Origin of the sequence: Enterobacter cloacae complex sp. CDL013, assembly GCF_049238805.1 — a bacterium.
Taxonomy (GTDB): Bacteria; Pseudomonadota; Gammaproteobacteria; order Enterobacterales; family Enterobacteriaceae; genus Enterobacter; species Enterobacter hormaechei_C.
This window is the reverse complement of sequence record NZ_JBMKGT010000009.1, coordinates 1-193,877: the sequence shown is the minus strand read 5'-3', so window position 1 is coordinate 193,877 and position 193,877 is coordinate 1. Positions and strand designations below refer to the sequence as shown.

The 193,877-nt window shown below is 57.1% G+C and carries 178 protein-coding genes; 103 read left to right on the top strand and 75 right to left on the bottom strand.

Annotation, left to right across the window (positions count from 1 at the left end; genetic code table 11):
• The first annotated feature begins 195 nt into the window (after positions 1 to 195).
• Both murB and birA read left to right on the top strand, forming a co-directional pair.
• On the top strand, positions 196 to 1,224 hold the full coding sequence (gene murB, locus ACOTXD_RS19430; protein ID WP_022652019.1) for a UDP-N-acetylmuramate dehydrogenase: 1,029 nt from the start codon (positions 196 to 198) through the stop codon (positions 1,222 to 1,224).
• Positions 1,221 to 2,183, top strand: coding sequence for a bifunctional biotin--[acetyl-CoA-carboxylase] ligase/biotin operon repressor BirA (gene birA / locus ACOTXD_RS19425; RefSeq protein WP_003861169.1), 963 nt, complete (start codon positions 1,221 to 1,223; stop codon positions 2,181 to 2,183). Before murB ends, birA begins: the two co-directional genes overlap by 4 nt.
• Positions 2,184 to 2,218: 35 nt before the next feature.
• Here the strand turns inward: birA and bcsG are convergent, their stop codons facing one another.
• Genes bcsG through bcsE form a run of 3 tightly spaced genes read right to left on the bottom strand, consistent with a single transcriptional unit; the run spans position 2,219 to position 5,644 of the window.
• Positions 2,219 to 3,898, bottom strand: a complete 1,680-nt coding sequence (gene bcsG, locus ACOTXD_RS19420) for a cellulose biosynthesis protein BcsG (protein ID WP_023315007.1) — start codon at positions 3,896 to 3,898, stop codon at positions 2,219 to 2,221.
• Positions 3,891 to 4,085, bottom strand: coding sequence for a cellulose biosynthesis protein BcsF (gene bcsF / locus ACOTXD_RS19415; RefSeq protein WP_003861172.1), 195 nt, complete (start codon positions 4,083 to 4,085; stop codon positions 3,891 to 3,893). Before bcsF ends, bcsG begins: the two co-directional genes overlap by 8 nt.
• The gene (gene bcsE / locus ACOTXD_RS19410) at positions 4,082 to 5,644 is read right to left on the bottom strand and encodes a cellulose biosynthesis c-di-GMP-binding protein BcsE (protein ID WP_045337726.1); all 1,563 of its coding nucleotides are present in this window, start codon (positions 5,642 to 5,644) and stop codon (positions 4,082 to 4,084) included. The genes bcsF and bcsE overlap by 4 nt, the downstream gene beginning before the upstream one ends.
• Positions 5,645 to 5,818: 174 nt before the next feature.
• Between bcsE and bcsR the strand changes: the two genes are divergently transcribed.
• The 9 genes from bcsR (at position 5,819) to ACOTXD_RS19365 (ending at position 21,680) form a co-directional block, all read left to right on the top strand.
• Positions 5,819 to 6,007, top strand: a complete 189-nt coding sequence (gene bcsR / locus ACOTXD_RS19405; protein WP_003861175.1) for a cellulose biosynthesis protein BcsR — start codon at positions 5,819 to 5,821, stop codon at positions 6,005 to 6,007.
• Positions 6,008 to 6,018: 11 nt separating this feature from the next.
• Positions 6,019 to 6,771: a cellulose biosynthesis protein BcsQ gene (bcsQ, locus tag ACOTXD_RS19400; protein ID WP_003861177.1), complete on the top strand. Its 753-nt coding sequence runs from the start codon at positions 6,019 to 6,021 to the stop codon at positions 6,769 to 6,771.
• Positions 6,768 to 9,383, top strand: coding sequence for a UDP-forming cellulose synthase catalytic subunit (gene bcsA / locus ACOTXD_RS19395; protein WP_022652015.1), 2,616 nt, complete (start codon positions 6,768 to 6,770; stop codon positions 9,381 to 9,383). Before bcsQ ends, bcsA begins: the two co-directional genes overlap by 4 nt.
• 10 nt (positions 9,384 to 9,393) lie before the next feature.
• Complete coding sequence (gene bcsB, locus ACOTXD_RS19390; RefSeq protein ID WP_421766478.1) at positions 9,394 to 11,817, top strand: cellulose biosynthesis cyclic di-GMP-binding regulatory protein BcsB; 2,424 nt, start codon at positions 9,394 to 9,396, stop codon at positions 11,815 to 11,817.
• Between the two features lie 6 nt (positions 11,818 to 11,823).
• Positions 11,824 to 12,930, top strand: coding sequence for a cellulose synthase complex periplasmic endoglucanase BcsZ (gene bcsZ / locus ACOTXD_RS19385; protein ID WP_061856047.1), 1,107 nt, complete (start codon positions 11,824 to 11,826; stop codon positions 12,928 to 12,930).
• Positions 12,912 to 16,394, top strand: a complete 3,483-nt coding sequence (gene bcsC / locus ACOTXD_RS19380; protein ID WP_061856048.1) for a cellulose synthase complex outer membrane protein BcsC — start codon at positions 12,912 to 12,914, stop codon at positions 16,392 to 16,394. Before bcsZ ends, bcsC begins: the two co-directional genes overlap by 19 nt.
• Positions 16,395 to 16,514: 120 nt before the next feature.
• Complete coding sequence (hmsP, locus tag ACOTXD_RS19375; protein WP_003861186.1) at positions 16,515 to 18,521, top strand: biofilm formation regulator HmsP; 2,007 nt, start codon at positions 16,515 to 16,517, stop codon at positions 18,519 to 18,521.
• Between the two features lie 159 nt (positions 18,522 to 18,680).
• The gene (gene dctA, locus ACOTXD_RS19370) at positions 18,681 to 19,967 is read left to right on the top strand and encodes a C4-dicarboxylate transporter DctC (protein WP_015571524.1); all 1,287 of its coding nucleotides are present in this window, start codon (positions 18,681 to 18,683) and stop codon (positions 19,965 to 19,967) included.
• A gap of 222 nt (positions 19,968 to 20,189) precedes the next feature.
• Positions 20,190 to 21,680 carry a M16 family metallopeptidase gene (locus ACOTXD_RS19365; RefSeq protein WP_003861190.1) on the top strand — a complete coding sequence of 497 codons (1,491 nt, stop codon included), beginning with the start codon at positions 20,190 to 20,192 and terminating at the stop codon, positions 21,678 to 21,680.
• Between the two features lie 61 nt (positions 21,681 to 21,741).
• On the opposite strand, the gene ACOTXD_RS19360 is transcribed toward ACOTXD_RS19365, so the two are convergent.
• Positions 21,742 to 22,671 (bottom strand): sugar kinase, encoded by a 930-nt coding sequence (locus ACOTXD_RS19360; protein ID WP_003861191.1) that lies wholly within the window; start codon positions 22,669 to 22,671, stop codon positions 21,742 to 21,744.
• A gap of 230 nt (positions 22,672 to 22,901) precedes the next feature.
• Here ACOTXD_RS19360 and pdeH point away from each other — a divergent pair, with 230 nt between their 5' ends.
• Together pdeH and ACOTXD_RS19350 are read left to right on the top strand one after the other, a co-directional pair.
• Complete coding sequence (gene pdeH, locus ACOTXD_RS19355; RefSeq protein ID WP_023314999.1) at positions 22,902 to 23,675, top strand: cyclic-guanylate-specific phosphodiesterase; 774 nt, start codon at positions 22,902 to 22,904, stop codon at positions 23,673 to 23,675.
• 65 nt (positions 23,676 to 23,740) lie between these two features.
• Positions 23,741 to 25,783 carry an AsmA family protein gene (locus ACOTXD_RS19350; RefSeq protein ID WP_017693812.1) on the top strand — a complete coding sequence of 681 codons (2,043 nt, stop codon included), beginning with the start codon at positions 23,741 to 23,743 and terminating at the stop codon, positions 25,781 to 25,783.
• Between the two features lie 250 nt (positions 25,784 to 26,033).
• Here the strand turns inward: ACOTXD_RS19350 and ACOTXD_RS19345 are convergent, their stop codons facing one another.
• The 3 genes from ACOTXD_RS19345 to ACOTXD_RS19335 all read right to left on the bottom strand — a co-directional run bounded on the left by ACOTXD_RS19345 (position 26,034) and on the right by ACOTXD_RS19335 (position 29,592).
• Positions 26,034 to 27,356 carry an MFS transporter gene (locus ACOTXD_RS19345; protein ID WP_045336183.1) on the bottom strand — a complete coding sequence of 441 codons (1,323 nt, stop codon included), beginning with the start codon at positions 27,354 to 27,356 and terminating at the stop codon, positions 26,034 to 26,036.
• 260 nt (positions 27,357 to 27,616) lie between these two features.
• Positions 27,617 to 28,642 carry an inner membrane protein YhjD gene (gene yhjD, locus ACOTXD_RS19340; protein ID WP_003861199.1) on the bottom strand — a complete coding sequence of 342 codons (1,026 nt, stop codon included), beginning with the start codon at positions 28,640 to 28,642 and terminating at the stop codon, positions 27,617 to 27,619.
• A 50-nt stretch (positions 28,643 to 28,692) separates the two neighbouring features.
• Complete coding sequence (locus ACOTXD_RS19335; protein WP_032608090.1) at positions 28,693 to 29,592, bottom strand: LysR family transcriptional regulator; 900 nt, start codon at positions 29,590 to 29,592, stop codon at positions 28,693 to 28,695.
• Positions 29,593 to 29,711: 119 nt separating this feature from the next.
• On the opposite strand from ACOTXD_RS19335, the gene ACOTXD_RS19330 reads away from it, so the two are divergent.
• On the top strand, positions 29,712 to 30,470 hold the full coding sequence (locus ACOTXD_RS19330; protein ID WP_050871424.1) for an SDR family NAD(P)-dependent oxidoreductase: 759 nt from the start codon (positions 29,712 to 29,714) through the stop codon (positions 30,468 to 30,470).
• 173 nt (positions 30,471 to 30,643) lie between these two features.
• Positions 30,644 to 31,246 carry a helix-turn-helix transcriptional regulator gene (locus tag ACOTXD_RS19325; RefSeq protein WP_003861204.1) on the top strand — a complete coding sequence of 201 codons (603 nt, stop codon included), beginning with the start codon at positions 30,644 to 30,646 and terminating at the stop codon, positions 31,244 to 31,246.
• On the opposite strand, the gene ACOTXD_RS19320 is transcribed toward ACOTXD_RS19325, so the two are convergent.
• Together ACOTXD_RS19320 and ACOTXD_RS19315 are read right to left on the bottom strand one after the other, a co-directional pair.
• The gene (locus ACOTXD_RS19320; RefSeq protein ID WP_047055290.1) at positions 31,225 to 31,563 is read right to left on the bottom strand and encodes a lysozyme; all 339 of its coding nucleotides are present in this window, start codon (positions 31,561 to 31,563) and stop codon (positions 31,225 to 31,227) included. The two genes, ACOTXD_RS19325 and ACOTXD_RS19320, sit on opposite strands and share 22 nt — an antisense overlap.
• Positions 31,564 to 31,640: 77 nt before the next feature.
• On the bottom strand, positions 31,641 to 32,174 hold the full coding sequence (locus ACOTXD_RS19315) for a GNAT family N-acetyltransferase (protein ID WP_045332578.1): 534 nt from the start codon (positions 32,172 to 32,174) through the stop codon (positions 31,641 to 31,643).
• 146 nt (positions 32,175 to 32,320) lie between these two features.
• Between ACOTXD_RS19315 and ACOTXD_RS19310 the strand changes: the two genes are divergently transcribed.
• Positions 32,321 to 33,907 carry an STY4199 family HEPN domain-containing protein gene (locus tag ACOTXD_RS19310; protein WP_045336178.1) on the top strand — a complete coding sequence of 529 codons (1,587 nt, stop codon included), beginning with the start codon at positions 32,321 to 32,323 and terminating at the stop codon, positions 33,905 to 33,907.
• 35 nt (positions 33,908 to 33,942) lie between these two features.
• On the opposite strand, the gene ACOTXD_RS19305 is transcribed toward ACOTXD_RS19310, so the two are convergent.
• From ACOTXD_RS19305 to ACOTXD_RS19290, 4 genes are all read right to left on the bottom strand, one after another.
• Positions 33,943 to 35,592, bottom strand: coding sequence for an alpha,alpha-trehalase (locus ACOTXD_RS19305; protein WP_003861211.1), 1,650 nt, complete (start codon positions 35,590 to 35,592; stop codon positions 33,943 to 33,945).
• Between the two features lie 241 nt (positions 35,593 to 35,833).
• The gene (locus ACOTXD_RS19300) at positions 35,834 to 36,121 is read right to left on the bottom strand and encodes a hypothetical protein (RefSeq protein ID WP_003861213.1); all 288 of its coding nucleotides are present in this window, start codon (positions 36,119 to 36,121) and stop codon (positions 35,834 to 35,836) included.
• A gap of 170 nt (positions 36,122 to 36,291) precedes the next feature.
• Complete coding sequence (gene gorA, locus ACOTXD_RS19295) at positions 36,292 to 37,644, bottom strand: glutathione-disulfide reductase (protein WP_003861215.1); 1,353 nt, start codon at positions 37,642 to 37,644, stop codon at positions 36,292 to 36,294.
• A 70-nt stretch (positions 37,645 to 37,714) separates the two neighbouring features.
• Positions 37,715 to 38,557 carry a 23S rRNA (adenine(2030)-N(6))-methyltransferase RlmJ gene (locus ACOTXD_RS19290; protein ID WP_003861217.1) on the bottom strand — a complete coding sequence of 281 codons (843 nt, stop codon included), beginning with the start codon at positions 38,555 to 38,557 and terminating at the stop codon, positions 37,715 to 37,717.
• A gap of 206 nt (positions 38,558 to 38,763) precedes the next feature.
• Between ACOTXD_RS19290 and prlC the strand changes: the two genes are divergently transcribed.
• Together prlC and rsmJ are read left to right on the top strand one after the other, a co-directional pair.
• Positions 38,764 to 40,806, top strand: a complete 2,043-nt coding sequence (gene prlC, locus ACOTXD_RS19285; protein WP_045332580.1) for an oligopeptidase A — start codon at positions 38,764 to 38,766, stop codon at positions 40,804 to 40,806.
• A gap of 7 nt (positions 40,807 to 40,813) precedes the next feature.
• Complete coding sequence (gene rsmJ / locus ACOTXD_RS19280) at positions 40,814 to 41,566, top strand: 16S rRNA (guanine(1516)-N(2))-methyltransferase RsmJ (protein ID WP_032608084.1); 753 nt, start codon at positions 40,814 to 40,816, stop codon at positions 41,564 to 41,566.
• A 97-nt stretch (positions 41,567 to 41,663) separates the two neighbouring features.
• On the opposite strand, the gene uspA is transcribed toward rsmJ, so the two are convergent.
• The gene (gene uspA, locus ACOTXD_RS19275) at positions 41,664 to 42,101 is read right to left on the bottom strand and encodes a universal stress protein UspA (protein WP_003861223.1); all 438 of its coding nucleotides are present in this window, start codon (positions 42,099 to 42,101) and stop codon (positions 41,664 to 41,666) included.
• Positions 42,102 to 42,384: 283 nt separating this feature from the next.
• On the opposite strand from uspA, the gene uspB reads away from it, so the two are divergent.
• On the top strand, positions 42,385 to 42,720 hold the full coding sequence (gene uspB, locus ACOTXD_RS19270) for a universal stress protein UspB (protein WP_003861224.1): 336 nt from the start codon (positions 42,385 to 42,387) through the stop codon (positions 42,718 to 42,720).
• A 54-nt stretch (positions 42,721 to 42,774) separates the two neighbouring features.
• Here the strand turns inward: uspB and pitA are convergent, their stop codons facing one another.
• Positions 42,775 to 44,274: an inorganic phosphate transporter PitA gene (pitA, locus tag ACOTXD_RS19265; protein ID WP_003861225.1), complete on the bottom strand. Its 1,500-nt coding sequence runs from the start codon at positions 44,272 to 44,274 to the stop codon at positions 42,775 to 42,777.
• Between the two features lie 228 nt (positions 44,275 to 44,502).
• On the opposite strand from pitA, the gene ACOTXD_RS19260 reads away from it, so the two are divergent.
• Positions 44,503 to 45,702: an NAD(P)/FAD-dependent oxidoreductase gene (locus tag ACOTXD_RS19260; protein ID WP_003861226.1), complete on the top strand. Its 1,200-nt coding sequence runs from the start codon at positions 44,503 to 44,505 to the stop codon at positions 45,700 to 45,702.
• Between the two features lie 86 nt (positions 45,703 to 45,788).
• Positions 45,789 to 46,814 carry a TerC/Alx family metal homeostasis membrane protein gene (locus ACOTXD_RS19255; RefSeq protein WP_015571505.1) on the top strand — a complete coding sequence of 342 codons (1,026 nt, stop codon included), beginning with the start codon at positions 45,789 to 45,791 and terminating at the stop codon, positions 46,812 to 46,814.
• 60 nt (positions 46,815 to 46,874) lie between these two features.
• On the opposite strand, the gene ACOTXD_RS19250 is transcribed toward ACOTXD_RS19255, so the two are convergent.
• The 3 genes from ACOTXD_RS19250 to ACOTXD_RS19240 form a co-directional block, all read right to left on the bottom strand.
• Positions 46,875 to 47,537: an HAD family hydrolase gene (locus ACOTXD_RS19250; RefSeq protein ID WP_003861228.1), complete on the bottom strand. Its 663-nt coding sequence runs from the start codon at positions 47,535 to 47,537 to the stop codon at positions 46,875 to 46,877.
• A gap of 106 nt (positions 47,538 to 47,643) precedes the next feature.
• Positions 47,644 to 48,438, bottom strand: coding sequence for an SDR family NAD(P)-dependent oxidoreductase (locus tag ACOTXD_RS19245; protein ID WP_022651983.1), 795 nt, complete (start codon positions 48,436 to 48,438; stop codon positions 47,644 to 47,646).
• Between the two features lie 32 nt (positions 48,439 to 48,470).
• Positions 48,471 to 49,352: a LysR family transcriptional regulator gene (locus ACOTXD_RS19240; RefSeq protein WP_061856049.1), complete on the bottom strand. Its 882-nt coding sequence runs from the start codon at positions 49,350 to 49,352 to the stop codon at positions 48,471 to 48,473.
• Positions 49,353 to 49,451: 99 nt separating this feature from the next.
• Between ACOTXD_RS19240 and ACOTXD_RS19235 the strand changes: the two genes are divergently transcribed.
• Positions 49,452 to 49,958, top strand: coding sequence for a phenolic acid decarboxylase (locus tag ACOTXD_RS19235; protein ID WP_003861232.1), 507 nt, complete (start codon positions 49,452 to 49,454; stop codon positions 49,956 to 49,958).
• A 60-nt stretch (positions 49,959 to 50,018) separates the two neighbouring features.
• On the opposite strand, the gene acpT is transcribed toward ACOTXD_RS19235, so the two are convergent.
• From acpT to ACOTXD_RS19135, 20 genes are all read right to left on the bottom strand, one after another.
• A complete protein-coding gene (acpT, locus tag ACOTXD_RS19230; protein WP_003861235.1) occupies positions 50,019 to 50,612 on the bottom strand; it encodes a 4'-phosphopantetheinyl transferase AcpT in 594 nt (197 codons plus the stop codon).
• 2 nt (positions 50,613 to 50,614) lie between these two features.
• The gene (locus tag ACOTXD_RS19225) at positions 50,615 to 51,844 is read right to left on the bottom strand and encodes a beta-ketoacyl-ACP synthase (RefSeq protein ID WP_003861237.1); all 1,230 of its coding nucleotides are present in this window, start codon (positions 51,842 to 51,844) and stop codon (positions 50,615 to 50,617) included.
• Positions 51,841 to 52,572: a 3-ketoacyl-ACP reductase FabG2 gene (locus ACOTXD_RS19220; RefSeq protein WP_061856050.1), complete on the bottom strand. Its 732-nt coding sequence runs from the start codon at positions 52,570 to 52,572 to the stop codon at positions 51,841 to 51,843. Before ACOTXD_RS19220 ends, ACOTXD_RS19225 begins: the two co-directional genes overlap by 4 nt.
• Positions 52,566 to 53,039, bottom strand: a complete 474-nt coding sequence (locus tag ACOTXD_RS19215; RefSeq protein ID WP_003861241.1) for a 3-hydroxy-fatty acyl-ACP dehydratase — start codon at positions 53,037 to 53,039, stop codon at positions 52,566 to 52,568. The genes ACOTXD_RS19220 and ACOTXD_RS19215 overlap by 7 nt, the downstream gene beginning before the upstream one ends.
• Entirely contained in the window at positions 53,039 to 54,205 is a 1,167-nt protein-coding gene (locus ACOTXD_RS19210) for a beta-ketoacyl-[acyl-carrier-protein] synthase family protein (RefSeq protein WP_023314984.1), read from the bottom strand. The genes ACOTXD_RS19215 and ACOTXD_RS19210 overlap by 1 nt, the downstream gene beginning before the upstream one ends.
• Before the next feature lies 1 nt (position 54,206).
• A complete protein-coding gene (locus tag ACOTXD_RS19205) occupies positions 54,207 to 54,785 on the bottom strand; it encodes a DUF3261 domain-containing protein (RefSeq protein ID WP_023314983.1) in 579 nt (192 codons plus the stop codon).
• A complete protein-coding gene (locus ACOTXD_RS19200; protein WP_023323846.1) occupies positions 54,782 to 57,103 on the bottom strand; it encodes an MMPL family transporter in 2,322 nt (773 codons plus the stop codon). Before ACOTXD_RS19200 ends, ACOTXD_RS19205 begins: the two co-directional genes overlap by 4 nt.
• Positions 57,072 to 57,677, bottom strand: a complete 606-nt coding sequence (locus tag ACOTXD_RS19195) for an outer membrane lipoprotein carrier protein LolA (protein ID WP_023323845.1) — start codon at positions 57,675 to 57,677, stop codon at positions 57,072 to 57,074. The genes ACOTXD_RS19200 and ACOTXD_RS19195 overlap by 32 nt, the downstream gene beginning before the upstream one ends.
• The gene (locus tag ACOTXD_RS19190; RefSeq protein WP_006812302.1) at positions 57,674 to 58,096 is read right to left on the bottom strand and encodes an acyl-CoA thioesterase; all 423 of its coding nucleotides are present in this window, start codon (positions 58,094 to 58,096) and stop codon (positions 57,674 to 57,676) included. Before ACOTXD_RS19190 ends, ACOTXD_RS19195 begins: the two co-directional genes overlap by 4 nt.
• 3 nt (positions 58,097 to 58,099) lie before the next feature.
• Entirely contained in the window at positions 58,100 to 59,791 is a 1,692-nt protein-coding gene (locus ACOTXD_RS19185; RefSeq protein ID WP_061856051.1) for a glycosyltransferase family 2 protein, read from the bottom strand.
• On the bottom strand, positions 59,782 to 60,132 hold the full coding sequence (locus ACOTXD_RS19180; RefSeq protein WP_003861256.1) for a hydroxymyristoyl-ACP dehydratase: 351 nt from the start codon (positions 60,130 to 60,132) through the stop codon (positions 59,782 to 59,784). Before ACOTXD_RS19180 ends, ACOTXD_RS19185 begins: the two co-directional genes overlap by 10 nt.
• Positions 60,119 to 61,465 (bottom strand): acyl-CoA synthetase, encoded by a 1,347-nt coding sequence (locus tag ACOTXD_RS19175; protein ID WP_061856052.1) that lies wholly within the window; start codon positions 61,463 to 61,465, stop codon positions 60,119 to 60,121. The genes ACOTXD_RS19180 and ACOTXD_RS19175 overlap by 14 nt, the downstream gene beginning before the upstream one ends.
• A complete protein-coding gene (locus tag ACOTXD_RS19170; protein WP_061856053.1) occupies positions 61,458 to 62,057 on the bottom strand; it encodes a hypothetical protein in 600 nt (199 codons plus the stop codon). The genes ACOTXD_RS19175 and ACOTXD_RS19170 overlap by 8 nt, the downstream gene beginning before the upstream one ends.
• Complete coding sequence (locus ACOTXD_RS19165; RefSeq protein ID WP_003861262.1) at positions 62,029 to 62,280, bottom strand: acyl carrier protein; 252 nt, start codon at positions 62,278 to 62,280, stop codon at positions 62,029 to 62,031. The genes ACOTXD_RS19170 and ACOTXD_RS19165 overlap by 29 nt, the downstream gene beginning before the upstream one ends.
• 11 nt (positions 62,281 to 62,291) lie before the next feature.
• Positions 62,292 to 62,549, bottom strand: a complete 258-nt coding sequence (locus ACOTXD_RS19160; RefSeq protein ID WP_003861263.1) for a phosphopantetheine-binding protein — start codon at positions 62,547 to 62,549, stop codon at positions 62,292 to 62,294.
• Positions 62,530 to 63,345 carry a lysophospholipid acyltransferase family protein gene (locus tag ACOTXD_RS19155; protein WP_023314978.1) on the bottom strand — a complete coding sequence of 272 codons (816 nt, stop codon included), beginning with the start codon at positions 63,343 to 63,345 and terminating at the stop codon, positions 62,530 to 62,532. The genes ACOTXD_RS19160 and ACOTXD_RS19155 overlap by 20 nt, the downstream gene beginning before the upstream one ends.
• Complete coding sequence (locus ACOTXD_RS19150; RefSeq protein ID WP_017384119.1) at positions 63,342 to 64,064, bottom strand: beta-ketoacyl synthase chain length factor; 723 nt, start codon at positions 64,062 to 64,064, stop codon at positions 63,342 to 63,344. The genes ACOTXD_RS19155 and ACOTXD_RS19150 overlap by 4 nt, the downstream gene beginning before the upstream one ends.
• Positions 64,065 to 64,189: 125 nt before the next feature.
• A complete protein-coding gene (locus tag ACOTXD_RS19145) occupies positions 64,190 to 65,239 on the bottom strand; it encodes an AI-2E family transporter (RefSeq protein WP_003861270.1) in 1,050 nt (349 codons plus the stop codon).
• 135 nt (positions 65,240 to 65,374) lie between these two features.
• Entirely contained in the window at positions 65,375 to 65,932 is a 558-nt protein-coding gene (locus tag ACOTXD_RS19140; protein WP_003861272.1) for a DcrB family lipoprotein, read from the bottom strand.
• 72 nt (positions 65,933 to 66,004) lie between these two features.
• Positions 66,005 to 66,670: a 7-cyano-7-deazaguanine/7-aminomethyl-7-deazaguanine transporter gene (locus tag ACOTXD_RS19135; protein ID WP_003861274.1), complete on the bottom strand. Its 666-nt coding sequence runs from the start codon at positions 66,668 to 66,670 to the stop codon at positions 66,005 to 66,007.
• Between the two features lie 169 nt (positions 66,671 to 66,839).
• Here ACOTXD_RS19135 and tusA point away from each other — a divergent pair, with 169 nt between their 5' ends.
• The 4 genes from tusA to ACOTXD_RS19115 all read left to right on the top strand — a co-directional run bounded on the left by tusA (position 66,840) and on the right by ACOTXD_RS19115 (position 70,107).
• Positions 66,840 to 67,082: a sulfurtransferase TusA gene (gene tusA, locus ACOTXD_RS19130; protein ID WP_000130627.1), complete on the top strand. Its 243-nt coding sequence runs from the start codon at positions 66,840 to 66,842 to the stop codon at positions 67,080 to 67,082.
• A 234-nt stretch (positions 67,083 to 67,316) separates the two neighbouring features.
• The gene (locus tag ACOTXD_RS19125) at positions 67,317 to 68,288 is read left to right on the top strand and encodes a TRAP transporter substrate-binding protein (RefSeq protein ID WP_023323840.1); all 972 of its coding nucleotides are present in this window, start codon (positions 67,317 to 67,319) and stop codon (positions 68,286 to 68,288) included.
• A gap of 12 nt (positions 68,289 to 68,300) precedes the next feature.
• Complete coding sequence (locus ACOTXD_RS19120; protein WP_003861278.1) at positions 68,301 to 68,810, top strand: TRAP transporter small permease; 510 nt, start codon at positions 68,301 to 68,303, stop codon at positions 68,808 to 68,810.
• A 10-nt stretch (positions 68,811 to 68,820) separates the two neighbouring features.
• A complete protein-coding gene (locus ACOTXD_RS19115; RefSeq protein WP_003861280.1) occupies positions 68,821 to 70,107 on the top strand; it encodes a TRAP transporter large permease in 1,287 nt (428 codons plus the stop codon).
• An 89-nt stretch (positions 70,108 to 70,196) separates the two neighbouring features.
• Here the strand turns inward: ACOTXD_RS19115 and zntA are convergent, their stop codons facing one another.
• Complete coding sequence (gene zntA, locus ACOTXD_RS19110; protein WP_061856056.1) at positions 70,197 to 72,368, bottom strand: Zn(II)/Cd(II)/Pb(II) translocating P-type ATPase ZntA; 2,172 nt, start codon at positions 72,366 to 72,368, stop codon at positions 70,197 to 70,199.
• Positions 72,369 to 72,444: 76 nt separating this feature from the next.
• A complete protein-coding gene (locus ACOTXD_RS19105; protein WP_003861515.1) occupies positions 72,445 to 73,071 on the bottom strand; it encodes a lysoplasmalogenase in 627 nt (208 codons plus the stop codon).
• Positions 73,072 to 73,200: 129 nt separating this feature from the next.
• Here ACOTXD_RS19105 and ACOTXD_RS19100 point away from each other — a divergent pair, with 129 nt between their 5' ends.
• Positions 73,201 to 73,557 (top strand): DUF2500 domain-containing protein, encoded by a 357-nt coding sequence (locus ACOTXD_RS19100; RefSeq protein ID WP_003861518.1) that lies wholly within the window; start codon positions 73,201 to 73,203, stop codon positions 73,555 to 73,557.
• A 60-nt stretch (positions 73,558 to 73,617) separates the two neighbouring features.
• On the opposite strand, the gene ACOTXD_RS19095 is transcribed toward ACOTXD_RS19100, so the two are convergent.
• Positions 73,618 to 73,899, bottom strand: a complete 282-nt coding sequence (locus tag ACOTXD_RS19095; protein ID WP_003861520.1) for a DUF1145 family protein — start codon at positions 73,897 to 73,899, stop codon at positions 73,618 to 73,620.
• Positions 73,883 to 74,485, bottom strand: a complete 603-nt coding sequence (gene rsmD / locus ACOTXD_RS19090; protein WP_023314975.1) for a 16S rRNA (guanine(966)-N(2))-methyltransferase — start codon at positions 74,483 to 74,485, stop codon at positions 73,883 to 73,885. Before rsmD ends, ACOTXD_RS19095 begins: the two co-directional genes overlap by 17 nt.
• A gap of 127 nt (positions 74,486 to 74,612) precedes the next feature.
• Between rsmD and ftsY the strand changes: the two genes are divergently transcribed.
• The 6 genes from ftsY to livJ all read left to right on the top strand — a co-directional run bounded on the left by ftsY (position 74,613) and on the right by livJ (position 81,597).
• Entirely contained in the window at positions 74,613 to 76,073 is a 1,461-nt protein-coding gene (gene ftsY / locus ACOTXD_RS19085) for a signal recognition particle-docking protein FtsY (RefSeq protein WP_032660650.1), read from the top strand.
• Positions 76,074 to 76,075: 2 nt separating this feature from the next.
• On the top strand, positions 76,076 to 76,741 hold the full coding sequence (gene ftsE / locus ACOTXD_RS19080) for a cell division ATP-binding protein FtsE (protein ID WP_006812284.1): 666 nt from the start codon (positions 76,076 to 76,078) through the stop codon (positions 76,739 to 76,741).
• Complete coding sequence (gene ftsX / locus ACOTXD_RS19075) at positions 76,734 to 77,789, top strand: permease-like cell division protein FtsX (protein ID WP_003861527.1); 1,056 nt, start codon at positions 76,734 to 76,736, stop codon at positions 77,787 to 77,789. Before ftsE ends, ftsX begins: the two co-directional genes overlap by 8 nt.
• 250 nt (positions 77,790 to 78,039) lie before the next feature.
• Positions 78,040 to 78,897 carry an RNA polymerase sigma factor RpoH gene (gene rpoH / locus ACOTXD_RS19070; RefSeq protein WP_000159624.1) on the top strand — a complete coding sequence of 286 codons (858 nt, stop codon included), beginning with the start codon at positions 78,040 to 78,042 and terminating at the stop codon, positions 78,895 to 78,897.
• Positions 78,898 to 79,033: 136 nt separating this feature from the next.
• On the top strand, positions 79,034 to 80,299 hold the full coding sequence (locus ACOTXD_RS19065) for a 4-aminobutyrate--2-oxoglutarate transaminase (RefSeq protein WP_023323836.1): 1,266 nt from the start codon (positions 79,034 to 79,036) through the stop codon (positions 80,297 to 80,299).
• A 197-nt stretch (positions 80,300 to 80,496) separates the two neighbouring features.
• Positions 80,497 to 81,597: a branched chain amino acid ABC transporter substrate-binding protein LivJ gene (livJ, locus tag ACOTXD_RS19060; RefSeq protein WP_003861530.1), complete on the top strand. Its 1,101-nt coding sequence runs from the start codon at positions 80,497 to 80,499 to the stop codon at positions 81,595 to 81,597.
• A 117-nt stretch (positions 81,598 to 81,714) separates the two neighbouring features.
• Here livJ and panM read toward each other — a convergent pair whose 3' ends face one another.
• Positions 81,715 to 82,098: an aspartate 1-decarboxylase autocleavage activator PanM gene (panM, locus tag ACOTXD_RS19055; RefSeq protein ID WP_023314973.1), complete on the bottom strand. Its 384-nt coding sequence runs from the start codon at positions 82,096 to 82,098 to the stop codon at positions 81,715 to 81,717.
• A 424-nt stretch (positions 82,099 to 82,522) separates the two neighbouring features.
• Between panM and livK the strand changes: the two genes are divergently transcribed.
• The 10 genes from livK (at position 82,523) to ugpQ (ending at position 92,534) form a co-directional block, all read left to right on the top strand.
• A complete protein-coding gene (gene livK / locus ACOTXD_RS19050) occupies positions 82,523 to 83,632 on the top strand; it encodes a high-affinity branched-chain amino acid ABC transporter substrate-binding protein LivK (protein ID WP_061856057.1) in 1,110 nt (369 codons plus the stop codon).
• A gap of 46 nt (positions 83,633 to 83,678) precedes the next feature.
• Complete coding sequence (gene livH / locus ACOTXD_RS19045; protein WP_003861540.1) at positions 83,679 to 84,605, top strand: high-affinity branched-chain amino acid ABC transporter permease LivH; 927 nt, start codon at positions 83,679 to 83,681, stop codon at positions 84,603 to 84,605.
• Complete coding sequence (locus ACOTXD_RS19040) at positions 84,602 to 85,879, top strand: high-affinity branched-chain amino acid ABC transporter permease LivM (protein WP_003861542.1); 1,278 nt, start codon at positions 84,602 to 84,604, stop codon at positions 85,877 to 85,879. The genes livH and ACOTXD_RS19040 overlap by 4 nt, the downstream gene beginning before the upstream one ends.
• The gene (livG, locus tag ACOTXD_RS19035) at positions 85,876 to 86,640 is read left to right on the top strand and encodes a high-affinity branched-chain amino acid ABC transporter ATP-binding protein LivG (protein WP_003861544.1); all 765 of its coding nucleotides are present in this window, start codon (positions 85,876 to 85,878) and stop codon (positions 86,638 to 86,640) included. Before ACOTXD_RS19040 ends, livG begins: the two co-directional genes overlap by 4 nt.
• Position 86,641: 1 nt before the next feature.
• Entirely contained in the window at positions 86,642 to 87,355 is a 714-nt protein-coding gene (gene livF, locus ACOTXD_RS19030; protein WP_022651964.1) for a high-affinity branched-chain amino acid ABC transporter ATP-binding protein LivF, read from the top strand.
• A 251-nt stretch (positions 87,356 to 87,606) separates the two neighbouring features.
• A complete protein-coding gene (ugpB, locus tag ACOTXD_RS19025) occupies positions 87,607 to 88,923 on the top strand; it encodes a sn-glycerol-3-phosphate ABC transporter substrate-binding protein UgpB (RefSeq protein ID WP_022651963.1) in 1,317 nt (438 codons plus the stop codon).
• A gap of 72 nt (positions 88,924 to 88,995) precedes the next feature.
• Positions 88,996 to 89,883, top strand: coding sequence for a sn-glycerol-3-phosphate ABC transporter permease UgpA (ugpA, locus tag ACOTXD_RS19020; RefSeq protein ID WP_421766477.1), 888 nt, complete (start codon positions 88,996 to 88,998; stop codon positions 89,881 to 89,883).
• Positions 89,880 to 90,725, top strand: coding sequence for a sn-glycerol-3-phosphate ABC transporter permease UgpE (gene ugpE / locus ACOTXD_RS19015; RefSeq protein WP_023314971.1), 846 nt, complete (start codon positions 89,880 to 89,882; stop codon positions 90,723 to 90,725). The genes ugpA and ugpE overlap by 4 nt, the downstream gene beginning before the upstream one ends.
• Position 90,726: 1 nt before the next feature.
• Complete coding sequence (locus ACOTXD_RS19010) at positions 90,727 to 91,797, top strand: sn-glycerol-3-phosphate import ATP-binding protein UgpC (protein ID WP_003861554.1); 1,071 nt, start codon at positions 90,727 to 90,729, stop codon at positions 91,795 to 91,797.
• Complete coding sequence (gene ugpQ, locus ACOTXD_RS19005) at positions 91,794 to 92,534, top strand: glycerophosphodiester phosphodiesterase (protein WP_061856059.1); 741 nt, start codon at positions 91,794 to 91,796, stop codon at positions 92,532 to 92,534. Before ACOTXD_RS19010 ends, ugpQ begins: the two co-directional genes overlap by 4 nt.
• Here the strand turns inward: ugpQ and ACOTXD_RS19000 are convergent.
• The gene (locus tag ACOTXD_RS19000; protein ID WP_003861557.1) at positions 92,524 to 92,895 is read right to left on the bottom strand and encodes a DUF2756 family protein; all 372 of its coding nucleotides are present in this window, start codon (positions 92,893 to 92,895) and stop codon (positions 92,524 to 92,526) included. The genes ugpQ and ACOTXD_RS19000 overlap by 11 nt on opposite strands.
• Positions 92,896 to 93,017: 122 nt before the next feature.
• Here ACOTXD_RS19000 and ggt point away from each other — a divergent pair, with 122 nt between their 5' ends.
• Positions 93,018 to 94,763: a gamma-glutamyltransferase gene (gene ggt / locus ACOTXD_RS18995; protein ID WP_057979969.1), complete on the top strand. Its 1,746-nt coding sequence runs from the start codon at positions 93,018 to 93,020 to the stop codon at positions 94,761 to 94,763.
• Between the two features lie 87 nt (positions 94,764 to 94,850).
• Here the strand turns inward: ggt and yhhY are convergent, their stop codons facing one another.
• A complete protein-coding gene (gene yhhY / locus ACOTXD_RS18990) occupies positions 94,851 to 95,339 on the bottom strand; it encodes an N-acetyltransferase (protein ID WP_003861561.1) in 489 nt (162 codons plus the stop codon).
• Positions 95,340 to 95,597: 258 nt separating this feature from the next.
• Here yhhY and ACOTXD_RS18985 point away from each other — a divergent pair, with 258 nt between their 5' ends.
• From ACOTXD_RS18985 to gntU, 5 genes are all read left to right on the top strand, one after another.
• Entirely contained in the window at positions 95,598 to 96,635 is a 1,038-nt protein-coding gene (locus tag ACOTXD_RS18985) for an oxidoreductase (RefSeq protein ID WP_061856060.1), read from the top strand.
• A gap of 123 nt (positions 96,636 to 96,758) precedes the next feature.
• On the top strand, positions 96,759 to 97,454 hold the full coding sequence (locus ACOTXD_RS18980) for a pirin family protein (RefSeq protein ID WP_061856061.1): 696 nt from the start codon (positions 96,759 to 96,761) through the stop codon (positions 97,452 to 97,454).
• A gap of 91 nt (positions 97,455 to 97,545) precedes the next feature.
• Positions 97,546 to 98,541, top strand: coding sequence for a gluconate operon transcriptional repressor GntR (gene gntR, locus ACOTXD_RS18975; protein ID WP_003861567.1), 996 nt, complete (start codon positions 97,546 to 97,548; stop codon positions 98,539 to 98,541).
• A 126-nt stretch (positions 98,542 to 98,667) separates the two neighbouring features.
• Positions 98,668 to 99,195, top strand: a complete 528-nt coding sequence (gene gntK, locus ACOTXD_RS18970) for a gluconokinase (RefSeq protein ID WP_061856062.1) — start codon at positions 98,668 to 98,670, stop codon at positions 99,193 to 99,195.
• A 3-nt stretch (positions 99,196 to 99,198) separates the two neighbouring features.
• A complete protein-coding gene (gntU, locus tag ACOTXD_RS18965; RefSeq protein ID WP_003861572.1) occupies positions 99,199 to 100,539 on the top strand; it encodes a gluconate transporter in 1,341 nt (446 codons plus the stop codon).
• 79 nt (positions 100,540 to 100,618) lie between these two features.
• Here the strand turns inward: gntU and yhgN are convergent, their stop codons facing one another.
• On the bottom strand, positions 100,619 to 101,212 hold the full coding sequence (yhgN, locus tag ACOTXD_RS18960; protein WP_003861574.1) for an NAAT family transporter YhgN: 594 nt from the start codon (positions 101,210 to 101,212) through the stop codon (positions 100,619 to 100,621).
• 178 nt (positions 101,213 to 101,390) lie between these two features.
• On the opposite strand from yhgN, the gene asd reads away from it, so the two are divergent.
• The 6 genes from asd (at position 101,391) to glgP (ending at position 112,102) form a co-directional block, all read left to right on the top strand.
• Positions 101,391 to 102,494, top strand: a complete 1,104-nt coding sequence (gene asd / locus ACOTXD_RS18955) for an aspartate-semialdehyde dehydrogenase (RefSeq protein WP_003861575.1) — start codon at positions 101,391 to 101,393, stop codon at positions 102,492 to 102,494.
• Positions 102,495 to 102,733: 239 nt separating this feature from the next.
• Entirely contained in the window at positions 102,734 to 104,920 is a 2,187-nt protein-coding gene (gene glgB, locus ACOTXD_RS18950) for a 1,4-alpha-glucan branching enzyme (protein ID WP_421766476.1), read from the top strand.
• Positions 104,917 to 106,890: a glycogen debranching protein GlgX gene (gene glgX / locus ACOTXD_RS18945; protein ID WP_023323833.1), complete on the top strand. Its 1,974-nt coding sequence runs from the start codon at positions 104,917 to 104,919 to the stop codon at positions 106,888 to 106,890. The genes glgB and glgX overlap by 4 nt, the downstream gene beginning before the upstream one ends.
• A 17-nt stretch (positions 106,891 to 106,907) precedes the next feature.
• Positions 106,908 to 108,203 carry a glucose-1-phosphate adenylyltransferase gene (gene glgC / locus ACOTXD_RS18940; RefSeq protein ID WP_003861582.1) on the top strand — a complete coding sequence of 432 codons (1,296 nt, stop codon included), beginning with the start codon at positions 106,908 to 106,910 and terminating at the stop codon, positions 108,201 to 108,203.
• Complete coding sequence (gene glgA / locus ACOTXD_RS18935; protein ID WP_003861584.1) at positions 108,203 to 109,636, top strand: glycogen synthase GlgA; 1,434 nt, start codon at positions 108,203 to 108,205, stop codon at positions 109,634 to 109,636. Before glgC ends, glgA begins: the two co-directional genes overlap by 1 nt.
• An 18-nt stretch (positions 109,637 to 109,654) precedes the next feature.
• Positions 109,655 to 112,102, top strand: a complete 2,448-nt coding sequence (gene glgP, locus ACOTXD_RS18930) for a glycogen phosphorylase (RefSeq protein ID WP_061856063.1) — start codon at positions 109,655 to 109,657, stop codon at positions 112,100 to 112,102.
• An 87-nt stretch (positions 112,103 to 112,189) separates the two neighbouring features.
• On the opposite strand, the gene glpD is transcribed toward glgP, so the two are convergent.
• Complete coding sequence (gene glpD, locus ACOTXD_RS18925) at positions 112,190 to 113,698, bottom strand: glycerol-3-phosphate dehydrogenase (RefSeq protein WP_061856064.1); 1,509 nt, start codon at positions 113,696 to 113,698, stop codon at positions 112,190 to 112,192.
• A 253-nt stretch (positions 113,699 to 113,951) separates the two neighbouring features.
• Here glpD and glpE point away from each other — a divergent pair, with 253 nt between their 5' ends.
• From glpE to ACOTXD_RS18910, 3 genes are read left to right on the top strand one after another with little or no spacing between them, the layout of a single operon-like run.
• The gene (glpE, locus tag ACOTXD_RS18920) at positions 113,952 to 114,284 is read left to right on the top strand and encodes a thiosulfate sulfurtransferase GlpE (protein WP_003861590.1); all 333 of its coding nucleotides are present in this window, start codon (positions 113,952 to 113,954) and stop codon (positions 114,282 to 114,284) included.
• A 47-nt stretch (positions 114,285 to 114,331) separates the two neighbouring features.
• A complete protein-coding gene (glpG, locus tag ACOTXD_RS18915; RefSeq protein WP_003861592.1) occupies positions 114,332 to 115,162 on the top strand; it encodes a rhomboid family intramembrane serine protease GlpG in 831 nt (276 codons plus the stop codon).
• A 16-nt stretch (positions 115,163 to 115,178) separates the two neighbouring features.
• Complete coding sequence (locus ACOTXD_RS18910; protein ID WP_003861593.1) at positions 115,179 to 115,937, top strand: DeoR/GlpR family transcriptional regulator; 759 nt, start codon at positions 115,179 to 115,181, stop codon at positions 115,935 to 115,937.
• A 62-nt stretch (positions 115,938 to 115,999) separates the two neighbouring features.
• Here ACOTXD_RS18910 and malT read toward each other — a convergent pair whose 3' ends face one another.
• On the bottom strand, positions 116,000 to 118,705 hold the full coding sequence (gene malT, locus ACOTXD_RS18905) for an HTH-type transcriptional regulator MalT (protein ID WP_126501267.1): 2,706 nt from the start codon (positions 118,703 to 118,705) through the stop codon (positions 116,000 to 116,002).
• A 572-nt stretch (positions 118,706 to 119,277) separates the two neighbouring features.
• On the opposite strand from malT, the gene malP reads away from it, so the two are divergent.
• Together malP and malQ are read left to right on the top strand one after the other, a co-directional pair.
• Positions 119,278 to 121,671 carry a maltodextrin phosphorylase gene (malP, locus tag ACOTXD_RS18900; protein WP_023314963.1) on the top strand — a complete coding sequence of 798 codons (2,394 nt, stop codon included), beginning with the start codon at positions 119,278 to 119,280 and terminating at the stop codon, positions 121,669 to 121,671.
• Positions 121,672 to 121,680: 9 nt separating this feature from the next.
• Positions 121,681 to 123,762 carry a 4-alpha-glucanotransferase gene (malQ, locus tag ACOTXD_RS18895; RefSeq protein WP_023323831.1) on the top strand — a complete coding sequence of 694 codons (2,082 nt, stop codon included), beginning with the start codon at positions 121,681 to 121,683 and terminating at the stop codon, positions 123,760 to 123,762.
• Positions 123,763 to 123,847: 85 nt separating this feature from the next.
• Here the strand turns inward: malQ and gntT are convergent, their stop codons facing one another.
• From gntT to gntX, 3 genes are all read right to left on the bottom strand, one after another.
• Positions 123,848 to 125,164: a gluconate transporter gene (gene gntT / locus ACOTXD_RS18890; RefSeq protein ID WP_003861600.1), complete on the bottom strand. Its 1,317-nt coding sequence runs from the start codon at positions 125,162 to 125,164 to the stop codon at positions 123,848 to 123,850.
• Positions 125,165 to 125,469: 305 nt separating this feature from the next.
• Positions 125,470 to 126,045 carry a Fe-S biogenesis protein NfuA gene (nfuA, locus tag ACOTXD_RS18885; protein ID WP_003861601.1) on the bottom strand — a complete coding sequence of 192 codons (576 nt, stop codon included), beginning with the start codon at positions 126,043 to 126,045 and terminating at the stop codon, positions 125,470 to 125,472.
• A gap of 61 nt (positions 126,046 to 126,106) precedes the next feature.
• Positions 126,107 to 126,787: a DNA utilization protein GntX gene (gene gntX / locus ACOTXD_RS18880; RefSeq protein ID WP_061856066.1), complete on the bottom strand. Its 681-nt coding sequence runs from the start codon at positions 126,785 to 126,787 to the stop codon at positions 126,107 to 126,109.
• A 36-nt stretch (positions 126,788 to 126,823) separates the two neighbouring features.
• Here gntX and bioH point away from each other — a divergent pair, with 36 nt between their 5' ends.
• Positions 126,824 to 127,606, top strand: a complete 783-nt coding sequence (bioH, locus tag ACOTXD_RS18875) for a pimeloyl-ACP methyl ester esterase BioH (protein ID WP_003861604.1) — start codon at positions 126,824 to 126,826, stop codon at positions 127,604 to 127,606.
• Here bioH and feoC read toward each other — a convergent pair.
• The 5 genes from feoC to greB all read right to left on the bottom strand — a co-directional run bounded on the left by feoC (position 127,581) and on the right by greB (position 133,616).
• A complete protein-coding gene (feoC, locus tag ACOTXD_RS18870; protein WP_017384148.1) occupies positions 127,581 to 127,817 on the bottom strand; it encodes a [Fe-S]-dependent transcriptional repressor FeoC in 237 nt (78 codons plus the stop codon). The genes bioH and feoC overlap by 26 nt on opposite strands.
• Before the next feature lie 11 nt (positions 127,818 to 127,828).
• On the bottom strand, positions 127,829 to 130,147 hold the full coding sequence (gene feoB, locus ACOTXD_RS18865; protein ID WP_061856067.1) for a Fe(2+) transporter permease subunit FeoB: 2,319 nt from the start codon (positions 130,145 to 130,147) through the stop codon (positions 127,829 to 127,831).
• 30 nt (positions 130,148 to 130,177) lie between these two features.
• Positions 130,178 to 130,405, bottom strand: coding sequence for a ferrous iron transporter A (gene feoA / locus ACOTXD_RS18860; protein ID WP_003861611.1), 228 nt, complete (start codon positions 130,403 to 130,405; stop codon positions 130,178 to 130,180).
• Positions 130,406 to 130,724: 319 nt separating this feature from the next.
• Positions 130,725 to 133,055, bottom strand: a complete 2,331-nt coding sequence (locus ACOTXD_RS18855; RefSeq protein WP_023314958.1) for a Tex family protein — start codon at positions 133,053 to 133,055, stop codon at positions 130,725 to 130,727.
• Between the two features lie 87 nt (positions 133,056 to 133,142).
• On the bottom strand, positions 133,143 to 133,616 hold the full coding sequence (gene greB, locus ACOTXD_RS18850) for a transcription elongation factor GreB (RefSeq protein WP_003861614.1): 474 nt from the start codon (positions 133,614 to 133,616) through the stop codon (positions 133,143 to 133,145).
• 228 nt (positions 133,617 to 133,844) lie between these two features.
• Here greB and ompR point away from each other — a divergent pair, with 228 nt between their 5' ends.
• Together ompR and envZ are read left to right on the top strand one after the other, a co-directional pair.
• Entirely contained in the window at positions 133,845 to 134,564 is a 720-nt protein-coding gene (ompR, locus tag ACOTXD_RS18845; protein WP_001157751.1) for a two-component system response regulator OmpR, read from the top strand.
• Entirely contained in the window at positions 134,561 to 135,907 is a 1,347-nt protein-coding gene (gene envZ / locus ACOTXD_RS18840) for a two-component system sensor histidine kinase EnvZ (protein WP_003861615.1), read from the top strand. The genes ompR and envZ overlap by 4 nt, the downstream gene beginning before the upstream one ends.
• Positions 135,908 to 136,003: 96 nt before the next feature.
• Here the strand turns inward: envZ and pckA are convergent, their stop codons facing one another.
• On the bottom strand, positions 136,004 to 137,623 hold the full coding sequence (pckA, locus tag ACOTXD_RS18835; protein ID WP_003861616.1) for a phosphoenolpyruvate carboxykinase (ATP): 1,620 nt from the start codon (positions 137,621 to 137,623) through the stop codon (positions 136,004 to 136,006).
• 376 nt (positions 137,624 to 137,999) lie between these two features.
• On the opposite strand from pckA, the gene ACOTXD_RS18830 reads away from it, so the two are divergent.
• Complete coding sequence (locus ACOTXD_RS18830; protein WP_061856068.1) at positions 138,000 to 139,757, top strand: DUF4153 domain-containing protein; 1,758 nt, start codon at positions 138,000 to 138,002, stop codon at positions 139,755 to 139,757.
• A gap of 122 nt (positions 139,758 to 139,879) precedes the next feature.
• Here ACOTXD_RS18830 and hslO read toward each other — a convergent pair whose 3' ends face one another.
• The 4 genes from hslO to ACOTXD_RS18810 form a co-directional block, all read right to left on the bottom strand.
• Complete coding sequence (gene hslO / locus ACOTXD_RS18825; RefSeq protein WP_006812239.1) at positions 139,880 to 140,764, bottom strand: Hsp33 family molecular chaperone HslO; 885 nt, start codon at positions 140,762 to 140,764, stop codon at positions 139,880 to 139,882.
• A gap of 18 nt (positions 140,765 to 140,782) precedes the next feature.
• Positions 140,783 to 141,184, bottom strand: coding sequence for a ribosome-associated heat shock protein Hsp15 (gene hslR / locus ACOTXD_RS18820; RefSeq protein WP_003861618.1), 402 nt, complete (start codon positions 141,182 to 141,184; stop codon positions 140,783 to 140,785).
• Positions 141,181 to 141,864 carry a GMP/IMP nucleotidase gene (yrfG, locus tag ACOTXD_RS18815; RefSeq protein WP_023314955.1) on the bottom strand — a complete coding sequence of 228 codons (684 nt, stop codon included), beginning with the start codon at positions 141,862 to 141,864 and terminating at the stop codon, positions 141,181 to 141,183. Before yrfG ends, hslR begins: the two co-directional genes overlap by 4 nt.
• A 64-nt stretch (positions 141,865 to 141,928) precedes the next feature.
• Entirely contained in the window at positions 141,929 to 144,067 is a 2,139-nt protein-coding gene (locus tag ACOTXD_RS18810) for an intracellular growth attenuator family protein (RefSeq protein WP_003861620.1), read from the bottom strand.
• A 327-nt stretch (positions 144,068 to 144,394) separates the two neighbouring features.
• Here ACOTXD_RS18810 and nudE point away from each other — a divergent pair, with 327 nt between their 5' ends.
• The gene (gene nudE / locus ACOTXD_RS18805) at positions 144,395 to 144,955 is read left to right on the top strand and encodes an ADP compounds hydrolase NudE (protein WP_003861622.1); all 561 of its coding nucleotides are present in this window, start codon (positions 144,395 to 144,397) and stop codon (positions 144,953 to 144,955) included.
• A 94-nt stretch (positions 144,956 to 145,049) separates the two neighbouring features.
• Here the strand turns inward: nudE and mrcA are convergent, their stop codons facing one another.
• On the bottom strand, positions 145,050 to 147,602 hold the full coding sequence (gene mrcA / locus ACOTXD_RS18800) for a peptidoglycan glycosyltransferase/peptidoglycan DD-transpeptidase MrcA (RefSeq protein WP_045336127.1): 2,553 nt from the start codon (positions 147,600 to 147,602) through the stop codon (positions 145,050 to 145,052).
• A 120-nt stretch (positions 147,603 to 147,722) separates the two neighbouring features.
• On the opposite strand from mrcA, the gene ACOTXD_RS18795 reads away from it, so the two are divergent.
• From ACOTXD_RS18795 to trpS, 12 genes are all read left to right on the top strand, one after another.
• Positions 147,723 to 148,496, top strand: a complete 774-nt coding sequence (locus ACOTXD_RS18795; RefSeq protein ID WP_048241724.1) for a hypothetical protein — start codon at positions 147,723 to 147,725, stop codon at positions 148,494 to 148,496.
• A complete protein-coding gene (locus tag ACOTXD_RS18790; RefSeq protein WP_023314951.1) occupies positions 148,496 to 148,987 on the top strand; it encodes a PilN domain-containing protein in 492 nt (163 codons plus the stop codon). The genes ACOTXD_RS18795 and ACOTXD_RS18790 overlap by 1 nt, the downstream gene beginning before the upstream one ends.
• A 276-nt stretch (positions 148,988 to 149,263) precedes the next feature.
• The gene (locus tag ACOTXD_RS18785; protein WP_022651950.1) at positions 149,264 to 149,443 is read left to right on the top strand and encodes a hypothetical protein; all 180 of its coding nucleotides are present in this window, start codon (positions 149,264 to 149,266) and stop codon (positions 149,441 to 149,443) included.
• Positions 149,433 to 149,837: a HofP DNA utilization family protein gene (locus ACOTXD_RS18780; RefSeq protein ID WP_003861627.1), complete on the top strand. Its 405-nt coding sequence runs from the start codon at positions 149,433 to 149,435 to the stop codon at positions 149,835 to 149,837. Before ACOTXD_RS18785 ends, ACOTXD_RS18780 begins: the two co-directional genes overlap by 11 nt.
• Positions 149,749 to 150,987: a DNA uptake porin HofQ gene (gene hofQ, locus ACOTXD_RS18775; protein ID WP_023314949.1), complete on the top strand. Its 1,239-nt coding sequence runs from the start codon at positions 149,749 to 149,751 to the stop codon at positions 150,985 to 150,987. Before ACOTXD_RS18780 ends, hofQ begins: the two co-directional genes overlap by 89 nt.
• Before the next feature lie 286 nt (positions 150,988 to 151,273).
• A complete protein-coding gene (gene aroK / locus ACOTXD_RS18770) occupies positions 151,274 to 151,795 on the top strand; it encodes a shikimate kinase AroK (RefSeq protein ID WP_003861630.1) in 522 nt (173 codons plus the stop codon).
• Positions 151,796 to 151,852: 57 nt separating this feature from the next.
• A complete protein-coding gene (gene aroB, locus ACOTXD_RS18765) occupies positions 151,853 to 152,941 on the top strand; it encodes a 3-dehydroquinate synthase (protein ID WP_003861631.1) in 1,089 nt (362 codons plus the stop codon).
• A 92-nt stretch (positions 152,942 to 153,033) separates the two neighbouring features.
• A complete protein-coding gene (gene damX / locus ACOTXD_RS18760; RefSeq protein ID WP_045349841.1) occupies positions 153,034 to 154,338 on the top strand; it encodes a cell division protein DamX in 1,305 nt (434 codons plus the stop codon).
• Between the two features lie 67 nt (positions 154,339 to 154,405).
• Entirely contained in the window at positions 154,406 to 155,218 is an 813-nt protein-coding gene (dam, locus tag ACOTXD_RS18755; protein WP_003861633.1) for an adenine-specific DNA-methyltransferase, read from the top strand.
• Between the two features lie 39 nt (positions 155,219 to 155,257).
• On the top strand, positions 155,258 to 155,935 hold the full coding sequence (gene rpe / locus ACOTXD_RS18750) for a ribulose-phosphate 3-epimerase (protein ID WP_003861634.1): 678 nt from the start codon (positions 155,258 to 155,260) through the stop codon (positions 155,933 to 155,935).
• Positions 155,928 to 156,689 carry a phosphoglycolate phosphatase gene (gph, locus tag ACOTXD_RS18745; RefSeq protein ID WP_061856069.1) on the top strand — a complete coding sequence of 254 codons (762 nt, stop codon included), beginning with the start codon at positions 155,928 to 155,930 and terminating at the stop codon, positions 156,687 to 156,689. The genes rpe and gph overlap by 8 nt, the downstream gene beginning before the upstream one ends.
• Positions 156,682 to 157,686: a tryptophan--tRNA ligase gene (trpS, locus tag ACOTXD_RS18740; protein WP_022651949.1), complete on the top strand. Its 1,005-nt coding sequence runs from the start codon at positions 156,682 to 156,684 to the stop codon at positions 157,684 to 157,686. The genes gph and trpS overlap by 8 nt, the downstream gene beginning before the upstream one ends.
• 72 nt (positions 157,687 to 157,758) lie before the next feature.
• Here trpS and ACOTXD_RS18735 read toward each other — a convergent pair whose 3' ends face one another.
• The 5 genes from ACOTXD_RS18735 to tsgA form a co-directional block, all read right to left on the bottom strand.
• Positions 157,759 to 157,929 carry a YhfL family protein gene (locus ACOTXD_RS18735; protein ID WP_003861638.1) on the bottom strand — a complete coding sequence of 57 codons (171 nt, stop codon included), beginning with the start codon at positions 157,927 to 157,929 and terminating at the stop codon, positions 157,759 to 157,761.
• Positions 157,930 to 158,072: 143 nt separating this feature from the next.
• Positions 158,073 to 159,446 carry a siroheme synthase CysG gene (cysG, locus tag ACOTXD_RS18730; RefSeq protein WP_061856070.1) on the bottom strand — a complete coding sequence of 458 codons (1,374 nt, stop codon included), beginning with the start codon at positions 159,444 to 159,446 and terminating at the stop codon, positions 158,073 to 158,075.
• Positions 159,447 to 159,580: 134 nt separating this feature from the next.
• A complete protein-coding gene (gene nirD, locus ACOTXD_RS18725; RefSeq protein WP_015571429.1) occupies positions 159,581 to 159,907 on the bottom strand; it encodes a nitrite reductase small subunit NirD in 327 nt (108 codons plus the stop codon).
• Positions 159,904 to 162,447 carry a nitrite reductase large subunit NirB gene (gene nirB, locus ACOTXD_RS18720; protein WP_045349836.1) on the bottom strand — a complete coding sequence of 848 codons (2,544 nt, stop codon included), beginning with the start codon at positions 162,445 to 162,447 and terminating at the stop codon, positions 159,904 to 159,906. The genes nirD and nirB overlap by 4 nt, the downstream gene beginning before the upstream one ends.
• Positions 162,448 to 162,707: 260 nt before the next feature.
• Positions 162,708 to 163,892 (bottom strand): MFS transporter TsgA, encoded by a 1,185-nt coding sequence (gene tsgA, locus ACOTXD_RS18715; protein ID WP_003861648.1) that lies wholly within the window; start codon positions 163,890 to 163,892, stop codon positions 162,708 to 162,710.
• 278 nt (positions 163,893 to 164,170) lie between these two features.
• Here tsgA and ppiA point away from each other — a divergent pair, with 278 nt between their 5' ends.
• The 4 genes from ppiA to argD all read left to right on the top strand — a co-directional run bounded on the left by ppiA (position 164,171) and on the right by argD (position 167,335).
• Positions 164,171 to 164,743: a peptidylprolyl isomerase A gene (gene ppiA, locus ACOTXD_RS18710; protein ID WP_003861649.1), complete on the top strand. Its 573-nt coding sequence runs from the start codon at positions 164,171 to 164,173 to the stop codon at positions 164,741 to 164,743.
• A 105-nt stretch (positions 164,744 to 164,848) separates the two neighbouring features.
• Positions 164,849 to 165,433 carry a putative adenosine monophosphate-protein transferase Fic gene (locus ACOTXD_RS18705; RefSeq protein ID WP_003861652.1) on the top strand — a complete coding sequence of 195 codons (585 nt, stop codon included), beginning with the start codon at positions 164,849 to 164,851 and terminating at the stop codon, positions 165,431 to 165,433.
• Positions 165,434 to 165,463: 30 nt separating this feature from the next.
• Positions 165,464 to 166,027 carry an aminodeoxychorismate synthase component 2 gene (gene pabA, locus ACOTXD_RS18700; RefSeq protein ID WP_061856071.1) on the top strand — a complete coding sequence of 188 codons (564 nt, stop codon included), beginning with the start codon at positions 165,464 to 165,466 and terminating at the stop codon, positions 166,025 to 166,027.
• Positions 166,028 to 166,114: 87 nt separating this feature from the next.
• On the top strand, positions 166,115 to 167,335 hold the full coding sequence (gene argD, locus ACOTXD_RS18695; RefSeq protein ID WP_003861656.1) for a bifunctional acetylornithine/succinyldiaminopimelate transaminase: 1,221 nt from the start codon (positions 166,115 to 166,117) through the stop codon (positions 167,333 to 167,335).
• Here the strand turns inward: argD and ACOTXD_RS18690 are convergent.
• Together ACOTXD_RS18690 and crp are read right to left on the bottom strand one after the other, a co-directional pair.
• Positions 167,332 to 169,419, bottom strand: a complete 2,088-nt coding sequence (locus ACOTXD_RS18690) for a YccS/YhfK family putative transporter (RefSeq protein ID WP_003861657.1) — start codon at positions 169,417 to 169,419, stop codon at positions 167,332 to 167,334. The genes argD and ACOTXD_RS18690 overlap by 4 nt on opposite strands.
• A gap of 57 nt (positions 169,420 to 169,476) precedes the next feature.
• A complete protein-coding gene (crp, locus tag ACOTXD_RS18685) occupies positions 169,477 to 170,109 on the bottom strand; it encodes a cAMP-activated global transcriptional regulator CRP (RefSeq protein ID WP_000242758.1) in 633 nt (210 codons plus the stop codon).
• A gap of 310 nt (positions 170,110 to 170,419) precedes the next feature.
• Here crp and ACOTXD_RS18680 point away from each other — a divergent pair, with 310 nt between their 5' ends.
• Positions 170,420 to 170,824 (top strand): OsmC family protein, encoded by a 405-nt coding sequence (locus ACOTXD_RS18680; protein ID WP_022649609.1) that lies wholly within the window; start codon positions 170,420 to 170,422, stop codon positions 170,822 to 170,824.
• 66 nt (positions 170,825 to 170,890) lie between these two features.
• On the opposite strand, the gene ACOTXD_RS18675 is transcribed toward ACOTXD_RS18680, so the two are convergent.
• From ACOTXD_RS18675 to ACOTXD_RS18665, 3 genes are read right to left on the bottom strand one after another with little or no spacing between them, the layout of a single operon-like run.
• Positions 170,891 to 171,760: a phosphoribulokinase gene (locus tag ACOTXD_RS18675; protein ID WP_003861663.1), complete on the bottom strand. Its 870-nt coding sequence runs from the start codon at positions 171,758 to 171,760 to the stop codon at positions 170,891 to 170,893.
• A gap of 30 nt (positions 171,761 to 171,790) precedes the next feature.
• Entirely contained in the window at positions 171,791 to 172,009 is a 219-nt protein-coding gene (locus ACOTXD_RS18670; RefSeq protein ID WP_014171926.1) for a YheU family protein, read from the bottom strand.
• A complete protein-coding gene (locus tag ACOTXD_RS18665; RefSeq protein ID WP_045330091.1) occupies positions 172,006 to 173,028 on the bottom strand; it encodes a hydrolase in 1,023 nt (340 codons plus the stop codon). The genes ACOTXD_RS18670 and ACOTXD_RS18665 overlap by 4 nt, the downstream gene beginning before the upstream one ends.
• 228 nt (positions 173,029 to 173,256) lie before the next feature.
• Here ACOTXD_RS18665 and mdcA point away from each other — a divergent pair, with 228 nt between their 5' ends.
• From mdcA to mdcH, 8 genes are all read left to right on the top strand, one after another.
• Positions 173,257 to 174,912: a malonate decarboxylase subunit alpha gene (gene mdcA, locus ACOTXD_RS18660; RefSeq protein WP_003861669.1), complete on the top strand. Its 1,656-nt coding sequence runs from the start codon at positions 173,257 to 173,259 to the stop codon at positions 174,910 to 174,912.
• Positions 174,912 to 175,769, top strand: a complete 858-nt coding sequence (locus ACOTXD_RS18655) for a triphosphoribosyl-dephospho-CoA synthase (RefSeq protein ID WP_003861671.1) — start codon at positions 174,912 to 174,914, stop codon at positions 175,767 to 175,769. The genes mdcA and ACOTXD_RS18655 overlap by 1 nt, the downstream gene beginning before the upstream one ends.
• 9 nt (positions 175,770 to 175,778) lie before the next feature.
• Positions 175,779 to 176,078, top strand: a complete 300-nt coding sequence (mdcC, locus tag ACOTXD_RS18650) for a malonate decarboxylase acyl carrier protein (RefSeq protein WP_000411786.1) — start codon at positions 175,779 to 175,781, stop codon at positions 176,076 to 176,078.
• On the top strand, positions 176,071 to 176,904 hold the full coding sequence (locus ACOTXD_RS18645; protein WP_003861672.1) for a biotin-independent malonate decarboxylase subunit beta: 834 nt from the start codon (positions 176,071 to 176,073) through the stop codon (positions 176,902 to 176,904). The genes mdcC and ACOTXD_RS18645 overlap by 8 nt, the downstream gene beginning before the upstream one ends.
• Positions 176,904 to 177,704, top strand: a complete 801-nt coding sequence (gene mdcE, locus ACOTXD_RS18640) for a biotin-independent malonate decarboxylase subunit gamma (protein WP_003861675.1) — start codon at positions 176,904 to 176,906, stop codon at positions 177,702 to 177,704. Before ACOTXD_RS18645 ends, mdcE begins: the two co-directional genes overlap by 1 nt.
• Before the next feature lie 123 nt (positions 177,705 to 177,827).
• On the top strand, positions 177,828 to 178,787 hold the full coding sequence (locus ACOTXD_RS18635; RefSeq protein ID WP_032660605.1) for an AEC family transporter: 960 nt from the start codon (positions 177,828 to 177,830) through the stop codon (positions 178,785 to 178,787).
• Between the two features lie 2 nt (positions 178,788 to 178,789).
• Entirely contained in the window at positions 178,790 to 179,407 is a 618-nt protein-coding gene (locus ACOTXD_RS18630) for a malonate decarboxylase holo-ACP synthase (RefSeq protein WP_003861679.1), read from the top strand.
• Positions 179,407 to 180,303, top strand: a complete 897-nt coding sequence (gene mdcH / locus ACOTXD_RS18625; protein WP_061856072.1) for a malonate decarboxylase subunit epsilon — start codon at positions 179,407 to 179,409, stop codon at positions 180,301 to 180,303. The genes ACOTXD_RS18630 and mdcH overlap by 1 nt, the downstream gene beginning before the upstream one ends.
• Before the next feature lie 39 nt (positions 180,304 to 180,342).
• Here mdcH and ACOTXD_RS18620 read toward each other — a convergent pair whose 3' ends face one another.
• Together ACOTXD_RS18620 and ACOTXD_RS18615 are read right to left on the bottom strand one after the other, a co-directional pair.
• Complete coding sequence (locus tag ACOTXD_RS18620) at positions 180,343 to 181,275, bottom strand: LysR substrate-binding domain-containing protein (RefSeq protein ID WP_023323815.1); 933 nt, start codon at positions 181,273 to 181,275, stop codon at positions 180,343 to 180,345.
• Positions 181,276 to 181,290: 15 nt separating this feature from the next.
• Positions 181,291 to 183,195: an ABC transporter ATP-binding protein gene (locus ACOTXD_RS18615; protein ID WP_003861684.1), complete on the bottom strand. Its 1,905-nt coding sequence runs from the start codon at positions 183,193 to 183,195 to the stop codon at positions 181,291 to 181,293.
• Between the two features lie 129 nt (positions 183,196 to 183,324).
• On the opposite strand from ACOTXD_RS18615, the gene kefG reads away from it, so the two are divergent.
• The 4 genes from kefG to slyD all read left to right on the top strand — a co-directional run bounded on the left by kefG (position 183,325) and on the right by slyD (position 186,583).
• Positions 183,325 to 183,879, top strand: coding sequence for a glutathione-regulated potassium-efflux system ancillary protein KefG (kefG, locus tag ACOTXD_RS18610; protein ID WP_059288194.1), 555 nt, complete (start codon positions 183,325 to 183,327; stop codon positions 183,877 to 183,879).
• Complete coding sequence (kefB, locus tag ACOTXD_RS18605) at positions 183,879 to 185,684, top strand: glutathione-regulated potassium-efflux system protein KefB (RefSeq protein ID WP_003861688.1); 1,806 nt, start codon at positions 183,879 to 183,881, stop codon at positions 185,682 to 185,684. The genes kefG and kefB overlap by 1 nt, the downstream gene beginning before the upstream one ends.
• Positions 185,685 to 185,697: 13 nt before the next feature.
• Complete coding sequence (locus tag ACOTXD_RS18600; RefSeq protein ID WP_003861689.1) at positions 185,698 to 185,898, top strand: YheV family putative zinc ribbon protein; 201 nt, start codon at positions 185,698 to 185,700, stop codon at positions 185,896 to 185,898.
• 94 nt (positions 185,899 to 185,992) lie between these two features.
• The gene (slyD, locus tag ACOTXD_RS18595; RefSeq protein WP_003861691.1) at positions 185,993 to 186,583 is read left to right on the top strand and encodes a peptidylprolyl isomerase; all 591 of its coding nucleotides are present in this window, start codon (positions 185,993 to 185,995) and stop codon (positions 186,581 to 186,583) included.
• 51 nt (positions 186,584 to 186,634) lie between these two features.
• On the opposite strand, the gene ACOTXD_RS18590 is transcribed toward slyD, so the two are convergent.
• Complete coding sequence (locus ACOTXD_RS18590; RefSeq protein WP_003861693.1) at positions 186,635 to 186,853, bottom strand: protein SlyX; 219 nt, start codon at positions 186,851 to 186,853, stop codon at positions 186,635 to 186,637.
• 238 nt (positions 186,854 to 187,091) lie between these two features.
• Between ACOTXD_RS18590 and fkpA the strand changes: the two genes are divergently transcribed.
• From fkpA to ACOTXD_RS18545, 9 genes are all read left to right on the top strand, one after another.
• Positions 187,092 to 187,910: an FKBP-type peptidyl-prolyl cis-trans isomerase gene (fkpA, locus tag ACOTXD_RS18585; RefSeq protein WP_003861695.1), complete on the top strand. Its 819-nt coding sequence runs from the start codon at positions 187,092 to 187,094 to the stop codon at positions 187,908 to 187,910.
• A gap of 167 nt (positions 187,911 to 188,077) precedes the next feature.
• Positions 188,078 to 188,800, top strand: coding sequence for a helix-turn-helix transcriptional regulator (locus ACOTXD_RS18580; protein WP_003861697.1), 723 nt, complete (start codon positions 188,078 to 188,080; stop codon positions 188,798 to 188,800).
• Positions 188,800 to 189,186 (top strand): sulfurtransferase complex subunit TusD, encoded by a 387-nt coding sequence (gene tusD / locus ACOTXD_RS18575; RefSeq protein ID WP_003861699.1) that lies wholly within the window; start codon positions 188,800 to 188,802, stop codon positions 189,184 to 189,186. Before ACOTXD_RS18580 ends, tusD begins: the two co-directional genes overlap by 1 nt.
• Positions 189,186 to 189,545, top strand: coding sequence for a sulfurtransferase complex subunit TusC (tusC, locus tag ACOTXD_RS18570; protein WP_003861700.1), 360 nt, complete (start codon positions 189,186 to 189,188; stop codon positions 189,543 to 189,545). The genes tusD and tusC overlap by 1 nt, the downstream gene beginning before the upstream one ends.
• A gap of 7 nt (positions 189,546 to 189,552) precedes the next feature.
• On the top strand, positions 189,553 to 189,840 hold the full coding sequence (tusB, locus tag ACOTXD_RS18565) for a sulfurtransferase complex subunit TusB (protein ID WP_047055082.1): 288 nt from the start codon (positions 189,553 to 189,555) through the stop codon (positions 189,838 to 189,840).
• A gap of 124 nt (positions 189,841 to 189,964) precedes the next feature.
• Entirely contained in the window at positions 189,965 to 190,339 is a 375-nt protein-coding gene (gene rpsL, locus ACOTXD_RS18560) for a 30S ribosomal protein S12 (protein WP_000246815.1), read from the top strand.
• Positions 190,340 to 190,435: 96 nt separating this feature from the next.
• On the top strand, positions 190,436 to 190,906 hold the full coding sequence (gene rpsG / locus ACOTXD_RS18555; protein WP_003861706.1) for a 30S ribosomal protein S7: 471 nt from the start codon (positions 190,436 to 190,438) through the stop codon (positions 190,904 to 190,906).
• Between the two features lie 96 nt (positions 190,907 to 191,002).
• Positions 191,003 to 193,117: an elongation factor G gene (fusA, locus tag ACOTXD_RS18550; protein WP_022651946.1), complete on the top strand. Its 2,115-nt coding sequence runs from the start codon at positions 191,003 to 191,005 to the stop codon at positions 193,115 to 193,117.
• A gap of 69 nt (positions 193,118 to 193,186) precedes the next feature.
• On the top strand, positions 193,187 to 193,877 hold a 691-nt coding region (locus ACOTXD_RS18545; RefSeq protein ID WP_323264281.1), incomplete at its 3' end, for an elongation factor Tu.

Below are 193,877 nucleotides of genomic sequence, written 5' to 3'. Positions count from 1 at the left end.
AACGCCGTAGCGCCGATGGTAGTGTGGGGTCTCCCCATGTGAGAGTAGGGAACTGCCAGGCATCAAACAAGTGAAGAGGCCATCCGCAAGGATGGCCTTTTTGCGTTTCTACACCTGCTTCCTTTCCATAAACAAATCACCTATCCCCCCATATATACGGTAAACTATCCCGGTTTTTGCATCAGGATAGCGTCTATGAATCACTCCCTTAAGCCCTGGAATACCTTTGGTATTCAACGGAATGCTAATCAAATTGTACGTGCCGAAAGTGCTCAGCAGTTGCTGAATGCATGGCAAAACGCAACAGGAAACGGTGAACCCGTACTTATTCTGGGCGAAGGAAGTAATGTCCTGTTTCTCGATGATTTTGCGGGGACGGTAATCGTCAATCGCATCATGGGGATTGAGTGTAAAGAGAGCGCTGAAAGCTGGCATTTACACGTGGGTGCTGGCGAGAACTGGCACCATCTGGTGCAATATACCCTTGAAAAAGGGATGCCCGGACTGGAAAACCTGGCCCTGATCCCGGGCTGTGCAGGATCATCTCCTATTCAAAACATCGGTGCCTACGGCATCGAACTGAAACACGTCTGCGAATATGTCGATTGCATCGAACTCGCGACCGGAACGGCGAAGCGCCTGACCGCAGAGCAGTGCCGCTTTGGTTATCGCGACAGCATTTTCAAGCACGATTATCAGGATCGTTTCGTCATTGTGGCCGTTGGTCTGCGCCTGGCGAAAGCCTGGAAACCCGTTCTGACTTACGGCGATCTGACCCGTCTTGACCCGGCTACCGTCACACCGCGTGAGGTATTTGATTCCGTATGCCACATGCGCATGACCAAGCTCCCGGACCCGAAAGTCAACGGAAATGCGGGCAGTTTCTTCAAAAACCCGGTGATCAGCAGCGAAAATGCAAAAGCATTTCTCGCTGGCTGGCCAACGGCCCCGCATTATCCTCAGGCGGATGGCAGCGTGAAGCTGGCCGCAGGCTGGCTTATCGATCAGTGTGAATTAAAAGGTACTACTCTTGGTGGCGCTGCTGTTCATCGTCAGCAGGCGCTGGTACTGATCAACCAGTCCAACGCGACAAGTGAGGATGTCGTCAACCTGGCGCACCATGTTCGTCAGCGCGTGGGCGAAAAATTCAACGTCTGGCTGGAGCCTGAAGTTCGCTTTATTGGCCGAACGGGCGAAGTGAATGCCGTGGAGACCATTGCGTGAAGGACAATACTATTCCGTTAACTCTCATCGGTATCCTTGCTGATGGCGAGTTTCATTCTGGCGAGCAGCTGGGCGAACAGCTGGGCATGAGCCGCGCTGCCATCAATAAACATATTCAAACGCTCCGCGACTGGGGCGTGGATGTGTTTACGGTGCCGGGAAAAGGCTACAGCCTGCCGGAACCGATCCAGTTACTGAATGAAGAGATCATCCGCAGCCAGATTGGGCACGGTAACGTCGCGGTATTGCCGGTCATTGATTCGACGAACCAGTATCTGCTGGATCGCCTGAGCGAGCTGAAATCCGGTGATGCCTGCGTTGCCGAGTACCAACAGGCAGGACGTGGCCGCCGGGGGCGTAAGTGGTTCTCACCATTTGGCGCCAACCTCTACCTTTCCATGTACTGGAGGCTTGAACAGGGGCCAGCTGCGGCCATCGGGCTGAGCCTGGTCATCGGCATTGTGATGGCAGAGGTGCTGCATGATCTGGGTGCCGATCAGGTGCGGGTAAAATGGCCCAACGATCTGTATCTCAACGATCGGAAGCTGGCGGGGATCCTGGTCGAACTGACGGGAAAAACAGGCGATGCCGCACAGATCGTTATTGGAGCGGGGCTGAACATGGTGATGCGAAACGTGCAGAACGATGTCGTGAACCAGGCCTGGACCAACCTACAGGAAGCGGGGATCACCATCGATCGCAATACGCTTGCCGTCCGCATGATCAATGAGTTGCGTAGTTCGCTGACGCTCTTTGAACAGGAGGGGTTAGCGCCATTCCTGTCCCGCTGGGAAAAGCTGGATAACTTTATTAACCGACCGGTGAAGCTGCTGATTGGGGATAAAGAGATTTACGGCACATCACGCGGCATTGACGCGCAGGGTGCGTTGCTTCTTGAACAGGATGGTGTGATTAAGCCCTGGGTGGGCGGTGAAATTTCGTTACGAAGTGCAGAGTAACCCTCTCCCCACAGGGGAGAGGGTGTAGCAGCTCATCACTGCGGATACGGCACCCAATCCCCGGCATTCAGTCGGACATAAGGCTTATTCTGATACTGGATCACCACCGCATTGGCGTTTTCCGATACCTCCGCCGTCTGCGGCAGCCCGCTGGTGAGCTGATCCCAGTTCACGCTATCTTCCACAAACAGCTTACCGTCTACTGCGCGAGCGACCAGTTCCGAGATAGCCAGATAGCTGCTTGGCTGGGTGATCTCAACTGGCGCTCCCTGATGCGGCGCCTTCATGCCAAAGAACTTAATCCCGGCCGGAACGTTAGTGATGGACGGGCTTGGGATATCGCGCAGACCAGACACCTGCATCCTGTCGCCTTTCAGCGCTCCCCCATGTTCCGGTACTACCACCACCATCACTTTGCGGCCTGATTTTTCCAGCTCGTTGAAGAACGCGTTCAGCTCGTCAAAGAACTTCTGCGCACGGGCCTTATAATCGGCCGTTTTACTCACGCCGGGATAATGGTTCCCGTCGTGCAGCGGCAGCGTGTTATAGAACGTCGCACTACGTGTCCCTTCCTCTTTGCCGACGGTATCTAACCAGCGCTGAAGCACGGCGGTATCGTCATACACCGGCGAGCCATCAAAGCCCAGCAACGTGACCGGCAGCCCTTTCTGGTCCATCAGCGGGGCCTGCATGCCACCCTGTTCACGTACTTCTTTCAGGAAGTTACCGAACTGACCGTTATGACCCATCATCAGGTGCTGGGTAAAGCCCAGTTTTGCCAGGTTATCAAACAGATAACACTGGTTAGCTGCCGGCTGGTAGAGGTTCTTATGCGAAGGCTGTCCGCAGCTGGCGCGCAGCAGGCGGATAGCCGCCGGGCCGCTGTACGACGTGGCCGAGTTGAAGTCCTTGAACTGAATATCGAAATGCGACCACAGCGGGTGCGACATCAAACCAGCCGCGTCAACGTCAGCCCAGGACAGAGAACAGATGTTAATGACCAGCAGCTCAAACGGCTGAGCATCGGCAGGCAGCGCGTCCGGGAATTTCGTCTGACGCTTATCTTCCGCAGCGTAAAAACTGGAGAGCCACGCGTTCAGGTTCGTGGATGTCGGCGGTGCAGTCTGCGCTGGAATATCCCCAACCACAGGCGTATCCCCTGCTGTCGCGACGGTCGCGGCGGCGGAACCGCCCGTGGTGGTCACGGTTGTCGTCGGCTGACCGGCTGGCCACAGCGAGAAGCTCGGGCCCGTCAGCGTCAGGACGTTAAGCCAGATCATAATCGCGACGACAAACACCGTCACCCGGATCCACTGAGACAGGAACAGCCAGGCGACCAGCAGGACAAATACCGCGCCAATCATCTGCCAGTTAATAAAGCGCTCAACCAGATCGAGCATATAGTCCGCACTGAAACCTGCGACCTGGGAGCCCTGGCTCATGATGCTTTCAGGGCCGGGCAGCCAGGTATCATGCCAGAACAGGGCGAAACCGATGGGGATAGCGACCCAGTGACGTATACGGTGCAGCCTGAGGTTCGGGATTGGCATCAGCAGGAATGCCATAAACACCAGGTTAAGCAGAGGGTGGAAATTAAGATAGCCTGCCCACAGCAGACCAAACTTCACCAGAAAGTAGAAATTCCAGCCGGACAGGCCGCGCCAGTATTGCCAGAGTGGCGATGGCGCCGAAGAGGTATAGGTAGAATTAGTCATGTTTTCGGTTTGCCTTGACGTTCGGAGCGCGACTCAGTGTTCCGGCGGGTTTAATATAGCGAGGTTTGACGAACAGTAATCTGACCGTATCGCGAATACGGCGCAGGGAATGGCGTGCATAGTAGCCAAGCGGCAAAAAAATCAGCGCGCACAGAACAACCAGTTGGATGATATCGCTGATATTCATAATGGCGCGCTCTCCTTGTTCTCATCCAGTAAGCGTAGCGGCTCAGGTACCCGACGCCAGACATGCCCGTCATGTTTCGCGTTCAGAACCGGTTTGGCACCGCTTGTCACAGGCAACGGTTTCGCCCACTTTTCAGGAGCCAGGGCACGCATCTGGACAAGCTCAGCGCTGATCAAATTATCTTCAAACCAGACCATGCGGTTCGAGAAGATATCCCCGGTAGGAAGCGGGAAGATATGGTTAAGCGCCGTATCCAGATCGTTCACCCGGCAGAAGGAGAGGAACAGCACCAGGCGGTTATCGCCAATGGTCATGATATCCCCGATACGGTTAGGGCGGCACAGAGTAAGCGCCTGCTCAACGCGAATACCCGGCACGGGGCGCAGGGCAACCATCACCCCTTTTCCGTCTGCCGGTAACAGCGTATTGCTCATCATGTTGCCCACCGCATCGCAGAAGGTGTCCCATTTCTGGTAGCCGCGCAGTTTCATCGGCTGCGTCATTGAAAGCAGGGTGCTGATATCTTCCGGAACATGTCGATTAAACTGCTGGCCCTGGATGCTTTCGATCAGCGTCAGACAGCGCGACAGGGGAGCATTCCACGGGATGACCATGTTCGCGCCGCAGCCCAGTAATAAGCGCTCATCGGTGGCGCGCAGGCTGGTATTATTTTCACGCACCACAATTTTTAACGCGCTGCCGCGCTGGCGACGTAATGTGTGAATGTGCCTTGCCAGCGTTTCTATTTGGTTATTCTGGATCAACGAGAAAATAATGGTCGCCGCCTGCGTGGTGCGCGCCTCATCAAATAAGGCTTCATTGGTATCGAACAGTGACCAGTGCTCAGACAGTGCAGGCGCACCTTCCAGTACCGCAATATGGCTCAGAACGCGTTTTTCATCACTGCGTGGCTGAACTACCGTCTCTTCCTGTTGAGCAAGATGCCACTCATCCCCGATATGTTTGAGGGTAAGTTGTTGTCGGGAGCTTACCCCTTTTTCATTGCACCAGAAAGCCACGTCGTAAAGATGGCTGTCGGTCTGGACACGAATACTGGCCAGGCCATAGAGAGAACGGTATTCACTCATTAAAAGTGAAAAAAGCTTGTCATTATTACTGCCTGGGTTAACAACCAATAAGGTGCAATTTTGATTTTTTGCCCATCTGTTGATTCTTTCCAGCCATTTCAGCAGTTTTTCAGAGGGGATATTTTGCAGGCCGTTATTAGAGCATTTTAGAATCAGTAAATAGTGTTCAGGAACAATAGAACACTGAATATCGCGGGGTAAAAAGTATAGACTGTCAGCCTCCGCAGGCATGGAAAATAATCGTACTGTCTGGGGTCCACGGTCACTGTCGAGCCTGATGATTGACTTTGGCTCATCGCCCATCGTAATTATGGCTACGCGGGAATCCTTCCCCTGCGCCGCTATCGTCTGGTTTACCAGACTGATGGCATCTTCATTACGATCCGTATTAACCCACCAGACTCCTCCGACTGGCATGTGGCGCAATTCGTCCCATAATGACTGGATGCCAATAGAAAATATGGAGTCCACGGTGTCCCTCTTTTCGTCGAATTTCTATGTCTCTCAGTTTACTAGCGAAAGCGTAGAAATAAACCTAACATTGAAATTAAAGAACATCAGATTTAGCATGTAAATGAAATTTAGTGGGCAGGACGCCTCGCTGCATCTGAATCTTATGATTTTACTCAAAGGGATGAAAAAAGAATGCAAAATAACGAACCCGCAACCCCAGTCGACTCAAGTCTGGGTTACACATTCCAGAACGATTTTTTGGCACTCACGCAGGCTTTTTCTTTGCCTGAAATAGATTACACCGATATTTCCCAGCGGGAACAGTTGGCGGCGGCTATTAAACGTTGGCCGTTATTAGCTGAGTTTGCCCAACAACAATAAGGAAGCCATTGATGGCTGTACTAGGATTACAGGGCGTCCGTGGTGGGGTGGGTACAACTTCCGTTACCGCGGCGCTGGCGTGGTCATTGCAGGTATTAGGTGAATCGGTACTGGTCATTGATGCCTGTTCCGATAATTTGCTGCGCATGTCATTCAATGTCGACTTTACGCATGCAAACGGCTGGGGACGTGCGCTTCTGGACGATAAAGACTGGCGGGATGCGGGTTTGCGTTATACCTCCCAGCTCGATTTGCTTCCCTTTGGTCAATTGACCGAAACCGAGCGCGGGAATGAAGCCGCGTACCAGCGCCTGTTCTCTCGCTTCATCACCGCATTGCAGAGCCTGAAAGAGAGCGGGCACTACCAGTGGATCCTGCTGGACCTGCCGCACGGTGCCGCGTCGTTGACCCGCCAGCTGCTGGCGCAGTGCGACCATGTGCTCTCCATCGCGAACGTAGATGCGAATTGTCATATCCGTCTGCATCAGCAGCCGATGCCTGCCAATGCCCATATTCTGATCAACGATCTGCGCATTGGCAGCCAGATCCAGGACGATCTCTACCAGGTCTGGCTCCAGAGTCAGCGCCGCCTGTTGCCGATGGTGATCCATCGTGACGAAGCGATGGCGGAGTGCCTCGCGTCCAAACAACCCCTCGGGGAGTACCGTAGCGATTCACTGGCGGCGGAAGAGATCCTGACGCTGGCCAACTGGTGTCTGCTGCACTTTGCTAAACGGCCGGAGCCTGCCGGGAGTTCAGTATGAGCCGCCTGACTAACTGGCTGCTCATTCCGCCGGTCAGTTCGCGCTTAAGTGAACGCTACCGCCATTACCGTCATCACGGCGCCTCGTCGCTGAGCGCAGCGCTGGGCTGTTTGTGGATGATTCTGGCGTGGATGTTCATCCCCCTCGAGCATCCCCGCTGGCAACGCATTCGCGCGCGCCACGGTGAACTCTATCCGCATATCAACCCTGACAAGCCGCGTCCGCTGGATCCCGCGCGCTACGCTATTCAGTCCATCTGGCTACTGACGACCTCAACGGGCGCGGAGAAAAAAACGTCCCGCTGGCGCAGCTTCGATCGTGTGCAGAACCTGCGTGAACACTACCACCAGTGGCTTGACCGGCTACCCGACCGGGTGGGCGACAAAACGGGTCATTTAGATAACCAAAAAGAGCTCGGGCACCTACACCCGGGCTTGCGGCGTTTTATTCTCGGCGTGGTTGTGGTGTTCTCGCTGATTCTTGCGCTGGTCTGTATTACCCAGCCTTTCAACCCGCTGGCGCAGTTCACCTTCCTGATCCTGCTGTGGGGCGTGGCGCTGCTGGTGCGGCGCATACCAGGGCGTTTTTCTGCCCTGATGCTGATTGTGCTATCGCTGACCGTTTCCTGCCGCTACATCTGGTGGCGATATACCTCAACGCTGAACTGGGACGATCCGGTCAGCCTGGTGTGCGGCTTAGTGCTGCTGTTTGCTGAGACTTACGCCTGGATCGTGCTGGTGCTGGGTTACTTCCAGGTTATCTGGCCGCTGAATCGACAGCCGGTGCCGCTGCCAAAAGACACGACCCAGTGGCCTACGGTGGACCTCTTCGTGCCGACCTACAACGAAGACCTGTCGGTGGTAAAAAACACCATTTACGCCGCGCTGGGTATCGACTGGCCGAAGGATAAAATCAAAATCTGGATCCTCGATGACGGTGGCCGCGCCGAGTTCCGCCAGTTCGCGGACGAAGTGGGGGTAGAGTACATCGCCCGTACCACGCATGAACACGCGAAAGCCGGTAACATCAACAATGCGCTGAAATATGCCAAAGGGGAATTCGTCTCTATTTTCGACTGCGACCACGTGCCAACGCGCTCGTTCCTGCAAATGACCATGGGCTGGTTCCTGAAGGAGAAAGAGCTTGCGATGATGCAGACGCCGCACCACTTCTTCTCACCGGACCCGTTTGAACGTAACCTCGGTCGTTTTCGTAAAACCCCGAACGAGGGCACGCTGTTCTATGGCCTGGTGCAGGACGGGAACGACATGTGGGACGCCACGTTCTTCTGCGGCTCCTGTGCGGTGATCCGCCGGAAACCGCTGGATGAAATTGGCGGGATCGCCGTCGAGACGGTCACGGAAGATGCGCACACCTCGCTGCGTCTGCACCGTCTTGGCTATACCTCGGCCTACATGCGTATTCCTCAGGCGGCGGGGCTGGCCACGGAATCCCTGTCGGCGCACATCGGCCAGCGTATTCGCTGGGCCCGCGGCATGGTGCAAATTTTCAGGCTCGATAACCCGCTGATGGGTAAAGGGCTGAAGCTGGCGCAACGGCTGTGCTACGTCAACGCCATGTTCCACTTCCTGTCGGGTATTCCACGGCTTATCTTTCTCACAGCGCCGCTGGCGTTCCTGCTCCTTCACGCTTACATCATCTATGCGCCTGCGCTGATGATTGCCCTGTTCGTTCTGCCGCACATGATCCACGCCAGCCTGACGAACTCGAAGATTCAGGGGAAATATCGGCACTCCTTCTGGAGTGAAATTTACGAAACGGTGCTGGCCTGGTACATCGCGCCGCCAACCATGGTGGCGCTGATTAACCCGCATAAAGGGAAATTCAACGTCACCGCGAAGGGCGGGCTGGTGGAAGAGGAGTATGTCGACTGGGTGATCTCCCGGCCCTATATCTTCCTGGTGCTGCTGAATATTGTGGGCGTGATTGTTGGGATCTGGCGCTACTTCTACGGCCCGGAAAACGAAATTCTGACGGTCTTCGTGAGTATGGCGTGGGTGTTTTATAACCTGATTATCCTCGGTGGCGCGGTGGCGGTATCGGTGGAGAGCAAGCAGGTTCGCCGCGCGCATCGCGTCGAAATCAGCATGCCAGCGGCCATTGCCCGCGACGATGGACATCTCTTCTCCTGTACCGTACATGACTTTTCGGATGGCGGTCTGGGTATCAAGATCAACGGTCAGGCGAAGGTGCTGGAGGGGCAGAAGGTCAACCTACTGCTTAAGCGCGGCCAGCAGGAGTATGTCTTCCCGACGCAGGTGGTGCGTGTGAGAGGAAATGAAGTGGGTCTGCAACTGATGCCGCTGACCAAAAAACAACACATTGATTTTGTGCAGTGTACGTTTGCCCGCGCGGATACGTGGGCTCTCTGGCAGGACAGCTTCCCTGAGGATAAGCCTCTGGAAAGCCTGCTGGATATTCTTAAGCTGGGGTTCCGTGGCTATCGTCACCTTGCAGAATTTGCCCCGTCGTCGGTGAAATTAATTTTCCGGTCACTTACTTCACTGGTTTCCTGGGTCGTGTCGTTCATTCCGCGTCGACCTGAGCGAGATGAAGCGAAGCAGGCGGACCCGGTTATGGCTCAACAATGATGATAACGCGATGAAAACAAAACTTTCCTGGTTATGTGCAGTGGCAATGGGGATGAGTGCGCTCCCTGCAACAGTGGCTAACGCGGCGCCTGATAACGCAGCGACCACGCCCGCGCCAACGGTGCCTGTCGTCGCGCAAGCGACCGATCCGGCTGTGACGGCCGCGCCGGGGCAGACGGAGAACGTTGTCCCGAATCAGCCGACGACGGGGAATACGCTGCCCGGCGACAACCCGGTGGTTGGGCAGGTCATGCCTGGCGTGCCGGGAGCCAGTGCGCCGGTGGTTGCCGAAAATACGCCGTCGCGTGACGTTAAGCTGACGTTTGCCCAGATCGCGCCTCCTCCGGGCAGTATGGTTCTGCGCGGCATCAACCCAAATGGCGGTATCGAATTCGGTATGCGCAGTGATGAAGTCGTGTCGAAAGCGGTGCTCAACCTGGAATACACCCCATCGCCGTCGCTGCTGCCGGTGCAGTCCCAGCTTAAGGTCTATCTGAATGACGAGCTAATGGACGTCCTGCCCGTCACCAAAGAGCAACTGGGTAAGAAAACCCTGGCTCAGGTGCCGATTAATCCGCTGTTTATCACCGACTTTAACCGCGTGCGTCTGGAGTTTGTCGGCCACTACCGCGATGTCTGTGAAAACCCGGCCAGCAGAACCCTGTGGCTGGATGTCGGGCGTAACTCTTCGCTTCAGATGACCTATCAGCCGCTGGCGTTGAAAAACGATCTCTCCGCCTTCCCGGTGCCGTTCTTCGACCCGCGTGATAACCGTCCGCTGAATCTGCCGATGGTCTTTGCCGGCTCGCCGGATGTGACCGAACAGCTGGCGGCCTCTATCGTGGCATCCTGGTTTGGTTCCCGCTCCGGCTGGCGTGGTCAAAGTTTCCCGGTCATGTACGACAAAATGCCAGACAAAAACGTGATTGTGTTTGCCACCAACGCCAAACGCCCGGCATTCCTGCGTGACCATCCGGAGGTGAAAGCACCCACCATCGAGATGATCAGCCATCCGGACAATCCGTACGTGAAGCTGCTGGTGATCTTCGGCCGTGATGACAAAGATCTGGTGCAGGCGGCGAAGGGCATTGCGCAGGGAAATATCCTGTTCGGCGGTAACAGCGTTGTGGTGGATGAGGTGAAACCGCTGCTGGCGCGTAAGCCTTATGATGCGCCGAACTGGGTACGTACCGACCGGGCAATCACCTTTGGCGAGCTGAAAACCTATGAAGAGCAATTGCAGTCAACCGGGCTTGAACCTTCTCCTGTCAGCCTGTCGCTGAACCTGCCGCCGGATCTCTATCTGCTGCGCACCAACGGCATTGATATCAACCTGAACTACCGTTACACCGCGCCGGCAACCAAAGACAGCTCGCGCATGGATATCAGCCTCAACAACCAGTTCCTGCAATCGTTCAGCCTGACCAGCAGCCAGGAGACAAACCGGTTGATGCTTCGTCTGCCTGTATTGCAGGGGCTGCTGGATGGCAAAACCGATGTGTCGATCCCGGCGCTGAAGCTCGGTGCGGTGAACCAGCTGCGGTTTAACTTCCAGTATATGAACCCCATGCCGGGTGGATCGGTGGAAAACTGTATTACCTTCCAGCCGGTGCAAAACCACGTGGTGATTGGCGATGATTCCACGATCGACTTCTCGAAGTATTACCACTTTATCGCGATGCCGGATCTGCGTGCCTTTGCTAACGCCAGCTTCCCGTTCAGCCGCATGGCTGATCTCTCTGAATCGATTGTCGTGATGCCAAAAGCGGCCAACGAAGGTCAGGTTGCCACGCTGCTGGACACCATGGGCACCGTTGGGGCGCAAACCGGCTTGCCGGCTATCAACGTGACGGTGACGGATGACGGTAGTCAGATCCAGAACAAAGATGCCGATATCATGGTCATCGGCAACATTCCGGACAAGCTGAAAGACGAGAAGCGCGTCGATCTGCTGGTGCAGGCGGCTCAGTCATGGGTCAACACGCCGCTGCGTCAGACCGAGTTCCCGAGCATCATGCCGGACAGCGGCGATCGTCAGGCCAATATCAGGACGACCGTAAGTTCAACGGGTCCGATGGCCGCGATTGTCGGCTTCCAGTCGCCGTATAACGACCAGCGCAGCGTTATCGCCCTGCTGGCGGACAGCCCACGCGGCTATGAGCTGCTCAACACGGCCATGAACGACAGCGGTAAACGGGCAGCAATGTTCGGTTCCGTCTCGGTGATCCGTGAGTCGGGGGTAAACAGCCTGCGCGTGGGGGATGTCTACTACGTCGGTCATCTGCCGTGGTTCGAACGCCTGTGGTACGCCCTGTCTAACCACCCGGTGCTGCTGGCCGTGCTGGCTGCGCTCAGCGTCGTATTGCTGGCATGGGTACTGTGGCGTCTGCTGCGAATCATCAGCCGTCGTCGTCTTAACCCGGACCATGAGTAAGCGGTGATGAAAATCTTTCGCGGGTGTGTAGTCGCAGCGTTGATGCTGACGGCGGCGAATCTTCACGCCGCCTGTCGCTGGCCTGCCTGGGAGACGTTCAAGCAGGATTATATGAGCGAAAGTGGGCGGGTCATTGATCCCAGTGACGCGCGCAAAATCACCACCTCCGAAGGGCAAAGCTACGGGCTGTTCTTTGCCCTCGCGGCAAACGATCGCAAGGCGTTCGATCTGCTGCTGGCATGGACGCGCGATAACCTTGCCGAGGGAGATTTAGCCCAACATCTCCCGGCCTGGCTGTGGGGAAAAAAGGACGACGAAACCTGGGCGGTTATCGACCCTAACTCCGCGTCTGATGCCGATATCTGGATTGCCTGGTCGCTGCTTGAAGCCGGGCGGCTGTGGAAAAATCCCGATTACACGCGCACGGGTAAGGCGCTGTTGACGCGCATTGCCAGTGAGGAAGTGGTGAAGGTGCCGGGGCTGGGTTCTATGCTGCTGCCGGGTAAAGTCGGTTTTGCCGAAGAGAATGTCTGGCGCTTTAACCCCAGCTACCTGCCGCCGCAGCTTGCGAGCTATTTCACTCGTTTTGGCGCGCCGTGGACGACGCTCCGTGAAACTAACCTGCGTCTGCTGCTGGAGACCGCGCCTAAAGGATTTTCCCCGAACTGGGTGAAATACCAAAAAAAGGGCGGCTGGCAGCTGTCGCAGGATGCATCCCTGATCGGCAGCTACGATGCGATTCGCGTCTATCTGTGGGTAGGGATGATGAACGATAACGATCCGCAGAAAGCCCGGCTACTGGCGCGTTTCAAGCCCATGGCGACCACCACAATCAAACAAGGCTTGCCGCCGGAGAAAGTGGATGTAGCAACCGGGAAACGCACCGGAGATGGGCCGGTAGGGTTTTCTGCCTCTCTCCTTCCGTTTTTACAAAACCGGGACGCGCAGGCGGTGCAACGCCAGCACGTCGCCGATCGTTTTCCCGATAACAATGCTTATTACAGCTACGTTCTGACCCTCTTTGGACAAGGGTGGGATCAGCATCGTTTTCGTTTCACCGTGCAAGGTGAATTACTACCGGATTGGGGCCAGGAATGCGCACGTTCACACTGAATCTACTCACCTTATCGCTTGGCCTGGCGCTAATGCCCCTGGCCCAGGCCGCCAACTCCCCGCAGCAGAGACAGCTGCTGGAACAGGTCCGTCTGGGGGAATCCACCCAGCGTGAGGATTTAGTGCGCCAGTCGCTCTATCGCCTTGAGCTGATCGACCCCAACAACCCGGACGTGATTGCCGCGCGCTTCCGCTACCTGTTACGACAGGGCGATACGGCGGGCGCGCAAAAAGAGCTGGATCGCCTGAAAGGAATGGCACCCGATTCCAGTGCCTACCAGTCCTCCCGTACTACCATGCTGCTTTCCACGCCGGATGGTCGCCAGGCCCTCCAGCAGGCTCGCCTGCTTGCCACCACCGGGCACACGCAGGAAGCCATTGCTGCGTATGACAAACTGTTTGACGGTAAGCCGCCCAGCGGCGACATCGCGACGGAGTACTGGAACGTGGTGGCGAAAGAGCCAGCCCGCCGCAACCTGGCCATTAATCAGCTTAAGAAAATAAACGCCAGCAGTCCGGGCAACGTCCCGCTACAGTCCTCGCTGGCACAGCTTCTGTTCCAGAGCGGACGGCGTGATGAAGGGTTCGCGGTGTTGCAGGAGATGGCCAAATCGAATAATGGCCGCAGTCAGGCGTCGGACATGTGGTACCAGCAGATCAAAGATCAGCCGGTCAGCAGCGCCAGCGTCACCGCGCTGCAACAATACCTGAGCGTATTCAGCGATGGCGATAACGTGACGGCGGCGCGCACCCAGCTTGAAGCACAGCAAAAACAGCTCGCCGATCCGGCGTTCCGCGCCAAAGCCGAAGGGTTAGCCGCAGTGGATGCCGGGCAGGGCAGTAAAGCGGTAACGGAGTTGCAAAAAGCAGTCAGCGCCAACCACGCTGACAGTGAAGCCGTAGGCGCTCTGGGGCAGGCCTATTCTCAGAAAGGCGATCGCGCGCGTGCGGTTGCGCAGTTTGAAAAGGCGATCGCCCTCGATCCGCAGAGCGATAACCGGGGCAAATGGGACAGCCTGCTGAAGGTCAACCGATACTGGCTGCTGATCCAGCAGGGGGATAACGCCCTGAAAGCCAACAATACGGCCCAGGCCGAACGCTATTACCAGCAGGCGCGCAATATCGACAATACTGACAGCTACGCGGTTCTGGGGCTCGGTGATGCGGCGGCGGCGCGCAAAGATAACGACGCGGCCGAGCGCTATTACCGCCAGGCGTTGCGGATGGACAGCGGCAACAGCAACGCGGTGCGCGGTCTCGCTAATATTTATCGCGCGCAGTCTCCGGAGAAGGCGACGCAGTTTATTCAGTCGCTCTCTGCCAGCCAGCGCCGCAGCATTGATGATATTGAACGTAGCCTGACGAACGAGCAGCTGTCAGCCCAGGCTGAACAGCTGGAAAGCGAGGGGAAATATGCGCAGGCCGCAGAAATTCAGCGCCGACGCCTTGCGCTTTCCCCGGGCGACGTGTGGATCACCTACCGACTGTCACGCGATCTGTATAGCGCGGGTCAGCGCAGCCAGGCGGATAACCTGATGCGTCAGCTGGCAAGTCAGAAACCGGGCGATCCGGATCAGGTTTACGCCAGCGGGCTGTACCTGTCCGGTAACGATCAGGACCGGGCGGCGCTGGCGCATCTGAACACGCTGCCGCGCGACAAGTGGAACGGCAACATTCAGGCGCTGGCGGACCGCCTGCAAAGTAACCAGGTGCTGGAAACCGCCAACCGCCTGCGCGACAGTGGAAAAGAGCAGGAGGCGGAAACGTTGCTTCGCCAGCAGCCTCCGTCCACCCGTATCGACCTGACGCTGGCGGACTGGGCTGAACAGCGGGGCGATCATGAGGCCGCGAAAACCGCCTACAACACCATTCTGCAACGCGAACCGCAGAACGAAGACGCGATCCTCGGCCTGACCGAGGTCTATCTTGCTCAGGGCAACAAGGACGCGGCGCGCGCGGCGCTGGCGAAACTGCCCGCGGCACAGAACGGCGAACCGCTCTCCATCAATATGCAGCGCCGGCTTGCCATGGCGCAGGCCGGACTGGGTGATCCTGCCGCGGCAGAAAAGACCTTCAACGCCATTCTTCCGCAGGCCAAATCGCAGCCGCCTTCGATGGAAAGTGCGCTGGTGATGCGCGATGCCGCCCGTTTCCAGGCACAAAATGGTCAGCCTCAGCAGGCGCTGGACACCTGGAAAGATGCGATGGTCTCATCGGGCATCACAACGACCCGTCCCACCGATAACGACAGCTTTACGCGACTCACGCGTAACGATGAGAAAGATGACTGGCTGAAGCGCGGCGTGCGCAGCGATGCAGGCGATCTTTATCGTCAGCAGGATCTGAACGTCACGCTGCAACACGACTACTGGGGCTCCAGCGGCACGGGAGGCTATTCCGACCTGAAAGCGCACACCACCATGCTCCAGGTTGATGCGCCGCTGTCGGATGGACGTATGTTCTTCCGTAGCGATCTGGTCAATATGAACGCCGGTTCCTTTGACACCGATAACGGAACTTACGATCCGACATGGGGTACCTGTGCCGAAACGCCATGTCACGGCAGCACGAACCAGTCGGCCAACGGCGCCAGCGTGGCCGTCGGCTGGCAGAACAAAACCTGGGCGTGGGATATCGGTACAACGCCGATGGGCTTCGACGTGGTCGATGTGGTGGGCAGCCTGAGCTACAGCAACGATTTAGGGCCGATTGGCTACACCCTGAACGCCCATCGCCGTCCGATTTCCAGCTCGGTGCTGGCCTTCGCCGGGCAAAAAGATCCCAATACCGACACCACCTGGGGCGGCGTGCGTGCCACCGGTGGCGGCGTGAGCATGAGCTACGACAAAGGCGAAGCTAACGGTATCTGGTCAAGCCTGAGTGCCGACAGCCTCACCGGGAAGAATGTCGAAGATAACTGGCGCGTCCGCTGGATGACCGGCTATTACTACAAGCTCATCAATCAGAACAACGAACGCCTGACGGTGGGCGTGTCCAACATGCTCTGGCATTACGATAAGGATTTAAGTGGCTATTCGCTGGGCCAGGGCGGTTACTACAGTCCCCAGGAGTATGTGTCGTTCGCCTTACCGGTGAACTGGCGTAAACGCACAGAGAACTGGTCATGGGAGCTGGGCGGCTCCGTCTCCTGGTCTCATTCAAAAACAAAAGATGTGATGCGTTATCCGTTACAGGGGCTGATCCCGGACAATGAGCCAGGCCGTTATACCGATAAAGGTGTGATGGAAACCGGAAGTAGCTCGTCAGGCACGGGTTATACCGCAAGGGCGATTGTTGAACGCCGCGTGACGTCCAACTGGTTTGTCGGTCTGGGCGTCGATATTCAGGAAGCAAAAGACTATACCCCGAGCCATGCGCTGCTCTACGTTCGGTATTCTGCCGCGGGCTGGCAGGGTGATATGGACTTACCACCGGAACCGCTGGTGCCTTATGCAGACTGGTGATCGGATTTTTACTTAATCTAATTGTAAGTCTCTCTTAAAAGTGCAGCTATCGGGTATACTCGGACGCACCAGGTTTACACCCTGGTGCGCCCTGCGCTTCGAGTTTTGTGGAGAGTCATTTTGCGTGTCAGCCGTTCCTTAACGATCAAACAGATGGCGATGGTGTCTGCCGTCACAATGCTGTTTGTCTTCATCTTCTGCGTCATTTTGCTGTTTCACTCCGTACAGCAGAATCGCTACAACACGGCTTCGCAACTGGAAAGTATTGCCCGCTCGGTGCGGGAACCCCTGTCAGCCTCGATCCTGAAAGGGGATATCCCCGAGGCGGAATCCATCCTGAAGCGCATTCAGCCCGCTGGTATCGTGAGCCGCGCGGATGTTGTACTGCCGAACCAGTTCCAGGCGCTGCGGATGAGCTTTATCCCGGAGCGTTCCGTCCCGATGATGGTGATGCGCCTGTTTGAACTGCCGGTGCAAATTTCCCTGCCTCTCTACTCCCTGGAAAGACCGGCTAACCCGCAACCGCTGGCCTACCTGGTGCTACAGGCCGACTCGTACCGCATGTATAAATTCGTCATGAGTTGGGTTGCTACATTAGTGACCACTTACTTACTTTTGACATTAATGCTGAGCGTGGCGCTGACGTGGTGTATCAACCGGTTAATTGTGCATCCGTTGCGCCGCATAGCCCGGGAGCTGAACGACCTCTCTCCACAGGAGCACATGGGGCATCAGCTTCCGTTGCCGCGCCTGCATCACGACGATGAAATTGGCATGCTGGTCCGCAGTTACAATATCAACCAGCAGCGTGTCCTGCGTCAGCAGGAAGAGCTCAGTAGCAACGCCACCCGTTTTCCGGTATCTGATCTGCCAAACAAAGCGTTTTTAATGGCCTTGCTGGAGCAGACCGTCGCCCGCCAGCAGACCACCGCGCTGATGGTGATTGCCTGCGAAACCTTGCAGGACACGGCGGGCGTGCTGAAAGAGAGCCAGCGCGAAATGCTGTTACTGACGCTGGTGGAAAAGGTGAAATCCGTTCTGGCGCCGCGCATGGTGCTCACCCAGGTCAGCGGCTATGACCTGGTGGTGATCGCGAACGGTGTTAAAGAGCCGTGGCACGCCATTACGCTAGGTCAGCAAGTACTCACTGTCATTAATGAGCGGCTGCCCATTCAGGGTATCCAGCTTCGCCCGAGCGCCAGCATCGGTATTGCGATGTACTCCGGGGGGCTGACCGCCGAGCAGCTTTATCGTCGGGCTTTCTCGGCCGCGTTCACCGCGCGGCGGAAAGGGAAAAACCAGATCCAGTTCTTTGATCCGGAGCAGATGGAAAAAGCCCAGCAGCGCCTGACGGAAGAGAGCGACATTCTGACGGCGATGGACAATCGCCAGTTTGCGCTCTGGCTACAGCCGCAGGTCAATTTGCGCACGGGTGAAGTGACCAGCGCCGAAGCGTTGCTGCGTATGCAACAGCCGGACGGCACGTGGGAGCTGCCTGAAGGGATGATCGAACGTATCGAGTCCTGCGGCCTGATGGTCACCGTCGGCTACTGGGTGCTGGAAGAGTCTTGCCGCCAGCTTGCGGCCTGGCAACAACGGGGCATCACGCTGCCGCTGTCGGTGAATCTCTCTGCGCTACAGCTGATGCACCCGACCATGGTGCCGGAGATGCTTGAGTTGATCCATCGCTACCGCATCCAGCCCCACACGTTGATCCTGGAAGTCACCGAGAGCCGTTGTATCGATAATCCTGACGACGCTGTCGCCATCCTGAAACCGCTGCGTAATGCCGGGATCCGCATTGCGCTGGACGATTTCGGTATGGGGTATTCCGGCCTGCGTCAGCTCCAGCACATGAAAACGTTGCCGGTGGACGTCCTGAAAATCGACAAAACCTTTGTGGAAGGGCTGCCGGAGGATTGCAGCCTGGTGCAGGCCATTATTCAGATGGCGCACAGCCTGAATCTGCACGTCATTGCCGAGGGTATTGAAACCGACGCCCAGCGTGAGTGGCTGGCTGCGGCGGGCGTAGAGAGCGGACAGGGCTTCCTGTTTGATCGCGCCGTACCGACGGATATCTTTGAGCAACGCTATCTCGCCGACGCTGGCAATAACGCAAAAGTGTAATTTTGTTGCTGGCTTGTGCGAGCCAGCTCAAAGTTCTTAACATTTGTGTTTCAAATTTGAACCCCGTTTATTTCTGTCCTGTTATGTGGGTGTTATTTTAAAGCCGCAGGTTAACCATAACCTTACAAAGCCTGTAGTTTTTCTTTCCAGGGACACCCTATGAAAACCTCACTCTTCAAAAGTCTTTACTTCCAGGTCCTGACAGCCATCGCCATCGGTATTCTGCTCGGTCACTACTACCCGGAGCTGGGCGCGCAGATGAAACCGCTTGGCGACGCGTTCGTTAAGCTCATCAAAATGATCATCGCGCCGGTCATTTTCTGTACCGTGGTGACCGGTATCGCTGGCATGGAAAGCATGAAGGCGGTCGGGCGTACGGGGGCGGTTGCCCTGCTGTACTTCGAGATTGTCAGTACCATCGCGCTGATTATCGGCCTGATTATTGTCAACGTGGTACAGCCTGGCGCGGGCATGAACGTTGACCCGGCCACGCTGGATGCGAAAGCGGTGGCGGTTTACGCTGAACAGGCGAAAGATCAGGGGATTGTTGCCTTCCTGCTGGACGTGATCCCGAGCAGCGTGATTGGCGCGTTCGCCAGCGGAAACATCCTCCAGGTACTGCTGTTTGCCGTGCTGTTTGGCTTTGCCCTGCACCGTCTTGGCAGCAAAGGCCAGCTGATTTTTAACGTCATTGAAAGCTTCTCGCAGGTTATCTTCGGCATCATCAACATGATTATGCGTCTGGCCCCGATTGGCGCCTTTGGCGCGATGGCCTTCACCATCGGGAAATACGGCGTCGGCACGCTGGTACAGCTGGGCCAGCTGATCGTCTGCTTCTACATCACCTGTATTCTGTTTGTGGTGGTGGTGCTCGGCTCCATCGCCCGTGCGACCGGCTTCAGCATCTTCAAATTTATCCGTTACATTCGTGAAGAGCTGCTGATTGTCCTCGGCACATCCTCTTCGGAGTCCGCGCTGCCGCGTATGCTCGATAAAATGGAAAAGCTGGGCTGCCGTAAGTCAGTGGTGGGGCTGGTTATTCCTACGGGCTACTCTTTTAACCTGGATGGCACCTCGATATACCTGACGATGGCGGCGGTCTTTATTGCCCAGGCCACTAATAGCCACATGGATATCTTCCATCAGATTACGCTGCTGGTGGTGCTTCTGCTCTCTTCAAAAGGGGCGGCGGGCGTAACGGGCAGCGGATTTATCGTGCTGGCGGCCACCATTTCGGCGGTGGGCCATCTGCCGGTGGCGGGCCTGGCCCTGATCCTCGGTATTGACCGCTTTATGTCTGAAGCCCGTGCGTTAACCAACCTGGTCGGCAATGGCGTGGCGACGATTGTGGTGGCGAAGTGGGTGAAAGAGCTGGATCACAAGAAGCTTAACGATACGCTGAATAACCGCACATCTGAGGACAAAACCCCCGGTTTATCCTCTTAATCCCTCATAAATGCCCGTATTCCCTTGTGGGGATGCGGGCACCTGCGCATAATAACCGTTCATGCCTGTCATAATTCGACAAGATTTTTTTTGGGTATATTTCACTTCCGCCCGTGACGTTTAGCTGAACACGCTGTCTAATCGGAAGGTTTTCATCGTCATCTTTGAGTGCTCACGTCGCGAGACACTCTCTTTAACCAGGAATGTTGATCAGGGGTTCACATGCAGGGCACAAAAATTCGACTCTTAACCGGCGGTTTGCTGATGATGGCAGCAGCCAGTTATGTGCAGGCAGATGCGCTCCAGCCAGACCCGGCCTGGCAACAGGGAACACTGGCGAACGGTTTCCAGTGGCAGGTATTATCCACTCCGCAACGTCCGAGCGATCGCATTGAAATCCGTCTTTCTGTGAATACCGGCTCCCTCACTGAAAGCACCCAGCAGACCGGCTTAAGCCACTTTATTCCTCGACTGGCGCTCACCCAGAGCGGCAGTTTGCAGGCGGTTCAGGTGCGTTCTTTATGGCAACAGGCCATCGATCCGAAACGCCCGCTGCCCCCGGCTGTGGTCTCCTATGACTACACCATGTTTAACCTGAGCCTGCCCAACAACCGTAACGATCTGCTTAAAGAAGCGCTTACCTATCTATCCGATGCCACCGGCAAACTGGCGATTACGCCTGAGACCGTAAACTATGCGTTGAGCAACAGCGACATGGTGGCGACCTGGCCGACGGATACCAAAGAAGGCTGGTGGCGCTACCGCCTGAAAGGGTCCACTCTGCTTGGCCACGACCCGGCAGAACCGCTGAAACAGCCGGTGGATGCAGAGCAGGTGAAATCTTTCTACCAGCAGTGGTACACCCCGGATGCCATGACCCTCATTGTAGTGGGCAACGTGGACAGCCGTGCGGTGATAGAGCAGATCAACAAAGCCTTTGGCGATCTGAAAGGGAAGCGTGAAACGCCTGCCCCTGTTCCTACCTTGTCCCCGCTGCGTCCTGAGACGGTCAGCATCATGACGGATACCGTGCGTCAGGATCGTCTTTCAATGATGTGGGATACGGCCTGGCAGCCGATCCGCGAGTCTTCTGCGCTGCTGCGTTACTGGCGTGCGGATCTCGCGCGTGAAGCGCTGTTCTGGCACGTTCAGCAGACGCTCAGCAAGAACAACGTGAAAGATATTGGCCTGGGCTTTGACTGCCGTGTGCTGTTCCAGCGCGCCCAGTGCGCCATTAACGTGGAATCGCCGGGCGATAAGCTCAATGCCAATCTCGGCGTGGTGGCGAAAGAGCTGGCTAAAGTGCGTAAAGAGGGCCTGTCTGAAGAGGAGTTTAACGCGCTGGTGGCGCAGAAATCCCTTGAATTGCAGAAACTGTTCGCCACCTATGCCCGCGCCGATACCGATATCTTAATCAGCCAGCGCATTCGCTCCTTGCAGAATCAGGTGGTGGATATCGCGCCGGAGCAGTATCAGAAACTGCGTCAGGACTTCCTGAACGGTCTGACCGTGGAGATGCTGAATCAGGATCTGCGCCAGCAGTTGTCGCAGGATATGGCGTTGATTCTGTTACAGCCGAAAGGTGAGCCGGAATATGACATGAAAGAGTTGAAGGCCACCTGGAACGCCATCATGGCGACGGCGCCGCAGCCAGCGCAAACGGCAGCCGATGATTTACATCAGGATGCGAGCGATATTCCGCAGGGCCAGTAAGCCCTGCGTCCCCTCTCCCTGTGGGAGAGGGTTAGGGTGAGGGCATCAGCCCGCCCAGTCCTTAAGCAGGCATCGCCTCGCGCGGAATAATCGCTCCGCGATACTGAATCACCGTGCTGGCCGTTAAATGACCGCGCTGCGCCGCCGCTTCCGGCGTACCTCCCGTCAGACGTACCGCCAGATACCCCGCGCTGAAAGAATCTCCCGCCGCAGTGGTATCGATCACTTTCTCTTTCGCCAGCTTCACCGCCGGGACCTCTGTCACGGCTTCACCTGCAACCGCCACCAGGCAAGACTCCGCCCCGCGCTTGATCACCACTTCGCTGACCCCGGCAGCCTGCGTCCGGGCGATGACCTCATCAACCGGTTTTTCGCCCCACAGAGCATCTTCATCATCCAGCGTCAGGAAGGCGATATCGGTGCATTCGAGCATCTGCTGGTAGACCTGCTGCGTCTCTTCGCGGCTGGCCCACAAACGTGGACGGTAGTTGTTATCGAAAATCACCTTACCGCCATTGGCACGGCATTCGCGCAGCAGTGACAGCAGCTTTTCACGGCTCTCCTGGCTCAGGATCGCCAGGCTGATCCCGCTCAGGTAGAGATAATCGAAGGTCGCCAGTTCTTCGCAAATGGCAGCGGCGGCCTCGCTTTCCAGCCAGAATTTGGCGGCCGCTTCATTACGCCAGTAATAGAAGGTGCGCTCGCCGGTGCTGTCGGTTTCGATGTAGTACAAACCCGGCAGGCGGTTTTCCATTCGCTGGATCAGCGAGGTCCCAACGTTTTCACCCTGCCAGGCTTCCAGCATCTGCTGGCTGAAGCTGTCCGTTCCCAGCGCGGTAACGTAGCTCACGCTCAGCGCGTCGGGGGAGACCTGACGGGCAATGTAAACGGAGGTGTTCAATGTATCGCCACCAAAACCGCGGCTGACTTCCGCGCCTTTCTGGGACAGCTCAATCATGCATTCGCCAATCACGGCAATTTTTTTAGACATAGTCGTGAACCTGAACAAAGTAATTAAGGGTAGTGTGCGCTGTGTGTTTTTTATGGTCAACTATATTAAAACGACGTTCCATTATTTTTTTTGAGCCAGCGCGTATTCCGGCATATTTCTGTCATCTTAATTTCATTTTCCCGGTGAATTGAACATAAAGTTCTCACCTGGCGGGCCGATAACTCAGTGACGAGTCCAGAAAGGCTATCCCATACAACAGGACATCCGAAATGAAGTCAGAGCAGGTTATCCAGCGGCTGAGCACTACGCCTGAGGCAAGTATTGAGAACTTGCAGGAGCATCGCTACTGGCTGCAATGTGAGCGAGCGTACACTTATCAGCCCATCTACCGTACCGACGGTCGGTTAATGGCGATTGAGGTGTTAACGGTCGTCACTCATCCATCGAATCCTTCAAAGCGTATTGCACCGGACCGCTATTTTGCGGAGGTTGCCGTGCGTCAGCGTATCGACGTGCTGGAAGAGCAGCTGAGAATGCTGGCGACGAAGCAGGCGTTCTTCGAGCAGCACGGTATTCTGGCGTCGGTGAACGTGGATGGCCCCACCCTGATGGCGTTACGTCAGAATGCGACGTTGCAGGCGCTGATTGCTACCTTGCCGTGGATGCGCTTCGAGCTGGTGGAACATGTTCAGCTGCCGCAGGACTCCTCGTTTGCCTCGATGTGTGAGTTTGGCCCGCTGTGGCTGGATGATTTCGGTACCGGTATGGCCAACTTCTCCGCCCTGAGCGAAGTGCGTTATGACTACATCAAAGTGGCCCGCGATCTGTTTATCATGCTGCGCCAGACGCCGGAGGGACGGAACCTGTTTACGATGCTCCTGCAACTGATGAACCGCTATTGCCAGGGCGTCATTGTGGAAGGCGTAGAAACGCTGGAGGAGTGGCGCGACGTGCAAAATTCTCCGGCAGCGGCGGCACAGGGTTATTTCCTCTCTCGTCCTGTCCCCATGGATACCCTGGAAAAGGTGATAACCAGCCTCTGATCTGCCCGCTTCCCTTTGTCTGAACTATAGTTTTAGAGGCAAGTTCATCAGGAAAGGGGACAACAATGACAAAAACAACCAGGGTGATTTCCTGGACAGCAGGGATTTTCTTGTTGCTGATCGTGGTCTTAATCATCATTATCGCCACGTTTGACTGGAACCGCCTCAAACCGACCATCAACCAGAAAGTCTCAACCGAGCTGAACCGCCCCTTCGCAATACGTGGCGATTTGGGCGTCGTGTGGGAGCGCCAGAAAGAGGAAACTGGCTGGCGGAGCTGGGTGCCCTGGCCGCACGTTCATGCCGACGATATTATTCTCGGTAACCCGCCCGACATCCCCGAAGTAACCATGATCCACCTGCCGCGAGTGGAAGCCACGCTGGCGCCGTTAGCCCTGTTAACCAAAACGGTGTATCTGCCGTGGATCAAACTCCAGCAGCCCGACGCGCGGCTGATTCGCCTGTCAGAGAAAAACAACAACTGGACGTTCGATCTCGCCAGCAGCGGCGATAAAGATCAAAATGCGCAGCCCTCTTCGTGGTCTTTCCGCCTCGACAATATTCTGTTCGATCGGGGGCGGATCGCCATTGACGATAAAGTGAGTAAGGCTGACGTGGAGATCCTCGTCGATCCGCTGGGCAAGCCGCTGCCGTTTAGCGAAGTCACGGGCAGCAAAGCCAAAGGCGATGACAGCAAAGCGGGCGATTACGTCTTTGGCCTGACGGCGAAAGGGCGCTACAACGGCCAGCCGCTCACCGGTAAAGGCAAAATCGGCGGCATGCTGGCGCTCAGGAGCGAGGGCACGCCGTTCCCGGTGCAGGCGGATTTTCGCTCCGGCAATACCCGCGTGGCGTTCGTGGGCACGGTTAACGACCCGATGAACATGGGCGGCGTCGACCTCCAGCTTAAGTTTGCCGGTGATTCGCTGGGGGAACTGTACGATCTCACCGGCGTACTGCTGCCGGATACTCCGCCGTTTGAAACGGACGGGCACCTGGTTGCCAAAATCAACACCGAAAAATCGTCCGTCTTTGACTACCGTGGATTCAACGGCCGCATCGGCGACAGCGATATCCACGGCACGCTGACCTACACCACCGGTAAACCGCGCCCGAAACTGGAGGGGGACGTTGAATCCCGCCAGCTGCGTCTGGCCGATCTTGGTCCGCTGATTGGCGTAGATTCGGGCAAAGGCACGAAGTCTAAAGAGGTTAAAAAGGACGTTCAGCCTGCGGGTAAAGTGCTGCCCTATGACCGCTTCGAAACCGACAAATGGGACGTGATGGATGCGGATGTGCGCTTCAAAGGACGTAAAATCGAGCATGGCAGCACGCTGCCGCTGAGCAACCTCTCGACCCATATCATCCTGAAAAACGCCGACCTGCGCCTGCAACCGCTGAAGTTTGGCATGGCCGGGGGAACCATTTCATCGAATATCCACCTGGAGGGGGATAAAAAGCCGATGCAGGGAAGGGCGGAGATCCAGGCGCGTCGGCTGAAGCTGAAAGAGCTGATGCCGGACGTGGAGCTGATGCAGAAAACCCTCGGTGAGATGAACGGCGACGCGGATATTCGCGGCACGGGTAACTCCGTAGCGGCGCTGCTGGGCAGCGGAAACGGCAACCTGAAACTGCTGATGAACGACGGGCTGGTGAGCCGTAACCTGATGGAGATCCTGGGGCTGAACGTCGGGAACTTTATCATCGGGCAAATCTTCGGTGACGACGAAGTACGCGTTAACTGCGCGGCGGCAAATCTGGATCTGGTCAACGGCGTGGCGCGTCCGCAGATCTTCGCCTTCGACACGGAAAACGCGGTTATCAACGTCACCGGTACCGCCAGCATGGCGTCCGAGCAGCTCGATTTAACCATCGATCCGGAAAGTAAAGGCATTCGTATCATCACCCTGCGCTCGCCGCTGTACGTTCGCGGAACCTTCAAAGATCCGCAGGCGGGCGTGAAGGCTGGGCCGCTGATTGCGCGTGGTGCGGTCGCCGCCGCGCTCGCTACGCTGGTCACCCCTGCGGCGGCGCTGCTGGCGTTGATTTCGCCGTCAGAAGGCGAAGCGAATCAGTGTCGGACGATTTTGTCGCAGATGAAGAAGTAGTCCCGTTTCTCCCTCTCCCTGTGGGGTGAGGGATCCCCACAAAATAATGCCTGCACAGACGGCCCCCTCTCCCTTGAGGGAGAGGGCTGGGGTGAGGGGGAACATACGGCTCTGGTGGTCATTCCGTTCACGTTATGTTCCTTACTACTCTGTCACAACATAACCGGTGAACGTGCCAGGGTGGCTCAGTCGCCACCACCCTGGCGACCCGCCCTCTCGGCGCATCCCCGCGCCTCGCCCCGGCATTCACTTACAGCGCCTGATGCTTCGTCTCATGCGTCAGCAGCAACGCAATCAGCGTCAGCGCTGCCATTGCCGCCAGATAGACACCCACATAGAACAGGCCATAGTTTGCCTGAAGCCAGGTGGCGATATACGGGGCTACCGAGGCGCCCAGAATCGACGAAACGTTATAGGAGAACGAGGCGCCGGTGTAACGCACTTCAGTCGGGAACAGCTCCGGCAGCAGCGCGCCCATTGGGCCAAAGGTCAGCCCCATCAGGCTCAGGCCAATCAGCAGATACGCCATCACCAGCGCAGGGCTACCTGAACCCAGCAGCGGCGGGAAGACAAACAGCGCGAACAGAATAATCAGGGAGGTGATGACGATCATGCTTGAACGACGGCCAAATTTATCCGCCAGCAGGCCCGCGACAGGCACCATCACACCAAATCCGATGACCGCCATCATCAGCATCCACAACACTTCGTTACGTGGCAGGCCCAGGCCGACCGGCGCGGCGGCAGTACTGAAGGTCATGGAGTAAACGGTCATGATGTAGAACAGCGTGTAGGTCGCCAGCATGATGAACGTGCCCAGCACGGTCACGCGGAGGTGTTTGGTCAGCAGCGTCCCCAGCGGAACTTTAACCTGCTTTTTCGCCGCGGCGACTTTAGCAAAGACCGGCGTCTCGTGCAGCGACACGCGCACGTACAGGCCAATCAGCACCAGCACAGCAGAGAAGACGAACGGAATACGCCAGCCCCAGCTCATGAACTGTTCATCGGTCAGCAGCCAGGAGAGGAGCAGGAAGGTGCCGTTAGCAAAGAAGAACCCAATCGGTGCGCCCAGCTGCGGGAAAGAGCCATACAGGGCACGCTTGCGCGCCGGAGCGTTTTCGGTCGCCAGCAGTGCCGCGCCGCCCCATTCCCCGCCCAGCCCCAGACCCTGACCAAAGCGCGCCAGCGCCAGCAGCACAGGCGCCAGAATGCCGATAGTTTCATAGGTCGGCAGCAGGCCGATGGCGACGGTGGAGATCCCCATCGTCAGCAGCGAGGCAACCAGCGTCACTTTACGGCCAACGCGATCGCCAAAATGCCCAAAGACCGCTGAACCAATCGGACGCGCAACGAAGGCGATAGCAAAGGTGGCTAAAGACTGTAGCGTGGCTGCCGTCGGGTCGCCCTGAGGGAAGAAAATATGCGGAAAGACAATGACCGCAGCGGTGGCGTAAATATAAAAGTCGAAGAACTCAATGGCGGTGCCAATCAGCGATGCGACGACGACTTTATTGCGCGAGTTGACCGGAACGTGTTCCGCCCCTTCGTTAAGTGTGGTGGCTGTTGCTTGCATAATATTTTCTTATTTTTGGACGAACGAAGGGCCATATTAGGCATAGCAAAAGCGACATTTCAATCTGTAACAAAGGCATGGTGTGGTCATAAAAGCAACAAAAAGCGGATAATTTTCAGACCAGCGAAAACACTTCTATGAAATGCTTCACGCTTTTTAAATATCAGTCATTAAAACTGGTTTTGCGTTAAATAAAAGTTACGGACTGGATTTATATGCTGAAATGGCGGATCGGGCTGAAATATCAGCCCGACAGGACATCAGCGGTGGGTTTTACCCGGCATGCGCGGGTCATCTTTATACTCAGCCGTGGCGATCCACGCGGCGCAGAACAGCGTCAGGCGAGCGAAGAAATAGAAGAAAGCCATCAGCCCCAGCACCGAACCAAAGGCCGCGCCGGAGGGCGACTTCACCAGCGACGGCAGCGTATAGGTCATCACAATTTTGATCACTTCAAAGCCAATGGCGGCAATCAACGTCCCACGGATCAGCGCCTTCTTGCGCGGCCGATGGCGGGGCAAACGCCAGAAGATCCAGAAGAACAGCAGGTAGTTAGCAAAGATGGAGATGGCAAGCCCTATACCGCGCCAGGCCGGTTTCAGCCATTCAATGTAATCCAGGTACAGCGCGGAGATAATCATCTGCTGCGCGGAACCGGCGACCGAGGTGATAGAGAGCGTGATGACCAGCGCCACCAGCAGCCCAATCAGCGAAATAAAGTCGCGCAGATACTTCACCCATATCTTCTCCTGATCCTGCGGTCTACGCTCCCAGACGTCACGCGACTGGGCGCGAATAGCCTCACGCAGGTTGCCCATCCAGTTCACCCCGGAATAGAGCGCAATCAGTAACCCGACGATACCCACGGTGGTACGCTGCTGCACGGCGGTATTGATGGTGCTTTTGAGCGTTGTGGCGAGCGTCTGGTCGCTGACGTTGGTCAGGATCTTATTGAAGATGTCCTGCAACAGCGTCGGGTGAGACGCCAGCACAAAACCGGCGGCGGCAAATGACACCATCAGAATGGGGATCATCGACAGGAACGAGAAATAGGTAATCGCCGCGCCAAACTGATTTCCCATGCGGTCGTTAAAGCGCTCAGCGGCGCGTATCAGGTGAGCAATCGCGGGTATCTGCTGAATTTTTTCGGCTATGCCGGTCACGGTACCCAGCGCTTTGCTGGCCGTTCCAGGCTCTTTCGGCGCTTCAGGCTCGTTATCCATCTTTTTGATGGGTTCATAATCTAAATGTTGAGTCGGTCGTTGCGGGTTATTTTCCGGCGTCACGCGCATTTTCCTTTTCGTTGAGCTGGATGTTACTGAATTATAGCTTGCGACTAGTCCACGTAACCTTTTGTGAGTTCGGTAAGCCACTCCATAAACACATGCACCCGACGGGAGAGGTTACGGCGGTGGGGATAAATGAGGGAGACGGGCATTGGTTCAGCCCGATATTGCGGCAGGATCTCAACGAGTTTTTTCGTGCGCAGGGCATCACGCACCCCGACGCGCGGGACCTGAATAATCCCAAGCCCGGCGATACAGGCGGCCTGGTAGGTTTCTGTGCTGTTAACCGACAATACGCCTCCCGTTTTTACCCACCGGGTCGCGCTGCCGTTGTAATACTCAAAACCCTGCGGACGGGTGCCCAGCGTGGCGGAGTAGTGAATGAGGGCATGCGAAGCCAAATCGTCCAGCGTCTCAGGGTAGCCAAATCGCGTCAGATAATCCGGGCTGGCGCAATTAATCACCGAGAGCTTCCCAAGCGGGCGGGCGATAAGCCCGGAGTCCTTTAAGTTTCCCACGCGAACCACGCAGTCAAATCCTTCGCGGATGACATCGACCAGACGATCGCTGCTACTCAGCTCCAGTTCAATGCCGGGAAACTGTTGTAAAAATGCAGGCAGTTTCGGAATGACGACATTTCGCGCAATGGCAACGGGCATATCCACACGTAGCCGACCACTGATGGTTGAAGGGTCGTGCAGGAACATGCCGTCCAGTTCGTCCAGATTCATCAGCAGATCTTTGGCGCGCTCGTAATAAACCATGCCGTCCTGCGTCAGGCTGACGCGGCGGGTAGTGCGGTGCAGCAGCTGCGTGCCCAGCGCGTTTTCCAGTGCCTGGATCTGTCGCGATACGCTCCCCTTCGGCAGGCTTAACGTCTCCGCCGCGCGGGAAAAACTCTCCAGTTCCGCGACCCGAAGGAAAAGCTGCATTGCGTGTATTTTATCCATAGATGTTGGTCATTGTTGTTAAGAATGAAACAGTGAAGCGCTCACGGCACTATTTATTGATTTTCTACCATCTAATAAGCTCTTTCTCAATCTTCATCACAGCCGAAACGAGGTGAATTATGAGTGAACGTATTGCTTTAGTGACGGGCGGTAGCCGCGGCCTGGGTAAAAATGCCGTTTTGAAGCTGGCCGCGGAAGGGACAGGCATTATCCTCACCTGGAACAACAGCCAGCAGGAGGCGCAGGAAGTTGTGCGCGAAATCGAGGGAAAAGGCGGAAAAGCGGCAGCATTGCAGCTCAACGTCGGCGATACGGCAAGCTTTTCGCGCTTTGCTCAAAAGGTGAAAGATACCCTTAAACACGTCTGGCAACGTGACAACTTTGACTATTTAGTGAACAACGCAGGTACAGGGTTATATGCACCCTATACCGAGACGACCGAGGCGCAGTTTGATGATGCGCTGAACATTCACTTCAAAGGACCGTTTTTCCTCACGCAACAGCTGCTGCCGCTCATAAAAGACGGAGGGCGGATCCTGAACGTCTCCAGCGGACTGGCCCGTTTTACTCAGCCCGGTTCAGGAACCTACGCGGCAATGAAAGGGGCGATGGAGGTGCTGACCCGCTATCAGGCAAAAGAGCTTGGCGCGCGCGGAATTTCCGTCAATATCATCGCGCCCGGCGCGATTGAAACCGACTTTGGGGGCGGGCGAGTGCGGGATAATGCGGAGCTTAACCAGCTGCTGGCCTCGCAGACAGCGCTGGGACGCGTGGGCCTGCCCGATGATATTGGTGACGCCATTGCGGCGTTGCTCAGTGACAAACTGGGCTGGATGAATGCGCAACGTATTGAAGTTTCAGGCGGTATGTTTCTGTAATGTTCAGTCTTAAGGGGAAGGAACCCTCTTAAGGAAATCCTTAAAACAGGTATGTCTAAATGCTGGAAGATATAAAGAGAGCTGGGTGATTTGTAACCTCTCCATTCATTGAGTTTTTTCTTAAAAAATGCCTCTGTAGAATCCCCCTTCGCTATTCTCAGAGGAGTAAAACGATGCGAGTAATCATGTTTGACAGGCAGTCATTATTTATTCATGGAGCGATGTATAGTTTGCAGAAGTTAATTCCGAAAATAGATATGACAGGAACTCGTCAGACTGATGAATTATGGGCGCAATTATCCGCGTCACCCTCCGCTATCGTCATGATAGATGGGTATTTAATTCGTGATAATGGTGTGGCTTTACTGGAAGAGATTATGGATCGCTTTCCAACGTCGCGCGTGGTGTTGGTGTTAACGAAAAAAGAGCGGCGTTGGGTTGAGCAAATGTTTCAGCGCAACGTGGTGGCGATAATTCCTCGCAATGCGAATCCCGAACGCTTTTCCGCAGTGCTGGATTCTGTATCGCGAGGAATGGTCTGTTTTCCCGGCGAGTGGCTGAAGCAGCACACCTCTCAGGATGAACTGGCAGTGTTAAGCGAGCGCCAGCGTGAGGTATTGAAGTTACTGGCGGCCGGAGAGTCCAATAAAGAGATTGGACGTAATCTCAATATCAGTGCGGCAACGGTAAAAGCCCATCTTGAGACGCTTTTCCGGCGTCTTGATGTCAAAAACCGGACGCAAGCTGCGATGTACTACACCCGGGCGACGGCCTGAAGGATCTTCTCTGGCAGAGGGGACTCTTCCCCAAAACTGAAGAGGGTTAATATCAGTGCGTCATGCTGCTGTTGGGTTAATGGGCGTTTGTTCATTTCCCGCAGCAGCGCCTCACATAATTGAATATCATTACAAAGCAAATTCTCCGCCTCAGTCGGCGTGATGAGACCGTTAAATTTTTCCCACTGGTGAATTACGTGACCATAACCTATAACCCATATTCCCTTTTCGTCACGGTATTTCTCCAGGGAAAGACCCTGTTGTTTTTTAATTAATGCGATTGCAGCAGAAGATATCTGCATTGCATAACCCGTCATAAGCGTTTCCTCTTAATGACGCGACTATAGAGGAAACGCCGCCGGGGAAATATCCGCCAAATGGCTGTTGATCAGGTTTAACTGAACGGGAATTCCTTTTTCAGTAAACCGAATAGCCAGTCGTTATGCCATTGCCCTGAAAGGAAATAACTCTCGCGCAACTCACCTTCCAGCTGAAAACCTGTTTTTTCCAGCAGTCGCCTGGAGGCGATATTTCCCGCCGTCACGGTCGCGGTGAGCCGACGGATATTGCCCTGAGTCAGCGCAAAATTACACACAGCCCGCAGAGATTCAAAGCCGTAACCTTTCCCCTGCGCAGAAGGCGCAAAGAGAAAACCGACTTCTGCACAATCTGCTTCCCGGTGCACATATCCGGTTACGCCCAGCGGCGTATGGCTGGCCGTCTCACGCACCATAAGGCAGAGCCAGTGCGAACTGCCCGGCGTCCACGGCAACAGACGAGACTCAAAGGCTTCCCGAATGTCCGCCTCGCTACGCGCAGGGGCGACAAAACGCATTACCTCAGGATTTTGCTGTAGCGACAGAAAAAAGGGCCAGTCTTGCTCTTGCAGCGGCGAGCAGGTGAGACGCGCGGTGGTTAAGGCGGGCATGACGATCCTCCGGAGACATTGCAAATGATTATAAGGTTGTCACTTTATTTCAACAGAAAGTCAGGTATGTTTAACCTCATATAAATAAAAAGAAAAACGACTTTTAATGCCGCTTTAGCGGTGCTCATTGTCTCTCAAGGAAAACAATGATGATTAGCTCATCGCATCATACCCGCGAACAGTTTGAACACTGTCTGGCGGCGATCCGTCAGGCGTCTGTTGAAATTTTACTTCTGTTGAATGTACATGTTTCTGAAGGAAAAGATCCACGCTGGTTTCTGGAGCAACTTGATAGCGCCCGCCTGGGGCTGGGCGGGTGGGGCGCTGTAGCCAGGAAGCTGAACCTGAATGATGCGGAAATGACAGCCTTTACGCTGCAATTACGCTTGCTTCAGCAGCGCGTTCCCCAGTATGAAAGCGGGCAGGATGTCAGCGAAAACCAGCTGATTGCGGCGATGCGCTTCGTCACCTCCCTTGAATATCTGCGTCTGCAACAGCCCCTCCTGACCTACGAAACCGGGAGGATGCCAGAGAAGGAGAGCCAGCTTCAGGCGCAGAAACAGGTGCGTGCCATTGAGCTGATGATTAGAGGGCTGATACAGCAGGCGTGGCCCGACCCGGTGCGGCTGAATAATCATCTTAAGACGTTGTTTAACGCTGAACGCGTGCGTCGCTGGCTGAAAAACGGTGAAATTAATGATGTTCTGAGCGGCATGTTGTTCAGCGAACTGGCCCAGCTGCTGGTAGATAAAAAAGAATTTAGCCGCTACTACGCGCCGCTGTTTAACGCCCCGGACATGCTGACGCTGCTGGTAGAGCCCCGCAAAACCCTGCAAACCTTCCTCGAAGATATTCGACAAATCCGCAACAGCATCACCGTGCAGCAGCCGTTAAGCGGAGCGCAAATCCAGCTGCTCGACTGCTATTACACGCAGATCACCCGCTCCGTTCAGCGCGCGTTTGAGGAAGGGCGGACACGCGTTAACCCGGCGGCGCTGATGGCGGTGGACGAAAGCGAGCTGCACGCGTTCTGGGAAAAGGCGCAAAAAATGGACCGCACCACAGGCGGCGATCTTTTTGAAGTGCGCGACAGTATAGAAAAACCGACTCAGCGTGCCACGCGTACGCCAGAGCAGCGCGAACAGCTGATTTCCGGCGTGCTGTGGGGAGCGGTTGGCGTGATGGTTATCGCGATTGTCGTGGGGGGATTCTGGCTGGTGAACAGCAGTAAACCGCAGCCGGCTGTGGCCAGTACGGCATCTCCCGCACCGGTGCAGGAGATGCGCGAAACGCCTTCCTCGCGAGAAACGCTGACGCGGATGGGTGTCACCTGGGATGAAAACAACTTCCGTTCAGCGATTAGCCGCAACGATACCCGGGTGGCGCTCCTGTTTTTGCAGGGCGGGATGGACTGGAAAATGTCATGGACGGAGGAGGCGTTGTCGGCAGGCTACGACGATGTGCTGGAAGTAATGTTGCGCTACCGCCTGCAAATGACAGAGCAAAAGCCCTGCCGACGCTTTATTAATACGCTTAGCCATGCGATGGCGAACGGGGAATCGCTGACGCCTATGCGTAAGCAGTACCTGAAAGCATTCTGTACCGTCCCTGCGGTGGTGAAACGCCAGCAGCACGACGCCGATATGGCAACGCGCCGCGCGAAGACGCAGCCCGATGCCAGCACAAAAAAATGGCAGTCCATCCAGACTGCCATTTATGAGGTGATTCGTTAACTTTTCCCTCTCCCCTCAGGGGTGAGGGGCAAGGCTCAAGGTTCACCATATAACCCAATCAACCGCCGCACCACGCCATTCGTCCAGCCGAAGCCATCCTGCAACGGATACTCCCCCCCGCCACCTTCGCGTGGCGTGCTGCTGGCGATGTGGTACTTCTCAATCAGCTTATGATGGGTTTTGTAGTAATGGTTCACCGTGTGCAGCCAGCTCCAGGCGATCTCATCTCCCAGCGAGTCGTTGCCGTACTGCTTGAACCCCTGGATCGCCATCCACTGGAGCGGCGCCCAGCCGTTCGGCTTATCCCACTGCTCCCCGGTTTCATATTCAGTGGCGAGAATACCGCCCGGCGTGAGCAGACGGGCTTTAACGGCATCGGACAGCCGTTCAGCCTGCTCATGCGTCGCCATGCCCACATACAGCGGCACAATGCTGGCCGCAGAGAACAGCGCCAGGGCTTCACGCCGCCAGTCGTAATCACGATAACAGCCGTTCTCTTCGTCCCACAGATAGCGGTTTACCGCCGCGCGCCGGTCGCTGGCTTTCTGGCGGAACAGATCAGCCGTCTCTTTATCCCCTTTCGACGCTGAAATATTGGCGATAGCGCTCTCCAGTTTGAACAGGAATGCGTTCAAATCGATGGGGATAAATTGTGTTGTGCGGATGCTGGCCAGCCGCGCAGGATCGCGCAGCCAGCGGGATGAGTAATCCCATCCTGAGGCTGCCCCGGCACGCAGGTCACGGTACACCTCGTTCGGCGGACGACCAGAATGACGGGCAGTTTCAACGTCCTCAATCCACGATTCATCCCGCGGCGTATCGCGATCGTCCCAGTAACGGTTGAGCAATGAGCCATCCGGCATACGAACCGCACTGCGATAGGCCTGATTGAGCAGCAGCGATTCCGCCCCGTCCATCCAGAAGGCGTACTCCATCTTGAGGTGCTCAAGATAGCGCTTCGCCCCGCGCACGCCGTCCTCTTCAAACAGCTCCACCATCAGGGCAAAAACGGGCGGCTGGGAGCGGCTAAGATAGTAGGTGCGGTTGCCGTTCGGGATATGGCCGTAGCGCTCAATCAGCCAGGCGAAGTTATCGGCCATACATTTCAGCAGATCGTTACGACCGCTTTCTGCCAGCCCCAGCATGGAGAAGTAAGAGTCCCAGTAGTAGGTCTCGCTGAATCGCCCGCCGGGCACAATATAGGCCTGCGGCAGCGCCAGCAGCGACGACCACGGGATGTGATCCTGCGGCTCGCGCGTCAGCACCGGCCACAGATTATCGATATGTTCTTTCAGGGACAGGCCGGGATCAGAGACGTACTCTTTGCTGTAGTCCTCCGGTAGCCAGAAGTGATTCTCCACAAAGCGCGCCAGGTCAAAATCACGGTGGCGACGCACCTTGCGATAGCGGATCAAAATATCCAGCGGATCCATCTTCGGCGCGCAGTCGGGAAAGGTTTTGCTGTCCGCAAACAGCCGCGACGACTGGACGTGTTCAAACAGTTCAAGGTAGCGGTCTGCGGGCGTAAGGGCATCAGACGCCGGCAGCCCTTCAATCATTTCCGGTTCCGGCTCTGCCTCGATCATCTCATCCAGTTTTAACTCACAGGGATCGGTTTCATAGCGCAGCTCTTCTGCAATATCGAACTCGATATCCTCGGCAGTCTGTAGTTTCTGGTTGAACATGGTGTTCAGGACCTCCGGTTTTTGTCGTAACAAATACGGGTTTTTCCCGGCTATCTTTTAAGCGTAGACATTCGCTTCGGTTAATGCGGTGCGAAGTGTGCGGTAGATCACGCTTTCAAAATGGATTTAAACACGCTGAAAATCAGATATCCCTTTGATTATGAAATCATTAAATCAGAATCTTTGGAAACAGAGCAGGAATAAAATTCAGAGCATTCGGTATTCTGCATATACGCAGGGATTAATGTGCCTGACGCGCATTGCCTTGAAGGCTGTTGGCGGTTTGATTGGCTTTCTGGCTGGCGCCTTCGCTTTTATCCATCGCCTTGCTGGCCGCTTTTTCTGCATGGGCGGCGCTGTACGCAGCCAGATGGGAAATCACGATGGCGTAAATGCTCATTAACGACACCCACAGAATGCTGTTTTTCCACCACAGCAGGGTAGGAATAGTCAGTATCGCCCATACCAGCGCGAGAACAAGGTGCATTTTGGCCATCAGTTTTGCGGTGATCTTTACGTGCATTTTCATATCTCTAATCTTTTTCCGTAGTAACAGGCGAACGCGTAGCGCTTTCTAAGATTAGTTAATTCCACCGCGGGTAGCGGGTTATTTTGTTACCGTTTGTACACCCGTTGGGTTTACCTGCTCAGGGCATAAAAAACCGGCCAGTTGGCCGGTTTTGTTGCGGATCAGACCGATCAGCGCATGGTCACAAATTCTTCCGCCGCAGTCGGGTGGATTGCCACGGTGTTATCGAAGTCTTTCTTCGTTGCGCCCATCTTCAGCGCCACCGCGAAGCCTTGCAGAATCTCGTCCATGCCGAAGCCAATGCCGTGGATGCCGACGATCTTCTCTTCCGGGCCCACGCAGACCAGCTTCATGCGGCACGGCTGACGGTGCGAGGTGACCGCGGTATACATCGCGGTAAACGCCGATTTATACACTTTCACCTGATCATCGCCGTACTGCTCACGCGCCTGCGGCTCGGTTAAGCCGACGGTACCGATTGGCGGGTGGCTGAAGACCACGGTCGGAATGTTGCTGTAATCCAGATGTTCGTCCGGCTTGTTGTTAAACAGACGCTCGGAAAGACGACGCCCCGCCGCCACGGCAACCGGCGTCAGCTCTACGGCGCCGGTGTTATCACCGACGGCATAAATGCCCGGTACGCTGGTGTTCTGGAATTTATCAACGACAATGTAGCCTTTTTCATTGGTTTTCACCCCGGTTGCGGCCAGGTTGAAGTTGTCGGTGGCCGGTTCACGGCCAATCGCCCAGATCAGGCAGTCAACGGTCTGGCTGCGGCCATCTTCCAGCTCCAGCGTCAGGCTACCGTCCGCATTTTTCACCACCGCTTTTGGCACGGCGTTGGTGTGCAGGGTTGGGCCTTCGGCGTTCATCACCTCGACCAGCGTGTCGACGATCAGCGGGTCAAAGCTGCGCAGCGGCGCGTGTTTACGCACGAACAGGTGCGCTTCCGCCCCCAGGCCGTTAATCACGCCGGCCAGTTCAACCGCGATGTAACCTGCGCCCACAATGGCAACGCGTTCTGGCAGAGCAGGCAGCTCGAAGAACCCGTCGGAGTCAATACCGTATTCCGCGCCCGGAATGTGCGGGTGGCTCGGACGGCCGCCGGTGGCGATCAGGATGTGATCGGCGGTGATCGTCTCGCCGTTCACTTCGATCGTCTTCGCATCCACGAAACGGGCGAAGCCGCGGATCACGTCGACGTTATTCTTGCCCAGCACGTTATCGTACGAGGTGTGAATACGGTCGATGTAGGCGGTACGGCTGGCGATCAGTTTATCCCAGTCGAAGTGGTTGATGGTGGTGTCAAAGCCGTAGTCCGGGCCATACATATGGATAGCTTCACGGATTTGCGCGGCATGCCACATCACTTTCTTCGGTACACAACCCACGTTCACGCAGGTGCCGCCGAGTTCTTTGGCTTCAATCAGCGCACACTTCTGGCCGTACATGGCTGCACGGTTGATGGAGGCGATGCCGCCGCTGCCGCCGCCGATTGCGATGTAGTCATAATGCTTAGTCATAGCGTTGTCCTTAATCGTGAATTGCCGCGATTGTATACCTGAAATCAATAGTTTCCACCGATGGCTGCGATTACTCCGGCACGATCCAGCTCACGGTGGCGTGACCCGTACCGGCTGGCACCAGCGTTTTGTGCAGCCACGGCAGCACGTTGTTCATCTGTGCTTCGAGCTTCCACGGCGGGTTAATGACGATCATGCCAGACGCGGTCATGCCGCGCTGGTCGCTGTCAGGGCGCACCGCCAGCTCAATTTGCAGGATTTTGCGAATGCCCGTCGCTTCGAGGTCTTTGATCATGCGTTTAATTTGCGCGCGCAGCACTACCGGATACCACAGAGCATAGGTGCCGGTCGCAAAGCGTTTGTAACCTTCGTTAATGCCGGTCACCACCGCCTGATAGTCGGTTTTGATTTCGTACGGTGGGTCGATCAGCACCAGGCCGCGACGGGAAACCGGCGGCAGTTTGGCTTTCAGCTGCTGGTAACCATCGGCTTTGTCTACGCGGGCGCGGTTATCTTTCTGAAACTCAGAACGCAGCAGCGGGAAGTCGCTCGGGTGCAGCTCGGTTAACTGGATGCTGTCCTGCTCGCGCAGCAGCTGGCGGGCAATCAGCGGGGAGCCAGGGTAGTAACGCAACTGGCCGTTGCGGTTAAAGTGATTCACCACGCCAATGTACGGCTCCAGCTCGGCAGGCAGATCGTCCTGCTGCCAGATACGCGCAATCCCTTCCAGATATTCACCGGTACGCTCGGCATGCTCGCCGCTCAGCTGATAACGGCCCGCGCCCGCGTGGGTGTCCAGATAAAGGAACGGTTTATCCTTTTCTTTAAGCGATTCGATGATCAGGCTCTGAACGGTGTGTTTGAGGACGTCGGCGTGGTTGCCTGCGTGGAAGCTGTGGCGATAACTGAGCATGGGTAATGATATTCCGCTGAATTGACGATTTGCCACAGTTTACAGCAGAACGGCACAGATTACCCGCAGGCCCGGTAAGCGCAGCGCCACCGGGCTCTTTTCCGCCACGTCTGGCATTGAAATCCTCTACACTTAACCCCATTACTGAACAATATGCACAGCGCCGGATGCGCGCTTCATTCACCTATTTCAACAGGACAGCGTTTATGACCAATCCATTACTGACGCCTTTTTCGTTGCCACCGTTTTCTAAAATCCTCCCCGAGCATGTGGTTCCAGCGGTTACGCAATCGCTGGACAACTGCCGCGCGGCGGTAGAAAACGTGGTCGCGCAGGGCGGGCCGTACACCTGGGAAAATCTGTGTCAGCCGCTGGCCGAAGTGGACGACGTGCTGGGGCGCATCTTCTCCCCGGTGAGCCACCTGAACTCGGTAAAAAACAGCCCGGAGCTGCGCGAAGCCTACGAGCAAACCCTGCCGCTGCTCTCTGAGTACAGCACCTGGGTCGGCCAGCATGAGGGGCTCTACAAAGCCTACCGCGACCTGCGCGACGGCGACCACTATGCCGAACTGAACACGGCGCAGAAAAAATCGGTCGATAACGCCCTGCGTGATTTCGAACTGTCCGGGATTGGCCTGCCAAAAGAAAAACAGGTTCGCTATGGTGAAATCGCTGCGCGCCTGTCCGAGCTGGGTAATCAGTACAGCAATAACGTCCTCGACGCCACCATGGGCTGGACGAAGCTGATTACCGATGAATCTGAACTGGCGGGCATGCCGGAAAGCGCGCTGGCGGCGGCAAAAGCCCAGGCCGAAGCGAAAGAGCAGGAAGGCTTCCTGTTAACGCTGGATATCCCAAGCTATCTGCCGGTGATGACCTACTGTGACAACCAGGCCCTGCGCGAAGAGATGTACCGCGCCTACAGCACCCGCGCCTCCGATCAGGGCCCGAACGCGGGTAAATGGGACAACAGCCCGGTCATGGCGGAAATCCTCGCCCTGCGCCACGAGCTGGCACAGCTGCTGGGCTTCGACAGCTACGCGGATAAATCCCTCGCCACCAAAATGGCCGAGAACCCACAGCAGGTGCTCGACTTCCTGACCGATCTGGCGAAACGCGCCCGTCCGCAGGGTGAAAAAGAGCTGGCTCAGCTGCGCGCCTTTGCGAAAGCGGAGTTCGGCGTAGACGAGCTTCAGCCGTGGGATATCGCGTACTACAGCGAAAAACAGAAACAGCATCTCTACAGCATCAGCGACGAACAACTGCGTCCGTACTTCCCGGAAAACAAAGCCGTTAACGGCCTGTTCGAGGTGGTGAAACGCATCTACGGCATTACCGCGAAAGAGCGTACCGACATCGACGTCTGGCATCCGGACGTGCGCTTCTTTGAGCTGTATGACGAGAAAAACGAACTGCGCGGCAGCTTCTACCTCGATCTCTACGCGCGTGAGAACAAGCGCGGCGGGGCGTGGATGGACGACTGCGTGGGCCAGATGCGTAAAGCGGATGGTTCCCTGCAAAAACCGGTCGCCTACCTGACCTGTAACTTCAACCGTCCGGTGAGCGGCAAACCTGCGCTGTTTACCCACGATGAAGTGATCACCCTGTTCCACGAGTTCGGTCACGGCCTGCACCACATGCTGACCCGCATCGAAACCGCTGGCGTCGCCGGTATCAGCGGTGTGCCATGGGATGCGGTCGAGCTGCCTAGCCAGTTTATGGAAAACTGGTGCTGGGAGCCGGACGCGCTGGCGTTTATCTCCGGTCATTACGAAACGGGTGAACCGCTGCCGAAAGAACTGCTGGATAAAATGCTGGCAGCGAAAAACTACCAGGCGGCGATGTTTATCCTGCGCCAGCTGGAGTTCGGCCTGTTCGACTTCCGCCTGCACGCCGAGTTCAGCCCGGAGCAGGGGGCGAAAATCCTCGAAACCCTGGCTGAGATTAAAAAGCAGGTTGCCGTTATTCCAGGGCCAACCTGGGGACGTTTCCCGCACGCGTTCAGCCATATCTTCGCAGGCGGGTACGCCGCAGGCTACTACAGCTACCTGTGGGCCGACGTGCTGGCGGCGGATGCCTTCTCGCGCTTCGAAGAAGAGGGGATTTTCAACCGCGAAACCGGTCAGTCGTTCCTCGACAACATCCTGACCCGCGGCGGTTCAGAAGAGCCTATGGAGCTGTTCAAACGCTTCCGTGGCCGCGAGCCGCAGCTGGATGCGATGCTGGAGCATTACGGAATCAAAGGCTGATTGCTACGTGAAGATCTGCTTAGTAAATGAAACAGGCGCCGGGGACGGCGCCTTATCTGTTCTGGCGGCCCGCTGGGGGCTGGAACATGATGAAGACAACCTGATGGCGCTGGTGATGACGCCGGAACATCTGGAGCTGCGCAAGCGCGATGAGCCAAAGCTTGGCGGGATTTTTGTCGATTTTGTCGGCGGCGCGATGGCGCACCGGCGTAAGTTCGGCGGCGGTCGCGGCGAAGCGGTGGCCAAGGCGGTTGGCATTAAAGGGAGCTATCTTCCGGACGTGGTGGACGCCACGGCGGGGCTGGGGCGCGATGCGTTTGTGCTGGCCTCGGTGGGCTGCCGGGTGCGGATGCTGGAGCGTAATCCGGTTGTCGCCGCGCTGCTCGACGACGGGCTGACGCGGGGCTATGAGGACCCGGAAATCGGCCCGTGGTTACAGGAACGTTTACAACTTATTCATGCCTCCAGCCTGACGGCGCTCACCGACATCACCCCGCGCCCGCAGGTGGTTTATCTCGACCCCATGTTCCCGCATAAGCAGAAAAGCGCGCTGGTGAAGAAAGAGATGCGGGTGTTTCAGTCGCTGGTGGGGCCAGATTTAGATGCCGATGGCCTGCTGGAACCGGCTCGTCAGCTGGCGACGAAGCGTGTGGTGGTGAAGCGGCCGGACTATGCGCCGCCGCTGGCGGACGTTGCGACCACTAACGCGGTGACCACGAAAGGGCACCGGTTTGATATTTATTCGGGTACGCCGGAATAGAAAAAGCCGGGTGGCGGCTTCGCCTTACCCGGCCTACATCCTCGATCTATTCCCTCTCCCTTTGGGAGAGGGTTAGGGTGAGGGGAATTTAACGCACTTACTCGTCTTCTTCGTCACGCAGTGGAACAATCAGCATATCCACGTGAACGGTGTTAATCAGCTGGCGCGCGGAAGACATCAGTTTGCTCCAGAAGTCCTGATGGTGACCACATACCACCAGGTCCATATCGTATTTCTTAATCGCATCAACCAGCACCTGGCCCAGATCGCCGCTACCGCTTAAGGTTTCAGTGATCGGATAGCCCGCGTTGGTAGAAAGCTCGCTCAGCGCGTGGTGAGTCTCTTCGGAGATGCGTTTCTGCATATCGCCGAGATTCACGTCGATCAGACCGGTGTAGAGGTCGGAGTAATTCACATCAACGTGAATCAGCGAAACTTTCGCGTTGTAGGGACGTGCCATGGATACTGCTTTATCAACCAGCACTTTACTCTCCGGGGAGAGGTCTACCGCGATAAGAATGTGTTTGTAAGCCATAGTGTTACTCCTTCCTTAAGTTATCGATGACTAAATGGGAAAGCCGTCGTCTGATGCTTTCATTACGGCCCAGTTAAACATATTTTTCAAGCTTTGGTGTTGATAACGATTAACCTTGTGGCAAAAAAATTAACGGATCTCCTACACTATTTAATGAGCCGTTCGGATATTAAAACGCGAACCGGATCGACTTTTGGTCATTCTTTCACTGAACTGTCTGTCAGGGCATTGGGGTGCGGTAGCTCAGGAGCCTTGCTTCGTGGGCGGACGCCGGGGAGGATGTATGATTAGCACCGTCGCATTGTTTTGGGCGTTATGCGTGGTTTGCATAGTGAATATGGCGCGCTACTTCTCATCGTTACGTGCGCTGTTAGTGGTACTTCGTGGTTGCGATCCGTTGCTTTATCAGTATGTGGACGGTGGAGGGTTCTTCACCTCGCACGGACAGCCCAGCAAGCAGATGCGTCTGGTGGGGTATATCTACTACCAACGCTACCGCGATCACCACGATGAAGAGTTTATCCGTCGCTGCGAGCGCCTGCGTCGTCAGTTCATTTTGACCAGCGCCCTCTGTGGTCTGGTTGTGGTGAGTATGATTGCGCTGATGATTTGGCACTGAGCATAAAAAAAGCGGGCCAGTTTCCTGACCCGCTTTTTTGTCGCCTTCAGCCGATTAAATCAGCTTCAGCGAAATCCAGTACAGACCGCCAGACAGCAGGATGGACGCCGGGAGGGTGAACACCCAGGCCATCAGGATGTTGGTCACGGTTTTACGCTGCAAACCGCCGCCGTCAACAATCATTGTACCTGCCACGGACGAAGAGAGTACGTGGGTGGTGGAGACTGGCATACCGGTGTAACTCGCCAGACCGATAGATACCGCTGCCGTCATCTGCGCGGACATACCCTGCGCATAGGTCATGCCTTTCTTACCGATCTTCTCGCCGATGGTGGTCGCCACACGACGCCAGCCAATCATCGTACCGATACCCAGCGCCAGCGCGACCGCCATGATGATCCAGATTGGCGCGTACTCAATGGTATTGAGCATATCGCCTTTCAGTTTCTTCAGCAGACGTTGGTCGTCAGCATTAACCTCTGGCAGCTTCGCGACTTTATCGGTCACGTCGGAGATACAGAGCATGATGCGACGCAGCTGACCACGCTGTTCAACAGCCAGTTTGTCATAGCTTTCGATATCGGCCAGCATGCCTTTCGCACGTTCCAGCGCGTTAATCGCGTTTGCCGGATGGCAATGGAACTCGCCCGGTGCCGTCGTTGCGCCTGACTCCGGAGAAGGAATCAGCTGGTCCACGCCGGTCGCTTTCTTCAGCAAATCAGGATGCTGCTGGAAGTAAGTCTCAACGTTGTTTACCGCATCACGGGTACGGGTGATTTCGTAACCGGAGGCGTTCATGTTAACCACGAAGCCCGCCGGTGCGACGCCAATCAGAACCAGCATCACCAGGCCGATACCTTTCTGACCATCGTTCGCGCCATGAGAGAAGGCGACGCCGATAGCGGAAATGATCAGCGCGATACGCGTCCAGAACGGCGGCTTTTTCTTGCCGTCTTTCTTCTCACGCTCTGCTGGCGTCAGGTGGATACGCGCACGTTTTTTCGTGTTGCTCCAGTAGCGACGCAGGATGAAAATCAAGCCACCCGCCACCACCAGACCGACGATAGGGGAGATGATCAGAGAGCCGAAAATGCCGAGAACTTTCGGGATATTCAGCGCATCAACGACGGAGGTCCCGGTCATCAGGGCATTGGTTAACCCGATACCGATAATCGCGCCGATGAGGGTGTGAGAGCTGGATGCCGGCAGGCCGAAATACCAGGTACCGAGGTTCCAGATAATCGCAGCAAGCAGCATAGAGAACACCATGGCCAGGCCATGACCGGAACTCACGTTAAGCAGCAGATCCGTTGGCAGCATATGCACAATGGCATACGCAACGCTTAGTCCGCCCAGGAGGACACCAAAAAAGTTAAATACCGCCGCCATAACAACCGCAAGCTGCGATCGCATTGCGCGAGTGTAGATAACCGTTGCTACTGCGTTTGCAGTGTCGTGGAAGCCGTTGATCGCTTCGTAAAACAGCACAAAAACCAGAGCAAGCAATAATAAAAGCCCGGTATGTAAATCCAGGCCGGCAAACAAATGTAGCATAGGACGTTACGCCATTTTGAGGACATGAACGCGGCGCATTATCCAGGACAAATGCGCAACGGGCAAAGTGAAATATAGACTTTTTTTGACATACCACCTGATTTGAGAAATGTGCCTGAAAGGATAATCTTTAAATATCAATGAAATGGCTTTGTAATATCTTTTTACGCTGGTGCGACCACTGAGGAAACTTTACAATCCGCGGCAGTTAACGAAGAGGATTTTGACGTGGAAAGGTTTGATGCCGTAGTAATTGGCGCCGGTGCGGCGGGTATGTTTTGTGCGGCGATGGCCGGACAAGCGGGTCGTCGCGTGCTGCTGCTGGATAACGGAAAAAAGCCTGGCCGCAAGATCCTGATGTCTGGCGGCGGGCGCTGCAACTTTACTAATCTTTATGTCGAGCCTGCGGCCTATTTGAGCCAGAACCGCCATTTTTGCAAATCTGCGCTGGCGCGCTATACCCAGTGGGATTTTATCGAACTGGTGGGTAAACACGGTATCGCGTGGCATGAGAAGACGCTGGGACAGCTGTTCTGCGACGACTCCGCGCAGCAAATTGTCGATATGCTGGTGGCCGAGTGCGAGAAAGGCGGCGTAGTAATGCGCCTGCGCACCGAAGTGCTGGACGTCGCCCGCGACGAGCAGGGCTACACGCTGCAACTCAACGGTGAGACCGTCAGCGCCGATAACCTGGTGATCGCCAGCGGCGGCCTCTCGATGCCGGGGCTGGGCGCCTCACCGTTCGGCTATAAAATTGCCGAGCAGTTTGGCCTGAAGGTACTGCCCACCCGCGCCGGGCTGGTACCGTTCACGCTGCATAAGCCGCTGCTGGAGCAGCTTCAGACACTCTCCGGCGTGTCTGTACCGTCGGTCATCACGGCCGAAGACGGCACGGTGTTCCGCGAAAACCTGCTCTTTACCCATCGTGGACTCTCGGGGCCGGCGGTATTGCAGATCTCCAGCTACTGGCAGCCGGGAGAGTTTGTCTCCGTAAACCTGGTGCCGGACTGCGATCTGGACGCCTTCCTCAACGAGCAACGCGCCGCACACCCGAATCAAAGCCTGAAAAATACCCTGGCGATGCAGTTGCCGAAGCGTCTCGTGGAGTGCTTGCAGGTGTTAGGGCAAATTCCGGATGTTGCGCTCAAGCAGCTCAACAGCCGCGAGCAGGAAACGCTGGTGGAGACGCTGACGAACTGGCGCGTACAGCCAAACGGCACCGAAGGCTACCGCACGGCGGAAGTGACGCTGGGCGGCGTGGATACAAACGAACTCTCATCCCGCACGATGGAAGCCCGCAACGTGCCGGGTCTTTATTTCATTGGTGAAGTGATGGACGTGACCGGCTGGCTCGGCGGGTATAACTTCCAGTGGGCGTGGGCCAGTGCCTGGGCATGCGCGCAAGCGCTGGCTGAAAAGAACGGTTAATATTTATTTTTTAGCGTGATGCCTCCTTAACGGGCCCACGCTTTTTATTGTGTGCATGGTGTTTTGTCTTCTTAAAAGGGTTGTCTATGTCTGCTGCTCATCTCGGTTTCCCGACGGAAACCGTTGTTGTCTTCGTGGTGATGGCCGTTGGGGCGATGTTTATCGACCTCTTCATGCACCGTCACGATAAACCGATCTCGTTGAAAAGCGCGGTTATGTGGTCCATCTTCTGGGTCATGATGGCGATGGCCTTCGCCGGATTTTTATACGTGCACCACGGCGCGGAGATGGCCAGTCTGTTCCTGACCGGCTATGCGCTGGAAGAGGTGCTCTCCGTCGACAACCTGTTTGTGATGATGGCGATCTTCGCCTGGTTCGGCGTGCCGGATAGATATCGTCACCGCGTGCTCTACTGGGGCGTGCTCGGGGCGATTGTGTTCCGCGGTATTTTTGTTGCCATCGGCACCAGTCTGTTGAGCCTGGGGCCGTATGTTGAGGTCATTTTTGCGCTGGTCGTCGGCTGGACGGCGGTGATGATGCTGAAACGCAATGAAGAGAGCGATGAAGTAGAAGATTATTCCAACCATCTGGCGTACCGCCTGGTGAAACGCTTCTACCCGGTGTGGCCAAAAATCAGCAGCCATGCGTTTATCCTGACCCAGAAAGAGGTGGATGCCGAACTGGAGAAGCCTGAAAACAAGGATGTAATGGTAGGCCGCGTGAAGAAGGCGAAGCGCTACGCGACGCCGCTGCTGCTCTGTGTTGCGGTGGTGGAGCTGTCCGACGTGATGTTCGCCTTCGATTCCGTACCCGCAATCATTGCCGTCAGCCGTGAGCCGCTGATTATCTACAGCGCAATGATGTTCGCGATCCTCGGCCTGCGTACCCTCTACTTTGTGCTGGAAGCGCTGAAGCAGTATCTGGTGCATCTGGAGAAAGCGGTGGTGTTACTGCTGTTCTTCGTGGCGTTCAAGCTGGGGCTGAATGCGACCGACCACTTCTGGCATCACGGTTATAACATCGGCGCCACGGCAAGCCTGTTTGTGGTGCTGGGGGTACTGGCGCTGGGGATTATTGCGAGCGTGATGTTCCCGGGAAAACGTGAGGCCTGATGTACCGCTTTTCTCCCTCTCCCTGTGGGAGAGGGCCGGGGTGAGGGCACCGGGCCGCACCTAACCCTTAATTGGTGAATTTCGGCGCTTGCTCGGATGATGAAAATGCCGCCAGTGCGGATCCTGCGCCGCCGCCAGCAACTCGTGGTCGCCACGCGTGTCGCCCCAGGCGCGCAGGTGATACGCGTTCAAATCCCCATACACCTTCTCCAGCCTCGCCACCTTCTGGGCACACCGGCAGTTGTGGCCGGTGATCCGCCCGGTCAGCTTGCCGTCTTTCACTTCCAGCTGCGTGCCAATCAGCTTAATGCCGAGCTTATCGGCCCACGGCTGCAATACCAGCGCCGGGGAAGCAGAGCAAATCGTCACTTCCGCACCGGAATTGACCTCGTTGGCGACGGCCAGCACACCTTCCGGGCGCATCAGCTTGTTCCAGTATTTTTCACAGAAGGCTTCCGCCTGCTGACGTAACCAGTGCTCATCCACCCCCGTCAGGAAGGTTTTGATCAACACCTCTTTCAGCTCATCTCGCGTCAGCTTGCGGCGCACACAGTGCAGCGTAGGCAGGGCCATGCGCACCAGTCGGCCAGCAAAGTAGCGCTTGCCAAAGGCAAAGCGCAGGAACGGGATAAAACTGTCGTGGTGCGTCAACGTACCATCAAAGTCAAAGACAGAGAGCACGCTGGACTTCGCCACGGCTTCGTCGGCAATCATATTGGTCATAAATACGTCTTAGCTGAAATACACATTCTGTTCACTAGTTTACCTGCTTTACCTTCATAGTCCTTATATCAGGTCGCATTTTTTCCTGAACCTGTGGCCTGACGGGTCAAACTATGTCATCCACCACGCCACCGTCAACGCGCAGCGCCGCGCCGGAAGTCGCGGAGGCCTGCATGGAACAGACATACACCACCATATTCGCCACTTCTTCTACCGTTGCGGCGCGCTGAATAACCGAGCTGGGACGATTCTCCATCACGAACGCTTTCGCCAGCTGCTCCAGCGATTTACCGGTTCTTTCGATTTCGTCTTTCATCATCGCGGCAAAACCGTCCGACATTGTCGGGCCCGGCAGTACGCTGTTCACCGTCACGCCGCTGCCTGCCACGAACTTCGCCAGACCGCGCGCCAGCGAGAGCTGGGCGGTTTTTGTCACGCCATAGTGGATCATATCCGCAGGAATATTGCAGGCCGATTCTGACGAGATAAACACTACCCGACCCCAGCCCTTTTGTACCATGCCGGGCAACAGGGCACGGGAGAGGCGCACGCCGGACATCACGTTGGTTTGCCAGTAGCGTTCCCAGGTCTCGTCGTCGGTGGAATAAAAATCCTGCTGGCCATAGATCCCGGCGTTATTCACCAGAATATCGACGTGCGTGGCGACCCTGAGCAGTTCGTCAACGCCCTCCTGCGAGCTCAGGTCGGCGATGGCGGCACGGACCTGTACGCCAGGCACCACCTGCTGTAGCGCCTGAATGCCTTTATTCACCGAGTCGACGCTGCGTCCGTTTACGATCACTTCCGCACCGCTCTCCGCCAGCCCGCGGGCGATGGCAAATCCAATACCGCCGGTGGACGCGGTCACCAGCGCTACTTTCCCCGTTAAATCGATTTTCATCGTTCACTCCTTGTCGTTTTATGGTTCAAAACTTAAAGCGTAGCAGTTGACGATGACGGCTCCTGCTTAAAAAGGCGCAACAGCGTCTTAACCTGCTCGTCCAGCGGGCTGAGGGAGCGTTTGACGATGAGGTGCAGCGGCGTGGCGCGACGTACGCCGTGGCTGAGCGGCAGCGTTTTAAGGATGCCCTGCTGGAGCGGGGTCTGAATGCGTTCTTCCGGTAACCAGCCGTATCCAACCTGATACATCACCGCTTCGATCGCGGCATCGATAGTGGAGAATGTCCACGACTCCCCGGTGGGGTGAGTGGTGGGCTGGCTGTCTGCGATCTGAATGCGCGGCCACGGCCGTAGCATCTCGTCATTAAGCGGCGTATCCAGCGAAAACAGCGGGTGCGCGTGATGCGCGACGGCAACAAAATCGATATTCATCAGCCATTCGCCCAGGCCGGTAATGTCCTGGCGGCGGGTTAAGACCATCACGTCGGCTTCATTATTGAGCGCATCTGCGCGGCTGTTTTCCAGAACCTCGGTAAGCCGCACCTGCGTTTGCGGGTACAGCTGCTGAAACTGGCGCAAAATCGCGAACAGCCGGCTACGCGGAAAAATACTGTCTACCATCAGGTCGATACGGGTTCGCATCCCGCTGCGCAGGGTCGCAGCGCGCGTTTCAACATAGGCGAAGGCTTTCAGCAGCGGTTTAACCTGATTCAGCAACAGCTCACCCGCCGGGGTTAGCACGGCACGCCGTCCCTCTGTCATCAGGAGCGCCACGCCCAGCCGCTCCTGCAAAAGCGACAGGTTATAGCTGACCGAGGACTGGCTGCGGTAGGTCTCTTCCGCCGCCTTAGCGAAGCTGCCAGCCTCGATGACTCTCTCCAGCAAGGCCCACTGTTCGAGCGTCGTCTTGTGCATAATTAATCTAAATTTTGGATGAATTTGATTCAAACATAGCGTTATTCATTCATTTTTTGAAGGGGTACGATCGTCTCATCAAAACAAAGGAGACATCGTATGAGCACCTTCGATAAACATGATTTAAGCGGCTTCGTCGGCAAACATCTTGTATATACCTACGATAATGGCTGGAATTACGAAATTTACGTTAAAAACGAAAACACCCTGGACTACCGTATTCACAGTGGTCTGGTTGGCAACCGTTGGGTGAAAGATCAGCAGGCCTACATCGTCCGTGTTGGGGAGAGCATCTATAAAATTTCCTGGACGGAGCCAACCGGTACTGACGTGAGCCTGATCGTGAACCTGGGCGACCGCCTGTTCCACGGCACCATCTTCTTCCCGCGCTGGGTCATGAATAATCCGGAAAAAACCGTCTGCTTCCAGAACGATCACATTCCGCTGATGAATAGCTACCGTGATGCCGGACCAGCGTATCCAACCGAAGTGATTGATGAATTTGCCACCATCACCTTCGTGCGTGACTGCGGTGCGAATGACGATAGCGTGATCAATTGCGCGGCCAGCGAGCTGCCTGCAAACTTCCCGGAAAATTTAAAATAAGATCGAGAACAACGTGAACGGGACATTGGCCATGTTGGTTTTAACCGGCATGGCCGTTTTTTATGCCGCAGGAATACCGGAGTAAGTAACCGCTTCCGCCGTTAAGGTGAAAGGCGTAGGGGTACAGACCGCCAGGCTCAGCGAGCCGAAGCGTAGCTGACTGACCGGGAGCGACTGGGCGGTGCTGTCAATGCTGACTATCTGCCACGCGCTGCCGCCACGCTGTTTGACGATTGCCTCTTTGCGTGTCCAGATGCGCCAGAATGCGGAAAGCTGCTCTTCCGGCGCTTCACGTTCCAGCTCGTCATGTTCGGTGAGGCTGAAAACGGCATTTGCCAGCGCCTGCCAGTTCTCCCGCGGGCGGATCACTTCGATATCGCAGCCCACTTCACCTTCATCGCTCATCAGCAGGGCAATATCGTCCCCGCTGTGGCTCAGGTTAAACCACAGCGGATGGCCGTTAGCGAAGGCCGGTTTTCCCTGCTCGCCGTAAATTATCTCGGGAAGGGGCGAGGGGGATAAGGTTCTGGCGAGCAGCGTCCGGCCTGCAAGCCAGGAAGCGTGTCGTGCACCCTGAGGTGCCATGTCTGCGAGCGTTGACGCCAGCGGGTCCGCGCTAAGGGTGGAGATCTTTCCCAGTACAAACTGGTACATAGTTACGCCCAGCGTTTAATGATTATCGAGGTATTGATGCCGCCAAAGGCAAAGTTATTGCTCTGAATAAATTCGCAATCAATCGGGCGGGTTTCCCCCATAATATAATCTAAAGCGCCGCATTGCTCATCCGGTTGTCTTAAATTGAGCGTCGGCGTGAACCAGCCCTCCCGCATCATGTGCAGACTCAGCAAGGCTTCCAGCGCGCCGCAGGCACCCAGGGTATGACCGAAATAACTCTTTAAGGATGAGATGGGCACGCTGTCGCCGAAAATGGCGGCGGTCGCCTGACTCTCGGCGATATCCCCGCGATCGGTTGCCGTGCCGTGGGCAGAAATGTAGCCAATGTCCTGAGGGCCAAGACCCGCCATCGCCAGCGACTGCTCCATACACACCTGCATGGTTTCACGCTGGGGCTGGGTGATGTGCGCCGCATCGCAGTTGGTGGCAAAGCCCACGATCTCGCCATAAATTGTCGCTCCGCGCGCTCTGGCGTGATCCAGCGCTTCCAGCACCAGCGTACCCGCCCCTTCGCCAATCACCAGGCCATCGCGCTGAACGTCAAACGGCGACGGCGTGGTTTTTGGCGCGTCGTTACGCTGGCTGGTGGCAAACAGGGTATCGAAAACCGCCGCTTCCGACGGGCACAGCTCTTCCGCGCCGCCTGCCACCATCACCGTCTGGTAGCCGTGACGAATCGCTTCCCAGGCGTAGCCAATCGCCTGGCTGCCAGAGGTACAGGCGCTCGAGGTGGGGATCACCCGTCCGCGCAGGCCAAAGAACAGCCCGGTATTCACCGCCGTGGTGTGCGGCATCATCTGCACATAAGTGGTGCCGGTGATGTTGTGGGTGTGCTTTTCGGTGAGCATAGAGGCAAACTCGCTGACCGGCCCGGTGCTGCCGGTCGACGAGCCGTAGGCGATGCCGGTCTGACCGTTGGTCAGCACCGCGTCGTCGATTAGTCCCGCCTGCTCCAGCGCCAGCTCGGTGGCGCGGGTAGAGAGCAGCGACACGCGGCCCATGGCGCGAATGCGCTTACGGGTATAGTGAGCGGGGAGAGTGAAGTCTTCAATCGGCGCGGCGAGCAGGGTTTGCAGGCCGTCATACGCCTGCCACTCCGTCATGGTACGCACCGCATTTTCATACTCGCGCAGACGGCGCGAGATGGTCGGCCAGTCCTCGCCGAACGCGGTGACGCCGCCCATGCCCGTAATCACTACCCGGCGGGTCATAGCATGCCTCCGTTAATCGAAATCACCTGACGCGTCACATAGCCTGCTTTATCCGACATCAGGTAACTCGCCAGCCCCGCGACCTCCTCGGCCTGGCCCATACGCTGCATCGGGATAATCGACATCGCCGCGTGCAGCGCAGCTTCGTCCATCTCGATCATGCCGGTATCGATCAGCCCCGGCGCGATGCAGTTGACGGTGATTTTGCGTTTTGCCAGCTCGGTGGCGAGCGCTTTGGTGGCGCCGATGATCCCGGCTTTCGCCGCGCTGTAGTTCACCTGCCCACGGTTGCCCATAATGCCTGACACCGACGACAGGGTGATGATCCGCCCGCCCTTGCGGATGCCGATCATCGGCATAATGCAGGGATGAATGACGTTATAAAAACTGTCGAGATTGGTGTGGATCACGCTGTCCCAGTCATCGTCGCTGAGCGCAGGAAATGCGCCGTCGCGGGTAATACCGGCGTTACTGACCACGCCATACCACGCGCCGTGGTCAGCGATCTCCTGTTCCAGCACCGTGCGGCACTGCTCGCGGTTGCCCACGTCGAAGGTGAGTAAACGGCCCGCGCCGCCTGCCTGGATAATCGCTTCCAGCGTCTCCTGCGCGCCCGCTTCATCACGATGGTAATGCACGCCGACGGTGAAACCGTCCGCCGCAAGCTGAAGGGCGATAGCGCGGCCAATGCCTTTGCTGGCGCCAGTGACCAGTACGGATCTCATGATGGTGTTCCCTGGTTGAAAAGTGTGGTTAATTCTTCCTCGCTCGGCTGGAAGGTGTTCACGCGTCCCGTGGCGAGGGGGACACTATCCGCATGAATGGTGCACTCGAAGCTGCCAAAGCGTTCATCCTGCATCAGACGTTCGATGGTGATGGTCAGCGTGCTGCCTGCGGCAAAATGCCCTGCGTCGCACACCAGCTCGCGCGCGCCCAGCACCATGCCCAGCGCACAGTGCGGCAGCCCTTTTTGCATCCGGTGCCATTCAGACCAGACGCCCACGGTCTGGGCCATCAGCTCCAGCGCAAACCAGCCAGGCAGGTTGCCGTCCGCGTCCAGGAACGGGGCCAGAACGCCCCGTTCGTTCACCGTCACGCTGCAAACGGCGCGGTCATCGGTGACGCTTTCCACGCTCTCAAGCAGCAGCATCGGCGTGTCGTGAGGAAGATAATCCCCGGGAGGTAAGTAGTGCATCATACTCTCCCCAGCAGAAGGCTGGCGTTGTTGCCGCCAAACGCGAAGGAGTTTGACAGGATCACCGGTTTATTCAGCGGTGCGCTCTGGTGCAGTAGGCCGAAGGCGGGCAGGGTGTCGTCCGGCGCGTAGCGGGAAAAATCCTGCGGCGGCAGCGGCAGGCTTCGGGTCAGGATCAGCCAGCTCAGGGCGGCCTCGGTGATCCCCGCGGCGCCCAGCGTGTGGCCGGTAAGATGTTTCGTGGAGCTGCACGGCACGCGGTCGCCAAAGAGATCGTGGATAACCTGCGCCTCAATGCGATCGTTCAGCGGCGTGGCGGTGCCGTGCAGGTTGATATAGCCGACGTCCGCCGCCGTTATGCCCGCCTCGTTCAGCGCCTGGTTGATGGCGCGGATCGCCCCTTCGCCCTGCGGATGTGGGGCGGAAATATGGTACGCATCGCTGGATTCCCCCGCGCCCAGCAGCGCAACCTCGCCCGGCTCGCGGGTCAGCACCATCAGTGCCGCCGCTTCGCCAATGGTGATCCCCCGACGGTTGCGGCCAAACGGTTCGCACAGGGTCGGGGAGAAGGACTCCAGGCTGTTGAAGCCGTTGACCGGCATGCGGCTCAGGCTGTCGGCCCCGCCGACGATGGCGACGTCCACCAGCCCGGCGTCGATCAGGCGACGACCGCTGATGATCGCCCGCGCGCTGGAGGAGCAGGCGGTCGAAATGGTATACGCCGGGCCGTCCAGCGCAAGCCAGCTGGCGAGAAAGCGCGACGGATCGCCCAGCTCCTGCTGCGGATATTGCCACTGCGGGCTGCGCTCGCCGTTCTGCGCGCGGCGCACGTACTCATCACCCTCGTCCAGTCCGGAGGTGCTGGTGCCCAGCACAACCGCCACGCGGTCTCGCCCCACGCGCGCAATGGCCGCATCGACGGCGGGCCAGATTTGCGCAAGCGCCGCCAGCAGCAGCTGGTTGTTGCGGCTGCGATGGGCGGAAAAAGACTCGGGGACAGGGGGAAGTTCACCCTCCACGCCTCCCAGCACGGCCTCGGGTAAGCCCTGTAGCCAGCCCGCACGTTGGCGCATCCCGGGGGCCACGCCAGCGATCAGGTTCGCCGCTATTTCATCAGCCGAGTTGCCGAGCGCGTTGACCATGCCAACGGCAGAAAGGTAAATCATCTCAGTCACCCAGATATTGAATGGTGATGTGGTAGTGAAAAGCGTGCTGCACAATGCTAATCGGTTCGCGCCTGCCGTTACGGTTCAGGTAGACAATTTCCGTGACCAGTTTGCCATCGGGGTTGCGCAGTTCGCGTCTGGTGTCAGTATCGTTCAGCGTCCAGCCTTTCGGCAACTGCGGCTGCCAGGCGCTGAGCGGCCAGTGGCTCAGCATCACGTCGGCCAGCACCTGGCTGGCGGGCGGCAGCTGCGGCATCACAACCGACTGCTCGGTGTGGATCCCGGTGTCGTCGTAGGTGGCGAGGAACAGGCGGATCCCGACGTAGGAGAGGCCGGCAAGCGTCACTTTATTTCCGTCGGCGTTCAGCATCACCAGCAGCGACTGGGTCTGGCCTTTAAAACTGCCGGTAAGCAACTGCTGCGCGCGGATGGCAGGCGTGATGCCCGGCGGGGGTAGCGTGACGCGGGTGCCGGGCTGGAGCCAGGCCTGAGGGCGCGCGTCATCGCGGTTCGTCGTATGGCTACACCCCGCCAGCAACAGGGCCATCATCACTGCCGCCAGGCGAATGAAACGGGTCATGGTAAGTTCTCTTTGTTAGACGGCATCGCCAGCGGGGCGAGCAGGAACGCGGTGAAGATACCGCTCACCAGCACAATGCCAAAGCTGCTGATGGCCTGAGTGGTGCTGAATACCAGCATCCCCAGCGTCAGCAGGGTGGTCATCATGGCGAGGGTAATCGCCAGCATGGAGGTCAGCGGCGTGCCGCGCGGGTTGCTGAAAAACAGCGTGTAGTTGATGCCAATGCCGAGGACCAGCACCAGCGCCAGCAGGGAAAACAGGTTCACCGGATGGCCCGTCACGGCCAGCGCCGCCAGCCCGCCGCCCAGCGACAGCACGGACGGCACCAGCGCCACCAGCCCTTTTCGCCAGCCGAGGCGTAGCATCGCGCCGCAGGCAATCACCGCCAGCGCCACGCCCAGCAGCCCCGACAGCAGCGAGCGGTAGAGCGCAAACAGGCTGTCGAAGCTGGCCTTACGGTCAACCCAGACGACCCCGGGATGGCGGGTGGCCAGCTCACCGAGCGCGGCGCTGTTTCTGACGCCATCGACCGGGACCAGCACACCGCTTTTGCCGTCCGGCAACGTCAGCCACAGCAAACGCCAGCCCTCGCTGGCCGGGCTGGCGAGCCACGCTTCCACGCTAACAGGCATGGCGTTCAGATTCGGGGCGACGGCATTCAGCCCCGTGCTTTGCAGCATTTTCGTCACCGTCGGCGCGGCGTTACGCAGAAGTTGCAGATCGCTGTTCTGCCGCGCCAGCGAGTTCAGCGGCAGGGTACGCCAGCGGGTTAATTCACCGGCTTTTTGCGCCTGCGCCAGCGCCGGGGTAAACGCCTCCAGCCGCTCCAGCGTTTCCTGAGCCGACGCGCCGTACACCAAGAACCATTTCTGATCGACATTTTGCCCGGTCAGGGCGGTGATGGTTTTTTCCTGCGCCAGAATGTCCTGCGGCAGCGCCTGAAGCCGGGCGATATCGTCATCCACCCGCAGGCTGGCGATCCCGATGGCGGAGAGCAGCGCCAGTGCTACCGGCAGCCCGACGGAGAGGGCTTTACCGTCGCGCCAGGCGTCCAGCCAGCGCTGCATCATCCCTCTCAGGGGGACCGGGCGGACCGGCATGCCACGGCACAACCACGGATGCCAGAACATTACCGTCAGGCACGAGGCGCTCAGTCCTGCGGCGGCGAACACCGCCATCTGACGAATGCCGGGGAAGGGGGCCAGCATCATGAAGAGATACGCCACGACGGTGGTCAGCAGCGCCAGCAGCAGCGCGTTACGCACTTTTGCCAGGCTTTGCCAGGGCGAGTGTTCCGCGCCGTGCACCATCCGCTCCGTGAGGTAGTAAATCGTATAGTCCGCCGAGATGCCGATAATGCTCATGCTCATCACCAGCGTCATCAGGTGCAGCTCACCGAACAGCAGGAGCGTCACGACCGTCCCCGCCAGCGCGCCGATGGCAATGGAGAGCAGGCTCAGCAGCAGCGGACGCACGGAGCGAAACACCGACACAATCAGCAGGATCACCCCGAGCACCGTGGCGACGCCAAGCGTGGAAATATCGTTTTTAGCCTGCTGGCTGGCGTAATCGCTGTAGAACACCGTCCCGCGCGAGAGCAGCTGCGCCTGTGGATACTGGCTTTTCAGCGTCTGCTGCAACGCGTTGAGGGTGGTCACCAGCTGGTGGGTTTGCTGCATGTCAAACGACGAGCCCGCCAGCTCGCCGTGTAGCAGATACCAATAGTTCCCGGCCGCATCTTTTGTCACCAGCCAGCCGTCCATCAGCTGCATCTTCTGGCTGTTCTTCGCCAGCGCGAGCTGCGCGCCGCGCATCAGCATCAGCGGATCGTTTTGCAGCTCCTTGCCGCTCACGCCGGAAAAGGCGGAGTAGAGCTGGGACAGGATCCACTGAGCCTGCGCTTCACCGCCGTTTTGCAGGCGGGCGCGGGTGGCCGGATCGACCAGGCCATTGCGGTGCTGCCAGAAGAAATCTCCCCAGGCCTGTTGCCCGGCGGCATCCAGCGGACCTTTTACGACACTCAGCGCCTGGCTGCGTTGCAGCAGGGTTAACCACTGCTGCGCCACGCGCGGGTCCGGCTGTTTGCCGGGGCTGACCAGCCAGATGAGCTGGCGGTCGAGGCGCTGCATAAATCCGTCGTTGAGAGCGGGAGGGATCGCGCCGAGCGTCTGTTTCGGCAGCATGGCGAGCACGCTGCTGTTCAGCCGCGCGCCAGGCAGCAGCGACAGCAGCACGCCCAGCAGGATCAGGCATACCGCGGCCCACAGCAGCGCCGGGCGCAGGGCGTTACGGTGCGGCAAAGCGCTGGCGTTCTGCATCAGTCAGGCGGGCGGGCGTCAGTTGGTGGCGGGAGAGGGCGATATCCGTCGTGTCGCCCTGCTTATCGTTCAGGCGAATGGATTCCAGATAGATCGCGCCCTTCAAATCAAGGGTGGAGAAAATCTTGTCCAGCGGCGTGGTGACGGGCGTCAGCACCAGCGACCAGCGGCCTTCGCCCAGGTCTTTGAAATCGACGCGGAAGTTCTCTTCCAGTACCTTGCGGTCGGCCTGGAACAGCGCCCGCAGCAGATGGTTGAACTGAAACATCTGCGGGTTAGTGTCGGCGGTAATGGTCTGCGGCGACTGACCGTTGACGATCTGCACCATCCGTTTGTCATCCAGCAGCAGCGTCATCGGGAACGGCGCTTTTTGATCCCACAGCAGGCCATTGTCACGGGCGATTAGCATCTCCCCCTGCGAGCGCAGGGGCTGAGGCATGTCCTTGATCGTGCGTATCTGTTCGAAGTGTGCGCGCACTACCGGTTGCTCCGCAAACCGCTGTTGCAGTTCATCCAGCGTGACCGCGTTCACCAGCGGGCTTACCAGCAGCGCGAGTAGCGTTATCCATTTCATGGCGCGATCCCCATGCGTTCGAACAGAATGGCCGGGCTGACAAAGCACATCTCCCGGCTTGCTTCTTCCACCGCCACCTGAATGGTGTAGCCGGTGGTGGTGCGTTTCCCGGTTTGCGCGTCGAAGATTTGATAGGCGATGCGCAGACGGTTTTCAACCTCTTCAATGTGGGCGCGGACGCGAATGCGCTGCTCGAAGGTCACCGCGTCGCGGTATTTCACCCGGGTATCCACCACCGGCCAGACGTAGCCGGACGCTTTCATCTGGCGATAGCCGTAATCAAACTGGTTGAGCAGCGCTTCGCGGGCAATCTCAAAGTAGCGGAAGTAGTTGCCGTGCCACACCACGCCCATCATATCGACGTCGTGGAACGGAACGGTGATTTCAACTTCAGCCGTAAAGCGGGGATCGGTCAGCACCCTTTACTCCTTCTCGTTGATCTCTGGCAGCTGCCAGAAATCGAAAAAATTAAACCAGTCGAGCGGCGACAAGAGCGCGTAATGCTCCAGCCGCTCCGCATAGCGGTCGACGGTCTGCTGTAGCGCCTGCTGGCGTTCGCCGCGCGGCAGCAGCAGCGGGTCGGCAAACGGCTCGCAGTGCAGGGTCAGCTTTCCCTGCTGACAGAGGGCAAAAATCAGCACCACCGGGCAGCGCAAAATGGACGCCAGGATAAACGGCCCCTGCGGGAACGGCGCGGGCTGGCCCATAAATTCGCTCCATATCACCCGCCAGCTACCGCCGCGCTGCGGGGTGACGGCAATGCGATCGCCCACGATCGCCACCCATTCGCCGCGATCCAGCTTCTCTTTGATGAGGATGGCGGTCTCCGGGCCAATGTCGGTGACCGGCATCAGGTGAATGCCCGCCTGCGGCGCCATCTCCTCCATCACCTGCTTAAAACGTCTGGCGTTGTCGCTAAAGACCAGCGCGTTGATGGTTTTCGCCCCTTCGCGCTGGGCCAGCGCCCGGCAGGCTTCCACATCGCCAAGATGCGACGCGAGCAGCAGTTTGCCCTGAGGATCGTCGAGCCCCAGCGCCTCCTGCGCGCCTGGCGCAAAGACCAGATCGCGATGGAGTTTCATTTCGCCGCGCCAGCTGGCCACTTTGTTCAGCATGGCATGACCGAAGCGCAGGAAGTGGGAAAAACTGTTAAGCCGTGCGGGTCGCGGCATTTGCCGCTGTGCCATCACCGTTTTAACCCGCGTCAGCCACTGCTGCGACGCCTGGCGCGCAGCGCGGGCGGTTAGCCAGTAGACGGCCGTAACCGGCCACAGCAGGGCGGTAAACGCCTTACGCCCCAGCAGCTGCCAGACGCGCAGCATCAGGCGCATGCCCCATAATCCTTTCACCTCCTGCTGCTGCGCCCAGTGCTGCGAACGGCGACGCATCAGCAGGGAAGGAATGCGCGGCAGCATGCTGAGAAACAGACGGGTATGCATCAACGAGATGCGCACGTTGTCTTTCAGGGCATCGAAATGGGATACCCCGTCCGGCGGATAGGTCACGCGGGTGGGCAGAAAATAGCTGGTGTTGCCCTGCCAGTAGAGGCGCACCATCACTTCGGTATCAAAATCCATTCGCCTGCCGAGCGGCGTGGTTGCTGCAAGGCGCAAAACCGGGGCTATAGGGTAAACGCGAAACCCGCACATGCTGTCTTTCAGTTGCAGGGAGAGGGTTTCAATCCAGACCCAGACGTGCGTTATCCAGCGGCCGTACAGGCGCGAACGGGGGATCGAGTCATCGTAAACGGGCTGCCCGGAAATGAGCGCATCGGGATGGCGTTCGGCCAGCGCCAGCAGTTTGGGGATGTCTTCGATAGCGTGCTGGCCGTCAGCGTCCACCTGAACGGCGTGGGTGAAGCCGCGATCGGCGCAGTCTTTCAGCCCCTGCATCACCGCCGCGCCTTTGCCGCTGTTTTCGGCCAGCCGCAGTAGCGTGACCTGCGGACGATCCGCCGCCAGCGCTTCAAGCGTGCGGCGCGTGGTTTCATCGCTGCCGTCGTCCACCACCAGACAGGGCAGATCGAAAGGCGCCAGGCGCGCCAGCACCGAAGCCATCATCACCCCGTGGTTATAGCACGGGATCAGCACGCAGGGACGGAAGGTTACTGACATAAGCGAATCTTCCCGCTGCTGGCGGTGTGGCGCTCGTTACCCGCATGGCGCTGGTAGCTAAAGGTCAGCATCTCGCGTTCGGGCTGCCAGGCAAGGAGCAGCGTGACCGTATTCTCCGGCAACAGCGGGGCGGCGAACTTCACGTTCTGAATACTGTGAAAACGGTAGCCCGGCGCCAGCGCGGCAGCGTAATGCATTACCCAGTCGAGCTGGGCCACGCCCGGCAGCAGCGGCTGTACGGCGAAATGTCCCTTAAACCAGAGCAGGTCAGGATCAAGATAAAAGGTTATCTCCAGATGCTGTGGATCGGGCTGGAGGCGCCCGATTTCAGGGATCTTCATGAAACAACTCCTGTAGCTGCGCAGTCACGCGCTTGTTCATGCTGTTGACCGGGATTTCATCAACGATCCGCCAGTAGCGCGGCACGGCAACCGGTTCAAGCCAGGGGCGAAGGGCGCGTCGCCAGGCGAGCTCCTGCGCTTTTTTGCCCTGTTCGTGTTGCTGACGCACCGCTTCATTCAGCACCAGCAATACGCCAATGCCCTGACGCCCGCCGCGCGTCACCGTCAGCGCGGCGGCCTCGCGGATGCCGTCCAGCGCCAACAGGCGGCGCTCAATGTCATCGAGTGAAATGCGTTTATCCTCAATTTTGACCACCCGACCGCGGCGCCCGACGAGGCTGAACTGCCCGTCAGCCGTGAAGTGCAGGATATCATCCAGCACGACCCCCTCCACCTCGGGGATCAGCGGCGACATCACGCGATCGCCGTGAAACGTCACGCCGGGGAAAGGCTGCCAGCGCGTGCTTTCCTCCTGACGGTAGCGCCAGGCCATTACGCCTGTTTCCGTGCTGCCGTATATTTCATCCGGCCAGACGTTGAGCCAGGCCTGAACCGCGGCGACCTCCTGCCAGGGCAGCGCGCCGCCAGCGGAGAAGAGCAGGTTGACGGGGGGCGGCGTCAGCGACGCGTCCAGCCGCTTGAGAAACGCCGGACTGCTGATGAAAAGATAGCGTTTATCGTCGGGAAGGGCAGAGAGCTGCTCGGCATAGTTGAGCAGGCTGGCGTGCAGCGGCAGGCCGAGCGCCAGGGGTAAGACGACACGAAACGTCAGGCCATACAAGTGGTGCAGCACCACGGAAGCCACGACGTGACAGCCCGCCAGACGCTCGCCAAAATGCGCCGCCAGAAGACGAGCCTCACGGTCCAGGCTGACCACCGGCTTACTCACCCGCTGCGGCGTGCCGGTCGAGCCGGAGGTGTAAAGCTCGATCGTGCGCATCTCACCGATGGCAGGCAGCGGTGAAAAGGAATGGCCTGCCCGCTGCGCAGAAGCCACCCGCAGCTGTCGCCCCTGAAAATCGAGCGTGGTGTCGCTCAGGACGCCGCTGAACAGCACCCGCTGTTCGTTAAGCTGCGCCGCCCGGCTGTGCCCGGGGAGGACCGGCGTTTTACCCGCATGCAGCGTCGCCAGCAGCGCGACAATAAACAGATAGCCGTTTTCGATGCACAGTGCCCAGCGCTCGCCCTCTTCATGTCGCAGCGTGTCGACCAGCCGAGTGACATCGTGGCGCAGATCGCCAAGCGTCCAGAGATGGTCGTCCTGCCAGGCGACAGGGGTGTCGTCAGGGCGGGGCGCACTGAGCCACTGGCTAAGCGGAAGAGGGTTAAGCATCGTTTTTCATCACCCGTTGTCGCACCAGCCACTCGCCAGCCATCAGCGTGCCCATCAGGAGATAGGCAATCATCCCGTTCCACAGCGTCCACAGACGGATATCGGCATGTAATACGGTAAACAGCGCGATCGCCCCGTTGATAATAAAAAAGCCGCACCAGACCTGGGTAACCCGGCGCGTGTAACGTACCCCGACGGGGGAGAGGTCCGGTTCACGCAGGCGCGCCAGCCGTTCGACGACGGGCATTGCCGTCCACAGCGAACCGCCAAACACCACCAGCATCACCAGATTCACCACCACCGGATATAACAGCACCCACTGGTGCGCGTGCAGGACGTAGCTCGCCGCGCAAAGCGCTATGCCGGCCAGCGCCACGCTTACGAACAGATAACGCAGGGGGCCGCCCTGCCGACGGGCCTGGCAGACGCGCATCAGCAGCACCAGCGCCATCACGGGCAGTATCCCGTGCAGGCTATTATTCGCCAGCCCGAAGCCGATCAAAAACGGCCATGCCAGCAGCATCAGCCCCGTCAGGGCGGGAAGAACTGGAATCGAACGCACGTTACGCGTCGCGCTGAAGCTGTTCCACAACGTCCACGACGTCCTGCACCGTGCGCACCGCTTTGAAGGTTTCAGGCTTGATTTTATGGCCCGTTTTCTTTTGCAGGTGCACCACCATATCGACGGCATCAATGCTGTCGAGGTCCAGATCCTCGTAAAGACGTGCCTCAGGGGTAATATCCTCCGGGGCGATTTCAAACAGCGTAATAAGAAGCGCAGAGACTTCCTGATAAATCGTTTGTTGTTCTGTCATAGCGGTCATTCTCAGGCGCGTTGTTGATGGATAAAAGCCGCGAGCGTGGCAACGGAATAAAAGTGCTGACGCATCTCATCACTTTCGGCAGAAAGCACTACGCCGTACTGATTTTTTACCGCCAGCCCCAGCTCAAGGGCGTCGATTGAGTCCAGACCGAGGCCGTCGCCAAAGAGCGCGGCGTCTGTATCAATATCCTCTGGGGTAAGTTCTTCCAGATTCAGCGTAGAGATAATGAGATTCTTAATTTCAAGATAGAGCGCTTGCATCTTTCGTTCCTGACAAAGATTGAAGACCGGTTGTTAACTGATGCTGCATATGCCGGTTTAACTGCCTTGCTGCCAGCGCGGGTTCGTGCTGACTCGCATCATAAAAATCATGAATGTTGATGCGTTCGCGAACATCCACGGTGAAAACAGGTTTGTTGGGGGGCACGTTATACCAGCTGCTCTGTTTATCCAGCATCCGTTCGCTACAGTGGATCACCACCACGCGCACGGCGCTGTTGCAGCGAACGGCGATATTCGCCGCCCCACGTTGCAGGGTCATGACTTCCCCCACCCGGGTGCGGGTGCCTTCAGGGAAGATAAGCAGGGTGTCGCCCTGGGACAGACGCTGCTGGCTTGCGGCAAGCAGCGTGTCGGCTTCGCTGTTAATCAGATAGTCAGCCGCGCGGATCACGCCGCTGACGAACGGATTACGCAGCAACGCGCTTTTCACCAGACAGTCGGTTTCGTTCATCACCGACGCCAGCAGAACGTAGTCCAGCAGCGAGGGATGATTCGCAATCACCAGACAGCCCCGCTCGGCGCGTAGAACGTCCAGGTTGTTGAAACGGTAATCCAGTACCCCTACACCGCGTACCACCGCGAGGAACAGGCGAAAACTGGCAGAAATAGTACGGCGTGCCAGGCGGCGACGTTGGGTGCGGTCGCGCTGGAAAATCAGCAGCAGGTTAAACCACACCAGCGACAGCGTCAGTCCGCCGAGGCCGAACAGGGCGAAGCACAATCCGGTCATCAGCATCCGCCATAACCGATCGAGGCGGGAACGTAACCCTCTCATTGGCGCGTCCATTGCCACAGCAGGCGCTCGCCCGGCAGGGTGAACTGGCGCTCGTCCCGCAGGTAATGGCGCAGGAACTGGAGGCTTTGCGGCAGCGCGGGCTCTTCAGGCGTGCGGTTGACGTGCGTTTCACAGCTGAGCGTATTTCCGGCTTCAATCACCAGCGCCAGCGCGTAGGGCCAGACGGGCATCTGCGGTGGCAACCCGGCGTGATAAAAATCAGGCAGCAGACCGTCGAAATCCACCAGCAATACGCGGGAGTAGCCCGCATGCAGCAGGCTCAGCACGTCGCACAAGCTCTGCTGGAAGGTATCCATACCGGCGGAAACCGACGAAGAGACAACAGGCTGACGCGCGGCGATAGTGAGATTGCCGACCGCCGAGTTGTGTACCGACATGGCAAAATCGGTGGGGGAAACGGGCTGTTCTGCCGCCAGGGCCTGAAGAATACGGAAATTGCGCTCCAGCTCCCCATGACGGCTGCTGTAGACGACGGCATCGATGCGGTGTTTGCGCAGCATCATCAGGCCAAGATCGACGGCCAGCCTGCTGCCTGAATTCAGGCGGCGGGCGGTCATCATCGGCAGATCGGTCAGTTTCGCCAGCGGTGCAGCGGGATCGATGGCGTCAGACCGGCGTGACCATGCCTGCCATTCGTCGGCATCGCTGAGTCCTGGCGCTCTTGCCTGCCAGTCGATAAGGGTAAGTGTAAATTTCATCTACGCGCGTCCGCGATAAACCTGTTTCTGTGACTTTTTCTTCGCCAGCGCGATTTACTGCGCACATCGTACAATGTTGTCGTCGCGCTGGCGAATAAACGTCACTTTTGACCCTTTCCACCCGGTTATCCCGGCAAACGGCTTTTTGGCCGACCCGGACCCAGAAGAATGGCGAGTTTACTGCCTCCTTTCGTGGTTTCCATCCAGATTTTACAGACGCTGGTGAGCGGCACGGAGAGCAGCATGCCCACCGGACCCAGCAGCCATCCCCAGATCAGTAACGATAAAAACACCACCATCGTCGACATGCCCAGACGGTGGCCCATCATGCGCGGCTCAAGAATGTTACCCAGCACCATATGCACGACGAGGAACAGCGCCCCTACCAGCATGCACTCATAAAAACCGTTAAACAGGAACGCCTGGATCATCGGCGGAACGGCGGAAAGCACCGCGCCGATATTGGGTACGTAGTTCAGTAAAAACGCCAGCACGCCCCACATCAGCGCGAACTGCACGTCCAGCAGTACCAGCCCCAGCCAGACGATCACGCCGGTCCACAGGCTTAACAATGTTTTCAGCGCCAGATACTTGGACACGCCCTTCAGCGCGCGGTGCAAGCCGGCAATGTGGATCTGCGGATTGTTCAGGGCAAAACGCAGCTTATACGGCACGTGGCGCACTTCGAACAGCATAAACACCACCGTCATCACCAGCAGCAGAATGCTGGCCATTGCCCCGGAAAGCCCGGTCATCAACGTGGTGGCGTAGGTCATCACCTTCTCGGAATCCATCCGGCGCAGCATCCGTTCCGGTGAGATATGCAGATTCACGAACGGCAACATGCGCTGAAGATCGACCAGCTTGCGCGTCAGCTCTTTATTGTACTGCGGCAGCATGGTGGAAAATTCGCTCAGCGAGGCGGCGAGCACGCCGAACAGCGCCGTCAGGACAACCAGCATCACCATCACCACAATGGTAATCGCGACCGGGCGGCTGATGCCCCGGCGTAAAAACCATGTCACCAGCGGGTTGAGCACAATGGCGAAAAACAGCGCCAGCAGAAGCTGAACAATGATATCCGCCGCCGCGTGGATACCCGCAAGGATAACCACCAGGCAGGCAAGTTTTAATAAAATATGAAGTCCGGCTTTGTCGGGCGGGCTGGCAGTCATAAGAATTCCTTTTTCCGGGGGGCGTGTTAATTGTAGTGCGCCGGATGGGCTTCGTCTGGAGCGTTAGTCTGAAAGTCGTGGCAAAAAAATGGCCCCCGGCGCAAGCGACGGAGGCCACGGCATCCCGGTGAACGATTACTGGATCACGAGGGTGTTAATGATGTTTTCAGCGGCGGTCTGCGCTTTCTGCTGATTATCTGCCGGCAGGGTGATCTGCATGGTCAGCAGTTTATTGTCCACCTTGCCGAGCACCACGGAGGAGTACGCGGTCTGGCCTTTGGCAGAGATGATGCTGTCCAGCTGTTGCAGCGTGTGGCCTTTCAGTTCAACAGACTTGTTGGTGACCACCTGAAGCTGCGGGTCGCGGCTGCGCTGCTGATCTTCCAGGCGTTTGGCCAGCACGCCCAGATCTTCGCTGGTATCGTCACCGACGATCACAATCACCGCTTTTTGGCCGGTGGCATCGGAATAGACGTGCATATTGTTCGCCTGGGTACCCAGCTTACCGCTCTGGTCGGTCATGTCCGCGGGCAGAGAGAAACTGAGTTTGCCATCCATCAGGCTCACCGGCTGACCGGTGGCGTTGCTTTCTGCTGACGCGCCCTGAGCAGGCGTTTTGGTGTCGCTGTTATCACAGGCTGCAAGGCCAACAACTAGCAGGCCAATCCCGACATATTTAACCAGATTGCGCATTGACTTCTTCCTTTCGATAAACGGCCATAACGGCTCATTCGTTCATCTTATCACAACTGATAAAGCGAACCCTTAACCTGCCTGCAATGCGGAGATTTCAGATTTATCTGCCAGCCTTTTCAGCAGCATATTCAACAGTACGCCGTACATCGGCAGGAAGAAGACCAGGCTGATAAGCACCTTAAAGGCGTAGTCCACCAGAGCGATTTCCATCCAGTGTTCTGCCATGAAGGCGTCCGGGCTGCGCCAGAAGGCGATGAAGAAGAAGGCCAGCGTATCGCTCACGTTACCGAACAGCGTGGAGGCCGTTGGCGCCATCCACCAGCGATGGTTTTGACGCAGGCGGTTAAACACGTGGACATCGAGGATCTGCCCCAGGGCGTAGGCCATAAAGCTGGCGGTGGCAATACGCGCGACGAACAGGTTGAAGTGCGTCAGCGCTTCGAAGCCCTGCCAGCTTCCCATGTAAAACAGCGAGGAGATGGCATAGGAGACAAACAGTGCCGGGATCATCACCGCAAAAATAATCCGCCGCGCCAGCGGTGCGCCAAAAATACGCACGGTTAAATCCGTCGCAAGGAAAATAAACGGGAAACTGAACGCGCCCCAGGTGGTATGGAAACCAAAAATGGAGATGGGGAGCTGTACCAGATAGTTACTGGAGATGATCACCAGCAGATGAAATAGCGAAAGCCAGAACAACGCCTTGACGCGCTGCGATTGTGTAAAGGAGTTCATATTGTACCTTTTTGATTAATATTTGGGGTGAGGGAACCCAATAAAGCCGCCGCATGATACTGCTTTGACGACACTTTGCAATGGCTAATTTTCACGCAATCGTTAACCTGGTTTGCATTGGCGATAGCGGGGCGTAAACTACAGCCGTTTTTACCTGAACGAGAAGAAAATGACCGACCTGTTTTCCAGCCCAGACCACACGCTTGATGCTCAGGGTCTCCGTTGCCCGGAGCCGGTAATGATGGTGCGTAAAACCGTCCGTAACATGCAGAGTGGCGAAACGCTGCTGATCGTCGCTGATGACCCGGCTACCACCCGTGATATCCCCGGCTTTTGTACCTTTATGGAACATGAGCTGGTGGCGCAGCAAACCGAGACCTTGCCGTACCGGTATTTGATTCGTAAGGGGTAAGTGCGGCCTGACGCCCGGCGGCGCTTCGCTTGCACGGGCCTACGGGTGTAGTAGGTCGGGTAAGGCGCAGCCGCCACCCGACAAGTACTCATCACAATTTCGAACCATCGTTTCAAAATTTCGCGCTTTTTGTGAGGCGCTTCACCCTCCCTTTTCCAGCCGTAGTCTAATTTTTAAGCGTCAAAAATTAAAACATCGTTTTAACGCTTATCTCACTACCCTGGAGTTGACTTAATGAAAACGACCCTCAAGCCGTTACTGGCCGCGCTGTGTCTGACTGCTTTCGCCTGCACCGTTTCTGCCCAGACCATTAAAGCCGCCGATGTGCATCCCGAAGGCTACCCGAACGTGGTGGCGGTCCAGCACATGGGTGAAAAACTCAAACAACAAACCGATGGCAAGCTGGAGATTAAGGTCTTCCCCGGCGGCGTGCTGGGGGATGAAAAGCAGATGATTGAGCAGGCGCAGATGGGGGCGATCGACATGATCCGCGTCTCCATGGCACCGGTGGCTGCCATCCTGCCGGATATCGAAGTGTTTACCCTGCCCTACGTATTCCGCGATGAAGACCACATGCACAAGGTGATCGACGGGGATATCGGCAAGCAGATCGGCGACAAACTCACCGCCAACCCGAAATCGCGTCTGGTCTTCCTTGGCTGGATGGATTCCGGCACCCGCAACCTGATCACCAAAGAGCCGATCGTCAAACCGGACGATCTGAAAGGGAAGAAAATCCGCGTGCAGGGCAGCCCGGTGGCGCTGGCCACGCTGAAAGCGATGGGGGCGAACTCGGTGGCGATGGGCGTCAGCGAGGTTTACAGCGGCATGCAGACCGGGGTGATCGACGGCGCGGAGAACAACCCGCCAACCTTTATCGCCCACAACTATATGCCGGTCGCCAAAAACTACACGCTGAGCGGCCACTTCATCACCCCGGAAATGCTGCTCTACTCCAAAGTGAAATGGGACAAGCTCAGCGCTGACGAACAGCAAAAGATCCTGACGCTGGCCCGCGAAGCGCAGTTCGAGCAGCGCAAGCTGTGGAATGCGTATAACGACCAGGCGCTGGCGAAAATGAAGGCCGGCGGCGTGCAGTTCCACGACATCGATAAAACGGTGTTTATCAAGGCGACAGAGCCGGTGCGCGCGCAGTATGGCGATAAGCATCAGGATCTGATGAAAGCCATCGCTGACGTTCAGTAAGCCGGAGTACGTATGTCCGAACTCTACCTGAAGTGGATGGACCGTCTGTACCTGCTCGCCATGGTGGTGGCGGGTCTCTCGCTACTGGTGATGACGATTGTGATCCCCATTGGCATCTTCTCTCGCTATGTGCTCAATCGCGGCGAATCCTGGCCGGAGCCGATCGCCATTATCTGCATGGTGACGTTTACCTTTATCGGCGCGGCGGTGAGCTATCGCGCCGGGTCGCATATCGCGGTCAACATGCTCACCGACCGCCTGCCCGCGTCGCTGCAAAGAGTGTGCGCGCGAGTGGTAGATCTGCTGATGCTGCTCATCTCCGGCCTGATGTGCTGGTACAGCTACTGGCTGTGCGTCGAGCTGTGGGAGCAGCCGGTGGCGGAGTTTCCGCTCCTGACCTCCGGCGAAAGCTATCTGCCGCTGCCTGTCGGGTCGGCCATTTTGATCCTGTTTGTGCTTGAACGCCTGCTGTTTGGCTCGCAGGAAAACCGTCCGGTCGTGCTGATCGGCAATCACAGTTAAGGGGTGAACAATGGATGCTTTTGTTTTGTTATTCACCCTCGCCATTTTGCTGGCGCTGGGGATGCCGGTGGCCTTCGCCGTCGGCTTAAGCGCCGTGGCGGGCGCGCTGTGGATTGACCTGCCGCTGGAGGCGCTGATGATCCAGATCACCAGTGGAGTGAATAAATTTACCCTGCTGGCGATCCCGTTCTTCATTCTTGCCGGGGCGATCATGGCGGAAGGGGGTATTGCCCGACGGCTGGTTAACTTCGCGTACGTTTTTGTCGGCTTTATTCGCGGCGGGCTGTCGCTGGTGAACATCGTGGCATCAACGTTCTTCGGCGCGATTTCCGGCTCGTCGGTGGCGGATACGGCGTCTATTGGCAGCGTGATGATCCCGGAGATGGAGAAGAAGGGCTATCCGCGTGAATACGCGGCGGCGGTGACGGCCAGCGGGTCGGTGCAGGCGATCCTGATCCCGCCTAGCCACAACTCGGTGATTTACTCCCTGGCGGCAGGGGGAACGGTTTCCATCGCCACGCTGTTTATCGCGGGCGTGCTGCCGGGCCTGCTGCTGGGCGTGAGCCTGATGGTGCTCTGCCTGTGCTTCGCCCGCAAGCGCGGCTATCCGAAGGGGGACAAAATCCCGTTCAGGCAGGCGCTGAAAATCATGCTCGATGCCCTGTGGGGGCTGATGACGGTGGTGATTATCCTCGGCGGGATCTTGTCCGGGATATTCACGGCGACCGAATCTGCCGCCGTGGCCTGCCTGTGGGCGTTTTTCGTCACTATGTTTATCTACCGCGACTATAAATGGAGCGAACTGCCGAAGCTGATGTGCCGCACGGTGAAAACCGTCACCATCGTGATGATTTTGATTGGCTTTGCCGCGGCGTTTGGCGCGGTAATGACCTACATGCAGCTGCCGATGCGCATCACCGAATTCTTCACGTCGCTCTCCGATAACAAATACGTGATCCTGATGTACCTCAATATCATGCTGCTGCTGATTGGCACGCTGATGGACATGGCGCCGATCATCCTGATCCTGACCCCGGTGCTGCTGCCGGTGACCAACTCGCTGGGGATCGACCCGGTGCATTTTGGGATGATCATGATGGTGAACCTGGGGATTGGGCTGATCACGCCGCCGGTCGGATCGGTGCTGTTCGTGGCGAGCGCGGTGAGTAAGCAGAAGATCGAGCACGTGGTGCGGGCGATGCTGCCGTTTTACGGTATGTTGCTGGTGGTGCTGGGGATGGTGACGTACATCCCGGCGATTTCATTGTGGTTGCCGGGGCTGCTAGGGATGCAGTGATACGTGCGGCCTGATGCCCTCACCCCGGCCCTCTCCCGCGGGGAGAGGGGGCAAACACGAGAAACGGCAACCCGGTTGCCGTTTCACTTTTACCTTTGGCGCAACAGCCGCAACGCGTTCGCCGTAACCAGCACCGTCGCCCCCGTATCCGCCAGTACCGCCAGCCACAGTCCGGTCATGCCGAGCAGCGTGGTGACCAGGAAAATCCCCTTCAGACCCAGCGCAATGCTGATGTTCTGCCGAATATTGGCGCGCGTCGCCCGCGCAAGATCTATCATCTGCGCCAGCCCGGTCAGGCGGTTGTGCGTCAGCGCCGCGTCGGCGGTCTCCAGCGCCACGTCGGTGCCGCTGCCCATCGCAATGCCGATGGTGGAAGCTTTCATTGCCGGGGCATCGTTTATCCCGTCCCCGACCATCGCCAGCGGGGCGTTGCTGTTCAGCTCGGTTACCGCGCTGACTTTATCCGCAGGCAACAATCCGGCCTTAAACTCCATCCCCAGCTCACCGGCAATCGCCGCCGCCGCGCGCGGATTATCGCCGGTCAGGATCACACCCTGTACTCCCAGCCTGTGCAGCGCGTCGACGGCGTCTTTCGCATCGTCGCGCAGGGTGTCGCGCAGCGCCAGCATGCCCATCGGTACACCGTCCTGCATCACGGCAACGACCGTCTGCCCGGCCTGCTCTAATGCCTCAACCTGTGGATTCGGGAACGCGCCTGCCGAGGCGATCAACACTTTTTTGCCTTCGACCACAGCTTCAATCCCTGACCCGACCAGCGCTCGCTGGGCGGTTGCCGGAGGGATGTTCAGCCCGCGCGACTGCGCTTCTCGCACAATCGCCTGCGCCAGCGGGTGAGTGGAGCCCTGCTCCACGGCAGCGGCCAGCGTCAGCAGGGCGTCTTCACTGATGTCCTGCGGATACACGCCGGTCACCTGCGGCTTGCCGACGGTCAGCGTGCCGGTTTTGTCGAAGGCGATGTGCTGAATCTGGCTCAGCTGTTCCAGCGCCGCGCCGCCCTTAATCAGCGCCCCGCGACGTGCCGCCGCCGCCAGCCCTGAGGTAATCGCCGCCGGGGTGGAGATCACCAGCGCACACGGACAGCCGATCAGCAGCAGCGTCAGCCCTTTGTAAATCCAGCCCTCCCACGGCGCGCCGAAGAACAGCGGCGGGACGACGGTGACCAGCAGCGCCACCAGCATGATGGCGGGGGTGTAAATCCGGCTGAAGCGATCGATAAAGCGTTCTACCGGCGCGCGGCGCTCCTCGGCCTCTTCAATCAGCCTGAGGATGCGGTCGATGGCGCTGGCGCCCGGTTCGGAAAGGACCGTCAACTGCACCAGTCGGTCGACGCTGGTGGCGCCCGCAGGCACCTTTTCACCCGCCGCGCGCGCTACCGGGATGGATTCTCCGGTCAGGGCACTTTCGTCAAAACTTGCGGTGGCAGTAACGAGGGCCCCATCGGCTGGCAGGCGTCCGCCTGCGGGCACTTCAATCACGTCGCCCGGGCGCAGGGTGTTGATGGCGACCGTTTCACGCTGACCATGAATAACCCGCGTGGCGGTTTCCGGCTTCAGCGCCATCAGCGCGCTCACCCCTTTACGCGCCCGGCTCGCCGCCCAGCCCTCAAGGCGTTCGCCAATTAAGAACAGCAGCAGCACCATCGCCGCTTCCGCCGTCGCGCCAATAAACAGCGCCCCGATAGCCGCCACGCTCATCAGCGTTTCGATGGCAAACCAGCTGCCGCTTCTCATCAGACGCAGCGCCTGACGCGCAATCGGGAACAGGCCAACCAGCGTGGTGGCGATAAACGCCAGGTTGCCGAATGGGTGGTTGATCTGCTCCAGCCCCCAGCTCAGGGCCATCATGATGATGAGGGTGATAAGGGGCAGATTTTCTTTTAGCGGGGACGTTTTTTCTGCGGGCGCCGTTTCGCTGCGCAGGGTATAACCCGCTTTGCTGACGGCGGCTTCAACCTGTCTGCTGACGTCGTTTTCGGCGCTGACCAGCAGCTTTTCGGTAGCGAACAGCACCTGAACGTGATTCACGCCTGGCACCTGCTTCACCGCATTTTCCACTTTGCGGGCGCAGGCCGCGCAGTCCATGCCGTTGACCACCCAACTGTAGCGGTTGCCGCTTTCAGGCAGCGCTTCGGTCTGGGTTTCGCACGCGCCCTCGCAGCAGCAGTCCTCTTTTGGCGGAACCGGGCTGAGCTTAAGTGCCGAGAATTGGGGAACTTTTTTAGGTGTTTCTGGAGTCGACATGGCAGTCTCCGGTAATGATAATTTTCTCATTAACCGCAGCATACACTCTGGAGTCGACTCCAGAGTCAAGCGTTATTTAGATATACAGCGAACGCACAATCAGGAAGTGTCCGGCAAAGTAACAGGCGGCGGAAATCGCATTATCCGCACGGAAGCGGCGACGATAGTGGCTGCCCAGCCAGACGATATTACCCAACAGCAACAGTGCGGCACCGAAGAACGCAGACATTGCAGGCGCCGTCGGACGGAAGAACCACAGCTCGCCCGCCAGCCACACCATCACCAGCGTCATAGCGATAAACGTACAGACCGGCAGACGCATCTCTTCCAGACGCGACCAGATCACCGCGATCAGCAGGGCGCCAATCACCAGCAGCACCAGCGGCAGTGGCCAGAAGAAGGAGAGCGTCATCTGGCTGGCAAAGTAGATGGTATAGAGCAGATGTGACAGGAAGAACGCCCCCACGGCGTACAGCAGGCGCTGACGCGGCAGCAAGGTTAAGGCATCGCCAATCAGGGAAGCACACAGCCCCGCGAGGACAAGATAGCTAACGGCGTTAAACATCGGGGCCTGCCAGGCAAGCAACAGCAGGAGTAATAGCGTGACGGGTTTAAATAACCAGCGCTGCCAGGCTGGGCCACGGTAGGACGCATCGACGTAAAGCCATGCGGAAAAACAGACAGCGATAAATGACCAAAGCATATTAACTCCCTGTAACTGTTGAGGCTGAATGATCAGTTCCTGATCCAGTGTAGTGACGCGAGCGGGCGTTTGGCAATGCCGGGGCAGGCGAGGTATCCTGAATTCCGCATAATCTGATGGGATTTTTCAATGAGCAAGATGCCGCTGTTTTTCATTATCGTGGTGGCGATTATCGTCATTGCCGCCTCGTTTCGCTTCGTGCAGCAGCGCCGTGAGAAGGCCGACAATGACGCCGCGCCGCTGATGCAAAAGCGCGTGGTGGTGACGAACAAGCGTGAGAAGCCGCTTAACGACCGCCGCTCCCGCCAGCAGCAGGTGACGCCTGCGGGCACAACGATGCGCTATGAAGCGAGCTTTAAGCCGGAAACCGGCGGGCTGGAGATGACCTTCCGCCTGGAGGCGCAGCAGTACCATCAGCTGACGGTGGGAGAGAAAGGCACGCTGAGCTATAAAGGGTCGCGTTTTGTAGGTTTTAGGGCTGAATAATGCGCGATCGGTCCCCTCTCCCAGTGGGAGAGGGTTAGGGTGAGGGCATCACACCGCACCTTACTTCTTCACCTGCGCCTTAAACTTCTTCATCCACACGAGCAGCTCAAATACGCCGAAAATAAACACCCGCAGCTGCTGCCAGCCGGTCATCGGTGGGCTATCTTTCGGCAGTCCGTTTTTCAGCATCACCATCTGTAAGGCATGCATGAACGCGGTAAAAATCAGCGCCACGTTAATGAAGATATTCAGCGGACGCGGGAACGGGTGCACCAGATTCAAAATCAAAAATGCCCAGACGCCCAGCATCAGCACGCGCCCTACGTTAATCAGTACTGGCATCGGATCCTCCTTGTGCCTGACGGTGATACAGACGATAAGCCACCTGGCCGGCGACCTTCTCGCGGTGCAGATCCCAATGAACGGGAACGGACGGCAGACCATTTTCCACTTCGCTTTCAACGTAAATCAGCGCGTCGTCCGCCAGCCAGCCATTTTGCTCCAGCAGGGATAGCGTCTCTTCCAGCAGCCCTTTACGGAACGGCGGGTCAACAAACACCACGTTGTACGGCGTCCCCTGTTGGGCGAGGAAGCTCAGCGTGTTGGTATTCACCACTTTGGCGTTGGTTGCCTTCAGCGTAGCCAAATTTTGCTGCAACGTCTGCGCGACGCCGCGCTCCATCTCCAGCAGCGTGGCGCTGGCAGCATAGCGCGACAGCGCTTCCAGCCCTAATGCACCGCTTCCGGCGAAGCAGTCCAGGCAGTTGGCGTCTACCATAGACGGGGCGAGCCAGTTAAACAGCGTCTCGCGAACGCGGTCCGTGGTGGGGCGTAAACCGGGGCTGTCCGGCACCGGTAATTTCCGGCCTCGCCACTGACCGCCGATAATGCGAATTTGACCGGCCGGGGCGCGGGTGGGTTTCTTCATCTCAGGAAAGCTCTGTTAACCATTGCCCTGCGATTGCGGGCGGTGATGTCAATTAAGTAAAGTGTTAGACTATTTCATCATTTTTTTAGCTTCCCTGTATATAGCGCCGCGAGGAGTGTAGTCGCAGATGGCAAAACAAAAAAAACGTGGCTTCTTTTCCTGGTTGGGTTTCGGTGAAAAAGAGCAAGAAACAGAACAGAAAACCGAAGAACAGCAGGTTGTAGAAGAGCAGTCACAGCCTGAAACGCCTGTCGAAACCGCTGCGGTTGTCGAAGCGGAAGAGCCAGCGCACAGCAAAGAAGAGATTGAATCCTTTGCTGAAGAGGTGGTTGAGGTTACTGAACAGGTTCAGGAGAGCGAGAAGCCAGAGCCGGTTATCGTTGAAACCCTTACCGAAGCGCCGCAGGCCGCTATCGAACACGAAGCGCTGCCGCTGCCGGAAGAGGTGAAAGCTGAAGAGGTTTCTGCCGAAGAGTGGCAGGCCGAAGCGGAAACCGTTGAAATTGTTGAGGCGGTGGAAGAAGAAGCGGTCCTTGAGCCAGAGCTGACCGACGAAGAGCTGGAAGCCCAGGCGCTGGCGGCGGAAGCGGCTGAAGAAGCGGTCATCGTCGTACCGGTGGAAGAGCAGGCCGAAGAAGAGATCGTTCAGGAGCAGGAAAAACCGACAAAAGAAGGTTTCTTCGCGCGCCTGAAGCGCAGCCTGCTCAAAACCAAAGAAAACTTAGGTTCCGGATTTATCAGTCTTTTCCGCGGCAAAAAGATCGACGACGATCTGTTTGAAGAGCTGGAAGAGCAGTTGCTGATTGCGGACGTGGGCGTGGAAACTACCCGTAAGATCATCGCCAACCTGACCGAAGGGGCGAGCCGCAAACAGCTGCGCGACGCCGAGGCGCTGTACGGCCTGCTGAAAGACGAGATGGGTGAAATTCTCGCAAAAGTTGACGAACCGCTTAATATTGAAGGCAAAATGCCGTTTGTTATCCTGATGGTTGGCGTCAACGGCGTGGGTAAAACCACCACCATCGGCAAGCTGGCGCGCCAGTTTGAGCAGCAGGGCAAATCGGTGATGCTGGCGGCGGGCGATACCTTCCGTGCGGCAGCGGTGGAACAGCTCCAGGTGTGGGGCCAGCGCAACAATATTCCGGTCATTGCTCAGCACACCGGCGCGGATTCCGCGTCCGTGATTTTCGATGCCATCCAGGCGGCGAAGTCGCGTAACGTGGACGTGCTGATTGCGGATACCGCGGGGCGTTTGCAGAACAAATCGCACCTGATGGAAGAGCTGAAGAAAATCGTTCGCGTCATGAAGAAGCTGGACGAAGATGCACCGCATGAAATTATGCTGACTATCGACGCCAGCACCGGACAGAACGCCATCAGCCAGGCGAAGCTGTTCCATGAAGCGGTAGGACTGACCGGGATCACGCTGACCAAGCTGGACGGCACCGCGAAAGGCGGGGTGATCTTCTCCGTGGCCGACCAGTTCGGCATTCCTATCCGTTACATCGGTGTGGGCGAGCGTATTGAGGATTTACGTCCGTTTAAAGCGGACGACTTTATTGAGGCACTATTTGCCCGAGAGGACTAACAATGATTCGCTTTGAACACGTCAGCAAGGCCTATCTCGGCGGGAGACAAGCGCTACAGGGGGTGACATTCCACCTCCAGCCAGGCGAGATGGCATTCCTGACCGGCCATTCCGGCGCGGGGAAAAGTACCCTGCTCAAGCTGATCTGTGGGATCGAGCGGCCAAGCGCCGGGAAAATCTGGTTCAGCGGCCATGAAATTAGCCGTCTTAAGAACCGTGAAGTGCCGTTCCTGCGTCGTCAGATTGGCATGATTTTTCAGGATCACCACCTGCTGATGGATCGCACGGTTTTCGATAACGTCGCGATCCCGCTGATTATTGCCGGCGCCAGTTACGATGATATCCGCCGTCGCGTTTCGGCGGCGCTTGATAAGGTCGGGCTGCTGGACAAAGCGAAGAACTTCCCGATCCAGCTCTCCGGCGGTGAGCAGCAGCGCGTGGGTATCGCCCGTGCGGTGGTGAACAAGCCTGCCGTTTTGCTGGCGGATGAACCGACCGGTAACCTGGACGATGCCCTCTCTGAAGGGATCCTGCGTCTGTTTGAGGAATTTAACCGCGTGGGGGTCACGGTACTGATGGCGACGCACGACATGGGGCTGATCTCCCGCCGTTCGTACCGCATGCTGACCCTGAGCGACGGGCATTTGCACGGAGGCCACGGTGAATAAGCGTGATGCAATGAACCAGATTCGGCAGTTCAGCAACCGGTTTGACCGTTTCCGCAAGCCTCAGGGCGGTGGTGACGGCAATCGCAATGCGCCTAAGCGTGCCAAAGCGACACCGAAACCGAACTCCCGCAAAACCAACGTCTTTAACGAGCAGGTGCGGTATGCCTTCCAGGGCGCGTTGCAGGATCTGAAAAGCAAACCGCTGGCGACGTTCCTGACGGTGATGGTGATTGCCATCTCCCTGACGCTGCCCAGCGTCTGCTATATGGTTTACAAAAACGTAAACCAGGCGGCGTCCCAGTACTATCCGTCGCCGCAGATTACCGTTTATCTGGATAAAGCCCTCGACGATAACGCGGCGGCTCAGGTAGTGGGGCAGATTCAGGCCGAGCAGGGCGTGGAAAAGGTGAACTATCTCTCCCGCGATGAAGCGCTGGGCGAATTCCGCAACTGGTCCGGATTTGGCGGCGCGCTGGATATGCTTGAAGAGAACCCGCTGCCCGCGGTGGCGGTGGTGATCCCGAAACTCGATTTCCAGGGCACGGATTCGCTCAACACCCTGCGCGACCGCATTACCCGCATTAACGGGATTGATGAAGTGCGCATGGACGACAGCTGGTTTGCCCGTCTTGCCGCCCTGACCGGGCTGGTAGGACGCGTGTCGGCGATGATCGGCGTGCTGATGGTGGCGGCGGTGTTCCTCGTCATCGGTAATAGCGTGCGCCTGAGCATCTTCGCCCGTCGCGATACCATCAACGTGCAGAAACTGATTGGCGCAACGGATGGTTTCATCCTCCGCCCGTTCCTTTACGGCGGCGCGTTATTAGGTTTTTCTGGTGCATTTCTTTCATTGATATTGTCAGAAATTTTGGTGATGCGGCTGTCGTCAGCCGTCACCGAGGTGGCGCAGGTTTTCGGAACTAAGTTTGATATCAGTGGTTTAGGTTTCGATGAGTGCCTGCTGTTGCTGCTGGTGTGCTCCATGATCGGCTGGGTGGCGGCATGGCTGGCAACGGTTCAACATTTACGCCACTTTACTCCCGACTAATAAAAGCGTGATATAATCTTTCCCTGCACCGAGATGTTCGCTTGCAGGGAAAGCGTCCCTGTTGTCTCTTCCCCTGTAATCATCTTCATGTCACATTTTGTGCGTAATTTATTCACTGTTGCACCTGGAACTTGTGGATAAAATCACTGTCTGATAAAAGAGTGAATGCTAATCTCGTTGCTCAAACGCTTTGGCATGGTTGTTGCCTGACGGGGACAACCTGGACCAGAAGAAACATTGAGAGGAATGAATGACCAAAGAAATGCAAACTTTAGCTTTAGCCCCTGTTGGTAACCTGGAATCTTACATCCGGGCTGCGAACACCTGGCCGATGTTAACGGCTGAGGAAGAAAAGGAGCTTGCTGAAAAGCTGCATTACCAGGGCGATCTGGAAGCAGCTAAAACGCTGATCCTGTCTCACCTGCGCTTTGTTGTTCACGTTGCTCGTAATTATGCGGGCTACGGCCTGCCGCAGGCGGACCTGATTCAGGAAGGTAATATTGGCCTGATGAAGGCGGTACGTCGCTTCAACCCGGAAGTGGGCGTGCGACTGGTCTCCTTCGCCGTGCACTGGATCAAAGCGGAAATTCACGAATACGTCTTGCGTAACTGGCGTATTGTGAAAGTCGCCACGACGAAAGCGCAGCGCAAACTGTTCTTCAACCTGCGTAAAACCAAGCAGCGTCTGGGCTGGTTCAATCAGGATGAAGTGGAAATGGTGGCGCGCGAGCTGGGCGTTTCCAGCAAAGACGTCCGCGAGATGGAATCCCGTATGGCCGCTCAGGACATGACGTTTGATATGTCTGCCGACGATGACGCGTCCGACAGCCAGCCGATGGCCCCGGTTCTGTATCTACAGGATAAAACCTCTAACTTTGCTGACGGCATTGAAGAGGATAACTGGGAAGACCAGGCGGCGAACAAGCTGACCTTCGCGATGGAAGGCCTAGACGAGCGTAGCCAGGATATCATCCGTGCCCGCTGGCTGGACGAAGATAACAAGTCCACGTTGCAGGAACTGGCCGACCGCTACGGCGTCTCCGCTGAACGTGTGCGTCAGCTTGAAAAGAATGCCATGAAAAAACTTCGCGCCGCTATCGAAGCGTAATTTTCGCGAAGTACACCGAGAACCCCTGGATGAGAGTCTGGGGGTTTTGTTTTTTTAGCGCCCGCTCTGGCGAATTCCCTGCCCCTGGCAAACACTTACTGATGCGCTAAGCAGGCGACTTTCAGAGGGTGACAGGGTGAAAAATAACGAACTGAACGACCGGCGTTTACAGGCGACGCCGCGCGGTATCGGCGTCATGTGTAACTTCTATGCCGATAAAGCCGAAAACGCCACGGTGTGGGACGTGGAAGGTAACGAGTATATTGATTTTGCCGCCGGGATCGCCGTGCTGAATACCGGGCATCGCCATCCTAAAGTTATCGCCGCCGTCGAAAAACAGCTTCACGCCTTTACCCATACCGCTTATCAAATCGTCCCTTATGAAGGCTATGTATCGCTTGCCGAGCGCATCAACCAGCGCGTACCCATAGAGGGGCCAGCCAAAACCGCCTTCTTCTCAACGGGGGCGGAAGCGGTCGAAAACGCGGTGAAAATCGCCCGCGCGTACACCAGACGTTCCGGCCTTATCACCTTCGGCGGCGCGTTCCACGGCCGTACCTTTATGACCATGGCGCTGACCGGCAAAGTGGCGCCCTATAAGCTCGGCTTCGGCCCGTTCCCCGGCTCGGTGTACCACGCGCAATTCCCTAACAGCCTGCACGGCGTCAGTACCGCCGAAGCGTTAAAAAGCCTGGAGCGCATCTTCAAAGCCGATATCGCGCCCGATCAGGTGGCGGCAATCATTATTGAACCGGTTCAGGGCGAGGGCGGATTCAACGTCGCGCCCGCTGATTTTATGCAGGCGCTGCGTGCCCTGTGCGATACCCACGGGATTTTACTGATTGCCGACGAAGTGCAAACCGGCTTCGCCCGTACCGGCAAGCTGTTCTCCATGGAAAACCACTGCGTGAAGCCCGATCTGATCACTATGGCGAAAAGCCTGGCGGGCGGGATGCCGCTCTCTGCCGTCTCTGGCCGGGCGGAGGTAATGGATGCGCCGGCCCCGGGCGGACTTGGCGGAACCTACGCAGGTAACCCGCTGGCGATTGCGGCGGCCCATGCGGTGCTGGATGTGATTGACGAGGACGATCTCTGCACCCGCGCGGCGCATCTCGGGCATCATCTGGTCGAGGTGCTGAATAAAGCGAAGGATGGCTGTCCGTATATCGCCGATATCCGTGGGCAGGGGTCGATGGTGGCGGTGGAATTTACCGATCCGCAAACCGGACAGCCGTCGCCGGAATTTACCCGTCAGGTTCAGGAGCGCGCGTTGAACGAAGGGCTGCTGCTTTTGAGCTGCGGCGTTTACGGCAACGTTATTCGCTTCCTCTACCCGCTCACCATCCCCGAAGCGCAGTTTCGTAAAGCGCTGGATATTATTTCCGCCTCGCTGACACGATAAAGCCAAAAGCCCGGCTGAAATGAAGGCCGGGCTTATCATATTTTCATTTCAAATTAGCTATTCCAAAATCATAAAAATGGGGTATGTTTTAGCAGAGTATGCTGAAAAAGCGCGAACAGCACGCCTATAACTGAAATAAAGCGCTACACAACAACATCACAACAATCGTTATAACCATAATAATGGGGAATCTCAGGATGAACATGAAGGGTAAAGCGTTACTGGCAGGATGTATCGCGTTGGCATTCAGCGCCATGGCGCAGGCCGATATTAAAGTGGCCGTGGTGGGCGCGATGTCCGGTCCGGTAGCACAGTACGGCGATCAGGAATTTACGGGCGCGGAACAGGCGGTTGCAGACATTAATGCTAAGGGCGGCATCAAGGGCGAAAAGCTGCAAATCGTAAAATATGACGATGCCTGTGACCCAAAACAGGCGGTCGCGGTGGCGAACAAAGTGGTAAACGACGGGATCAAATACGTTATTGGTCACCTGTGCTCCTCTTCCACCCAGCCCGCGTCTGACATCTACGAAGACGAAGGCATTCTGATGATCACACCGGCCGCGACGGCGCCAGAGCTCACCGCGCGCGGCTATAAGCTGATCCTGCGTACCACCGGTCTGGACTCCGATCAGGGGCCAACCGCCGCGAAATACATCGTGGAAAAAGTGAAGCCGCAGCGCATCGCGATTGTTCATGACAAACAGCAGTACGGCGAAGGCCTGGCCCGTGCGGTGCAGGATAACCTGAAAAAAGCGAACGCCAACGTGGTGTTCTTTGACGGTATCACCGCCGGTGAGAAAGACTTCTCGACCCTGGTCGCGCGTCTGAAGAAGGAAAATATCGATTTCGTTTACTACGGCGGCTACCACCCGGAAATGGGGCAGATCCTGCGTCAGGCGCGTGCGGCGGGTCTGAAGACGCAGTTCATGGGGCCAGAAGGTGTCGCGAACGTTTCCCTGTCTAACATCGCGGGTGAATCCGCTGAAGGTCTGCTGGTGACCAAGCCGAAGAACTACGACCAGGTGCCTGCGAACAAACCTGTTGTCGATGCCATCAAGGCGAAGAAACAGGATCCAAGCGGTGCGTTCGTCTGGACCACTTACGCAGCGTTGCAGTCTCTGCAAGCGGGCCTGAACCAGTCAGCCGATCCGGCGGAGATTGCCACCTGGCTGAAAGCGAACTCGGTGGAAACCGTGATGGGACCGCTGTCCTGGGATGAGAAGGGCGACCTGAAGGGCTTCGAGTTCGGCGTGTTTGACTGGCATGCCAATGGCACTGCTACTGATGCCAAATAATGCTGGTGCGGGTTGATGCCCTCACCCTAACCCTCTCCCACGGGGAGAGGGGATTACCCGGTTTTCTCCCTCTCCCTTAGGGAGAGGGCCGGGGTGAGGGTATCAGGCCGCACAGATCTAGCGCTTCTCCCACCCGTTCGACTGCGCCGTAAACCCTAACGCCTGCATAAACGCTGCCATCACGCCGCGATCCTCCACGCCCACGTCGGCCATCCACCAGGAGGTTACGCTCGGGTTTTCGCGGATCACCTCTTCAATCAAATACTGCCCGACCCCGCGACGACGGGTCACGTCGCGCACGCGCAGGGAGTCCAGCGCCCCTTCCGTGCCGCTCAGCGTTACGCGGACGGCGGCCAGCAGACGTTCATTAAAACGCGCGGCATAGATGCGGTGGTTTTCATCGACGGCCAGCGATGAAGGGGAATATTCCGGCCAGATCTTGCCCAGGTCGATATGATCCTGGTCGCTAAAGGTCACCAGACGCACGATAGTCAGTTTCATTAGCTGCTTGTCCAAATCAAAAAGAGTAGGGCCAGTGTACTCAATTTATTTGCTCAGGCGCTTTCTCTTTTTCTTCCCATTTACCAGGTGATTAGTTTTTTGACAGCGTAATGCGCAGTTTGAAAACACATGGATCGAAAAATAAGCAGAATTTTAACCTGAAGGGCAGTGATTTATTCGGCGCTTTGTACCGTTATTTTATGCTGCCAACTGCGCTTTTATTTGTTTATCTCCGCCTGATTTCAGAATATTATCTTTGCTTAATCGCCTGAAAAATAGAGATTTTAGTTTGGTTTTTGACAAAAAACTGCGCTAAACCATTAAAGGCACTGGTAAAAATAGCGTTGTTCATTAAAAGTACAGAATGCTTTTTAACCATAATAAAACAAAATATAAACACGACATCACGAATGGGGATTCAGAGATGAAAAGGAACGCGAAGACATTAATCGCGGGGATGGTCGCACTGTCGATCTCGCATGCCGCTATGGCAGACGACATTAAAGTTGCGGTAGTGGGGGCGATGTCCGGCCCTGTTGCCCAGTGGGGTGACATGGAGTTCAACGGCGCGCGTCAGGCCATCAAAGATATCAACGCCAAAGGCGGGATCAAAGGCGACAAGCTGGTGGGCGTGGAGTATGACGACGCCTGCGATCCAAAACAGGCCGTCGCGGTCGCCAACAAAATTGTTAACGACGGTATCCAGTACGTCATAGGGCACCTGTGTTCCTCCTCCACGCAGCCTGCGTCTGATATCTACGAAGACGAAGGCATTCTGATGATCACCCCGGGCGCCACCAACCCGGAACTGACCCAGCGCGGCTACCAGCACATCATGCGTACCGCCGGTCTGGACTCCTCTCAGGGGCCAACCGCCGCCAAATACATCCTCGAAACCGTTAAGCCGCAGCGTATCGCCATCATTCATGATAAGCAGCAGTACGGCGAAGGCCTGGCGCGTTCCGTAGAGGACGGCCTGAAAAAAGGCGGGGCAAACATCGTCTTCTTCGACGGCATTACCGCCGGTGAAAAAGACTTCTCCGCGCTGATCGCCCGCCTGCAAAAAGAAAATATCGACTTCGTTTACTACGGCGGCTACTACCCGGAAATGGGGCAGATGCTGCGCCAGGCGCGCGCCACCGGCCTGAAAACCCAGTTCATGGGGCCAGAGGGCGTGGGCAATGCTTCCCTGTCCAACATCGCGGGGGATTCTGCCGAAGGCATGCTGGTGACGATGCCAAAACGCTATGACCAGGATCCGGCGAATAAGGCTATCGTGGATGCGCTCAAGGCGCAGAAGAAAGATCCGAGTGGTCCGTACGTCTGGATCACCTACGCGGCCGTACAGTCTCTGGCCATCGCGCTGGACCGTACCGGCAGCAAAGAACCGCTGGATCTGGTGAAAGATTTAAAAGCGCACGGGGCGAACACCGTGATTGGGCCGCTGAACTGGGATGAGAAAGGCGATCTGAAGGGATTTGAATTTGGTGTCTTTAAGTGGCACGCCGACGGTTCGTCCTCGGTCGCCAGATAATCATCCCACCGCCCGGCATGACGGGCGGGTATAAAAAGGTTTGCATATGTCCGAGCAGTTTCTCTACTTTTTGCAGCAGATGTTTAACGGCGTCACGCTGGGAAGCACCTACGCGCTGATCGCCATCGGCTACACGATGGTTTACGGCATTATCGGCATGATTAACTTCGCCCACGGCGAGGTGTACATGATCGGTAGCTACGTCTCCTTTATGATCATCGCCGCGCTGATGATGATGGGCATCGACAGCAGCTGGCTGCTGGTAGCCGCCGGGTTTGTCGGCGCGATTGTGATCGCCAGCGCCTACGGCTGGAGTATCGAACGGGTAGCCTACCGACCGGTGCGCAGCTCCAAGCGCCTGATCGCGCTGATCTCCGCCATCGGGATGTCCATTTTCCTGCAAAACTACGTCAGCCTGACTGAAGGTTCACGCGACGTGGCGCTGCCAAGCCTGTTTAACGGCCAGTGGATTGTGGGGGCCAGCGAAAACTTCTCCGCCTCTGTCACCACCATGCAGCTGGTAATCTGGGTTGTGACATTTATTGCCATGCTGGCCCTGACCCTGTTCATCCGCTACTCCCGCATGGGACGCGCCTGCCGCGCCTGCGCGGAAGATCTGAAGATGGCGAGCCTGCTCGGGATTAACACCGACCGCGTGATTGCCCTGACCTTCGTGATCGGCGCAGCGATGGCGGCGGTGGCTGGCGTGTTGCTCGGTCAGTTCTACGGCGTAATCAACCCGTACATCGGTTTTATGGCCGGGATGAAAGCCTTCACCGCGGCGGTACTGGGCGGCATCGGCAGCATTCCGGGCGCGATGATCGGCGGCCTGATTTTGGGCGTGGCCGAAGCGCTCTCCTCTGCGTATCTGAGCACCGAATATAAAGATGTGGTGTCGTTTGCCCTGCTGATTCTGGTTCTGCTGGTGATGCCTACCGGTATTCTGGGCCGTCCGGAGGTAGAGAAAGTATGAAACCGATGCATTTTGCGATGGCGCTGCTCTCTGCCGCCATGTTCTTCGTCCTGGCGGGCGTCTTTATGGGCGTCCAGTTAGGGCTGGACGGCACGAAGCTGGTGGTGGATACCGCCCCCGACATCCGCTGGCAGTGGGTGTTTATCGGCACCGCTGTGGTGTTCCTGTTCCAGCTGCTGCGTCCGCTGTTCCAGAAGACGCTGAAAAACGTCTCCGGGCCGAAATTCGTCCTGCCGGCGATCGACGGTACAACCGTGAAACAGAAGCTGTTCCTTGTGGCGCTGCTGGTGGCTGCCGTGGCGTGGCCGTTTATGGTATCGCGCGGGACGGTGGATATTGCCACCCTGACCATGATCTACGTGATTCTGGGGCTGGGTCTGAACGTGGTGGTGGGGCTGTCTGGCCTGCTGGTGCTGGGCTACGGCGGGTTCTACGCCATCGGCGCGTACACCTTCGCGCTGCTGAACCACTATTACGGCCTCGGCTTCTGGACCTGTCTGCCGCTGGCGGGGCTGGTCTCTGCCGCGGCGGGCTTCCTGCTCGGTTTCCCGGTGCTGCGCCTGCGCGGTGACTACCTGGCGATTGTGACCTTAGGCTTCGGCGAAATCGTCCGTATCCTGCTGCTCAACAATACCGAGGTGACCGGCGGTCCGAACGGCATCAGCCAGATCCCGAAACCGACCTTCTTCGGCCTGGAGTTCAGCCGTACCGCCCGCGAAGGCGGCTGGGATACCTTCAGCAACTTCTTTGGCATCAAATACGATCCGTCCGACCGCGTGATCTGGCTCTATCTGGTGGCGCTGCTGCTGGTGGTGATTACGCTGTTTGTGATCAACCGTCTGCTGCGCATGCCGCTGGGTCGCGCGTGGGAAGCGCTGCGCGAAGATGAGATCGCCTGCCGCTCCCTGGGCCTGAACCCGACCCGCATCAAGCTGACCGCATTTACCATCAGCGCCGCGTTTGCCGGTTTCGCCGGAACGCTGTTTGCCGCGCGTCAGGGCTTCGTCAGCCCGGAATCGTTCACCTTTGCCGAATCGGCCTTCGTGCTGGCGATTGTGGTGCTCGGCGGAATGGGCTCGCAGTTCGCCGTGATCCTCGCGGCTATCCTGCTGGTGGTCTCCCGCGAGCTGATGCGCGACTTTAACGAATACAGCATGTTAATGCTGGGTGGTTTGATGGTGCTGATGATGATCTGGCGTCCGCAGGGTCTCCTGCCGATGACCCGTCCACAGCTGAAGCTGAAACGCACACAGGCGAAAGGAGAGCAGGCATGAAGCCTTTATTATCCGTTAACGGCCTGATGATGCGTTTTGGCGGCCTGCTGGCGGTCAACAATGTGAATCTGGATCTGCACAAGAAAGAGATTGTCTCCCTGATTGGCCCGAACGGCGCGGGAAAAACCACGGTCTTCAACTGCCTGACCGGCTTCTACAAGCCGACGGGCGGCACCATCATGCTGCGCGATCAGCATCTTGAAGGGCTGCCGGGCCAGCAGATTGCCCGCATGGGCGTGGTGCGTACCTTCCAGCACGTGCGTCTGTTCCGCGAGATGACGGTGATTGAGAACCTGCTGGTGGCGCAACATCAGCAGCTGAAAACCGGCCTCTTCTCCGGCCTGCTGAAAACCCCGGCCTTCCGCCGCACGCAGGAAGAGGCGCTCGATCGCGCCGCGACCTGGCTCGACCGTATCGGCCTGCTCCAGCACGCCAACCGTCAGGCGAGCAACCTCGCTTACGGGGATCAGCGTCGCCTGGAGATTGTGCGCTGCATGGTGACGCAGCCGGAGATCCTGATGCTCGACGAACCAGCGGCAGGTCTCAATCCGAAAGAGACCAAAGAGCTGGACGAGCTGATTGCCGAGCTGCGCGACCATCACGACACCACCATCCTGCTGATTGAGCATGACATGAAGCTGGTGATGGGCATTTCGGACCGTATCTACGTGGTAAACCAGGGCACGCCGCTGGCAAACGGCACGCCGGAAGAGATCCGCAACAACCCGGACGTGATCCGCGCATACCTTGGTGAGGCATAAGATGGAAAAAGCGATGTTAACGTTCGACAAGGTCAACGCGCACTACGGCAAAATTCAGGCGCTGCACGATGTCAGCCTGCATATTAATCAGGGCGAAATCGTCACCCTGATTGGGGCTAACGGCGCGGGCAAAACCACGCTGCTCGGCACCCTGTGCGGCGACCCGCGTGCCACCAGCGGGCGGATTGTGTTTGACGGCAAAGACATTACCGACTGGCAGACCGCCAGAATCATGCGTGAAGCGGTGGCGATTGTCCCGGAAGGGCGTCGCGTATTCTCCCGCATGACGGTGGAAGAGAATCTGGCGATGGGCGGTTTCTTCGCCCACCGGGATGAATACCAGACCCGCATCAAGTGGGTGTACGAACTCTTCCCGCGCCTGTGGGAGCGTCGTATTCAGCGCGCGGGCACCATGTCCGGCGGCGAGCAACAGATGCTGGCGATTGGCCGCGCGCTGATGAGCCAGCCGCGTCTGCTGTTGCTGGATGAACCGTCGCTCGGTCTTGCGCCCATCATCATCCAGCAGATTTTCGATACCATTGAGCAGCTGCGCAAAGAGGGGATGACCATCTTCCTCGTCGAACAGAACGCCAACCAGGCGCTGAAGCTCGCTGACCGCGGCTATGTGCTGGAGAACGGGCGCGTGGTGCTCTCCGATACCGGCGATGCGCTGCTGGCGAACGAAGCGGTGCGGAGCGCGTACCTGGGCGGATAGGTAAAAGCAAAAAGGCAACGCAAGTTGCCTTTTTTAGTGTTTTCTCCCTCTCCCACAGGGGGAGGGCCGGGGTGAGGGCACCAGACCGCACCCAACATCTAAACCCCTTCACACAACCATCATCCCTCTGACGCCTGGCTGTCACCTGTCTGTAAACAAACAGTTATTTTTCTGTCATTCGAGCATGTCATGTTACCTCGCGAGCATAAAACGCGTGATATCGCGCATCCGGCACAATAAGAGAGATGACAATGACATCGTTACGACACACAGCTTTGGGTCTGGCACTGGGTCTGGCTTTTGCGACGAACGCAATGGCTGTGACGACCATTCCGTTCTGGCATTCCATGGAAGGGGAGTTGGGTAAAGAAGTTGACTCCCTGGCGCAGCGTTTCAACGACACCCACCCGGATTACAAAATTGTGCCGGTGTACAAAGGCAACTACGAGCAGAGCCTGAGCGCGGGCATCGCCGCCTTCCGTACCGGTAACGCGCCTGCGCTGTTACAGGTTTATGAAGTGGGCACCGCGACCATGATGGCCTCCAAAGCCATCAAGCCGGTGTACGAGGTGTTCAAAGAGGCGGGCATTAACTTTGACGAGTCCCAGTTCGTGCCAACCGTGGCGGGATACTATACGGATTCCAAAAGCGGGCATCTGCTGTCCCAGCCGTTTAACAGCTCCACGCCGGTGCTGTACTACAACAAAGACGCCTTCAGGAAAGCCGGTTTAGATCCGGAGCAGCCGCCAAAAACCTGGCAGGATCTGGCCGAATACACCGCGAAGCTGAAAGCGGCGGGGATGAAGTGCGGCTACGCCAGCGGCTGGCAGGGCTGGATCCAGATTGAAAACTTCAGCGCCTGGCACGGCCTGCCGGTTGCCACCAAAAACAACGGCTTCGACGGTACCGACGCGGTGCTGGAGTTCAACAAGCCGGAGCAGGTGAAGCACATCGCGCTGCTGGAAGCACTCAATAAGAAGGGCGACTTCAGCTACTTCGGGCGTAAAGACGAATCCACCGAGAAGTTCTACAACGGCGACTGCGCCATTACCACCGCCTCATCTGGCTCGCTGGCAGACATCCGTCACTACGCCAAATTCAATTACGGCGTGGGCATGATGCCGTACGACGCTGACGTCAAAGGCGCGCCGCAGAATGCCATCATCGGCGGGGCGAGCCTGTGGGTGATGCAGGGTAAAGACAACGGCACCTACAAAGGCGTGGCCGAGTTCCTCGACTTCCTGGCGAAGCCGGAAAACGCCGCCGAGTGGCACCAGAAGACCGGCTACCTGCCGATCACCAAAGCCGCGTATGACCTGACCCGCGAGCAGGGCTTCTACAGCAAGAACCCGGGCGCGGATATCGCGACGCGTCAGATGCTGAACAAGCCGCCGTTGCCGTTCACCAAAGGCCTGCGCCTGGGCAACATGCCGCAGATCCGCACCATCGTCGATGAAGAGCTGGAAAGCGTGTGGACCGGGAAGAAAACGCCACAGCAGGCGCTGGATTCCGCGGTAGAGCGCGGGAATCAGCTGCTGCGCCGCTTTGAGCAGTCGACGAAGTCTTAATCTTTTTGCCCTCACTAACCCTCTCCCTTTGGGAGAGGGACGGGGTGAGGGGAAACCAACCTGAGCTAACCTATGTCATCATCCCGTCCGGTGTTCCGTTCCCGCTGGCTGCCGTACCTGTTGGTCGCGCCGCAGCTGGTCATCACCGTCATCTTCTTTATCTGGCCTGCGGGCGAAGCGCTGTGGTACTCGGTACAAAGCGTCGATCCGTTCGGGCTTTCCAGCCAGTTTGTCGGGCTGGACAACTTTACCGCGCTGTTCCACGACAGCTACTACCTGGATTCCTTCTGGACGACGATCAAATTCAGCGCGCTGGTCACCGTCAGCGGTCTTGTCGCGTCGCTGTTTTTCGCCGCGCTGGTGGATTACGTAGTACGGGGCAGCCGTCTGTATCAGACCCTGATGCTGCTGCCCTACGCCGTGGCTCCCGCCGTGGCCGCCGTGCTGTGGATCTTCCTGTTTAACCCGGGCCGCGGGCTGATTACCCACTTCCTGGGTGAGTTTGGCTATGACTGGAACCACGCCCAGAATAGCGGTCAGGCGATGTTCCTGGTGGCGTTCGCCTCGGTGTGGAAGCAGATCAGCTATAACTTCCTGTTTTTCTTTGCCGCGCTACAGTCTATCCCGCGTTCGCTGGTGGAGGCCGCCGCCATCGACGGCGCAGGGCCGGTGCGCCGCTTCTTCCGGCTGTCGCTGCCGCTGATCGCCCCGGTGAGTTTCTTCCTGCTGGTGGTGAACCTGGTGTACGCCTTCTTCGATACCTTCCCGGTGATCGACGCCGCCACCGCGGGCGGCCCGGTGCAGGCAACCACCACGCTGATTTACAAGATCTACCGTGAGGGCTTTGCCGGGCTTGATCTCTCAGCCTCTGCTGCACAGTCGGTTGTGCTGATGTTCCTCGTCATCATCCTCACGGTGGTGCAGTTCCGCTATGTCGAAAGTAAGGTGCGCTACCAATGATTGAGAACCGTCGCGGGCTGACGATTTTCAGCCATACCCTGCTGATTCTGGGCATCCTCGTCATCCTGTTCCCACTGTACGTGGCCTTCGTCGCCGCCACGCTGGACACCAAAGCGGTGTTCGACACGCCAATGACGCTGATCCCAGGCACGCATCTTTTCGAGAACATGAAGACTATCTGGACGCAGGGCGTGGGCGCTAACAGCGCGCCGTTCTGGCTGATGATGCTCAACAGTTTCATCATGGCGTTCGGCATCACCGTCGGCAAAATCACCGTGTCGATGCTTTCGGCCTTCGCCATCGTCTGGTTCCGCTTTCCGTTGCGTAACCTGTTTTTCTGGATGATTTTCATCACCCTGATGCTGCCGGTGGAGGTGCGTATCTTCCCGACGGTGGAGGTGATCGCCAACCTGAAGATGCTCGACAGCTACGCGGGCTTAACCCTGCCGCTGATGGCCTCGGCAACCGCCACCTTCCTGTTTCGCCAGTTCTTTATGACCCTGCCGGATGAGCTGATTGAAGCCGCGCGCATTGACGGGGCCTCGCCGATGCGCTTCTTCCGCGACATCGTGCTGCCGCTGTCGAAAACCAATCTCGCGGCGCTGTTTGTGATCACCTTTATCTACGGCTGGAACCAGTATCTGTGGCCGCTGCTGATTGTTCAGGACGTCAACCTCGGCACCGCCGTGGCAGGCATCAAAGGCATGATCGCCACCGGCGAAGGCACCACCCTCTGGAACCAGGTGATGGCGGCGATGCTGCTCACCCTAATCCCACCCGTAGTCATTGTTTTAGCCATGCAGCGCGCGTTTGTCCGCGGCCTGGTCGATAGCGAGAAATAAGATGGCAGGTTTAAAACTTCAGGCAGTAACCAAAAGCTGGGACGGCAAAACCCAGGTGATTCAGCCGCTGACGCTCGACGTGGCGGACGGGGAGTTTATCGTGATGGTCGGCCCGTCCGGCTGCGGCAAATCTACGCTGCTGCGCATGGTGGCGGGGCTGGAGCGCGTGACGTCCGGGGATATCTGGATTGACCGCCAGCGCGTCACCGAGATGGAGCCGAAAGACAGGGGCATCGCGATGGTGTTCCAGAACTACGCCCTCTACCCGCACATGAGCGTGGAGGAGAACATGGCCTGGGGGCTGAAAATTCGCGGTATGGGCAAAGGCCATATCGAGGAGCGCGTGAAAGAGGCCGCGCGCATTCTGGAGCTGGACGGCCTGCTCAAGCGTCGCCCGCGCGAGCTCTCCGGCGGCCAGCGCCAGCGCGTGGCGATGGGGCGCGCCATCGTGCGCGATCCGGCGGTATTTCTGTTCGACGAACCGCTGTCAAACCTCGACGCCAAACTGCGCGTGCAGATGCGTCTTGAGCTACAGCAGCTGCATCGGCGGCTGGGAACCACGTCCCTCTATGTGACCCACGATCAGGTTGAAGCCATGACCCTCGCCCAGCGCGTGATGGTGATGAACAAAGGCATCGCCGAGCAGATTGGCACCCCAGTGGAAGTCTACGAGAAACCGGCCAGCCGTTTTGTGGCGAGCTTTATCGGCAGCCCGGCGATGAACCTGCTGGACGGGCGGATCAATGCGGCGGGAACACACTTCGAGCTGGAAAGCGGGATGGCGTTGCCGATCAACTGGTACTATCGTGGCTACGCCGGGCGTAAGATGACGCTTGGTATCCGCCCCGAGCATATTGGTTTGACGTCTCAGGCGGACGGCGGCGTGCCGCTGGTGATGGACACGCTGGAGATGCTGGGCGCAGACAACCTGGCGCACGGACGCTGGGGCGAGCAAAAGCTGGTAGTGCGTCTGCCGCATCAGGAGCGCCCGAAAGCAGGCAGCACGCTGTGGCTGCATATGCCGGAAAATCACCTGCACTTATTTGACGGTGAAACAGGACAACGAGTATGAGCAACTGGCCTTACCCCCACATCGTCGCCCACCGTGGCGGCGGTAAACTGGCGCCGGAAAACACCCTGGCGGCAATTGACGTTGGCGCACGCTACGGCCACACGATGATCGAGTTCGACGCCAAGCTGTCGAAGGACGGCGAAATTTTCCTGCTGCACGACGACAACCTCGAACGCACCAGCAACGGCTGGGGCGTGGCGGGTGAACTGCCGTGGCGTGACCTGCTGAAGGTGGACGCCGGAAGCTGGTACAGCGGCGAATTTAAAGGCGAGCCGCTGCCGCTGCTGGCGGAAGTGGCGGACCGCTGTCGTCAACACGGCATGATGGCCAACATCGAAATCAAACCGACCACCGGCACCGGGCCGCTGACGGGTAAAGTGATTGCCCTTGCCGCGCGTGAGCTGTGGGAAGGGATGACCGCGCCGCTGCTGTCGTCGTTTGATATCGACGCGCTGGAAGCCGCACAGGCCGCCGTTCCGGAGTTGCCGCGCGGGCTGCTGCTGGATGCGTGGCGAGAAGACTGGCGCGCGCTGACGACCCGCTTAGGCTGCGTGTCGATCCACCTCAACCATAAGCTGCTGGATGAAGCGCGCGTGACGCTATTGAAAGAGGCCGGTCTGCATATCCTGGTGTATACCGTCAACAAACCCCTGCGTGCAGCCGAGCTGCTGCGCTGGGGCGTGGACAGCATCTGTACCGATGCGATTGACCAGATCGGGCCGAACTTTATTTATTAAGCATACTGCCGTTCTGCTGGGTCGGCAGCATGTGCTGCTGACCGCTGCTTTGCGATACTCCGCCTCCTAACATCCCACCGTTTGTATTAGGCAGCGGCTGTTCAAGCATCTGGCCCTGCTGTACGCGCTGGGTGTTGGTATTCATCTGGTTTTGCAGGTGCTGCTGCTGCACCTGGGTCTGCGTCTTTAACTGCTGATTGAGCATCCCTTTCTGCTGCTGTTGCTGGCTCATCATCTCCGTCTGCATACGCTGCTGGCTCGGAATGACGTAGCCCGGCTGGTTCGGGTTGTTCAGGGTGTTGATTGGCTGTGCGAGCGCGGCGAACGGAAGCAGCGCGGTCAGGATCAGTAATCGTTTCATGGTTATCTCCTCCTTTGAGGCTTCTCTTAAGTTTATCCTCATTCCTGCATAACGATGATTTTTTAAGAGTTGTGAACCAGGCTTAAGCGGGGAATATGGGCCCCTTCACCTGGAGAACAATAATGATGAAACCAACCTTTTTGCGCTGGGTCGCCATCGCTGCGCTGATGGCAGGCGGCACATTTACCGTGGCGGCCAACCCGCCCGCCGCTCCACCGGTCTCTTACGGCGTGGAGGAGGATGTTTTTCACCCCGTGCGGGCGACGCACGGCATGGTGGCCTCGGTTGACGCGCTGGCAACGCAGGTGGGCGTCGATATTCTTAAACAGGGCGGTAACGCGGTGGATGCGGCGGTCGCGGTGGGATATGCGTTGGCGGTGACGCATCCACAGGCGGGGAACCTGGGCGGCGGCGGGTTTATGATGCTGCGCACCAAAGACGGTAAAACCACGGCCATCGACTTCCGTGAGATGGCGCCGAACCAGGCCTCCCGCGATATGTTCCTCGACGATCAGGGCAATCCGGACAGTAAAAAATCCCTGACCTCGCACCTTGCCTCCGGCACGCCGGGCACCGTTGCGGGCTTCTCGCTGGCGCTGGAAAAATACGGCACGCTGCCGCTGAATAAAGTGGTGCAGCCTGCCATCAGGCTGGCGCGCGACGGCTTCGTCGTCAACGACGCGCTGGCGGACGACCTCAAAACCTACGGCAGCGAAGTTATTCCCAATCATGAGAACAGCAAGGCTATCTTCTGGAAAGACGGCGAGCCGCTGAAGAAGGGCGATAAGCTGGTGCAGAAGAACCTCGCAAAAAGTCTCGAACTGATTGCCGAAAACGGTCCGGATGCCTTCTATAAGGGGCCGATTGCCGATCAGATTGCGGATGAGATGCAGAAGAACGGCGGGCTGATCACCAAAGCGGATCTGGCGGAATATAAGGCGGTGGAGCGCGAGCCGATTAGCGGCACCTATCGCGGCTACGAGGTCTTCTCCATGCCGCCGCCGTCTTCCGGGGGCATTCACATCGTGCAGATCCTCAATATTCTGGAAAACTTCGATATGCACAAGTATGGCTTCGGTAGCGCCGATGCCATGCAGGTGATGGCCGAGGCGGAAAAGCGCGCCTACGCTGACCGCTCGGAATACCTCGGCGACCCGGACTTCGTGAAGGTGCCGTGGCAGGCGCTGACCAACAAGGCCTATGCCAAATCGATTGCCGATCAGATCGACATCAACAAGGCTAAGCCGTCGAGCGAGATCCGCCCGGGCAAGCTGGCGCCGTATGAAAGTAACCAGACCACCCACTTCTCGGTCGTGGACAAAGACGGAAACGCGGTGGCGGTGACCTACACGCTTAACACCACCTTCGGCACCGGGATTGTGGCGGGCAATAGCGGTATTTTGCTGAACAACGAGATGGATGATTTTTCTGCCAAGCCGGGCGTGCCGAATGTCTACGGCCTGGTCGGCGGCGATGCGAATGCGGTAGGGCCGAAGAAGCGCCCGCTATCATCCATGTCGCCCACCATTGTGGTGAAAGACGGCAAAACCTGGCTGGTGACAGGCAGCCCTGGCGGGAGCAGGATTATCACCACCGTACTGCAAATGGTGGTGAACAGCATCGACTTTGGGATGAACGTCGCCGAAGCGACCAATGCGCCGCGTTTCCATCACCAGTGGCTGCCGGACGAGTTGCGCGTGGAGAAGGGCTTTAGCCCGGACACCCTCAAGCTGCTTGAGCAGCGCGGGCAGAAGGTGGCGGTGAAGGAGGCGATGGGCAGCACCCAGAGCATTATGGTCGGACCGGATGGCGCGCTGTTTGGCGCGTCGGACCCGCGTTCGGTGGATGATTTAACGGCGGGGTATTGATTTTGTTGCCCGGTGGCGCTGCGCTTACCGGGCCTACAACGGCACGGACGTAGGCCGGGTAAGGCGAAGCCGCCACCCGGCAACTTATTACTTCATCCTCGCCATATAATACGCATCCACATACTCGCCGTTGCGCAGGGCATAGCGCCTGCCGGTGCCTTCAATCTCAAACCCGTGCTTTTTGTACACCGCGATTGCCGGTTCGTTATCCACAAACACCGTTAACTCGATGCGGTCGACGCGCAGCCAGTTGTCGCACATATCGATCATGGTGCGAATCAGCGCGCTGGCCACGCCGCGGTTATGCCACTCTGCGCCAACGCATATACCGAAATCGGCAACGTGGCTGCGGCGTGGTCGCTGGGCGACATCAATGGTGAGGTGGCCGACCACGATATCATCAATGCAGGCAACCAGCTGTTTAATGCCCGGCTGTTCGCCTAGCCGCATTTGCCACATTTCCATTGAAGGATGAGGAACCTGTAGCGTGTTGTGGTACACCTCCGGCTGGGCGTGGATCTGACGAATGGCGTCGTAATCTTTCGGTTCAGCGTGGCGTATCACTATCTCACTCATTCCTTGTTCCTCAGTCAGTTAAAAGTCCCCTCCAACATCAGTGACTTTAAAAGTTGAGTCAATCGCTATTTTTTGCAAAAAGTGTTGGACAAGTGCGAATGAGAATGATTATTATTGCTCTGCGTTCAGGAAGACCTCCTACGGGAACCTGAAAGCACGACATTGCTCACATTGCTTCCAGTATTACTTTAGCCAGCTTTTAGCTGGCTTTTTTTTTGTTATGGTTAGACTCAGCAACCTTCGAAAAAGGACTGAGCCATGACACTACACTGCGCATTTATTGGATTTGGCAAAAGCACCACGCGTTACCACCTTCCGTATGTTCTCAACCGTAAAGAGACCTGGCACGTCGCTCATATCTACCGCCGCAGCGCGAAGCCGGAAGAACAGTCTCCGCAGTATTCCCATATTCATTTCACCAGCGATCTTGATGAAGTGTTAAATGATCCGCAGGTGAAGCTGGTGGTGGTCTGTACCCACGCCGACAGCCACTTTGACTACGCGAAACGCGCGCTGGAAGCAGGTAAAAACGTGCTGGTGGAAAAACCGTTCACTCCGACCATCGCCGAAGCGAAGGAACTCTTTGCGCTGGCGAAAAGCAAAGGCCTGACCGTCACGCCGTACCAGAACCGACGCTTTGACAGCTGCTTCCTGACGGCGAAAAAGGCGATTGAGAGCGGCAAACTCGGCGAGATCGTGGAAATCGAAAGCCACTTCGATTACTACCGCCCGGTGGCGGAAACCCAGCCAGGACTGCCGCAGGACGGGTCGTTCTACGGTCTGGGCGTGCACACCATGGACCAGATTATTTCCCTGTTTGGCCGCCCGGACCACGTGGCGTATGACATCCGCAGCCTGCGCAATAAGGCCAACCCGGACGATACCTTTGAAGCACAGCTGTTCTACGGCGATCTCAAAGCCATCGTGAAAACCAGCCACCTGGTGAAAATCGACTACCCGAAATTTATCGTTCACGGCAAGAAAGGCTCCTTTATCAAGTACGGCATTGACCAGCAGGAGACCAGCCTGAAGGCCAATATCATGCCGGGTGAACCGGGCTTTGCGGCAGATGATTCCGTGGGCGTGATGGAGTACGTGAACGACGAGGGCGTGACGGACAGGGAAGAGCTGAAGCCGGAAACGGGCGACTATGGACGCGTCTATGATGCGCTGTTTGAGACCCTCACAAACGGCACGGCGAATTACGTCAAGGAATCTGACGTTCTGACCAACCTGGAAATCCTCGAACGGGCCTTCGAACAGGCTTCTCCTGCCACGGTAACCCTCGCGAAATAAGCAAAAACGGCTCCTCTGCGCTTGTTCACAATTTTTGAACAGAGGAGTCAATTTTCACCCTCTATGATCCCAGGGCGTTTGCGTCCACACTTACTCCATCGAAACGAACTGAGGGTGAAAACAATGATCTACTTACGCAAAGCAAACGAACGTGGTCACGCGAATCATGGCTGGCTGGACTCATGGCATTCATTCTCGTTTGCCGACTACTACGACCCGAACTTCATGGGCTTCTCCGCACTGCGCGTGATTAACGATGACGTGATTGATGCAGGCCAGGGCTTCGGTACCCACCCGCACAAAGACATGGAAATCCTGACCTATGTGCTGGAAGGGGCGGTTGAGCACCAGGACAGCATGGGCAACAAAGAGCAGGTTCCGGCGGGCGAGTTCCAGATTATGAGCGCGGGGACCGGGGTGCGTCACTCTGAGTACAACCCGAGCAAAACGGAAAAACTGCACCTGTATCAAATCTGGATCATTCCAGAAGAGACCGGCATCACGCCACGCTACGAGCAGCGCCGCTTCGACGCGAAACAGGGCAAACAGCTGGTGCTCTCGCCGGATGCGCGTGAAGGTTCCCTGAAAGTGTATCAGGATATGGAGCTGTACCGCTGGGCGCTGGCGAAAGATGAACAGTCTGTGCACCAGATCGCCGCCAACCGCCGCGTGTGGATCCAGGTGGTGAAAGGGGAGGTGTCCATCAATGGCACCAAAGCGACAACCGCCGATGGTCTGGCCGTCTGGGATGAGCAGGCGCTCTCCGTGCATGCCGACAGCGAAAGTGAAATTCTGCTGTTTGACCTGCCGCCGGTCTAAATAATTTCTCAACCTTCCCTTTAAACGGGGAAGGTTGAGCTTTGTCCGTGATAAACTGAGCAAATCTCTCACTTCAAGATTTCTCAGGACGATGAAAAAGAAACGCCCCGTACTTCAGGATGTCGCCGATCGCGTCGGTGTGACCAAAATGACGGTCAGCCGTTTTTTACGTAACCCGGAACAGGTTTCCGTGGCGTTGCGTGGCAAGATTGCCGCCGCCCTTGATGAACTGGGTTATATCCCCAACCGCGCGCCCGATATTCTCTCCAATGCGACCAGCCGTGCGGTGGGCGTCCTGCTTCCTTCCTTAACCAACCAGGTATTCGCCGAAGTGCTGCGTGGCATCGAAAGCGTCACCGATGCGTTTGGCTATCAGACCATGCTCGCCCACTACGGGTACAAGCCGGAACTGGAAGAGGAACGTCTTGAATCGATGCTTTCCTGGAACATCGACGGCCTGATTTTAACGGAACGTACTCACACCCCGCGCACGCTGAAAATGATTGAAGTGGCAGGCATTCCGGTGGTGGAGCTGATGGACAGCCAGTCGCCGTGCCTCGACATCGCCGTGGGGTTCGATAACTTTGAAGCGGCGCGTCAGATGACGGCGGCGATCATCGCCCGCGGTCATCGCCATGTGGCCTATCTGGGTGCGCGTCTGGATGAACGTACTATCATCAAACAGAAGGGATACGAGCAGGCGATGCTCGACGCCGGTTTAACCCCGTACAGCGTGATGGTGGAGCAATCTTCTTCTTACACGTCGGGTATTGAGCTGATGCGTCAGGCGCGACGCGAGTATCCGCAACTGGACGGTATTTTCTGTACCAACGATGACCTTGCGGTCGGCGCGGCGTTTGAGTGCCAGCGTCTGGGTTTAAAAATCCCGGATGATATGGCGATTGCCGGTTTCCACGGCCACGACATTGGCCAGGTGATGGAGCCGCGTCTGGCGAGCGTCCTGACCCCGCGTGAACGCATGGGCCGCATTGGTGCAGAACGCCTGCTGGCGCGCATTCGTGGTGAGGCAGTTACCCCTAAAATGTTAGATTTAGGTTTCACCTTGTCACCGGGTGGATCTATTTAATCCGACAAATTTGAAGTAGCTCACACTTATTCACTTCGCGCACGTTTGGATATTGCTTCTCTTATGCCCCGGCAGGACAATGTTACCGATAACTGTTACCCGTAACAATTTACTGAGGGACACCCTTTGAGCACGACTAATCACGATCACCACGTTTACGTCCTGATGGGCGTGTCCGGTAGCGGTAAATCTGCCGTGGCGAGCGAAGTGGCGCATCACCTCCAGGCTGCGTTTCTTGATGGTGACTTCCTCCATCCGCGTAGCAACATCATGAAAATGGCTTCCGGCGAGCCGCTGAACGACGACGACCGCAAACCGTGGTTGCAGGCGCTGAATGACGCCGCGTTCGCGATGCAGCGCACCAATAAAGTCTCCCTGATCGTCTGTTCCGCGCTGAAAAAAACCTATCGCGACCTGCTGCGCGACGGCAACCCGAACCTCTCTTTCATCTACCTGAAAGGCGATTTCGGGGTGATTGAAAGCCGCCTGAAGGCGCGTAAAGGCCACTTCTTCAAAACCCAGATGCTGGTAACGCAGTTCGAAGCGTTGCAGGAGCCGGGTGCTGACGAGCAGGATGTCTTAGTGGTTGATATCGATCAGCCGCTGGAAGGTGTTGTTGCCAGCACCATCGAGGTTATTAATAAAAGGCAGTAAGTTTTGAGTACATTAACGCTAGTTTTGACAGCAGTGGGTTCCGTATTGCTGCTGCTGTTTTTAGTGATGAAGGCACGTATGCACGCCTTCGTTGCTTTGATGGTGGTTTCTATTGGTGCTGGTCTCTTTTCCGGCATGCCGCTCGACAAAATCGCGGCGACGATGGAAAAAGGGATGGGCGGCACGCTCGGCTTCCTGGCCATTGTGGTGGCACTGGGCGCGATGTTTGGCAAGATTTTGCACGAGACGGGCGCGGTCGATCAGATTGCCGTCAAGATGCTGAAATCCTTCGGGCACAGCCGTGCGCACTACGCGATTGGTCTGGCCGGTCTGATTTGCGCGCTGCCGCTGTTCTTTGAAGTGGCCGTTGTGCTGCTGATAAGCGTCGCATTCTCCATGGCGCGCCATACCGGTACTAACCTCGTGAAGCTGGTCATTCCGCTGTTTGCGGGCGTGGCGGCGGCGGCGGCGTTCCTGCTGCCGGGGCCTGCGCCGATGCTGCTGGCCTCCCAGATGCATGCTGACTTTGGCTGGATGATCCTGATTGGCCTGTGTGCGGCGATCCCGGGGATGATTATCGCCGGTCCGCTGTGGGGAAACTTTATCAGCCGTTACGTTGAGCTGCACATTCCGGACGACATCACCGAGCCGCACCTGGGCGAGGGTAAAATGCCGTCCTTCGGCTTCAGTCTGTCGCTGATCCTGCTGCCGCTGGTGCTGGTGGGCCTGAAAACCATCGCTGCACGCTTTGTGCCGGTGGGGTCAACCGCTTACGAATGGTTCGAATTTATTGGTCATCCGTTCACTGCGATTCTGGTGGCGTGTCTGGTCGCGATTTACGGCCTGGCAATGCGTCAGGGCATGCCGAAAGACCGCGTGATGGAGATCTGTGGTGCCGCGCTGCAACCGGCGGGGATTATCCTGCTGGTGATCGGGGCGGGCGGCGTGTTCAAGCAGGTGCTGGTGGATTCCGGCGTTGGCCCGGCGCTGGGCGAAGCGCTGACCGGAATGGGCCTGCCGATTGCGGTCACCTGCTTTGTGCTGGCCGCGGCGGTGCGTATCATTCAGGGCTCCGCGACCGTGGCGTGCTTAACCGCCGTGGGTCTGGTAATGCCGGTGATTGAACAGCTGAACTACTCCGGCGCGCAGATGGCGGCGCTCTCTATCTGTATCGCGGGTGGTTCGATTGTGGTGTCTCACGTGAACGATGCAGGCTTCTGGCTGTTCGGTAAATTTACCGGCGCAACCGAAGCGCAAACCCTGAAAACCTGGACGCTGATGGAAACCATCCTCGGCACGACGGGTGCGGTTGTCGGGATGATTGCGTTTACGCTGCTGAGCTGATCCAGGTTTTCTCCCTCTTCCACGGGGAGAGGGAGCAAACACTAAAAACGGCAATCAAGGATTGCCGTTTTGCTTTTACCTATCCTTTCATCCACGCCCGTATCCCGTCCAGGAACATCTGCGTTGCCATCATTACCAGAATCAGCCCCATCAGGCGCTCCAGCGCGTTCACCCCTTTCTCACCCAGCAGGCGCAGGAATAGCGACGACTGCAACAGGATAATAAACGTCCCGCCCCAGGCGATCAGCAGGGCAATCACCAGATGGCTCATCTGATTCGGATACTGATGCGACAGCAGCATCAGCGTGGCCAGAATCGTTGGCCCGGCGACCAGCGGAATCGCCAGCGGCACGATAAACGGCTCTTCACCCGCAGGCAGGCCGCTGCTGCTGCCCTCCGCGCTAGGGAAAATCATCTTAATGGCAATCAGGAACAAAATGATCCCGCCGGAAATGGAGACCGTTTCGGCGCGTAAGTTCAGGAAAGCGAGAATTTTTTCACCGGCGAACAGGAAGATAAACATCACCAGCAGGGCGATGAGCAGCTCGCGGATCATGATCGCCCGACGGCGCTTCGGCTCGGTGTGCTTCAGCACCGACATGAAGATCGGCAGATTACCGAGCGGATCCATAATCAGGATCAATAAAACCGCTGCGGAAATGATTTCACTCATCTTAAATTATCCCTGATACTTATTGTGGTCATTGCGATGATTAGCACTTTTTCTGATTGCCGGGCAATCATCGATTAATTTCGCTTGCGACTTTGGCAGCATTTTGTAATGTGAAGCATATCCCAGTTCAATACTGGCTTGCACAATCAGCACACACCCCTTGCAGGAAAAAAATGCTATGAAAAACGTTGGTTTTATCGGCTGGCGCGGTATGGTCGGCTCTGTACTCATGCAACGCATGGTTGAAGAGCGCGATTTCGACGCCATCCGCCCGGTCTTCTTCTCCACTTCCCAGCTCGGCCAGGCTGCACCGTCCTTTGGGGGTACCACAGGCACGTTGCAGGATGCTTACGACCTGGAGGCGCTGAAGGCACTCGACATTATTGTGACCTGCCAGGGCGGCGATTATACCAACGAAATCTATCCGAAGCTGCGTGAAAGCGGCTGGCAGGGCTACTGGATTGACGCGGCCTCTTCGCTTCGCATGAAAGACGATGCCATCATTATTCTTGACCCGGTTAACCAGGGCGTCATCACCGACGGCCTGAACAACGGCGTGAAAACCTTTGTTGGCGGTAACTGCACCGTCAGCCTGATGCTGATGTCCCTCGGCGGTCTGTTCGCACAGGATCTGGTGGAGTGGGTCTCCGTGGCGACCTACCAGGCGGCGTCCGGCGGTGGCGCGCGTCATATGCGCGAGCTGCTGACCCAGATGGGCCAGCTGCACCAGAGCGTCGCTGCCGAGCTGGCAGACCCGGCGTCCGCGATCCTCGATATCGAGCGTAAAGTCACTCAGCTCACCCGCAGCGGCGAGCTGCCGGTGGATAACTTCGGCGTACCGCTGGCCGGCGGCCTGATCCCGTGGATAGACAAACAGCTGGATAACGGCCAGACCCGCGAAGAGTGGAAGGGCCAGGCTGAGACCAACAAAATCCTCGGCACCGCGAACACCATTCCGGTTGACGGTCTGTGCGTGCGTATCGGCGCGCTGCGCTGCCACAGCCAGGCCTTCACCATTAAACTGAAAAAAGATGTGTCTATTCCGACCGTGGAAGAGCTGCTGGCCGCGCATAACCCGTGGGCGAAAGTGGTGCCAAACGATCGCGATATCACCATGCGCGAACTGACCCCGGCAGCCGTCACCGGCACGCTGACCACCCCGGTTGGCCGCCTGCGCAAGCTGAACATGGGGCCAGAGTACCTCTCCGCGTTCACCGTTGGCGACCAGCTTCTGTGGGGTGCCGCCGAGCCGCTGCGCCGCATGCTGCGCCAGCTGGCGTAATAATTTGTTAAACACGGGGGGTGATTGTCACCCCCTTTTTTTGCGTACTACATGGAGTAAAACGCAGATGTCTTATTTTTTATCAGGAGGACCCACGACGTTGGCTATGCTTTAAGGAAGATTTATTTCTCACCTGAGGGTAGGGCGGAGCAGAGAGGATTAACTGCACCGTTTAGGTCACATTAAAAGTCGTCCCGGAGCGCGTAAAAAGGGCGACATAAAAAAACAGGATGAATACCATGTCCGATCGTATTTCGAGAGACGTGATTAATGCGCTTATTGCGGGTCACTTTGCCGACCCCTTTTCTGTGCTAGGGATGCACCGTACAGAGGCCGGACTGGAAGTTCGTGCGCTGTTACCGGATGCAACAGAAGTGTGGGTTATCGAACCCAAAACCGGCCGCAAGGTGGGTAATCTGGAATGCCTCGACTCGCGTGGCTTCTTCTCGGGCGTCATGCCCCGCCGTAAAAATCCTTTTCGTTATCAGCTTGCCGTTATCTGGCACGGTCAGCAAAACCTGATTGACGATCCCTATAGCTTCGGCCCGCTTTTAAAAGAGATGGACGCCTGGCTGCTGTCCGAGGGGACCCATTTACGCCCTTACGAAACGCTGGGTGCCCATGCGGATACCATGGACGGTATCACCGGCACGCGTTTTGCCGTATGGGCGCCAAACGCCCAGCGCGTCTCCGTTGTCGGGCAGTTCAACTACTGGGACGGTCGTCGTCACCCCATGCGCCTGCGCCGGGAAACCGGCATTTGGGAGCTGTTTATCCCCCGCGCGCACAACGGTCAGCTCTACAAATTCGAGATGATCGATGCCAACGGCAAGCTGCGCATTAAATCTGACCCGTACGCCTTTGAGGCCGAACTGCGCCCGAATACCGCCTCGCTGATTTGCGGCCTGCCGGAGAAGGTTGTCCAGACGGAAGAGCGCAAGCAGGCTAACCGCTTTGATGCGCCGATCTCCGTCTATGAAGTGCATCTCGGCTCGTGGCGTCGCCACACCGATAACAACTTCTGGCTGAGCTATCGCGAGCTGGCGGACCAGCTGGTGCCGTACGCCAAATGGATGGGCTTTACGCACCTGGAACTGCTGCCGATCAACGAGCACCCGTTCGACGGCAGCTGGGGCTATCAGCCAACCGGGCTGTATGCGCCTACGCGCCGCTTTGGTACGCGCGATGACTTCCGCTATTTCATCGATGCCGCGCACGCCGCCGGGTTGAACGTGATCCTCGACTGGGTGCCGGGCCACTTCCCGTCGGATGATTTTGCGCTGGCAGAGTTCGACGGCACAAAGCTTTACGAGCACAGCGACCCGCGCGAAGGCTATCACCAGGACTGGAACACGCTGATCTACAACTACGGTCGCCGTGAAGTATCGAACTACCTGGTCGGGAACGCGCTGTACTGGATCGAGCGTTTCGGCATTGATGCCCTGCGCGTCGATGCGGTGGCGTCGATGATTTACCGCGACTACAGCCGCAAAGAGGGTGAGTGGATCCCGAACGAGTATGGCGGGCGTGAAAACCTCGAAGCGATTGAGTTTCTGCGCAACACCAACCGCATCATCGGGGAGCAGGTGGAAGGTGCCGTGACCATGGCGGAAGAGTCCACCGACTTCCCGGGCGTTTCCCGTCCACCGTCAATGGGCGGACTGGGCTTCTGGTACAAGTGGAACCTCGGCTGGATGCACGACACGCTCGACTACATGAAGCTCGACCCGGTTTATCGTCAGTATCACCACGATAAGCTCACTTTCGGGCTGCTCTACAACTACACCGAAAACTTCATGCTGCCGCTGTCGCACGATGAAGTGGTGCACGGCAAGAAATCCATTCTCGACCGCATGCCGGGGGACGCGTGGCAGAAGTTTGCCAACCTGCGCGCCTACTACGGCTGGATGTTCGCCTTCCCGGGCAAAAAGCTGCTGTTTATGGGCAACGAATTTGCGCAGGGGCGCGAATGGAACCACGATACCAGCCTTGACTGGCATCTGCTGGAAGGCGCGGACAACTGGCACCACGGCGTACAGCGTCTGGTCCGCGACCTGAACCTGACCTACCGCCACCATAAAGCGCTGCACGAGCTGGACTTCGACCCGTACGGCTTTGAGTGGCTGGTGGTGGACGACCACGAGCGCTCGGTGTTTGTCTTTGCGCGCCGCGACAAGGCGGGTAACGAGATCATCGTCGCCAGCAACTTCACGCCAGTGCCGCGCGAACACTACCGCTTCGGCATTAACCAGCCGGGCAAATGGCGCGAAATTCTCAATACCGACTCCATGCACTACCACGGCAGCAATGCGGGTAACGGCGGGCTGGTGCAGAGCGATGCCATTGAAAGCCATGGCCGTCCGAACTCCCTGAGCCTGACGCTGCCGCCGCTTGGCACAATCTGGCTGGTGCGGGAGGGAGAATGACGCAGCTTACGGCAGGTAAACCCGAACCGCTCGGGGCGAGTTTTGACGGAAAGGGGGTGAACTTCACGCTCTTTTCCGCCCATGCGGAGCGGGTGGAACTCTGTGTGTTTGACGGGGAAGGTAACGAGCACCGTTACGATTTACCGGCGCGCACGGGGGATACCTGGCATGGCTACCTGGCCGGAGGACGGCCGGGGATGCACTACGGTTTTCGCGTACACGGCCCCTGGGAGCCCTCTCAGGGGCACTGGTTTAACCCGGCGAAGCTGCTGATTGACCCGTGTGCGCACCGGGTGGACGGTGAGTTTAAAGATGACCCGCTGTTCCACGTTGGCTACGGCGAACCTGACCACCGCGACAGCGCGCCCGTCGCGCCCAAAAGCGTGGTGATGCACGATCTCTACGACTGGGAAGACGATGCCCCGCCGCGTACGCCTTGGGGCAACACCGTTATTTATGAAGCCCACGTCAAAGGGCTGACGTATCTGCACCCGTCAATTCCCAAAGAGATGCGCGGCACCTATAAAGCGCTTGGGCATCCGACGATGGTCGCGTACTTGAAGCACTTAGGGATCACCGCGCTGGAGCTGTTGCCCGTGGCGCATTTCGCCAGCGAGCCGCGGCTACAGCGTCTCGGGTTAAGCAACTACTGGGGCTACAACCCGCTGGCGTTGTTCGCCCTCGATCCGCGTTATGCGGTGAATCCTGAGAAGGCGCGGGATGAGTTTCGCGATGCGGTGAAAGCGCTTCACGCGGCGGGTATCGAAGTCATTCTGGACGTGGTGTTGAACCACAGTGCGGAAAGCGATCTTGACGGCCCGACGCTCTCACAGCGCGGAATCGATAACCGTAGCTATTATTGGATCAGGGACGACGGCGATTACGAGAACTGGACCGGGTGCGGTAACACCCTCAACCTCAGTCATCCGGCCGTTACGCATTACGCGTACGAGTGCCTGAAATACTGGGTTGAGACGTTCCACGTGGATGGTTTTCGCTTCGACCTGGCGCCAGTGATGGGGCGCACCCCGGCGTTCAGCCAGCAGGCGCCGCTGTTTGAGGCCATCAAAAACTGCCCGGTGCTTTCAAAGGTGAAGCTGATTGCGGAGCCCTGGGACATCGGCGAGGGCGGTTATCAGGTGGGGAACTTCCCGCCGCTGTTTGCCGAGTGGAACGACCACTTCCGCGATGCCGTCCGCCGCTTCTGGCTGACGCGCGATCTGTCGCTGGGGGAGTTTGCCGGTCGCTTTGCCGGCTCCAGCGATCTCTTTAAGCGTGACGGCAAACGTCCGTCGGCCACCATTAACCTGGTGACGGCGCACGACGGTTTTACGCTGCGCGACTGCGTTTGTTTCAATCAGAAACACAATGAGGCAAACGGCGAGGAGAATCGCGATGGGACTAACAATAACCATAGCTTTAACCATGGTATAGAAGGGTTAGGCGGAAGTCTGGATGTGATCGAGCGGCGACGCGCCAGCGTTCATGCGCTGCTGACGACGCTTTTGTTGTCGCAGGGCACGCCGATGCTGCTGGCGGGCGATGAGCACGGCCACAGCCAGCACGGCAACAACAACGCCTATTGCCAGGACAACACCCTGACCTGGCTCGACTGGGGAGAAGCGAACAGCGGGCTGACCCATTTCACCGCGGCGCTGATCCATCTTCGCCAGCGCATCCCCGCGCTCACCGCCGACCGCTGGTGGGAAGAGGGCGACGGCAACGTTCGCTGGCTGAATAAAGACGCGCAACCGTTAAGCGCGCAAGAGTGGCAACACGGCATACCCTGTCTGCAAATCCTGCTTTCGGATGCGTGGCTGGTGACGCTGAACGCGACGGATGACGTCGCAGAGATTGTTTTACCTGACGGGGAGTGGCGAGCCATTCCTCCCTTTGCCGGAGCGGATAATCCGGTTGTTATGGCTGTCTGGCACGGGCCTGCGCACGGAGTGTGCGTATTCCAAAGATGATAAAAAAGGAGTTAGTCATGGTTAGATTAGAGAAGAACGATCCGTTAATGTTGGCGCGCCAGCTACCATTAAAAACAGTTGCCCTGATACTCGCGGGCGGGCGTGGTACCCGTCTGAAAGATTTGACCATCAAGCGCGCTAAACCGGCCGTTCACTTTGGTGGTAAGTTCCGTATTATCGATTTTGCACTGTCAAACTGCCTGAACTCAGGCATTCGTCGTATTGGCGTCATTACCCAGTATCAGTCGCACACGCTGGTGCAGCACATTCAGCGCGGCTGGTCATTCTTCAGCGAAGAGATGAACGAGTTTGTCGATCTGCTCCCGGCGCAGCAGCGCGTTCACGGGGAGAACTGGTACCGCGGCACGGCGGATGCCGTGACCCAGAACCTCGACATCATTCGCCGCTACAACGCGGAATACATCGTTATCCTCGCCGGGGACCACATCTACAAGCAAGATTACTCCCACATGCTGATCGACCACGTCGAAAAAGGGGCGCGCTGCACCGTGGCGTGCCTGCCGGTGCCTGTTGCGGAAGCAACCGCGTTTGGCGTGATGCATGTAGATGGCGACGACAAGATTATCGACTTTGTCGAAAAACCGGCGAACCCGCCAACCATGCCGGGAGACGACACCAAATCGCTCGCCAGCATGGGGATCTATGTCTTTGACGCCGATTATCTTTATGAACTGCTGGAAGAGGACGACAAAGACGAGAACTCCAGTCACGACTTCGGCAAAGACATTATCCCGAAAATTACCAAAGCTGGCATGGCGTATGCACACCCCTTCCCGCTGTCCTGCGTGCAGTCCGATCCGAATGCGGAACCTTACTGGCGCGATGTGGGAACGCTGGAAGCGTACTGGAAAGCCAACCTCGATCTTGCGTCCGTCACGCCTGAGCTGGATATGTACGACCAGAACTGGCCGATTCGCACCCATATGGAATCGCTGCCGCCGGCGAAGTTCGTCCAGGACCGCTCCGGCAGCCACGGTATGACGCTCAACTCGCTGGTCTCTGGCGGGTGCATTATCTCCGGTTCGGTGGTGGTGCAGTCCGTGCTGTTCCCGCGCGTGCGTATAAACTCATTCTGTAATATCGATTCGGCAGTCCTGCTGCCGGATGTCTGGGTAGGGCGCTCATGTCGTCTGCGTCGCTGCGTTATCGACCGTGCCTGCGTCATTCCCGAAGGGATGGTGATTGGGGAAAATGCGGAAGAAGATGCGCGTCGTTTCTACCGTTCGGAAGAGGGGATCGTGTTAGTAACACGGGAAATGTTGCGGAAGCTGCAAATCAAACAGGAGCGATGATGCAGGTTTTACACGTATGTTCTGAGATGTTCCCGTTGTTAAAAACGGGCGGACTGGCGGATGTTCTTGGTGCACTACCGGCGGCGCAAATTGCCGGAGGGGTGGATACCCGCGTGTTGTTGCCCGCTTTTCCGGATATCCGGCGTGGTATTCCCGATGCAAAGGTTGTTACCCGTCGCGAGACCTTCGCGGGACGTATCACCCTGCTGTTTGGACATTACAATGGCACAGGGATTTACCTGATTGATGCCCCGCATTTATACGATCGACCCGGCAGCCCGTATCACGATACCAACCTGTACGCCTATACCGATAACGTGCTGCGCTTTGCCCTGCTCGGCTGGGTGGGGGCGGAGATGGCCGTCGGGCTGGATCCGTTCTGGCGTCCGAACGTGGTGCACGCGCACGACTGGCACGCGGGGCTGGCTCCTGCGTATCTGGCGGCGAAGGGGCACCCGGCCAAATCGGTGTTTACGGTGCACAACCTGGCGTATCAGGGCATGTATTACGCGCATCATATGAATGACATCGATCTGCCATGGTCGTTCTTTAACATGCATGGGCTGGAGTTTAACGGACAGATTTCGTTCCTGAAGGCGGGTCTGTACTATGCCGACCATATCACGGCGGTCAGCCCAACCTACGCGCGTGAAATTACCCAGCCGGAGTTCGGTTACGGTATGGAAGGGCTGCTGCAACAGCGCCACCGTGAAGGTCGTCTGTCGGGCATTCTGAACGGCGTAGATGAACAGATCTGGAATCCGGAAACGGACCTCCTGCTGGCGGCGCGCTATGGACGCGACTCCGTGGAGGACAAAGCGGAGAACAAGCGCCAGCTACAGATTGCGATGGGGCTGAAGGTCAACGACAAGGTACCGCTGTTTGCGGTGGTCAGCCGCCTGACCAGCCAGAAAGGGCTGGATCTGGTGCTGGAAGCGCTGCCGGGATTACTGGAGCAGGGTGGGCAACTGGCGCTGCTCGGCGCGGGCGACCCGGTATTGCAGGAAGGTTTCCTTGCGGCCGCGGCGGAACATCCGGGGCAGGTGGGCGTGCAGATTGGCTATCACGAAGCGTTCTCGCACCGCATCATGGGCGGCGCGGACGTGATTCTGGTGCCGAGCCGTTTCGAGCCCTGCGGCCTTACGCAGCTCTATGGTCTGAAATACGGCACGTTGCCGCTGGTACGCCGCACGGGCGGGCTGGCGGATACGGTGTCTGACAGCTCCCTGGAAAACCTGGCGGATGGTATCGCCAGCGGGTTTGTTTTCGAGGACAGTAATGCCTGGTCGCTGCTTCGGGCGATCCGGCGTGCTTTCGTCTTGTGGTCCCGTCCATCCCTGTGGCGTTACGTACAACGTCAGGCGATGTCCATGGACTTTGGCTGGCACGTTGCGGCGCAGTCCTACCGCGACCTTTATCAACGCTTGATGTAACGAGGCGAAGTTACTGATATGAATGCTCCATTTAGCTACTCTTCCCCCACGCTCAGCGTTGAGGCGTTGAAACACTCCATCGCCTATAAGCTGATGTTTACCATTGGGAAAGATCCCGTAATTGCCAACAAACATGAGTGGCTGAACGCCACGCTGTTTGCGGTGCGCGATCGTATGGTCGAACGCTGGCTGCGCTCCAACCGCGCCCAGCTCTCGCAGGAGACGCGACAGGTGTATTACCTGTCGATGGAGTTTCTGATTGGTCGCACCCTCTCCAATGCGCTGTTATCGCTCGGGATTTATGACGAGGTCAAAAACGCACTGGAAGAGATGGGGCTGGATTTAGAAGAGCTGATTGACGAAGAGAACGACCCGGGGTTGGGTAACGGTGGTCTCGGGCGTCTTGCCGCCTGCTTCCTCGATTCACTGGCGACGCTGGCGCTGCCGGGGCGCGGCTACGGTATCCGCTACGACTACGGCATGTTCAAGCAGAACATCGTGGATGGCCGTCAGAAAGAGTCCCCGGACTACTGGCTGGAGTACGGTAACCCGTGGGAGTTCAAGCGCCACAACACGCGCTATAAGGTGCGTTTTGGCGGGCGTATTCAGCAGGAAGGTAAAAAATCCCGCTGGGTGGAAACCGAGGAGATCCTGGCCGTGGCCTACGACCAGATCATCCCCGGCTACGACACCGATGCGACCAATACGCTGCGCCTGTGGAACGCGCAGGCCAGTAGCGAGATCAACCTGGGTAAATTCAACCAGGGCGACTACTTCGCGGCGGTGGAAGATAAAAACCACTCTGAGAACGTGTCCCGCGTCCTGTATCCGGATGACTCGACCTACTCAGGCCGCGAGCTGCGCCTGCGTCAGGAGTATTTCCTCGTCTCGGCAACGATTCAGGATATCCTTAGCCGTCACTATCAGCTGCACAAAACCTATGCGAATCTGGCGGAAAAAACCGCTATTCACCTCAACGATACCCATCCGGTGCTGTCGATCCCTGAGCTGATGCGCCTGCTGATTGACGAGCATAAGTTCAGCTGGGATGACGCGTTTGAAGTAACCTGCCAGGTGTTCTCGTACACCAACCATACGCTGATGAGTGAAGCGCTGGAGACGTGGCCGGTGGATATGCTCGGCAAAATTCTGCCGCGCCATCTGCAAATCATCTTCGAGATCAACGACTACTTCCTCAAGACCTTGCAGGAGCAGTACCCGAACGATACCGGTCTGCTGAGCCGCGCCTCGATCATTGATGAATCCAACGGGCGTCGTGTACGCATGGCCTGGCTGGCGGTGGTGATCAGCCACAAGGTCAACGGCGTATCAGAGCTGCATTCGAACCTGATGGTGCAGTCGCTGTTTGCGGACTTCGCGAAGATCTTCCCGACGCGTTTCTGCAACGTGACCAACGGCGTCACCCCGCGCCGCTGGCTGGCGCTGGCGAACCAGCCGCTCTCCGACGTTCTGGATGAGAACATTGGCCGCACCTGGCGCACCGATTTGAGCCAGCTGAGCGAGCTTGAGCAGCACATCGATTTCCCGACGGTGAACAAAGCGGTACGGGAAGCCAAGCTGCTGAACAAGAAGCGTCTGGCGGTCTGGCTGGCGATGCATCTGAACGTGGTGGCGAACCCGAAAGCGCTGTTCGACGTGCAGATCAAACGTATCCACGAGTACAAGCGTCAGCTGATGAATGTCCTGCACGTCATTACCCACTACAACCGCATTAAGGCTGACCCGACGGCGGAGTGGGTGCCGCGTGTGAAAATCTTTGCCGGTAAGGCGGCCTCCGCGTATTACATGGCGAAGCACATCATTCATCTCATCAACGATGTGGCGAAGGTGGTGAACCACGATCCGGACATTGGCGATAAGCTGAAGGTAGTGTTTATCCCGAACTACAGCGTGAGCCTGGCGCAGCTGATCATTCCGGCGGCGGATCTCTCTGAGCAGATTTCCACGGCGGGGACGGAAGCATCCGGCACCAGCAACATGAAGTTTGCCCTGAACGGCGCGCTGACTATCGGCACGCTGGACGGCGCAAATGTCGAAATGCTGGAGCATGTGGGCGCGGAGAATATCTTTATCTTCGGGAATACGGCGGAAGAGGTGGAGGCGCTGCGCAAGCAGGGCTACTCGCCGCGTGAGTATTATGAAGAGGATGAAGAGTTACGCCAGGTGCTGACGCAAATCGCCACCGGAGTGTTTAACCCTGAGGAGCCTGGACGCTATCGTGACCTGGTGGACTCGCTGATTAACTTTGGCGATCACTATCAGGTGCTGGCGGATTACCGCAGCTACGTGGATTGTCAGGATAAGGTGGACGAACTGTACCGTCAGCAGGAGAAGTGGACCAGCACCGCGATGCATAACATCGCCAACATGGGCTACTTCTCGTCAGACAGGACCATCAAAGAGTATGCCGAGAATATCTGGCATATTGATCCGGTGCGGTTGTAAAAACAAAGCCCGGTGGCGCTGCGCTTACCGGGCCTACGGGATCGAGTAGGCCGGGTAAGGCGGAGCCGACACCCGGCTTTTTTTCAATTACGACGCCAGCGACAATTCACGCTTTCCCGCATGTTGCGCCAGCCACTGCGCCACGCGAGACTGCTGCTCGGCATTCAGCCACATCCCTTCTTTAGTACGACGCCAGATGGCATCGTCCAGACGGCGCACCCACTCGTGTTCCACCAGGTAGCGCAGCTCGGCTTCGTATAGCTCATGGCCAAAATGCTCGCCCAGATCGGCAATCTCTTTCGCGTCGCCGAGGAACAGTTCGGTGTTGCTGCCGTAGGTGCGGGCGTAGTGGCGCGCCATGCCTTCGGTAATGAACGGGAAGCAGCGACGCAGCTTCGCGGCGTAATCGTCGCGGTTATCGCCGATATCGCCGCCAGGCAGCACGGCGCCTTTCGTCCACGCCGGGCCGATGCCTTTGTAATACGGCGCCAGTTTCTCCAGCGCGTGCTCCGCCAGTTTACGGTAGGTGGTGAGCTTACCGCCAAACACGGAGAGCAGCGGCGCCTGACCGTCAACGTCGTGAATATCAAGCGTATAGTCACGGGTGATGGCCTGCGGTGAGTCAGACTCGTCATCACACAGCGGACGCACGCCGGAGTAGGTCCAGACCACGTCATCGCGCGCCAGCTGTTTCTTAAAGTGCGCGTTGTACACTTTCAACAGGTAGCTGACTTCACTCTCGTCGATCTCAACGTTTTTCGGATCGCCTTTGTACTCCACGTCGGTGGTGCCGATGATGGAGAACTCGTCCATCCACGGGATCACAAACACAATGCGCTTGTCTTCATTTTGCAGGATATAAGCCTGTTTCTGGGTATGCACGCGCGGCACCACGATGTGGCTGCCCTTAATCAGGCGGATGCCGTACGGTGAAGGCAGGTGCATGCCGTCGTCGAAGAACTGTTTCACCCACGGGCCGGTGGCATTCACCAGGCCGCGCGCTTTCCAGCTAAACTTCTCGCCGGTATCCACGTCTTCCGCTTCCACAATCCACAGGCCGTTTTCGCGGCGTGCGGCGGTGGCGCGGGTGCGGGTTTTCACCTCGCCGCCTTTCTTCTCGACCATCTGCGCGTTAGCCAGTACCAGACGCGCATCGTCCACCCAGCAGTCGGAATATTCGAAACCGCGCACGATTTCAGGCTTAAGGACCGATTCTGAGCCAAAACGCAAACCGGTTGAACCCGGCAGGCTGGTGCGTTTACCCAGATGATCGTACATAAACAGACCGATGCGGATCATCCACGCCGGACGCAGATGCGGGCGATGGGGCAGGCGGAAGCGCATCGGGATCGCCAGATGCGGGGCCATTTTCAGCAGCACTTCGCGTTCGGCCAGCGCTTCGCTGACCAGGCGGAATTCGTAGTGTTCCAGGTAGCGCAGGCCACCGTGGATCAGCTTGGAGCTGGCGGACGACGTCGCGCAGGCGAGATCGTTAGCTTCCAGCATCAGCACGGATAAACCGCGTCCTGCGGCATCAACCGCAATACCGGCACCGTTGATGCCACCGCCTATCACAATCAGATCTTTGGTTTCCATAACACCCTCATGCACTTTCGTTAAAGCTCAGAAATGTTCGATATCGCTCATAATAGCAAAGGAACGCGCTTTTGGTAACATCAAAAAAACAATTTAGAGTGATATGGATAACATAATGGCGTTTACCCGCCGCCAGGACGTACACTACGGGGTAAAATCGTGCGGTCTGATGCCCTCACCCTGCCCTCTCCCTCCGGGAGAGGGCAGGGTGAGGGGAAAACCGCACCACACCTGCATATAAGATGAGAACACCATGGATCAGTTTGAATGTATTAACGTAGAAGAAGCCCACCAGAAGATGCACCAGGGAAAAGCGGTGCTGGTGGATATCCGCGATCCGCAGAGCTTTGCGATGGGCCACACGCCGGGCGCGTTCCATCTCACCAACGACACGCTGGGCGCGTTTATGCGCGATAACGACTTCGATACCCCGGTGATGGTGATGTGCTATCACGGCAACAGCAGTAAAGGCGCGGCGCAGTATCTGCTCCAGCAGGGTTACGAGGCGGTATACAGCGTCGATGGCGGCTTCGATGCCTGGCATCGTCATTTCCCGGCAGAAGTTGAATACGCGTTTGAGCGCTGATCCCGCTATACTGTCCCCTTTTGTGTGGAAATAAGCGACCGCTGCCCATGTTGATGATCACCTCTTTTAGCAACCCGCGCGTCGCCCAGGCGTTTGTCGACTATATGGCGACGCAGGGCATTATCCTGACTATTCAGCAGCATACACAGACGGATGTCTGGCTGGCAGACGAAAGCCAGGCTGGGCGCGTGAACGCCGAGCTGGCGCGTTTCCTGGAAAACCCGGGCGACCCGCGTTATCTGGCGGCAAGCTGGCAATCCGGCCAGACCGGCAGTGGCCTGCACTATCAACGTTTTCCGTTTCTCGCCACCCTCCGCGAGCGCGCAGGACCGTTTACGCTGCTTTTAATGGTAGCCTGCATCATCGTCTTCATTATTATGAGCGTGGTGGGTGACCAGAGCGTGATGATTGCCCTCGCATGGCCGTACGATCCCTCCCTGCAATTTGACGTCTGGCGCTACTTCACGCATGCGCTGATGCACTTCTCGGTGATGCATATCCTCTTTAACCTGCTGTGGTGGTGGTATCTCGGCGGGGCGGTGGAGAAGCGGCTCGGCAGCGGCAAGCTGATTGTGATCACCCTTATCAGCGCCCTGTTAAGCGGCTACGTGCAGCATAAATTCAGCGGTCCATGGTTCGGCGGGTTATCCGGCGTGGTGTACGCCCTGATGGGTTACGCCTGGCTCAGAGGCGAGCGCGACCCGGATAGCGGCATCTATTTACAACGTGGATTAATAACCTTTGCGTTAATATGGCTTATTGCCGGATGGTTTGATCTGTTTGGTATGTCTATCGCCAATGGTGCGCACGTTACCGGCCTGGCGGTCGGGCTGGCGATGGCGTTGGCCGATACGCTCCATGCGCGAAAGCGAACATAATTCCCAGGGATATTTCATGAAACAAACACAACGTCATGACGCCATTATCGAACTGGTAAAAAAACAGGGATACGTCAGTACTGAAGAGCTGGTGGAGCAGTTTGCCGTTAGCCCGCAAACCATCCGTCGTGACCTCAACGACCTGGCCGATCAGAACCGTATTCTGCGTCACCACGGCGGTGCCGCGCTGCCGTCCAGCTCGGTGAACACCTCATGGCATGACCGTAAGGCGACGCAAACGGCAGAGAAAGAGCGTATCGCCCGTAAAGTGGCGAGCCAGATCCCGAACGGCGCGACGCTGTTTATTGATATCGGCACCACGCCGGAAGCGGTCGCCCATGCGCTGCTGAACCACGAGAACCTCCGCGTGGTGACCAACAACCTGAACGTGGCCAACACGTTGATGCAGAAAGACGATTTCCGCATCATCCTCGCGGGCGGCGAACTGCGCAGCCGCGACGGGGGCATTATCGGCGAAGCGACGCTCGATTTTATCTCTCAGTTTCGCCTCGATTTCGGCATTCTGGGGATCAGCGGCATCGACACAGACGGCTCGCTGCTGGAGTTTGATTACCACGAGGTGCGCACCAAGCGCGCGATCATTGAGAACTCACGCCACGTAATGCTGGTGGTGGATCACTCCAAGTTTGGTCGTAACGCGATGGTGAACATGGGCAGCATCAGCATGGTGGATGCGGTTTATACTGATGTGATGCCACCGGCGGGCGTGATGCAGGTGATTAAAGATAATAATTTGCAGTTAGAGTTATGTTGAGAAGCCATTCTCCCTCTCCCTGTGGGAGAGGGCCGGGGTGAGGGCATCAGACCGCAAAGGATTTACACTCCGTACCCCATCATCTTCAACAGCTGCTGCGCATGCTGCACCGCATCCTGACGGTGCGCCACGCCCAGCTTCTGATACAGATTGCGAATGTGCGTTTTGATGGTGGTCGCCGCCACCGCCAGCTCACCGGCAATCTGCTCGTTGCTGTAGCCGGAATAGATCAGCCCCAGCACCTGCCATTCACGCTGGGTGAGCGGGCTGGTACGGATAAGCTCCGGCACTTCCGGATGGTTCAGCAGACGTTCAACAAAGTTCTCATCGAAGTGCGCAAACTTGTGGCGATGATGCTGGTTAATCTCGCGCAGAATGCGCTGGGCGCGATGCTGATCGAGTTCCGGCAGCGTGTTGAGTTGAATCAGCTGGCGCAGCTGCTGGGCCATCACTTCACCCTCAATTACAAAGTGGCTGATAAACCCGGTGCGGTTCGCCAGCTGCAACGCTTCCAGCAGTACGCGCTGGGCATCGTTTTTACGTCCTGCCTGCCAGTAAAGCTGGTTTAACAGCAGCAGGTTGCGGTTTAAATCGCTCATCAGGCGCAGGCTGCGGGCGTTTTCGTTTAACTCTTCCAGCACGATCTCGGCAGGCTCAAAGTCACCCAGCAGGATCTGCACGCGGGCAATATTGCGCCACTGGCTTTGCAGGAAGTGGTTATTGGCAAATTCCGGTTTAGGCGTGTGACGCAGCCAGTTGGCGGCGGACTTTTTATCGCCGGTCATCTGCCAGTAAATCACCCTGACCTTATCGGCGTTGGAGACCCAGTCGCTATGGTACTGTCCGTTGCCGAGCAGATTTTCCAGGCGGTTAAGGTGGTTACGGGCATTATCCAGGTCGCCGCGTGCCAGCGAGCACTGCACCAGCAGAGCCAGACACTGGAGCTGCTGCTGCGGCTGGAAGCTCGAAAGGACATTCAGACCCTGGCGGGCGCAGCTTTCTGCTTCATCCAGACGCGACCATGCCCACAGCAGCTGAGCGCGAATACGCAACAGGAACTCGTGCATCGGCAGCTGTTCCAGATGTTGTTCACGGATCAGCTGGAAGGCTTTCTCCTGGTTTTCCCAGGCTGCTTGCAGAAACCCCTGAGCAAATAAAATCTCGCTTTGCTGGATCAGGCTCCACAGGGCGTAATGCCAGACATCGTGGCGGCGCGCCATCTGTTCGGTTTGCTGCATGAGTGAAAGCGAACGCGTGAGATCGCCCTTACAGTGCAGCACTTCGCCGTGTACCGAGGTGGCCACAATACGGCTGTAAAAATTCGCCAGCGGCAGCTCATCCAGCGCGACCATCGCCAGCCGTTCAGCTTCATCCGGGTCCCCGTCGTTAATCGCCACCTGTGCGCGCAGGGCGTTAAATTCGCCGTGCAGGGTGGTATCCATCTCGCTTTCCATCTCCTGCTCGGCGCGCGCCAGCAGGGTGTTCACTTCGCTGTAGCGATGCTGGCTCTGCATCAGCCAGGCCTGGAGCAGCACCAGACGCGGATTCTCCAGCAGGCTTTCCCACGGCAGCGCTTTTAACGACTCTTCCAGCAGCGTCAGTTCGCTGTGGTTGAACAGTCCCCACGCGTGGTTGAGCAGAATATCGCGCAGCATACCGGCATCCCCGGCGGCCAGCGCATGGTGGATAGCCTCGCTCGGGAAACCTTGCGCCATCCAGCTTTCGGCGGCGGCGCGGTGAATGTCAGGCAGCTCTGCGGCCAGCTCCCACTGGCAACGCTGGCGCAGGAAGCTGCCAAACAGCGGATGGTAGCTAAACCATTCGCCGTGATCGTCCATACGCGTCAGGAACAGACCCTGACGTTCAATCTCTTCGAGCTGAAGCTGCCCGTTTTCAATGCCGGTGACGCGTACAATCAGCGCATCGTTCATGGAACGCAGCAGGGAGCTTTTCAGCAGGAAATGGCGGGTGGAGAGGTCAACGCTGTCGATTACCTCATCCACCAGATAATCCGACAGGTGGCTGGCGTTGATGCCCGCCAGGCGGCGTGCGGACTGATGCGTCGGGCTGTTGTTTTGCCGCGCGGAGAGGGCAATCAGCTGAAGTGCCGTGGCCCAGCCGGCAACGTCATCGCACAGGCGGCTGCTTTCAGACGCCTCAATCGGAGACGTCAGACGGCAGTCAAAGAACTGCTTCGCTTCCTGATGGGTAAAGGCCAGCTGCTGACTGCCGATTTCCAGAAGCTGATCGCGCACCCGCAGGTTGGCAATGCCCAACTGCGGAAGGTTACGCGACAGGACAACCAGCGTCAGGTTTTCCGGCTGATGGCGCAGGAAGAAACGCATGGACTCGTGAATAACCGGGTTGGTGATCAGATGATAATCATCAATCACCACATACAGCGGGCGATGCCATTCGGCCAACTCGATAAACAGCTGGGAGAAAAGAGAGGACAGGCTGGCGTACTGGCGCTTTTGCACCATCACCTCGCTGGTGACGCAGTGTCCGTTGGTCGCCTGCTGAATCGCGGCAATTAAATAGCTGGCAAAACGCTCCTGCTGGTTATCACCTTCATCCAGGGAGTACCAGCCAAGATCGCTTTTACCTGCCGCCCATTGCGAAATGAGCGTTGTTTTTCCATAACCCGCAGGACTCGTAACCAGCGCCAGTCGGAAATTATGCGCACCGGAAAGTTTAGCCAGCAGGCGCTCGCGGACCACAGTATGGTCAAGACGAACCGGGCGACTTAATTTGGACGGAATCAACATAGTTTTCACTTCACTGTGGGGAACGAGAGAATTTATTTTTTTTGCGCTTCGTAATTAATATCTATAAGTTCGGCCAATAGAGGAACTATTGCAAGTTATGTCTGGGTTTGGAGGCTCTGAATTTGCACTCTGTCACAAAACATTCTCATCACTGATGGAACTTTCCGTAAATGGCTGGATGCCGCGCTGCTTCTGGCTTGTCTGCATGACGCTCGGTTGCGCTGAAACTGGTTTCAGAAAGAGATAATGACGGTGAAGTTAATTAACTTTGGGGAAAGTTGCATGGGCTTAATAGTGGTGCTGAATAATCCCGACGCGCGGAAATATTATTCTACGTAAGTAATCATTTCAGCGATGATTAATTTCTTCCGAAACTGCATTTCATTTTTTTGACGTTCTTCCGGGATCGCTTTTTCCGCGAAGCGCACACTTACACAGTGGCCTCGATCACACTTTTATGCTCATCCCCGCTACTCCTCCCTGCCTAATCCCCGACAGGAGGAGGAAGAGGCGCAATGAGCCAGGCACACTAGCGCCAAATGTGTTTTCTCTCTACAGGATGCCGATTCCCTATGTCACAGCCTACTTTCAACAAAGCTCAATTTCAGGCTGCCCTGACGCGTCAGTGGCAGCGTTTTGGCCTTCATGCTGCAAACGAGATGACGCCTCACCAGTGGTGGCAGGCGGTGAGCGGGGCGCTCGCAGAACAGCTGGACGCTCAGCCTGTGGCGAAGCCTGTGAAAGGCCAGCGTCACGTCAACTACATTTCGATGGAGTTCCTGATTGGCCGTCTGACGGGTAACAATCTGCTGAACCTTGGCTGGTATCAGGAGGTCGGTGACGTGCTGAAAGAACACGACATCAACCTGACCGATCTGCTGGAAGAAGAGGTTGACCCGGCGCTGGGTAACGGCGGTCTGGGACGTCTGGCAGCCTGCTTCCTGGATTCCATGGCAACGGTGGGCCAGTCGGCGATTGGCTATGGCCTGAACTATCAGTACGGCCTGTTCCGTCAGTCATTTGCCGACGGCCATCAGATGGAAGCGCCGGACGACTGGCACCGCAATACCTATCCGTGGTTCCGCCACAACGCGCAGCTGGATGTGCAGGTCGGGATTGGCGGGAAAGTCACGAAGCAGGGACTCTGGGAACCGGCGTTCACCATTACCGGTGAAGCCTGGGACCTGCCGGTACTCGGCTACCGTAACGGCGTGGCGCAGCCGCTGCGTCTGTGGCAGGCGAAGCACGCGCATCCGTTTAACCTGACCAAATTCAACGACGGTGACTTCCTGCGCGCCGAGCAGCAGGGGATCGACGCCGAGAAGCTGACCAAAGTCCTCTATCCGAACGATAATCATCTGGCGGGTAAAAAGCTGCGTCTGATGCAGCAGTACTTCCAGTGCGCCTGCTCCGTGGCGGACATTCTGCGTCGACACCACCTGGCGGGCCGCAAGCTGGCTCAACTGCCGGACTTCGAAGTTATTCAGCTTAACGACACGCATCCGACCATTGCCATCCCGGAACTGCTGCGCGTGCTGATCGACGAGCATCAGCTGAGCTGGGACGACGCCTGGGCCATCACCAGCCGCACCTTCGCCTACACCAACCACACCCTGATGCCGGAAGCGCTGGAGTGCTGGGATGAGAAGCTGGTGAAAACGCTGCTGCCGCGCCATATGCAGATCATCAATAAGATTAACGACCAGTTCAAAACGCTGGTGGAGAAAACCTGGCCGGGTGACAAAGCCGTCTGGGCGAAGCTGGCCGTGGTACACGACAAACAGGTGCGCATGGCGAACATGTGCGTGGTCAGCGGCTTTGCGGTGAACGGCGTGGCGGCGCTGCACTCGGATCTGGTGGTCAAAGATCTCTTCCCGGAATACCACCAGCTGTGGCCGACCAAATTCCATAACGTGACCAACGGCATCACGCCGCGTCGCTGGATCAAGCAGTGCAACCCGCTGCTGGCCGGCCTGCTGGACAAAACCCTGAAGAAAGAGTGGGCCAACGACCTGGACCAGCTCATCAACCTGGAAAAACAGGCCGACAACGCGAAGTTCCGCGAGCAGTACCGCGCCATTAAGCTGGAGAACAAGGTTCGTCTGGCTGAGTTCGTGAAAATGCGCACCGGGATTGAGATCAACCCGAATGCGATTTTCGATATTCAGATCAAGCGTCTGCACGAGTACAAACGTCAGCACCTGAACCTGCTGCACATTCTGGCGCTGTATAAAGAGATCCGCGAGAATCCACAGGCCGACCGCGTTCCGCGCGTGTTCCTGTTCGGTGCGAAAGCGGCGCCGGGCTACTACCTGGCGAAAAACATTATCCTCGCCATTAATAAAGTGGCGGCGGCGATCAACAACGATCCGAAAGTGGGCGATAAGCTGAAGGTGGTGTTCCTGCCGGACTACTGCGTTTCTGCGGCTGAAATGCTGATCCCGGCGGCGGATATTTCCGAGCAGATCTCTACCGCCGGTAAAGAAGCGTCCGGTACCGGCAACATGAAGCTGGCCCTGAACGGTGCGCTGACCGTCGGCACGCTGGACGGTGCGAACGTCGAAATTGCCGAGAAGGTCGGCGAAGAGAACATCTTTATCTTCGGCCATACTGTTGAAGAAGTGAAAGCCATCAAGGCCAAAGGGTACGACCCGGTGAAATGGCGTAAAAAAGACAAAGTGCTGGATGCGGTGCTCAAAGAGCTGGAAAGCGGGAAGTACAGCGACGGCGACAAGCACGCGTTTGACCAGATGCTGCACAGCATGGACAAACAGGGCGGCGACCCGTACCTGGTGATGGCTGACTTCTCGGCTTATGTTGAAGCGCAGAAGCAGGTCGACGTGCTGTATCGCGACCAGGATGCCTGGACCCGCGCGTGTATCCTGAACACCGCGCGCTGCGGTATGTTCAGTTCTGACCGCTCAATCCGTGATTATCAGGCTCGTATCTGGCAGGCAAAACGCTAAGGAAGCGCGATGGAGAGTAAACGTCTGGACAGTGCCGCGCAGGCGGCGGGAATTAGCCTCAGTTACATCAATGCGCACGGCAAACCGCAGTCTATTGGTGCGGACACCAAAAGACGTTTGCTGGATGCCATGCACAAAACCGACGCGAAAGCGTCGGGTGCGCCGGTGCCGAACGTGAAGGTCTTTACCGCGGGCAAAAAGATGCCGCTGGCGGTGGAAGGGCGCGGCGAGTTCAGCTGGCTGCTCACCACCGAAGAGGGGCATCAGCACAAAGGCCATGCCACAGGCGGCAAAACCCTTAACCTTCCGGCGAAGCTGCCGGAGGGCTACCACACGCTTACGCTTACCCGGGACGACCAGCGTTTTCACTGTCGGGTGATCGTGGCGCCAAAGCGTTGCTATGAGCCGCAGGCGCTGCTTGAAGGCAAAAAGCTGTGGGGCGCCTGCGTGCAGCTCTATACCCTGCGTTCGGACAGCAACTGGGGCATTGGCGATTTTGGCGACCTGAAAAAGATGCTGGCATCCGTGGGCGAGCGCGGCGGCGCGTTCATCGGCCTCAACCCGATCCACGCCCTCTATCCGGCCAACCCGGAAAGCGCCAGCCCGTACAGCCCGTCGTCCCGTCGTTGGCTGAACGTGATTTATATCGACGTTAACGCGTTAGACGATTTCAAAAACAGCAAAGAGGCGCAGGCGTGGTGGAAGCTTGAGACCACCCAACAGATGCTGAAACAGGCCCGCGATGCGGACTGGGTCGATTATGCCTCCGTGACCGCGCTGAAAATGGCGGCGCTGCGTCTGGCATGGAAGGGCTTTGCGAAGCGTGACGACGAGCAGATGGCAGCCTTCCGCCAGTTTGTGATGCAGGAAGGTGAGAGCCTTTACTGGCAGGCAGCGTTTGATGCGTTGCATGCGTATCAGGTCCAGGAGGATGAGATGCGCTGGGGCTGGCCGGTGTGGCCGGAAGCGTATCAGTCCGTGGATACCCCGGAAGTGAAGGCGTTCTGTGAGACGCATGCCGACGAGGTGGATTTCTATCTCTGGTTGCAGTGGCTGGCGTACAGCCAGTTTGCCGCCTGCTGGCAGGTGAGCCAGGGCTATAACATGCCGATCGGGCTCTATCGCGATCTGGCCGTCGGCGTGGCGGAAGGCGGGGCGGAAACCTGGTGTGACCGCGAGCTTTACTGCCTGAAAGCTTCGGTGGGTGCGCCGCCGGATATTCTGGGCCCGCTTGGTCAGAACTGGGGCTTACCGCCAATGGATCCGCACGTGATGGCGGCGCGTGCCTACGAGCCGTTTATCGACCTGCTGCGCGCTAACATGCAGAACTGCGGCGCGTTGCGTATCGACCACGTGATGTCCGTGCTGCGCCTGTGGTGGATCCCGTACGGTGAAACGGCTGACCACGGGGCGTACGTGCAATATCCGGTGGACGATTTGCTCTCAATCCTCGCGCTGGAGAGTAAACGTCATCAGTGCATGGTGATTGGCGAAGATCTCGGAACCGTGCCGGTGGAAATTGTCAGTAAGCTCCGCGACAGCGGCGTCTACTCCTACAAAGTGCTCTATTTTGAAAACGACCATGAGAAAACCTTCCGCGCGCCGAAAGCGTACCCTGAACAGTCAATGGCAGTCGCGACGACGCATGATCTTCCTACGCTCAGAGGCTACTGGGAAAGCGGCGACCTGACGCTCGGCAAAACGTTAGGTCTCTACCCGGATGAAGAGGTTCTGCGCGGGCTATATCAGGATCGCGAGCTGGCGAAGCAGGGGCTGCTGGACGCGCTGCATAAACATGGTTGTCTGCCGAAGCGCGCCGGGCATAAGGCGTCGCTGATGTCGATGACGCCAACGCTTAATCGTGGCTTACAGCGCTATATTGCCGACAGCAACAGCGCATTGCTCGGTCTGCAACCGGAAGACTGGATTGATATGGCGGAGCCGGTAAACATCCCCGGCACCAGCTATCAATACAAAAACTGGCGACGCAAACTGTCCACAACGCTTGAAGCGATGTTCGCCGATGACGGGGTGAACAGGTTGATTAAGGATTTGGACAAGCGCAGAAGAGCGGTGGGTAATAAGCGGTAGTTTCACCCTCACCCTAACCCTCTCCCAGAGGGAGAGGGAATAGAATGTAGGCCGGGTAAGCGTCAGCGCTACCCGGCTTTTTACATCAAACCACCATATTCAACAGCAGCACCCCGACCAGACCGCACACCGAAATAATGGTTTCCAGCGCGGACCAGGACTTGATGGTTTCACCGATGGTCAGGTTGAAGTACTCCTTGAACAGCCAGAAGCCCGGATCGTTCACGTGGGAGAAAATCACGCTGCCCGAACCGACCGCGATAACCATCAGTTCAGGGCTGACGCCCGTCGTGGCAATCAGCGGTGCCACGATGCCGCCTGCGGTAATCGCCGCAACGGTCGCAGAGCCCAGCGCAATACGCAGAACGGCGGCGATAGACCACGCCATCAGCAGCGGCGATACGTTGGTTTCATGCATCATGGCAGCGATGTATTTATCCACGCCGCTGTCGACCAGCACCTGCTTGAACGCGCCGCCGCCGCCGATGATCAGCAGCATCATGGCGATGATTTTGATGGAAGAGGTCAGCGTATCGTTGATCTGATCCATGGAGCGACCGCGGTTAAGACCGAAGGTAAACATCGCAATCAATACCGCAATCAGCGTTGCCATTACCGGGTCGCCCAGGAACTCCGCAACGGACAGGAACGCGTGACCTTTCGGCAGAACCATCTCTGCTATGGCACGCATCGCCATCAGGATCACCGGTACCAGTGAGGTCCAGACGCTGACGCCAAAGCCTGGCATCTCTTCTTCAGTAAAGGTTTTGGCGCTGTACAGCCCTTCCGGGATAGGCTTATCGATGCCTTTCAGGAAGCGCGCATACACCGGGCCTGCCAGAATCACCGTCGGGATCGCCAGAATCGTACCGAACAGCAGGGTTTTACCCATATCGGCGTGGAAGATGGTGGCGATAGCCGTTGGACCCGGGTGCGGCGGCAGGAAACCGTGGGTGACGGACAGCGCCGCAGCCATCGGCACACCCACGAACAGCAGTGGGATGTTGGCGGCAGCGGCGATGGTGAACACCAGCGGCAGCATCAGAACGAAGCCCACTTCATAGAACAGTGCGAAACCGACGGTAAAACCGGTTAACACCACCGCCCACTGGATGTGCTGCTTGCCAAATTTATCGATAAGGGTAGTGGCAATACGCTGCGCGCCACCGCAGTCCGCGAGCATTTTACCGAGCATGGCGCCGAAGCCCATGATCAGCGCCAGGCTGCCGAGCGTACCGCCGACACCGGCTTTAATGGAGCTGATAACTTTAACCAGCGGCATTCCCTGCATCAGACCGACTGCAAGTGCCACCAGAACCAGAGCGATAAATCCGTTCATTTTGAAGCGGATCATCAAGAGCAGTAATAACACAACACCGATAGCGACGATGACTAATGGCATGATTGACCTGGCCTTTGAATTGTTATGGGTAACGTCATTGTTTCAACGACAAATTCCGGTTGTCCCAACTGGGAACAGAGTGTTAACGGCACTCATACTGATGCCCGCGAAAACGTTAAGTTTAGTCGGCTGTTATAAGGGTGTTGAGTGCCCACGAGAATGATACGGGTAACATGACGTGATTGAGAATCACCCAGGGAGGCAAAATTTGAATTATGAGACGCAGGTCAACATATAGAGGGGGAGGCAAGAAAATGTAGGCCCGGTAAGCGCAGCGCCACCGGGCAATACAGACGGGCACTGAATCAGTAGTAGGAGTGCTCGCCGCGCTGGTGCTCAGTCAGATCGCGCACGCCTTTCAGTTCCGGGAATTCGTTCAACAGCTGCTTCTCGATCCCTTCTTTCAGGGTGACATCGACCATGGAGCAGCCGTTACAGCCGCCGCCGAATTGCAGGATTGCCAGACCATCTTCGGTGATTTCCATCAGGGAAACACGTCCCCCGTGGCCGGCCAGCTGCGGGTTGATCTGCGATTGCAGCAGATATTCCACACGCTCCATCAGCGGGGCATCGTCAGAGACTTTACGCATTTTCGCGTTCGGCGCCTTCAGCGTCAGCTGAGAACCCAGCTGGTCGGTGACGAAATCAATCTCCGCATCTTCAAGATACGGCGCGCTCAGCTCATCAACGTACGCGGTGAGCTGTTCAAATTTAAGGGCAGTGTCAGTTGCTTCCACGGCATCCGGAGGACAATAAGAGACACCACATTCTGCATTCGGAGTGCCTGGATTGATCACAAACACGCGGATCTGCGTCCCTTCTTCCTGATTTGCCAGCAGTTTGGCAAAGTGCGCTTGTGCAGAATCGGAAATACGGATCATAGCTTTGGCCTAATAGTTGACTAAATTACCTGGGTATAATCATACGCCCATTGAAGAAGGGCTACAAGGTACGGCACAGACACCATACCTGAACTGACGCGGCGCCGCTTTGCAAAAGCAGTCGGGAAAGTTCAGCCACGGTACTGCCCGTGGTGACGACATCATCCACAATCGCGATATGGAGGCCGTTGACCGGCAATTCAAGGCGAAAGGCGTTTTTCAGGTTCCTTTTGCGCGACCGGGCGTTGAGCCGGTGCTGAACGGCAGTGGCATGAGTACGTTTCAGCGCAGAGGCGGGGTACCGGCAACCCAGCCAGTGGGCGAGCGGACGACACAGCAGGTCGCTTTGATTGTATCCCCGCCGCCAGTGGCGGCGCTGAAACAGTGGCACGTTCACGAGCGTGTCGACCGGCGCTAGCCCACGTGTTCTTCGCGCCTGCAATACCGCCAGTAATAACAGGCGTGCCAGCGGCTGCGCCAGCGCGATCTGGCTGGAAAATTTGAACTGATGAACCAGACGACTCAGCGGCAATACATAATCATCCACCGCCACCAGCGCGCTCCACGGCGGCGCTTTTTTCAGGCATCGGCCGCAGGGAAGCGTCTGGCTGACGGCAGGCAAGCCGCATTGCGGACAGCCCTTCAGGTAACCCAGCGCTCGCGTGCAAACGGAACAGACGCCCCACGCGCTCATCGCAAGTGGCATTCGGCATAGCCAGCACAAGCCGGGCACTGTTAGCATACGCAACCTCCATGTGAAAAAAGAGAACGTTAACTGATGAAGACGCTGTGGTGGCAGACCGTTGGGACGGGAAATTGTCATCTTGTGCTGCTGCACGGATGGGGACTGAACGCCGAAGTGTGGCGTTGCATAAGTGAGGAACTGGCCTCGCAATTCACGGTACACCTGGTGGATCTACCGGGCTATGGCCGTAGCCACGGCTATGGCGCGATGACGCTTGACGACATGGCGGAGCAGGTTCTGGAAGCGGCGCCGCAAAAAGCCGTCTGGCTCGGCTGGAGCCTGGGCGGGCTGGTGGTAAGCCAGATTGCGCTGCGCCATCCTGAGCGGGTCCAGGCGCTGATCACCGTTGCCTCATCACCCTGTTTCAGCGCCCGCGAGGCGTGGCCGGGCATTAAACCCGAGGTGCTGGCCGGGTTCCAGCATCAGCTGAGCGAAGACTTCCAGCGGACGGTGGAGCGTTTTCTGGCGCTACAAACCATGGGAACAGAAACCGCCCGTCAGGACGCACGGACGCTGAAGCAGACGGTGCTTTCTCTGCCGATGCCGGAGGTTGAGGTGCTGAACGGTGGACTGGAGATCCTGAAAACGGCCGATCTGCGCGAGCCGCTGGCGTCGTTAACGGTGCCGCATCTGCGTATTTATGGCTATCTGGATGGACTGGTTCCGCGCAAGGTGGTTCCGCTGCTGGATGCGCTGTGGCCGGAGAGTAAATCAATGGTGGTTGCCAAAGCGGCACATGCGCCGTTCATCTCTCATCCTGCTGAGTTTTGTTCGGCGCTGTCCGGTTTTATCAGCGAAGCGTCCACCACTCCCTGAGACAGGCTTTACCTTCAGGACAACTCTTGCAACTGCCGGACAGACAACCGTCCGGCTCTTCCTGAATGCGCACGGCTTTCCCCATCGCCTCCAGCCTTTCCAGCATGGCATCGATCATCGGCTGCGGCGTATGCAGGCTGAGGCTGAGCTGCTTCGCCTCCATTCGTCCCTGTAACGCCAGTAAGTCACGAACCTGAATCAACGATGCCATCTTTTTTCCCCTCAGTGACAGTCGCCCGCAGGGCTGCTACAGCAGGTCGTTGGGGTTTTGCGCGTTGCCAGCAGGTTAACGTCAACGCGGCTACGCGCCCGGCGCAGCAGGCCAATCACCATTACGTTAAACAGGATCACCGCGAGGATACAGACCAGGCTGTAGCGCGGATGCTGGCTGTAATTGACGGCCTGATAAAACACGGTCGCCAGCGAGTAGGCAATGTTCAGCCCCCACAGAATGGAGAAGCCCATCCAGCCGCGGCTGGACTCACGGGCAATGGCGCCCATGACCGAGATGCATGGAATATAGAGCAGGACGAAGATCAGGTAGCTGTAGGCCGCCGACGCGCTGCCAAATTTCTGGCCCATCACGCCCATTGCTCCGGTCGCCATTTCGCCATCGCCTTTGCTGGCTTCAATCGGGTTCGCCAGTACGCTCAGGCTGAAGGTGTCTTTCAGGCTCTGCCAGGTCTCTTCCACCGCGCCAAGCAGTTCATCGCCGAGGTTGAACGCTGCCGGATTAAACTCCTCTTCCTGGATGTTTTCCGCGGTGTAAAGCGTGTTCAGGGTGCCGACAACCACCTCTTTTGCCATCGCGCCGGTGAACAGGCCCACGGTTGCCTGCCAGTTGTCTTCCTGAACGCCAATCGGTTTGAAGACCGGCGTAATGATCCGGCTGACGGAGGCCAGGGCAGAGTCATTAATGTTGTCCGCGGCCTGGCCGCTCAGGGTGAAGCTGTTCAGAGCGCTCAGGAAAATGCTGACCACCACAATCACCTTACCGGCGCGCAGAACGAAGCCCTTCAGGCGCTGCCATGTCTGAATAATCAGGCTTTTCAGATGCGGAACGTGATAAACCGGCAGTTCCATCACGAACGGCGACGCTTCGCCACGCATGATGGTGTGCTTCAGCATCAGGCCGGTGAGAATAGCCATCACGATACCCAGCACATACAGGGAGAAGACGGCCAGCGCCCCTTCCTGACCAAAGAACGCCGCGGCAAAGACCGCGAAGATCGCCAGACGCGCGCCACAGGACATGAACGGCGCCATCATGATGGTCATCAGGCGTTCGCGCGGTGCATCCAGCGTACGCGCGCCCATCACGGACGGCACGTTACAGCCGAAGCCGACAATCAGCGGCACGAACGATTTGCCCGGCAGCCCCAGCGCCTGCATCAGGCGGTCCATCACGAAGGCCGCGCGCGCCATGTAACCGGAATCCTCAAGGAAGGAGAGGAACAGGTACATCATGCCGATCTGCGGCACCAGCGGCAGGACGGTGTTGATCCCGCCGCCGATCCCCTGCGCAAGGAAGATGGTCAACCATTCCGGGAAGTGGAGGGTGTAGCCCAGCCACTGAATACCGTGCACGAAGATAGCGACAGAGCCGCCATCAAAGATAGGTTGTAATGCACCGCCGATGTTAATGGCGAGCAGGAACATCACGTACATCACCAGTAAAAAGATCGGCAAACCTAGGAAGCGGTTGAGCACAATCTTATCCACGGCGGCGGTGAAGCGGCTGGGTTCAGCGGTTAATGCATTGCTGACCACGTCACAGATAGCGGCGATGGCCTGATAGCGCGCATCCGCAATATGCAGAGCGGGATCGTCCAGCTCGTCGCTCAGGCGAGCCTGCGCGACGCCCAGCTTATCCGCCGCATCGCCTGCGTAGGCGCGGCTGTAGATATCGCCTTCCAGCATTTGCAGGCCAAGCCACAGACGTTGTCTGGCGGGCATGCTGTTGTCCATCTCCTGCGCCAGTTGCCCGGCTTCGCGCAGCAGGGGTTGGGCGTAGTGCACCAGTTCGACGTCGGCATTGCCCGTGTGGCGGTCAATCGCCAGCTTCAGGGCGTCAATGCCGCGTGCGCGGGTAGAAACCAGCGGAACCACCGGGCAGCCCAGACGGGCGGAGAGGGCGTCGACGTCGATGCGCAGCTTTTGCTTCTCGGCGATGTCGAGCATGTTAAGCGCTACGATGCAGGGGATCCCCAGCTCCAGCAGCTGTAGCGTGAGGTACAGATTTCGTTCGAGATTAGAGGCATCCACCACATTGATGAGCAGATCCGCGTCGCCGCTCAGAATATAGTGGCAGGCAATTTGCTCATCGAGTGAGGTCTGGGATGAAATCGTGGTGAGTGAATAGGTCCCCGGTAAATCAACCAGCGTGACCTGATTATCTGTTGTAGAGAACTGGCCCTCTTTGCGTTCCACCGTCACGCCTGCCCAATTTCCCACACGCTGGCGTGCGCCGGTTAACTGATTAAATAAGGTTGTCTTGCCGGAATTAGGATTGCCAATTAAGCCAATAGTTAATTTTTTCATTGTAATAGACTCACTGAAACCGCTGGCTTGTTAACGGGATAAAGATTCAACTTCAATTAATGCGAGGTCTTTTTTACGCAGAACCAGATTAACGCGTCGGGTTTCGATATGAACAGGATCGCCCAACGGCGCAACGCGCACCACCTGGAACGATGAGCCGGGTAGCATGCCCAGGGACAGCAGCTTCTGCCGATAGGCCGGGCTTATCTCACGGGTAAAACCGATAATTTTCCACGCACTGTCTGGAGTGAATTGCATAGCGCCTGATTCCACGAGAGGTTAAATAATCTACACTGCGATGATAATGAGAATAGTTTTTATCAGCAATAATAAAAATGTGACGGGATGTTGTTAATCGTATTAATTTGCGGTCTGCTTGACCTTGCTCAATATTTGCGAAATTGAGGTGAAAATAAAAAGAAGGCTATTTGTTAATGAGGTGATAATTCGTGGTTTAAATATGGATACAACTTATTTATTTTAATTCCCTGCGGCCTGCTTGCCGGGCGGCACTGCGTTTGCCCGGCCTACAAAACCGTAGGCCCGGTAAGCGTCGCGCCACCGGGCATTTACAGTATTAGCGTTTCTTACCCATCGCCGCTGCCAGCGCATCCATCATCGCGCTGTTGCCTGCTGGCTGTGCGTCACGTCCGCGTGGCTTCGCGGCTTTCGCTGCCGGACGCTGCTGTTCACGGCCACCGCCATTACCGCCACGGCGCGCGTTAGTGTCGCCCGGCTGCTCGTCCAGACGCATGGTCAGGGCAATACGCTTGCGCTGGAGATCCACTTCCAGCACTTTCACCTTCACGATGTCGCCCGCTTTGACCACGGTGTGCGGATCTTCAACGAACTTGTCGGCGAGGGAAGAGATATGCACCAGACCGTCCTGATGCACGCCGATATCCACAAACGCGCCAAAGTTGGTGACGTTGGTTACCGCCCCCTCCAGCACCATGCCCGGCAGCAGGTCGTTCATGGTTTCCACGCCGTCAGCAAAGGTCGCGGTTTTAAACTCAGGACGCGGATCGCGGCCCGGTTTTTCCAGCTCTTTGATGATGTCAGTGACCGTCGGCACACCGAACTGTTCGTCGGTGAAATCCACCGCTTTCAGGTTACGCAGCGCGCTGCTGTCGCCCATCAGGTCTTTAAGCGCCTGCTGAGTCGCGGCCAGGATGCGCTCAACAACAGGGTACGCTTCCGGGTGAACGGTAGAGGCATCCAGCGGGTTATCGCCGTGGTTGATGCGCAGGAAGCCCGCGCACTGCTCAAATGCTTTCGGCCCCAGACGGCTCACCTTCAGCAGCTGCTGGCGGTTCTGGAACTGACCGTTCTCATCACGCCAGGCGACGATATTCTGTGCCATCATACGGGTCAGGCCCGCCACGCGGGTCAGCAGGGGAACGGAAGCGGTGTTCAGGTCCACGCCGACGGCGTTAACACAGTCTTCCACTACCGCATCCAGCTTGCGCGCCAGCTGCGTCTGGCTCACGTCGTGCTGATACTGGCCCACACCGATGGATTTCGGGTCGATCTTCACCAGCTCCGCCAGCGGATCCTGCAAACGACGGGCGATAGAGACCGCGCCGCGCAGGGAAACGTCCAGATCCGGGAACTCCTGCGCTGCCAGCTCAGAGGCGGAGTAGACTGATGCCCCCGCTTCGCTGACGATCACTTTCTGCGCCGTCACTTTCGGGAACTGCTTCTGCACGTCGAGATAGAAACGTTCGGTTTCGCGGGACGCCGTACCGTTACCGATGGCAACCAGCTCAACGTTGTACTTCTCGCACAGCGCGGCGACGACGACAGCCGCTTTCGCTGCCTGACCGGTGTGCGGGTAAATGGTGTCGGTGGCAACCAGCTTGCCGGTGCCGTCAACCACGGCCACCTTCACGCCGGTACGCAGACCCGGATCGAGACCCATGGTGGCGCGCAGGCCAGCTGGCGCAGCCATCAGCAGGTCGTGCAGGTTACGGGCGAAGACGTTGATCGCTTCGTCTTCGGCGCGCTCGCGCACGGTGCCCATCAGCTCGGTTTCGAGGTGCATCAGCACCTTGATGCGCCAGGTCCAGCTCACCACGCCTTTGCGCCAGCTGTCCGCCGGGGCGTTGTTCAGGCGCAGGCCCAGATGATCCATAATGATCTGCTCGCAGTGGCTCTCTTTTGGCGGCTCGTCAAACTGCGGGTCGGCATTCAGGGAGAGTTGCAGCACGCCTTCGTTACGGCCGCGGAACATCGCCAGCGCGCGGTGAGACGGCGCGGTAGAAATGGGTTCGTGGTGATCGAAATAGTCGCGGAATTTCGCGCCTTCTTCCTCTTTGCCGGACACCACGGTGGAGACGATATGCGCGTTCTTCCACAGGTAATCACGCACTTTGGCCAGCAGCGCCGCGTCTTCGGCGAAGCGCTCCATCAGAATATAGCGAGCACCGTCCAGCGCGGCTTTGGTGTCTGCTACGCCTTTATCGGCGTCGATAAACTTGGCGGCTTCGGTTTCCGGATCGTGAGACGGCTCGTTCCACAGCAGATCGGCCAGTGGCTCAAGGCCGGCTTCGATCGCAATCTGCCCGCGCGTGCGGCGCTTCGGTTTGTACGGCAGATAGAGGTCTTCGAGTTCGGTTTTACTCAGGGTACCGTTAATGGCTTTTTCCAGGTCACTGGTCAGCTTGCCCTGCTCGCCGATAGATTTGAGGATCGCCTGACGTCGGTCTTCCAGCTCGCGCAGATAGCCCAGACGGGTCTCCAGGTTTCGCAGCTGCGTGTCATCCAGACCGCCGGTGACTTCCTTACGATAACGTGCAATAAACGGCACGGTGTTCCCTTCATCAAGCAGGCGAACGGCAGCTTCTACCTGTTCGGCTCTGGCCTGAAGTTCACCCGCAATAATGCGGCAGAGCGACTCTTTCATCATGGTCAGTTCATCTTGTGGATCGAAAATCAGGGGGATAGTTATACGGGCTGACACCAAAAAATGCCAGCCGGGGAGGGCGCTCTCGGACTATTTAACATACACGATTTCGTTGACGTACCAGCTTGCTTCACCTGCGGGCGTCTGGACAACGGCTAAATCGCCCACCTCTTTTTTCAGCAGGGCGCGGGCCATGGGTGAATCGATAGAAATGTAATCCTTACGACCGAAAATTTCATCATAGCCGACGATACGAAAACGCAGGGTATCGCCGTTGTCGTTTTCAATTTCGACCCACGCGCCGAAGAACACTTTACCTTCCTGCTGCGGGGAGTAATCGACAATTTTGAGATTCTCGAGACACTTCGTCAGGTAGCGTACCCGGCGATCGATTTCGCGCAGTCGCTTTTTATTGTACTGATAGTCCGCATTCTCGCTGCGGTCGCCCAGGCTTGCGGCCCAGGTGACTTTTTTGGTCACTTCCGGACGCTCTTCGCGCCACAGGTAATCCATCTCTTTTTTGAGTTTCTCGTACCCTTCGCGGGTGATCAGAGGCGTTTTCATGGTGCAGCCTTTAATGCCGGTTAACTGTCTTTGCGCACAATACGTAGCGCACAGTGTAACAGACAAGATTAATAATGATTTATGTGATGAAATGAACAGATAAGCTGCTGTTAAATATGCTTTGTAACAATTTCGTCTAGAATTTATACCAGAATTTGCTGGTCGAACCCGTGCACTTTTTTAGAATACGCTGTTCCAGGCTTATCCGAACCTTTGGGAGTACACACAATGCAAGAGAACTACAAAATTCTGGTCGTAGATGACGACATGCGCCTGCGTGCGCTGCTGGAACGTTATCTGACCGAGCAGGGCTTCCAGGTTCGTAGCGTCGCGAACGCGGAACAGATGGATCGTCTGCTGACGCGTGAATCTTTCCACCTGATGGTGTTGGACCTGATGCTGCCTGGCGAAGACGGGCTCTCTATTTGCCGCCGTCTGCGCAGCCAGAGCAACCCGATGCCGATCATCATGGTGACGGCGAAGGGTGAAGAAGTCGACCGTATTGTCGGCCTTGAGATTGGCGCTGATGACTACATTCCAAAGCCGTTTAACCCGCGTGAACTGCTGGCGCGTATTCGCGCCGTGCTGCGTCGTCAGGCGAACGAACTGCCGGGCGCGCCATCTCAGGAAGAGGCCGTCATTGCATTCGGTAAGTTCAAGCTGAACCTCGGCACCCGTGAGATGTTCCGTGAAGATGAGCCAATGCCGCTCACCAGCGGTGAGTTCGCGGTGCTGAAAGCGCTGGTCAGCCACCCGCGTGAGCCGCTCTCCCGTGACAAGCTGATGAACCTGGCGCGTGGTCGTGAATACTCCGCGATGGAGCGTTCTATCGACGTGCAGATCTCTCGTCTGCGTCGCATGGTGGAAGAAGATCCGGCGCATCCTCGTTATATTCAGACCGTTTGGGGTCTGGGCTACGTGTTTGTCCCGGACGGCTCTAAAGCATGAGGCGAATGCGCTTCTCGCCGCGAAGTTCGTTTGCCCGCACGCTGTTATTGATCGTCACCCTGCTGTTTGTCAGTCTGGTGACGACCTACCTGGTGGTGCTGAACTTTGCAATCCTGCCGAGCCTCCAGCAGTTTAATAAGGTGCTTGCATACGAAGTGCGTATGCTGATGACCGACAAACTGCAACTGGAGGACGGCACGCAGTTGGTTGTTCCCCCGGCGTTCCGTCGGGAAATCTACCGTGAGCTGGGCATTTCTCTCTACTCGAACGAAGCGGCGGAAGATGCCGGCCTGCGCTGGGCGCAGCACTATGAATTCCTCAGCCAGCAGATGGCGCAGCAGCTTGGCGGCCCGACGGAAGTGCGCGTTGAGGTCAATAAAAGCTCGCCGGTTGTCTGGCTGAAAACCTGGCTGTCACCCAACATCTGGGTGCGTGTTCCGCTCACCGAGATTCATCAGGGCGACTTCTCACCGCTGTTCCGATACACCCTGGCGATCATGCTGCTGGCCATCGGCGGCGCATGGCTGTTTATTCGTATCCAGAACCGACCGCTGGTCGACCTGGAGCATGCGGCATTACAGGTCGGTAAAGGTATTATCCCACCGCCGCTGCGCGAGTATGGCGCATCGGAAGTGCGCTCGGTAACGCGTGCGTTTAACCACATGGCGGCAGGCGTTAAACAGCTGGCGGACGACCGTACGCTGCTGATGGCGGGGGTCAGCCATGACCTTCGCACGCCCCTGACGCGTATCCGGCTGGCGACGGAGATGATGGGCGAGCAGGATGGCTATCTTGCAGAGTCCATCAACAAGGATATCGAAGAGTGTAACGCCATCATCGAGCAGTTTATCGACTACCTGCGCACCGGGCAGGAGATGCCGATGGAGATGGCGGATCTGAATGCGGTTCTGGGCGAAGTGGTTGCTGCCGAAAGCGGCTACGAACGTGAAATTGCGACCGACCTTCAGGCAGGTGAGATTCAGGTACGTATGCACCCGCTCTCCATTAAACGCGCGGTGGCGAATATGGTGGTCAACGCGGCGCGCTACGGCAACGGCTGGATCAAAGTCAGCAGCGGTACGGAACTCAACCGCGCCTGGTTCCAGGTGGAAGACGATGGCCCGGGCATCAAGCCTGAGCAGCGTAAGCACCTGTTCCAGCCATTTGTGCGCGGCGACAGCGCGCGCAGCACCAGCGGAACCGGCTTAGGCCTGGCGATTGTGCAGCGTATTGTGGATAACCATAACGGACTGCTGGAAATTGGCACCAGCGAGCGGGGTGGTTTGAGCATTCGTGCGTGGTTACCGGTGCCGGTTTTACGGGGTCAGGTGAAAGAGAGTTAAAAAGGGTGGGGCCTGATGCCCTCACCCCGGCCCTCTCCCACGGGGAGAGGGAAAAAACATTAAAAAAGGCAACTTTCGTTGCCTTTTTGCTTTTACCTACAGCTTCGGTCCCGCACTCACCAGCGCAGCACCCGCCGGGGTGTCGGTATACTTCTCGAAGTTTTCGATAAACAGTTTCGCCAGCGATTCAGCCTTCTCACGCCACTGTTCCGGTGAACCGTAGGTGTTACGCGGATCCAGGATACGCGTATCCACGCCCGGCAGCGCTGTTGGGATCGCCAGATCGAACATCGGCAGCGTAAAGGTCTCGGCGTTATCCAGCGAACCATCCAGAATCGCGTCGATGATGGCGCGTGTATCTTTGATGGAGATACGTTTGCCCGTACCGTTCCAGCCGGTGTTTACCAGGTATGCCTGGGCGCCGGATGCCTGCATGCGTTTCACCAGCACTTCCGCGTACTGCGTTGGGTGCAGCGACAGGAACGCCGCGCCGAAGCAGGCGGAGAAGGTTGGGGTTGGCTCGGTCACACCGCGCTCGGTACCCGCCAGTTTAGCGGTAAAGCCGGAGAGGAAATGGTACTGCGTCTGGCTGGCGGTCAGGCGGGAAACCGGTGGCAGCACGCCGAATGCATCTGCGGTCAGGAAAATCACCTTCGTGGCGTGACCCGCCTTCGATACCGGCTTGACGATGTTCTCGATGTGGTAGATCGGGTAAGAGACGCGGGTGTTTTCGGTTTTAGACGCATCGTCGAAGTCGATAGAGCCATCGGCACGCACGGTGACGTTTTCCAGCAGCGCATCGCGGCGAATCGCGTGGTAGATATCCGGCTCTGCCTCTTCCGACAGGCGAATGGTCTTCGCGTAGCAGCCGCCTTCAAAGTTAAACACGCCGTCATCATCCCAGCCATGTTCATCGTCGCCAATCAGACGACGTTTTGGATCGGTGGACAGCGTTGTTTTACCGGTGCCGGAAAGGCCGAAGAACACTGCTACATCGCCTTTTTCCCCGACGTTCGCCGAGCAGTGCATGGAGGCGATACCGCGCAACGGCAGCAGGTAGTTCATGACCGAGAACATCCCTTTCTTCATTTCGCCGCCGTACCAGGTACCGCCGATCAGCTGGATACGCTCGGTCAGGTTGAAGGCGATAAAGTTTTCGGAGTTCAGACCCTGCTCTTTCCACTGCGGGTTGGTGCATTTCGCGCCGTTCATCACGATAAAGTCAGGGGTGAAGTCTTGCAGTTCTTCATCGGTTGGACGAATGAACATGTTCTTCACAAAATGCGCCTGCCAGGCCACTTCGGTGATAAATCGTACGGAGAGACGGGTGTCGGCGTTAGCGCCGCAGAACGCATCAATAATAAACAGACGCTTGCCGGAAAGCTGATGGGTGACAAGTCCTTTCAGATGCTGCCAGGTTTCCGGGGAGAGCGGTTTGTTATCGTTCTTACCTTTGCCCTTATCAGCCCACCACAGCGTATCGCGGGTGGTGTCATCTCGGACGATATACTTATCTTTCGGCGAACGACCGGTAAAAATACCCGTATCGACGGCGATAGCACCCAGGTTCGTCAACACACCACGCTCGTATCCTTCCAGTGCCGGATTGAGCTCTTCCTGATACAGCGTATCGTAATCGGGGTTGTAGACCACTTCCTGGACGTCGTGAATACCATAAGCCTTGAGATCTTGCGGGGTTAAACCATTAACACGCATATCACTGCTCCTTAGCCAATATGTACTGCCTGAAATTGTAGGGTTTTTCTGGGGATGTTAACCGCGACGGGGCTCATAGATTTACGTATCTGGTCAAAACCCTTACTAACGGAAAACGCTGCGACTCCAGTCACAGGGCGGGCAGATTATCGCAGGAATCGCTTTTTGGATGGGGAAAATGTTCTTAAAAGGTTAATCTCTGGTGAATTTATCCAGAAGAATGTGAATGTAATCGCATACATGTAAGAAAATTACGTAAGGGTTACACTGGGAAAACGATTCAGGTCTCTTGGGTCAGCTATTTTCAGAGTTTGAGGTGGGGGCCAGAGTTTTGCTTTGATGAGACAATAGATTTTTCATGAACAAGGGATGAGAAATGGAAAACCGTGAGACGTTATCCGCTTTAACGCGCGTAGCCGTCGTGCTGGCGGGGGCTCTACAGGGCGTAATTTGCTATGTAATCACGTGGTATATCGAGTACGCAAAATTGCCATCGGATACGCTGTGGCTGATGTGTGTAGTACCTGCCACCGTGGTAATGACAACCACGTTGTCGCTTGCCATGACGTCATCCAGAAAGCCATTTTTGTGGCTGTCACTCGGGATGATCGGCGCGGCAGTCGCGGGTATGGGCGGCTGGCTTAAGTGGAGCGTTGCAGGACTCGAAAGCTGGAATCTCAGAGATGAGATGCTCGTTTTCGGCTTTCATCTGCTGCTGATGACGCTGTTCGTGTTGCCATGGCTTCAGCGGCGTTTGGATCCCGTCCCGACTACCTCGTTCTACAGCGACTTTTATCAACGAAACTGGCATAACGCGCTGACACTGCTCATTATTTTTGTTTCGAATGGTCTCTTCTGGCTGGTGCTTTTCCTCTGGGCCGAGCTTTTCGAACTTATCGGCATCGGCTTTTTTGATCGGCTTTTCTTTCATTCTGACGGGTTTATTTCAGTGGCGATTGGCGTGGTTTCAGCCAGTGCGGCCGTGCTCACGCGTATGCAGGTAAGGTTAATCCTTGCCCTGCAAAATCTGCTGACCCTCATCGCCACCGGTCTGCTTCCCCTGATGGCGGCGCTGGCGCTGCTCTTTATTGGCGCGTTGCCTTTTGTCGGCTTTGAATCCATTTCAGCCAGAATATCCGCCGCGGGCTTGCTGACCACCTTAGCGCTGCTGCTGTTATTCCTGGTGACGATAGTGTGGCATCCACAGCGTCAAACACTGCCTTACTATGCCCCGCTGCGAGGGATGATTCGCCTCGCTGTGGCTATCGTACCCGCGTATCCGGTTCTGGCGGGGTGGGCGCTGTGGCTACGCATTTCGCAATACGGCTGGTCACCCGAGCGTCTGTACGGGGTATTGATAACCATCGTGGCGCTGGTCTGGGCGATCGGTTTTTGCGCCAGCGCTCTGATTCAGCGCCGTGAACCGCAGAAGATCCATGCGTACGTCATCCCGGCGACCGGGCTGCTTTCCCTCATTTTCCTGGCGTTGGTCCATACCCCCGTGCTGGATCCGTGGCGAATAAGTGTTGCAAGCCATATGGCCCGCTATCAGGACGGCAGAATAACTGCGGATCAAGTCAGCCTGTATATGCTCAGTAACGCTGGACGAAAGGGGCGGGAGGCGATGCTCACGCTGCAAAACGATCCGCAGTTTATCTCTAACCCAAAACGCCAGCGTGAAATAAATGGTCTTCTCTCCAGGAATGCTGGCGGAGCAGGTAAGATGACCGCCGCGATGCTGGAAAAACAGGTCCAGCTCGCACCGGGAATGGCTCATCCTGATAAGACATTGTGGCAAGCCATGCTCAGCAATCAGTATCGCTTCGAGAGCTGCGATAGCGCCCAGAGTAACTGTTTACTTATGCCGCTGGATCTTAACAGCGACGGCAAGCCGGAAGCCGTGCTATTTCAATTTACCGATCGCACGATCGTGGCTTACACACAAACTAACACGGGCTGGAGGATCGCCGGGGACGCGTGGAAAATGCCGGAGGCATTGACCAGAGGAGAACTTGACCGCGCATTAAGGCAGAGGAAAGTGAAATCTGTCGTGAAGCCCTGGGCGGATATTGAGATTTTTGGGGAGCGTGTCGATATGAGCTACGACAGTTACAATAATGCGCAGTGGCGTTAGTGCTTTTTCTTGCCGGGTGGCGCTACGCTTACCCGGCCTACAATTAGCAATCATATCAAAAAATTGCACAATTCATTGTAGGCCCGTGCGAGCATAGCGCCGCCGGGCATCAGGCTCAGAGCTTAGTGAACCTGCGGATCCGCCGGAGAGGCGTTATTGCGGATCTCCGCGATATCCATCGAATTGAACACGTAGTGCGTACCGCAGTAGTCACAGTGCATATCGATTTCACCGTCTTCCGCCATGATGCTGTCGATCTCTTCATCCGGCAGCGTTTTCAGGGCACCAGCACAACGCTCGCGGGAGCAGGTGCACTTAAATTCCACCGCCTGCGGATCGTAAACCGTCACTTCTTCTTCGTGGTAGAGACGCCACAGCACGTCGGTCGCCGACAGGGTGAACAGCTCTTCCGCTTTGATGGTTTCCGTCAGCGTTGCCAGATGCTCGAAATCATTGGTCTGTGCATCCTGCGCAGGCAGAACCTGAAGCAGCATACCACCGGCAGCAGGCTGACCATCTACTTCACCGGTGCGGATGAACAGGCGGGTTGGCAGCTGTTCGGAACGCATGAAGTAATCTTCCAGGCAGGCGGCAAGCGTATCGCCTTCCAGACCGACAACGCCCTGATAGCGCTCACCCTCTTCAGGCGAAATCGTGATAACCAGGTAGCCATTTCCGACCAGCGTTTTCAGATCCGCATTTTCAGGGATATCGCCCTGAACGCGCGCCACGCCGCGCATTTGCTGCTGGTTATTACCGTTGATCACCGCCAGCGACATCGGGCCATCACCCTGCAACTGAACGGTAATATCGCCAGCGAACTTCAGCGTGGCGGTCAGCAGGCTGGTGGCAACCAGCAGTTCGCCCAACAGGGTTTTCACCGGCAGCGGGTAGTTGTGGTTTTCCAGAATCTGTTTCCAGGTTTCGGATACGGTGACCAGCTCGCCGCGCACGGCAAATTGTTCAAACAGATAGCGGTGTAATTGGTCGTGTTGGGCCATTTTCATCTCTCGTGCAGGTGAGGGTTACTCGCTCTCACCGTGTTTAAATTTCATCAGATCGCGGCGCTCTTTTTTATCCGGTCGCCGGTCCGGGTGAGGCATAGTTAGCGCGTTCATTTTGCGCGCCAGCGCGGTTTTCTCGCGCTTCTCTATGCTTTCGGCCGTCTCTTCATACAGCAAAACGGCTTCGGTTGCGGGCCGCCGTTGTTCGGTAATGGCTTTCACCACCACCGTTTTCTCATCGTTGCCCTGGCGAAGCGTTAACGTGGCATTCAGTTCAACCAGCTTGCTCGGTTTGCTGCGCTGACCGTTGTAATGCACCTTTCCGCCGTCAACCATTTCACGGGCAAGGGCGCGCGTTTTGTAAAAACGGGCGGCCCACAGCCATTTATCCAGTCTTACCCCATCAGAGGGTTTTTCTTTCATGGCGTCTCCTTCACGGTAAGTGAGGGGATCATCCGGCGATAGTCGTTCAGCCCCGGATGTCGCAGATAGCTTTTTTCAGCCAGGCCGGAATCCGGATTAGTCACGCCCAGACAATAGCGAATGCCAAAAGCGGCCGCAGAATCCAGAATCGGCTCGCTGTCGTCAATAAACAGCGTGCGTTCCGGCTGTAAACCGGTCTCTTCCACCACGGCATGCCACAACCGCTGATCCTCTTTCGGATAACCAAATGTGTGGGTGGAAAGCAATAAATCAAGGTGCGAAGCAAGACCGGTATGTTCCAGCTTCACGGCCAGGTTATGGGGATGCGCATTTGTCAGCAAAATACGGCGCTTACCGCAGGCTTTCAGCGCGTCCAGGAACGGGACCGTATCTTCGCGCAGTACGGCGCGTGCGCCCTGGGCGGTGGTCATGGCACAAATATCCAAACCGAGTCGCTCGCTCCAGTAGTCAAGACAGTACCAGTTTAGCGTATGCTGCACCGCGCTATATTGCGAACGAATGAATTCCTGCGCTTCTGCCGGGGAGATCCCCTGCTGTTCACCGTAAGTTTCCGGGACCAGCTTTTGCCAGAAATAGTTATCAAAGGCGAGATCAAGCAGCGTGCCGTCCATATCAAGCAGGACGGTATCGACCGCCTGCCAGTCGATATCAAGATGCATAAGGGGGAACTCCAGCCAGAAGAAACGTGCGCGACAGGGTAGCACAACTTGTCGCGCAGGGACGTTATCCGATCAGGCTCTCAGAAGAGGAGATCAGTTTCGGGTTAAGGCAATTTTCGTAGTAGGCCTGGATTTCTGCCAGCCGCGTGCGGGAACGCTGATAGCGGCGTACGGCCTGATAACCGTTCCAGACGATGCACGCCAGCATCGCAATCAGCAGCAGGGATGTCCCTATATAGCGCCACAGGCCAGCGCTATCCGGCATACGGTGCAGGCCAATATGACGCGTGCCGTTGGCGTCGGTGAAGAGGGTGGTGACGATCCCTTCCGCGCTGAATGGCGTCTGCATCAGCATCTGCGCCAGACGCTGGAATTCGCTCCACTGCTCCTGGGCAGGATAGTCATACAGCGAAACCTGCGGATAAGGTTGATCCACCAGGTCGCTGCCTTCATCGCTGGCAATCACAAAACCGCCCGGCGCCGGGCTGTTAAGCGCCTGGGCGGCACGGGTGGTTTCACGCATCACGAAGGGGGCGGTAGAGGTCGCCACCAGATTATCCAGCGACTCGGCGCTGACCGGACGCAGAAGCACGTTCACACCGTCCAGGCGTCCCGCTTCGGCGCGTTTCACCAGCGCGTCCCAGTCTTTGCTGTTGCCGAGGTTGACGAGCGCGTTCTTCAGCCGGATACAGTCATCCTGGGCGGAACAGAGATCCTCGGTTTTCAGGACGATTTCGCCAAAGTCATCCAGCAGCACCATGCCCGACTTCTGAATAGCCGAACGCAGGGCAGGGCTGACGCGAGAATCATCATCCGGTTTTGGATGGAGCTGGCGATTAATCGTCTGGGTGAGCGCAGTGGCCTTATTGACCACATCCGATTCCGGCAGCGGCAGCGGAGAGGCGTCATTCCAGATGATCTGAGAGCAGTCGAACGGCGCGAACGGCGAGTTCTGGCGCGTGTTCCAGGCACCCGGTGAGTGGATATTACACATCCCGGTGCCTTTCAGCCGCAACGTATCTCCCACGCGTACACCCGCTTCTTCGAGCTGCTGTACGCTGGTGGCTTCCACGGTTTGCGCCCCTTTGATCCATGACAGGGTAAATTTAATTGGCATATCCAGCGGCACGAAAAGCAGCAGCATGAGGAAGATTAACGCGGCGCCACCGGCAATCACCGCGCTGCGAAGCCAGTGCTGAAGCGGGAAGTTTTTTACTTCGTCGTGCAGGGATAAGTAACGTCCCTGGCGTACAACGTGGCGGTCGAGATAGATATCAATATCCGTTTTGTGGCCCAGGTCCTGCGCAATCCACGGCTGCCAGTGGCGTGGATAGATAAGATCGATGATCCCGAGCGAGATATTGTTGATATGTTCCTGATCGTTTTCGCCGAACAGTCCCCAGCGTTTTGGGGTTCCGCGCAGGCAGTGAATTTCGCGTAATGACGTTTTTGCCGGCGGGGCAAATATGCCCCACAGCCCGGCGGCCAGAAGCAGTACTGCGCCACCCGCGAGCCACGGAACAAACACGTCCGGCGTCAGCAGGCAGATGAAAAAGAGCAGGAACGAGACGACAATCAGCACCGCTTCGCGAATGCCATCCGGGCGGCTCAGGACGTACTCTTCATGCGTTTCCTGGCGGATGTTGAGCAGTTCAATCTGCTCTGTCTCTTCACCACGAATAGAGGCCTGCGTTCCGCTCGCGCGTTCCAGCGCAAAGCGTGGCGCTTCTTGAACATATTCGCTCAGAGTATGACCATTAAGGGAGATAACCAGCGGCAGCGTATCGGTATGGATGAGCTCGACGCTGTTTTCGTCGTTAATATACTGTTCCCAGAAGGGAGGCAGGTGTACTTCAACAGAGTCGAGATAGTAACGCCATTTGTTGGGATCGTCGGTTGTGATGCCATAGCGGGTAATGGAGCGCGTCACGCACAGAACGGTGTCGCTTTGGGCGTTAAGGTTGAGCGATACGGGGGCGGCGCTGGCGCCGGTAGGGCCAGGCGAAAGCCGGGATCGGTTCAGCGTGTCGAGATACTGCTCAACGGTGCTGCGTTCCTCTGGCGAAAGCTTGCGCGTGTTTGCCCCGGCGAACGCGTTTAAAAAGGGCAGCCGATAACGGCGATGTACGCGGCGCCTGAATACCCACACCGCAATCGACGCGCAGGCCAGCACAGCAGCGAGAAAAATCAAAATGGTGCTCATGCTTTCCCCATCTTACTTATCTTCTTACAGGTGTTGTCAGTCGCACCTTTTGTACAATGAATGAGATTCTGTGGTCGGCTATCGGCAAGTATGGAGTCTAACTTGAGCATGTTGACGCGCATCCCAGTGACCGGTAATGATAACAAAGCCTGTTCCGGCGCGATATCAGCAAATTCCTGGAAACATTTCAACCTCTTGACATTTGTTTTGAAATGAGAATCGCATTCAATTACGTTGCATAAATGTAAATAAAGAGCAATTGACATTGCCGAAACCGTGCGGCGTATCGCACAATAAAGCCAGTTCACCCAGCAAAGACCCGTCAAGATGACCAAACCCTTACAAAAGCCCACCATTCTGAATGTTGAAACCGTCGCGAAATCGCGTCTGTTTAATGTCGAAAGCGTGGATCTGGAGTTCAGCAACGGTGTGCGTCGTGTTTATGAGCGTATGCGCCCCTCCTCGCGTGAAGCGGTGATGATAGTGCCTATCGTCGACGAGCACCTGATCCTCATTCGTGAATACGCCGTGGGCACTGAATCCTACGAGCTGGGCTTCTCCAAAGGACTGATCGATCCGGGCGAAACGGTGTTTGAAGCGGCAAACCGGGAGCTGAAAGAAGAGGTCGGCTTTGGCGCGAAAGAGCTGACGTTCCTGAAAAAGCTGAGCATGGCGCCGTCCTATTTTTCCAGCAAAATGAACATCGTTGTCGCGGAAGATCTCTATCCTGAATCGCTGGAAGGAGACGAGCCGGAACCGCTGCCGCAGGTTCGCTGGCCGCTGGCTCATCTGATGGATTTGCTGGAAGATCCTGACTTTAACGAGGCACGCAACGTGAGCGCACTGTTCCTGGTACGAGAGTGGCTGAAGGGGCAGGGGCGTTTGTAGCGCCACCATTAAAAACGGCAACCGAAGGTTGCCGTTTTGCATTGACGTTGTAGGCCGGGTCAGGCGTAGTCGCCACCCGGCTTTTTTGTCGGCGTCAGAACAGCTCGTGCGTCTCGCCGTTATCAATGATCTCTGTACCCACCTCATGCACTGCCTGCGTGGTTGGCTGCGTACCCTCGATGAAATACTCGGCACGGCTGTTGCCGCCATTCGCGAGCTGTCCAGTGCTGCGGTCAATATTGATCGTGACAATGCCCGGCGGAGGCGTTAGCGGCTGCTCCGGCACGCCCTCGAGAGCGGCCTTCATGTAAGCATCCCACGCCGGTTGCGCACTCTTAGCCCCACCCTCATAACCGGAAATCTGATCTTTAATCGCGCCAGAAGCGGTTGTGCGCCCCAGAGTGCGGCGGTGATCGTCAAAACCAATCCAGACGGAGGTAACAACGCCCGGGCCATAACCTGAGAACCAGGCATCTTTTGAACTGTTGGTTGTCCCGGTTTTGCCGCCGATGTCGTGGCGCTGCAAATCGCGGCCCGCTCGCCAGCCGGTGCCTTGCCAGCCCGGTTCGCCAAAGATGTTGGTGTTCAGTGCGCTCTTAATCAGGAACGACAGCGGCGTGCTGATCACGTGCGGGGCGTACTCCTGCGCGCCACTCTGGGCGACCAGCGCCTGATTGGCCTGTTCCAGCTGAGGCTGCGGCACCGCCAGATTCTGACGTTCCTGAGAGATCGCCACATCTTCCATATCCTTGTTTTCCAGGACATTGGATTTTGGCGTGTCGCCGTAAATCACCGGAATATCGCATTCAGGGCAGGCAATTTTCGGTTTCGCTTCAAACAGTACGCCGCCCTGATCGTTCTCGATTTTGCTGATGAAATACGGATCGACCAGGAATCCCCCGTTCGCCATCACCGAGTAGCCACGAGCGACCTGGAGCGGCGTAAAGGACGCGGAGCCGAGCGCCAGAGATTCGGTATGAACAATGTTTTGCGCCGGGAAGCCGAAGCGTTGCAGATACTCTGCCGCATAATCAACGCCCATCGCACGCATCGCGCGAACCATGACCACGTTCTTCGACTGGCCAAGGCCCTGACGCAGACGGATAGGGCCAGCGTATTGCGCCGGAGAGTTCTTCGGCTGCCAGTCAGAGCCCGCACCGGCATCCCAGCGGGAAATTGGCACGTCGTTGAGAATGCTGGCGAGCGTCAGCCCCTTATCCATCGCCGCGGTATACAGGAACGGTTTGATGTTCGAACCAACCTGACGCAGTGCCTGGGTCGCGCGGTTAAATTTGCTCTGGTTGAAATCGAACCCGCCAACCAGCGCCATCACGGCACCGTTCTGCGGATTGATGGAGACCAGCGCAGAGTTGACGTCCGGCACCTGCGCCAGCCACCAGGCATCACCGACCTGACGGACCCAGATTTGTTGTCCGGTTTGTACCACATCGGTCACTTTACGTGGCGTCGGGCCCTGAAGAGTGTCAGAGCGGTACGGACGCGCCCAGCGGACACCCTCCATGCGCAGCGAAACGGATGTACCATCGGCCATCATCGCCACCGCTTCCTGCGGATCGGCCTGGGTGACCACAGCCGGACGCAGCGGGCCATAGGTCGGCAGCGCTTTCAGGGAATCAGTAATTTTTTTGCTGTCCCATGCGCCTTCGCCCACTCTCCACAGCACGTTGGACGGGCCGCGATAGCCGTGACGCATATCGTAATCCATCACGTTATTACGCACCGCCTGCTGGGCAGCCTGCTGTACCTTGCGGGTCACGGTGGTATAGACGCGATAACCATCTTCATACGCTTTATCACCGTAGCGACTCACCATCTCCTGGCGAACCATTTCAGTGAGATACGGTGCAGAGAAGGCGATTTCCGGCGCATGGTAATTGGCGTCAATAACGTCGCTGCGCGCCTTATCGTACTCAGACTGACTGATGTAGCCTTCGCTCAACATACGCGACAGCACCACGTTACGGCGCGCGGTGGCGCGGTCCTGCGAGTAGAGCGGGTTAAACGTGGATGGCGCTTTTGGCAGGCCGGCAATGGTCGCCATTTCGCTCAGCGTGAGCTGATCGATCGGCTTACCAAAATAGACCTGAGCCGCAGCCCCTACGCCATAGGCGCGGTAGCCCAGATAGATCTTGTTGAGGTAAAGCTCAAGGATCTCGTCTTTGCTCAGCAGTTGCTCAATGCGGATCGCGAGGAACACCTCTTTGATCTTACGCATCAGCGTCTTTTCCGGGCTGAGGAAGAAGTTACGCGCCAGCTGCTGGGTAATAGTACTTGCCCCCTGAGAGGCATGACCGGAGAACAGCGCCACGCTTGCCGCACGGAAAATACCGACCGGATCGACACCGTGATGCTCGTAAAAACGGCTGTCCTCGGTGGCGATAAAAGCCTTCACCATCACGGGTGGAATTTGATTTAAGGTCAGTGGGATACGACGTTTCTCGCCGTATTGCGCCATCAGTTCACCATCGGCGCTATAGACCTGCATAGGGATCTGAAGCCGCACATCACGAAGCGTGGCGACATCAGGGAGTTGCGGCTCGACATATTTGTACAAACCAATAATCGAGCCTGCTCCCAGCAGAATGCAACAGACTGCAAGGATCAATAAATACTTTACGAACTTCACCGGAGATTTCCCATTTGGTTTAGCCTGGGCAGTTTCTAAACAATCGCGCGGTAGTATAAAGGCAAGCCTGATTCATTGATATAGCCGTCACTCCGACGGGCGATAAGGAGATCGTGAAGCATGGCTTTTAAAACGTGGCAAACAGGTGTTCATATTCAACAGGATAAGGTGGTTGCGTTAGCGCTGACCAGAGAGCGGGCCGGATGGCGTTTACGGCGCTGGTGGGCGGTGCCGCTGTCGGACGGCGTTATCGGGGAAGGCAAAATACTTAAGCCAGAAGAGCTGGTTAACGCATTACGTGGCTGGCGGAAAACATTGCCGCACTCGCATCGGGTATTCCTCTCATTTCCGGCAACGCGCGTTCTGCAACGCGCGTTGCCCCGTCCATCCGTTACCTTGCGTGACAGCGAACAGCTCACCTGGGTAGGCGCCGCATTAGCGCGTGAGCTGGAGATGCCCGCCGATACGCTCTGCTTTGACTACGCGCAGGATACGTTCAGCAACACTTTTCAGGTTACCGCAGCGCAAAACAGAGAGGTCGATACCCTGTTGACGCTGGCGAACGCGCTGCGTTTGCGTCTGGCAGCAATCGCCCCGGATGCCGGCGCGCTGGCTAATCTTCTCTCTGCTGTTGCCCCCGCCCGGTGCGTCGCCTGGAGAGATCAACACCAGTGGCTATGGGCGATGCGTCACCAGTGGGGGCGGCGCTACACCACAGAAGCGGCGACGGTGAATGAACTGGCGGCGCTGCTTGCGCTTTCTTCTTCTGATATCGCCGTGTTTGATGCTGCCCGCGATCCCTGGGAAGCGGTGACGCTGTGCCAGCCGCCGCTGCCGGAATGCGGTGCTGATTACACCGTCGCCCTGGCGCTGGCCATGAGCGAGGCGCCGTAATGAGCATGCCCAATCTTTTACCCTGGCGTCGGCAGCAACGTAATCAGCGCCTGCGTTTCTGGGGGCTGCTGTTTGCCGCCTCATTGCTGGTGATGCTGGCGGGTGGTTTCAGTCTGCGGGCGACGCAGTCTCTCGCGTTACAGGCGTTGCAGAGCGAACTGGCGGGGACTCGGGCGGTGCAGAAAGTATTGAGAGCCCGTCAGCCGCAGTCAGCGGGGCTGAAAACCCCTTCGCCGCCGTCTGATCCGGCCTGGCAACCCGCGCTGGAATCGCTTGCCAGCGCAATGCCCCGGCAGGCGTGGCTGACGGCGCTGCGTTATCAGCCACCCTCGCTGACCCTGACCGGCTATACCACTTCACTGCCAGCGCTCGCAGCCATGACCGATGCGCTGAAAAGGGTGACGGGATTTAACCCCGGACCGGCAGGCGAACTGCAACAGGATAGCCTGGGGCGATGGATGTTCTCTTTTAAACTGCATAGCCGGAGGTAGCCGGTGGGTATCTGGTATCAACGCTGGGCTGATGCACGTCCTTCCCGGCGCGTCCTTTGCTGGTTGATCGCGTCGGGGCTTGTTGCGTGGGCAATTTGGGGACTGCTGCTCAGGCCCGCTGCTCTGCGTTACGCCGATGTTCAGGCGCAGGCCATCAGTGCGAAGCGAATCAACGCCTCGCTGTGGCCAGAGGCCGGACGGCAAGCAGTGTTTACGCAAGTGACGCCCTCGCGGCCCTTTTCTCCCCTGGCATTTCAGCGTGAGGACGCAAGGCTGGTGTACTGGAAGCCGCAGCAGAGTGGGGGAGAGCTGGCGCTGGATGCCTCATGGGGCGCGGTTCCGGCGCTCTTTTCCCGGCTGGCGCTTGAGAACGTGCGGGTGAGTGCGTTTTCCATCATCCCACAGGGCAAACAGTTACGCCTCAGCCTGCAACTGGAGATCGGTCATGCGCAGTAAAGCCCGTTTAGTCATCCTGCTTTCTCCGCTTTTCCTGACCGGGATGCGGGATCCCTTCTCTGTGCCGGAAGAGCGTTGCGCAGCCGGGCAGCTCAGCCAGTGGCGGTATCAGGGGATAGTCAGCGGCAGCAGGGATATCGGCCTTATGCAGGACGGGCAGAAACGCTGGCACCGGGTAAAAACGCAGATGCGGTTACCGACAGGCTGGCGGGTGAGCGCGATAGATAGACAACAACTGACCGTTGATGTCGGCGATATGTGCGAGCCGAAGCGATGGACATGGCAACGAGAAGGAACGAAAAAAAGTGAAGATAAGGATAGGGCTGTTACTGGCGGTACTCAGCCAGCCCCTGTGGGCCGCGACGCCAAAACCGGTCACCCTGCTGGTGGATGATGTCCCGGTGGTGCAAATATTACAGGCGCTGGTAGCGCAGGAGGATCGCAATCTGGTGGTGTCGCCGGATGTCAGCGGTTCGCTTTCGCTGAATTTAACGCGGGTGCCCTGGAGGCAGGCGCTTCAGACGGTAGTGAACAGCGCCGGGCTGGTATTGCGGGAAGAGGGCGGCATTTTTTATGTGCATACGGCGGCCTGGCAACGGGAGCAACAGACGCGTAAAGAGCAGGAGCGGGCCCAGCGTCTGCTCGACGCCCCGCTGCACTCTCACAGCATTCCGTTTGCTTATGCGGATGCGGCCGAATTGCAAAAAGCGGCGGAAAAGCTCTTAAGCCCGAAAGGCAGTCTCTCCGTCGACAAGCGCACCAACCGTTTCCTGGTCAGGGATAACCAGACGGTGGTGGATATGCTCCAGCGCTGGGCTGTGCAGATGGATCTGCCCGTCGAGCAGGTGGAACTGGCGGCGCAGATTGTGACCATCAGTGAAAAAAGCCTGCGTGAACTGGGGGTGAAATGGAACCTCGCTGACGCAACGGAGGCCAGTAAAGTGGGTCAGGTCACGACGCTGGGTGCGGACCTGTCGGTGGCCAGTGCGACCACCCACGCAGGGTTTAACATCGGGCGCATCAACGGCAGGATGCTGGATCTTGAGTTGTCGGCGCTTGAGCAAAAGCAGCAGGTGGATATCATCGCCAGCCCGCGGCTGCTGGCATCGCACATGCAGCCGGCCAGCATCAAGCAGGGCAGCGAAATTCCGTATCAGGTTTCCAGCGGCGAGAGCGGGGCGACATCCGTTGAATTTAAAGAGGCGGTATTAGGCATGGAGGTCACGCCGGTGGTTCTGCCGGGCGGTCGCGTGCGCCTGAAATTGCATATCAGTGAAAATATGCCTGGCCAGGTGCTACAACAGGCAGACGGCGAAACGCTGGCGATCGATAAGCAGGAGATCGAAACGCAGGTAGAGGTAAAAAGTGGGGAAACGCTCGCGCTGGGCGGGATCTTTTCGCAAAAGAATAAAACCGGACGCGACAGCGTGCCCGTGCTGGGCAACATTCCGTGGCTGGGTCAGCTGTTCCGCCATGACGGAAAAGATAACGAACGGCGCGAGTTAGTGGTGTTTATCACGCCACGTCTGGTCAGTATTCAGTAATGGGTAACGATCCCCGCAATGATTTTGCATTCAGTTTGTTGCAGATGTTTGACGTGGGGCATGAATTAGCATACAAGGAGTACCGATTTGAGTTGGACTTACGTCTTATTTCCTTATGCGCCGGGAACGGTGATTTAATCAGTTGCCAAACAAGCCGGAGTATTGAGATAATTTTTCGTCTGACTCTCGCTCTATTGCAAATGAGGTTTCAGTTCATGTCCTGCTACGCCGGGTGTCTGCGCAGCGGGGATTACCATTAACGAATAGTCTTAGTAGTACCGAAAAAATGGCAGAGAAACGCAATATCTTTCTGGTTGGGCCTATGGGTGCCGGCAAAAGCACTATTGGGCGTCAGTTAGCTCAACAACTCAATATGGAATTTTACGATTCTGATCAAGAGATTGAGAAACGAACCGGAGCGGATGTGGGCTGGGTCTTCGACGTAGAAGGCGAAGAAGGTTTCCGTGACCGAGAAGAAAAAGTGATCAACGAACTCACGGAAAAACAGGGCATTGTGCTGGCAACTGGCGGCGGCTCTGTAAAATCTCGCGAAACCCGCAACCGTCTCTCCGCCCGTGGCGTAGTGGTCTATCTTGAGACGACCATCGAAAAACAGCTGGCACGCACGCAGCGTGATAAAAAGCGCCCGTTGTTGCAGGTTGAAACACCGCCACGTGAAGTTCTGGAAGCTTTGGCCGATGAACGCAATCCTCTGTACGAAGAGATTGCTGATGTGACCATTCGTACTGACGATCAAAGCGCTAAAGTGGTTGCAAACCAGATTATTCATATGCTGGAAAGCAACTGATTCTGGCTTTATATACACTCGCCTGCGGGTAAAAGCATTTAAGGTGGATGTCGCGTCATGGAGAGGATTACAGTTACTCTCGGGGAACGTAGTTACCCTATCACCATCGCGGCTGGTTTGTTTAACGACCCAGCTTCCTTCTTACCACTGAAAGCGGGTGATCAGGCGATGCTGGTCACCAACGAGACGCTGGCTCCGCTTTATCTCGACCGTGTACGTCACCTGCTTGAGCAGGCGGGCGTGAAGGTCGACAGTGTGATTCTGCCCGATGGCGAGCAGTACAAAAGCCTGACGGTACTGGATACCGTCTTTACCGCACTTCTGCAAAAACCGCACGGTCGTGATACAACACTGCTTGCCCTGGGCGGCGGCGTTGTGGGCGATCTGACCGGTTTTGCAGCCGCCAGCTACCAGCGCGGCGTGCGCTTTATTCAAATTCCAACCACGTTGCTCTCACAGGTCGATTCTTCTGTGGGCGGTAAAACGGCGGTTAACCATCCGCTCGGCAAAAATATGATTGGCGCGTTCTACCAGCCTGCCTCGGTGGTGGTGGATCTCGACTGTCTGAAAACCTTGCCAGCGCGCGAACTGGCGTCCGGCCTTGCAGAAGTGATCAAATACGGCATTATTCTTGACGGGGAGTTCTTCACCTGGCTGGAAGAGAATATGGATGCGCTGCTGCGCCTCGACGGGCAGGCAATGGCCTACTGTATTCGCCGTTGTTGTGAGCTGAAAGCAGAAGTCGTTGCCGCAGATGAGCGTGAAACCGGCTTACGTGCTTTACTGAATCTGGGGCATACGTTTGGTCATGCGATCGAAGCCGAAATGGGTTACGGTAACTGGCTTCACGGTGAAGCTGTCGCAGCCGGAATGGTTATGGCGGCGCGGGCCTCTGAACGTCTGGGGCAGTTCAGGCCGGAAGAGACAGCACGTATCATCGCGTTGCTTAAACGTGCTGGCTTGCCGGTAAGTGGTCCGCAGGAAATGTCTGCGCAGGCGTACCTTCCCCACATGATGCGCGATAAAAAAGTATTGGCAGGTGAGATGCGTCTGGTACTCCCGCTTGCAATAGGGAAAAGTGAAGTGCGCGGCGGAGTGCCGCACGAAGTCGTACTTGGCGCTATTGCTGATTGTCAGCAGGCGTAACAACTAGAAAGGTCAGACCGCTGTAACAGGTGGTCGTTTTAGCTTCAGGTTAATGCAGAGTCGTTGGCAGAAGCCTTTGAGTGGGGTGTTAAATGGATGAATTCAAACCAGAAGACGAGCTGAAACCCGATCCCAGCGATCGTCGTACTGGTCGTTCTCGTCAATCTTCAGAACGTGATAACGAGCCGCAGATCAACTTTGACGATGTCGATCTGGATGCAGACGATCGTCGCCCTTCGCGTAGCCGCAACGCGCGCAATGAGCGTGAAGACGAGGAGTTTGAATCCGAAGAAGAGTTAATGGATGAACAGCCTGTTGAACGTCGACCGCGCAAGCGTAAAAAAGCGGTAGCGGCAAAACCGGCCTCCCGTCAGTACATCATGATGGGCCTTGGCGTTCTGGTGCTGGTATTGCTGATTGTCGGCATTGGTTCCGCGCTAAAAGCCCCTTCTACCCATTCTACCGAGCAGACCGCGTCTGCCGAGAAGAGCATCGACCTGTCTGGTAACGATGCGAGCAACCAGGCGAATGGCGCTCAGCCTGCGCCGGGCACCACTTCCGCAGAGCAGACCGCAGGCAACACCAGCGCCGGTCAGGATATCTCTCTGCCGCCTGTCTCTTCTACCCCGACTCAGGGCCAGGCGCCAGCTACGCCTGAAGGCCAGCAGCGTGTTGAGGTTCAGGGCGATCTGAACAACGCGCTGATGCAACCGCAGAATCAGGAACAGGTTAACGCTGCCGTGGTGAACTCCACGCTGCCAACTGAACCAGCCACCGTTGCGCCAGTTCATGGCAGCAATGCCCAGCAGCAGACGGCGGCAACGGAAACCAAACCGCGCCAGACGCAGACTGCACCACGCCAGGAGCGTAAGCAGGCTGTGATTGAGCCGAAGCGTGAGACGAAACCACAGGCCGTGGCAAAAGCGCCAGAAACGAAAGCGCCAGCGCAGACAAAACCTGCGGTGAGCCAGCCGGTTAAAGCGCCAACGCCTGCGGCAACCGCTGCACCGAAAGCAACGGCGACCACAACCGCACCTGCTGCAACAACACCTGCTGCAACAACACCTGCGGCTCCCGCAGCCAAAACGGGCGCTTCGCCAGGTAAAACGACGGGCAACGTGGGTTCTTTGCAGTCGGCCTCTTCCAGCAACTACACCCTTCAGCTGAGCAGTTCGTCTAACTATGACAACCTCAACGCCTGGGCGAAGAAATCGAATCTGAAAAACTACGTGGTTTATCAGACGACCCGTAACGGTCAACCGTGGTATGTGCTGGTGAGTGGTATTTATGCTTCCAAAGATGAAGCAAAACGTGCCGTTTCCACGCTGCCAGCCGACGTGCAGGCGAAAAACCCGTGGGCGAAGCCGATTCATCAGGTGCAGGCCGATCTGAAGTAATGTTTAAAGCGCAGGATGCTGTCGGAGCTTTCTCCACAGCCGGAGAAGGTGTAATCAGTTAGTCAGCATGAAAAAAAATCGCGCTTTTCTGAAATGGGCAGGGGGGAAATACCCCCTGCTCGACGATATTAAAAAGCACCTGCCGAAAGGCGAGTGTCTTATCGAGCCCTTCGTGGGTGCTGGATCGGTGTTCCTGAATACCGATTTTTCTCGTTATATCCTGGCGGATATCAACAGCGACCTTATTAGCCTCTATAACATCGTCAAACTGCGTACCGATGAGTATGTGGAAGAGGCACGGAAGCTGTTTACGCCAGAGAACAACAACCCGGACGTCTACTATCAGTTCCGCGCTGAGTTTAATCAAAGCCAGGATCCGTTCCGTCGCGCGCTGTTGTTTCTTTATCTCAACCGCCATGGCTACAACGGTCTGTGCCGGTATAATCTGCGTGGCGAGTTTAACGTGCCGTTTGGCCGCTATAAGCGTCCTTATTTCCCGCAGGACGAGCTGTATCACTTTGCTGAAAAAGCGCAGAATGCCGAGTTCTACTGTCTCTCATATGAAGAGTGCATGGAGCTGGCGGGCGTAAACTCGGTGGTCTACTGCGACCCGCCTTACGCGCCGCTGTCTGCCACGGCAAATTTCACCGCCTACCACACCAATAGCTTCAGCCCGGCCGAGCAGGCTCGTCTGGCTGAGATGGCGGAAAAGCTGGTCAGCAAAAGAATTCCGGTGTTAATTTCGAATCACGACACGCCTGATACGCGCGAATGGTACAAAGCCGCGAAGCATTTTCAGGTAAAAGTGCGGCGTAGCATTAGCAGCAACGGCGGCACACGTAAAAAGGTGGACGAACTTCTGGCGCTTTATCGACCCTGAGCCTTTGCCCGCCGGTAAACACATTTCAAGGAGATGCGGATGAAACAGTTTTTGATTGCCCCCTCAATTCTGTCGGCCGATTTTGCCCGCCTGGGTGAAGACACTGCCAAAGCTCTCGCGGCTGGCGCGGATGTCGTCCATTTCGACGTTATGGATAACCACTACGTTCCCAACCTGACCATCGGTCCGATGGTGCTTAAAGCACTGCGTAACTACGGGATCACCGCGCCCATTGACGTGCATCTGATGGTGAAACCGGTTGACCGCATCGTACCCGATTTCGCCGCGGCGGGTGCCAGCATCATCACTTTCCACCCGGAAGCCTCCGAACATGTTGACCGCACGCTACAGCTGATCAAAGAGAACGGCTGTAAGGCGGGACTGGTCTTTAACCCGGCGACCCCGCTGAGCTATCTCGACTACGTGATGGACAAGCTGGACGTGATCCTGCTGATGTCCGTCAACCCAGGCTTTGGTGGTCAGTCATTTATCCCTCAGACCCTCGACAAACTGCGTGAAGTGCGCCGCCGTATCGATGAGTCTGGCTATGATATTCGTCTGGAAGTGGACGGCGGCGTGAAGGTCAATAACATCGGTGAGATTGCGGCGGCAGGGGCGGATATGTTCGTCGCAGGCTCCGCCATCTTCGATCAACCGGATTACAAAAAAGTCATTGATGAAATGCGCCGTGAACTGGCGAAGGTAAGTCATGGATAAATTGCAGGCTATTCGGGGTGTAGCATTTGACCTCGACGGCACGCTGGTCGACAGCGCGCCAGGATTAACCAGTGCCGTCGATCAGGCGCTGTATGCCCTTGAACTCCCCGTTGCAGGCGAAGAGCGCGTGGTGACGTGGATTGGTAACGGTGCAGACGTGCTGATGGAGCGCGCGCTGACCTGGGCTCGTCAGGAGCGTGCCTCTCAGCGTTCCGCGCAAGGTAAACCGAGTGTTGACCACGCGGATATTCCCCAGGATGAGCAGCAGCGTATTCTGCGCAAACTGTTCGACCGTTTCTACGAAGAGACCGTCGAAGAGGGCAGCTTCCTGTTCCCGGATGTCGCTGAAACGCTGAGCGCGCTACATGCTAAAGGCATCCCGCTGGGGCTGGTGACTAACAAGCCGACACCGTTCGTTGCGCCTCTGCTGGAAGCGCTGGATATCGCGAAATACTTCTCCGTGATTGTGGGCGGCGATGACGTACAGAATAAAAAGCCGCATCCGGAACCGCTATTGCTGGTGGCAGAAAAATTATCCTTAACGCCTGCGGAGCTGCTCTTTGTCGGGGATTCCCGCAATGATATTCTGGCTGCCAGAGCGGCAGGTTGCCCGTCGGTTGGGTTGACCTACGGCTACAACTACGGTGAAGCCATTACGCTGAGTGAGCCGGACGTTGTGTTCGACCACTTCAAAGATTTGTTGCCCGCACTCGGGCTCTCGCACAGTGAACATCAGGAATTGAATAATGACTAAGCCCATCGTTTTTAGTGGCGCACAGCCTTCAGGTGAACTGACCATTGGTAACTACATGGGTGCGTTACGTCAGTGGGTGAGCATGCAGGATGACTACCACTGCATTTACTGCATCGTGGATTTGCATGCTATCACCGCGCGTCAGGATCCCGAGAAGCTGCGCAAGGCGACGCTCGATACGCTGGCGCTGTACCTGGCGTGCGGTATCGATCCAGAGAAGAGCACCATTTTCGTTCAGTCTCACGTACCAGAGCACGCGCAGCTGGGCTGGGCGCTGAACTGCTACACCTATTTCGGCGAGCTGAGCCGCATGACCCAGTTCAAGGATAAGTCTGCGCGCTACTCTGAGAACATCAACGCCGGTCTGTTTGACTATCCGGTGCTGATGGCGGCCGACATTCTGCTGTACCAGACCAACCAGGTGCCGGTGGGTGAAGACCAGAAGCAGCACCTGGAGCTGAGCCGCGATATTGCCCAGCGCTTCAATGCGCTTTACGGCGACGTGTTCAAAGTGCCTGAGCCGTTTATTCCGAAATCCGGCGCGCGCGTGATGTCCCTTCTGGAGCCGACCAAAAAGATGTCCAAGTCTGACGATAACCGCAACAACGTTATCGGCCTGCTGGAAGATCCGAAATCGGTGGTGAAAAAGCTCAAGCGTGCGGTGACCGACTCCGATGAGCCGCCAGTGGTGCGCTACGACGTGCAGAACAAAGCGGGCGTATCCAACCTGCTGGACATTCTCTCCGGTGTGACCGGACAGAGCATCCCTGAGCTGGAAAAACACTTTGAAGGCAAGATGTACGGCCACCTGAAAGGCGAAGTGGCAGACGCCGTTTCCGGCATGCTGACCGAGTTGCAGGAGCGCTATCACCGTTACCGTAACGACGAAGCTTTCCTGCAAAAAGTGATGAAAGAGGGCGCAGAAAAAGCCAGCGCGCGCGCGTCGGAAACCCTGACAGCGGTGTACGAGGCGATTGGGTTTGTGGCGAAACCTTAAGCCGCCACCCGACAAATACGGACTCAATAAAAAAACCGGGAAATTCCCGGTTTTTTTACGCCTGAAAAACGCTTACTGCTGTGCCGCCGGGCCGCAACCGCCGATGATCTTCGAAATGGAGATCGCCGGATGCAGCAGGTAATCGTAACTGCAATTATTTTTAGTATTTTGAACGTGACCGGTGCAGGCCGTCAGAGTTGTTAACAGGCCGACCAGTACGGCAGCTTTTGCCAGTTTGAACATACGCATTCCTTGTCTAAAAATCTAAAATTGGATGTAACACGAGAGAATAAATGGAAAAGTTCCATTATGCGGGCGGTATGTTATCGACTGAGGTATGAAGGGAGTAGTCCGCATAAGGACTACTCCAGGAAGAGAGACTATGGTTAGTGGTTTGAGAACCAGTTCAGCTTTTCGCGCAGCTCAACCACGCGTCCAACAACGATCAGCGCCGGGCTTTGAACCTGCTGCGCCAGCTCACCCAGCTGCGTCAGCACGCCATCGACCACGTGCTGCGTAATGGCGGTGCCGTTTTCCACCAGTGCGACCGGCATATCTGCTTCCATGCCGTGCTCCAGCAGTTTCGCCTGAATCGTGGCTGCCTGATTTAGCCCCATGTAGAAGACCAGCGTCTGCTTTTCAGCGGCCAGATTATGCCAGTCCAGCTCGCTGCCGGTTTTCAGGTGGCCCGTCACCAGGCGCACGCTCTGGGCATAGTCGCGATGGGTTAACGGAATGCCGGAATAGGCAGAACAGCCGGATGCCGCCGTAATACCCGGCACCACGGAGAATGGAATGCCCGCGTTGCAGAGAGTTTCCAGCTCCTCGCCGCCGCGACCAAAGATAAAGGGATCGCCCCCTTTCAGACGCACCACACGCTTACCTTTCTGCGCTTCCCGCAGCAGGATCTGGTTGATCTCCTCCTGCGGTACGCAGTGATAACCTGCCCGTTTGCCGACGAACACGCGGTCAGCATCGCGGCGTACCAGATTCATGATGTCATCAGAGACCAGACGGTCATACACCACGATGTCCGCCTGCTGGATCTGCTGGAGACCCTTCAGCGTCAGCAGGCCCGCATCGCCGGGACCTGCGCCCACCAGTACCACTTCACCGCGATGGTCCAGCGGCTCGCTCAGGAGCTGTTCGGTCGTCTCTTCAACGGCTTTGGTGTCCTGATTGGCAAGGGACTGCGCCAGCCTGTCGTTGACAAAGAACTTCTCCCAGAAGCGACGGCGTTCGCCCACGGTTGCGAAGGTTTGCTTCACGCGGGAGCGCAGCTCTCCGGCGTATTGGGCAATCTGACCAAGATGCTGCGGCAGCACGGCTTCCAGTTTTTCCCGTAGCAGACGGGCAAGAACGGGCGAGCGCCCGCCGGACGACACCGCAATCATCAGCGGTGAACGGTCAATAATCGACGGCATGATAAAGCTCGCCTCTTTCGGCGCATCCACAACGTTACAGAAGATGCGGCGCGCTTCGCAGGCGTCGCTGACGCGCTGGTTAACGTCATCGTTATCCGTTGCGGCGATGGTCAGCCAGCAGGTATCCAGCAGGGATTCATCAAATTCGCCCTGCACCTGGGTGAGCATCCCTTCCTGCGCCCAGACGTCAAACTGTGGGGCGAAGGTGAGGGCGTTAACGGTCAGTCGGGCGCCCGCCTCTAACAGCAGGCGCGCCTTGCGTTCAGCCACATCGCCGCCGCCCACGAGCAGGCAGTCGCGGTTGCGTAATTGACAAAAAATCGGCAGGTGATCCACGACGTTACCTCACAGCATTCATGGCGGGGGAAGAATTGACGTCAGGATAACAGCAGGAATCGTACAGAACATACGGTTTTTCCTGCCGTTACCCATAAGGGGTCATAAGCCTTTTCTATTGAAAAGGCGAGAGGTTACGCTTTCAGCTGCACCTCGCCGTCCTTCACGCGGACGTCGTAGTGTTTGACCGAGAAGCTTTCATCTTCCATGCAGAGTCCGTCGGTTAAGCGGAAGCGCTGCTTTTTCAGCGGGCTGGCAACCCACAGCTCGCCCTGGTGCTCCGCAATCAGACCGCGGGAGAGCACGCTGGCCTCGAAGAACGGGTCGATATTGCTGATGGCATAGACCTGTTCATCGTGGCGAGGACGGAAAATCGCCACCTGCTCGTTGCCCAGCAGGGCACAGACGCCGGTTGCTGGCAGAATGTCGTTAATATTGCAGATGTTTACCCACTGGCTCATGCGTTTTCCTCCACCAGCATCACCGGAATACGTTCATACGGGGTCGCTGGACGATGCTGTTCACGCTCCGGCACCACCTGCACGTTCGGGTCGCGCTGGGTGCTGTTGATAAAGTGTTTGAAGCGCGTCTGCGCCGCTGGCGTGTTCACGGTTTCGGTCCACTCGCAGATCACCGCCTCGCGCAGTCGAGTCATCTCGGATTCCAGCTGTTCATTCAGGCCCAGCTTGTCGTCGATAATGACCGACTTCAGGTAGTCGATGCCGCCTTCGAGGTTATCGAGCCAGGAGGCGGTACGGGTCAGCTTATCGGCGGTACGGATGTAGAACATCATGAAGCGGTCGAGATACTGAATCAGCGTGTCGCGATCGAGATCCGCCGCCAGCAGGTCCGCGTGGCGCGGTTTCATCCCGCCGTTGCCGCACACGTACAGGTTCCAGCCTTTCTCGGTGGCAATAATACCCACGTCTTTACCCTGCGCTTCCGCACATTCGCGGGTACACCCTGAGACGCCGAACTTCATTTTGTGCGGCGTACGGATGCCTTTGTAGCGGTTTTCCAGCTCTACGCCGAAGCCCACGCTGTCGCCCACGCCGTAGCGGCACCAGGTGCTGCCCACGCAGGTTTTCGCCATGCGCAGCGCCTTGGCGTACGCGTGACCGGTTTCAAAGCCCGCTTCAATCAGCTGACGCCAGATTTCCGGCAGGTCATCTTTCTGCGCGCCGAACAGGCCGATACGCTGGGAACCGGTGATTTTGGTGTACAGGTTAAACTCACGGGCGATACGGCCCACGGCGACCAGCCCTTCAGGGGTGATTTCCCCCCCGGCAGAACGCGGGATCACCGAGTAAGTCCCGTCTTTCTGAATATTGGCCAGGAAGTTATCGTTGGTGTCCTGAAGCGGAGTGTGTTCTGGTTTGAGCACATATTCGTTCCAGCAGGACGCAAGTAGCGAACCAACAGTAGGCTTACATACTTCACAGCCATAGCCCTGGCCGTGTTTCTCCAGCAGTTCGTCAAAGGACTTAATGCCTTCCACGCGGATCAGGTGGTACAGCTCCTGGCGAGAGTAAGCGAAGTGCTCGCACAGGTTGTTGTTCACTTCAATGCCCTGTTTTGCCAGCTCGGCGTTCAGCACCTGGGTGACCAGCGGGATACAGCCGCCGCAGCCGGTCCCGGCTTTGGTTTCCGCCTTCAGCGCCGCAACGGTGTGGCAGCCTTTGTTAATGGCGGAGATCAGCATGCCTTTGGTGACGTCGAAGCAGGAACAGATTTGCGCGCTGTCCGGCAGTTTATCCACACCGATGGACGGCTTACCGCTGGAGGCGTGCGCCGGGAGGATCAGCGCGTCCGGGTTTTCCGGCAGCTCAATGGCGTTCAATACCAGCTGGAGCAGGTTGCCGAAGTCGCTGGTGTCGCCCACCAGCACCGCCCCGAGCAGGGTTTTGTTGTCCTGGCTGACGATAAGACGTTTGTAGACTTCTTTGCTTTCGTCCAGATAAACATAGCTGCGGGAGTTCGGGGTGCGACCATGCGCATCGCCAATACCGCCCACGTCCACGCCCAGCAGCTTCAGCTTGGCGCTCATGTCTGCGCCGGTGAAGGCGTTTTCGCTGCCCAGGATATGATCCACGGCGACCTGCGCCATTTTGTACCCAGGCGCGACCAGGCCGAATACGCGGTTGTTCCAGCTGGCGCATTCGCCGATGGCGTAAATATCTGGGTCGGAGGTCTGGCAGGTGTCGTTAATCATGATCCCACCGCGCTGCGCGACGGCCAGACCGCATTGCGTTGCCAGTTTGTCGCGCGGGCGGATACCGGTGGAGAAGACGATGAAGTCCACTTCCAGCTCGCTGCCGTCGGCAAAGCGCATGGTTTTGCGTGCTTCAGTCCCTTCCTGAACGATCTCTTTGGTGTTTTTGCTGGTGTGAACTTTCACGCCCATGCTTTCGATCTTACGGCGCAGCTGATCGCCACCCATGTGGTCGAGCTGTTCGGCCATCAGCATCGGGGCAAATTCGATAACGTGGGTTTCAACGCCGAGGTTTTTCAGCGCGCCTGCCGCTTCCAGACCCAGCAGACCACCGCCGACAACCGCGCCGCGTTTGCTTCGACGTGCGCAGGATTCGATGGCGTTGAGGTCTTCAATGGTACGGTAAACGAAACAATCCTGGGTTTCCGACCCTTTAATAGGCGGGATCCACGGATACGAGCCCGTCGCCATGATCAGCTTATCGTAAAAAACCGTACGTCCGGCGCTGGAGTGGATTACTTTCTCCTGACGGTTGATGGTGATAGCGCGTTCGCCCACCAGCACTTTTACGCCATGCTTCTCGTAGAACCCTTCACGCACCAGAGAGAGCTCTTCGGCGGTATGGTGAGAGAAGTAAGAAGACAAGTGCACACGGTCGTACGCCTTGCGGGGTTCTTCACAGAACACGGTAATATCGAACTGCTCAGCATCGGCTTTATCGAGAAGATCCTCAATAAAGCGGTGGCCGACCATGCCGTTACCGATGATAGCGAGTCTGACTTTGCTCATTTTTGCCTCGATTTCTTTTCTATTACTGCCTACCTTAACGATTCAGCAGGGGCACTTATTGATGCAAATCAAATACGCCTTCACCTACCCCTTAGGGGGTATATCTATGATTTGTCAGGATTTTTATAAGTGACGGATATTGTTTGATTTTTGTGCTTGTTCGTTTTTCGCACAAAATTAATGGGGTTTTTACCCATCGGCGGGCAGGGCGGGTGAGCACAGGGGAAACCCCTTTGCAGTACGCAAAGGGGTTACGGCGATTAGTGGGTAGCTGTTGCCGGGTTGTGTTGACGGTGACGGGTCACAAAGCCCAGCACGAAGCACATGATAAACACTACGGCGTACAGACCGTTAGCGGTATGCAGCGCCGCCAGCGGGCCGCTGTGCGCAACAATCGGGCCCGTGACCACGAAGGTCAGCATGGTGCCGATGGTGCCGCAGGTCAGCACAAAGTTCACCAGCTTTGGCGAGGCCACTTTGGTCTGAAGAGAGCCAAGGGTGATGATCGAGGTATAAATCGCGCTGGAGAAGAAGCCCAGGGTCAGGATGAACCACGGCATATGCTCCGGGGAACCGTTGATGAACAGATACATCAGCACGGTCGCCAGACCCGCCAGAACGGTCAGGATCCGTTGCAGGTCGAAGAAGCGCAGGATAAAGCTAAATGCCCACATGCCGAACATGTAAGACATCCAGAAATCGCTCACCAGTTTACCCGCGTCGTTCAGGCTCATGCCCAGACCTTTAGCATACTCTGGAACCCAGGAGATAAAGCCCAGCTGGCCGAGGATGTAACACAGCGCGGCGATGGAGAGGAACAGTACGCCGATACCCCATTTTTCTTTCGCAACCGGCTCGGATGTAGTCTGCGCTTTTTTGCCCAGCACCGGGAACTCGCAGCCGAAGGTGAGAATAAAGATCGCGACATAGACCAGACCAATGCAGGCATATACCCAGTACCACTCAATGCTGCGCGCCAGAAGATACGCGGCGACCATCGGGAAAATCATCCCGGCCATGCTGAAGAAGGAGTCGGTGAACAGCAGACGTGCGCCGCGCTGGCGGCCTTCATACATGTGCGTAATCAGAAACGTACCGATCGACATGGTGATCCCGCTCACCAGGCCCAGTACGAACATGGCGGCAGAGAAGAGGGCGATGCTGTGGCTCAACATCAGGCCCGCCACGGCGGCAACCATCAGCACGAAGCCAAAACGCAGCTGCGTTTTCAGCGGCACGATTTCCATCAGCCATGCATTAAGGAAAATAGAGATCAGGATCCCCGCGTTCAGGAAGGTGAAGGTGTTACTCATGCTGGAAACGGGCAGCTGGAAGTAGTCTGCGATATTTCCCATCACCATCCCGGTGACGATCACCAACGCGCCGGTCAGGGCGTAAGAGAAGAAGCTGATCCATGTGAGCTTGATGCGATTGCTGTTAGTCATGTCTGGCCTGTTAAAAGTAAAGAAAAACGCAATGACTGCGTTTGAGCGGGCAGATTTTAGTCGCGAAAGTGATCTAATTAAATCTTTTCAGAAAATTTTGAGCACAATTGCAGGTTTTAACGTGATGCAGATCACATTATGTTGCGGGGTGAACAATCGTTTGCGCGGTAATAATTGTTTCAATTTGGTAAAATTAGGTAAAAGACTGGTCTGGGTTCATACTGCTCTTTAGAATCAAGCCATTCGCTTTTTATACTGCGCTTTGTTAAGGAATTCTCATGCTCAAATCAACACTGGCGGCTGTTGCAGCTGTGTTTGCTCTTTCTGCCGTTTCCCCTGCTGCGCTGGCAGCTAAAGGAGACCCTCACGTCCTGCTGACTACCTCTGCGGGGAATATTGAGCTGGAGCTGGATAGCCAGAAAGCCCCTGTTTCGGTGAAAAACTTCCTCGACTACGTGAACAGTGGTTTTTATAACAACACCACATTCCACCGCGTGATCCCGGGCTTTATGATTCAGGGTGGCGGTTTTAACGAGCAGATGCAGCAGAAACAGCCTAACCCGCCCATCAAAAATGAAGCTGACAACGGCCTGCTGAACAAGCGCGGCACCATCTCAATGGCGCGTACGGCGGACAAAGACAGCGCCACCAGCCAGTTCTTCCTCAACGTGGCTGATAACGCCTTCCTGGACCACGGTCAGCGCGACTTTGGCTACGCGGTGTTTGGCAAAGTGGTGAAAGGCATGGACGTGGCGGATAAGATCTCTCAGGTTCAGACTCACGATGTCGGTCCATACCAGAATGTGCCGACTAAGCCTGTCGTCATTCTCTCCGCGAAAGTGCTGCCGTAATCGTTCGTCCACACGGGCATATCCTGCCCGTGTCTTTCCGCCCTCCCTGCGAAAGCGCGTTTTGCTGCTTATACTTGTGGCAAACGGACTATTCAGGGAGGCGTAGTGAAAAAACTCACCGACAAGCAAAAATCCCGTCTCTGGGAGCAACAACGTAGTGTCAATTTTCAGGCCAGCTGCCTCCTTGAAAAAGGTAAGGGGCCCGCTGAACCCGATATCGAGACGCTGGAACTGGGGCCTTCCGCACCGGGTTTACCCCATCTGTGTCTTATTCACCGCCATTTATTCCGCAACGAAATGAAAGGCGCGGGCGAGCTGCGCACCGCCGATATTTCCAAGGGCGACATTCCTTTTTGCCATTTCGAGTACATCGAGAAAGTGGGTAATGAGCTGATGGCTTCGCTGGAAAGTGATAAATATCTGGTAGGCCTTCAGAAAGAAGAGTTTACAGACAGAATCAGTCATTACTACTGTGAAATCAACATGCTACATCCGTTTATGAGCGGTAATGGCGTGGCCCAGCGGATCTTCTTTGAACAACTGGCTATTCATGCGGGCTACGTGCTGAACTGGCAGGGGATCGACCCGGACGACTGGGCTGCCGCCAACCAGAGCGGGGCGATGGGGGATTTGACCGCCCTGAACGTCATCTTCGCCAAAGTTGTGAGCGAAGCGCGGGAATCTGCGTAAAATAGGGCGGCCATTTTTTCAGGAGCCGCCATGATTCTGCTGATTGATAACTATGATTCCTTTACCTGGAACCTCTACCAGTATTTTTGCGAGCTGGGGGCAGAGGTGGTTGTCCGCCGTAACGATGAGATCGCGCTGGATGACATTGACGCGCTGGCACCTCAGAAAATCGTGATTTCGCCCGGGCCGTGTACCCCGTCGGAGTCCGGCATCTCGCTGGCGGTAATCCGCCACTATGCGGGCAAACTGCCGATTCTGGGCGTCTGCCTGGGTCACCAGGCCATTGCGCAGGTCTTTGGCGCCACCATTGTCCGTGCCGCGAAAGTCATGCATGGCAAAACCTCACCGATCACACACACCGGTACCGGCGCATTCCTGGGGCTAAACAATCCGTTAACCGTGACGCGCTACCATTCTCTGATTATTGATCCGCCGACCCTGCCGGCCTGCTTTGAGGTTACCGCCTGGAGCGAGACGCAGGAGATCATGGGCATTCGCCACCGCGAGTACGATCTGGAAGGTGTGCAGTTCCACCCGGAAAGCATTCTCAGTGAACAGGGGCACGCGCTGCTGGCCAATTTCCTTAATCGCTGAATATCGGTTGCCTTGCTGTGATTTTTTATGCATATTTTGTGATTATATTTTCACAATAACTGTGACATAAAAATGGATGGTCATGACATGGCAACTGAACAACCAGCAATTACCCGCGCGACATTCGATGAAGTGATCCTGCCGATTTATGCACCGGCTGAGTTTATCCCGGTGAAAGGGAGAGGCAGCCGCGTCTGGGATCAGCAGGGCAACGAGTATGTTGATTTCGCAGGCGGTATTGCGGTGACGGCACTGGGCCATTGCCATCCTGCGCTGGTGGACGCGCTGAAAACGCAGGGCGAAACGCTGTGGCACACCAGCAACGTGTTCACCAACGAACCGGCGCTGCGTCTGGGGCGTAAGATCATCGATGCCACCTTCGCCGAACGCGTGCTGTTTATGAACTCCGGCACCGAAGCCAACGAAACTGCCTTTAAGCTGGCGCGCTACTACGCAACCACGCGTCATAGTCCGTACAAAACCAAAATCATCGCCTTCCATAACGCCTTCCACGGTCGCTCGTTCTTTACCGTTTCCGTGGGCGGCCAGCCGAAGTATTCCGACGGCTTTGGTCCGAAACCTGCGGATATCATCCACGTGCCGTTTAACGATCTGCACGCCGTTAAAGCGGTGATGGACGATCACACCTGTGCCGTGGTGGTCGAGCCCATTCAGGGGGAAGGCGGCGTCACGGCGGCCACCCCGGAATTTCTGCAAGGGCTGCGCGAACTGTGTGACGAGCACCAGGCGCTGCTGGTGTTTGATGAAGTGCAGTGTGGGATGGGGCGTACCGGGGATCTGTTCGCTTATATGCACTACGGCGTAACGCCGGATATTCTGACCAGCGCGAAAGCGCTCGGCGGCGGTTTCCCGGTCAGTGCGGTACTCACTACCCAGGATATCGCTTCCGCATTTCATGTGGGCTCACACGGCTCCACCTACGGCGGTAATCCGCTGGCGTGTGCCGTGGCGGGTGCGGCGTTCGATATCATTAATACGCCGGACGTCCTGAATGGCGTGAATGCGAAACGCGATCTGTTTGTGAAACATCTTCAGCAGATTGACGAACAGTTTGATGTCTTCAGCGAAATCCGCGGAATGGGGCTGCTGATTGGCGCCGAGTTGAAGCCTCAGTATAAAGGCCGCGCGCGCGATTTCCTGCACGCCGCCGCGCACGAAGGCGTCATGGTGCTCAATGCCGGGCCGGACGTGATGCGCTTTGCGCCATCGCTTGTGGTGGAAGACAAAGACATCGAAGACGGATTAACCCGTTTTGCCGCGGCAGTCGCGAAGATCGTCAGCGGCTAATACGCGGTTCGTTTTAACCGGCGCGTTAACCAAATCCCGTGATGCGGGCGCTGACGCCATGCCACCGACGAAATGGTGTGCATGGTGTTCAGGTGGCCGAGAACGCGCTGTAAATGCTGCTCAAGGGTGCTCATCGGCCCATGGGTCAGCGTCTCCGGCGCTTCCAGAATGTTCGAATCCCCTGACTCGCCCGGTGCATCATACTCCAGGCGCTGCTGACAGCGCTGCAACGCAATTTCACACGACTGCAAATAGCGCTGCGCCAGATCCGGCGTCAGCATCGTGTGCTCCCGCGCCAGCGTCGTCATGGCATTGATGTGCTCGACGATAAACTGGCTGTGCGTGACCCACAGCTTCATGTCAGCCAGATAGTGCGCGTTAAAGCCCGGCTCCTGCATGGCCTGGTTAAGGGAGTTGAACAGGGCGTTATGCGCCTGGTTGACCTTCATGCGCTCGTAGGCCAGCGGAGAGGGCTGTGGGTCATCGCTCAGGATCAGACGAATGGCCTGCTGGTCAGCTTCCAGCGCGTCGTGGGCGTTCTGCCTCAACAGCCCACTCTGCCACTGCGGCCACAGCCAGACCATGCCGCCAAAGGCGATCAGGCAGCCAATCAGCGTATCGACCAGACGGGCAATAATAAACTGTTCCCCGTTAAGCGTGAGCAGTTGAAGGGTATACACCGCCGTCACCGTAAAGCCCACCATCGCCCAGCCGTAGTTTTTGCGGATAATCAGATAGCTCACCAGCGTGATTGCCAGCATACCGGCCAGGGTATAGCCCTCCGGCACGTGGAAGTGCAGCGTCACGCCCGCGATAATCAGCCCCGCCATCGTGCCGCCCGCCCGATGCAGAATACGGACCCGCGTGGCGCCATAGCCGTTCTGGGTAACAAACAGTACGGTCATTAAGATCCAGTAGGGTTTCGGCAGGTGCAGGGCCATTCCCATCAGGCTGGCGATGCTCAGCATCACACTGATCCGTGCGGCATTGCGCAGGGCAGAAGATTTCAGCGAAAGATAGCTTTTGAGCGCGGGCAGCAGCGGCAGCCGTTTTTGCTTATCGGCCATCAGGTCGCGGGCATAAAGCGGGCGCTGGGTGCGTAACACCCGGGCGATGCGGCTGAAATGCCAGGCAGCAAATTGCCCGACCGGGTTATCCGCGTGCTGACGCGCAATCTTTTCCAGCGCGCCGAGCTGTTTGTCCATGTTAAAGCGCGTCGGGTAGCGGTGATAGAGGATATCGTCAGCCAGCACCCGCAGGCGGGCCGCGACGGTCTGCGCGTTCCAGCGGATCACCGCTTCTGCATGGCTGCGCTCCACCAGCTTTTGCACCTCTTCCGGATTATGAAGGCTGACGGAGATATGCTCCTGCAAATCCAGCCCGACCTGGAAGATTCGCAGCAGCCGCTTGTATTCATGATTTTTGTTGGCGGCAAGCATGTGCAACTGCTGATAGCACTGGCTGATCAGATCCACCACTTTTTGCTGGCGCGCCAGTAGCGGCGGCAGGGATTTTTCCGGGTCGGTATGTTGAGTGAGCAGGGTGTATTTTGCTTCGCAGTATTCAGCAAGCTGCACGTAGAGCAGGCTCAGGGATTCGCGCAGCGGCTGTTCCCGCCACAGCCAGAACCAGAACCAGTTAAACAGCCCGTACCACAGCGTGCCGAGGGCGTAGATCAGCAATGGCTCCCACACCGGCATATTACCTGCAAGGCTTAAGGTGAAGATGGCGGCAATCAGCGACGCGGGAAGCAGGCGGGCGTGCAGCGAGCTGATTTCGGCGGTGACGCCGAGCGTCATCGCCAGCACGGTCAGGATCAGCGGCAGAGGAATGTCGCGGGCCAGTAAGAGTTGTACGGCAAGGCTACAGCCGGCAAACAGGCAGCCGCCAATAATCAGACGTTTAAAAAAGCGTTTATGCGGCGTATCCAGACCGGCAATGTTGCAGCAGGCGGGCACGAGGGAAAACAGCAGGCCTTGCTGAAGATGTCCGAGGAGCAGGCCCACGGCCACGGGAAGACACAACACCAGCGTTTGTCGTAGTGCGTAGTTAACTTCCGGGTGATAGATCAGCCTGCGCCACATGAGGAGTAGAGACAAAAACGGCGTGCCACCCTGCGGCGGCACGCCGTTTGACCGGAATTAACGGGTCCCGTAAACCACGATGGTTTTACCGTGGGCGGAGATCAGGTTCTGATCTTCCAGCATCTTCAGGATACGGCCCACTGTTTCACGGGAGCAGCCGACGATCTGACCGATTTCCTGGCGGGTAATTTTAATTTGCATACCGTCAGGGTGGGTCATGGCGTCTGGCTGTTTCGCCAGGTTCAACAGAGTCTGCGCGATACGACCGGTCACGTCCAGGAAGGCGAGGTTACCTACCTTCTCAGAGGTCACTTGCAGACGGCGTGCCATCTGGGAAGAGAGACGCATCAGGATGTCAGGGTTGACCTGAATCAGCTGACGGAATTTCTTATAAGAAATTTCAGCCACTTCACATGCTGTTTTTGCACGAACCCAGGCGCTACGTTCCTGGCCTTCTTCAAACAGGCCCAGTTCACCGATAAAATCGCCCTGGTTCAGATAAGAAAGGATCATCTCTTTCCCTTCTTCATCTTTGATCAGCACGGCCACCGAGCCTTTAACGATGTAATACAACGTTTCCGCTTTTTCACCCTGGTGAATCAGCGTGCTCTTTGATGGGTACTTATGAATGTGGCAATGAGACAAGAACCATTCGAGAGTCGGGTCTGTTTGCGGTTTGCCAAGCACCATGCGCTGTTATCCTCTGTTATAAGCTGTCACCAGAGTCATAAGATGCATCCGGACTCTGGGGTTGCAATCGAATTCTTACCCATACCTGGGAAGTCGGCTGTCGTAACGTTTCGCAGCCAGTAAAGTTTGATGTCCTCTGCATACATGTGTAACGTCAATGTATTACTGTAGCATCCAGAGTGTTTTAGCATAGCTTTCGCCGCGTGTCTCCTGGTGTCTCGCTTCAGCATGACGCAGGTCGCCTTCCGTTGCGAGAAATGTAACGTACACGTAATCTGTCATAAAAAATGCAACGTTGGAGTGAGTGAATATGCAAGCGCGTGTGAAATGGGTTGAAGGGTTAACGTTCCTGGGCGAGTCTGCTTCCGGGCATCAGGTTTTGATGGATGGCAACTCCGGCGATAAAGCGCCAAGCCCGATGGAGATGGTGCTGATGGCGGCGGGCGGATGCAGCGCGATCGACGTGGTGTCGATCCTGCAAAAAGGCCGTCATGACGTGACCGATTGTGAAGTGAAGCTGACGTCAGAACGTCGCGAAGAGGCGCCACGCCTGTTCACGCATATTAATCTGCACTTTATCGTCACCGGCAAAGAACTGAAGGATGCGGCGGTCTCGCGTGCGGTTGACCTGTCTGCGGAGAAATACTGCTCTGTGGCGTTAATGCTGGAGAAAGCGGTAAACATCACCCATTCGTATGAAGTGATAGAGGCTTAATTATTGGGGCATCGTGCGTGTTGATGCCCTCACCCTAACCCTCTCCCACGGGGAGAGGGAACATGTTCACGCGATCTGCTTTCCTTCCATCAGCCGCTGCACCAGCGGTGTCATGATAAGTTCCATTGCCAGCCCCATTTTTCCCCCGGGCACCACTAACGTATTCATGTGCGAAATAAACGAACCTTGTAGCATCGCCAGCAGCCAGGGGTAATCAATGCCTTCCAGGTTGCGGAAGTGGATCACCACAAAGCTCTCGTCCAGGGAAGGGATGCTTTTTGCGGCGAACGGGTTGGAGGTGTCCACGGTGGGGACGCGCTGGAAGTTAATGTGGGTTCGGGAGAACTGCGGCGTCAGGAAGTTGATGTAATCTTCCATGGAGCGCACCACCGAGTCCATGACCGCCTCTCGCGAATGGCCGCGCTCGCTCATGTCACGCGTCAGCTTCTGGATCCACTCAAGGTTAACAATCGGCACCACCCCCACCAGCAAATCCACGTGGCGCGCCACGTCGTGCTGAGGCGTCACCACGCCGCCGTGCAATCCTTCGTAAAACAGCACGTCAGTCGGTTCCGGCAGCGGCTGCCAGGGCGTGAACGTGCCGGGGACCTGGTTCCAGGGCACGGCTTCATCGTAGGTGTGGAGATACTTGCGGGACTGCCCGGTACCGCTTTGCCCGTATTCACGGAAGGTTTGCTCCAGCAGGCCGAAGTCATTGGCCTCCGGGCCGAAGTAGCTGATGTGTTTACCCAGATCGCGCGCCTTGCGGATGGCCATATCCATCTCCGGGCGCGTGTAGCGGTGAAAGCTGTCGCCTTCTACCTCGGCCGCCCGTAAGTTAAGCTGGGCGAAGATCTTGCGGAAGGCGAGGCTGGTGGTAGTGGTTCCCGCCCCACTCGAACCCGTAACGGCAATAACCGGATGTCTGGCAGACATAGCAACTCCCTGACTGGAAAAGTGTAAAGATCAGCCATGAAACGCGTTGCGGGGCATGATATTGACCGTCTCATGCAGTTCGGACCATACCAGCACCACGTCGCCGCTTTTAAGCTGGCGCTTAACATCGTTGACCTTTTGTTCAAGCGAACGTTCATGTTCACCATAATCGGTGCCTTCGCGCAAGACAAAGCTTTCAATCAGATTATCGAGCGTGTCGGGAGAGAGATCCTGCCAGGGAATAATCATTTTTTACCGTCCAGATAGGCCGTTAACCAGTCGGGAATACGCGTCTCAAGCCACATTTTTGGCCGACGCAGCGTGCCGCCGACAAAACCGACGTGTCCCCCGAATTGGGTGAGCTGATACTCCACGTTGGCCGGCAGATGATCGGGCGCCGGGATCGAGTGATGATCCATAAACGGATCATCTTTGGCGTGGATAATCAGCGTGGGTTTCGTGATTTGATTCAGTAAAGGCATGGCGCTGCACTGACGGTAATAGTCAATCGCATCGGCAAAACCGTGAATTTTCGAGGTGATCAAATCATCAAACTCGCGCAGGCGCTTCACGCGTTTGAGCTGTTGCAGCGTCACAGGCAGCGTATCCGGATAGGCCTTCAGCTTGCGCGCGGCGTTGGCTTTCAGCAGGTTGAGCAGGTAGCGCTGGTACACTCGCGAAAAGCCCTTTTCCATATGATAGCTGCACTGCTCCAGCATAAACGGCGCAGAGACAATCACCGCCGCATCCAGCGGTACGGCGTCGCTCTCCTTCGCCAGCAGACAGGCCAGCATATTGCCGCCCAGCGAATACCCCACCGCTGCCGTTGGCGCCTCGCCGAAATTGTCTCTTAGCCAGCGCAGGAACCAGGTGCCGTCCTCGGTTTCACCCGAGTGATAAATGCGTTTCTGACGATTAGGCTCGCCGCTGCATCCGCGAAAATGCATCACCACCCCAAGCCAGCCGCGGGCTTTCGCCGCCTCAATGAGTCCGTGTGCGTAAGGGCTGTGCAGGCTGCCTTCCAGACCGTGAAACACTACCAGACGGGGTTTATGTCTGGCCCGATCCGGATCTTCGCTCCAGGCGAGATCCAAAAAGTCGCCATCCGGCAAATCCAGGCGTTGCCAGTGCGGGGTGAACTGTACCTTGCGGCGGATCAGGCGCGGCAGCATGGTTTGCAGGTGAGGGTTAGCCACACCGCGCATGGGCACGAACTCTGCGCTCTCTTCGGCTGCAATGTCGAAGTCTGAGGGAATGATTTGGGTCATAAGGGCGATGCTGATTCTTGTCAGAAATTAACTATACCTTCCGAATTGTACCCCGTTTAGCCCGTTTTTCCGAAACATGAACTGATCCCGATCACAAATATTTACCTTGATTATTACTCTCAGGCTAATGATTTGCCTCTACGCTTAATTGATGCCTTTCTCACCAGAGCGCACACTTTACTCAACGTTAAGCAAATCAGAATGATGTGCTGAATCAGGAGGTTAATAATGTTATCTGGGCAAACACCCACCCGGCAATGGAACACCCGACGCAGTGAGAAAGCGCGTCGTCTGGCGTCCGTACCGGTGCAGGGCAAGGTACTGCCAACCGGCGATCTTGTCGCCATGCTGGAAAAACTGATCGCACCAGGCGACAAAGTCGTTCTGGAAGGCAACAACCAGAAGCAGGCGGATTTCCTTTCCCGTTCACTGGCGGAAGTGAACCCGCAAATCGTGCACGATCTGCATATGATCATGCCGAGCGTGGGCCGCAGCGAACATCTGGACATCTTTGAGAAAGGCATCGCCCGCAAGCTGGACTTCTCCTTCTCCGGTACGCAAAGCCTGCGAATCTCCCAACTGCTGGAGGATGGTCAGCTCGAAATCGGGGCGATTCACACCTACATCGAACTCTACTCACGTTTATACGTCGACCTTTCGCCAAACGTGGCGCTGATTGCCGGTTTTAAAGCGGACCGCAAAGGCAACCTCTATACCGGGGCGAGTACCGAAGATACCCCGGCGCTGGTGGAAGCCGCCGCGTTCCACGACGGCATCGTCATCGCGCAGGTGAACGAGCTGGTGGATGACGAGTGCGACCTTCCGCGTGTGGATATTCCGGGCTCGTGGATTGATTTTGTGGTGGTTGCCGATAAGCCGTTCTTTATCGAACCGCTTTTCACCCGCGACCCACGCCTGATCAAACAGGAACACATCCTGATGGCGATGATGGCGATTAAAGGCATCTACGCCGAACACCAGGTGCAGTCCCTGAACCACGGGATTGGCTTTAACACCGCAGCGATCGAGCTGCTGCTGCCAACTTACGGCGAACAGCTCGGACTCAAAGGCAAAATCTGTAAACACTGGACTTTGAACCCGCATCCAACGCTGATCCCGGCCATCGAAAGCGGCTGGGTGGAGAGCGTCCACTGCTTCGGCGGCGAGCTGGGGATGGAAGAGTACATCCGCGCCCGTCCGGACGTGTTCTTTACCGGTGCTGACGGCTCCATGCGCTCTAACCGCGCCTTCTGTCAGCTGGCTGGTCAGTACGCGGTCGATATGTTTATCGGCTCCACGCTACAGGTTGATGGTTACGCTAACTCCTCAACCGTGACTCGCGGCCGTCTTTCCGGCTTCGGCGGCGCGCCAAACATGGGCCACGATCCGCACGGTCGTCGCCACGCCACACCGGCCTGGCTGAACATGATCACCGAGCCTGACCCGATGCAGCGCGGTAAAAAGCTGGTTGTGCAGATGGTGGAAACCTTCCAGGCGGGCGTGAAGCCAACCTTCGTGGAAAAACTCGACGCTGTTGACGTCGCGAAAGCCTCCGGTATGCCGCTGGCGCCGGTCATGATTTATGGCGATGACGTCACCCACGTGCTGACGGAAGAGGGGATTGCTTACCTCTACCGGGCGAAAGATCTGGAAGAGCGTCGCGCCATGGTCGCCGCCGTGGCGGGTATCACCGATATCGGTCTGGGCGTTGACGCCAAACGCGTGGCGGAACTGCGCCAGAGCGGCAAGGTTGTGTATCCGGAAGATATGGGCATTCGTCGTACCGATGCCACTCGCTCTCTGCTGGCTGCGGGCAGCGTGGCTGACCTCGTTGAGTGGTCCGGTGGTCTGTATAACCCACCTGCGAAATTCCGGAGCTGGTAATGAAACTTCTGCCCCAGATCCAGGTTGAAGGCGGTGCCGAATGGCTGGCGCGAACCGCCACGCAGTGTCTGATTGACGAAGCACGTTTAAGCCCGAAACCCGGTCTGGTGGACAGCCGGGGGAACGGCGCGCACCACGATTTATCGCTTGCGCTGATGGAGCGCTCCGCTCGCAGCCTGACCCCCACGTTTCAGGCGCTGGCACAGCAGAGCTGGCAGCGTCCGGCGGATATTGCCCTCCGGCAAACCGTTGGCCGCCTGGGTCGCGAAGGTGAACGGCAGATGATGGCCGCTACCGACGGCGTGAACACGCACCGTGGCGCGATCTGGGCGCTGGGATTGCTGGTGAGCGCGGTGGCGATGCTGGGCGGCGATGCCCGGGCGCAAACCGTCGCGAACACCGCCGCTCAGCTGGCGAAGCTGCCGGATGACGTGGCGCCGAAAGTGTTCAGCAAGGGGTTACGCGTCACGCACCGCTACCGTGTACCGGGTGCGCGTGAAGAGGCTCAGCAGGCGTTTCCGCACATCATGCAGCGCGCGCTGCCGCAGCTTCGCCTCAGCCGTCTCAACGGCAGCAGCGAAACGCAGGCCAGACTCGACGCGCTGATGGCGATCATGACCTCGCTCACCGACACCTGCGTGCTGTCGCGCGCCGGCATGGAGGGGCTGGACGCCATGCAGAACGGCGCCCGTGCAGTGCTGAACGCCGGAGGATGCGCAACGCTCGCCGGGCAGCAGGCGCTGGCGCGGTTAGACCGTCAGATGCTGGCGCTTAACGCCTCGCCGGGCGGAGCCGCAGACCTGCTTGCCGCCACGCTGTTTCTTGACCGCGTCGAAACGCCCTATTCAAAGCATTAAGAGGATGTTATGGAAAAAATCACATTGACCGTGCCCGCCAGCCGCGAAGTAAGCGGCAGGGCGCTGGCAGGGGTAGTCGGTTCCGGGGATATGGAGGTGCTTTTCACCGCCGAACCGGGCCAGACCTTAACCATTGATATCACCACCTCCGTCGACAACAGCCGCGGGCGCTGGGAGGCGTTGTTCAACCGCCTGCAAACCGTCAGCAGCCTGCCCGCAGGTAAGCTGACCATCCACGACTTCGGCGCGACGCCGGGCGTGGCACGCATTCGTATCGAACAGGTCTTTGAAGGGGTGAATCATGCGTGATGACAGCAGCTTTATCGAACTAAAAGCGCGCCAGCGTGCACAGGCGCTGCTCGACGACGGCAGCTACCGCGAACTGCTGGATCCGTTTGAAGGCATTATCTCTCCGTGGCTTGGGCCACAGGGGATTGTTCCTCAGGCCGATGACGGCATGGTGGTCGCGAAAGGGACCATCAACGGCCAGCCTGCGGTGGTGGTGGCGATTGAAGGCACCTTCCAGGGCGGCAGCATGGGCGAAGTGTCCGGCGCCAAAATGGCGGCGGCGCTGGAGCTGGCGGCGGAAGATAACCGCAACGGCATTCCGACTCAGGCGGTACTGTGCCTCGAAACCGGTGGCGTGCGTTTGCAGGAAGCCAACCTTGGCCTGGCGGCGATTGCCGATATCCACGCCGCGATCGTTGACCTGCGTCGCTATACCCCGGTCGTCGGGATTGTCGCCGGGACCGTAGGCTGCTTCGGCGGGATGTCTATCGCCGCGGCGCTGTGCAGCTATCTGATTGTGACCCGCGAAGCGCGTCTTGGCCTCAACGGCCCGCAGGTTATTGAGCAGGAAGCGGGCATTGAAGAGTACGACTCCCGCGACCGTCCGTTTATCTGGAGCATGACCGGCGGCGAAGTGCGCTATGAAAGCGGGCTGGTGGACGCGCTCGTCGGCGACGGCGTGAACGCGGTGAAAGCCGCGATGAACGAGGCCATCGCCAAAGGCGTACCGGCGAAACATCGCACCGATAACTACGACGATTATCTGAACCGTCTGACGAATTTCGACACCCGCAAACAGGCCGATGCCGAACAGATTAAAGCGCTTTTTGCCCGGGAGGTGAAATGATGACTAACTCAATTAGCCGTGGCGAACTCTGGCTGGAAACTCTGGCCCCGAACGCGAAACGTCTGGAGGGGTTATGCCCGTCCGTGCAGGCCGCAGACGGCGAGCTGAACGGTGAAACGGTGCGTTTTGTCGCCGTGGTGCCGGACGCCAACAACCACTTCCCGCGCGCGGCGCAAGGGGAAGTCGGCCTGCTGGAAGGCTGGACGCTGGCAAAAGTGGTCAGCGAAACCGTTGCCGCTGATGCAGATAAAGCCGTGAAGCGCCCGATTGTGGCGGTAATCGACGTCCCAAGCCAGGCCTATGGCCGTCGCGAAGAGGCGTTTGGCATCCACCAGGCGCTGGCCGGCGCCGCTGCCGCCTACGCTAATGCGCGGCTGGCAGGTCATCCGGTGATTGGTCTTATCGTCGGTAAGGCCATGTCCGGCGCGTTTCTGGCGCACGGCTACCAGGCTAACCGTCTGATTGCCTTCAACGATAAAGGCGTGCTGATCCACGCCATGGGCAAAGAGTCTGCGGCGCGCATTACGCTGCGTACCGTTGAGGCGCTGGAAAAACTGGCGGCAACCATTCCGCCAATGGCGTACGACATCAGCAACTACGCCACGCTGGGGCTGCTTTCCGACCTGCTGGATATCAGCAATCCGGATGCCCCTTCCGAAAGCGATCTGACGCGGGTGAAAACCACCCTGCAACAGGCCATCAGTGACGCTCGTCAGGACACCACGTTGAAAAACCGTCTGGGTGCTGACAACCGCCGCAGCTCAGCGCTCGTACGTGAACGTATGCGAGCCAGCTGGTAAGTAAAAAGAGACCTGCCAGATGCATCACCCCGTGGGCGCGCCCGTTGCGTCCACGCGGGAACCTGCATCCTGAAAATAATAAACATCGCGCCAGTGCTTAAACTTTTTTACTACAGGTGATTTATGACTTACGTAATTGTTCATGCTCTTGCACCGATTTTCGTCATCATGCTGCTGGGATTCTGGGCCGGTAAGGCAAAGATGGTCGATAACAAAAATGTTTCCCTGCTGAATATCTTCGTGATGGATTTTGCACTCCCGGCCGCGCTATTCAGCGCCACCGTGCAAACCCCGTGGACCGGCATCGTGGCGCAGTCGCCGCTGATCCTGGTTCTCACTCTGGCGATGTGGATCACCTATGCGGTCATCTACTTCCTCGCGACAAACGTATTTAAAAAATCCCCGCAGGATGCGGCCGTGCTGACGCTCACCGTCGCCTTGCCAAACTATGCGGCGCTCGGCCTGCCGATTTTGGGCAGCGTGCTGGGTGAAAGTTCTTCTACTTCTCTCTCCGTGGCGGTCTCCATCGCCTGTGGTTCGGTGCTGATGACCCCGTTCTGCCTGCTGATTCTGGAGCGTGAGAAAGCCCGCGCCGAAGGCAATAACTCCGGTTCAACGCTTTCCATGCTGCCGGTGCTGATGTGGCGCTCCATTAAAAAACCGATCGTGATGGGCCCGCTGCTGGGTGTGATCCTGTCCGCTATCGGCATCAAAATGCCGGAGCTGGTGCTGGCGGCGATTAAACCGCTGGGACTGTCCGCGACCGCTGCGGCGCTGTTCCTGACCGGCGTGATCCTCTCCGCGCGTAAGCTTCAGATCAACACCATGGTGATCACTTCTACTATCGCCAAGCTGCTGATCCAGCCAGCGATTGCCTGGGGTATCGTTTTAATCTTCGGTCTGCACGGCTCCGTGGCGATCACCGCCATCCTGATGATTGCGCTGTCCGCGGGCTTCTTTGGCGTGGTGTTCGGTAACCGCTTTGGCGTGCAGTCGCCGGATGCTGAAGCCGTGCTGCTGTTAAGCTCCGTACTGTGTATCCTGTCGCTGCCGCTGTTTATCTCGCTGACTTCAGGAATGTAATCATGACCACAACATTACGCCCACACGACCTCATCTGGCTTACCGCGCGCGACGCCCTGGAAGGGATTACTGAATCCTGGGTGGACGCGGCCTGGCATACCGGGCTACCGGTAGTGGTACGGCGTGATGTTGATAATGAAGGCCGTATTCCCGTTGGCGTGCGCGGATTGCGCCGCGACCAGCGGGCGGCCGGATGGGTGAAGCCTGAGAACGTGTTGCGCGTGGTGTCGCCCGAAGATTTGAGCGTTGCCGCCGACCTGCTGCGTTCGCCGTTTATCACCCAGCCGCCGGTTCAGGTGGCGCTTCAGCTTGCGCAGCAGTCATGGCCGTGGACGTGGGGGATAACCGGCAGTACGGGTTACGCGCTGGCGACCGGCATTCCGGTGATCCACGCCGACAGCGATCTCGATCTGCTGATCCGCGCCCCGTGTACCGTTTCCCCTGAGGCGTTTACTGACTGGCAGGCTCAGCTCAGTCGTGCGTTGTGCCGGGCGGATACACAGGTGGATACGCCCGAGGGCGGATTCGCGCTGGCGGAATGGTTACGCGACGGCAAAACGCTGTTAAAAACGCAATATGGGCCGCGCCTGGTGGCGGATCCATGGCACAGGGAGGAGTAATGAAAATACTGTTTACCTTTCCAGGGCAGGGCACACAGCATGAAGGTATGCTGCAAAACCTGCCGGGAACAGAGCTGGAGCAGGCCCGTGCTGTGCTGGGGGCGGAAGTTGATACCCTGGACAGCGCATCCTCGTTAACCCACACCCGCGCGGTTCAGCTTTCGCTGTTGATTGCAGGCGTGGCCTGGGCGCGCGAGCTGGAACGTCGCGGCGTGTCGCCGGATATCGTCAGCGGGCTGTCCATTGGCGCTTATCCTGCGGCGGTTATCGCAGGCTCGCTGGACTTTACGGACGCGCTGAAGCTGGTGGCGCTGCGCGGCGATCTGATGGAGCAGGCGTATCCCCACGGCTACGGCCTGACGGCGATAATGGGGTTGACCCTGCCCCAGGTGGAAAACCTGATTCAGGGGACAGGAACCTATATCGCTAACCTGAACGCCGAAACGCAGATCGTGATTGCCGGAGCCGATGACGGCATGGCGCAGGTAGCCGAACGCGCGCTGGCGAAGGGCGCGAACAAGGCCAAACGGCTGGCGGTAAGCGTGCCGTCGCACTGTGAATTGCTGGCGGAACCGGCGCAGAAGCTGGCCGCGGCGTTTGAATCAGTCACGCTTTCACGCCCCCGCTGCGCGTACCTGAGCGGCAGTACCGGGCGCGTGCTTTGGCAGCCAGAGAAAATTGCCGACGACCTGGCGATGAATATGGCGCGAACCGTGCGCTGGCAGGAGGCGGTGATTTCCGCTAACGAGCGCGAAGCGCGTCTGGCGATTGAGATGCCGCCTGGGGGTATTCTGACCTGTCTGACGCGGCAGGCGGCGTGGGAAGGCGAATCCATTTCGCTGGAGCGCAGCGGAGTGGATGTGGCGGTGCATCTGGCGGGTCGGCTTCAGCGGTGACTTTTTGCCCGGTAAGCGTAGCGCCACCGGGCAATAACATCAGGCACTATCCTGCAAACTTCTGGCATACATCCGCCCTTCCGCGGCCAGCGCCCGCAGGCTCGGATCCTGCTCGCGGTTGCGGGCAAAGACGATCGCAATCAGCTGCTGCATCTGGTACGGCTGCGCCAGCTTCAGTAGCTGCACCGAATTTTCGTACACTTTCTTCATCCTGCCCGGCATCAGTGTAAACCCGACCCCCGCCTGCACCAGGCTCAGCATCGAAAAGATATCGTTCACGCGCGTCACAATCTCCGGCTCAAAACCGGCGATATGAAACGCTTCCTGAAACCCGGCGTAAGTGGCGAACCCTTCCGCGAGGGCGACAAACTTCTGATCTTTATAATCACGCAGATCGGCGGGGCCGCTGGTATTCAGCGTGGCAGAAGCCGGTGCGGCAAGGAAAATATCGTCATGGAACAGAGGAAGCACTTCGAGGCTGTTACGGTCGATATCGCTCTCGGAGATAGAGATTAAAATCGCATCCAGCGATCCCTCATCCAGCATATGGAGCAGGGTTTCGTTCGAGCCCATCGTCAGATCCATCTCCAGATCCGGACGGCGCAGCTTCATGCCCATTATCAGACGCGGCACGGTTTCCAGAGTCAGCGAGTAGAGCGTGCCGACGCGCAACCGTCCCTGGCCGATACCGGCGATCTTGCGCGACTCTTCCAGCCCGCGCTCCATCACCTGCATCACCTCCTGACAATACTCCAGCAGCGTCCATGCGGAGGGGAGGGCAATCAGGTTACGCCCTTTGTGAGCAAAGAGCGGGCAGCGGACGTTCTCTTCGAGGGTATGCAGCGCGCGGTGCACGCTGACACCGCTCAGGCCGAGCGTTTCGGCGGTACGTGCGATATTGCCCTTCTCCATGAACGTCATGAAGATGCTGAGCTTACGGAATGTAATCTCGCTCGTGGTATCGAAGCTCATAACCCTCCCGGCGTGTTAGTCGGCTTGCAGCATCGCTTCCAGCTGTTCCTGCGCGTCCAGCCATGCCATTTCGCACTCTTCGAGGCTGGATTTGGTTTTCGCCTGAGTTTGCAGACAGTCCGTCAGCTCCGCTTTGCGGCTCTGATCGTACAGTTCGCTGTCGCCCAGCTTCTCTTCGACGGCAGCAAGCGTGGCGTTGAGCTTTTCCATCTCTTTTTCGAGGCGGGCAATCTCTTTACGCAGCGGTTGCGTCTGGGTGCGCAGCTCCGCTTCACGGCGCTTCTGGTCTTTACGCGCCTGGGCGCTGTTGGCGTTGTCTTTCGCTGACTCTTCCGGCTGGTTTTCCTGCTTCTGCACGTCCGTCAGCCACTGCTGGTAGTCTTCCAGGTCGCCGTCAAACGGTTCGACTTTGCCGCCGTGTACCAGATAGAGATCGTCGGTGGTGGAGCGGATCAGGTGGCGATCGTGCGACACGACAACCAGCGCCCCTTCGAACTCAATCAGCGCTTCGGTCAGCGCCTGACGCATGTCGAGATCGAGGTGGTTGGTTGGTTCATCAAGCAGCAGCAGGTTTGGACGCTGCCAGACGATCAGCGCCAGTACCAGACGCGCTTTTTCACCACCGGAGAAACGCGCTGTATTTTCAGTCACCTTATCGCCCTGGAAGCCAAAGCCGCCGAGGTAGTCGCGCAGCTTCTGCTCCATTTCCTGCGGCGCCAGGCGCGCCAGGTGCTGGATCGGCGATTCATCCGCGCGTAAAAATTCCAGCTGATGCTGGGCGAAGTAGCCAAGCTTGATGCCTTTCGCCAGGCCGATTTCGCCGCTGACCGGGTTAAGCTCGCCCGCCAGCAGCTTGATCAGCGTCGATTTACCGGCGCCGTTACGCCCCAGCAGGCCAATGCGTGAACCCGGCACCAGGTTGAGCTTGATAGAGTCGAGGATAATGCGATCGCCATAGCCCGCGCTCACTTTTTCCATTTTCAGCAGCGGGTTCGGCAGGCTCTCCGGCTCGCGGAAACTGAAGTGGAATGGGTTATCCACATGCGCGGGAGCGATCATCTCCATGCGTTCCAGCATCTTGATGCGGCTCTGCGCCTGCTTGGCTTTTGACGCCTTGGCCTTGAAGCGATCCACAAAGCTTTGCAGGTGCGCCACGCGCTGCTGCTGGCTTTCATACATCGCCTGTTGCTGGGCAAGGCGCGTCGCGCGCTGGCGCTCGAAAGAGCTGTAGTTGCCGGTGTATTCGAACATGCTTTGCTGTTCGATATGAATGATTTTATCCACCACCGGATCGAGGAAGTCGCGGTCGTGGGAGATCAGAATCAGAGTGCCCTGATAGCTCTTGAGCCACTTCTCCAGCCAAATAACCGCATCAAGATCGAGGTGGTTGGTGGGTTCATCGAGCAGCAGGAGGTCGGAGCGGCAGATCAGCGCCTGCGCCAGGTTGAGGCGCATACGCCAGCCGCCGGAGAAATCGCTCACCGGGCGTTCAAGCTGTTCGTTGCTGAAACCCAGGCCGTGCAGCAGGCTGGAGGCGCGGGAGCGAATGGTCCAGGCATCGATGGCGTCCAGCTTGCCGTGGACGGTGGCGATGGCGTGGCCGTCGTTGCGTTCGTTGGCGGCGTTGAGCTCTGCTTCGAGCTTGCGGTATTCACGGTCGCCGTCGATAACATAGTCGAGCGCGGGTTCGCTCAGCGCGGGCGTCTCCTGGTTCACCCAGGCGAGCTGCCAGTTGCCCGGGAAGGTAAAGTTACCGCCATCCGCGCTTATCTCGTTTTTCAGCAGTGCCAGCAGGGTGGATTTACCGCAGCCGTTTTTGCCGACCAGCCCCACTTTCTGGCCCGGGTTGATGGTAGCAGTCGCGTTATCCAGCAGGACGCGCACGCCGCGACGAATTTGTAACGAGGAGAAAACAATCATAGAAGCGCCGTATGTTCCGACTATGTTAATTTGTCATTATGATAATGTAAGGTGTGGGCCATTTTCCCCACCGGGCCGCCATGGTAGCCCAAAACGACAACAATACACAAAAACAGAACCGGGAGGGGAATGATGTCTCAGACAGCAAAAGTGCTGCTGCTGTATGCCCATCCGGAATCACAGGACTCGGTGGCGAACCGGGTGCTGCTTAAGCCGGCCACACAGCTCAGTAACGTAACGGTGCACGATCTCTACGCGCACTATCCCGATTTTTTTATCGATATTCCTTACGAGCAGGAACTGCTGCGTCAGCACGACGTGATTGTGTTCCAGCATCCGCTTTATACCTACAGCTGTCCGGCACTGCTGAAAGAGTGGCTGGACCGCGTGCTGAGCCGGGGCTTCTCCAGCGGGGTGGGGGGCAACCAGCTGGCGGGAAAGTACTGGCGGAGTGTCATTACCACCGGTGAGCCGGAAAGCGCTTACCGTCACGACGGGCTGAACCGTTACCCCATGAGCGACATTCTGCGGCCGTTTGAGCTGACGGCGGCGATGTGCCGTATGCACTGGATGAGCCCGATTATTATCTACTGGGCACGGCGGCAGGATCCGAAAGCGCTGGCGAGCCATGCCAGGGCCTATGGCGAATGGCTGGCGTCACCGATTCCGGCGGGAGGACGCTAATGGACGGTTCGAATTTACTCCTTGCCGGGGTGCTGTTTTTGTTCGCCGCCGTCGTCGCGGTCCCGCTTGCCGCGCGTCTCGGCATTGGCGCGGTGCTGGGTTATTTGCTGGCTGGGATAGCCATTGGCCCCTGGGGGCTTGGGTTTATCAGCGATGTGGATGAAATTCTCCACTTCTCTGAACTGGGCGTGGTCTTCCTGATGTTCATCATTGGCCTTGAGCTGAACCCCTCCAAGCTGTGGCAGCTGCGGCAATCTATTTTTGGCGTCGGGGCGGCGCAGGTGTTACTCAGCGCGGCCATTCTCGCGGGACTGCTGATGTTGACGCAGTTTTCCTGGCAGGCCGCGGTGATTGGCGGGATCGGTCTTGCGATGTCGTCGACGGCGATGGCGCTTCAGCTGATGCGCGACAAAGGGATGAACCGCAACGAGGCGGGGCAACTGGGCTTTTCGGTGCTGCTGTTCCAGGATTTAGCGGTGATCCCGGCGCTGGCGCTGGTGCCGCTGCTGGCGGGATCCGGAGACGATCATTTCGACTGGATGAAGATCTCCATGAAGGTGCTGGCCTTCGCGGGGATGCTGATCGGCGGACGGTTTTTACTGCGTCCGGTATTCCGGTTTATTGCAGCATCCGGCGTGCGCGAGGTATTCACCGCCGCAACGCTGCTGCTGGTGCTTGGCTCAGCGCTGTTTATGGATGCGCTGGGGCTGTCGATGGCGCTTGGGACGTTTATCGCCGGGGTGCTGCTTGCGGAAAGCGAGTACCGCCACGAGCTGGAGACCGCCATCGATCCGTTTAAGGGGCTGCTGCTAGGGCTGTTCTTTATCTCGGTGGGTATGGCGCTTAATCTTGGCGTGCTCTATACCCATCTGCTGTGGGTTATTGCGAGTGTCGCCGTGCTGGTGGCGGTCAAAACGCTGGTGCTGTATCTCCTCGCGAGGATTTACGGGCTGCGCAGCTCGGAAAGAATGCAGTTTTCCAGCGTGTTAAGCCAGGGGGGAGAATTTGCGTTTGTGCTGTTTTCCACGGCGTCGTCTCAGAAGCTGTTCAAAGATGACCAGATGGCGCTGCTGCTGGTGACGGTCACGCTGTCGATGATGACCACCCCGCTGCTGATGAAGCTGGTGGACAAACTGCTGTCGCGCCGCCTGAATCCCGCAGACGATGAAGACGAAGCGCCGTGGGTGGAAGATGATAAACCGCAGGTGATCGTCGTGGGCTTTGGCCGCTTCGGGCAGGTGATTGGTCGCCTGTTGATGGCAAATAAAATGCGCATTACGGTGCTGGAGCGCGATATCAGCGCCGTCAACCTGATGCGCAAATATGGTTATAAGGTGTACTACGGCGATGCGACGCAGCTTGAGCTGTTGCGCTCGGCGGGCGCAGAGGCTGCGGAGTCCATCGTCATCACCTGCAACGATCCGGAAGACACGATGAAGCTGGTGGAGCTATGCCAGCAGCATTTCCCGCATCTGCATATTCTGGCGCGTGCGCGTGGACGTGTGGAGGCTCACGAACTTTTGCAGGCGGGTGTGAAACACTTCTCCCGCGAAACCTTCTCCAGCGCGCTGGAGCTGGGACGCAAGGCGCTGGTTTCGCTGGGTATGCATCCTCATCAGGCGCAACGCGCCCAGATGCATTTCCGCAGGCTGGATATGCGAATGCTGCGTGAACTGATGCCCGTACACAGCGACACGGCGCAGATCTCCCGCGTGCGGGAAGCGCGTCGCGAACTGGAGGAGATCTTCCAGCGTGAGATGCAACAGGAACGACGCCAGCTCGACGGCTGGGATGAATTTGAATAAAGGGTAACGAAAGATGGCTGTACGTAAACGCTTTATCGCGGGCGCAAAATGCCCATCCTGCCAGGCGCAAGATACGCTGGCCATGTGGCGTGAAAATAATATCGATATCGTTGAATGTGTTAAGTGCGGTCACCAGATGCGTGAGGCCGACAAAGAAGCCCGCGATCATGTTCGCAAAGAAGAGCAAGTGATCGGCATTTTTCATCCAGACTAGCGATATGCTCTGAGTTTTTTTAAGCTTAAGGGTACACGGGTGCAGATTTCCGCTACAATCTGCGCCAGCAATTTTCCCACGCTCAGGAGATATCATGAAAGTAGCAAAAGACCTGGTGGTCAGCCTGGCCTATCAGGTACGTACAGAAGACGGTGTGTTGGTTGATGAGTCTCCGGTGAGTGCGCCGCTGGACTACCTGCATGGTCACGGTTCCCTGATTTCCGGCCTGGAAACGGCGCTGGAAGGCCATGAAGTTGGCGACAAATTCGACGTTGCTGTAGGCGCGAACGACGCTTACGGTCAGTATGACGACAACCTGGTTCAGCGCGTTCCTAAAGACGTATTCATGGGCGTTGACGAGTTGCAGGTTGGCATGCGCTTCCTGGCGGAAACTGACCAGGGTCCGGTTCCGGTTGAAATCACTGAAGTTGAAGACGACCACGTTGTGGTTGACGGCAACCACATGCTGGCGGGTCAGAACCTGAAGTTCAACGTAGAAGTTGTTGCGATCCGTGAAGCGACTGAAGAAGAGCTGGCTCATGGCCACGTTCACGGTGCGCACGGTCACGACCATGACCACGATCACGGCCATGACGGCTGCTGCGGTGGTCACGGCCACGACCATGGTCATGACCACGGCCACGGTAAAGGTGGTTGCGGTAACGGCGGCTGCGGTTGCCACTGATTCCGTACTCCGGAAAATAAAAAAGCGGGATAATCCCGCTTTTTTTACGCCTCAATAATGAGGTGGTGGCGTCTCTTCTGACTGAGAGGCAATGTTTGACGGCTGCGTGGCCTTCAGCTTTTCCGTCAGCAGGCGCATGTGATCGCGCAGTTTTGCCATTTCAAGCTCATGGGCCGTCACGGTCTGGTTCAGTTCTTCGATGGTGATGTCCTGAAAAGCCAGGCGGCTTTCCAGCTCAGCCAGTCTCGCTTCGATCGTTGTATCCTTCATCATTCACCTCGTTTATCTGTCGTTCGCCATAATGGACCAGCGGCGGCGAAGTTTAGCTGACTTTTTCCTTAAGTACAGTATCCATCTCCCTGACAAGAAACTTATTTAAACAAAAATAGTCTGAAAAGAAGCGACATTCGGGGGAGTCTGTCTGTAGATTTCTTCCACAACGTTTTATAGTACGTCACTCATTTACGTTTAACACTGGGGTGAGAGACCTCAGGTCCTGGAGATATGGATGAAATCACTGTTTAAAGTTACGCTGCTGGCGACCACTATGGCTGTAGCGCTCAATGCGCCGCTGTCTTTCGCTGCTGATACTGCTGCGAAGCCTGCTGCGACTACAGACAGCAAAGCGGCATTCAAAAATGACGACCAGAAATCCGCCTACGCACTTGGCGCGTCTCTGGGTCGTTACATGGAAAACTCTCTGAAAGAACAAGAGAAACTGGGCATCAAACTGGACAAAAACCAGCTGATCGCAGGGGTCCAGGATGCGTTCGCAGACAAGAGCAAACTGTCTGACCAGGAAATCGAGCAGACTCTGCAAGCGTTTGAAGCGCGCGTGAAAGGCGCCGCTCAGACCAAGATGGAAGCAGATGCTAAAGATAACGAAGCGAAAGGCAAAGCCTACCGCGACAAGTTCGCTAAAGAGAAAGGCGTTAAAACGTCTTCTACTGGCCTGATCTATAAGGTTGAGAAAGAAGGTACTGGCGACGCGCCTAAAGACAGCGACACCGTTGTGGTGAACTACAAAGGTACGCTGATCGACGGTAAAGAGTTCGATAACTCTTATACCCGTGGTGAGCCTCTCTCCTTCCGTCTGGATGGTGTGATCCCGGGCTGGACCGAAGGCCTGAAGAACATCAAGAAAGGCGGTAAAATCAAGCTGGTCATCCCACCGGATCTGGCTTACGGCAAAACCGGCGTTCCGGGTATCCCGGCTAACTCCACGCTGGTATTTGATGTAGAACTGCTGGACATCAAACCGGCGCCGAAAGCGGATGCGAAAACAGACGCACCGGCTGACGACAAAGCCGCAGCAGCTAAGAAGTAATGCTGAAAAAAACCGCCGCCTTTACAGGCGGCGGTTTTTTTATTGTGGGGCAGATATAATTAACACTGGAAAGCGTTATACACGCTGTATTAATTTAGTTGTCCGTGTAGATAATGAGCCTGCCCTGAAAACCTAACGACAGGCTCCTGAAAAGGAGTGTTTTTTTCATGTCCAGGTCGCTTTTAACCAACGAAACCAGTGAACTTGATTTGCTGGATCAACGTCCATTTGACCAGACCGACTTCGATATTCTGAAATCCTACGAAGCGGTAGTGGACGGGTTAGCGATGCTCATTGGTTCCCACTGCGAAATCGTATTGCATTCCCTGCAAGATCTTAAGTGTTCCGCTATCCGCATTGCGAATGGTGAGCACACTGGCCGTAAAATTGGTTCGCCAATCACCGACCTTGCATTGCGTATGTTGCATGACATGACCGGCGCGGACAGCAGCGTCTCAAAATGCTATTTCACCCGCGCCAAAAGCGGCGTGCTGATGAAATCAGAAACGATCGCGATTCGAAACCGCGAACACCGGGTAATCGGTTTGCTGTGCATCAACATGAACCTTGATGTGCCATTCTCGCAAATCATGAGCACCTTCATCCCGCCAGAAACGCCGGACGTGGGCTCATCGGTGAACTTTGCTTCTTCGGTTGAGGATCTCGTGACCCAGACGCTGGAGTTCACCATTGAAGAGGTGAATGCCGATCGCAACGTATCCAACAACGCCAAGAATCGTCAGATCGTCCTGAACCTCTATGAGAAAGGGATTTTTGATATCAAAGATGCCATCAACCAGGTGGCCGATCGCCTGAATATCTCCAAACACACGGTTTACCTCTATATTCGCCAGTTCAAAAGCGGCGACTTTCTGGGACAAGACAAGTAATGCGTTTTGCGTTAATGGTGACGGGCCCGGCGTACGGTACCCAGCAGGCCAGCAGCGCGCTACAGTTTGCCCATGCGCTGCTTGATGCCGGTCATGAACTGGCAAGCGTCTTCTTCTATCGTGAAGGGGTCTATAACGCGAACCAGTTTACGTCCCCGGCGAGCGATGAGTTTGACCTTGTGCGCGCCTGGCAAAAATTAAACGAAACGCAGGGCGTTGACCTGCATATCTGCGTCGCGGCGGCACTGCGTCGCGGCGTGACGGATGCGACCGAAGCCGAACGCCTTGGTCTGGCGGGGGCTAACCTGCAACCAGGCTTTTCCCTCAGTGGTCTAGGTGCCCTGGCACAGGCGGCGTTGACCTGCGACAGAGTGGTGCAATTTTGATGAAGCGTGTAGCGTTTGTTTTTACTTCTGCGCCGCATGGCAGCGCTTCAGGCCGGGAAGGGCTGGATGCATTGCTCGCGACATCGGCATTAACCGAAGATATCGGCGTCTTCTTTTTAGGCGATGGCGTATTCCAGCTTCTTGCAGGCCAACAACCGCAGGCCATTCTTGCGCGCGACTACATTGCGACCTTTAAAGTTCTGCCGCTCTATGACATTGAAACCTTCTATGTGTGCGCCGACTCGCTGGCCGCGCGTGGGTTAAACGAGAAAACACCGTTCGTGCTGGACGTGACGATCCTGACATCTGCTGCGCTGCGCGAACAACTCTCTCACTACGATACCGTTCTGACTTTCTGAGGCTGCCATGCTCCATACCCTGAGCCGTTCACCGTGGCAATGCGATATCGACACGTTACTGAGCATGCTGCGCGAAGGTGATGATCTGCTGCTGATTCAGGATGGCGTGCTCGCGGCGCTTGAAGGCAGCCGTTTTGTTGAAATCCTCGCGAATGCCCCCATAACAGTCTCTGCGCTGAAAGAGGATCTGGATGCGCGGGGTCTTTCTGGTCAAATTTCAGCCAAAATTGACGTGGTTGGCTATACTGAATTCGTCAATCTTACTGTGACGCACGCCAGTCAAATGAACTGGTGATTTGAGATCGCTGTATATTTCTTGACACCTTTTCGACGTAGCCCTAAAATTTCGCGTCCTCATATTGTATGAGGTCGTTTTATTACGTGTTTACGAAGCAAAAGCTAAAACCAGGAGCTATTTAATGGCAACAGTTAACCAGCTGGTACGCAAACCACGTGCACGCAAAGTTGCAAAAAGCAACGTGCCTGCGCTGGAAGCCTGCCCGCAGAAACGTGGCGTATGTACTCGTGTATATACCACCACTCCTAAAAAACCAAACTCCGCACTGCGTAAAGTATGCCGTGTGCGTTTGACTAACGGTTTTGAAGTGACTTCCTACATCGGTGGTGAAGGTCACAACCTTCAGGAGCACTCCGTGATCCTGATCCGTGGCGGTCGTGTTAAAGACCTTCCGGGTGTTCGTTACCACACCGTTCGTGGTGCGCTGGACTGCTCAGGTGTTAAAGACCGTAAGCAGGCTCGCTCCAAGTACGGCGTGAAGCGTCCTAAGGCTTAATGGTTCTCCGTTAAGTAAGGCCAAACTGATTTATCTTAATGTCAAACTAAACTCGTAGAGTTTTGGACAATCCTGAATTAACAACGGAGTAATCCCATGCCACGTCGTCGCGTCATTGGTCAGCGTAAAATTCTTCCAGATCCGAAATTCGGATCAGAACTGCTGGCAAAATTTGTAAATATCCTGATGGTAGATGGTAAAAAATCTACCGCAGAAGCAATCGTATACAGCGCGCTGGAGACCCTGGCTCAGCGTTCTGGTAAAAATGAACTGGAAGCCTTCGAAGTCGCTCTCGACAACGTGCGCCCGACTGTAGAAGTTAAGTCTCGCCGCGTTGGTGGTTCTACTTATCAGGTTCCAGTTGAAGTTCGTCCGGTTCGTCGTAATGCTCTGGCAATGCGTTGGATCGTTGAAGCTGCTCGTAAACGCGGTGATAAATCCATGGCTCTGCGTCTGGCGAACGAACTTTCTGATGCTGCGGAAAACAAAGGTACCGCAGTTAAGAAACGTGAAGACGTTCACCGTATGGCAGAAGCCAACAAGGCGTTCGCACACTACCGTTGGTAATCCCTTCGGAGTCGTAGTCACCAGGCGGGCGCTTCAGAGAAGCCGCCCGCTCTGGGTAACTTAACTGAACGCCTAAAGATATAAACGAGGAATCAAATGGCTCGTACAACACCCATCGCACGCTACCGTAACATCGGTATCAGTGCGCACATCGACGCCGGTAAAACCACTACTACCGAACGTATTCTGTTCTACACCGGTGTAAACCATAAAATCGGTGAAGTTCATGACGGCGCAGCCACCATGGACTGGATGGAACAGGAGCAGGAGCGTGGTATTACTATCACCTCCGCAGCGACTACTGCATTCTGGTCAGGTATGGCTAAGCAGTACGAACCGCATCGCGTAAACATCATCGACACCCCAGGGCACGTTGACTTCACCATCGAAGTAGAACGTTCCATGCGTGTTCTTGACGGCGCGGTAATGGTTTATTGCGCAGTTGGTGGTGTTCAGCCACAGTCTGAAACCGTATGGCGTCAGGCAAACAAATATAAAGTTCCACGCATCGCGTTCGTTAACAAAATGGACCGTATGGGTGCTAACTTCCTGAAAGTTGTTGGCCAGATCAAAACCCGTCTGGGCGCGAACCCTGTTCCGCTTCAGCTGGCAATTGGTGCTGAAGAAGGTTTCACCGGCGTTATCGACCTGGTGAAAATGAAAGCCATCAACTGGAACGAAGCAGATGCGGGCGTTACCTTCGAATACGAAGATATCCCGGCAGAGATGCAGGACCTGGCTGACGAATGGCACCAGAACCTGATCGAATCCGCAGCAGAAGCTTCTGAAGAGCTGATGGAAAAATACCTGGGTGGTGAAGAACTGTCTGAGCAAGAGATCAAATCTGCTCTGCGTCAGCGCGTTCTGAACAACGAAATCATCCTGGTAACCTGTGGTTCTGCGTTCAAGAACAAAGGTGTTCAGGCGATGCTGGATGCGGTAGTTGACTACCTGCCATCCCCGATTGACGTTCCTGCGATCAACGGCATCCTGGACGACGGTAAAGATACTCCGGCTGAGCGTCACGCAAGTGATGAAGAGCCATTCTCTGCACTGGCGTTCAAAATTGCTACCGACCCATTCGTGGGTAACCTGACCTTCTTCCGCGTTTACTCTGGTGTGGTTAACTCCGGTGACACCATCCTGAACTCCGTGAAAGCGGCGCGTGAACGTTTTGGCCGTATCGTACAGATGCACGCTAACAAACGTGAAGAGATCAAAGAAGTTCGTGCGGGCGACATCGCTGCTGCTATCGGTCTGAAAGACGTGACCACTGGTGACACTCTGTGTGACCCGGATCACCCGATCATTCTGGAGCGTATGGAATTCCCTGAGCCGGTAATCTCCATCGCAGTTGAACCAAAAACCAAAGCTGACCAGGAAAAAATGGGTCTGGCTCTGGGCCGTCTGGCGAAAGAAGACCCATCATTCCGTGTATGGACTGATGAAGAATCTAACCAGACCATCATCGCTGGTATGGGTGAACTGCACCTGGACATCATCGTTGACCGTATGAAGCGTGAATTCAACGTTGAAGCGAACGTGGGTAAACCTCAGGTTGCTTACCGCGAAGCGATTCGCGCGAAAGTTACCGACGTTGAAGGTAAACACGCTAAGCAGTCTGGTGGTCGCGGTCAGTACGGTCACGTTGTGATCGACATGTACCCACTGGAGCCGGGCTCTAACCCGAAAGGTTACGAGTTCATCAACGACATCAAAGGTGGTGTAATTCCTGGCGAATACATCCCTGCCGTTGATAAAGGCATCCAGGAGCAGCTGAAAGCTGGTCCTCTGGCTGGTTACCCGGTTGTAGACATGGGTGTTCGTCTGCACTTCGGTTCTTACCACGACGTTGACTCCTCTGAACTGGCGTTTAAACTGGCTGCGTCTATTGCCTTTAAAGAAGGCTTTAAGAAAGCAAAACCAGTTCTGCTTGAGCCGATCATGAAGGTTGAAGTAGAAACTCCTGAAGAGAACACCGGTGACGTTATCGGTGACTTGAGCCGTCGTCGCGGTATGCTGCGTGGTCAGGAATCCGAAGTAACTGGCGTTAAGATCCACGCTGAAGTTCCGCTGTCTGAAATGTTCGGATATGCAACTCAGCTGCGTTCTCTGACCAAAGGTCGTGCATCATACACTATGGAATTCCTGAAGTATGATGATGCGCCGAACAACGTTGCTCAGGCCGTTATCGAAGCCCGTGGTAAGTAATCCACAGGATTAAAACCTAAGTCCCGTGCTCTCTCCGAAGGGGAGAGCACTATAGTAAGGAATATAGCCGTGTCTAAAGAAAAATTTGAACGTACAAAACCGCACGTCAACGTTGGTACTATCGGCCACGTTGACCATGGTAAAACTACCCTGACTGCTGCAATCACTACCGTACTGGCTAAAACCTACGGCGGTGCTGCTCGTGCTTTCGATCAGATCGATAACGCACCAGAAGAAAAAGCTCGTGGTATCACCATCAACACCTCTCACGTTGAGTATGACACCCCGACTCGCCACTACGCACACGTAGACTGCCCAGGCCACGCCGACTATGTTAAAAACATGATCACCGGTGCTGCGCAGATGGACGGCGCGATCCTGGTTGTTGCTGCGACTGACGGCCCTATGCCTCAGACTCGTGAGCACATCCTGCTGGGTCGTCAGGTAGGCGTTCCTTACATCATCGTGTTCCTGAACAAGTGCGACATGGTTGATGACGAAGAGCTGCTGGAACTGGTAGAGATGGAAGTTCGTGAACTGCTGTCTCAGTACGATTTCCCAGGCGACGACACTCCAATCGTTCGTGGTTCCGCGCTGAAAGCGCTGGAAGGCGAAGCAGAGTGGGAAGAGAAAATCATCGAACTGGCTGGCTACCTGGATTCTTACATCCCAGAACCAGAGCGTGCGATTGACAAGCCATTCCTGCTGCCAATCGAAGACGTATTCTCCATCTCCGGTCGTGGTACCGTTGTTACCGGTC

Coding starts and splice junctions, on each gene's coding strand:
- ACOTXD_RS18735 (WP_003861638.1), bottom strand. CDS start 157,929: ATGTTCAAACTGGCAAAAGCTGCCGTACTGGTCGGCCTGTTAACAACT.
- ACOTXD_RS19305 (WP_003861211.1), bottom strand. CDS start 35,592: ATGTTCAACCAGAAACTACAGACTGCCGAGGATATCGAGTTCGATATT.
- ACOTXD_RS18670 (WP_014171926.1), bottom strand. CDS start 172,009: ATGATTATTCCCTGGCAGGATCTCTCTCCCGACACGCTCGATAATCTG.
- gntT (WP_003861600.1), bottom strand. CDS start 125,164: ATGCCATTAGTCATCGTCGCTATCGGTGTTGTGTTATTACTGCTCTTG.
- ACOTXD_RS19335 (WP_032608090.1), bottom strand. CDS start 29,592: ATGGATAAAATACACGCAATGCAGCTTTTCCTTCGGGTCGCGGAACTG.
- ACOTXD_RS19310 (WP_045336178.1), top strand. CDS start 32,321: ATGATGATTAGCTCATCGCATCATACCCGCGAACAGTTTGAACACTGT.
- livH (WP_003861540.1), top strand. CDS start 83,679: ATGTCCGAGCAGTTTCTCTACTTTTTGCAGCAGATGTTTAACGGCGTC.
- ACOTXD_RS19235 (WP_003861232.1), top strand. CDS start 49,452: ATGAGCACCTTCGATAAACATGATTTAAGCGGCTTCGTCGGCAAACAT.
- ACOTXD_RS18790 (WP_023314951.1), top strand. CDS start 148,496: ATGAGCATGCCCAATCTTTTACCCTGGCGTCGGCAGCAACGTAATCAG.
- dctA (WP_015571524.1), top strand. CDS start 18,681: ATGAAAACCTCACTCTTCAAAAGTCTTTACTTCCAGGTCCTGACAGCC.
- ACOTXD_RS19315 (WP_045332578.1), bottom strand. CDS start 32,174: ATGCCCGCCTTAACCACCGCGCGTCTCACCTGCTCGCCGCTGCAAGAG.
- livF (WP_022651964.1), top strand. CDS start 86,642: ATGGAAAAAGCGATGTTAACGTTCGACAAGGTCAACGCGCACTACGGC.
- ACOTXD_RS19325 (WP_003861204.1), top strand. CDS start 30,644: ATGCGAGTAATCATGTTTGACAGGCAGTCATTATTTATTCATGGAGCG.
- ACOTXD_RS19010 (WP_003861554.1), top strand. CDS start 90,727: ATGGCAGGTTTAAAACTTCAGGCAGTAACCAAAAGCTGGGACGGCAAA.
- dam (WP_003861633.1), top strand. CDS start 154,406: ATGAAAAAAAATCGCGCTTTTCTGAAATGGGCAGGGGGGAAATACCCC.
- ACOTXD_RS19180 (WP_003861256.1), bottom strand. CDS start 60,132: ATGAAGATCCCTGAAATCGGGCGCCTCCAGCCCGATCCACAGCATCTG.
- trpS (WP_022651949.1), top strand. CDS start 156,682: ATGACTAAGCCCATCGTTTTTAGTGGCGCACAGCCTTCAGGTGAACTG.
- tusB (WP_047055082.1), top strand. CDS start 189,553: ATGCTCCATACCCTGAGCCGTTCACCGTGGCAATGCGATATCGACACG.
- yrfG (WP_023314955.1), bottom strand. CDS start 141,864: ATGCATCTTGATATCGACTGGCAGGCGGTCGATACCGTCCTGCTTGAT.
- ACOTXD_RS18855 (WP_023314958.1), bottom strand. CDS start 133,055: ATGATGAAAGAGTCGCTCTGCCGCATTATTGCGGGTGAACTTCAGGCC.
- pabA (WP_061856071.1), top strand. CDS start 165,464: ATGATTCTGCTGATTGATAACTATGATTCCTTTACCTGGAACCTCTAC.
- nfuA (WP_003861601.1), bottom strand. CDS start 126,045: ATGATCCGTATTTCCGATTCTGCACAAGCGCACTTTGCCAAACTGCTG.
- panM (WP_023314973.1), bottom strand. CDS start 82,098: ATGAAACTGACTATCGTGCGTCTGGTGACCTTTAGCGACCAGGATCAT.
- ACOTXD_RS19175 (WP_061856052.1), bottom strand. CDS start 61,465: ATGCTTAACCCTCTTCCGCTTAGCCAGTGGCTCAGTGCGCCCCGCCCT.
- bcsQ (WP_003861177.1), top strand. CDS start 6,019: ATGGCTGTACTAGGATTACAGGGCGTCCGTGGTGGGGTGGGTACAACT.
- ACOTXD_RS18580 (WP_003861697.1), top strand. CDS start 188,078: ATGTCCAGGTCGCTTTTAACCAACGAAACCAGTGAACTTGATTTGCTG.
- ggt (WP_057979969.1), top strand. CDS start 93,018: ATGATGAAACCAACCTTTTTGCGCTGGGTCGCCATCGCTGCGCTGATG.
- ACOTXD_RS19205 (WP_023314983.1), bottom strand. CDS start 54,785: ATGACCCGTTTCATTCGCCTGGCGGCAGTGATGATGGCCCTGTTGCTG.
- slyD (WP_003861691.1), top strand. CDS start 185,993: ATGAAAGTAGCAAAAGACCTGGTGGTCAGCCTGGCCTATCAGGTACGT.
- ACOTXD_RS19330 (WP_050871424.1), top strand. CDS start 29,712: ATGAGTGAACGTATTGCTTTAGTGACGGGCGGTAGCCGCGGCCTGGGT.
- ACOTXD_RS18780 (WP_003861627.1), top strand. CDS start 149,433: ATGCGCAGTAAAGCCCGTTTAGTCATCCTGCTTTCTCCGCTTTTCCTG.
- ACOTXD_RS18615 (WP_003861684.1), bottom strand. CDS start 183,195: ATGATTGTTTTCTCCTCGTTACAAATTCGTCGCGGCGTGCGCGTCCTG.
- ACOTXD_RS19200 (WP_023323846.1), bottom strand. CDS start 57,103: ATGCAGAACGCCAGCGCTTTGCCGCACCGTAACGCCCTGCGCCCGGCG.
- greB (WP_003861614.1), bottom strand. CDS start 133,616: ATGAAAACGCCTCTGATCACCCGCGAAGGGTACGAGAAACTCAAAAAA.
- bcsZ (WP_061856047.1), top strand. CDS start 11,824: ATGAAAATCTTTCGCGGGTGTGTAGTCGCAGCGTTGATGCTGACGGCG.
- ACOTXD_RS18910 (WP_003861593.1), top strand. CDS start 115,179: ATGAAACAAACACAACGTCATGACGCCATTATCGAACTGGTAAAAAAA.
- ACOTXD_RS19225 (WP_003861237.1), bottom strand. CDS start 51,844: ATGACCCGCCGGGTAGTGATTACGGGCATGGGCGGCGTCACCGCGTTC.
- bcsR (WP_003861175.1), top strand. CDS start 5,819: ATGCAAAATAACGAACCCGCAACCCCAGTCGACTCAAGTCTGGGTTAC.
- ACOTXD_RS18680 (WP_022649609.1), top strand. CDS start 170,420: ATGCAAGCGCGTGTGAAATGGGTTGAAGGGTTAACGTTCCTGGGCGAG.
- livJ (WP_003861530.1), top strand. CDS start 80,497: ATGAACATGAAGGGTAAAGCGTTACTGGCAGGATGTATCGCGTTGGCA.
- mdcC (WP_000411786.1), top strand. CDS start 175,779: ATGGAAAAAATCACATTGACCGTGCCCGCCAGCCGCGAAGTAAGCGGC.
- ACOTXD_RS18645 (WP_003861672.1), top strand. CDS start 176,071: ATGCGTGATGACAGCAGCTTTATCGAACTAAAAGCGCGCCAGCGTGCA.
- ACOTXD_RS18810 (WP_003861620.1), bottom strand. CDS start 144,067: ATGAGCACCATTTTGATTTTTCTCGCTGCTGTGCTGGCCTGCGCGTCG.
- zntA (WP_061856056.1), bottom strand. CDS start 72,368: ATGTCGACTCCAGAAACACCTAAAAAAGTTCCCCAATTCTCGGCACTT.
- pdeH (WP_023314999.1), top strand. CDS start 22,902: ATGAAGTCAGAGCAGGTTATCCAGCGGCTGAGCACTACGCCTGAGGCA.
- fkpA (WP_003861695.1), top strand. CDS start 187,092: ATGAAATCACTGTTTAAAGTTACGCTGCTGGCGACCACTATGGCTGTA.
- ACOTXD_RS19155 (WP_023314978.1), bottom strand. CDS start 63,345: ATGAGAGGGTTACGTTCCCGCCTCGATCGGTTATGGCGGATGCTGATG.
- ACOTXD_RS19320 (WP_047055290.1), bottom strand. CDS start 31,563: ATGACGGGTTATGCAATGCAGATATCTTCTGCTGCAATCGCATTAATT.
- bcsB (WP_421766478.1), top strand. CDS start 9,394: ATGAAAACAAAACTTTCCTGGTTATGTGCAGTGGCAATGGGGATGAGT.
- kefG (WP_059288194.1), top strand. CDS start 183,325: ATGATGTCTCAGACAGCAAAAGTGCTGCTGCTGTATGCCCATCCGGAA.
- tsgA (WP_003861648.1), bottom strand. CDS start 163,892: ATGACTAACAGCAATCGCATCAAGCTCACATGGATCAGCTTCTTCTCT.
- ugpB (WP_022651963.1), top strand. CDS start 87,607: ATGACATCGTTACGACACACAGCTTTGGGTCTGGCACTGGGTCTGGCT.
- bcsG (WP_023315007.1), bottom strand. CDS start 3,898: ATGACTAATTCTACCTATACCTCTTCGGCGCCATCGCCACTCTGGCAA.
- ACOTXD_RS19350 (WP_017693812.1), top strand. CDS start 23,741: ATGACAAAAACAACCAGGGTGATTTCCTGGACAGCAGGGATTTTCTTG.
- ACOTXD_RS18665 (WP_045330091.1), bottom strand. CDS start 173,028: ATGACCCAAATCATTCCCTCAGACTTCGACATTGCAGCCGAAGAGAGC.
- glpG (WP_003861592.1), top strand. CDS start 114,332: ATGTTGATGATCACCTCTTTTAGCAACCCGCGCGTCGCCCAGGCGTTT.
- murB (WP_022652019.1), top strand. CDS start 196: ATGAATCACTCCCTTAAGCCCTGGAATACCTTTGGTATTCAACGGAAT.
- malP (WP_023314963.1), top strand. CDS start 119,278: ATGTCACAGCCTACTTTCAACAAAGCTCAATTTCAGGCTGCCCTGACG.
- glgX (WP_023323833.1), top strand. CDS start 104,917: ATGACGCAGCTTACGGCAGGTAAACCCGAACCGCTCGGGGCGAGTTTT.
- ACOTXD_RS19290 (WP_003861217.1), bottom strand. CDS start 38,557: ATGCTCAGTTATCGCCACAGCTTCCACGCAGGCAACCACGCCGACGTC.
- ftsE (WP_006812284.1), top strand. CDS start 76,076: ATGATTCGCTTTGAACACGTCAGCAAGGCCTATCTCGGCGGGAGACAA.
- ACOTXD_RS19365 (WP_003861190.1), top strand. CDS start 20,190: ATGCAGGGCACAAAAATTCGACTCTTAACCGGCGGTTTGCTGATGATG.
- ACOTXD_RS18620 (WP_023323815.1), bottom strand. CDS start 181,275: ATGAGCTTCGATACCACGAGCGAGATTACATTCCGTAAGCTCAGCATC.
- ompR (WP_001157751.1), top strand. CDS start 133,845: ATGCAAGAGAACTACAAAATTCTGGTCGTAGATGACGACATGCGCCTG.
- nirD (WP_015571429.1), bottom strand. CDS start 159,907: ATGAGCCAGTGGGTAAACATCTGCAATATTAACGACATTCTGCCAGCA.
- rpsL (WP_000246815.1), top strand. CDS start 189,965: ATGGCAACAGTTAACCAGCTGGTACGCAAACCACGTGCACGCAAAGTT.
- argD (WP_003861656.1), top strand. CDS start 166,115: ATGGCAACTGAACAACCAGCAATTACCCGCGCGACATTCGATGAAGTG.
- nudE (WP_003861622.1), top strand. CDS start 144,395: ATGACCAAACCCTTACAAAAGCCCACCATTCTGAATGTTGAAACCGTC.
- crp (WP_000242758.1), bottom strand. CDS start 170,109: ATGGTGCTTGGCAAACCGCAAACAGACCCGACTCTCGAATGGTTCTTG.
- ACOTXD_RS19360 (WP_003861191.1), bottom strand. CDS start 22,671: ATGTCTAAAAAAATTGCCGTGATTGGCGAATGCATGATTGAGCTGTCC.
- ACOTXD_RS19145 (WP_003861270.1), bottom strand. CDS start 65,239: ATGACTGCCAGCCCGCCCGACAAAGCCGGACTTCATATTTTATTAAAA.
- ugpQ (WP_061856059.1), top strand. CDS start 91,794: ATGAGCAACTGGCCTTACCCCCACATCGTCGCCCACCGTGGCGGCGGT.
- ACOTXD_RS19040 (WP_003861542.1), top strand. CDS start 84,602: ATGAAACCGATGCATTTTGCGATGGCGCTGCTCTCTGCCGCCATGTTC.
- hslO (WP_006812239.1), bottom strand. CDS start 140,764: ATGAAAATGGCCCAACACGACCAATTACACCGCTATCTGTTTGAACAA.
- fusA (WP_022651946.1), top strand. CDS start 191,003: ATGGCTCGTACAACACCCATCGCACGCTACCGTAACATCGGTATCAGT.
- gntX (WP_061856066.1), bottom strand. CDS start 126,787: ATGCTAACAGTGCCCGGCTTGTGCTGGCTATGCCGAATGCCACTTGCG.
- mdcH (WP_061856072.1), top strand. CDS start 179,407: ATGAAAATACTGTTTACCTTTCCAGGGCAGGGCACACAGCATGAAGGT.
- glgA (WP_003861584.1), top strand. CDS start 108,203: ATGCAGGTTTTACACGTATGTTCTGAGATGTTCCCGTTGTTAAAAACG.
- ugpA (WP_421766477.1), top strand. CDS start 88,996: ATGTCATCATCCCGTCCGGTGTTCCGTTCCCGCTGGCTGCCGTACCTG.
- ACOTXD_RS19140 (WP_003861272.1), bottom strand. CDS start 65,932: ATGCGCAATCTGGTTAAATATGTCGGGATTGGCCTGCTAGTTGTTGGC.
- bioH (WP_003861604.1), top strand. CDS start 126,824: ATGAAGACGCTGTGGTGGCAGACCGTTGGGACGGGAAATTGTCATCTT.
- pckA (WP_003861616.1), bottom strand. CDS start 137,623: ATGCGTGTTAATGGTTTAACCCCGCAAGATCTCAAGGCTTATGGTATT.
- envZ (WP_003861615.1), top strand. CDS start 134,561: ATGAGGCGAATGCGCTTCTCGCCGCGAAGTTCGTTTGCCCGCACGCTG.
- livK (WP_061856057.1), top strand. CDS start 82,523: ATGAAAAGGAACGCGAAGACATTAATCGCGGGGATGGTCGCACTGTCG.
- kefB (WP_003861688.1), top strand. CDS start 183,879: ATGGACGGTTCGAATTTACTCCTTGCCGGGGTGCTGTTTTTGTTCGCC.
- ACOTXD_RS18980 (WP_061856061.1), top strand. CDS start 96,759: ATGATCTACTTACGCAAAGCAAACGAACGTGGTCACGCGAATCATGGC.
- glgB (WP_421766476.1), top strand. CDS start 102,734: ATGTCCGATCGTATTTCGAGAGACGTGATTAATGCGCTTATTGCGGGT.
- gph (WP_061856069.1), top strand. CDS start 155,928: ATGGATAAATTGCAGGCTATTCGGGGTGTAGCATTTGACCTCGACGGC.
- bcsA (WP_022652015.1), top strand. CDS start 6,768: ATGAGCCGCCTGACTAACTGGCTGCTCATTCCGCCGGTCAGTTCGCGC.
- ACOTXD_RS19160 (WP_003861263.1), bottom strand. CDS start 62,549: ATGCAAGCGCTCTATCTTGAAATTAAGAATCTCATTATCTCTACGCTG.
- ACOTXD_RS18795 (WP_048241724.1), top strand. CDS start 147,723: ATGGCTTTTAAAACGTGGCAAACAGGTGTTCATATTCAACAGGATAAG.
- hslR (WP_003861618.1), bottom strand. CDS start 141,184: ATGAAAGAAAAACCCTCTGATGGGGTAAGACTGGATAAATGGCTGTGG.
- ACOTXD_RS19115 (WP_003861280.1), top strand. CDS start 68,821: ATGGATGCTTTTGTTTTGTTATTCACCCTCGCCATTTTGCTGGCGCTG.
- mdcE (WP_003861675.1), top strand. CDS start 176,904: ATGACTAACTCAATTAGCCGTGGCGAACTCTGGCTGGAAACTCTGGCC.
- tusC (WP_003861700.1), top strand. CDS start 189,186: ATGAAGCGTGTAGCGTTTGTTTTTACTTCTGCGCCGCATGGCAGCGCT.
- uspA (WP_003861223.1), bottom strand. CDS start 42,101: ATGGCTTACAAACACATTCTTATCGCGGTAGACCTCTCCCCGGAGAGT.
- ACOTXD_RS19105 (WP_003861515.1), bottom strand. CDS start 73,071: ATGCTTTGGTCATTTATCGCTGTCTGTTTTTCCGCATGGCTTTACGTC.
- ACOTXD_RS19245 (WP_022651983.1), bottom strand. CDS start 48,438: ATGAAAATCGATTTAACGGGGAAAGTAGCGCTGGTGACCGCGTCCACC.
- ACOTXD_RS19255 (WP_015571505.1), top strand. CDS start 45,789: ATGTCTGCTGCTCATCTCGGTTTCCCGACGGAAACCGTTGTTGTCTTC.
- ftsY (WP_032660650.1), top strand. CDS start 74,613: ATGGCAAAACAAAAAAAACGTGGCTTCTTTTCCTGGTTGGGTTTCGGT.
- mdcA (WP_003861669.1), top strand. CDS start 173,257: ATGTTATCTGGGCAAACACCCACCCGGCAATGGAACACCCGACGCAGT.
- livG (WP_003861544.1), top strand. CDS start 85,876: ATGAAGCCTTTATTATCCGTTAACGGCCTGATGATGCGTTTTGGCGGC.
- nirB (WP_045349836.1), bottom strand. CDS start 162,447: ATGAGCAAAGTCAGACTCGCTATCATCGGTAACGGCATGGTCGGCCAC.
- ACOTXD_RS19195 (WP_023323845.1), bottom strand. CDS start 57,677: ATGAAATGGATAACGCTACTCGCGCTGCTGGTAAGCCCGCTGGTGAAC.
- asd (WP_003861575.1), top strand. CDS start 101,391: ATGAAAAACGTTGGTTTTATCGGCTGGCGCGGTATGGTCGGCTCTGTA.
- acpT (WP_003861235.1), bottom strand. CDS start 50,612: ATGTACCAGTTTGTACTGGGAAAGATCTCCACCCTTAGCGCGGACCCG.
- aroK (WP_003861630.1), top strand. CDS start 151,274: ATGGCAGAGAAACGCAATATCTTTCTGGTTGGGCCTATGGGTGCCGGC.
- gorA (WP_003861215.1), bottom strand. CDS start 37,644: ATGACTAAGCATTATGACTACATCGCAATCGGCGGCGGCAGCGGCGGC.
- yhhY (WP_003861561.1), bottom strand. CDS start 95,339: ATGAGTGAGATAGTGATACGCCACGCTGAACCGAAAGATTACGACGCC.
- ACOTXD_RS19095 (WP_003861520.1), bottom strand. CDS start 73,899: ATGCCAGTACTGATTAACGTAGGGCGCGTGCTGATGCTGGGCGTCTGG.
- ACOTXD_RS19120 (WP_003861278.1), top strand. CDS start 68,301: ATGTCCGAACTCTACCTGAAGTGGATGGACCGTCTGTACCTGCTCGCC.
- tusD (WP_003861699.1), top strand. CDS start 188,800: ATGCGTTTTGCGTTAATGGTGACGGGCCCGGCGTACGGTACCCAGCAG.
- yhgN (WP_003861574.1), bottom strand. CDS start 101,212: ATGAGTGAAATCATTTCCGCAGCGGTTTTATTGATCCTGATTATGGAT.
- ACOTXD_RS18830 (WP_061856068.1), top strand. CDS start 138,000: ATGGAAAACCGTGAGACGTTATCCGCTTTAACGCGCGTAGCCGTCGTG.
- malQ (WP_023323831.1), top strand. CDS start 121,681: ATGGAGAGTAAACGTCTGGACAGTGCCGCGCAGGCGGCGGGAATTAGC.
- uspB (WP_003861224.1), top strand. CDS start 42,385: ATGATTAGCACCGTCGCATTGTTTTGGGCGTTATGCGTGGTTTGCATA.
- damX (WP_045349841.1), top strand. CDS start 153,034: ATGGATGAATTCAAACCAGAAGACGAGCTGAAACCCGATCCCAGCGAT.
- glpE (WP_003861590.1), top strand. CDS start 113,952: ATGGATCAGTTTGAATGTATTAACGTAGAAGAAGCCCACCAGAAGATG.
- ACOTXD_RS18590 (WP_003861693.1), bottom strand. CDS start 186,853: ATGAAGGATACAACGATCGAAGCGAGACTGGCTGAGCTGGAAAGCCGC.
- ACOTXD_RS18675 (WP_003861663.1), bottom strand. CDS start 171,760: ATGTCTGCCAGACATCCGGTTATTGCCGTTACGGGTTCGAGTGGGGCG.
- feoB (WP_061856067.1), bottom strand. CDS start 130,147: ATGAAAAAATTAACTATTGGCTTAATTGGCAATCCTAATTCCGGCAAG.
- ACOTXD_RS19250 (WP_003861228.1), bottom strand. CDS start 47,537: ATGACCAATATGATTGCCGACGAAGCCGTGGCGAAGTCCAGCGTGCTC.
- glpD (WP_061856064.1), bottom strand. CDS start 113,698: ATGGAAACCAAAGATCTGATTGTGATAGGCGGTGGCATCAACGGTGCC.
- ACOTXD_RS19150 (WP_017384119.1), bottom strand. CDS start 64,064: ATGAAATTTACACTTACCCTTATCGACTGGCAGGCAAGAGCGCCAGGA.
- ACOTXD_RS18600 (WP_003861689.1), top strand. CDS start 185,698: ATGGCTGTACGTAAACGCTTTATCGCGGGCGCAAAATGCCCATCCTGC.
- ACOTXD_RS19135 (WP_003861274.1), bottom strand. CDS start 66,670: ATGAACTCCTTTACACAATCGCAGCGCGTCAAGGCGTTGTTCTGGCTT.
- ACOTXD_RS19300 (WP_003861213.1), bottom strand. CDS start 36,121: ATGAAAATGCACGTAAAGATCACCGCAAAACTGATGGCCAAAATGCAC.
- rsmD (WP_023314975.1), bottom strand. CDS start 74,485: ATGAAGAAACCCACCCGCGCCCCGGCCGGTCAAATTCGCATTATCGGC.
- bcsC (WP_061856048.1), top strand. CDS start 12,912: ATGCGCACGTTCACACTGAATCTACTCACCTTATCGCTTGGCCTGGCG.
- ACOTXD_RS19185 (WP_061856051.1), bottom strand. CDS start 59,791: ATGTCAGTAACCTTCCGTCCCTGCGTGCTGATCCCGTGCTATAACCAC.
- ACOTXD_RS18985 (WP_061856060.1), top strand. CDS start 95,598: ATGACACTACACTGCGCATTTATTGGATTTGGCAAAAGCACCACGCGT.
- ACOTXD_RS19165 (WP_003861262.1), bottom strand. CDS start 62,280: ATGACAGAACAACAAACGATTTATCAGGAAGTCTCTGCGCTTCTTATT.
- prlC (WP_045332580.1), top strand. CDS start 38,764: ATGACCAATCCATTACTGACGCCTTTTTCGTTGCCACCGTTTTCTAAA.
- aroB (WP_003861631.1), top strand. CDS start 151,853: ATGGAGAGGATTACAGTTACTCTCGGGGAACGTAGTTACCCTATCACC.
- ACOTXD_RS19215 (WP_003861241.1), bottom strand. CDS start 53,039: ATGCACTACTTACCTCCCGGGGATTATCTTCCTCACGACACGCCGATG.
- bcsF (WP_003861172.1), bottom strand. CDS start 4,085: ATGAATATCAGCGATATCATCCAACTGGTTGTTCTGTGCGCGCTGATT.
- ACOTXD_RS19345 (WP_045336183.1), bottom strand. CDS start 27,356: ATGCAAGCAACAGCCACCACACTTAACGAAGGGGCGGAACACGTTCCG.
- rpe (WP_003861634.1), top strand. CDS start 155,258: ATGAAACAGTTTTTGATTGCCCCCTCAATTCTGTCGGCCGATTTTGCC.
- ACOTXD_RS19000 (WP_003861557.1), bottom strand. CDS start 92,895: ATGAAACGATTACTGATCCTGACCGCGCTGCTTCCGTTCGCCGCGCTC.
- rpsG (WP_003861706.1), top strand. CDS start 190,436: ATGCCACGTCGTCGCGTCATTGGTCAGCGTAAAATTCTTCCAGATCCG.
- glgP (WP_061856063.1), top strand. CDS start 109,655: ATGAATGCTCCATTTAGCTACTCTTCCCCCACGCTCAGCGTTGAGGCG.
- ACOTXD_RS18635 (WP_032660605.1), top strand. CDS start 177,828: ATGACTTACGTAATTGTTCATGCTCTTGCACCGATTTTCGTCATCATG.
- glgC (WP_003861582.1), top strand. CDS start 106,908: ATGGTTAGATTAGAGAAGAACGATCCGTTAATGTTGGCGCGCCAGCTA.
- ACOTXD_RS19240 (WP_061856049.1), bottom strand. CDS start 49,352: ATGCACAAGACGACGCTCGAACAGTGGGCCTTGCTGGAGAGAGTCATC.
- ACOTXD_RS18630 (WP_003861679.1), top strand. CDS start 178,790: ATGACCACAACATTACGCCCACACGACCTCATCTGGCTTACCGCGCGC.
- pitA (WP_003861225.1), bottom strand. CDS start 44,274: ATGCTACATTTGTTTGCCGGCCTGGATTTACATACCGGGCTTTTATTA.
- malT (WP_126501267.1), bottom strand. CDS start 118,705: ATGTTGATTCCGTCCAAATTAAGTCGCCCGGTTCGTCTTGACCATACT.
- ACOTXD_RS19210 (WP_023314984.1), bottom strand. CDS start 54,205: ATGATTTACCTTTCTGCCGTTGGCATGGTCAACGCGCTCGGCAACTCG.
- gntR (WP_003861567.1), top strand. CDS start 97,546: ATGAAAAAGAAACGCCCCGTACTTCAGGATGTCGCCGATCGCGTCGGT.
- ACOTXD_RS19125 (WP_023323840.1), top strand. CDS start 67,317: ATGAAAACGACCCTCAAGCCGTTACTGGCCGCGCTGTGTCTGACTGCT.
- ugpE (WP_023314971.1), top strand. CDS start 89,880: ATGATTGAGAACCGTCGCGGGCTGACGATTTTCAGCCATACCCTGCTG.
- ACOTXD_RS18690 (WP_003861657.1), bottom strand. CDS start 169,419: ATGTGGCGCAGGCTGATCTATCACCCGGAAGTTAACTACGCACTACGA.
- rpoH (WP_000159624.1), top strand. CDS start 78,040: ATGACCAAAGAAATGCAAACTTTAGCTTTAGCCCCTGTTGGTAACCTG.
- feoC (WP_017384148.1), bottom strand. CDS start 127,817: ATGGCATCGTTGATTCAGGTTCGTGACTTACTGGCGTTACAGGGACGA.
- ACOTXD_RS18655 (WP_003861671.1), top strand. CDS start 174,912: ATGAAACTTCTGCCCCAGATCCAGGTTGAAGGCGGTGCCGAATGGCTG.
- ACOTXD_RS19100 (WP_003861518.1), top strand. CDS start 73,201: ATGAGCAAGATGCCGCTGTTTTTCATTATCGTGGTGGCGATTATCGTC.
- feoA (WP_003861611.1), bottom strand. CDS start 130,405: ATGCAATTCACTCCAGACAGTGCGTGGAAAATTATCGGTTTTACCCGT.
- tusA (WP_000130627.1), top strand. CDS start 66,840: ATGACCGACCTGTTTTCCAGCCCAGACCACACGCTTGATGCTCAGGGT.
- ppiA (WP_003861649.1), top strand. CDS start 164,171: ATGCTCAAATCAACACTGGCGGCTGTTGCAGCTGTGTTTGCTCTTTCT.